The following is a 221,028-nucleotide window of genomic DNA, read 5'->3' as shown; positions in this document are numbered from 1 at the left end:
CAGCAGGAGCTGCGCTACGACCCGGCCAGCCCCATCTGGCCCAACCGCGACCGCTTCGTGCTCTCCAACGGGCACGCCTCCATGCTCCTCTACGCCCTGCTGCACCTGACGGGCGTGCGCCGCGTCACCTCGGAGTACACCACCGAGGACCAGGTGGCCGTCGGCCTGGAGGACATCAAGAAGTTCCGCCAGCTCGACAGCTCCACCCCCGGCCACCCCGAGTACCGGTGGACCAGCGGCGTGGAGACCACCACGGGCCCGCTGGGCCAGGGCGTCGCCAACACCGTGGGCATGGCCATCGCCAGCCGCTGGATGGCCGGGTACTTCAACCGCCCGGGCTTCGAGCTCTTCGACTACGACGTCTATGCGCTGTGCGGTGACGGAGACCTGATGGAGGGCGTGGCCAGCGAGGCCGCCTCGCTCGCGGGCCACCTGAAGCTGCCCAACCTGTGCTGGGTCTACGACAGCAACCGCATCAGCATCGACGGCAGCACGGACCTGGCCTTCACCGAGGACGTGGGCAAGCGCTTCGAGGCCTACGGCTGGCGCGTGCTCCACGTGGCCGACGGCAACGACCTGGACGCGCTCTCGCGGGCCTTCCGCACCTTCAAGCAGGACCGCGGCCAGCCCACGCTCATCATCGTCACCACGCAGATTGGCTTCGGCGCCCCCAAGAAGCAGGGCACGGCCTCGGCCCACGGCGAGCCCCTGGGTGAGGAGGAGCTCAAGGGCGCCAAGCGCAAGTACGGCTGGCCCGAGGACGCGAAGTTCCTGGTGCCCGAGGGCGTGCGCGAGCGCTTCAGCGAGCGCATGGGCGAGCGCGGCCGCAAGCTGCGCACCGAGTGGGAGGCGCGCTTCTCCGAGTACCAGAAGCAGTTCCCCGAGCAGGCGGACCAGCTGCAGCGCATGCAGCGGCGCGAGCTGCCGGCGGGCTGGGACAAGGAGCTGCCGGTGTTCCCCGCGGACGCCAAGGGCGTGGCCACCCGCGAGTCGAGCGGCAAGGTGCTCAGCGCGCTGGCGAAGAACTACCCGTGGCTGGTGGGCGGCTCGGCGGACCTCAACCCGTCCACGAAGACGTACCTGTCCTTCTCGGGCGCGATGAAGCCGGGGGACCTCTCGGGGCGCAACATCCACTTCGGTGTGCGCGAGCACGCCATGGGCTCCATCATCAACGGCCTGGCGCTGAGCAAGGTGCGCCCCTACAGCGCCACCTTCCTCATCTTCAGCGAGTACGAGCGGCCCCCCATCCGCCTGTCGGCCATCATGGAGCTGCCGAGCATCCACATCTTCACCCATGACTCCATCGGCCTGGGCGAGGACGGCCCGACGCACCAGCCGGTGGAGCAGCTCCCCAGCCTGCGCGCGATTCCGGGGCTCATCGTGCTGCGCCCCGCGGACGCCAACGAGGTGACGGAGGCGTGGCGGGTGATTGCCCCGCTGAAGCACCAGCCGGTGGTGCTGGTGCTCACGCGGCAGGCGGTGCCCACGCTGGACCGGACGAAGTACGCGCCGGCCTCGGGGCTGGCCAAGGGCGCCTACGTGCTGTCGGACAGCAAGGGCACGCCGGACGTCATCCTCATTGGCACGGGCAGCGAGGTGCAGTTGTGCCTCCAGGCGCAGGAGCAGCTCGAGGCCCAGGGCGTGAAGGCGCGCGTGGTGAGCATGCCCTCGTGGGAGCTGTTCGAGCAGCAGGATGAGGCGTACCGCGAGCAGGTGCTGCCCTCGAGCGTGAGGGCGCGCGTGGCGGTGGAGAAGGCCGCGGCGTTCGGCTGGGAGCGCTTCGTGGGGCTGCGCGGCGCGATCGTGGGCATGCGCAGCTTCGGCGCCTCGGCTCCGCTCAAGGCCCTGCAGCAGAAGTTCGGCTTCACCGTGGACAACGTGGTGAAGGTGGCCCGCGAGGTCATCGAGCGGGCGAAGCAGTAGTCACCGTGTAGCGCCCCCTCTCCCGCAGGGAGAGGGGGACGGGTGTTGGCTACCGCCTCGAGCGCCGCGTCTCCCACTCGGAGCGCAACAGGCCCCACACCTGCTGGTCCTTGCGCTGGCCGTCGATGAGGTAGTGCTCGCGCATCACGCCCTCCAGCGTGAAGCCGAGCTTCCTCGCCAGTCCCTGGGATGGGAGGTTGTCCGCCGCGGTGGTGAGCCACACCCGGTGCAGGAATGGCCACTCGAAGAGCCGCTCCAGTGCCATCGCCACCGCCCGCGTGCCGAGGCCCCGGCCGTGGTACGCGCTGGAGAGCATGTAGCCAATCTCGATGCGCCCCTGGAACCGCGACAGCTCCCTCGCGGCCACCGTGCCGATGATGTGCCCGTCCAGCTCCACCATCCACCGGAAGCTCGTGGCCTTCGGGTCCGACAGGTCGCTGGTCGCCTCTTGAATCCGCTCGAGCAGCGACTCGCGCGAGGAAGGCTCCAGCGGCATGAGCCTGCGGGACACGGGCTCCTCGCGCATGGCCATCCAGAGGTCCACGTGCTCGGGCAGGGCGGGAACCAGACGGAGGTCCGGAGTCGTCATGGCGGCTACTGTAGCGCCTGCTCTCCAGGCCACCGTGTCACACGGACGTCCCACGCAGACCCAAGCGCGTAACCCCTTGGGAAAAGGCCTTCTCTTTTCTCGGGGACTCGCTCCCGCCCAGCGGCCTGCCGGGCAAGCCCCCGCTGCACGAACCGGGAGCGCGCCTCAGTTTCCCGACCGCAAACGAAACACCCAACGGAGGGGAGACACACATGAAGACGAAGCTTCTGCTGGCAGGACTCGTGGCGGGTGCGGTGGCGTTCGGGACCGGGTGCAAGACGGACAAGGGCACCACGAATACGAGCACGGACCAGACGAACACCATGTCGACGGATGCCGGCACGGGCGGCGCGGGCGTCGACACCATGGACCGCGGCCGCGAGGAGGTGGATCCGCTGCCCCAGGAGGGCACGCGCGAGATGGAGCCCGGCGTGCACGATGACATCCCCGCCGAGCCCGGCACGGGCGGCACGGGCTTCGAGCCCGAGCCCATGGACCCGACGAACGACACCCTCGGCGGCGAGACGGGCGACGAGCCGCTCAACCCGGGCGCGCCGGCCAATCAGCCCATTCCGAATGAGGACATGAACGACACCGAGCGCAGCACCGACCCGATGAAGTGACAGCCCGGCCACACCCGGAAATGAAACGGCCCACGGGCGCGAGGCTCGTGGGCCGTTTCGTCCGTCACGGATTCGGAGAGCGGCTCAAGGCACCGCGGGCGCGGCCTGCACGGCGGGCGCGGCCTCGGCGGGCACCGGCTGCGCGGCCTGGGCCGCCTCCTGCTCCGCGGCCCGGCGCTTCTCGACCTCGGCCTTCAGGTGCTTCAGGCCCTGCTGGAAGTTGTTGCCGAGCATGGTGTTGATCATCCCGACGAAGTAGCCGCCCATGATGGGAGGCAGCGTCCCGCTGTCCACCCAGGTCACCTTCGTCCCGCCGCCCTCCTGCGTCCACGTGAGCGAGCCGTGCGCGTTGACCGCCTCGCGCGTCTCGATCATCTCGTCGATCCACACGCCCGCGGCCACATCACTCTTCGTGATGGTCATCTTCCCGAGCCCCATCTTCGGGCCCTCCCATGCCCACCACGCCCCCACGCCCGAGGCGGGACCGCCGTACTCGTTCTTCACCTCGGGGTCCATGTCCTTGGTCCACGCGGCCCACGACTGCCAGGCCTTGAGGTCATCCACCAGCGGGTGGATGTGCTCGGGCGAGGCGTTGATGACGATCGACCGCTCCACCTTCCACTGCCTGGGCAGGAACAGTCCGACCACCGTCAACACCACCACGAGCCCCACGAATCCAAGGCCCAGACGCTTCAGCGCGCGCTTCATGTACTCCCCTTGTCACCGGGTGACGGCTTCCGGCGCGGCACCATACACCGGAGCCTGCTGGCGCCAGATGTCACGCGCCTCGTCCACGCTCACGGCGCGGAACCGCACGGTGGCCCCCGGTCTGCGAGCGGCCAGGCGTCCCCAGTCGGCGCGGATGACCACGGCGAGCACCGGGTAGCCGCCCGTGGTGGGATGGTCCGGCCCGAGCACGATGACCTCGCCGGACCCGGGCACCTGGAGGGCCCCCCGCACCATCGGCCCCGAGAGCCCCGAGCCCTCATCCGCCTGGGGCAGTCCCGGCCCGCGCAGCCGCATGCCCACGCGATCGCTCGTCGGCGACACCGTGAAGGCGCTCTCCAGCAACACCTCCACCGCGTCCCCGCCGAAGCGCCCCAGGTCCGGCCCGAGCACCACCCGCACCTCGGCCTCCAGCGGCAACACCCCACCGGGCTCCTCGCGCGGGCCTCCTCCGGCCCCGAGCGGCAGCACATCCCCGCGCTTCAACACCCGGCCGTCGATACCGCCCAACCGGGCCACCGGCAGCGTCCCCCGCCCGCCGAGCACTTCGGGCAGGCCGAGCCCCCCCTCCACGGCGGCGTAGCGCACCACGCCCGCCTCGGGCGCCGGGACGGAGAACGGGCCACCGGCCTCCACCCGGAAGGCCCGGCCGTCCACCGACACCCACGCGCCGCGCCCGTGCAGCCGCAGCTCCAGCCGGCCGTAACACTCCAGCGCCGCCGCGCTCCACCCGTTGCCCACCGAGCGGTTGGCCGCGGCCAGCCACTCGGGCACCAGCGCGCCTCCGGGCGGCACTCCCTGGTGCATGAAACCCGCGCGGCCACCGTCCTGCACCATCGCCGGTCCACCGGCCTCGAGCACCTCCAGCCACGCGTCCATTCAGTCCACCCGCTCGAAACGCACCCGGTCCCCCAGGCGCAGCAGCGCACCGGAGCCGGGCTGGAAGGCGGTGAAATCCACGGCGGTGCCGAGCAGGTTCCACCCGCCCGGCGAGGCGAACGGGTAGATGCCGGTGCGGCGCCCGGCGAGCCCCACCGAGAGCGCCGGCACACGGGGCCTCGGCGTGGCCAGCCGGGGCGCGGCGATGCGCCCATCCACCTCGCCCAGGTAGGCGAAGCCGGGGAGGAAACCGATGCTGCGCACCGTGTACTCGCGCGAGGCGTGCAGCAGCGCCACGTCATCCACCGACAGCCCCACGCGCTCGGCCACGGCCTCGAGGTCCGGCCCGTCGTAGCGCACGTGCACGGTGATGAGCGGCGGCTCCTCCAGCGGCGCGGCGGTCACGGCCAGCCGCCCCAGCACGCGCCGGGGATCCTCCGGAGGCGCCGCCGGGTCGAAGTACACGCTGGCGTACTCCTCGCACATCACCACGTCCACCACGCCGGGCTCGGCCTTCAGGGACTCCAGCATCCGGCGCCGCTCCAACCGCGCGGGCAGGACGAGCCGCAGCGCGCCCTCCCCCATGGGCTCGGAGCGCAGGGACAGCACCTCCAACACGGCGCGCACCTCGCGGGCCATGTCCACCGCGCCCGGAGAGTCCCCGTGCACGCACAGCGTGTCCACCGTGCCTCCGAGCGCCAGCCGCAGCGCGTTCTCCCGGGCCACCGCGGGGTCGCTCAGCACGGCGCCCGGCTGCCCGCGAGGAATGAGGGACCCATCCGGCAGGGTGCCGCGGTCCGCGAAGCCCTCGCGCGCATAGGAAAACCCCACGGCCCGGGCGGCCTCGCGCAGCGCGCCGGAGCCCGGTCCGAAAAAGGTGATGCCGGGGCCGAGCGCCTCGAGGACGCCCTCCACGACGGCGCGGGCGAGCGCGGGGTCCCGGTTGGCGGCGTGGTACAGCGCGCCATGGGGCTTGGCGTAGCGCACGGGCACGCCCACCTCGGAGGCGAGCACCATCAACCGGGAGCACTGGGCGGCCACCTGGGCGCGGAGCACCTCCGGGGCCACCTGCAACTCCTGGCGGCCGAAGTGGGCGCGGTCCTCATAGGAGGGGTGGGCTCCGGCGCGGGTGCCATGACGGGCACAGGCCGCGAGGGCCCGGCGCATGGACTGCTCGTCGCCCGCGTGCCCGCCGCAGGCGATGTTGGCCACCTGGGCGGACGCATACAGCCGCTCGTCCTCCTCGGGCAGCTCGCCCAGGTCGATGTTGAGGAGACACTCCGCCATTCGCGCCGCCCCCACTCGTTGAAACACCAGACGCCGCTGTCCTGGAATGTGGCGCACGGTAGACCTGGACGCCCTCGCGGTCCACAGCCACGCGGCAGGGCCTGGGACTACCTCACTCGCTGCTCCAACCACTTCACCAGGGCCGCGGCCTTGTTCTCATCGGTCCACTCCACGAGGGCCTCGTTCCGGAGCTCCCCCTCGGGGCCGGTGAGCACGACGGTGGGGCACCGGAGCGACATGGAGTCCCCGTCGCTGTCCTTCTTCTGGCGCTCCTCGACGATGACGGACTTCACCCGGCCCCACGGCACGTCGAGCCGCTCCTCCCGGACGGGTTCATGAACAGCAGCATGAAGAGCTCATGGCCCCGAACCCCCGTGAGAACGTGGGGGTAGAACGCCGCGCGGGACTGGCGCGCGATGCCCTGGAAGATCATCCCATCGAACCCCAGCGCCCGAGGGGGGGATGCCAGCACCCCGGGCACGGGGGCACCTCACCCGGAGTCCCTGCATCGGGGTGGCACGAGGGGTTCGAATAAAATCCGGGGGGCCCCGTCTGACCAGGTGTTGACGGAAACGCCCCAACCCAAAGGATGAACACCATGAAGCTCCTCTCTTCCGCCCTTGTCGCCTCGCTCCTTCTGACCGGCAGTGCCCAGGCCCAGCAGTGGGGCAACAACCGGGGCGAGCGTGCGCAGGACCGCCAGGAGATCCGCACGGACCGGCGCGAGCTGCGGGACGACCGGCGCGATGTGGCCGAGCTGGAGCAAGTGCTGGCGCGCTTTGACCGGGCGTGGTCGCGGCAGGACGATCGCGAGATGACGGCGGTGGAGTCGAGGCTGCGCGAGCTGCTGCGCCAGGAGCTGAACGAGAGCCGCATCGAGCTGGAGAAGGACAAGCGGGAGGTGCGCCGGAGCACCCGGGAGGTGCGCCGGGACTCGCGCTGGGGCCGTGGGGATGACCGGCGCGACCGCCGGGACGACATCAAGGACACGCGCGTCGAGGCGGCCACGCTGCAGTCGCGGATGGCGATCGCCCGGGAGCTCAACTGGGTGATGGGCAACCGGAACTACGCGGACCTGCAGCGGGAGCGCAACCTCATCGTGCAGCTCATCCAGATTGCCCGTCACGAAGTGCAGCAGACGAAGCAGGAGCTGCGCGAGGACCGGCAGGAGCGTCGCGAGGACCGCCGCGAGTCGCGTCAGCGCTGGTAGTCCGCACCACTCCCTCTCCCCTCGGGAGAGGGTCGGGGTGAGGGTATCTCGGGCCCCGGGTTGAACCCAGGAGCCCCCACCCCGGACCGCCCCGCCACTAGATGGGGGGCAGGGACTTACGGACGCTCTCGCGAGCCTCCATGCGAGCGACCCAGGCCTTCACGTGGGGGAAGGCCTCGAGGTCCACGCCCATGGGGGTGCGCAGGACCAGGGCGGAGACGACGGAGAAGTCGGCGAGGGTGAGCTTGCCGCAGAGGAACTCCTTGCCGGCGAGCGTCTTCTCCAGCACGGCCAGGTCCCGGCGGACCTTCTCCATGCCAGCGGCGTACTTCGCCTCGTCCTTGGCCTTGCCGAAGAACTTCGCGTAGAGGGTCTCCATCATCACCTCGCCGGTGGAAGCGGCGAAGGTGCTGGCCTGCCACTGGAGCCACTGCTGCACCTGGGCCATGCCGCGCGCGTCGGTGGGCAGCAGCCCGCTCTCGGGCTTCTTGGCGGCCAGGTAACACATGATGGCGTTGGACTCCCAGACACAGAAGCCGTCGTCCTCGACGAGCGTGGGCACCTTGCCGTTGGGGTTCCTGGCGAGGAACTCGGGCGCCTTGTGCTCGCCCTTCGCCATGTCGACGGTGACGAGGGTGACGGGCAGGCCGAGCTCGTGGATGACGGCGCGGACCTTCAGAGCGGCGCTGGAGAACGGGTTCTCGTAGAGTTTCATGGTGCTTCTCCGGGGGATGCGGGTGCCGCCCCTATACGCCAGCTTCACCCCTGAGTGCGAGCCATGAGCGAGGCCCTCGTGCTACCGGCTCCCGGGGGAGCGGGCGGGGGGGCCGGACGCCCGGCGGACGACAGGGGCGGGCTTGGAGAGCAGCCGGGCGGACATTGCATCGCCCGCGCCCTCGACACAAAGGATGGATTCCTCCCGGGGGCCGGTATTCTGTGCCCCTGCCCATGTCCAAGCCCTCCATCTTCCAGGTCCTTCGCAGCCCGCGTGCCTGGCTCCTCGTGGCGCTCGGCTTCGCCTCCGGTCTGCCCCTCCTCCTCGTGGGTGGCACCCTCTCGGCCTGGATGACGAACGAGGGCGTCAATCTCAAGACGATCGGCATCTTCACCCTCGTCTCCTCGCCCTACACCTTCAAGTTCATCTGGGCGCCCGTCATGGACCGCTTCGCCCTGCCCTTCCTGGGCCGGCGCCGCGGATGGATGCTGCTCACGCAGCTCGGACTCATGGGCGCCATCGCCGCCATGGGCTTCGTCAACCCCAAGGACCAGCCCTTCACCATGGCGAGTCTCGCCCTGCTGGTGGCCTTCCTCTCCTCCAGTCAGGACGTCGTCTCCGACGCGTGGCGCACCGACACCCTCTCCGAGGCCGAGCGCGGCTTCGGCGTCGCCACCTTCGTCATGGGCTACCGCTTCGGCATGATTGCCTCGGGTGCCGTGGCCCTCAGCCTCTCGCAGTTCATCGGCTGGTCTCAGACGTATTGGATCATGGCCTCGCTGATGCTGGTGGGCGTGCTGGCCACGCTGGTGGCCCGCGAGCCCCAGGGCCAGCGCCCGCCGCGCACCCTCACCGAGGCCGCCGTCGTCCCCTTCCTCGACTACTTCCGCCGCAACGGCGCCGTGCTCGCCCTGCTCTTCCTGCTCCTCTACAAGCTGGGGGATGCCGTGGCGGGCGGCATGACCACGCCGTTCTTCCTCAAGCTGGGCTTCACCAACCTGGAGGTGGGCACCATCAGCAAGGGCGTGGGCATGGGCGCCACCATCGTGGGCGCGCTCTTCGGGGGCGCGCTGCTCGCGAAGCTGGGCATGCGCCGCAGCCTGTTCATCTTCGGCGCGCTCCAGGCCCTCACCAACCTGACCTTCCTGGCGCTCGCGCTGGTGGGCAAGAACCACCTGGTGCTGGCGCTCGCCATCTGCACGGACAACGTGTGCGGCGGCATGGCCACCACGGCCTTTGGCGCCTTCACCATGTCGCTGTGCAACAAGCGCTTCAGCGCCACCCAGTTCGCGCTGCTGTCCGCGCTGGCCAACTTCGGCGGCCGCATGCTCACCGCCTCCTCCGGCTTCCTCGCCGAGGCCATGGGCTGGGCCGGCTTCTTCGGCCTCACCGTGGTGCTCGCCCTGCCCGCGCTCGTGCTCCTCAAGTTCCTCCCCGAGGGCATCGCCGCCCCCGTCGAGGAGCCGGAGCCCGCGCCCGCCGAGTTAGCCGCCTCGCCCGCCCCCGCCGTGGCGCGCTGAGCCCCGGGGGCGCCCCCGCTCCGCTCTCCCGCCTGCCCTCCTGCCTGACCCCGTGGCTTCCTTGCCGCCGGGCGGGCACGTCATGACCGTTGATGATTGGAGGTATCGCATCATGGCGAACCAGGACAGACGGCCCCCCCCGCAGCCCGCCGAGGACATGTTCGGACGCCCCACGGACGTGCGGAACGACCAAAAAGAACAAGAACCCACCCGCGAGCAGCAGAGCGCCCACCAGAGCCCGCGGTACGAGTCCCCGGACTCGGACGACTTCCGCAAGCGCTGCGCCCAGGAGGCCGAGGAGGAGGTGGCCTGCGGTGGCGTCGGTGAGATTCCGGACGGCGACGGCGTGCGCAGTGACCATGGGACCAATCCGCTTCCCGAGAGCTACTGGTCCGCCTACCCTGGCAAGAAGCCAGACGGGTACTGAGCGGCGGCACGGCCCACGCACTGTTCTGGCAGGAGAACAATCGTGGGCGCCTCACTCGACGACCTGGTGGCCATGACGGTGTTCGCCCGCGTCGTGGAGGCCCACTCCTTCTCGGGTGCCGCGGCGCGGCTGGGCCTCTCCAAGTCGGCGGTGAGCACCCGCGTGGCCGCGCTCGAGCGACGGCTCGGGGTGAGGCTCCTGCAACGCACCACACGCCGCCTGTCCGTCACCCCCGAGGGTGCCCGGCTCTACGCGCAGTGCGCGCACCTGCTCTCCGTGGCGGACGAGGCGTCGGACCTGCTCGGCAACGTGGGCACCATCCCCGAGGGCCTCGTGCGGGTCTCCGCCCCCGTGGGCATCGCCCTGCACCCGCTGCCCTCCCTGCTGGAGAAGTTCGCCGAGCGCTACCCCCGCATCCAGGTGGAGCTGTCCGTGTCGGACCGACGGGTGGACCCCGTCACCGAGAGCTTCGACGTAGCGGTGCGGCTCTTCCAATATCCCCACGAGCGCTCCCTCATCGAGCGGCGGCTCGGCACCGAGAAGCGGCTCATCTGCGGCGCGCCCGCCTACTTCGCCCGGCGCCCCCCGCCCGCCACGCCCCACGACCTGGCCTCGCACAACTGCCTGCGCATGCGGGACAGACAGTGGAACTTCCGGCTGGAGGGCGGCTCCACCGTCGTCCCCGTCTCGGGCACGCTCGTGGTGGATGACATCGCCGTGCTGCGCGAGGCGGCGCTCGAGGGCCTCGGGCTGGCCCGGCTGCCGGGCTCGCTCGTGGACGCGGACCTGCGGGAGGGACGGCTGGTGTCGGTGCTCGACACGTACGCGGCGGACCCGCTCGTCATCTCCCTCGTCTACCCGCAGCGCAAGCACCTGCCGCAGCGGGTGCGCGTGTTCATCGACTTCATGACCGAGCACTTCCGCAAGGTGTTCCGCGGGGAGTAGAGGGCCTCGGAGCCGGGCCTCAGGCCGCCGAGGCGGTGGCGGGGGCGTCCTGGGCCTCGTCCTGCTTCCTCGCGGGCATGCCCAGGGCCGTCACGCAGCAGGCCCCGGCGCAAATGGCCATCACGGCCGCCATGGGCAGCATGCTCCCATCGTTGAGGAGCCCCACGCACGCCGAGGCCGCGGCGGACACGGCGAACTGCAGGGAGCCGAGGACGGCGGAGGCCACCCCGGCCCGGGCGCCATGATCCTCCAGGGCCAGCGCGGCCGCGTTGGGCGTCACGAAGCCGATGCTGGAGATGAACAGGAACAAGGCGGGGGCGAGCGTATAGACGCGTCCGAGTCCGCTCACGGCCAGCACCAGGAGGGTGGCGCCCATGAGGACCATGAAGAGCGACGCCCAGACGGTGATGCGCTCGGGCGAGCGGCGCGCGAGGAGCCGCCGGTTGAGCTGGCTGGCGCCGATGAGGCCAAAGGCGTTCGCGGCGAAGAGCCAGGCGAAACGCTCGGGCGAGACATGGAGGACGTCCATGAACACGAAGGGCGAGCCGGAGATGTAGGCGAACATGCCGGACTGCGCGAAGCCGCCGGCGAACGTGGCGGTGAGGAAACGCCGGTCGGAGAAGAGGACGCGGAGGTTCGTCCCGAGCGAGCTGGCGCCGGGCCTCCGGGTGTGGGGCGACACGCCGGGAATGGCCACCAGCGTGAGCACCAGGGCCACGAGGCCCAGCACGGCGAGCACCCCGAAGATGGCCCGCCAGCCCGCGACCTGGAGCACCTGGCCGCCCAGGAGCGGGGCGAGGATGGGGGCGGCGCCCATGATGAGCATGAGCAGGGAGAGCACGCGGGCGATCTCCCGGCCGCTGTAGAGGTCGCGAACGATGGCGCGGGCGATGACGGCTCCGGCGGCGCCACCGAGCGCCTGGAGGAAGCGCAGCGCGATGAGCCAGTGGGCGCTCGGAGCGAACACACAGGCGGCGGACGCGAGGATGTAGAGCACGATGCCCGCGATGAGCGGCCTCCGGCGGCCGAACCGGTCCGAGAGGGGGCCATACATGAACTGGCCCATGCCCAGGCCCGCCATGAACGCCGCGAGGGTGAGCTGGACCAGGGAAGCGGACGTCCCCAAGTCCTCCTGGATGGAGGGCAGGCTCGGCAGGTACATGTCGATGGACAGCGGGCCGAACGCCGTCAGCGTGCCGAGCACGAACAGCAACAGGGCACGCCGTTGGGTCGAGGAAGGGGAGCTCATCGTGCCTCTCTAACCGCCGGCACGGGATGACCCAAGGCTCGCCGGACGGACACAGTGTTCCGCCAGGAGAACAATGGACCCAGCGGCGAGGCGCCCTACGCGGGAGGCTTCGCCGTCCCGGGCAGGCGCACGCGGAAGGTCGTCCCCTGCTCCGGGGTGCTCTCCACGTGGACGCTTCCCCCATGCGCCTCGGCCACGCCCTTCACCAGCGTCAGCCCGATGCCCCAGCCCTTCTTTCCACTGGCCTCCGCGCTCTTCGTCCGGGCGAAGTACTGGAAGAGCTGCTGCTGCTCTCCGGAGGGGATGGGATTGCCCCAGTTGTGGACGGCGAGCTTCCGTCTGCTCGCCTTCCCGCGTCAGGCTCACGGTCACCGGCCGCGTCCCATCTCCGTACTTGATGGCATTGCCACACAGGTTCTCGACGAGCCTGCGCAGGGCCCGCGCATCCCAGGTGCCTTCCACCCGCTCCTCGCCCCGGAAGAGGAAGCGCTCTCCATGGACGCTCGAGAGCTCCTCCAGCGTGTCGGCCACCACCTGCCGGAGCTCGCAGGGAGCCACCTCGATGGGCAGCCCCTGGCCCGCGCGGATGCGGTTGGTGTCCAGCAGGTCGGTGATCATCTGGTCCGCGCGGTCGATGTTCTGCCGCACCCGGGCGGCGAGCGCGTAGACCTTGTCGGGCAGATTCGGCTGGCGGGGAATGAGCTGGGCGCTCATCTTCGCCGCGGTCAGCGGCGTGCGGAGATCATGACTGAGGGAGGAGACGAACTGCTCCCGCAGCTCGCGCTCGAGCCGGAGCTGCGACAGGGTGGTCTCCGCGTCTTCCCGGGCCAGTTGCTCACTGTTGAGGAACCTCGCGAGCAGCTCCTCGGCCTCCTTGCCCTGGCTGATGTCGAGCACGAACGCGACGTTCTTGAAGCGCTCCTCATCGATGAAGGCACACCCCAGGAGGACCCAGACGACGCGGCCGTCCGGGAGGACGTACTTCTTCTCGTAGGGCGTGCAGACCCCCTCGGGGGACTCGAGCATCTCCTTCGCCGCGGCCCTGTCCTTCTCCAGCTCCTCCGGCGGAGTGAGGACATCCCAGCGAACCTTGCCCGCGAGCACGTCCTCCCGGGAGAGACCGAGGAGCCGGGCGTAGTAGCCGTTCACGTCGTAGAGGCCGCCCTCGATGTCGCCGAAGACGATGCCGATCAGGTTGGACTCGAAGAGCCGGCGGAACCTGCTCTCACTCGCCGCGAGGCTCCTGCGCTCGGCCTGGACGGTGTCCTGGAGCCGCACGTTCTCCAGCGCCATCCCGGCCAGGGCCCGGAGCGACTCCAGGAGCCGCAGGTCCTCCTGCGTGAAGGGCGCGCGGTCCTTCTTGTCGTGGAGCTCGAAGCACCCCACCAGCGCTCCGGAGCGGTCGAAGATGGGCAGGTCGATCAGGTTGTAGAACCCCCGGGTCTTCAGGAGCCATGGCAGGACATGCGCATCATGGGCCGCGTCGTTCGAGATGTACGGCTGCCCGGTGAGCATCACGTGGCCGGGGACCCCCACGCCCGGCTCGAAGACGACATGGCGGGGTTCGATGGGCCGCCCGTCCCGCCACAGGGACTCCATGATGACCATGCGGCCATCGACCACCCGTCCCCAGACGCCTTCGGCCGCGTCCACCAGCTCCATCGCCGTCCAGACGAGCCGCCGGATGACGTCCAGGTCATGAAGGCTCGAGTTGAGATCCTTCGCGGCGAGTGTGAGCAGCTCCAACTGCCGGTCACGGCGCTCGAGCTGCTCCCGGGCCTGCCGGAGCTCCGCTTCCAACCACCAGTCGCGCGGCTCGTGGCCCTGCTCCCGTTGGGAAGCCTCCTGAGACGTCCCGCGCGAGCTCTCCTGGGTGTTCATTCCCAGTGGATAAGCCTCCTCCCGGGCCAGCACCAGCCGGAGGAGGGGACCCGGAGCAGGGAAACCGGGCATCCGGGCGATGGATTGGTCACCTGCAAGACGAATCCAACAGCTCCGGCCGGTACTCGAAGTGCATCGTGTCGTAGTGGTACCAGCGCCCACCCCAGATGAAGCCCTCGGCCTCGAAGGCGTCCACGAGGGCCTGGGGAATCTGGTTGGCCCAGCGCACCGGCGCCTTCGGCTTCGCCCACTCCCAGTAGTGCGAGCGCTTCACGTTCACGTCGATGGACACCCCGTAGGAGTGCGCGCTCTGGCGGCGCGTGTTGGCGATCTTCCGCCACACGAAGGTGCCGCCCAGGTTCTTCAGGTACGGCCGCAGCGACGGCTCCTTCTTCACCTCCGCGTCCAGCCGCTTCGCCACGCGCTCGAAGGCCGGTGCCGCCTTGCGGTTCACCTTCAGCGTCTGCCCGAGGAAGCCGATGTCCACCACGTCCACCTGGGCCTCGGTGGCGCCGTAGGCCGCGTGGAAGAGCGGCTCAAAGCGGATGCGCCCCGGGTCCTCGTTCTCGCGCGTCACCGGCTGGATGGGCCCGGGGGTGTACGGAAGGGAGAACGTGTCCTCCAGGTCCGGGGACTCCAGCTTCTCCGCGAAGGACTTCGTCTTCCCGTCGTCCCAGGGGTGCAGGGTCCCCGCCAGCTTGACGTGCCACGCGCCGTCCACCTGCACCGGCTCCACCGGGTACCACTTCGCCAGGCAGGCCAGGGCACGCGGGGGGGCTTCCCCGGCCCCGGCGCGGCCCGCGAGCACGAGCGTGAGCACGAGGGGCAGGGGGCTGTTCGCGCGGAGTCTCATTCGCACTGGAGGCTCCGGTCAGCGGATGAGGACGCGTCCGCCCTCGATGCGCGCCTGGCTGCCCAGGTCCTCGGAGAGGCTGTGGATGAGCTGGGCCACGCCCGGGTCCTCGGCGCGCCGGGGAGGCTCGTACAGCCCGGCCTGGAGCGGCACGGCCTCCACGTCCACCGCGGCCCCCTCGTCATCGATGCGGAAGCGCAGCACGTAGGCGTCGCGCTCGTCCGTGCAGCCACAGACGAAGGCCAGGTTGCCCAGCGAGTACGCGATGACGCCGCGCCCGTGGCGCTGGATGCCCTGCGGGGTGTGCGGGCCATGCCCCAGCACCGCCGTGGCCCCCGCGTCGATGAGCTTCTCCGCCAGCCGGCGTTGCTCCTCCGTGGGCAGCAGCGCCCCCGTGCGCCCCCAGTGCAGCGACACCAGCACCGGCCCGCCCTCGCGCGCCTCGCGCACCCGGGACGCCAGCGTGGACTCGTCCTCGGGGGACCAGGACTCGGGCAGATCGCGCGCGAGCAGCCGGATGCGCCGCCCCCGCACCTTCAGCTCCGCGTCCATGGTGGGCGTGGCCACCTGGATGCCCTGCTCGCGCAGCAGGGCGGACGTCTCGGTGCGCCCCAGCTCGCCCTGGTCCAGCGCGTGGTTGTTGGCCAGCGAGACGGCGTTCACCCGGCCCTTGAGCCACTTCACCACCGCCGGGGACGCGTTGAAGCGCAGCGGGCCCGTGGGCATGCCACCCGGGGCCATCCCGGACTCGCTGCCGTACCTCGTGATGGGCGTCTCGAGGTTCACGAAACGCACGTCGCCCTGGAGCAGCTTGGACAGGGGCGCCACGTGGGCCTCGGTGGAGGCGGAGCCCAGGTGCAGGTCTCCCGCGGCAGAGACCGTCACGGGTGCGGCGCCCAGACACAGCAGGAGCAGGCCGAGCATCGGGCTATTTCTTCTTGGCGGGAGTGCCGAACCGCTCGAGGGCCTCGGCGAAGCTCTTGCGCCCGGGGTTGAGCGGCGCGTTCATCTGGCGCTGCTCGCGCACGGAGGGGATGGGGGACTCCGCGGGGCCCTCCTGGGCCTCCCGGTCGATGCTGTCCTGGCCGCCGCCCACGCGGCGAAGGGGCTGAGTTCCGTAGACGCGGCGATTGGGGTCTCTGCCAGCCATGGCGCTCCTCCGGGGGGGTCGGTGGTGCCCCAAGCATAGGCCGGAGCGGGCCGGACTTGCACGGGGGGCTCGCCGGAGCCGGAAGCCCGGGTGAGCCGAGCGTGCCGTGAAAGCCCGTCCCCAGGGCAGGCAGGCGCCTACTTGCGCTCGGGGCATTTACGGGCGATCACCCCGCCCTCGCGGTACCCTCCGTCCCCCGCGCCATGTCCTCCTCGTCGACAGCACCGCTCGCTCCCGAGTCGGCCCTGCTCCGCGTCGCGCCTCCCCCCGAGGAGTCGCCCCTGCGCCGCGCCGAGCTGCGCCTCCAGGAGCTCCTCGCCGAGATCGACTCGCTCGACACCGAGCTCGATTCGCTCGGCCTGGAGCTGCAGCGATTCTCCCGCGCCTACGAGGACTCCCTCGCCGCCTCCTTCGAGGAGGTGAGCCGCTCCGAGCGCCTCCTGCGCCGGCTCCGCAACCTCCAGGACGCCGCCTCCGCCCTCACCCGCCTCCTCGAGCAGCCCGCCCTTCCTCCGGCTGATCCAAAAAAGCCCCCCGAGCGCGCCGCTCCGCCCCAGACCTCCGCGCGCCAGTCCTCCAATACCGGCCCCGAGCGCGGCTCCTTCGACGACGAGGACGAGGACACCGTCGAGGACGAGGAGGCGCCCGAGGACGACACGCCCTCCGAGGAAGAGCTCCAGGCCGAACGCGAGGACGAGGCCGTGGCCCTCAAGCGGCTCCACCGCCGTCTGGCCCGGCTGCTCCACCCGGACCTCGCCCAGTCGGACGAGGAGCGCACGCGGCTCGACGCCCTCATGGCCCGTGTCAACGTGGCCTACGAGGCCGGAGACCGCACCACGCTGGAGCTCATCGCCGCCAAGGTGGGCGCGGGCGACACCGCACCCGGCAACCTCACCGACGACGAGCGCCTGGCCCACCTCGAGCGCCGCATCCGCATCCTCTCCACCGCCGTCCACTCCCTGCGCCAGCAGCGCGAGAGCCTGCGCTCCACCGCCACCGCCCGCCTCCACGAGGAAGCGAAGCGCCGCGAGGCCGAGGGCCGTGACTACCTCGCCGAGACGCGCGCGGAGATGGACGAGGAGCTGCAGGGGCTCGCCCAGGATGCCCGCGCCCGCATGCGCCAGCTCGAGCGCGCCGCGCGCACACTGACTTCCCTGAGGAACAAGCGCATGTCCACGCTCGCCGAGAACGTGAAGGGGCGGAAGCTCCGCGTCTTCGATCCCGTGCAGGAGAGCCCCCTGGTGCGCCAGGGCGTGCTCCGCCTCGAGCGCCAGCGTGCCACTCCCGCCGCACGCGAGCTCGCCCGCCGCCTCGAGGACGCCGTCACCCAGGAGCCCTGGCAGGTCGCCCTCACCCTCATGGCCTTCTTCGCCGAGGCCGCGGGCCGTCCACCGCCGGGGCTCGACACCACCGAGGCCTGGGCCGAGCGCTACGAGCTGCTGCGCGAGCTCGACATGCCGGAGGCGCCCACCTACGACCAGGCCCTCACCCGGCTGCCGCGCCACCTGGAGCTCGGCATGCGGGTGATGAAGAAGGAGGTGCGCTTCGGCCTCCAACTGCGTGACGCCGAGCTGCTCGCCGCCGTGCCGCTGGCCCTCCAGCGCGCGGACGTGGCCGAGCGGGGCCGCTCCGTGCTCGCCGTCATCGGCCCCCAGGAGCAGTGCAAGCGCTGCGGCGAGGAGGTGCTCCTCCAGCACCTCTTGCGCACCCGCGGGCTCGACGAGCTCAACGGCATGCTCTGCCCGCTGTGCGCCCACGTGCAAAAGAGCTACTGGCTCTACAGCCGCTCCGAGGGCCAGGAGGCCCTGCTGCCCCATTCGCTGCGGCTCGGTACCATCGTCGAGCAGGGCCTGCGGCTGGCGGGCACCACCATCGGCTTCCAGCTCCTCCCCGAGGAGCGCGAGACCCTCACCACCGCCCAGCTCCTCCAGCGCTTCGTGGACCTGTACCTCCAGCCCTACGGCGTGGAGTTGGACCCCGCGCACCTGCGGCTCGTGCAGCGCGGCAAGGAGCTCGAGACCGAGGCCCCCGTCACCCGGGGCGCCATCAGCTTGAAGCTGGAGCCCGGGGCCGGTACCTCCGAGAAGGAAGTGCTGGAGCTGCTGCGCTCGCGCATCGAGCGGCGCTTCCGTCCCGACACCTCCCGGTGAAGCCCGGTTGAAGGCTTCGCGTCTGGCTTCAAACGAGCCCGGGTGAATACCCACCCGGTGGAACTCCCCGATTGCGCGGGGGCGCACGCATCCCGGAGCATGCGAGACCCTCTCACCCCGGGAGCTGTCCGCATGACCTGGAATCGCGTCACCTGGACCACGCTGCTCGTCTGCGCCGCCACGCTGCTCGGCTGCCCACCCTCACTCCCGGACTCGCCGGACGCCTCCACCCCCGATGCCGGCACCGGCTACGAGTGGGATGGCGGCTACGTCCCGCTCGAGGAGACGGGCAACACGTGGACGGATACGGGCCCCTTCTCACCCTGCACCGTCACCGCCGCACGGGGGGCGGACTGCACTGACTCCAGCTTCTTCAGCTTCTTCGATCTCTCGGCGTGTGACCGCGAGCCGCTCGCGAACGCGGGCACCGACGGCCTGTATCTGATGACCACCCGCTTCGACGACAGCCCCCCGTCCTTCCACGCCGTCACCCTCCGCCTCCGCGGTGACGGCGGCACCCAGTACTTCGAGGGCCGTCCCATCACCGGGCAGGCGAGCGACGGAAACACCCGCTTCTACTCCAGCAGCTTCACCACCTCGCGCGGCACCACGTGGACCACGATGCTCGCCACCTGCGAGGCGCCCCAGGCCCCCGGGTTCACCGGCTGCATGGCCGTCTGCAGCAACGGAAAGTACTCCTACTCGGAGACCTTCAAGACCCAGCGGATGAAGTGGCGCACTGGTGAGTCCGAGGCCTCCGGATTGGAGCTCGTCTCCGAGAACCCCGTGGACATCGGCTACCCGGTGGACGTCTACGTCACCAAGAGCCATGCCTACGTGGTGTCCATCATCCAGGACGAGAAGCAGGGCGGCCTCACCGTCTTCGACGTGAGCAACCCGTCCGCGCCCGTGAAGGTGAAGAGCCTCCAGCTCGAGAACGACGCCTATTGGAACGGCGTGTGGGCCAAGGGAGACGCGCTCTATGTGGCCAGCGCCGCCAGGGGCGTGCTCGTCTTCGACATCAGCGAGCCGGCCAATCCCAGGCTGGTGCGCACCCTGCCGGCCACCCACCTCAACATCCACACCGTCTTCGTCGAGGGCAACCGCCTCTACGCCGCGGCGCCCTCCAAGGGAGTCCTCCTCTTCGACGTCACCACGCCCACCGAGCCCGTCGAGCTCGGCCGCTACGCGTCGAACCCGCACGACGTGTTCGCCACGGGAGACCGGCTCTACATCAGCAATGGCCCCTACGGCTTCGTGGTGGCCGACGCGAGCAACCCCAGCGACATCCGCGAGCTCGGCAGCTTCAGCTACGAGCCGCAGTACGCCCACCACAACGCGGTGGGCACCTTCGGCGGCCGCACCATCGCCTTCGAGGGGGGCGAGGGCCCCGGCGAGCACCTGCGCGTGCTGGACATCACGGACCCGGCGAACATCGTGAAGATTGGCGAGTTCCAGCTCCGCCCCGAAATCTCCATCCACAACATGGTGCTGGTGGGCAAGAAGCTCTACATCGCGTGGTACCAGGAGGGCGTGCGCGTGCTGGACGTCTCCAACCCCACCCAGCCCACCCAGGTGGCGTACTACAACACCTGGCGCGAGACCGATGAGGATCCGGGCCACTACTTCTCTGGAGCCTTCGGCATCCGCGTCCCCGGCGACGGGTTCATCTACGCGGTGGACTCCTTGCGCGGGCTGCTCATCCTGCGCGAGCAGTGAGCCGACGAGGCCTCAGCGCGGGGCCACCGCCACCACCCGGGGAGGCGCCTTCGGGGCCGGTTGCGTCCGCACGCACGGGTGCACCGGGCCCTGAAGCGGCGCACGGGGGACGCGGTAGAGTCCGGGGCCATGCGACACCCGATGCGCCTCGGCCGTCTCCTCTCCCTCCTGCTGCTGGGCGGACCCGCTCTCTTCGGGTGCCTCAGCGAGCGTGAAAAGACCGTCCGGCGCCTGCTGGAGACGCGCGAGTGTGAGGGGTGCGATCTCACAGACGCCTCGTTGGAGGGGGCGGACCTCGAGGGGGCCCGCCTCAAGGGGGCGACGCTGTCGGGCGCGAAGCTGGCTCGCGCGCGCCTGCGCAACGCCGACCTCACTGGCGCCAGGCTATGGAGCGCGGATGCGCGGCAGGCGGACCTGCGCGGGGTGCGGCTCGATGATGCCGAGTTGCTGAGGGCGCAGTTCCAGGGCGCCAACCTGGAGGGGGTGGATCTGCGCACCGCCGACGATCTGGAGTCCGTCAACTTCGAGGGTGCCAACCTGCGCGGCATCAACCTGGAAGATGGCAGCCTGACCGGATGGGAAGGCCCCTATCGCCGCCCAAAGAAGGCGCATTTCTACCACGTTCCCACTGGAGGCGCGCTCCTCATGCGCGCGGATCTCTCGGGAGCGAGGCTCCGGTCCGCGATCCTGGCGAAGTGCAACTTCGAGGGAGCCCTCCTCCGGGGCGCCGACCTGCGCGACGCCAATCTGGAACTGGCCAACCTGGAGGGGGCGGACCTGACGGAGGCGCGGCTGTCGGGCGCCACCTGGATCGACTACAGCAATTGCAAAAAGGGCTCCGTGGGACGGTGCATTCCTACCCGCCCCCGTTGAGCAAAGCCCTCTCGGAGAGCAGAGGACCATCCGCCACCCGGTTGGAGGCATTGGGCCCGGAGCGACGCACGGGGGGACGGGGTAGACTCCGGGGCCATGCGACACCCGATGCGCTTCGCCCGGCTCTTCTCCCTCATCCTGCTGCTGAGCGCCCCCACCCTCTCCGGGTGCCTCAGTGAACGCGAGAAGATCGTCCGGCGGCTGCTGGAGACGCGCGAGTGCGAGGGGTGCGATCTCACGGACGCCTCGTTGGAGGGGGCGGACCTCGAAGGAGCCCGCCTCAAGGGTGCGACGCTGTCGGGCGCGAAGCTGGCGCGCGCGCGCCTCCGCAACGCTGACCTCACCGGCGCTGGTCTGGAGGCCGTGGATGCACGGCAGGCGGACCTGCGTGGGGCTCGGCTCGATGATGCCAGATTGATGAACGCGCAGTTCCAGGGAGCCAATCTGGAGGGGGTGGATCTGCGCAACACCAACACCCTGGAGTCCGTCAATTTCGAGGGTGCCAACCTGCGCGGAATCAACCTGGAGAGCGGCGCCATGAATGGCCCGATGGGGCCCTACCGCCAATCCAAGAAGACGAATTTCTATCACGTGCCCAGTGGAGGCGGGCTCCTCATGCGCGCGGACCTCTCGGGAGCGAAGCTCCGGTTCGCGACCCTGGCGAAGTGCAACTTCGAGGGGGCCATCTTCCGCGGCGCCGATCTGCGCGACGCCAATCTGGCACTGGCCAACCTGGAGGGAGCGGACCTGACGGAGGCGCAGCTGTCCGGCGCCAGATGGACCGACTCCAACGAGTGTGCAAAGGGCTCCGTGGGGCGGTGCATTCCCTCCCGTCCCCGTTGAGCGGCACGCGCCCTCTCAGCGCCCCGCACGCGGCAGGGTATCCAACTGGCCCTCCAGGGCCGTCCTCACCTTCGGGTACAGGTCCTGGCGGCTGGTGGAGTGCGCCGTCATCGCCAGGTAGGGGATGCTGCCCAGGGGAGGATGGCCCTCCGGCTGCTTGAACTTGGGGTCATCCACCTGCATCGGCCCGCAGTCGCGGTCCTTGAAGATGAGCGCGTAGCTCTCCAACATCTGTACGAAACGCAGCACCAGCTTGTCCTGATCGGTCTGGGTCCCCAGCTTCGACTTCACCCAGGCCTGGCTGCGCAACATGCCCTCGTACCAGTCCACCGCGGTCGCCCATTTGGACACCGCGGTCCTCAGCGGCTCCATCTGGGCGATGAGCGTGAAGAGCAGGTCCATCAGCGCGTGCTGGGAGGGGAACTGCGCATAACGGACCTCGATGGCCTCCAGCCGGGAGATGAACTTGTCGAAGGCGGCATCCTTCCCCCTGCCAAAGAGCAAGTCCTTGTCCGTGATGGGCAGGTCCACGATCCGGGCCGCGAATGGTGTCCCCCGGAGCTGGTCGGCGGGGGTGGTCTTCGTGTTGTCGAACTCGTGGATCTGCTCCTTGAGCAGTTCGTACACGAGGTCCCACAGCGGGCCCCTCAGGCTGGTGCGATCCACCGAGAGGAACTTGACCAGTGGCAGCAGGAAGGCGGTGACGTGGAGGTCCTCGAAGAAGCCCTGGTGCGGAAACTTGCCGCCCTTGAGACGGACCAGGAAGGCCTTCTTCGTCTTGTCCAGCCCCCGCTCGATCTCGTCCAGCCGGAGGCGGAACTTCGAGGCGAGCGCGTCGCTCATCACCTGGCGATGCTTCGTCAGCTTCGCGTCCAGCTCCTTGGGCACCGGGTAGTCGATGCCCTGGTTGAACCTGCCGATGATCTCCCGCGCCTTGTCGAACACGGCGTGGACCTGCTTCAGGGTGGAGAGCACCCCCTCGTAGAGCTTGATGCCCGCATCCGCGTCCATCAGCAGCTTGGGATCGAGCTGGTACCACTTGCTCCGAGTGAGCTGCATATCCACGGACAGCATGGCGCTCTGGAGGAGCCCCGTGTCGAACTTCACCTGGGCGATCCGCTCCACCAACTCGGAGGCGCGCACCTGCTGGAGCACGTCATTGAGGGGATGGAGGGAGAAGTCAGCGATGACACGCTGGGTCAGGTCGTACTTGCAGTAGACATTGAGGACGCGGCAGTCCTTGTGGAAGGCGCCGGTGTCCACCGGGTGCAGCCGCGTGAAGAAGGGCGTGGACAGATAGGTGATGCTGCGGATCTTCCACTGCTTCGGCCACTGCTTGGAGGTGGCCGCCCGGTGGGTGAACTCGTTGATGACGTTGCCACCATGCGAGTGGCCGATGAGGTGGATGGACACCTCGCTGTGGAGGAAGCGCTTGTAGTAGGCCTTCTCGCCATTGCCTCCGCACAGCCGGTCCGCGAGGTAGGCCCCGGCAATGCGCCGGTTGGTGGGCGAGTTGTCGCCCGTCCACCCGTGGGCGACGAAGAGGTGCAGGTTGCGGTACTTCTTCTGGAGTTCCAGGAGGGCGTCGCCGAGCGGTCCATTGTCCCCCCAGTACCAATCCGGATCGTTGTTCTTCGTGGGATCGGGCGGCGGAGGAATATTGGGATTGCGGTAGCTGGCGGAGCGGACCTTGGGATCGCTGTTGATCGGATCCACGGTGCCGCCCACCATGACCACGATGTTGATGACGTCCCGGGCGGTCTGCTTCTGGGACACGGGGGCGACGCGCGCAGCCGTCTGTTGCGAGAGGGGCGGGGCCATGGAGGGTCTCCTGGACAGCCTCCCAACAATCCCCCACCCGAGGTCGCCCGAGCAAGGGACGCACCGGCACACCTTCCCCGACAAGAACAAACAGGGTGATTGCTCCAAGCGCGCCCGGAAACTCCTCCTTGACCGGCCCCTGGGCCCGCGCGCTCATGGCGCCCATGCCCACCGCCGCCCTGCTCTGCCTCGCCCTGCTGACCGCCACGCCCGATGCGGGAACGCCCGCCGCCTCCACGCCCACGGCCGCCGTGAACACCGTACTGGATGACTGGCACAAGGCCGCCGCCCAGGCGGACGAGGCCCGCTACTTCGGCCACTTCACGCCCGACGCCGTCTTCCTCGGCACCGATGCCACCGAGCGCTGGACGCGTGACGAGTTCCGCGCCTGGGCCAGGCCCTACTTCTCCCAGGGCAAGGCCTGGAGCTTCACCTCCGTGTCGCGCCACGTGCGCTTCTCGAAGGACGGCGCCGTCGCCTGGTTCGACGAGGCGCTCTCCACGCCCAACATGGGACCGGCCCGCGGCTCGGGCGTCCTCGTGAAGGACGGGGGCGTCTGGAAGCTCGCCCAGTACAACCTCTCGATTCCCATCCCCAACGAGCTGATGCCCGACTTCAAGCAGCGCATCGAGGCCCACCACAAGAAGCAGAAGGGCAGGTAGTCCGCCCTTCCGCTCCGGCGGGACTCAGAAGTCGTCCACCGGATCCGGGTAGACCTCCTCCTCGTCCTCCTCCTCCACGGGAGCACGCGCGGCCCGGCCCCGGCCCTTCGACTCGGGCGTGGGCTCCAGCGGCGCCGCGTCCGGCGCCACCACGTACCACTGCCGCCCCTGCTGCACGCGCTTGAGCACTCCCTCCTGCTCCAGCGCCCCCAGCAGCTTGGTGAACGAGGAGAAGCCGTGGTCGCGCTCGTCGAAGTCCGGCTCCTTGCGCACCAGAGCCTCCTTGATGAGCGACGGATTGAGCGTCCCCGTCGTCCTCGCCAGCAGGCGCTGCACCACCTCCACCACACTCTCCGGCACCTCGACCTTCGGCCCCTCGGCCTTCTGCCCCTCGGCCTTCCCCTTGTTCCCGTGCGCCTGCTCCTTCCCCTGGCGCTCCCCGTGCCCCTTGCCGTGCTTGCCGCGGCCCCGCCCGCCCTCGTCCTCGTGGGCGCGCTTCTCCTTGTCCTTCTCCGCCCGGGTGCGCGGCCGCAGGTAGATGAACTCGTCACAGGCCTTCACGAACAGGGGGCTCGTCGCCTCCTTCACCGCGAGCCCGATGAGCTGCTTGCCGTTCTCGCGCAGCTTGTACGCCAGCGGGCAGAAGTCGCTGTCTCCCGAGGCGATGGCGAACGTGTCGATGTGCTCGCGCGCGTAGCACAGCTCCAGCGCGTCGATGACCAGGCGCATGTCCGCCCCGTTCTTCCCCGAGCGCGTCGAGGGCGGCACGTCGATGAGCTCGACGCCGAACTCGTGCAGGTTGCCCTTGGCATCCTTGAAGCGAGACCAGTCGCAGTAGGCGCGGCGGAACACCACCTTGCCCCGCTCCAGCAGGCGGTCCATCGCCGGTTGCAGGTCGAAGTTGCCGGAGGTGAACCCGGTGTTCGTCACCAGGTTCTCGAAGTCGAGGAACAGCGCGATGCGGTGCTGATTGTTTTCCAAAAAAGAGCCCTCGCGGGTGAGTGTCATCCTCCCCTACTCCCAACCCGGGGCGGCCCCCCGAGCATCCATGACCTGCCCTCCCGGGTCCATCAATCAAATGACTTCCCAGGTGTCCCGGAGCGCGCGCTCGCTCTCCTGCCCCCTTCGGCGGCTCGGAGGAGCGCGAGCCGCGCCCGGGCGGCCTAGGGACGTCCGCCTCCGAGCAGCCGGTTCACCTCCGCGAGCAGCCGGTCGATGGTGAAGGGCTTGCGCAGGAAGGCCAGGGGCTGGCAGTCGAGGGGAAGGCTGGAGCGGGGCACGGCACTCATCATGAGCACCGGGATGTCCCGGTGCGCGGCGTCGCCCTGGAGGGCCAGCAGCAGCTCGCGCCCATCCATCACCGGCATCATGTAGTCGAGCAGGATGAGATCCGGCCGCTTCTCGGCCATGCGCGCCAGGGCCTCCTTGCCATGGCTCGCCACGAGGACGTGGAAGCCCTCTTCGCTCAACAAGTCGTTGAGCGCTTCGGTGATGCCTGCCTCATCGTCCACCACGAGGAGGGTCTTCACGGCTAGCGGCTCCGCTTCTTGAGCAGGCCCCTGCGCTTGGGCACGGCGAGCACCTTGGCATCGCCCGTCAGGATGAACTCGGCACTCTGGAAGGTGTCGGCGAGATGGATGCCCCGGGACGTGATGCGGTACTCGCGGAGGGTGGTGTCGTAGTCACTGTCGCGCATCTTCACCACGGACAGCATCCGGTGGACCTGCGCGTGCATCTCCACGAAGCGCAGGAAGAAGATGTTCTCGACGAGGCTCGAGATCCCGCTGATCGGCAGCTTCACATCCCGGCTGAACATCTCCTGCAGCTCGCTGGTGTAGAGCGTGGTGACGCCCAGCACCCGCAGCTCGTTGGTGAGCGCGGCGAGGAAGTGGCTGATGCGGTTGGGATCGGAAGCCGACTGAAGAAAGCCGTCCACCCCATCGACGAAGAGCCGCTTCACGCCCCGCGCGCGCACCGCATTGATGAGCTTGTTGCCGAGCCCGTCGAGGATGCGCTCGGTGGGCGATTGCCACAGGAGGTCGAGGACGCCCTGCTTGTGCTTCTTCTCGATGTCGAGCCCCAGCGCCCGGGCCTTGAGAAGCAGGCGGGGAGGCGTCTCGTAGAAGCCGAAGAGGAGGCCCGGCTCCGACTTGCTCGACTCGTCGAGGAAGTGCAACCCGAACGTCGTCTTGCCCGCCCCGGTGGGGCCAAAGAGGACGCTGGTGGAGGCACACGGAACGCCCCCGTGGAGCATCTTGTCCAACTGGGGGATGCCCGTGGGGACCCGTGCGGTCTTGCAGGGATCCTCGAGGGAGGGATTCTGCAGGAGCGCCTCGATGCGCGGGTGCACCAGGATGCCTTCGTTCGTGATTTGAAAGGCGTGGCCGCCGCGCAGGTAGCTGCTGCCCCGGAACTTCTTCACCTCCAGCTCACGCTCCGCCCGCCGGCCCAGCCGGTTGTCCTTCAGCTCGAGCACGCCGTCCACCATGGTGTGCTCGGGCCCCACCGGCTCCTCGCCGGAGCTGGTGAGCAGCAGGATGGTGCAGCCGACGAGGTTGGCGTGGATTTGAAGCTCGTGGATGAACTTCTTGAAGTCCCGCTTGGACTGGGCACTCTCCTCCACCGTCACCAGGCCGTCCACCACGAGCAGGGTGGCCTGGCGCGCCCGCGCCTCCCGGCGGAGCACCTCCACGAGCGCCTTGAGGCCTCCCTGCTCGAGCGTCTGGAAGGCGCTCAGATAGGAGACCTGCGTGGGGATGCGCGAGGTGTCGAAGAAGGTGAGCGGCTCGAGGTTGAAGAGCAGGCGCTCGTGCGTCTCGGCCAGCAGGGTGGCGTAGAGGACGCGGCCGCCCTGCGAGGCATGGTGGAAGCACAGCTGGTTGGTGAGGATCGTCTTCCCCGCGCCCGGGCGGCCCTGGAGCATGTACACGCCCCGGCGCAGGAGACCGCCGTGCAGGACGGTGTCCAGGCCGGGCACGCCCGTGGGAATCCGGTCTTGAGTCCGCTCCGTCGTCGACTCGCTCATCTCGCCCTCGCTCCTTCCAGGCCAACTACCGCCATACCATGGGGCGTCCTAACTCAAGAGCCGGGCTTCACGTACCCGGTTTCGGGCCGCACACGGCCTCGGCCATGTGTCGTGCGACGTACAGAGCTTCTCGGGAGGGAGCCTCACAAGGTGTCGCAGAAGCGCTCCAGCCGTGCGAGCGCGTCGGGCATGTTCGTCCGGCCCAGTCCGAGCCGGAAGTGGTTGCCCGGAAAGTCATACACGTCGCCGGGCAGCAGCAGCACGCCCTCCGCCTCCACCAGCCGCTGGCAGAACTCCGCCACCGGCATGTCCTTCAACAACTTCGGGAAGGCCACGCTTCCCGCGGCCGGACGCACCCAGCGGAACGTGTCCGCCCGCCGTGCGAAGAAGCCATCGAGCACCGCGAGGTTGCGCGCGAGGAGCTTCCCGGCTCCGGGCCAACACGCGCTCCCTCGCCCGGAGCGCGATGAGGGAGAGCACCTCGCTCGGGGCGGCGTTGCAGATGGTGGTGTAGTCCTTGTAGGCGGCGCAGCGCTCCAGCAGGGCCGTGTCCCGGCTCGCGAGCCACCCCACGCGCAGCCCCGCCAGCCCGAAGGCCTTGGACATCACCCCCAGGCTCACGCCCCGCGCCGACAGCTCCGCCGCCGGCGGCAGGGTGTCCCTCGGGTCATGCTCCAGCAGCCGGTACACCTCGTCCGACAGCACGTGGATGCCCCGCTCCGCGGCGAGCGCGAAGAGGCCCTTCCACGCCGCCGCGTCCGGCAGGGCCCCCGTCGGGTTGTGCGGGAAGTTGACCACCAGCAGCTTCGTGTGGGGGCGCAGCTCGCGCTTCAGCGCCTCCAGGTCCAGCTTCCAGCCGTCCTCCTCGCGCAGCCGCAGCAGCGACACCTCGGCGCCCGTGGCCCGCGCCACCTCGTGCAGCGACTGGTAGCCCGGCCACGTCACCACCGCGTGGTCCCCCGGCCCCAACAGCACGTTCATCAGGACGAAGAGGGCCTCCTGCGCTCCGCCGAACGTCAGCACGTGCTGGGGCCCCACTCCGGGGTACAGCCGGGAAATCTCCTCCCGCAGCGCCGGCAGCCCGGTGGACTCCGTGTAGCCCAGCGACAGCCGCTCCCAGCGCTCGCGCCCGTCCTCGTCCGCCAGCGCGAGCAACTCGCTCATCCGCCAGCCCTCGAGGTCCGAGGAGCACAGCAGGTACGGCGCGTTGAACTCCCACTTCGCGAAGTAGCGCTCGAGCTTGAAATCCGGAATCCGCATGCCGCCTCGCTACCGCGAGCCGGACGGGTTTGCCAAGGAGCCCGCGTCCTCGGCGGGGGGCGGGACTTCCCGGGTGCCTCCGTCCGCCTCCGTGCCGCCTTCCAGCAGCGCGTCCCAGTCTATCTCCGGCCATTCGCCCTTGCGTGTGCCCCCGTCCGGCGAGGGGGGACGCACGGCCCGGATGCGCTCGCGGACCACGACTCTGCCGTCGAATGCGTGGAGACGGAGGGTGGCCTCGACGCACTCCGGCCCGATTCCAGCGAAGTGGTCATCGAACGGCATGAAGTGCACCGTGGTGCCGTACCAGTAGCCAGGCTCGAGAACCATGAGGTTCTCCGCCCGATTCGGGGGTGGGAAGAAGCGATCCATGTGGATGGACGGCACGGACCCACGCTCACAATCCGCGAAGATCCCAATGCTCACATCGACGCTCGGAATGAGCCGTCTGTCCAGGCGCAAGGAGCCCCCTTCGGGACTCACCAGGATTCGCGCCGAAATCGTAAACCCATCGTATTGGATGTCTTGCACCTCCATCATGACAATCTTCGCCACCTCCTCGCGGCACTCCTCGACCGTGGGCAGCTCGATGGAGGCCGGACAGCTCGTCTTCATCGGTGTCCCGGGTGGGTGCGCAGTGGGAGCCGGAGTTGCGCACCCGCCCCAGGCCAAAGACCCGAGTGCGAACGCGAAGCCAAGGCCCCGTGAAAACCAGGCGAGCCCCGCCGCGGAAGCCGTGCCTGACCGCATGGAACGTCTCGAAAGCACCTGTACGTTCTCCATGCGCGTCACTCCCGGCGCCAGTGCTGGAGGACGCGTCCGACGTGCTGGTGTGCCGCCCAGGACGGAACCGAGCCCCACAGGGCCTCCTCGCCGCGCACCAGCTCCAGCCAGGACGAGCCACCGACGTTCCAGATCAGCTCCCTCGGCTCCCAGAGGACGATCTCCAGGTTGGACTCGGCGGCCTTGCGCAGGAGCGCGTCGATGCGCTCCTCGGGCAGCAGTTGGAGCTGCTCGAGCAGCAGGGAGGTGGGGACCTCCACCCTGTCGCGCGAGCGCCACGCGGGCTCACTCGAGGAGCCCGTGGGGACGGTGAGGGCATCGAGGAGCGTGGGCGCCAGGTTCCGCCGGGGAGGGAAATAGACGACGAACCCAGGCCGGAGCACGCCGAGCCCACTCATCACGCTCTCCATGTCGGGCGTCTCACCGGGAGGGGAGCGGTACATGGTCAGTATGACCATCGAGGGCGGTGGCTCACGCCGGGCCACCCCGCGGAACTCCGGGCGGCGGTGGATGGAGAGGAGCGCGGCGAGCTTCCAGGCCCCCGGCACGTGGCGCAGGGTCATCTTGACGCGCCCGCCCACCATCACGGTGCTGGAGGCCAGGGTGACCTCGCCATCCCCCAGCGAGGACAGCGCCACCTGGACGGGCTCGCCGAGGCGTGGCTTCCAGAGCAGCCGCTCCGAGGTGAGCCAGTAGTGCCCGGAGCGCAGGAAGAACCAGGCGTAGACGAGCAGGAACAGCGGTACGCCCACCCATGCCGCCGCCCACGCCGCCGCCTCCTCCCCCGCATACCCCCCCACCCGCACTCTCACCCACACCCATACCAGCGGCACGGCGAAACTCCACGAGAAGAAGAAGAGCATGAAGTGGCTGAAGGGGGGCCAGCGAGAGCCTCCCTCGAGCAGCACGGTCTCTCCTTCGCCGGGAGGCAGGGGCAGCGGCTTGAGCGCCACGGCCCCGAGCCGTCCGAGCTGATCGGCCAGTGAGCCTTCCGCGCGCCCGGAGAGCCGCCGGGCGATGTGCCGCGACAACGCCGTGCGCTCCTCCTCGAGGCTCCGCAGCCACCGGCTCGCGGGCCCCTCGCGATCCGGCTCCCGCTCGGCCCGGCGCTGGAGCCGCGCGAGCACCTCGGGCAGGGAGGACTCCGCGCGAAGGGCGTCGCTCAGCAGTCCGGGCGCCTGGCGCAGTTGCTCCTTCCAGTCCCTGCGCTGGAGGGCCGCGGACAGCTCGCGATGGCGCGCGGAGCACGCCTCGAGCACCTCCAGCCCTCCCTCGAGCTGCCGGCGCAGGTCCGCCATCTCCGGGCGCTCGGACTCGAAGCCGCCCGCCGCGGCCCCTCCCTTTTCTCTCATCCGGGGACCTTCTGTGGTGCATCACCCCGGGTCAAGCCTCCGGAAGCCGTGGCTTGAGAACCTTCCCGTCTTTCTGGGATTCTCACTTTTCCCGGTAGGCGAAGACCGGACCCTTCCCCTTCCCGAAGGAGCACCCATGCTGTCGAAGCTGAGGAAGTCGTGTCTCGTGCTGTTGCTGGCCGCGGCCAGCGCCTGTGGTGGTGGCACCGAGGCCGAGCCGCTCCCCGCGCCGGAAGTGGGCGAGAGCACCCAGGCGGTGCTGTACCCGCCGCCCGCGCCGGCCAGCGGCAACATCCTGGACAGCACCGCGTACCTCGGCCCGGTGGCGCTGCCCGGTGCCGTGCAGACGCGCTTCACCACCCATCCGCAATACCTGTCCTTCAGCTTCCAGGCTCCGGCGAGCAAGTGGGTGAAGCTGGAGGTGACGCACCTGGGCAGCTCCATGTACCTGGACACGGGCCTCTTCGTGTACGGGCCGAAGAACGCGTCCGGCGGCTACGGCACCACGGCGCTGGCCCAGGATGATGACGCGGGCTACGGGCAGCTCAGCAAGGTGGCCAGCCTCACCCTGCCCCAGGACGGCGAGTACCTCGTGGTGGTGAGCACCGGCACCGGCGCGGGCAAGCAGTTCCGCCTCCAGTTGGATGACCTGTCCCTGCCCTCCCCGGCCCCGTCGGGCTACACGCTGCAGCTCGACGAGGAGGCGCTCCCGCCCAACATCCACGACCTGGAGCGGCAGGCGTACTGGGGCTGTGACGGCGGCTGCGACGGCGAGCTGCACGTCTACAACTTCCCGTGGGCCTACTCGGGCGAGCCCACGCTCGCCATGGCGCAGCGCACCCCCCAGGTGCAGGACGCCGTCTGGTCCTACGCCATGTCCTTCACCGGCATCATCCCGTACGCGGACATGGAGGCGCGCATGGAGATCGCCTACATGCGGCTGCACCCGGAGCTTCTCTCCACCTACGGCAACGGCACGGAGAACGTGCAGGTGGCCGTCTATGAGGGCTCGTACGGAGGCGGCATCTTCCGGCTCTTCGTCGTCCTGTTCCCCCAGTCGCACAAGGCCGTGACGCTCTGGCAGGACCACTGGCTGTAGACAGCGGTTTCAGGGTTTACTGGGGGCTCCCGTTTTTCCACCAAGGAGCCCCCATGCGCCTGTCGAAGCTTTTCGCCGCCGCCTGCCTGTCGCTGACCCTCGCCGCCTGTGGCGGGAGCGAGCTCGCCGACGAGTCCCTCCAGAGCGATGAGCTCTCCAGCGTGGAGCAGCGGGTGGAGCCCAAGCCGGGGTGCCCCGTGGGAGACCGTCTCATCTACTGGACGGAGTACGGGACCTGCGGTGGGTGCTCCGTGTCGCGCAAGCCGGGGACCCCTGTTCGCGAGTACGCGGCCTGCGAGGGGAACATCTCCGGGACGACGGCGCACATCGGCAACTCCTGCCAGTCGGGCTGTGCGCTGGAGCTCTGAACTCAGAGCACCTGCTGGAACGCGCTCGCCAGCTTCGCCCGCGGCACGGCCCCGACAATCTGGCCCACCACCTTGCCCTGCTTGAAGAAGAGCAGGGTGGGCATGGAGCGGATGCCGTACTCCTGGGCCGTCACCAGGTTGTCGTCGACGTCGAGCCGCGCCACCTTCACCCGGCCCTTGTACTCGGAGGCGAGCGCCTCCAGCGCCGGCTTGATGGCGCGGCACGGAGCGCACCACTCCGCCGTGAAGTCCACCAGCACCGGCTCCTCCGCCTCCAACACCTCGCGGCGGAAGTCCGGGTCCTTCAGGTCGATGATGTCCGTGCTCATGGCGTGTCCCTCGCGAGGCGGGAGCGCCGTGGCCACCATGGCCATCGCCCCACCTCCCACGCAAAGACTTAACGGCGGCCCCGCGCGCGGACGAGAGCCCCGCGCGCAATGGATTGTTCCGCGAAGAGCCCCATTCCCTCAGTGCTCCCAGGGAAGCGCGGCCCGGCGCTCGGCGAGCATGTCGAGGAAGGCGCGCACCTTGGACGGAAGCTGCCGGCTGCTGGGATAGACGGCGTAGAGGGGCAGGCCCGGCGGCGTCACCGCCTCCAGCACCGGGACGAGCACACCCGCGCGCACGTCGTCCCCGACGAGCACCGTGGGCAGGCGCACCAGTCCGAGTCCCGCTCGCGCCGCCGCATGCCCCGCGCGCACGCTGGGCACCTGCAACCGGCCACTCACCGGCACCGTGCGCGCGCCTCGCGGGCCCGTGAAGAACCACACCTCGTCCGTGCCCGGCTCGGCGATCAGCACGCACTCGTGGCCCGTGAGCGCCTCGGGCGACTGGGGTGTGCCGCGCCGGCTGAGGTAGGCGGGGCTCGCGTAGTAGCCGGTGCGCACGTGTCCGAGCTGCTTCGCCACCATGGACGAGTCCATCAGCGGCCCGGTGCGCAGCGCCAGGTCGTACTCCTCGGCGATGAGGTCCACGTGCGCCTGGGCGAGCGAGAGCTGCACACGCACCTGCGGGTGGCGCAGGAGGAACTCGGCGAGCACCGGCGTGAGCAGCTCGCCCAGCAGCGAGAACGTGGCCACCCGCAGCGTGCCCCGGGGTGTGCCGCGCGACTCGCTCACCGCCCGGTTCACCGCCCGCGCTTCCGCGACGAGCCGCGCGCAGTGGGCGTGGTACTCGCGCCCCGGCTCGGTGAGCCGCAACCGCCGCGTGTTGCGCTCGAGCAGCCGCGTCCCCAGCCGCTCCTCCAGCGCCGCCAGCCGCCGGCTCACCGTCGACTTGCGCAACCCCAGCCGCGCCGCCGCCGCGGTGATGCCTCCCGCGCTCACCACCTCGGCGAAGACGAGCATGTCATCGAGCAACGGAGGAGTCGGGGCCACGGGGCGCCAGCCTACGCCTCCTCCGCGCGGGTTCAACCCCGCTCACCGCGCCTCAGGGCTTCGCGCCGAGCTGCTCGAGCATCTTCACCGCGTTGCTGTTCCGGGGGTCGAGCGCGAGCGCCTTCTTGTAGCTGGCGATGGCCTCCTGCTTCCTGCCCCCCTTGGAGTAGCCCTCACCCAGGCTGTCATGGGCCTCGGCGTCTTCCGGGAAGTATTTGATCTGCGCCTCGAGCACCTTCACGGCGTCGCCGTGCTTGCCCGAGAGCAGCAGCCCATAGGCGATCTTCGTCAGCAGGGGCGGCGGCAACCGCTGGCCCTCCGCCCGCATCCCCTCGTACCAGGCGACGACGGCCTCGCCGCCCCGGATGCGCGCGAGCAGGTCCACCCTCATCAGCGGGGACTGCAGGCGGTGCGTGAAGGACTTCCAGCCGTACTCCTCGGCGGTGCTGGCGGCGATCCGCTCGAAGAGCAGGGGCCCGTTGTCCGAGTTGGCCATGATCGCCACCCCGCTGCCCGAGTCCGCGAAGGCGATCAGCGTGGACGTGTAGCCATCGTTCCAGCCGCCGTGGCCGAACCGGTCCGTGCCCTCATGCAGCTCGAACCCGAGCCCGTACCCCTCCGACTGCTTGGAGAGCATCTGCTTCGTCATCGCCTGGGACAGCACGCGCTTGGACGTGCCCGCCTTCGCCTTCGACACCTCGATGGCGATGCGCGCCAGGTCGGACGGCGTCGTCCACAGGCCGGCGGCCGCCATCTCCGGGTAGACGTGCCACCGGCCCTCGACACCCTCTCCGCTCGCGCGCGTCCCGGCGGCCGTCCTCGCGGCCAGCCCCGCCGGCAGAGGCTGCTCGAACGTGCTGTCCTTCAGGCCGAGCGGCTCCAGCACCGCCTCCTTCATGATGCGCGGGAACGGCTTCCCGAGCTGGTCCTCCATCATCAACTGGAGCACCGTCAGACCGCCGCCGCTGTACCGGGTCTCCGAGCCGGGCGTGAGGTCCACACGCACCGGCTCCGTGTTCGCGGGCTTCTGCCCCTCGAGCAACTGCGGGACGGTGGGCCGCGGCTCGTTGACGGCATAGCCCGGGAAGCCATGCACCGTCAGGCCCGAGGTGTGGCTGAGCACCCGGCGCAGCGTCACCTTCCGCTCCTTCGTAAGCTCGTTGTCCGGCACCTTCCACGACACCAGCTTCTCGTTGAGGTTGGCGTCGAGCGACCACTTGCCCTGCTCGGCGTAGCGCAGCGCCGCCAGCGCCGTCACCGGCTTGCTGATGGAGGCGGCCTGGAACAGCGTGTCGACGGTGACGGGCTCCGAGCTTCCCGCCTGCTTCACGCCATACGTCTTGGCCCAGACGAGGGTGTTCTTCTCGAACACGGCGATGCTCAGGCCCGGAATCTTGTAGAGTTCCATCCACCGCTGGAGCGACATCTGCAGGGGCTCCTCGCCCGGCAGGGTGGCGGGAGCGAGGCCCGCCTCCACTCGCGCCACGCGGGAGGCTTCGGCCGGACGGGCCAGCCACTCCGTTGCGGGCTTTCGCGTATCCGCGGCGGTGAGGAGGGCAACACCCGCGCAGCCCGCGAGGGCCACGGTGGCGAAACGGGGAAAGGCTTGACGCATTGCGTGCTCCAGGAAGGGGGAAACCCCTGGGGGAGAGAGCAACAACGAACGTCAACCTATCGGGACAGGGCGGAGCGGATGGCCGTGGGTCCTCCATCTCTTCGTCATGATTGTGTCATGACGTCAGGAAACGGGAGGCCCGCCGGACGCGCGGCGCTCCAACTGGTCCAACAATCGGACCAGTTGCTCCCGAGCGCGTCCGGAGCCTCCTCCCCAGAGGGCCTGGCCCACCTGGCTTTGGATTCAGTTCACCCGGGTGGAGACAATGGGATGCTGCGCCGCGGTCTCCCAGGGCAATTCCGGCCACCAGCGCTCGCGCTCGGGCGGGGCCGAGGGCTCGATGCTCTGGCCGGGTCTGGGGATGACGACCGTGTCGTTCCCCGGCGCGGCGGCCGCGAGCACGCGCTCGATGGGCTCGGTCCACCCGTGGACCGCGAGGGTGAACAGCCCCCAGTGCACCGGCAGCAGCACGCGGCCCTGGACCATCCGGTGCGCGAGCACCGCCTGCTCGGGCCCGATGTGCCAGTCCGGCCACGCGCTGTGGTACTGGCCCACTTCGATCATCGTCACGTCGAAGGGCCCCAGGCGCGCGCCAATGTCTTTCATCGCGGGGAAGAGCCCCGTGTCACCCGAGTAGTACGCGCGGTGCGCGGGGCCCAGGAGCGCGAAGCCCGCCCACAGCGTCGCGTCCTTGTCGATGGCCGTGCGCCCCGAGGCGTGGCGCGCCGGGGTGGCGACAATCTCCAGCCCACGCACCCGCGTGCGCTCCCACCAGTCGAGCTCGACGATGCGCGCCTCGGGCACGCCCCACGACGCCAGGTGCGCGCCGACCCCGAGCGGCACGATGAAGGTGGTGTCCCAGTCCTTCATCGCCACCAGCGTCGGATGGTCGAGGTGGTCGTAGTGGTCGTGGGAGATGACGACGGCGTCGATGGGCGGCAGCTCCCCGAGCGCGATGGGGGGAGCGTACCAGCGCTTGGGGCCCACCCAGTCCAGGGGCGAGGCGCGCTCGCTCCAGATGGGGTCCGTGAGGACACGGTGGCCGTCCAGCTCGATGAGTACCGAGGAGTGGCCGAGCCACGTGACGCGCAGGCCCGTGGCCGGTGGCGTCTCGAAGCGGCGGCGGTCTCCGGGCACCGTGGGCAGCGGCTCGGTGGGGCCCACGTACGGGCTCGCGCCGAACATGGCCGACAGCGAGCCCCACCAGTCGTTGTAGAGCGGCTGTGGGTTCTCGAAATGGCCGTCCTGCCACTGGGGCGAGCGCTCCATCCGCGCGCGCCGCTCTCCGCTGGCCTTCTTCCCCAGCGCCGTCCACGCATCGGCGGCGGTGGCGGCCAGTGCGATGACCACCACCAGTCCCGTCCACCGGGCCACCCGCGCCAGGAGCCCGCGCTTCTCGCCGCTCTTCATCCGTGATCTCCGGGCCTGCTCAGCTACTCGTGAAGACCAGCACCAGCAGCGCCAGCACCAGCAGCACCGCGCCCACCACCAGCACCACCTTCGCCCAGGACAGCGGCGCGTCGCCCAGCACCACGCCCGCGTCCTGCCCGTGCACCACCACCCGGTACACCTTGCCCCGGTACTGGTAGGCCAGCACGTACGCGGGCAGCGAGTAGCGCTTCGTCTCCAGGCTGGAGAGCACCACCGCCACGTGCAGGTTGCGCACCCGGTTGCCCGGAACGTGCTCGTGCTTCATCTCCTCGGCCGCCAACGCCTCCACCGCCGCCATGATCTGCTTGCGCGCCCCCGAGCGCGTCACGTCGAAGCGCTCCACCTGCGCGTCCTCCGGCCCGCGCGGCGCCTGCTCCCCGGTGCCCAACTGGTAGTGCTCCGCGAGCCGCTCGCACTCGCGCTCCGACAGCCCTCGCGACGCGGACACGAGGATGTTCTCGAAGCTCATCGTCTCCTGGCCCGAGTGCGGTGCCCACGCCGAGCGCCTGCTCCCCGCGTCCGAGTCCGCCGTCCAGCTCACCCGCGCCCCCGCGGTGAAGCCCCACGCCGGCCACCACATGGGCCGCAGCGACTGCAGCGCCGCCGCGGCCGCCAGGTCCGACGGCCGGAAGAAGCGCTTCTCCCCCAGGAAGCGCCCCAGCGCCTCGCGCGCCGCCGCCTCGTCCACCGTGAAGGGCAGGAAGCTCTCCGCCTGCTCCAGCGGATCCGCCATCGTCTCCACCTTCATCACCGAGGCGCAGAAGGCACACCGCGGCGCCTTCACCTCCGCCGAGTACTCCAGCGACGCCCCGCAGGTGACGCACCTCACCACCTTCGCCCGCACCTTCTCCAGCAGCACGCCCCGCTCGCGCGGCTCGGCCACCGACAGCGCGCAGATGGGGCAGCGCAGGTCCCCCACCTCCAGCGCGCTCCCGCACCGGTCGCACCCCGTCACCACCCGCGCGCTCATGAGCGGCCTCCCTGGTTCATCCACAGGTACACGAGCAGCCCCACCACCGCCACGGCCAGCACCGTCAGCGCCACCTTCACCCAGGAGATGGGCACCTCGCCGTGCACCTCGCCCGACTGCCCGTTCACCACCACCCGCAGCGGCGGCTTCTCCGGGTCATACCGCGCCGCCAGCACCCACACGGGCACCAGGCACACCTCCAGCGACTCCGCGCTCAGCCGCGTGTCCACGTGCTGCATCCGGTGCGAGTCCCCCGGCATGAACGCATTCAGCCGCTGCTTCATCCGCTCCATCGCCTCCTGGCGCGCCATCTCCAGGCACTCCTCGCGCGAGAGCGACGGCTCCTCCGCCACCCACCCCGCCACCAGCGCCGGCTCGTAGCGCGCCAGCATCCTCAAGTCGAAGGGCTCGATGTGCTCCAGCTCCACGTTGTTCAGCCCGCGCGAGGCCGTCACCAGCACGTCCGGCACGTACTCGGCATGCGAGCCCTCCAGCGAGCGCCACTCCGTCTTCGTCACCGTGCGCGTCCGGGTGACCGTCTTCCCGTTCTCCGTCGTCGTGTACGTCTCCGTCTCGGTGTAGTTCTCACCGATGGAGGCGCTGTACTCCGACTGCGCCAGCGCGCTGTAGAGGTACGCCGGCACGTAGATGCCGCGCACGTCCTGCAACGGCGCCTTCTTGAGCCCCGAGTGGCTCCACGGATGACGCGTGCGCAGCCAGTGCTTCACCTTCTCCGCCGCCGAGGGCTGCGTCATCGCGAAGCCCAGCGCGAAGGTGGGCGCCGGCCTGTCCACGCTCGGCGGCCGCTCCACCACCGACGGCGCCGCGCAGTAGGGACATACCGTCGTGCGCAATTCTTCCGCCACCACGAGATCAGCCCCACATGATTGGCACCGTAAGTTCATCTCAGCCATCTCCCCGCGTGTACGCGCAGTGGACACGAGCCTCCATTACCATCGCATTCCACTCAACTTTCCTCCCGAATTGCGGTACATCCACCCACCCTTGCTCCGATTTCACTCCAACCCCCCTCAGGACGGAATGCCGCTGGCCTTCCCACTCACCTTCGCGCTCCCGAGCGAGCTCACGTCACCCATCACGGTGGATGGGCGTCTGTGGCCGCTATTGGTGGTGAAGCTGGGCCGGGGCGGCACGATGCAGGACCTGGAGGCGTACCTGGCGGAGCGGAGCACGTACCTGGCGAGGGGCGAGCCGCACGTGTGCATCGTGGATGCGCGCGAGGTGCACATGCCCCCCGCGTGTCTGCGCCAGCGCTACACCGACTGGCTGCGCGAGCACGAGGCGCCGCTGCGCCGCTGGACGCTCGGCACGGCGTACATCGCCCAGACGCCCGCGGTGCAGATGATGGTGAGTGTCATGCGCCACTTCGCGCGGGTGGCCACGCCCTTCGTCGTCACCGCCACCCTGCCGCCCGCGGCCGCCTGGGCCGCCGAGCGCTTCCAGGAAGTGGGCCTCACCCAGGCCGCCACGCGCATCCGCGCCCAGTACGCCGTCCCCGCGAGCTGACGCATCTTCCTGTTGCCTCCCCGGAGCACGGCGGGAAGAGTGAGGGCCTGTCCCTGCCGTCCCCCGGAGCTCCGCCCATGGCGCACCCGTCCCCTCCCGTTATCGGCATCATCGGAGGCAGTGGCCTCTATCAGATCGACGGCCTCCAGGAGGTCTCCTGGCGCAAGGTGTCCTCGGCCTTTGGAGAACCCTCGGACGAGCTGTGCTTCGGCAGGCTCGAGGGCACGCAGGTGGTGTTCCTGCCGCGCCATGGCCGGGGCCACAAGCTGTCGCCGTCGGACATCAACTTCCGCGCCAACATCGACGCGCTCAAGCGGGTGGGGGTGACGGACGTGCTCTCGGTGTCGGCGGTGGGCAGCCTGCGCGAGGACCTGCCCCCGGGCACCTTCGTGGTGGTGGACCAGTTCATCGACCGGACCTTCGCGCGCACGAAGAGCTTCTTCGGCACGGGCTGCGTGGCGCACGTGTCCATGGCGAAGCCGGTGTGCACGCGGTTGGGCGACGCGGTGATGAGCGCCATCCAGGGGGTGGACGTCCCGGTGAAGCGCGGCGGCACGTACCTCGCCATGGAGGGGCCGCAGTTCTCCACGCTCGCCGAGAGCGAGCTGTACCGGAGCTGGGGCTGCAGCGTGATCGGCATGACGAACATGCCCGAGGCCAAGCTCGCCCGCGAGGCGGAGCTCTGCTACGCGACGGTGGCCATGGTGACGGACTTCGACTGCTGGCACCCGGGGCATGAGGCCGTCACGGTGGACCAGGTCATCTCCGTGCTGATGGCCAACGCGGGCAAGGCGCGCGCGCTGGTGAAGAACGTGGTGCCGCTGCTGGGCAAGCACGCGGGCCCGTGCCGCCATGGCTGCCAGACGGCCCTGGACCATGCCCTCATCACCGCCCCGGAAGCGCGAGACCCGGCGGTCCTCCAGCGGCTCGACGCGGTGGCGGGCCGGGTCCTGAAGCGCTAGCCGGAAGAGGGCCCGTGTCCCCGCCCCCTCTCCCACCAGGAGGGGGGCCTGTGCCACTCTCCCCTCGCCCTCCGGGAGAGGGTCGGGGTGAGGGTGCCGGGTCTACCGTGTTCCCCCCGTCGGGCAGCCCATCGCGAGGAGACACCGCCCCATGAAGGTCCACGGAAAGCCCATGCGCAGCGTCTGGCTGGAAGCCGACGGCTGGTCGGTGGGAATCATCGACCAGACGCACCTGCCCCACGCCTTCGTGACGCTGCGGCTCACGACGCTGGAGGAGGCGGCCCACTCCATCCGCGCCATGCAGGTGCGCGGAGCACCGCTCATCGGGGCGGTGGCGGCCTACGGCGTGTGCCTGGGGCTGCGCGAGGACGCCTCGGAGGGGGCGCTGGAGCGGACGTGCGCGCTGCTGCAGGCCACGCGGCCCACGGCGGTGAACCTGCGCTGGGCGCTCGATGAGATGCGCCAGGTGTTGCGGCCCCTGCCCCCGGCGCAGCGGGTGGCGGCGGCGTACCAGCGCGCGGTGGCCATCGCCGACGAGGACGTGGCCATCAACCGCTCCATCGGCGAGCACGGGCGGGGGCTCATCGCGTCGGCGTGGGAGCGCAAGGGCCGCCAGGGGCGGGTGAACGTGCTCACGCACTGCAACGCGGGCTGGCTGGCCACGGTGGACTGGGGCACGGCGCTCTCGCCCATCTACCAGGCGCATGACAGCGGCATTCCGGTGCACGTCTGGGTGGACGAGACGCGGCCGCGCAACCAGGGCGCGAGCCTGACGGCGTGGGAGCTGGGGCAGCACGGCGTGCCGCACACCGTCATCGTGGACAACATGGGCGGGCACCTGATGCAGCACGGGCAGGTGGACCTGTGCATCGTGGGCACGGACCGCACCACGGCCCGGGGCGACGTGGCGAACAAGATTGGCACGTACTTGAAGGCACTGGCGGCGAAGGACAACGGGGTGCCCTTCTACGTGGCGCTGCCCTCGCCCACCATCGACTGGACGCTGGAGGACGGGGTGAGGGACATCCCCATCGAGCAGCGCGATGGGCGCGAGGTGACGGACCTGAGCGGGCGGCTGCCCTCGGGCGAGGTGGTGACGGTGCGGGTGACGCCGGAGGGGAGCCCGGTGGCCAACTACGGCTTCGACGTGACGCCGGCGCGGCTGGTGACGGCGCTCGTCACGGAGCGCGGGGTGTGCGCGGCCACCCCCGAGGGTCTGCTGTCGCTCTTCCCCGAGCGGCGGGCACTGCGGGGGACGGGCACGTGAGCACGGTGGGACACCTGGCGCTGCGCGAGGCGATGATCGCCACGGCGCGGCGGATGAACACGTCGGGGCTGAACCAGGGGACGAGCGGCAACCTGAGCCAGCGGGTGGAGGACGGCTTCCTGCTGACGCCGACGGGGATGGACTACGACTCGCTGGTGCCGGAGGACCTCGTCCTGATGCGGATGGACGGGAGCCACGAGGGGCGGCGCGCGCCGTCGTCCGAGTGGCGCTTCCACCGGGACATCCTCATGCTGCGGCCCGAGGTGGGGGCGGTGCTGCACGCGCACTCGATGTTCTGCACAACGCTGGCGTGCCTGCGGCGGGGGATTCCGGCGTTCCACTACATGGTGACGGCGGCGGGGGGCGCGGACATCCGGTGCGCGCCGTATGCGACGTTCGGCACGGAGGAGCTGTCGCGCCACGCGGTGGAGGCGCTGGAGGGGCGCAAGGCGTGCCTGCTGGCGAACCATGGGATGCTGGCGCTGGGCAAGGACCTGGCGGGGGCCTTCAAGCTGGCGGTGGAGGTGGAGACGCTGGCGGCCATGTACTGGCGCGCGTTGCAGGTGGGCGAGCCCGTGCTGCTCGATGCGGCGGAGATGGCCCGGGTGCTCGAGAAGTTCAAGACGTACGGGCAGCAGCCGGCGCCCAAGGGCTGACGGGCGCGGTTCGCGGCTCTTCCCTTCCCGGCTTCAACCCTGCTTGGCGAACCGGAGCTCCAGCCGCATGCCGAGCGCAGCGACGATCTTGTGCAGCAAGTCGAGCCGCGGCACGACCTTGCCGCTCTCGATGCGCGCGATGGCGGGTTGCTGGGTGCCAACTCGGGCGGCGAGTTCGGCCTGACTGAGGTTCTGACTCTCACGCAATTCGCGAAGCCGCCGCGCCAGGGCGAGCTTGTCGAGCTCCTCATCGTAGAGCCTGGCGAAGTCCGGGCTTCTGGCCTTCCTGCGCTCGATGAGCTCACTCAGGCTGCCGCCCACATGGGGATTGGTCTTCTTCTTGATAGCCATTCGTAGATGCGCCTTTTCATTCGGCGGCCAGCACCTCCTTCATCCGGGCTTTGGCGAGGTCCAAGTCCTCTTTGCGAGCCTTCCGTCCCTGCTTCTTGCAGGCGTGGAGGAGCACCATGTCCGGGCCCGTGACGAGCACGTAGAAGACTCGATGCTGACCGACCTTTAATTCCCAAAACTTGCCCCGGATGACCCGAAGCTGGACCGCTGCTCCTTCCAGCCCATGGAGCTCAATGTCCCCGAGCGCTGCGTAGAGGGGCGCTGCTTCGTGGTCATCGAGAGACTCCAGATACTTCACGACGGGAGCGTTGCCGCTGTGTGTCTGATAAAACAAGATTTTCATATCAGCCCGTAAATCTGAATTTGCTCATGTCTCGCTCCTCCGGTGGCCGAATGGTCGTGCTCCACAATATAACGCCCTCGTTATGTCCCAGCAAGCCCGACCCCAGGGTTCGAGCTGGCGCCCAAGGGGAGTTTGATGAGCTGCTTGGAGTGGGAGCGCTCACACGGCGCACGTCACCCCGGAGCGCTGACGCTCAACTCCTACTCCAGCAGTCCCCGGGGAACTCCATCACTTGGGTCGTTCGACGCGACAACTACGTTGCCACTCACCGCCTGGGCGCTTCGGCCAGCGCTTGATGTTCTCAAGCAGCAGACTGACGTAGAGAGTAGCGTTGCGGGGCCAACTTGTCTAGTCGGGTCATCTCTCCGTACACATGCGCTTTTCCGCCTGCTTCTCGACGCGGGGGAGTGCGTCCTCAGTCGTGAGCGAGGATGTTCACCAACTTGCCGAAGGGATCTCGCACGAAGAACCGGCGCACGCCCCAAGGCTCGTCGACCGGACCGTACTCCACGGGAAGCTTCGCCTTCTTCACCCGGCGCAGCACCGCTTCCAGGTCGTCCACCTCGATCGACAGGTCTGGCGCCGGGGCACCCGAGCCTCCTTCCGAGATGAAACTGATCTGGACCTGCATCTCCTCTTCGGACCCGTAGGTCGCGATCCATCCCATGTCCATGAGGAGGTCGAGGCCGAGGATGTCCTTGTAGAAGCGAGCGGCTGCAGCGGGTGCCGGGCTCACCACGTTGGCGACGATTCTTTTGACTCGCATGGAGACCGGGTCGTATCAGAGTCGTGCCGTGCGGCGCCTGTTCGTGCGCCGTGCCTCACGGAGCCAGCCCGGGTGACGGACACCCTCACCCCGACCCTCTCCCGGTGGGCGAGGGAGTGCGGCGCGGCAACACCACTCGGAACGTGGAGCCCTGTCCCGGCTTGCTCCGCACCTCGATGGTGCCTTCCAGTGCCTGGATGATCTGCCTCGTGATGTAGAGCCCCAGGCCCAGCCCTCCGTAGTGCCTCCCGGACACCGCCCGCTCGAACTTGCCGAAGATGCGCTCCAGGTGCTCCGGCTCGATGCCGATGCCCTCGTCCCTCACCACCAGCACCGCCCGCTCCGGCTCCCCCTCCACCTCCACGTGCACCGGCCGGCCCGCCCCGTACTTCAGCGCGTTGGACAGCAGGTTCGTCACCACCTGCTCCAGCCTCAGCCGATCCCACCTCCCCACCACCGGCCTCTCCGCCACCACCTCCACCGCGCTTCCCGCCTTCGCCGCCTGCTGCGCGAAACGCTCCACCACCTCCCGCACCACCTCCGTCACATCCAACTCCTCCCACGTCAGCGCCAGCCGCCCCTGCGTCAGCCTCGACACGTCCAGCAGCGCGTCCACCAACACCGCCAGCTTGCGCAACTGCTGCTCCGCTCCCCGCGCCGCCCGCATCACCCGCTCGCGCGGCACCAGGTCCTCCTCGCCTCCCTCCACCTCCCGCCTCAGCCCCTGCAGCCTCAGCCTCAACGGCGTCAGCGGCGTCTTCAGCTCGTGCGACGCCACCGAGAGGAACTCGTCCCGCGCCCGCACCGCCTCGCGCGCTTCCTCGTACAGCCTCCCGTTCTCCACCGCCTGCTCCGACAGCCGGATTCCCAGCTGCACCAGCTTGCGCTCGGCCGCCCTCACCCGCTTGAGCTGCCGCACCATCCACTCCACCCGCCCCGCTTCCGACTCCTGCCCCAGCAACATCTCCGGCGTCTCGTAGAAGAGATTCTCGTGCACCTCGTCCCCGAGGATGACGCGCGGGTGCGTGCGCAGCACGTCGTGGATGACCTCGGGCGGGAAGCGCTTCCGGTTGTACTGGCAGTTGGCCATCGCATGGCTGCCCGGCAGGTAGTGGTTGAGCAGCGACTCGTAGCGGATGAGCTCCAGGCGGCTCGGCTCCGCTCCCAGCGCCCAGCTCATCTCTCCCGTGGCGCACACCCCCGTGAAGCCCGCCGCCAGCGACTCCTGCTCCACCCGCCGGAAGTAGGCCACCATCGCCTCCGGCTCGAACCGCCCCCCCCGCAGGAAGACCTCGCGCTGCGTGAGGAAGACGAGCGCTCCCCTCGCCCGCTCCCGCTCCACCTCCACCCCGTGCGCCTCCAGCACCGCGGCCACGTCGTCCACGCTGTGCTCGTCCACCACGTACACGCAGCGCTCGCCCCGCTCGAGCCCCTGCCGCACGTAGGGCACCAGCGCCACCACCTGCTCCTCGGGCCGCTCGTACACGAGGCACACGTGGTCCCCCAGCCCCAGCCGCGTGAGCTGCCGCGCCGTCTCGCCGACCGCCGCTCCGGCCTCCAGGAGCACGGGCGGCGGGGTGGGCGTCCGCATGGAAGGTTCGTTCATCCCGCCCCCTGAAAAGGTGCCCGCCGCACCTCCTCCCCAACCCATGTCCACGCGCCTTTTCCCTCGCAAGGGACGGCCTTTTTCCCTCGCACTCCCGCTCCCCGGACATGTCAGACCCATCCGTTAATGTCTTCACATCACGACGCATCAGGGAGGCACTTCATGAACGGACTTCCGGAGTCACCTCACGTCTCGGTGAACAAGCTGGGCCGCTACCTCACGGCGACGCCCGCGCTCCGCAAGCGGCTCATCGAGGCCCAGAAGCATCCGCCGGATCCGCAGTACCTGCGCTACCCCGAGGCCGCCCACGCCATCACCGACTTCCTGTGCCGCGGCCAGGACGAGTCCATCCTCCGCCAGCACCAGCACCGGCTGGCCACCGGTGTCTTCGCCGACGACTTCGACACGCAGCGCGCCCGGCTGTGCATCGAGGCGCTCGAGCACTACCGCAAGCTGCACCCGCGTCTGGGCCTCCAGGGCGTGGTGGCCAGCGAGGTGGGCCACGAGCCGCCCGTGCTGCACATGGCCGGCGTGGCCATCCGCGTCTTTCCCCAGGTGGTGCTCCAGTCGGTGGACCGGCACGGCCACACCCAGGTCGGGGTGATGAAGCTGTATTTCTCCAAACACCACCCGCTGGACGAGCGCTCCGGGCAGTACATCGCCACGCTGCTGCAGGCCTTCGCCGAGCAGCACCTGGCGGCGCTGGGCCCCATCGACACGAAGCTGGTGCGCGTGGTGGACGTGTTCGCCGGCAAGGAGTTCCTCCCGCCCAAGGCGCGGGTGCGCCGGCTGTGCGACGTGCAGCGCGCGTGCGAGGAGATCGCCGCCCGCTGGCCCGTGCAGTGACGGCCAGCGGACGCTCGGGGCTGACCGCCGGGTGACTCCCACCCGGTGGCTTCCCTTGTCGTCAGGGGCAACGGTCGTTATGACTGGCTTCCTGCACGACACCTTGGGAGGGGCGACGGCCTTGCTCGACGCACTGTGGGAACGGAGGGCGCTGCTCGTCTCGGGCAAGGGGGGTGTGGGCAAGACGACGCTCGCGGCGGCCCTGGCTCGCGCGGCGGTGGCCGCGGGCAAGCGGGTGCTGCTGGCCGAGGTGGAGGTGGGCTCCGACGAGCAGGACAGCCCCTCCACCCTCGGTGCGCTGGTGGGTGCCCCGCGCGTCTCCGGCCCCCAGGTCCAGGACGTCTCCCCGGGCCTGTCCTTCGTCCGCCTGTCCGCCATCGAGGGCCAGCGCCTCTTCCTGCGGGACGTGTTGCCGCTGCGTGTCATGGCCGAGGCCGCCATGCGCACCCGCGCCCTGCGCCGCTTCCTCGAGGCCGCCCCCGCGCTCCGGGAGATGGGCGTCCTCTACCAGATGCTCCACTTCGTGCACCGCACGCGCCCGGATGGCAGCCCCCTCTACCCGCTGTGCATCCTGGACCTGCCGGCCACCGGCCATGCGCTGGCCATCGCCGCGCTGCCGGACACGTTGCTGTCCGTCATGCCCGGGGGCCCGGTCGGCCGCTCGGTGCGCGAGGGACTGGCGCTGCTGAGGGACCCCCGCCTCACCGGGGCCCTGCTCGCCACCCTGCCCGAGCCCCTGCCCGTGAGTGAGACGCTGGAGCTGGCCACCGCCATCCAGCGCCACCGCATCCCCATCGCCGCGGGCGTGCTCAACCGCATGCCGGACAACCCCTTCTCGCCGGACGGGCGCGCCGCGGTGAAGCGGCTGCTCGACGAGCACGGGCCGCACCTGGGACAGCGCGCGATGGAGCGGCTGGACCGGGCCCGCGAGGCCCAGGCCCGGCTGGCGGGCAACCTCCCGGCGCCGCTGCTCACCGTGCCCGAGCTGCCCGGCTCGGGGCCGGAGCTGGTGGAGCGGCTCGCCACGTACCTCACCCGTTCCACCGTCCACCCCGCGGCCACGCCCCAGGGCGCGCGCGCCGGAGTCCCCTCATGAGCCAGAGCCTCCAGACCCTGCTGCGGGAGAAACGTGTCCTCGTGCTGTGTGGCGCGGGCGGCGTGGGCAAGACGACGACGGCCGCGGCGCTGGGCGTGGCGGCGGCGCGCGCGGGCCGCAAGGTGCTGGTGCTCACCATCGACCCGGCGCGGCGGCTCGCCGAGGCCATGGGCCTGTCCGAGGGCGGCGCGGAGCCCACCGCCATTCCCCCCGAGCGCCTCTACGCGGGGCGGGAGCCCGGTACGGGCCGGCTGGACGTGTGGATGTTGGATCCCCGCGTCGTCTTCGAGCGCTTCGTGAAGCGGTTGTCGCCCACGCCCGAGGCGGCGCGCACCATCCTGGAGAACCGCCTCTACCGCTTCCTGTCGGACCTGGTGGCGGGCATGCAGGAGTACGCCGCGGCCGAGGCGCTGGACAACTTCCTGGACGAGGGCCACTACGAGCTCATCGTCCTGGACACGCCGCCGAGCCGCCACGCGTTGGACTTCCTGGAGGCGCCGGGACGGCTGGCGCGTTTCCTGGACGATCGGATCGTCTCCATCTTCCTGCCCGAGGAGAAGGGCCGGGGAGGGAGGCTGTGGCGCAAGACGTCGCAGCTGGTGGGCAACGTGCTGGGGAGCATCTTCGGCGAGAGCTTCACGCAGGAGATGAAGTCCTTCATGGGGGCCTTCAGCGGGCTGTTCGCGGGCATCCGGCTGAGGGCGGACCGGCTGCGCTCGCGGCTGACGTCGCCGGACGCGGCCTTCCTGCTGGTGACGTCGCCGGAGGGGGCCTCGCTGCAGGAGGCGGCCTTCTTCCGGGACATGCTGCGCGAGCGGGGGCTGCCCTTCGCGGGCTTCGTGCTCAACCGGAGCTGGGCGCGCGAGGACGGGATGACGAACCCCGAGGAGCTGCTGCGGCACGTGGAGGACGCGGGCGCCGCGCGCGACGGGGTGGAGGCGCTCATCGGCCTGGCCCAGCAGGAGCGGGCGCGCGCCGAGGCCCACCGGGGCGTGCTGGAGCGGCTCGCGGAGAAGCTGCCCGCGGGCGCCGTGGCCGTGGCCGCTCCCGAGGCCGGGGGCGAGCTGGAGGACTTCGGCGGCCTCGTGCGCCTGGGCGAGGCGCTCGCCACGCCGTAGGGGAAGCCTGTCCTCCAGGACAGCACGGGTGTCCGGAGACGGGCACTCGGGGAGGGGCCGCATGCCCGGGGGCGGACAGCCCGGCGCGCCGTGCCCCGAGGGCCCCTTGGAGGAAGCCGGGTGCGTGCCGAGCCTCCGGCGGCACACACCTACAGGAGGACGCATCCCCATGGCCCAGAGGCACACCGATGATGGCCGGGACACCCCGGCGCGCGGCTCGCCGCCGAATGGTACGCACGCGGAGCGCGAGCGCCGCGCCGCGGAGGCCCCACCGGGCTCGCGTGAGCGCTCCGAGTCCGATGTCACCGGCTGGAGCACCGAGCGCGACGAGCCGCCCGAGGTGCGCGAGGGCCGCTTCCACCGCGCCGCCCAACTGCGCATGGCCCAGCCGCGCACCGAGGAGGGCTCCCCCCCTCCCGAGGATGACACCCGCTTCGAGCGGGGCTCCCAGCGCCGCGGCTTCTTCCACCGGGGCCGGGGCCGTCCCGTCGAGCGTGCGGAGCGCACCGCCGCCAGCGTCCCCCATGGCCCCTATGGCCGGGATGACCGGAACGCCGAGGACGCCGCGGGCATGGGCTCGGGGCCGCTGCTGGGCGAGCAGGAGCGCTACCACGCGCTGGAGGACGACCATCCGCACCGCGAGTACCGCCCGTTCGATCGCTCCGGCACCGGGCATGATCCGAGCGGGAACGCCCCGTACGAGGACCGGGGCGGGCGCGAGGTGCGGGGCCGGGCGACAGGCCCGGAGATGCGGGGTGGCCCCGGGCAGCGCTGGCGCGAGGAGCGCGTCCAGGAGGACCGTCCCGGCGCGGAGCAGCGCGAGGGCACGGGCGAGCGGTACTCGGGGCTGGTGGGCATGGGCCAGACGGGGGCCTCGCGCACCGGGACGCCCCGCCAGGGCCGCTGGAAGCGCGAGCCGCTGAATGCGCGGGAGATCATGACGCGCAACGTGAAGAGCGCGCAGCAGGACAGCAGCCTGCGCGAGGTGGCGCGCATCATGAAGGACGAGGACTGCGGCGTGGTGCCGGTGGTGGACAAGCAGGGACGGCTGCGGGGCCTCATCACGGACCGGGACCTGGTCATCCGCACGCTGGCCGAGGGACGGCCGCCGGACAACATGCACGCCCGGGACATCATGACGGATGACGTGGAGGTGGTGACGCCGGACGAGGACATCCACAGCATCATCGCGTTGATGGGCCGCCGCCAGGTGCGCCGCGTCCCGGTGGTGGAGCGGGATGACCGGCTGGTGGGCATCATCTCGATGGCGGACATCGCCACGAGGGCCGACTACGACGAGGAGCTGCAGGAGGCGCTGGACCGCATCTCGGCCCGGCGCTCGTTCTGGAGCCGCCTCTACTAGGGTTCTCCCCTCTCCCTCCGGGAGAGGGCGAGGGTGAGGGTTTCCGGACCCGAGCTCCCCACTGTGGAGCGGGGCGAGGGAGCAACCTGATTGTTCCAGGCACCCTCACCCCGTCCCTCTCCCGAGGGGAGAGGGGAAGTGGGCTACACGATGGCCACGGTGACACCCGTGGCATCGCTCGTCACCGTGAACGTCTTGATCGGACCGATGGTGTCACCGGTGTTGGGCATCTGCATCACCTCGCCCGTCCTGCTGAAGCGCGCCGCGTGGCAGGGACACAGCAGTTGCCGCGACGACTCCTGGTAGCCCACGGCGCACCCCTGGTGGGGGCAGATGGAGTCCACCGCCGAGTACCCTCCGCCCTCGAGCGCGAAGACGAAGATGAGCTTGCCGTAGCCCGTCGGAGTCCCCTGCACCACGTTGCCCGCCGTCTGGAGCTGCGGGAACTGCGCGAAGGGGAAGAAGATGGTCCCATTCACGACGGCGGGGAAGTCGTCCTCGCCGGCCGTGAAGTCGATGGTCAGCTCGTCCGCCTCCGAGTCGTAGCTCGAGGAGAACGTGGTCAGCGGCACGGTCGCGGGTGGGTGCGTCGCCGTCCCATCGATCGCGAAGCGCGAGAGGTGGCACGGGCAGATGGCCTCCCCGTCCTGGAAACCCAGCGGGCAGCCCCGGTGCGTGCAGAGGTTGGACACCACCGCGTACTGCGTGCCCCGCGGGTGCATGATGAGCAGGTGCTGCCGCTCACCTTCCACGCGCAGGGTGACGGCGCCGCCCTCGCGCGCCAGCTCCGGGTAGCGGCTCACCTTCAACACCACCTTCCCGGTGGTGTCCTTGCTCGCGTCCACCACCGGCGCGGGATCGATGTCCGGCGCGCACCCGGCCAGGCCCGTGGCCGCCGCACCGGCGCCCGCGCCCACCAGGCCCTTCAGGAAACCCCGGCGATTGGTGCTCACTTCGCCTCCTGAAGCTGGAACTTCGTCTCCAGGTCGAGCGCGTCGTCCACCTTCTTCATCATCAGCGAGGGGCGCTCCACCTTGAAGGCATCCAGGCTGATCTGGAAGTTGCCCGTGGCGGACACCTCCTTGTCCGAGGTGAACACCACCTTCATGGGCACCTCCACCGCCTGCTTCACGCCGTGGAAGGTGAGCTGGCCCTTGAGCGTCACCGCCTGCTCCGACGGGAACGAGGTGGGCACCTTCACGCCGCTGGCCAGGCCCTTGAACTCGATGATGGGGAACTTGGGGGCCTCGGTGGCCTCCTTCATGTGGGCGTCGCGGTTGGCGTTGCCCGAGTCGAAGTCGGCCACGTTGGCGCGCACGGCCACCTGCAGGGTGCCGTCGGGGAGCAGCCGCGCCTTGCCCTCGGTGGGGCGCGCCGTGCCCACCACGTCGTGCAGCGCGTGCTTGAGGCGGTAGGTGAGGGAGCTGTCCGCGGAGCGCACCGAGTACGTGCGCGGGGCGGGAGCCGCCTCCTGCGCGAGCGCGGACGTGGACAGGAACAACGTGGCCAGCAAGGCCAGGGTCGAGTTTTTCATGATGAGAGCCTCCGGGTGTCTCAACGCGTATGCCTGATTCGTATTCAGAAGACGATCATCAGGGCGCCCGCGCCAACGGCCCCCAGCGTCGCATAACCCACCACCTGGTGCGCGGTGGCGAAGTCCACCTGGGACAGCTTGCCCTCCTGCTGCTGGCTGCTCGTCACCAGGCCGAGCACCACCTGCGTGAGCATGCCGGCGGTGGCCAGGGAGACGAACACCTTGTGCAGGGTGATGGTGTCCAGGCGCAGCTCCTTCTTGAAAGGAGTGGGCGCGAACAGGCCGAGCAGGCCCGTTCCGGCGAACAGGCTGGAGGAGCCGATCACCAGGCCCGTGTGCAAGGCAGCGAAGCGGCGGGTGTCGCCCCCACCGCGGTAGCGGTCATGGAAGTGCATCTGTCCCACCACCACCGTGGCGGCCAGCGTCGTCAGCGTGGCCAGCCCCAGCCCCTGGTGGAGCGTGAGCATGGTGCGGCGTTGGGCGATGGCCCTCTCCAGCTTGGGGTCCACGAGCTGCGGCGTCTCCGCGGCCGCCGAGGGCTCAAGCAGATCGAAATCCATGTCCATCCCCGGCTCCTCGGCCTGCTTCACCGGAGCGTCGGACGGCTGCGCCGGAGTCTCGGACGGCTGCGCCGGAGTCTCGGACTGCTGGGCCGCGACGGTCTTCGGCTGGGACTTCTTGGAGGACTTCTTGGAGGTCTGCGTCGACTGCGCGGACTTCTTCCCGGCGGCGTGGGCACGCGTGGCCGGTGCGGCGAGCAGCAGGACCAACAGGACGACGGCGGTGCGGGACATCGCTTCCCCTTGTGCAGGCAAGGAACGCGTCCCAGTATGCGCCAACGTCGCGGTGCGTTACATGTCGAACAATGACGGAAGGGCCCACGCCCCGCTCTTCCACCGCCATGGAAAAAAGAGCGTGGGACTCCGTCTTCCCGGGAGTCGAGAAACCGGGGCGCTCAGGCCGGCGCGGTGGCCGGGGCCTCCGAGCGCTGCGCGGTGCCCTGCGACAGCTCCTGGCCCAGCACGCGCGGATCGAAGTAGGCGTAGAAGCGCGAGATGCGATCCCCATCCCACTCGATGATGGAGACGCCCTCGTAGTCCACCGCCGCGCCGTTGTGCGCGGTGCCGCTGGACTCCCACTCGAGCGCCACGCGGTCTCCGGCTTCGATCATGTTGCGGAAGGTGGACTTCACCTGGCGCAACATGCCCTTGTACTCGCGCCAGAAGTCCCGGGCGCCGTCCCGGCCATGGAAGGTGCGCCGGGAGGCCACGTTGCTCACCTGCGCGTCGTCACTGAAGAGCTCCAGCAGGGGCTCCACGTCTCCGCTCTCCTCCAGCCGGGCCAATGCGTCCACGAAACGCTGCGCTCGCTCCATCGCCATGGGGGTCCTCGCTCCGTCCGGGTCAGGGGTCCTGGGTCTCAGGGTCCTCTGAGTCGCACGGTGCGCATGGGCTCCCGGCGGTGCCTCCGCCACCGGTTGCCCGCCCGCCCTGCGTCCGGAAGTCCCGGGCATCGGCCGCGTGCCACCCGCCTCGGGTTCGCATTAGGCTCGGGGCGTCCATGCAACGCCTCCAGGAAGCCCCGCCCGCCTCTTCCGAGGAGGGAGCCGAGCCCGTCCCGTCCCTGCCCGTGCTCGAGCCGGTGCCGGTGCGCGAGCGGCTGGAGCTGCTGCGCCTGTCGGGCGCGATGCCGGGCGAGGTGGACACGTTCCTGGCCGGGCTCGAGGCGCCCTATCTGCCGGGCGAGTCCCCGCGTGAGCGGGCGGACCTGATGTTGGACCTGCTGGAGGAGGAGCGGCTGTGTGAGCTGACCGGCAGCGACGGCCGCCGGGTGGGCCTCGCCGCGCTGGAGACCCTGCTGCGGCTCGGCTACCCGTATGCCTTCGATCTCACACCCGAGATGCTCGCCCGGGCGCGCGGCGCCGCCGGGCCCGTCTTCTCCGCCCGCGCCCTCGTGGGACTGGGGCTCACCGGGGTCAACGTCCTGGTGCCGGTGCTGCTGCTGCACCAGGAGTTCTTCTCCTACGTCGATGCCCTGCACGATGACGGCCTGAACCTCGGCCGCGACGAGGTCTTCTCCGGCCCCGCGCGCTACCTGCCGCTGCTCGTACTGGCGCTGCTCACGCCGCCGGTGCTCTCGGCCATCCTGGCCTGGAGGAAGTCCCGGCTCGCGCAGACGCTGCTCACCGGCGTGCAGGCCATGGTGGGCCTGGTGTTGCTGCTGCTGGCCATGAGCGGGCCCGCGAGCGACTTCTGGGTGTATGGCGTGGACCGGCTCGTGCTGGCGATCTCCGGCGTGCTGGCGTGGGCCATCGCCTTCTGCCTGCATCCGCGCGAGGAGCCGCCGCCGGAGCCCTGAGCGAGACACCCCGGAAAAGACAATGACCGCGGCCGAGGGGGGTTGGCCGCGGTCATCGGGCCCCCTTCCGGGGGGAAGGGGGGCCGTGCCGAAAACGTGAAGCGCTATCTCAGGTGAGCACGTCGAGCGCGCGCGCGTAGTACTTCTGGCGGTCGGCGAGCCCGTTGTAGCCACCGTTGATGCGGCGGGTGAGCTCCTTGAAGTCACCGGAGTCCGCGTACTGGTTCAGGTTGCGGCTGTTCCAGTACCAGGCGGCGGTGCGGAAGCCCACATCCGGGTCCGCGGCGCGCTTGGGGTTGTTCTCCAGGTCGATGCCCAGGGCCTTGCCGGCGGCGCGGTAGTTGGAGCGGCCGGTGAGCTGGATGGGGCCGCGGCCCTTGAAGCGCACGCCGTCGCCCGGCTGCGTGTTGCCCAGGTCGCGGCGGCCCTCGTAGGCGGCGCCGGAGGCGATCTCCTCCATGTAGCGGAACTCGGCGCTCTCATGGGCGAGCTGCGCGAGGAAGGCGGCCTGGCGCTTGGGGGTGTTGATGCCGGCCTCGGCCATGGCCTTGTTGAGGTGAGGCAGGTACGCCTCGGCCTTGGCCTGCGACAGGTTGGGCATGATCTGCTTGAGCTGCGCGAGCGACACGCCGCCCTTGCCACCGGGCTCGGAGGGGCCGGTCACGGGGCCGGGGCCGGCGGAGCCGCCCACCTTGGCGCCCTGCTTCTCGAAGGCGGCGCGGGTCAGCGGGCCGTAGTAGCCGGTGTTGGGCACGCCGTTGGCGGCCTGGAACTTCTTGAGGGCCGCCTCGGTCTTGGCGCCGAAGATGCCCGGGCCGGTGTTCATCTCGGCCTGGGTCAGGTGGCCCGTCTTCACCAGCGCGGTCTGGAGCTGCTTCACGCCCTCGCCGCGGGCGCCCTTCTCCAGGTCACCGGAGGGCAGGGTCAGGCCCTTCACGGAGCCGCCAGCGGAGGGCTGGGAGGGCGCGGGGGCGCTGCCACCACCGGCCGGAGCGGTGCCCGGACGGGGGTTGCCGCCCGTGAAGGTCACCAGCTCGCCGGTGCTCTTGTAGTTGCTGGGGCCGCCCACGAGCCTGCCGCCCTGCAGCTTGAGGGCGATCTCCTTGCCGGTGGCGGGATCGTTGGCGAAGTAGGTGTCGCCCTTGCGGTGGGTGACGGCGACCCAGTGGTCGGTGCCGTTGGAGCCGCCGTTGGAGCCGGCCTTGTAGTCCACGCCGATGACGACGGGACGGCCCGCGTCGATCTGCTTGTTGATGGTGTCCATGCTCCAGCCGGGCTTGCTGGCGCCCAGGCCGGCCATCTTCGCGGCCTGGCCCCAGATGAGGGCGTTGCCGGAGTAGCCACCGGTCCTGTCGAGGTGGGCGTCGAGCTCACCGGGGTTGATGACCTGGCCGGAGATCTTGCTGATGGCCATGGCGGTGGAGGTCATCGCGCAGCCGGCGGCGGAGAGCGAGGAGCTGGAGCCGAGGGTGCGGCCGCCCCACTGGGCATCGCCCTGCTTGAAGATGGGGGTGCCATCGGCGGAGGTGGGGAACTGACGGCCGTCGTTGTCGCGCGCGGGGCCCGCGGAGCCGCCGCCGGTGGGGGCGGAGGGAGCCGGCCGGGAGGGCGCGGGCTGGGAGGGAGCGGGCTTGGAGGGCTTGTCGAAGCCGTCACCGCCACCGGGGATGCTCAGCTTCTGGCCGGCGAAGATGCGGTTGGGGTTGCTGATGTTGTTGGCCTTGGCCAGGGCGCCCGTGGTGGTGCCGAAGCGCTTGGCGATCTCCCCGAGGGTGTCACCGGAGCGCACGGTGTAGCTCTTCGCCGACGAGGGGCGCGCGCCGCTGCTGAAGCTGTCCGGGAGCTTCAGCTTCTGGCCGACCGCGATGCGGTTCGGGTCCCGGATGTTGTTGGCCTGGGCCAGCTTGTCGACGGTGGTGTTGTACTGCTTGGCGAGCGCCGACAGGGTGTCGCCGCGACGGACGGTGTGGACGGACACGGAGGACTCCGGAAAGGGGGGAAGAAGAACAGCGATGACCTATTCTCGCGCGAGACGAAAAAAGGTTGCTGGGGGGGTAGGAAAAAACCGGAGGTCCCCACACCTGGAGTGCGCAAAGGCCCGGAAACAGGCGCGGAGACGCACTGGGGGAGCGGGTTGACAGGTTAAGGGCGTGCCACGCACCGCATCCGGACCGAGCCGGATTTCGTCGGCCGGACGCGTGTCTCGCAGATCTGGGCCTCGGGGCAGGGCGAGCGCTGGCAGCAGTCCCTCCCGTGGATCACGGAGCAGACCGAGACGCCCTGGTCGAAGCGGATGCACGCCTGGCTCGTTCCGGGGACTCGTTCCGAGCTCCTGGCCCGCCGCATGCTTGAGCGCGGCTCGCCATGTCGGGACTGCATGACCTCTTCGCCCGCTATACCTTCGGCCACCCCGAGCGTGCCGCCGCCGAGCTGCGCGCCGCGCTGCCCGCGCACGTCGTCTCCGAGGTGGACTGGTCATCCCTGCGGCGGGAGCCCGTCTCCGTCGTGGACCCGGAGCTGCGCGAGACAGAGAGCGACCTGCTCTTCACCGCGCGCCTGCGCTCGGGACACCCGCTGCTGCTGTATCTGCTGCTCGAACACCAGTCCTCGGTGGACCGGTGGATGGCGCTGAGGATGCTGCGCTACGTGGTGCGCCAACTCGAGCGCTGGCGCCAGGAGCACCCGGAGAGCACGCGGCTGCCACTCATCGTCCCGCTCGTCATGTACCACGGGCCGGACGGAGCCTGGACGGCGCCGCGCCGGGTGGAGGACCTCTTCGATTTGCCGGAGGCAGTGGAGGAGCAGGAGCGCTGGCGAGCCCTGGTGCCGCGCTTCGAGTACCTGCTCGATGACCTGACGGCCGAGCGGGAAGAGGCGCTGAGCGCGAGACCCGGCCCACCGCTGGCCCGGCTGGCGTGGCTGGTGCTGCGCTACGGGCGCACCGGGGAACTGGCCCGGAAGCTGCCCGATTGGGTGGCACTCTTCGCGCAGGTACAGGCGGGCCCCGAGGGGGGCGAGCATCTGGTGGTCGTCATCCGTTACCTGCAGTGGACCGAGGACACGGCCGTCCATGCCGCGGCCCGGCAGGTGTTACATTCGGTGGTGGATGAGCAGCGAGCGGAGGATCTGATGGGAACCTGGGCCGAGGAGATGATCGAGCGGGGAATCCAGAAGGGCCTGGAGAAAGGTCTGGCCAAGGGCCTGACCCAAGCACGTGCCGAGTACATCCTGCGGATCCTCACCGCGCGGGGTGTGCAGGTCGATGAGGTGACCCGGCAGCGCATCCTCGGCTGCACCGACGTCGCCACCCTCGACCGCTGGTTCGACCGGGCCCTGAACGCCACCACCCTCCGCGACGTCCTGGACGACCTCGCCCAGTAGGAGCGCCTCAGCCCACCCGGGCGCCCGCGTCTCCACGTCCCGCGAGCTTCGCCACCGCTTCAATCAGGGTCGCCGGCTCCAGCGGTTTGGCCAGGTGCACCTGGAAGCCCGCGCGGTAGGCCCGCCGCGCGTCCTCGGCGCTCGCATACGCCGTCAGCGCAATCGCTGGCACCCATTGGTCCCTCGCCTCGGCCCACGCCCTCACCTTCCTCAAGAGCGAGTGCCCGTCCTCCCCCGGCAGGCCAATGTCGGACACCAGCACGTCCGGCATCGACGCCCTCAGCCGCTCCATCGCCTCGGCCGCGGTGCTCGCCGTGCCCACCACCGCGCCCCGCTCGCGCAACATCAACGCAATCAACTCGCGTGCGTCCGCCGCGTCCTCCACCAGCAGCACCGTCACCCCGTCCAGCCTCACCTCCGGCGCCTGCGCCTCCGCTCCCGGCAGCGCCTCCGGCTTCGCCTCGGGCAGCACCGCCGGCACCGGCAGCGCCACCGTGAAGGTCGAGCCCATCCCCTCCCCCGCGCTCTCCGCCCGCACCTGCCCTCCGTGCAGCCCCACCAGGTGGTGGACGATCGCCAACCCCAGCCCCAGCCCGCCATGCTCGCGCGTCGCCGAGCCGTCCGCCTGCCAGAAGCGCTCGAAGAGGTGCGGCAGGGAGTCCGCGCGAATCCCCTTCCCCGTGTCCGTCACCCGCAGCCGCAGCTCGCGCTCGTCGCGCTCCACCCGCACGCGCACCCGCCCGCCTGCCGGGGTGAACTTCACCGCGTTCACCAGCAGGTTCCAGCACACCTGCTGCAACCGCGCCGGATCCCCCACCAGCATCGCCGTGCCGTTGCCGCCCACGTCCACCTCGAGCGCCAGCGCCACCGCCTTCTGCTCCGCGTGCGGCTTCACCACCTCCACCGCCGCCTGCACCACGCCCACCAGGTCCACGCCCCGCCGGTGCAGCGTCAGCTTCCCGGTGATGATGCGCGACACGTCCAGCACGTCTTCAATCAACTGCGCCAGCGTGCGCGCGTTGCGCTCGATGACGCTCAGCCCCTTCTCCACCGCCTTCGCGTCGTTCTGCCGGCTGCGCAGCATCTGCGTCCAGCCCAGCACCGCCGTCAGCGGCGTGCGCAATTCATGGCTCATCACCGCGAGGAACTCGTCCTTGGCGCGGTTGGCCGCCTGCGTCTCCGCCATCAGCCGCGTGTTTTCAATCGCCACCGAGGCCATGCGCGCGAGCTGCACGAGAATCGCCTCGTCCTCGGAGCTGAACTCGCCCTCGTACCGGTCCGACAGTTGGATGAGGCCCAGGTTGCGCCCGTCCCGTCCCACCAGGGGCGCCGCCAGCCACCCGCGCATCGGCGGGTGCTTGCCCGGGTGCCGGCCGAAGCCCTTCCAGGCCGGGTGCGTCTCCAGCTCCGTCTGCGTCAGCCGCATGGGCAGGTTCAGCCGGCACACCCAGCTATAGATGCCCGTCCCCTCCGTCGCCTGCTTCCAGTCGCGCCACGCCCCGTACTTGTCCGACATCGACACCGAGTGGATGGCCTGAGTCCAACTGCCCTCCACCGACAGGCTGGTGACGGACTGGTGCGCGCCAATCACCTCGCGCGCCTGCTCGGTGATGGCCTTGAGCACGTGCTCGACGGAGTCCGCCTCGCTGATGACGAGCGCGGCGCTGGCCAGCCCCTGCAACTGCACGGCGTGGTGCTGCTCCCGCGCGAGCAGCCGCTCCAGCTCGGCCTCGCCCTGGCGCTGGCGTGTAATATCCCGGTGGGCGCCCACCCACTCGCGCACCGAGCCGTCCTTCTCCAGCACCGGCACCGCGCGCGCCATCATCTGGCGGTACGTGCCGTCGTGGTGCCGCAGCCGGTGCTCCACCTGGAAGGGCGTGTGCGTGGAGAGCGCGTCCTCCCAGGCCCGCACCGAGCGCTCCCGGTCCTCCGGGTGCACCGCCTCCAGCCAGCCCCAGCCCTGGTACTCCTCGCGCGGCTGCCCGGTGAAGGCGCTCCAGCCCGGCTGGTCCTCCACGAACTCGCCCGAGGGCGGCGTGGCCCAGATGATGTCCGAGGTGGCCGTCACCAACGAGCGGAAGCGCTCCTCGCTGTAGCCCAGGTCGCGGGCCAGCGCCTCGGCGGTGCGGCGCGAGCGCACCAGGTCCGTCACGTCGTAGGCGAAGATGGCCACGCCCTCGACCCGTCCGGCGGCGTCGCGCTGGGGGTGGTAGGCGATGTCGAAGAACATCTCCTCCGGCGGCGAGCCCGCCGTGCGCGGCACCTTCACCGGCCGGGCGCGGCCCACATACGAGTTGCCGGAGGTGTAGACCCGGTCCATCACCTCGAAGACGCCCTGGCCGGCCAGCTCCGGCAGGGCCTCGCGCACCGGCTGGCCCACCATGTCCCGGCTGCCGTGGAAGCGCCGGTGCAGCAGGTTGGAGAAGACGAAGCGGTGCTCGGGGCCCCGGGTGATGCTGACGGCGGCGGGTGCCAGCATCAGCATCTCCTGGAAACGGGCGCGCTCGCCCTCCACCGCGGTGCGCGCCGTCTGCTCGGCCGACAGCAGCCGCACCCGCTCGTTCTCCGCCAGGCGCCGCTCCGTCACGTCCCGGCTGAAGACGACGAGCCCCTCGCCCGAGGGGAAGGCCCGCGACTCCAGCCACACCCCGCCGGGCGCGAAGAAGTCCTCCAGCGACACCAGGGTGCGCGCGTCCATGGCGCGGCGCCAGGCCGGGGCGAAGGCGCTCTCGGCCACCTCGGGCAGCGCCACCCACAGCTCCTGTCCCAGCAGCTGCTCGCGCGAGCGGCCCAGCAGCCGCTCGAAGACGGCGTTGAGCCACACCAGGCGCCAGGCCCCATCCACCACGAGGATGCCGTCGGTGACGCCATCGAGCAGGGGATCGACCCCCGCCGGCGTCCGGCTCTCCAGCCCCCCGGTTGGAGTTCTTGACGGCTCGTGATTGGCCATGGACTCGGAGTACAGGCTTAGCAGAGCAAGCTGACGGCTGCTCGCGGGTGACGGGTGGACTGTCCGGCGCAGGCCGTTCCGAGGTGGGAGTAGAGGACACCCCGGGGAGCCTGAAGCCGTCCGGGGAGGGAGGAGGCGGCCGGGACACCGGTGGCCTTGTGCGGCCGGGACGCATCCGCTAGCAGTCGGGAACCACCGCCATGTCCACCGACGCCCCGACTCCGAATCCGCCGCGCTCCACCCACCGCTTCCTCTGGGTGGCGCTGGCCTCCGCCGTGTGCCTGGTCCTGACGGTGGTGGCGCTGGTCCGCCCCCGGCACGAGCCCCTGCAGCGGCTGGGCAAGCTCCCGGCCTTCAGCTTCACGCGTCAGGACGGCGAGCCCTTCGGCCTGAAGCAGCTCGAGGGCCGTCCCTGGGTGGCCAACTTCATCTTCACCCGCTGCCCCACCATCTGCCCCGTCTTCACGCGGAAGATGGCGGGCGTGCAGAAGCAGACGGCGGAGCTGGGCGAGCTCGCGCTCATCTCCTTCTCGGTGGACCCGAAGTACGACACCCCCGAGCGCCTCACCGCCTATGCCCGGAAGCACGGCGCGAATCCGGCGCGCTGGAGCTTCCTCACCGGCGAGTACGAGCAGCTCAAGGGCACCATCGTCGGCGGCTTCAAGATCGCCATGGGCCGCGAGGAGGGCGGGGACGAGAACGACATCGCCAGCATCTTCCATGGCTCACACTTCGTGCTGGTGGACCGCACGGGGGAGATCCGCGGCTACTACAACAGCGAGCACGACGACGACGTGGAGCGGCTGGTGCGCGACGCCGGGCGGCTGGTGAAGAGCGGCGAGTAGCGCTCCGGAGCCGGAAAACACGAAGGGCCGGCCTCCCGTATAGGGAAGACCGGCCCTTGTTCATGCACCCCGTTCAGCGGTGCGAGGGGCTCAGGCCGCCTCGAGCAGCTTGTGGGCGTGGGCGTGAGCGAAGATGTTCTGCAGGTTGATGCCGCCCTGGGGAGGCAGCGCGTCGCCGACCTTCTTGGCGATGCCACCGACCGTCTCGGCCAGGTCGCCCAGCTTCTTGATGGTGGGCATGGCCTTGGTCAGCAGGCCCAGGCCACCCAGCGGACCGCCGGCGACGAAGGACAGGGCGTTGTCGAGGAACTTGTCGGCGAAGGGCTTGATGAAGTTGCCGATGCCGAAGGGCAGCTTGTCCAGCGCGCCGCCCACCAGCTTCTTCACGGGCGCCATGATCTGGTCCAGGGGCTTCTGCAGGAAGTTGGTCACCTTGCCGACGACGTCCGCGACCTTGCCCACCGTGCGCGCGATACCACCGATAGCCTTGCCGATGCCCTTGAGGAAGCCCATGGTCTAAACCCTCGTATCCCCGGGGGGGATACCAAAAATGTGTGGAGATTGGTTGGGAAGCAGCCCCGTGCTGGGGAGTACAAAAGGATTATCGCGAGGACGCTTTTCGAGTTGCGTGCGGGAATTTCAAATCCGGCCCGGCCCGCCCTTGCGCATCTGGTTGAGCAGTTCCTGGCGCGTCTCGGGGTCATCCGAGGCCATCGGCTTCTCGCCCTCGTTGCCCTGCAGCGACGGCTTGCCCGCGGCGGCGGGAGCGCTCTCGAACCCGGACTTGTTGAAGTTGGGGCCCTCGATGCCCAGCTCGCCCTTGGCACCGGCGACGAAGAACTGACCGACCTCCTCGGGGGTGGGCGGCTCGTAGCCAGCGGCGCGCAGCTCCGCGTCATCGGCGACCTGGAGCATCGGCTGCTTGTCCGGGTTCTGCGCGTAGTCCAGCACCAGCTCCACGTAGGCCTCCAGCTCCATGCCCACCGACTTCGCGATGCGCTTGGTGTCGGGATCGGCGAGGAGTTCGGCGCGGACCTTCTCCACGGGCTTCTTCAGGCGCGGCTTCTGCTGGGACATGCGACGGCTCCAGTCGAGGAAAAGCGGAGTAGCCCGGGACTCTACTTGAGCCGTCCCATCGGGGCCAGAACCCCGCCGCACTCAGGGTGAGGGTGCCCCCGCCGCGGCGAGCGCCGGGCGGACGGGCAGGCGCTGGAAGGACTGACAGCCGCCCGGACGGCCGGAATAATGACGCGGTGCTTCCAACCCGTCCCCGCGTGCATACCTTGGCCGGAAGACATCGGACAGGGAAGGGACACACACATGGCGATGATCGGGACCCGCCTGGTGGAGAGGATGAAGGACGAGGCGCTGCGGCTGGGCACTCGGGGGGTGAGGTGGGTGGTGGAGGGCACCGCCACGGCGTTGAGGACCCTGGACCGGCTGCAGGAGTGGCTGCCCCAGCAGGAGCGGGAGGCGATGCGGCGGCCGGCCGGTGGAAACGCGATGATGGAGCAGCAGCGGCGGGAGCCGTCGCTGTACCGGCCACCGCCCGCGCGGCCGATGGTGGCGCGTCCGGCGAAGAAGCAGGTGTCTCCGGAGGCCCAGGCCACGGCGGCGCTGGTGCTGGAGGAGGCCCAGGCCGCGAGGGAGCGCATCAAGACAGCGCGGCCGGCGCCCAAGCCGCTGATCGTCTCGGCCGACGCCGAGGAGCAGCTGCCCAGCGCGGCGAAACGGCGGACGGCGCGCAAGACGATGCGGACGCAGGGCCGCAAGACGACGGCCTCGGCCACGGCCCCCAAGCGTGCCGCGGCGAAGCCGGGCTTCAAGGCGAAGCGAGGCCAGAAGCACAAGCACTGAGGCCATCGCAGACCAAGCCACAGGCCCTACAAGTCCCGAGCCCCACTCTCCCCTCTCCCCTCGGGAGAGGGACAGGGTGAGGGTGCCACGGGCCCCAAGTTGAACCCGTGCCGGGACGCGGTGTTACCTGCGCGTGACCTTGGGCGAGGTGGCGCGCGGAGCGACCTTGCTGCGCATGCGCGAGCTCTTCATGGAGATGCCCGAGGCCTTGAGCTGAGCGGCCTTCTCGGCGGCGAGGCGTTCGGCCTCGGCCTTGCGGGCGGCCTCGTCGGCGGCGAGCTGGGCGCGGCGCTGGGCGATGAGCCCCGCATGCCGTCGGCGGTGAGGTCCACCTGGGCGAGGTGGAGCCGGTAGAGCAGGTCCTCGCGCAGGGTGCCCTTGGAGCGGGCCAGCTCGACGCCGCCGGAGAGGCCGACGACGATCTTCGGACGCTCCTCCTGGGTCTGCAGGCAGCGGACGATGAGTCCCTGCGCGGCGATGCTGATGCGGGCGATATCGGGGATGAACACGACTCCCCGAGGCTGCCTGAGGGCGTCGCCGACCTGCTCGGTCTGGCGGACCTCCAGCAGGGGCCCCTCCTTGGAAAAGTTCCTCGCCGCCGTCGCCGCCCACGTGCGCCGTTCATCTTCCGTGCCGCCACTCAGGAGCACGGAAGCGCGGTTCGCTACGAGCTCCTCTTCGCGGTACCCTCGCGGTGTCAAAGGCAGACCTCCCCCGTCGTTGACTGCTCCGGACAAAGCCTAACGCAAATCGGGTTTCCCGTCGAACCCGGCAACGGCGCCGGGGCCTGGAAACCGGCCTCGCCAGGGCAAAACCCCCAGTCTTTCCATGGAGTTGCAAAAAGAACAGGGGGCCCCGGGAAACCTCTGGGGGAGGGTCAGGCGGGGAGGACCACGACGGGGCGGCGGCAGCGCTCCACGAGGGCGCGGGCCACGGCTTCGCCGAGCGCATCCGCATGACCCGGCGCGTCAGACGTGCCGACGCAGACGAGATCCACACCCTCGCGCTCGGTGGCCTGGCAGATGGCGCGGGCGACGTCGTCGCCGGTGACGCCCTCCATCGTCCAGTGCACCGAGGCGGTGCCGTCCTCGCGGGGGACGAGGGCCTTGAGGCGCTCGAGGACGGCGGCCTGCTCGCGAGGAGGCTCGGGGACGACGCCGTAGTGGTCCATCACCCAGGCGCGGTCAGCGGGGCGGCGGCGGTGCACGTGCAGCAGGTGGACGCGGCCGCCGGGGCGCACGAGGGCGCGGGCCTCGGAGATGGCGCGGGCGCTGGCCTCGGAGAAGTCGACGGGCACCAGCACGGCGCGAGGCGGGACGCTCCGGTGGGCCACGGGCTGGGTGGGGGGCACGCACGCCACGGACTGCTCGGCATGGCGCAGCACGCCGGCGGACACCGAGCCGTGCCACAACCGGGCGAGGCCTCCGCGCTGGTGGTTGCCCACGATGAGGAGGTCCACGGCGTTCGCGTGCGCCACGTGCAGCAGGTGGTCCGCGGGGCGGCCGAAACCGGGCTCCAGGTGCAGCCGCAGGGAGCCTTCTCCGGGCAGCTCGCCCACGCGCTCGCTCAACTCGCGCAGCAGCACACGCTCCACCTGCGGGTCCAACACCTCGATGCGGCGCACCACCGGGTCCAACATCTCGAGGTGCACGGGGGTGTGGATGCCCAGCCGCTCGCGCTCCTCGACGGGGGAGCAGACGGAGACGGCGAGGACATCACAGGGGCCCACGCGGCGCAGCTCGTGCAGCCAGGCGACGGCGGCGGCCGAGGTGCGCGAATCATCCACGCCGACGAGCACCTGGAGACGGCGCCGGCCCTGGGCCCAATCGGCGAGGGCATCGCCCTGGCGGCGCACCACGAGCACGGGGACATGGGCCTGCTGGGCCACCCGCTCGAAGACAGGCGTGCGGTACCAGAGGGAGACGGGGCTCCAGCCCTCGGAGGAGAGCACCAGGAGCCGGGCGCCGCGGACGAGCTCATCCTCCACGAGCAGGGTGCCCGGAGCGCCCTCGAGCAGCCGGGACTCCACGGTGAGCCCGGGAGAGAGCAGGCGTGCGGCCTCGGAGGAGAGCCGGGCGCGGGCCTCGTCGCGGGAGCGGGGGCCCTGGGGAGAGGGGTGCTGGGAGTCGAACACGCCGAGGAGCCAGAGGGGCTCACCGAGACGGGCGGCGATGGCGGCGGCGGCCTGGGGGGCGCGGCCGGTGACATCGGACAGGTTGGTTGCGCACACGACGGCCATGACAGCCTCCCATCGAGGGCGCGAGGGGAATGCCCTCTTCTCAGGAGAACCCTCGACGGGAGGATGGCCATTGCACGGAAGGCCAGGAGGCCCCCGGCCACGAGAGGCCGCACCAGGACGCCCCTCCCCTCTCCCGCCGGGAGAGGGACAGGGTGAGGGTGCCGGGGAACAAAGGCTGAATCCGCGTCAACCCCCTCTCCCCCTGGGAGAGGGCCGGGGTGAGGGTCTACGGAACCGCGCGCCTACCGCGTCCCCACGGCCGCGTGTCCGTCATGGTTGGTGTGGTCCTGGTTGGGACCGTTGCCGCCGCGCAGCCCATCCTGGCCATAGGACTGGAGGAAGGGCCGCTGCCCGTCGCTGGCGTAGAGGTAGGGGTGGCCCCAGGGGTCGGTGGGCTCCGCGGGGAGGTACTTGGGCACGAGGAAGGACAAATCACCCTCGTCGGGGATGGAGCCGTGCTCGGCGCGGTAGGCCTCGAGGGCGGAGATGATGCGGGCGAAGTCGGCGTGGGCCTGGGCCGCGCCGGGGTCATGCTTGCCGCGGAGGCCGAGCCACACGGTGATGCCGATGACCACGAAGGCGATCGGCAGGAAGATGACCATCAGATGGGGGCGGCGGCGCGGCGTCGTCACGAAGTCCTCTTAGCAGCCATGAGCGCCCCCCGGAAGCAGCGAGCGGTGCTCGCCCGCCAACAGAGCCGGGCTCCGAGGCCGTGTCCGAAGAGCCCGCTCCAGACATGCTCGCCGCTCTTCCAGGGGGGCATTCATGGCGGAACCGGGAGATCAGACGCCTTCCGAGCCAGAGACCTCACCACCGCAGGGGGAGAACCCGTCGTTCTGGCGGGAAGGGCGTGCCGCGCTCCAGCTCGTCTTCCAATCGCGGCTCGTCCTGCTCATCGTCTTTGTCCTGACCTTCGTGGCCTCGTTGCAATTTCTCCTGGGAGGCCGCGGCATCAACAGCCTGGACCTTCTGAGCCCGGATCCGATGAGGCTCTGGCACCTGCTCGTGGCGTTACAGCCCACGCTCTGGCTGGCGTCCATGCTCGGCGTGTTCGGTGAGCTCGAGCGCAGGGCCCTGGTCTGGCCGGGCTCGCGCAGGGAGCGGCTGGCGCTCGTGTTCTGTACTGCCTTCATCTCCGGCATGGCCTTCCTGCCTGTCCTCACCCCCTTCCTCGGCAATCCCTTTTCCCTGCCCGCGAACGCGGAGGTCCTGACCGGGGTGCCCCACATGCGGGCGAAGATGTTCGTCTTCTACAGCCTCGGCTCGGTGGCCGGCGTCCTGCTCACCAGCGGGATGCTGAGCGTGCACATCCAGCTCGCCGGAGGCCCGCCGCGGAACCCGTCCGGCGGAGAGCAGCCCGTGACCGGAAGCCTCGAGCGGGAGGTGCTGCGTTATCAGCGGCTCCGCGCCCAACTGAAGCGCTGTCTCGGCTTCGCGGGGGGCATCATCTCCGCCTCGGTCTTGACCGTGAGCACCTTCCACAACGCGATCACCGGAGCCGTCCCCACCCAACCCGGCGTGTTCCCGGCCACGGCCGCCATGGGCTTCGGCATCTACTTCACGGCATTTCTCGCCATCATCTATCTGCCGGCCTCCAAGACCCTGTCCGAGGCGGGCGAGGCGCTCGCGGCACGGCTCGTCCCTCCGTCACCGGGGGCGCACACCCCCTGGAAACACTGGTCCGAGGAGCGGCAGGCCGTGCGCACCTACCTGGGACTGGAAGGCTCCGCGCTCCAGGAGCTTCAGCAAGGCCTCACCCTGCTCTCGCCCTTCATCGCGAGCCTCTCCACGCTGCTCCTCGGCACGGGCAGGTAAGTGCCCCCATCCCCCATACGCCAAATCGCGTTATCCTGGAAAGGCGTCACAACCAGGAGAAACACATGCGTGGAATCATGGGAGTGCTGTTGATGGCTGGAGTGCTGGCGGGGTGCGGTGGCGTCGTGACCGGCCCCGGGACCGAAGTCGAGGCGATGGCCACGTGCGACGACTGCCACAACCTCTACGTGCGGTGCATGTCCAGGGCGACGACCCTCGAGGCCAAGCAAAATTGTGAATACGGCCGCATGGACTGCGAGGCGACCTTCTGCCCGGACCTGCCGGCTCGCGCGGACGCCCTGGGGGCCGAGGCGGCGCCCACCAGCGAGTACACCACGTTGCCCTATTGCTATCAGATCGATGCGCTGTACTGCGGAGCCATTGGCACGAAGCGCAATTGCACGGATGGCGCCGGGGGCACCTTCACGTGTTACTGCCGGACGGGCGAGTGGGATTGCCCGCCCTACGACGAGCTCCTCACCGGGAACTAACTACCAGAGGGCGCGGAAGAGGGGCACCGGGTGGGGCTTGCCCTTGAGGCGCACGGGGGGCAGCTCCTCGAAGCCCGACTCATGGCCCGCGAGCAGCTCCACCGTGCGCTCGCCGACGAGGATTTCCCCGGGCCCGGCGAGGGCGCACAGGCGGGCGGCCACGTTCACCGAGTCGCCGATGCAGGTGTACTCGGTGCGCATGGCGCCGCCGATGTTGCCGGCCACGGCCATGCCCGAGTTGATGCCGATGCCCAGCTCGAGCGTGAGGGGGCGGCCCTGGCGGGTGGTGGCCCACTCGGCCTCGGCGCGCTCGCGCAGCTCGACCATGAAGGCCATCATCATCTTCGCGGACTGGAGCGCGCGCAGCGCATCGTCCTCGCGGAACACGGGCGCGCCGAAGACGGCCATGAGCCCATCCCCGAGGAACTTGTCCAACGTCCCACCGCAGGTGAGCACCGCGTCGGACAGCCCGCCCAGCACCTGGTTCAGCACCCCGACGGTCTGCTCGGGAGGAAGACTGTCGGCGAGCCCGGTGAAGTTGCGGATGTCGGCGAAGAGGATGGTGACTTCGCGCTTCTCGCCGGTGAGCACCACCGAGTCGGGGCTCTTGAGGATCTCCTCGACGACGGCGTCGGAGGTGTAGCGGGCGAAGAGTTTGCGCATCCGCTCCGTCTCGCCGGTGCGGCGCATGACGCTCTCGATGCGCGCGGCGAGCTCGTCCATGGAGGCGGACTTGTTGACGTAGTCATCCGCGCCCGCGCGCAGACCCTTCACACGCTCGGTGTCGTTGTCGTTGGCGGTGAGGATGATGACGGGCATGGCCCGGCTGGGGCCTTCCTTGAGGCGGCGGCACAGCTCCATGCCGTCGATGCCGGGCATGTCCAGATCACTCAGGACGATGGCCGGCTGCACCTTGCCCACCTGCTCGAGGGCCTCGTACGGGTCCTGGAAGCAGATGACCTCGTAGCCGAGCGACACGAGGCCGTCCTGGACGAAGGCGCAGGCCAGGGGGCTGTCGTCGACGACCATGACGCGGTGGTGGCCGCCCTCGGGCACCTGGGCGCGAGCGGGAGTCTCCTGGCGGCCGGAGACGCGGCCCTGGAGACCGAGGCCCTCATAGAGCTGCTTGTAGGTGCAGTACCCGTGCTCGACGACGATCTCCCCCAGCTTGCGGCCGGTGCGGCGCTGGAGGGCGAGCGCCTCGTCGAGCTGGGAGACGGTGAGGTACTTGAGGCCGACGAGCAGCTCGCCCAGAGGGGGCTGGGTGGGGGTGAAACCCTGGGGCGCGTTGTGGAGGCCGAGGGCCTCGCCGAGGGCGTCCTGAATCTGCTCGCGGGTGACGTAGCCCAGGGAGATGAGGGCCTCGCCGAGCCGCTGACCGTTGAGGGACTGGAGGGCGAGCGCCTCTTCGATCTGATTGGGCGTGACGATGCCGAGCTTGAGCAGGAGCTCGCCGAAGAGAGGGTTGTCCGCGCGAACCGCGGTGCGGTTGCTGCCATCAGCACGGGTCAAACGGGCTCTCCACCTTCCATGGGACGATTCAGGGTCATAGCGTACCCCACCCACCGGGGTGGGGACACATGGGAGCCACACTCCCCAGGCTGGGGAACAGGCAGGCAGAAGAATTCCTGATTCCGTGTATGCCCCCTCGCCCTCCGGGAGCCTCCCCTACTCCCGGGGCAGCTCCACGGTGAACGTGGACCCCTCCCCGGGGGCGCTCCGCACGAGGATGTGGCCGCCGTGGGACTCGATGATCTCCCGTGAAATCCACAGCCCCAGCCCCAGCCCGTTGAACTGATTGCCCGTCACGGCGCGCTCGAAGCGCTCGAAAATCCGGGCCTGGTCCTCGGGGGCAATCCCAATCCCATGGTCCTTCACCACCAGCCGGGCCCGGCCATCCAGGCCCGTGTCCACGCACACCTCGACGGGCTGGCCGCGCCCGTACTTGGCGGCATTGGACAGCAGGTTGCCCACCACCTGCTCCAGGCGCACCCGGTCCCACTTCCCCGGCACGGCGGCCTCGGCCAGCAGCCTCACCTCGCTGCCAGTCCGGGCGAGCGCCTCGGACATGCGCCCCACCGTGTCGCGCGTCAGTGCCGCCAGATCCACCTCCTCGCGCTCCAGCGCCAGCCGCCCCGAGGTAATCCGGCCCGCGTCCAGCAGCTCGTCGATCAGCGCCCCCAGCCGCTCACTGGTGCGCTCGGCCTTCTCCACGCGCTGGGCCAGACCCGGAGTCGTCGCCACCTCCCGCGCCACGCGCGCCAGCATCTGAATCTGCAGCCGCAGCGCGCTCAACGGCGTCTTCAGCTCGTGCCCAGCCACGGAGAGGAAGTCATCGCGCAGCCGCACCGCCTCGGTGGCGGCGCCATAAAGCCGGGCGTCCTCGATGGCCAGGGCCGCGCGCTCGCCGAGGCTCTGCAGCAGCATCTGATCCTCCTCGCCATAGGGCCGGCCGCCCGCGACGTCCCGCACCACGCCGAGGCTGCCGAACACCCGCCCCTTCACCGCGAGCGGCACCACCAGCAGGCTCTGCGGGCCGTAGCGGTCCAGGTACGGCTCGTACTCGGGCAGGGCCCCCGAGGCCCGAGCCTCCTCCACGTCGATGTCCGGCAGCAGCACGGCGCGCCCGCTGGCGACGGCCCCTCCGTGGAAGCCCTCGCCCACCTTCTGCCGCCGCGCGTGCACGGTGCCCGCGAGCAACCAGCCCGCCTCCGGGTCCGGGTGGTGGATGGTGACGGGCTCCAGGAAGGCCCCGTCCTCGGCCATCAACTGCAGCACGCACCCATCCCCCAGGACCTCGGACACCTTGCGGGCAATCACATCCAGCACCGCGGGGAGATCCAACCCGGCCTCGGCCAGCAGCCGGTCCACCTCCACGATGCTGCGCAGGCGGGCGGCGTTGCGGCGGGACTCGGCCTCGGCGGAGCGGGCCTTGCGCAGCAGGCGCGCGTTGTCGATGGCCATGCCCGCGCGGGCGGCCAGGTCCTCGGCGAGCGCGCGGTCCGCGTCGGTGAAGGGCGAGCGCTCCGGCCCGCGCACGAAGGACATTGCGCCCAGGGTGCGCTGACGCGCCATCAACGGAACGATGATGAACGAGCCGCCCTCGGGCCGCGCGCCGGGACGTGCCTCGGCCTGGCGGGTGAAGGGGGGCACCAGCCCGGTGACGAGCTGCGGGCGCCCGGTGCGCACCACGTCGGTGATCGCCGAGGGCCGGGCCCGCTCCGGGGAGTAGCTCTCAATCTTGTCGTGCAGCAGCGCGCGCTCGGGGTGCACGTGCTGGACGGTGAGCCGCCGCAGGGCGCCGTGGTCGTCGAGGAAGTCCACCGCGCACCAGTCCGAGAAGCCGCCCACCGCGAGCTGCGCCACGCCGGACACCGTCGTCTCCCACTCCAGGGAGCCGGAGAGCAGCACGCCCGCGTCGGCGAGCAACTGCAACCGTTGCCCCGCGGCCTCGGCCTGGAGACGGGCCGCGCGCTCGGTCTCGTAGAGGCGGGCGCGCTCCATGGCCTGCGCACACTGCCGGGCCAGCCCCATCATCAGGGTGCGCTGCAGCTCGGTGAAGTGCCGCGCCTGGGCGAAGCCGAAGGACAACAGCCCCAGGCTGCGCTGCTCCACCCGCAGGGGCAGGAAGGCGAAGGCCTGGCAGGGCTGGCGGGACATGTACGCCATGAAGGCGGGGTAACGGGCCCGCGCCTCCTCCGGGGACTCCAGCCACACCGGGATGCCCCGCGCCGCCGCGTCGAAGCCGGGCAGTTCCGGCATCTCCCGGGGCAGCGAGCTCGAAGAGGGGGAGATCCTCCGGGCGGGTGCCCACCTCGGCCACCAGCGTCACCGAGCACCCATCCGCCGCGGCCTGGTGCACCGTGCCGCCCAGCGCGCCCACGGCGGGCACGCCCAGCTCCAGCACCGCGCGGCCCACGTCCTCGCGGGTGAGGGCGCGGCCGAAGGCCTCCGTCACCGCGTGGAAGCTGGTGAGGCGCAGCAGCTCGGCCTGTTCCGCCTCGGCCCGGGCCTGCAACGCGGAGGTGCGCGCGGACTCCACCCACCGGCCGCGCTCGATGGCCAGCCCGGCGAGCTGCGCGTAGAGGGTAAAGCGCCGCAGCTCCTCGGGCGAGAAGGTGCGCGGCTCGGGTGAGGGCCCCAGCAGCACGCCCACGTAGCCGCCGCCCGAGGCCCGCACCGGCAGGGCCAGCAGCGACGCCGCCCCCAACCCATCCATCACCGCGGCGAGCGCCGGCTCCAGCCCGGGGCCCGTCTGGTGGAACAGCCAGGGGACGGGGTCCGGACGAGGGGCGTCCAGCAGACAGCGTCCGCACCGGGCCACCGACTCGGGACACAACCCCGGAGTGGCCTGCGCGAGCAGCCGTCCATCCACGTCCAACCAGGCGATGGCCGCCCGCTCCAGCCCCAGGGACGAGGCGGCGCAGCGCACCACCTCCTGCAGCACGGCCATGGCCGACGGCGCCGACGCGAGCTGCTCCAGCGCGCGGGACATGCGCTCCACCGCCGCGACGAAATTGCTTCCGGGCACCTGCATGCCCACCCCCCAGGCCCGATCCACACCAGCACCGAGCGTGAGGTAGAAGTTTTCCACGAGTACAAGCCCGCTCGCCACCACCCCCCGGGGCCAAGCGTCCGGTTCAGGATAAACTGGACTCCCGGGTTTGCCCGGATGTCCAACCCCTCACTCGAAGACCTTGAGGAAGGCGAAGAGGATCTCCAGGACGATGAGCAGGACGATGGTGGCCTCGAGGGTGAGGGCCCTGTCCGTGTCCACCTCGCCCTTGAGCAGGCCGTACGTCTGGGCCAGCAGTTGCTGCTTGCGCGTCACCGAGGCCTGCCAGGCCGGAATGCGCATGCGCTTGACGCCGGCCTCGTACACCTTGGCGAGGTAGAAATCGCCGATGATTTTGAGGCTGTTTTCGACACGCTCGATGAACTCGTTGAGGTCCACCAGGGTGGCGAGCGTCTCGCGGGCCAGGGCGCGGTAGGGGCTGCGGAAGAGGGTCCACCAGCCCTGGCGCTTGGCCTGCACCTCGTCGTGGATGCGGCCGATGTGCGCATCGAGCTGCTCGTCGTAATAGCGGAACTCGAGCAACTGGGCGTTGGCCACCTCGAGCAGGTCCGGAATGTCGCTGGAGCCGGAGGGCTCGTAGACGAAGGCGCTGTTCCAGTCGACGACGACCAGGTCCTCCTCGGTGTAGCTGAAGCGCGACTGGGTGACGGCCTCGCGCTCGCGCTGGGACAGGGGTTTGGAGCCCACCTCCCCGAGCAGCACCCGCGCCAGGTCCCCGCGTGCCAGGATCTGCTCGGCGGAGGGGTTGCCCTGAATCCGCTCGACGAAGAGGACGGTGTAGCTCTCGTTCTGGTCCCACAGGTGCGGCCCCTGCACGGCCGGGGCGATCATCTTGCGCACGGACTCGATGAGCTCCACGGCGAGCTCCTCGAGGGCCACGCTGTCATAGAGCTCATCGGCGAGCGCGGTGAGCGGCTCGAGCGTGGTGTCCGGGGCCACCGGGACGCGCAGGATGATGGAGGCGGCGCCATGGTCGAAGAGGCGCGCCGTCACGTCCACGGTGACGGGCCCCTCGCGCAGGGCGAGCGCGCGCCGGCCCAGCTCGAAGGCCAGGGGCGGGTTGGGGAGCTGGAGGTACTGGCTGTTCTCGCGGCCGAGCTTCAGGCGGCGCGCATCCGAGGAGATGACGCGGCGGGCCTGCTCGAGGTTGATCTCCTCGGCGATGTCGAAGGTGCGGTAGCAGAGAACGTGGGCCTTCTCGAAAACCAGGGGAGGAGCGGCGGCCATGAGGGACCGCACCTTACCCGCTCAATCCGCCCAGAGAAGGCGCAACGGAAACTCCAGGGCGCTGAAAGGTTCGGCACGGACGGTGCTGGCGCCCGAGTGCAAGGCGGCGAGCGAATAGCGGCGGCCGTCGAGCTGGAGCACCTCCAGGGTGCGCACCTCGGGGTCCACCAGCCACACATGGCGGATGCCCTCGCGGGCGTAGAGGGGCAGCAGGTGGGCGCGCTCGTCGGGGTGGGAGAGCACCTCGCACACCCAGTCGGGGGCGAGCGCGATGCCGGAGGAGCCGCGGGCCACGCGCGGGAGGCGCTCGCGGCGCCAGCCGATGAGATCCGGGGAGAGGACGCTCTGGCCCAGGTGGATTTCCAACCCGGAGAGCAGGAGCCAGGAGCCGCCGGCGGCGCCCCGGCCGGCGCCGTAGGTGGCGATGAGCTCGGCGCCGAGCTGGGAGGCGGCATAGGCATGCAGCGCGGCCGAGCGGGAGCTGACGGGACGCGTGGCACGCGCGAGCCCCGGGTGGCGCGGGGGCAGGGGCTCGAACGGGGAGACGGAAGCGGTGCTCAACATGGCGGTCATGATGAATGCCATGTTGCCGAGGGGTCTGACATCCCCCTGAAGTCGTACTGCTCCGTTCTCCCGGGCAATACCGCTAATTCCCAGTTTCTTGATTACTGAGAGCGTCCGAGAAATCGAGCTGGGCGGAGAGGCTGTCGGCGAAGCGCTGGGCGCAGTCGGGGGCGGGGCTGGGGTGGAGGGCGCACTGGCGGCGGGCAAGGGCCTCGGGGGAGGAGGCGGCGCGCTCCAGGCGCTCCAGGTAGGGCTTCCAGTCGGCCTGGGTGAGCTGGCGCACGGGGAGGTCGGACTCCTCGACGTGGGCGGGAGCGCGGGCGGCGGCGGCCTGGGCCTTGGAGCGGTAGGACTGGAGGGTGTCGCGCGCCTTGCGCGAGGGCTCGGCGAAGCCCTGGAGGGCCTGCTGAATCGCCTTCCAGTCCTTGCGGGCCCAGGCGTCGGCGTAGAAGCCGCGCCAGGCGAACTGGCGCTGGAGACACTGGCTCTCGGTGAAACCATAGCCGGTGCCCATGGAGCGCTCGCCGGTGGAGAGGTCCACCCAGTTGGCCTCCTCGACGGAGGCACAGGCCTCGGCCATCCAGCGGTTGTAGTCGGCCTGCAAGGACATCCACTCCTTGAAGGCGGGAGGCTTGGACTTCTTGAGGGGGACGATGACCTTGTCGAGGGCCTTGTTCATGGCCTTCTTGAGGCACTCGGCGCGCTGCTGCTCCATGAACTTCATTTCGATGTTGGAGTCAGGGGTCTGTTTTGGAGGAGGACAGGCCTTGCGGGACCAGGCGTCGACGGGACTGGGATTGGCTGCGAGCACGGCGGCGAGGGTCAGTGCGAGCATGGGACTGCTCTACCACGGGAAGGAGGGGAGCCGGTGCACCCTCCTCCCGCGGTGAACACTCCGCCTCAGTCCTGGGGTGAATGAGGCGGGAAGACGACTGGCTTGCCGGGGCCGGGGGCGTCATCGGGAAGATTGCCGATGTGGCCTGGCGTGGGAACCGGCCGGTCTCCGGCCTGACGTTTCGGATGTCCCTCTTCGTCCTCGGGAAGCGAGGGCTCGTGTTTCGGCCTGTCGTGCTCGCCCATGGTGTCTCCTCCTTTTCCTGCTCAAGCTAGGAATGGGAGGAGCCGGGGGCAGCCATCAGGAGCGGGAGCAGGCCCGAGGGCCCGGCCGCACGCCCGCCTATGCTCCGGTAGCGGAGGCGAGCGCATTGCGCTCCAGGGGACGAGAGGACCAATGCTCCTCGATGGCCTGGACGAACTCGGAGCGCACGAGCTTGGCGCGGGCGTCCAGGAAACCACCCCGGTCGCGGCGCAGGTAGAGGCCCTCCATGAGACCCGGGGCGAGCCGGGAGGGACCGAGGAGCTGCTGGACCTCGGCGAGGGTGAAGCGTCCCCGGGCGAGCTCGGGCACCCGGGCGAGGCCGAGCTCATGGATGAGGACATCGCGGCGCTCCGCGGACCAGAAGCGGCCCGCCTCCCGGTCATAGACGTCGAAGGCGAGGAACCAATCGGGCAGCGCGTCGTAGCGGACGCTGTGGACGGCGAAGCACCACTCCCCGAAGAGCATGAGCCGCTGCCCGAGCGCCTCGACGAGACGCTCGCGCCGAGCCTCCAACCAGGGCCAGAGGGGCTGGAACTGGGGCGAGGCGCGAGTGCCCAGGAAGGAGCCACGGTTCTGCGCGCGGAGGTTGCCGGAAGGGTCGACGGAGAGGCCGAGGTTGGCGCCGTCCACCTTCTCCCGAACCTCGGGAGGCGAGAGCACCTTGTCCTGGCGAGCGGGAGCGGAGGAGAGCCACGCCAGGTGCGGGGTGTGCGGGAACTTGAAGAACGACTCAGGCATCACGAACCGGTCTTGCGCTTGTGGAGTTCCTGGATGTGCTCGGGGCAGAGGAAGTGCACATTCACCAGCACAGCTCACCGCGACGAACTTGCATTCAAAATCATCAATGACGTATTCCAAGGCTGATGGGCTCATCCAAGCCGGGCGGCGCTAATGAATAGCACTTGCTTGCGGTCGGGAGACTCCATGGTCTGCCTCAGCAACTTTCCAGAAGATTCTGGATGCGCACCCGCGTGAACATGGCATCGGGTTCTGTCACCCCTCCAGACCCAGCTCCCGCCTCAGTCCGGAGACATCCATCCGCTCCTCGACGGGCAGACCCGCCTCTCTGTTCTCCAACTCCTTGAGCAGGACGTCCACCTGGTGGCGCCCGGCCTTGGTCCGCACCGCCTGACGCGGGCTCTTGCCCTTGAGCGCCGGCAACTTGCTGTCCACCCACGCAGCATAGTGACTCGCCTTGACCTCGCGCAGTGCCTCCAGTTCCTCGGGAGAGGGCGTCCGCCGCGCGGCCAAGGGTTGACCCGTCCGCCCCTGGCGCATCTGCGAGGGCTCGGTCTTCTCCCGCGAGCGGTGGCGGACAAGCCCCTGGCACACGGCTTCCACCCGGCGGCGCAGCGCGTCCGCCCGCTCCACCGAGTTCGCCTGCAGCCGCAGCGAGTCCGCGCCCACCTCCGCGCTCCCGATGATGGTGTTCTCCCAGCTCGCATGCATCGCGTTGCCTTGCTTCAGGAAGGTACCGCGGACCACCTCGCCGTCTTCCTCCACTCCAAATCCCTCCAGTGTCTCGAACGCCTCCAACACCCGGGACCGGGCCTCCGGCGCGAAGGCGTAGTGGTCCACCACGAACATGAGCGGCTCACCATCCGTGTTGGTCAGCTCGATCGGCTGCACCGCCTTCGCCTTGAGCCAATCCGCCACTTCGTGCCAGAGCAGAACGAGCCCCAACGAAGTGTCCTCGGATGCGAGCAATTCCCGCGGCACGGGGCGGGTACCCCGCACGCCGAGCACCTTGCGCGCTGAATGCACCACTTCATCCGCTTCCCGGGGTGGCAGGGGCTGGGGATCCATCCCACAGAACACAGCCAGCCCCTCGTGCTCCACCACCCTCCCGAGCATCGCATGGCGTGGGCGGAGTTGCCGGGAGCCGCGCACCTCGTGCACGAAGTGCTCTTCGCCTCCCAGCAGGTCCTTCACCCGCAGGCCCACCCCCTCCTGCACCTCCAACACCTCCCAGACGGTGAGGACGACCGGCCGCTGTGAGAGCAGCCACGCCCGCTCCGCCTCCGGCAATGCCGCCCCCTTCTCCTCGAGGAACCATTCCCGCACGGGTCGCCCCTCCACCTCCCAGTGGTGCACCGCCCAGGGCATGAAGAGCTGGGTCTGCGGGTACTCGGGCAGGAAGCCGGGTTCCTCGAAGAAGGCCTCGGCGGCCTCACCCAGCCAATCCCCGCCGAAGCGCCCGCTGGCGTAGCGCACCATCTTCCGGACCAGCGTTTCATCCCGCTCGTGCAGGGGCGCTCCCGGAGCGGCCATCGGCCTCGCAGCCGCCGCGTCCTTCCCCGCACAACACCGCTTGTACTTCTGCCCGCTCCCACAGGGGCACGGCTCATTCCGTCCAGGCGTATGCATGGCTCCTCCTGGCTCCACTCGAAAAGTAGGGACCAGGAGGTGACCTTAGCAGTCGGTACGCCGAAGTGTGAGTCCTACCTGCCCGGCGGGGGAGCGAGCTCGGTGCGCACGTCCCAGAGCTCGGGGAAGAAGCGCAAATCCAACGCCTTGCGCAGGAAGCCCACGCCCGAGGAGCCGCCGGTGCCCTGCTTGAAACCGATGACGCGCATCACCGTCATCATGTGCCGGTAACGCCAGAGCTGGAAACGCTCCTCCACGTCCACCAGCTTCTCGCACATCTCGTACGCATCCCAGTGCTTCTCGGGCGCCTCGTAGATGTGGCGGAACACCTCCATCACCGCCGTGCTCTTCTCATAGGGCTGGCGCCAATCGCGCTCGACGCGGTCCGCCGGCACCGCATGGCCCTGGCGCGCCAGGTGGCGCAGGAACTCGTCATACACACTGGGCGATTGCAGGAAGCGCTCGAGCTGCGCATGCACGCCCGGCATGTGCTTGAAGGGCCCCAGCGAGTGCTCGTCCTTGTGGCCGAGCAGGAACTCCAGCGCGCGGTACTGGTAGCTCTGGAAGCCCGAGGCCTGCCCCAGCGCGCCGCGGAACTCGAGGTACTCATTGGGCGTGAGCGTCTCCAGCACGCTCCACTGCTCGAAGAGCATCCGCTGGATGTGGCCCACGCGGGAGAAGATCTTGAACGAGGGCTCCAGGTGGTCCGCCTGGATGTAACGGATGACGGCCGTCAGCTCGTGCACGAGCAGCTTCATCCACAGCTCGCTCGTCTGGTGCTGGATGATGAAGAGCAGCTCATCATGGTGCGGCGGCTGCGAGCGGGGCACCTGCGCGGACAACAGCCGGTCCAGCTGCAGGTAGTCGCCGTACGTGGTCCGTCCGGCCAGCTCGGTGAAGATTCCGGGTTCCAGCTCGCGCTTGTTCATGATGCCCAACAATGGCGGGCCCGCGCTCGGCCCGCAAGAAGCGGACCCTCCACCAGGGAAAAGGGGAGGGTCCGGTCCAGTTCCAGCTCAGCCGGAGGACGGCTCAGCCCGCGTTCTTGGCCTCGGCGAGCGCCTTGGCGGCGGCGCGGCCACGCGGCAGCTTGATGTCGTCGACGCTGCTGGGGGCGGCGTAGTCCTCCCAGTTGGAGGGGCGGCGGTTGGTCTTCTCGAGCATGCGCAGCTTCTGGTAGTGCGCGGCGCAGTAACCCTTGGTGCGGCTGGGCTTGCCGCAGCCCTTGATGGCGCACTCGCGCGCACCACCCTCGGCGGCCGGCTTGCGGCCCCGCTTCTTGCCACCGGACGACACCGCCGCGGGAGCCGAGGCGGCGCGCGCCGGACGGCCAGGACCCCGGCGAGCCGGAGCCGCCGCACCACCACCACGGCTACCACCGGCCACGCCAAACAGGGGGCCCACCGCGCTGGCCAGCGGCGCGAGCTGCTCCGCCACGTTGCGCAGACGGTCGAGATCCGCCGTGCCCGCCTCCAGACGCGACACCAGGTCGCGCAGCGGCTTGAGCTGCGACTCGATCTCGTTACGGACCATCTCCCGGAAAGCCTTATCGACCGACATGCTCGTGTATCCTCTCTCGATGGGCCGTCTCGGGGGCGAGCCGTTCCACCTGGGGGGTTGCTGTTCAAAGGGCAGTTCTACCCAACGGCTGCCCAGACATAACGCCACCCATACACGAGTTGTCGCTTAAAAATAAATAAAGATTGCGTCTGACGTGACGATTGTGGTCAGCAACAAACCCCTGCTGAACAAACATTCAGCATCAAATCACACACGCATCACCGTGATCCAACGGCTCGAACACGGGATGGGTGCGCCGCATTTCCATCCACAAATCCTCGCGAGTGGCCGCCAGCGCCCGGACGAGGTCCAATTGTTCGCGCTCATCGAGCGCCTCGGCGAGCCGGGGGAAGAGTTGGAGCTTCCAGGGAGCGCACGTGGGCGACGGCCGCGTCCTCCAGGGCCATCAACCGCACCTGCCACTCCAGGCTGCCGCGCGGAAACCACTCCAGCTCGGCCATCAGCTCGTGCATGGCCAGGAGAACCTCGGCCTCCTGGAGGGCCCGGGCCTGCCCTTCCACCCGGACCACCAGGGGCTGCAGGTGCCGCTCCGTCAGCCGCACGTGCAGCCAGAGCGCCTCGAGCATCTCCTCCACCCGCCCCGGTGGTGGCTGCCCATCCTCCCCCGCCGCCAGCGCCTCGAAGCACGCCAACAGCTCCCCTTGTTTCCCTGACAGCATCTCGAAAGGCCTCATGGCCCCGCAACCATCGCCACCCCCTCCGGGGCGGACAACCACGGGCCCGGAGGCCGCCCGCTCTCCGGGCCCTCCCGCCTTCCTGGCAGGCGTTGAACGCTGTCATCCCTCCCCTTTTCCTTGGCGCCCGGGAAGGGTTGGCAGGCAGGCAGGCCGGAGCGGTCTGTCATCCGGGTGGGGCATCTCCATCTTCTCACCCCGTGGATGCCGCCCAGAACCCCTTGCGCCGCGCTGTCTTCCGGTTCGCGGAAACCGGCGCGGCCCTCTCTGCCCTCTATCACCGCGCCCGTCTGCTGGGCGCCGAGCACCTGCCTGCCCGCGGTCCCGTCCTGCTCGTGGGCAACCATGGACTCTGGGGCTATGAAACGCCTGCTTTCTTTCATTTGATACATCGCGCTACAGGCCGCTACCCATTGGGCCTGGCCGAGCGGGGTTTCTTCAAAATCCCCCTGGTGAGAACGGTTCTGCCCTGGCTGGGCGGCGTCGAGGGCACCCGGGAGAACGCCCTCGCCTCATTGAGCCAGGGAAACCTCGTCGTCTGTTATCCAGGCGGCGCGTGGGAAACCTTCAAGAAGCCCCGCTACCATTACACGCTGCGTTGGGAAGGAACGCTCGGCTTCGTGCGGCTGGCCGCCCAGGCGGGCGTGCCCATCGTCCCCTTCGCCGGCTTCGGGGTGGATGGCACCTTCGTCTGTCCCGAGAACGAGCGCTGGTGTGTCCCGCTCGCACCTGGAGAGAAATACCGGGTGCCCTTGGGGATGGGCCTGGGGCCGCTGCCGCTGCCGGTGAAGATGACCTTCGCCGTGGGCCCCTCTCTCGAACCACCCCCGGCGGATGCACCGGAGTCCCGGCTGAAACACTTTCGTGACCGGATCGCCACCATGGTGCACCACCTCCTCGTCCGAGCCTGCCATGCGTGAAGCCACCCTTCCCGCCCCGCCGCGGCTCGTCCCGGCACCCGAGGACATCCAACCGGGTTATGAGTTGGCGTGTGAGCAGCGCATGGTGCGAGGCCACCCCATCCGCCTCTTCACCTTCCCCGGGGGCAGCCTCGACGCGGCGAGCACCGTGTTGTGCCTGCCCGGACTGGGAGCCTCGGGCCGCTCGTTCGCGCCCATGCGGCCCCTGGCGGCCGAGCGGCGGTTCCTCCTGTGGACTCCGACGCTGCAGACGCCCCTGACGCACACGCCGTTGCAGTGGAACCTCGCCGCCCTGGAGCACCCGGACGCCCGGCTCCCCGAGCGTTTCGCCCTGGTGGGCTCCTCCTTCGGCAGCCTCATCTCCATCGCCTACGCCCTGGCGCACCCCGAGCGCGTCAAGGCGCTGGTGCTGGTGTCGCCGGTGGCCAGTGTGCACCGGGTGCGGCGCTGGGCCCTGGCCCTGTCCACGCTGGTGCGCATGCCCAAACCCTTCGCCTACCTCTTCGCCCCCACCGTGGCGCGGGTGCTGGGCGGGCGCCACCTGCCTCCCGAGGGCCGGGCCGAAATCGTCCGCGAGGCGCGCCGGCTCTCCCCCGTCGAGCTGCTGCGGCGGCTGCAGGACGTCCTGACCGCCAGATACCTGGATGACCTCGAGCGCCTGCGCGTGCCCACCCTCGTCATCCACGGCGCCAGGGATTTGCTCGTGCCCCTCTCGTACGCCCGGGACGTGGCCGCGCGCATCCCCGGCTCGCGACTGGAAGTCATCCGGGAGGCCAGCCACCTGCCGTACATGAGCCACACCGACGCCTTCAACGCCTTCGTCGGCGATTTCCTCGACCGGCACGACTCGTAAGACACCTTTGGAGCCACCTTCAGGAAACCATGGACCAGGCCACTCAGCTCTCCCGCGCCGCCCTGATGTTCCTCTCGCGCCGCGAGGGATTGAAGGATGTCGCCACCGAAGTCCCCGCCCTGCGGCGCATCGCCCGCCGCTTCATCGCCGGCGAGACGTTGGAGGAAGCCGTCTCCGCCGTGAAGGAGCTCAACGCGCGCGGGCTGACGGTCTCCTTCGACCACCTCAACGAGGCGGTGCGCAACGCGGACGAGACGCTCGATGAGGTGCGCGAGTACCAGCGGCTGCTGGCGCGCATCGACCAGGTGGGCGTGCGGGGCAACGTGTCCCTGAAGCTCACGCAATGCGGGCTGATGTTCGACAAGGAGCTGGCGTTGCGCAACGCGCGCGAGGTGGTGGCCAACGCGAAACGGCGCGGCTCCTTCGTGCGCGTGGACATGGAGCACGGCGAGGTGACGCAGGCCACGCTGGACGTGGTGCGCGCGCTCCACCGGGAGTTCGGCGAGCCCCACGTGGGCGCGGTGCTCCAGAGCTACCTCTACCGCACCGAGGGCAATGCCCGCGCCCTGTGCGCCGAGCGCATCCGCATCCGCCTGTGCAAGGGCGCCTACCTGGAAGGGCCCCACATCGCCTACCAGGACAAGAAGGACGTGGATGAGAACTTCCTGCGCGTCATGCGCATCCTGCTCGACAGCGGGCTGTACCACGGCATCGCCACGCACGATGAGCGCATGATTGACGAGACGCTGGCGTATGCCCGGAAGAAGGGGCTGGCGCGCGGCGCCTTCGAATTCCAGATGCTCTATGGCATCCGCCGGGATTTGCAGGAGCGGCTGGCGGCCGAGGGCCACCCGGTGCGCGTCTACGTGCCCTATGGCAAGCACTGGTACCCGTACTTCATGCGCCGGCTCGCCGAGCGCCCCGCCAACGTCTGGTTCGTGATGAAGAACCTGATGAAGGGTTAGCGGAGGCGCGCCTTGCCGGTGAGCCGGTGGGCCGCGTCCTGCACCGTGTGGACGAGCGCCCAGAAGGCGGATACCCCCGCCTGGGCGTAGAGCATCCACGCCGGGACGCCGGCCCCGGCCAACTTGTGGAGAAGCTCCAGCGCGTCACCCAGCTCCTCGTTGGCCACGCGCGCGCTGGCGTACCGGCCCCACCACCCGAGGAAACCCTCCACCCGCCGCACCACCTCGTGCACCGGCGCCGCGGGAGACACCCACACCCGGGAGGCCTCGGAGTCCTCCTCCTGCCTGGAGGCCTGGACACCGGGCGGAAGCCCTGGCTCGCGCGCCCGCCTGCACAGGTCCCCGGCCAGCACGCGACGGTGCGAGTCGGTGAGCCCGTCCTCCAGGTCGCCCTCCATCCCGAATGCGCTCAACAGTGGGAACGCCTGCTGGTGCTGGATGTCCATTCAGAATGCCTCCGCCGTCTGCAGCAGGTTGAGCAGGGCCGTGCGCTGCTCCCTCGCCACCCTCCGCCCTTCGCCTGTCAGCTCGTAGTAACGCCTCGGACGTCCGCCTCTTTCCGGCATGGGGTCTCCCTCGAAACTGCGCAGCAACCCCTCCCGCTCCAACGCCTTGAGCGCTGGATAGACGGACCCCTCGTTCAGATGGATCTTCCCGTGCGTCCTCTCCCGGACCCGCTCGATGATTTCCAGTCCGAAGCCCCTCCCGCCGATCAGCGACATCAGGATGGCGGTCCGGGCGGAAATCGGCGTGTCCATGGAGCTGGAGACTAACCGGGAATCCCTGGGTTGCAACCTGAAGGATTGAGGTTGCCCGCACGTGCTCGAAAGCGGTCAGACGGGCAGCGACACGCGGGAGGGGCGCGCCTCGAGCCCCGGGCGGGCCCGTTTGCGCGCCACCGGAGTCCAGCGCGCGGGGAGCAGCTTCTCGGTGAGTACCGAGCGGCGTGACAGCGAGAAGCCATCCTCGCAGCCCTCGTCCAGCCGCGAGCCTTCCACCTGGAAATAGCCCAGTGTGAGGTCCATCATCTCTCCCCCCTCGTGAAGCCAGGAATCCGCCGCCGCCATCGTATCCTCAATCCTTGAGGATTGCAATGTTCCACCCTTGCTGTCCTTCATGAGTCTCCCCCCTCTCTGGCCTGCCCCCCGGAGCGCGGGACCGGTGGCGGGCCGTCGTCTTCACCGTACAGCCCCTGTCGGACATACGGTGGCAGGCCGGCCTCCTGGCGAGGACGCGGCCAGGGACGCCTGAAGTCCAGGCAACCTGACGGAGCCCGTTGTTCCCCGCGCGAGGCTTGCCGCCCCTCGCGAATGGCGGTACGCGTGGACCCCGCCCATGCGCCGCGCCCTGTCCACCCTGCTCGCGCTCGTCCTCGTCCTGCTGCTGGGCGGGACGGCCGCGCACCCGGACTGGGACGAGCCCTGCACGGACTGCCCCGAGAGCACCACGCCGTGCCCCGTCTCGTGCCTGGCTTGTCCTTGTGGCCGCATGGTGTCCCCCCTGCCCGCGCAAACGCCCACGCTCCCGCCGGTGCCCCGCTCACGCGAGCCCGCTGGATGGACGGAGCCCCTGCCTCCGCTCGCCCTGTTGCACGCGCGTGACGTATTCCAGCCTCCTCGTGGCTGAAATTCAACTTCCCCTTTGTTCTTTCTTTCCGGGGTTCGGTCTCGAATTCCGTTCAACCCATTCGTTTCCGCCGGGGCCTGAAGCCCTCGCGGATGAGCAGACCATGCGCTTGATGAAGACCCTGTGCGTCCCCCTGTGCATTCTCGGGGGCCTCGCCGCCGCCGGGTGCGCCACGACGCCCTCCGCCCACGGCAACCTCACCTCCCTGAGCGTCGCCTCCTCCCAGGACGCCGCCTTCTGCGAGCACCGCGTCCCCCAGGAGAACTGCACCCGGTGCAACCCCGAGCTCGTCCCCCGCTTCCAGGCCGCCAAGGACTGGTGCGGCGAGCACGGCGTCCCCGAGTCCCAGTGCTTCACGTGCCACCCGGACCTGTCCTTCGAGCCCCTCCCCGTGCTCGCCCCCGGCGCGGACCTGGTGAAGCTCTCCCACGAGGGCGAGGACGTGCCCGAGCTTCGCCCCCCACGCCGTGCCCGGCAAGGTCACCGTCTTCGACTTCTACGCCGACTGGTGCCCCCCCTGCCGCAAGGTGGATGCCCACATGTTCGCCCTGCTCAACGCCCGCCGGGACATCGCCTACCGCAAGCTCAACGTCGTCTCGTGGGACTCGCCCCTGGCGAAGCGCCACCTCGGGCAGGTGGAGAACCTCCCGTACCTCGTCGTGTACGGGAAGGACGGGAAGCTCGTGCGCACCGTGAAGGGATTCGACCTGGCCGCGCTCGACGCGGCGCTCGCCGAGGGCGGTGCGCGATGAGGTGGGTGCCCGTCGCCGTGGGCCTGCTGGGGCTCGCCATTCCCAACCGCGCCGCCGCCTGCGCGGGTTGAAGCAATCCCAACCTCCCGGTCGGGAGGGACTCCCTTTCCACCCTTCGCGCCGGAGAAACCGGCGTGTCCCTGTCCACCCTCGCCACCTCCGTGCACGTGGTGCATCCGTCCGAATGCCCGGACATCGGCCCCATCTGCCAGGTGCGGGATGAGCCTCCCCAGCTCCATGACCAGTACTTCACCGTCGCCGAGCTGCGCGCCACCCTGGAGCACGGGATTACCGATGCCCTCGGCGTGGAGGTGCAGCTCCCCCTGCGCTTGAGCGCGACCACCGTGCGCTTCACCGCGCTCGATGGCACGCCTCTCGTGCTCGATTACGAGAACATCCACCACCGCGATGAGACGCTGTTCGGTCTCGGAGACCCGTGGGTGATGGGACGCTATGCGTGGCGGCTCGGTGAGGTGGGCATGGCTGCCCGTCTGGGGGTGACCGTGCCTCTGGGCGGGACGGTGGAGAATCCGTTCGCCCTCGGGGCCCAGGGGCTACCGCACCAGCACGTGCAGTTTGGCACCGGCACCGTGCAGCCCCTGCTCGGTCTGGAGGCCTCGCGCTCCTGGGGAGCCTGGGGCGGTCGTGTCTGGGGTCAGGCCCAGTTGTCTCTCGTGGAGAACCGGTTCGGCTATCAGAGCGGGAGCCGCTTCGCCGCCGGGGTCGCCGCCGAGGGGCCCATCGTTGGCGGCCTGCGCTTCGTCGTGAGCGGGGATGTCGTCAACGAGCAGCCCGAACGCTGGGATGGGCTCGTCCAGCAGGATGGGAACCTCGGCCGCACCGATGTGCTCGCCGGCGCGGGGCTCGCGTATCCCGTGGGGCGCGTGCGGCTCGGGCTCAACCTCCGTGTGCCTGTCTACCAGTACATCATCGGGCACCATGGACAGCTCACGTACCCGGGCATCCTTCAGTTGACCGCGGGCTCCACCTTCGGTGGCGAGGGGAACCCGGGGTCTTCTTCACGGAATTGAGCACGGGGACGGGCACCCTCACCCCGTCCCTCTCCCGAGGGGAGAGGGGTGGGGGGCTGGGTGGGGCACTGTGTCCCTGTGTCCCTGTGTCCCTGTGTCTCTGTGTCCCTGTGTCTCTGCTCAGCCCTGATGGGCGTCGCGCCCCAGTTCCCTCGCCGCCGTCTCCACCGGGTCCGGACGCTTGTCCCTCATCGTCACGAACTCCTCGGCCGCCGTCGGGTGGATGCCCACCGTCGCGTCGAGCTGCTTCTTCGTCACCCCACACTTCAGCGCCACCGCCAGCCCCTGGATGATCTCCGGCGCGTCCGCTCCCACCATGTGGAAGCCCAACACCTTTCCACTCACGCGCTCGACGATCACCTTCATCATCGTCCGCTCGTCCCTCCCGCTCAGCGTGTGCTTCATCGGCCGGAAGTTGGAGACGTAGACGTCCACCTCGCCGTGACGCTCTCGCGCCTCGAGCTCCGTACACCCCACCGTCCCCACCGGCGGCTGGCTGAATACCGCCGATGCCACCCCCGTGTGGTCCATCTTCGTGGGGTTGTCATGGAAGAGCGTCTCCGCCAACGCGCGCCCCTCGGCGATCGCCACCGGCGTGAGGTTGATGCGGTCCGTCACGTCCCCCACCGCGTAGATGCTCTCCACGCTCGTGCGTGACCACTCGTCCACCTCCACCGCCCCCCGCGCATTCAGCCGCACGCCCACTTCCTCCAGCCCCAGCCCCTTCGTGTTCGGCACCCGCCCCGTCGCGTACAGCACCGCGTCCACCTCGAGCGTGTCCCCCATCTTCGTCAACAGGCTCAACGTCCCGTCCGCCCGCTTCTCGATGTCCCGGATGAAGGTCTCCGGCCGGAGGTCGATGCCCTTCTTGCGCATCTCCTGCGTGAGCATCGCGCGGACGTCGTCATCGAAGCCGCGCAGCACCGTGTCGCCCCGGATGAGGATCATCACCTTCGCCCCCAGCGCATTGAAGATGCCCGCGAACTCCACCCCGATGTAGCCCCCTCCCACGATGGCGAGCCGCTTCGGCAGCTCCGGCAGGCTCAACGCCCCATCCGAGGAGATGGCGTGCTCGATGCCCGGGACCTCGGGGAGGAACGGAGACGAGCCCGTGGCCACCAGGATGCGCTCGGCCGTGTAACGCTTGCCCCCCACTTCCACGGTGTGCCCGTCCACCAACCGGCCCCGGCCCTCGATGAGCTGCACCCCCGAGTCCCTCAGCAGCCGCCGGTACACCCCGTCGAGCCGCTCCAACTCCTTGTCCTTCGCCGCCTGGAGCTTCTTCCAGTCGAAGCCGGGTTCGGAGAGCGACCAGCCGTAGCCCGCCGCGTCCTCGAATTCCGAGTGGAAGTGGGCGCCGTAGACGAGCAGCTTCTTGGGCACGCAGCCCCGGTGCACACACGTGCCGCCGATGCGGTTGTCATCGCAGATGGCCACCCGCGCGCCGTACGAGCCCGCCCTGCGGCTCGACGCCACTCCGCCCGAGCCCGCGCCAATCGTGAACAAGTCGAAGTCGTACTGGGGCATCGTGTCTCCTGTCAGGGTGCTCCCGATATGCTCCCGAATGAGCCGGGTGACACGGTGATCATCCAGGCATCCGGCCAGAAGCCAACGTTCTGTCTCCCGGAGGCAAAGGGGGCGGAGACCTACCTTTCTTCGCGAGTGATTCGGAGGCTTCCATGAGCGAGCGGGCGGGCAGGCATCTTCTTCAGGGGTTGGGGGCGGGCGTGCTCGGGACCCTGGCCCTCACCGCCTCCGAGCCCCTCCGTGACTCCCTGCTCGGTCATCCGCCTCCCTACTCGGTGAGGAACCTCGCCAGGCGAGCGGCTCGCGCGTGGCTCGGTGTGCGGCTGCGCTCCCGCGAGGCCCAACGGTGGGGGCTCGCCCTGCGCTGGCTCTACGGACCCACGCTCGGGCTGCTCCAGGGCTGGCTCCGGCCCGCGCTCCCGGGCCCCGCGCCCCTTCACGGGCTCCTGCTGGGTGGAGGCGTGTGGCTCTTCGAGCGGCTCTCCTTTCCGCGCCTGCGCGTCACCCCGCCTCCGCACACTTGGTCCTCCGCCGAGCGCCGGTGGCTCGCGCTCCAGTGTCTGCTCTTCGGGCTCGTCACCACGTCCGTTCTCCCGCATGGGCAGGCGGCCGGGCCCGTGCGTGAACGCCCGCTGAGCGAGGGGGGGCTCTCGGTTGCACCCGGTGCCCCTCTCTCCCCACCTTGAACCCGTCAACGATGCAAGCGTCCGGAGGAGCGTCGAATGTGGGCTCGCTGGTTGAACGTCATCCTGGGCTTCTGGCTGGTGTCGGCGCCTTTCGTGCTCGATTACCGGCTCCAGGAAGCCCAGTTGAATGACCTGTGCGTGGGGCTGGGCGTCATGCTGCTGGCCCTCGCGGCCATGGCCGTCCCCAAGTTGCGCTACGCCAACACCCTGCTCGGCGTGTGGCTCATCGTCTCGCCCTTCGTCCTGGGCTTCGGCGGCTACCGCACCGCCACCCTCAACGACATCATCGTGGGCCTGCTCATCACCGCGCTGTCGCTCGTCTGGGACCACCGGGTGTGGACTCCTCATCGGAGGCCCGTCTCCGGCACGTAGCGCATCGTCCGTTGCTCGACGGCCGCACGACGCGTCCCGGCGGCCCGGCGCGGCGCGGGTGTACTGCATGGGCTCCCCGCCACCGGAGGAGCACCCATGCAGCCCTTCCTGAAGCCCTGCCTCATCGCGGCGAGCACCCTCGCCCTCAGCGCGTGTGTCGTGATCGGCAAGGAGAAGACGAGCGCGCCCCCGCTGACCTGCGCCCCCGAGTCCGTCGAGCTCATGAAGAAGCTGGGCCTCGAGCCGGGCCAGCAGGGCACCCTGCACCTCGAGGCCAGCCAGCCCGGAGGCCCCAACGACTACGGCGTCTACCGCCAGGGCCGGGTGACGAGCCGCCTGGAGAGCGCCGTGGGCGGCCTGCCCGCGGGCACGCTCGTCGAGGGCGTGCTCTGGATGGACACGGGCAAGGTCCAGGTCCGCTACACCCAGGCGAGCCTGCCGGATGGGCAGAGCTACCCCGTGTGCCTCGTGCTCGGCTCCTCGGCGCCCGGCGGCGTCTACGCCGAGGCCGGCACCACCGCCACCGCCATCACCCTGCCCAAGAGCCTCCCCTTCACCGTCGTCACGCAATTCGAGTGAGGAAGTGAAAGCCAATGCCTCTCTGCATCGAAGACTACGCCCTCATCGGTGACACCCAGAGCGCCGCCCTCGTGGGGAAGGATGGCTCCATCGACTGGCTCTGCCTCCCGCGCTTCGACTCCGATGCCTGCTTCGCCGCCCTCCTCGGCACCGAGGAGAATGGCCGCTGGCTGCTCGCCCCCTCGGGAGGCATCCGCCGCGTCCGCCGCCGCTACCGCCCCGGCACCCTCGTGCTGGAGACGGACTTCGAAACGGAGACCGGCATCCTGCGCGTCATCGACTGCATGCCGCCGCGCGGCCGCGAGCCGGACCTCGTGCGCGAGGCCGTGTGCCTCGAGGGCCACGTCTCCGTGCGCATGGAGCTTTCCATCCGCTTCGGCTACGGCAGCCGCACGCCGTGGGTGCACCGCGTCGACGGCCGCTTCACCGCCATGGCCGGGCCCGATGCCCTCACCCTCCTGTCCGACGTGCCCCCCATCAACGAGGACGCCACCCTGCGCGCCGGCTTCTCCCTCTCCGCCGGCCAGCGCGCCCGCTTCCTCCTCGCCTGGCACCCCTCACACGAGCCCGCTCCGCCCTGCATCGACCCGGCCACCGCCGCGGAGCACACCGAGGCGTGGTGGCGTGAATGGTCCTCGCACTGCACCTACGAGGGCCCCTGGCGCGAGCAGGTGCTCCGCTCGCTCATCGTCCTCAAGGCCCTCACGTACTCGCCCACCGGAGGCATCGTCGCCGCCGTCACCACCTCGCTGCCCGAGGCCCTCGGCGGCGTGCGCAACTGGGACTACCGCTACTGCTGGCTGCGCGACGCCACCTTCACGCTGCTCGCCCTGCTCAATGCCGGCTACCGACAGGAGGCCCAGGCCTGGCGCGACTGGCTCCTGCGCGCCGTGGCCGGCGAGCCGGATGAGATTCAAATCATGTATGGCGTTGCCGGTGAGCGCCGCCTCACCGAGCAGGAGCTGCCGTGGCTCCCGGGCTACCAGGGCGCGAAGCCCGTGCGGCTGGGCAACGCGGCCGTGTGCCAGTTCCAGCTCGACGTCTTCGGCGAGGTGATCGACTGCCTCCACATGGCCCGGCGCACGGGCGTCCCCCCGCGCGAGGAGGGCTGGGACCTGCAGCGCCACCTGCTCGACTTCCTGGAGTCCAACTGGGAGCGCCCCGACGAGGGCATCTGGGAGGTGCGCGGCCCGCCCCAACACTTCACGCATTCGAAGGTGATGGCGTGGGTGGCGGTGGACCGGGCCATCAAGTCGGCCGAGCACTTCCGCCTGCCCGGGCCCCTGGAGCGCTGGAGGGAGCTGCGCGCACGCATCCACGCCCAGGTGTGCGAGCGCGGCTATGACGCCGGGCGGGGCAGCTTCGTGCAGGCCTACGGCAGCAAGGAGTTGGACGCGGCGCTGCTGCTCATTCCGCAACTGGGCTTCCTGCCACCGGGAGATCCGCGCGTGGTGGGCACGGTGGACACCATCCAGCGGGAGTTGTGCGAGGGCGGGCTGGTGCACCGCTACGACACGAACCGCGCGGAGGACGGACTGCCGCCGGGCGAGGGAACGTTCCTGGCGTGCTCGTTCTGGCTCGCGGACGCGCTCACGCTCATGTGCCGGCAGGACGAGGCGCGTGCCCTCTTCGAGCGGCTGCTCTCGCTGTGCAACGACGTGGGCCTGCTCGCCGAGGAGTACGACCCGCGCACCAAACGGCAACTGGGCAACTTCCCCCAGGCCTTCAGCCACGTGGCCCTCATCAACACCGCGCAGAACCTCACCTACCCGCGCTGCCCCATGAGCGAGCGCCCAGGGGCGTAGGGCCGAGGCATTCGAGCGACTTGCTCTTTGGAATCAACCGTCGGACAGATTGCTCAGGAACTCACTGAAGCCGTCTGCCACGGCGGAGATGGACATCTCCACCGATACGAGGGCGATCCGCGGAGAGCCAGGAGAGGCCCTGTAGTCGAAGCAGAGGAACTCTCCGCCAGGAGTGAGCGCGAAGGGGAAGAGCCCCGCTGGAACGAAGGGCTTCAAGATGCCGTACACCCTGCGAATGGAGTATTCCTCCCGCTCCTCATCCGTGCTGAGCGTCAGGAGGACGCAGAAGACGTCCCTGCCCGCGCCGGCCTTGAAAGCGGAAGGCTCGGGAGTCATTCCCTGGTGCGACAGGACGAGGCTCCTGTAGTCCATCGGAAGCCTCACGCCCCATTGCTGCTCGAGGATTTCGAGGTCTCGCGGATCCGCGGGACGAGGCGCGTCCCACACGTACGGCTCCCATCGAATCACCATGGCTATGGGCCTCCTCCCCAGATGGCCATTCCCCCGGTGTGAGGAGCAGCGAGCTGATGGGCGCGGGTCAGAATGAGCTGCATCCTCCCAACATCCTGGTGATGGTGCCATGTATACCCATCTGGGGCCTTGATGGATGTAGCCAGTTTTTCGATATCTTCAGGGCCCAGTCCGAGGAGCCTCCCCAACGCAGGGTCTTGTCTGATCGACGAGGCGAGCTTCTGATTCGCCGCTTTGTAGTGCGCGAGGCGATCCCTGCTACCCATGTGGATATCGTCCAGGAGGGTCTCGAACTTTGAGTCGAACTCGGGGAAGCCATCCTTGTCGAACTTGATGGTGGTCTTGCCGTCGGAGATCGTCTGCCCCGCACGGTTGCGCCCCAGATTGATGATGGGATTGGGCGGATTCCTCGTGTTCTTGTACGGGATGAGCCGGCCATCACTGGTGAACCTGGGTCTGCGCCATGGCTCGATGGACTGCAGCCGGTAGCCGCTCGGAGCGGGGGACGGAACGCTGCTGGACTGCCCCGTCCCTCGCGAAGCCATGGCAAGCGCCCCCGGCGCCAGGCTCAACGTGAGGGAACCTTGCGCGATCCCCACGGTCACCGCCCGCACCTCGGCGACTGCCGTCAGATTGACGCCCATCTGCATCTCGGCCGTCACCGCCGCCCGCGAAAAGCCCGGCAGCCCCGGCCCCTTCATCACCAGGCTCGCTGTCGACCCCATGGCCGCAGCCGCCAGCATCACCAGCACCCGTGACGACTTCTCCCCCAGCATCCGTCCAAAGCGCTCGGCCACTTCCCGCAGTTGCACGAAGGTGTGCGCACGCGCGGCCTCCTGTTCCAACCGCCCCCAGCCCTCCAGCAAGCCCCACACCACGTCCAGCCCCAGGTAGCCCACCAGATAGCAGGTGAACGCCATGGCCACGACCTTCATCGTCGGCTCCGGGATGAGCAACACCGCCAACACACCGGCCAACGTGGACATGACCGCCACCTCCAGCGCCTCCCTGCTCACCATCCCCTCCACCGCCAGCACCGCACCTTCCCACACGGCGCCCATGGCGAGGTGAAGCGCCAGTGTGCGCCTCGCCTCGAGCCCGAGGTAGGGGCCCTCCACCAAGAGAGAAAGACAGTCGCCCACGCTGCCCCTCCGCTCGCACCAGCGCAGGTAGCTGCGAGTGAGTGCAGCCTGCTCGTCTTCCGCCCCAGGCCCACCCATCGAGAGGAGCTCCACGCGATTCACCGGGCGGGGAGGTAGCTTCAGGCCGTCCACCAACCGCACCAGGGCCGCCTCGAGCTGCGCCTGAGTCACCTCGACGGGTGCCCGCCTGGGCGGTGCGAAAAGGATGAGGGGCGGGCCGTCTCCGCTCTCCAGACGCACTTGTATGTGGCTACGCGGACTCGAAGGAAAGGGGGGCACGCTTCGGGGCGGTGCCTGGCTGGCATCCGTCGCACATGCCGTTACCAGCAGCAGACACAGCCACGGCGTCCAAATGGGTTTGGAGTGCATTGCTGATCGGGAAGAATGACCGCACGAGGATTCGAGCACGTGCCAGATCCTCGGCACCACAGTAGGGCGATGAAGCGGATGACCGTCTCCGCGCAGTCCGAGCAGGTAGAAACCACGGAGAAGGATGAAGCGGATGGGCGAGAAGCGCTACCGCATACCGGCCCACCTTCCCCGGGTGGAGCAGGAGCTGCAACGCAGCCGCTTCAACAGCACCCGCTCCCCGTGCGGCCTGCCGGGCCCTGCCGGGGCCCTGGGGAGTGCCCATCCTCTGCGTGAACCGGCTTCACCCAGAAGGAGTCTCACCATGGCCCCCTCCATTCCCGACAAGATGAAGGCCGCGGCGCTCGACCGCTTCGGCGGCCCGGAGGTGCTCGGCATCAAGACGGTCCCCGTGCCCACGTGCGGGGACGATGAAATCCTCATCCGCGTCGAGGGAGCGGGGGTGGGTGTCTGGGACTCCCTGGAGCGGGAAGGGGAGATGGCCGGGATGATGGAAGGCACGCCCCAGTTCCCCTACGTGCCCGGCACCGACGGCGCGGGGGAGGTGATGGCCGTGGGCAGCAACGTGCGGCGCTTCAAGGTGGGGGACCGCGTCTACGCCATCGCGTTCCTGAGCCCCAAGGGAGGCTTCTACGCGGAGTTCACCGTGGTGAAGGAGAAGCACGCGGCACGCATTCCCAAGGGGATGAAGGTGGAGCAGGCGGCGGCGCTGGCGGCGGACGGCGTCACCGCGCTGCAAGGGCTCGAGGACCAGCTGCGGCTCCAGGCGGGGCAACGCCTGCTCATCTTCGGTGCGAGCGGAGGAGTGGGGCACCTCGCGGTGCAGCTCGCCCGGCGCCTGGGAGCCCGGGTGCTGGCGGTCGCCTCGGGCGAGGACGGGGTGGAGCTGGCCCGCCGGCTCGGCGCGGAAGCGGTCGTCGAGGGCCACCACGGGGAGGTGGAGAAGGCCTGCCGGGACTTCTCACCGGACGGGCTCGACGCGGCGCTGGTGCTGGCGTGCAATGACCGCTGCCTGAGCGCGCTGAAGCACGTGCGCCAGGGCGGCCGCATCGCCTACCCGAACGGCGTGGAGCCCATCCCCCAGGGCCCCGAGGGCGTCGAGGTCATCGCCTACGACGGCGTCCCCAGCCAGAAGACGCTCGAGCGGCTCAACGAGCTCATCGAGGCGGGGCCCTTCCACGTGGAGATCGGCCATGTCTACGCGATGGAGGAGGCGGTCCGGGCCCAGAAGGAGGTGCTCCAGCACCACCTGGGCAAGCTGACCCTGCGGATCCACTGAGCTGGCAGCAGCTCTCTGGCGCCACGGCCCTGGCGCTACGGCAGCTTCGCCCGGCGAGTGCCGGGCGTTCTCCGTGGGGCCCGGGTCCGCGTCTGCTCGCGCTGCCGCCGCTTGCGCTCCGCTTCGCTCTTGCGCGTATGGGCGGCGAGCTCACGGTCGATCATGCGTTCCAGCTTTCGCAAAAGTGCCTTGGGAAGAAACTCCGGGTACGTCCTGGGAAACCCCAGGTAGCCGTCATCACTTCCCACCCAGCGGAGGTCACCCTCGGCTCCCTTCACCAGGTCTCCAGCAGCTCGGATCGCAAGCTGCAGCGCCTGCATCGAATCGATCCCCCAGAGTTCGAACAGTTCCTTCTCCCCCGAGTGGACCCACTCCACGCTGCACTTGTAGTTACCGGTTCGTGAATCCTTGACCGGTGCACGGACGCGGATGGAGGCACGCGGACCCGAGCCGCCAGCGCTCTCGAACCGGCGCTCCGCCATGATCGGCCCAGAGGGCCTGGTCCCGCGCATCAGTCGAGTCATCGTGGGCATGGCGTGAGCCTCTCAGCTTCCGAAGGAGTTGGAGTAGAAGTCTCGACACTGCCAAGAGCGTGGGTCCATGTCGAAGAACGCGCGTTACCGCATACCGGCACGCATCCACCGGGTGGAGCAGGAGCTGCAACGCAGCCGCTTCATCACCACAGTGGCCCCCGCGCCGACGGTGGAGGAGGCCAAGGCGTTCATCGCCCGTGTCCGCGACGAGTTCCCCGATGCCAACCACAACTGCTGGGCGTACGTGGTGGGCCCTCCCGGCTCCACGGGCATGGCGGGAATGAGCGATGACGGCGAGCCGCACGGGACCGCGGGCCGGCCGATGCTGACGGCCCTGCTCCACGGCAACGTGGGAGACGTGGCCGTCGTCGTCACCCGCTACTTCGGCGGCACGCTCCTGGGCAAGGGCGGGCTGGTGCGGGCCTATACCGGCTGCGTCCAGCAGGGCCTCGAGCACCTCCCCACCTCCGAGCGCGTGAGCAAGGCGCGCCTCTCCGTTGAAATCGAGTACCCGAGCGTCGATGGCTTCCGCCGGATGCTCCCGGCCCACGAGGCGGAAGTCGTCTCCGAGGAGTACGCCGCCACCGTGGGCTATCAGCTCCTGATTCCCGTCACCCGGCTGGAGGCCTTCCAGAAGGCGCTGCTCGACCTGACCAACGGGCAGGCCTTGATGGAAGTGCTCGACCCTGGGGAGTGAAGGCATCCGCAAGCCCCCTCGATTCAACGGGCTGCTCGAGGGTGCCATGAGTCCATCGGGTCAGGCCGGGGCGAGACAGGCTTCTTCGTAGCCCCATCGTTCCTGGGACTCGCCTTCTTCCAGGGTCTTTCTCAACACCACCAGGTCCACATCGCCGGGGCTGCCTCACGGGAAGGGCTGCTCGGTGGGAGTGTAGGAGCACACTCGGGGGCCTGCTTCGGGTGGTGCCATGATGGATGTCGGCGCTACATTGGGCTCATGGCACGCATGACCGTCTCCGATCTCCTGCACTTGAGTGTGGCCGAGCGCATCCAGCTCGCCGAAGACCTGTGGGACAGTGTCGCCGCGCACCCCGAGCAGGTGGAGACCTCCGAGGCCCAACTGGCGGAACTCGAGCAGCGGCTGGCCGAGTTGGACGAGAACCCCGAGGCGGGTGAGTCCTGGGATGTGGTCAAGACACGCATTCTCGACTCCCTGTGAAACGCCCGCTCGAGCTCCGCAAACCCGCGCGGGCCGACATCACGGATGCGGCCCGCTGGTATGAGCAACAGGACAAGGGACTGGGTGCTGAATTTCTTCGGGCTCTCGATGCATGTTTTTCGAGCACCCAACGCAGTCCGGAGAGCCACGCTCGCGTCCACCCACGTGTGAGACGAGCACTGCTCCGCCGCTTTCCGTATGGAGTCTTCTACGTCGTGGAGGAGCAACGCATCAGCGTCATTGCATGTCTCCACGTCCGTCGCCGGCCAGGTGCGTGGAAGGCGAGGACTTGAGCACTCCGGGCTCCACGGAGAAGCGCTACCGCATACCGGCTCCAGACCGCGCTGCTCGACCTGACCAACGGGCAGAAGTGCTCGACCCAGGGGAGTGACGGCGTCAGGTCCAGGACTCGGGCAGCAGGGGTGGCTCGCGGTTTGATTTCCCGGGCGGCCCGCCGATGATGACGGGCATGACCGGATGGATCATCTCAGGGCTCGTCGCCTTCGGGCTGGGTTGGCTCTTGAGGCAGAGAGATCGACAGAGCCCGGCTCGCGGAGAGATCGACAACAGGAAGCTGACGCCCTTGCAGGTCTTGTACAGCTGCCTGTTGGCCTATCCCTTCTGCCTTCTCGTCGTTTTCCTCCATCGCTCTCTGTCCTGAGCGAGGTCTCACTTCTTCAACCGCTCACGCACTTTCGGCGGCAGATCATTGATGTCCCGGTAGATGTACAACCGGCCAGGCGGCCGGGAGGGATCGATCTCGCCGTAGCGCGCGACCAGCCTGACGGCGGCGACATTGTCCGGGATGATGGCCACGCCCCTGGGAGACGCCGGATCCTTCTCCTGCCCGCCGCTGTCATCGGCCTCGGCGCAGATGGGCCTCCGGCTCCCTCCAGGAACCTGGATCGCGTCATAGCGGACGATGACCATTTCGCCCCCCGTCCAGACCTGCCCGAACAGCCGGGTCCTCCTGGGCAATTGCCTGTAGGGCTCGTACAGGTAGCCCACGACAGGCCCCTCCACCAGGCGCGTCTTGCCGCTCTCGCCCCACCGCTCATCCATGATGACCGACATGGACTCAATCGACGCACTCGGCCCGATTCCCATCTCCGCCATGGCCTCGAGGGCCTCGCGGGGGCAGTCCTGGGGCAGGGGAGTTCCATCAGGACTCACACGGACGCCGGAGCATCCGGAGCACAGCGCGGTCAGCGCGCTCAGTACGAACAAGTAGAGACTTCTCCTCGGGAACATGGCTGTGGGCCTCTGCGTGGAGAGCTGGCACGGGAAGGCGCCAAAGCTCAAAGCTTCGCACCAGAGTAGCAAAGCTGCCAGTTGGGCCCCTCCGGTCCCAGAATCTGGACGTCGTAGCGTTCCTTGTCCGCGGAGGGCGGCGTCCGGGTGACCAGCACGACCCGCCCACTTCCTCCGGGCGGGAGGATGGATGGCCGGGCACGGACGATGACGGGCAGGGGCTCCCGAGCCGGGCCATGGAGGATCCCCGCCCCATCCGGTGTCCAGTTCACCGTGCGGTGACGGTTCGTCACCAGGAAGACGTAGGCCGAACGGCCGGCGAGGCGCACGAACCAGAGCAATGCTCGGAGTTCCGTATTGGAAACCTCAAGGGGTTTCTCCTTCAGCAAAGAGGAGGAGGCCTCGTCGTCGAGCAGCAGCACCGCGAGGGCGACGTCGGGATTGAACTCGTCGTCACGGTAGCGCGCGAGCTCGACTGCGGATCGCGCGTACCGAAGCTTGAGCGCCTCATGCTCGGCACTCACCTTCTCAAGAGCGGCCCGCAGCGCTCCGGGTGAGAACGGATGGAGGAACACGTCCACCTGCGCATCCGCCAGGGCGGGAGGACTCGGGACGAGCACGAAAGTCAGGCTCGTGCCGTCCATCCGCCGGACCTGGAGGTGCAGGCGTGGCCATAGCCACGCGCCCGCCGAGGGGTGGAGCAGCAACAACCGGCCGGAGACGTCCAACGATTCGAAGAGAGATGGGCCCTGCTCCTGGAGCCGCGTCCCAGCCGGGTCGAGCTCGGATTCGAAGCGCACCAACGTGGGGACGTCGGCGGCGATCCGGATCTCGGCCAGGTGGCCCGGTGGTAGCTCGGAGAGAACGACGTGGCGCCACGACGTGGGCTCCGCCTGCGTGACACACGGCAGCAGGAGGGGCAGAAGCATGACAACGACCCTGGATACCAGGGTGGGAGTGCAGGAGTGCATGCCCGGTGGATTCTATTCCACGCACCACCTCGAAGGTAGCTCGATGACTCCAACTTGTGGGATAGGTACGGGTGATATGGATTCCACGTGGGAAGACCTCCTGAACTCCCTCGAGACACTGGACGGGCGGCACACGCGCGAGCCGGAAACGGTCGCCACCATCGAGACCGCAGCCCTGGCGCTCCACTTCATCCGGCGCATCGGCCGGACGAATGACTTCTGGGAGTTCGTCAAGGCCTTCAACAACGAAGAGGCCTGGCCGAAACCCCTGCGCTCCTTCGCTACCCGGGACGAGGCTCTGGCCTGGCTACGAACCCAGCCAACCCTCCCTTATGAAACAGTGCTGGAGGTCGCAGGCGCTCGCCACAGCGTCACACGCGTGCGCGACGGAGAGTGGGTCCTCATCCGCTCCCCCACGATCGAGGAACTGGAGGCGATGGAAGAATCGGAGGAGTGAGCATCACTCCAAGGCATCAGGGTCCGGGTGCTGGCGTGGACCCGGGCGACCAGAGCCACCCCAGGTCCAGCGGCTCGGCGTCGAATGGCTCGGCACGGACCACGTCCTCGCCTCCGTGGCTCGCAGCGAGCTTCCAGCGCTTCTTCCCGCGACGGTAGACTTCCAAGGTACGGGCCCTCGGGTCCACCAGCCACGCGTGGCTCACGCCCTCCTGGTGATAGAGGGCCAGCTTGCGCCCCCGGTCCAACGCCGCCGTCGAGGGCGACAACACCTCGCAGACCCAGTCGGGCGCCAGGTCGAAGAAGGGCTCATTCCGCTCAAGCAACCCGGGAGCCCGTTCGTAGCGCCAGCCCGCCAGGTCCGGCACCAGCACCTGTCGGCCGAAGTGTAGCTCCGGCTCATCCACGAACCACCAGCCATCCGGCCCTCGCCTCCTTACGCCGAAGGCGCGCCCCAGCTCCACTCCGAGTTCCGAGGCCACCCACGCATGCCATCTCGCCGGCCGTGGGAATGCCCACAGCTCGTCATCAATGATCTCCCCCACCCATCCGGGCGGCAGAGCCTCGATGTCCTCGTAGGTGGCCGGACGCTTTCCCTTCGCCATCGCTCCTCCCCGTGCAGGCCTTCCCGCCTGACTGCTCACATTCTACAGGAAGACTTGACGAGAGAGGTAGGGTCCCCGCGTCCGCTCAGCGTGCCGCGCGAGCCAGTCCCGCCACGCCCAGCACCACGCCGCCCACCAGCGCGGCGAGGCCCGCCGTCGCCGACAGCCTCTTCCACAGGGGCGTCGGAGGCACCGGTCCGTACGGGCCCACGCCCTGCGCCACCGGCTGGAAGAGATTGCCCTCGGGCCGATCGACGGGTTCGTCCCGCATCTGCATCCGCGCGCCGAACCGGCCCATCAGCGCCTTGCCCACCTTCGGGAAGAGCGCGTTCACCCACAACAGCAACCGCCCTCCGAGGAACACCGGCACCACCGTCCTCCCCGGCCTCAGCGCGCACCGCACCACCGCTCGCGCCGCCACGTCCGGGTCATACGTCGGTGGCACCGGCTTGGGCGCCAAACCAAACATCGTCGGCGCGTGCGTGAACATGTTCGTCGCCACCGAGGGCACCAGCACGTTCGACACCTGGATGCCCGTGCCCACCAACTCCATCTCCAGGCACTTCGCCCACCCGAGCGTCGCGTGCTTGCTCGAGCTGTACGCCGCCAGCAGCGGCGCCGAGCCCTTGGACAGCATCGACTGCACGTTGAGGATGTGCCCGCTGCCCTGCTGCTTGAAGTGCGGCAGCACCGCCCTCGCGAAGCGCATGAAGCCAAACACGTTGATGTCGAAGGTCCGGATGAGGTGCTCCCACGGCAGCTCGTCGAAGAAGCCGTACGACTGCACCGCCGCGTCGTTCACCAGGATGTCCACCCGGCCGTAGTGCGTCACGCACTCGCGCACCACCTGCTCCACGTCCGCCAGCACCGTCACGTCTCCGGGTACCGAGATGCACTCCACGCCCTTCTCGTTCAGCTCGTGGCGCAGCTTCTCCAACGCCTCCACCCGGCGCGCGGTGATGCACAGCTTCACCCCCGCCTCGCCCAGCCGCACCGCCGCCTGCCAGCCCACTCCGCTCGACGCCCCCGTCACGATGGCGACCTTGCCCTTCAGGTCCTGGCAAGCCATGTCCTCTCCCCCGTTTCCCGGGCCCCGCGGCGGGCCTCTCGAGCAGCACTCCCGCCGGGAGGATGGGAATTCCCGCCCCCTCCGCGCACCCCGTCCCCCCCGCCCCACGTCTGCCCGCCCGGGTTCCGTGGTGCCGGACGACCTCGGACGTCCACTGGTGAACGCCACCCGGCGGCAGCTCCCTCATGTCCCCATCAGGTCGGGTGAAGCTGCACAACCTATGAGCTCCATGCTCGATGCCGTCGTGGTGGGCGCCGGTCCCAACGGGCTCGCCGCCGCCATCTCCCTGGCTCGCGCGGGCCGCTCCGTGCGTGTCTTCGAGGCCGGCCCCACTCCCGGCGGTGGGGCCCGCTCCGCCGAGCTCACCCTCCCCGGCTTCGTCCACGACGTCTGCTCCGCCATCCACCCGCTCGCCGCCGCCTCGCCCTTCTTCCGCCAGCTCCCCCTCGATGCCCATGGCCTCGAGTGGGTCCACCCCGAGGCGCCCCTCGCCCACCCGTTGGACGAGGGCACCGCCGCCGTCCTCGAGCGCTCCCTCGAGGCCACCGCCCAGGGGCTCGGTCACGACGCCGAGCGCTATGTGAAGTGGATGCGCCCCATGGTGCGCGCCTTCGATGACGTCATGGCGCAGATGGCCGACCCGCTCCGCCTCCCCCGCCGTCCCCTGCGCCTCGCCCGCTTCGGCCTGCGCGCCCTGCGTCCCGCGCACTCGCTCGCCTCGCACGCCTTCCGGGGGCCCCTCGCGCGCGCCCTCTTCGCCGGCTCCGCCGCGCACTCCTTCACCGCCCTGGAGAAGCCCTTCACCTCCGCCTTCGGGATTCTCCTGCTCGCCTCGGGCCACGCCGTGGGCTGGCCCTTCCCTCGCGGCGGCACGCAGAAGCTCGTGGATGCGCTCGTCAGCTACCTGCGCGTGCTCGGCGGTGAGGTGGTGACGGACCACCGCGTGCACAACGTGGATGAGCTGCCCCGCTCGCGCGCCGTGCTGCTCGACGTGACGCCCCGGCAGCTCGTGAAGCTCGCCGGACACCGGCTGCCTCCGGCCTACGTGGAGAAGCTCCAGCGCTTCCGCTACGGGCCCGGCGTCTTCAAGGTGGACTGGGCCCTCTCCGGCCCCATTCCGTGGATCGCCCCCGCCTGCGCCCGCGCCGGGACCGTGCACCTCGGCGGCACCCTGGAGGAGATCGCCGCCAGCGAGGCCGCCGTCTCGCGCGGGGAGATTCCCGAGCGCCCCTACGTGCTGCTCGCCCAGCACACGCTCTTCGACCCCAGCCGCGCCCCCGCGGGCCAGCACACCGGCTGGGCCTACTGCCACGTCCCCAACGGCTCCACCGAGGACATGACGGAGCGGATTGAAGCCCAGGTGGAGCGCGCCGCCCCCGGCTTCCGCGCGCGCATCCTCGCCCGCCACACGCGCTCGCCCGCGCAGTACGAGGCCTACAACCCCAACTTCATCGGCGGCGACATCTCCGGCGGCGCCATGGAGGGCGCGCAGCTCTTCGCCCGGCCCGTGGCCCGACTCGTCCCCTACGCCACGCCGGACCCGCGCCTCTTCCTGTGCTCGTCCTCCACGCCTCCGGGCCCCGGCGTGCACGGCCTGTGCGGCTTCCTCGCCGCCCGCGCGCTGCTCGCCAGCGAGGTGTGGCGCAAGGGCTGAGGAGGCTCGCCCTCACGCAGACGGGCGCGGAGAGCCCGATACCGTCGGCGCCCGCTTCAGCATGTAGAGCGCCGTCAGGACGGGGTACAGGAACACGAGCGACCACAGCACCATGCTCCCCAGGCCGGATGGGCGGCCCGCCTCCAGCAGCCGCGCCGCCATCACGAGCGTCTTGAGGGGAAGCAAGAGCACCGCGGCGATCAACCCCGCCCGGGGGCGGCGCAGCGTGACGAGCCCGGCGAGCCCGAGGGCCCCACTGAGCGCGAAGGCGAGCACGGTCAGCCCCCACCCCAGCCGCTCCGGACGCACGAGCTGCAGCACGCCGTCCCCGAGCAGGTGGACGAAGCACGCCAGCAGCAGGCTGTAGGCCCCGCCTCGGACCCACGTCATGGGATGCCCCTGGGAGCCTGGCACCGGACGGCCATCGAGCTCGACGAGCAGCAACTGCAACCCGCCCTTGTGGAGCCTCACCCCGAGCTGGCGCCCATCCGGGAGACGCCACAGCTCGCCGTGTTGCAAGGACTCCTTCCCCAGGCTCTGGCCCACCTGCACGCCGTCCACCGAGGCCCACAGCCCCTCGTAGTGGCCTCGCCAGGAGAGGCTCGAGCCGCTTCGGCCCGCCCTCCTCCAATCGGAAACGTCTCGTGCGCATGAAAGGCCCCTGATTTCCCGCGGCGCACTCTACCCCGGCGGGCGCTTCTCTCCCCCTCCCGGGCGCCTAACCCCTTGAAATCCGGGCAGGCCTGCGTCGGGAAACCAGGCCTCATCAGGATTTCTCTCTTTTTTTGGGATGGCCGGGAATTCGGGGCCTCTTCTTATTGGAGCCCCATGAACCGACTGCTCATCCCAGGAACGCTGAAGCCCCTGTTCGCGCTCGCCGCGCTGGCCGTGCTCGTCCCCGCCACCGCCCCGGGCGCCCGCTTCGTCGGCGCACCGCTCGCCGGCACGGCCGCCATCCCCAGTGCCACCGTCAAGCTCTCCGGCGGCTCGTGCGGCTCGACTCCCCTCACCACGGGCGTCACCGGCTCGCTGTCCTGGAACGTGGTCATCAACACCCCGAGCACCCTCTGCTACACGGCCATGACGGGTGCGCAGAACGTGGCCCGGCACACCTTCGCCGACGGCTACACGTTCCGGCTGCGCTACTTCAACCGCACGGCCCAGACGTATGACCGCACGTGCGACCGCTGCAACATCGGCGCGGCCGGCGACGCGGGCATTCCCGCCGGCTCCGTGCAGCTCCAGCGCGACAAGTCCGGCACCTTGGATACCTCCTGGTTCGCGGGCTACACCCAGCCCGGAGAGTTCCTCTCCGCGGGCGAACTGACCGGCTATCTCGACTGAGCCGGACCAAAGGACACCCCATGCTCAACACGCGGAAGACCCTCACGGCGCTGGCCTCGATGGCGCTCATCCTCCCCACGGCCTCGGCCGGAACCACCGTCACGGCGCCGCACCCCGGCACGGTGACGGCCACCACGTACTACCCGAGCGGCTCGTTCCACGGCGCGGTGGACATCTCCAGCGGCCGCTGCGGCTATTGGGGCGTCTCCTCCCCCTTCGCGGGCTCGGTCTACTGGAACATCACCATCCGGAGCACCCTCCAGACCTGCACCACCCCCACCGACAACGTGGCGGTGCACACCTGGGCGGACGGCTGGTCGTTCCGCATCAAGAACTTCCTCAAGACCGCGGCCTCGATCGACAAGACGTGTGACCGCTGCGAGCTCGGCAAGGAAGGCGTCCACACCCACATGCAGCAGGCCAAGAGCGGCACCTACGACACCTCCTGGTACTCGGGCTACACCACCCGGGGCGAGGTCATCGACTCCGGCGAAGTCATTGGCGTCCTCGACTAGCACCAGGCTCCAGGAAGCACCCCCCACACGCGAGCCGGTGAACCGGCGCGAGAGGCATTCCCGATGCGTCACACGATGAAGATGACCCTGGCCGCGCTGGCTTCCCTGGCGCTCGTCCCCGCGGCGGTGACCGCGCACACCGTCAAGTCGCCCTTCCCGGGCACCATCACCGCCACCACGTACTACCCGAGCGGCGGGTACCACGGTGCCATCGACGTCTCCAGCGGCCGCTGCAACTACTGGGGCGCCGAGACGGCCGTGGTGGGCTCGGTCCACTGGAACGTGACCATCAAGACCACCGGCGTCGTCTGCAACGGCAACGGCTACGAGAACGCCAACACCGCGGTGCACACCTGGGCGGACGGCTGGAAGTTCCACCAGAAGCACTTCATCAAGACGAGCGACTCGTATGACCGCACGTGCGACCGCTGCCAGGTGGGCAACGAGGGCGGCACCGGCCAGGCCACCGGCCCCCACGCCCACCTCATGCAGGAGAAGAACGGCACCAAGGACACCTCCTGGTACTCGGGCTACACCACCCGGGGCGAGGCCGTGGACCGCACCGAGACCCTCGGCGTCCTGGACTGAGCCGCCGCTGATTTGAAGTGCGCCCACCCCCCCGGGGCGCCGAGGCCCTTCGTGAGGACCCGATCCTCACGAGGGGCCTCAGTTTTTCCGGGTATTTTCATACTGGCGGTGAATCGCGGGATGTGGAAATTCACCCGATATTCGCGGATTAAATCATTTCTTGGGATGGCGGTAAAATCGCGGCCTCTTCCTGGATGGAACCATGACTCCAGAATCCCCCCATCGCTCCGCGTCCCCCCCGATCCCTGACCCGGCCCGCCGCAGGCCGAAGATCGCGATCGCGCTCGGCGCCGTGGCCCTGCTCGCGGCCGTGGCGCTGCTCTCCCGCGGCTCTCCCGAGGACAGCGGCAAGCCCGAGGAGGGCCAGGCCGCGGCGAAGGGCCGCCAGCCGTCGGGCCCCACTCCTTCCAAGGCCGGGCACACCGGCCAGGGAGGGCCCGTGCAGGCCGAGTCCAAGCCCAAGCAGTTCAACAGCACCGTCTGCTGGGAGGACCTGGAGCGCTTCAACGAGTCGGTGACGCTGGAGACGTTCCGCGAGTGGGCCAGGCCGCTGCTCGCCGTGAAGGATCCGCTCGTCCGCGACTACCTCATGGCGCGGCTGGGCGAGCTCATCGGCGAGGACGAGGGCCGCGCCAGTGAGGTGCTGGACTGGGCGCGAGAGGCCTCGCCCGCGGAGTTCAAGCTGTTCATGGGCGGCCTGCGCAACGCCAAGGCCCTGCCGAAGATGGCCGCGCAGCTCACCGCGCTCGGGCTCGACGAGAAGCTCGACCTGGGGCGGCGCGCGGGCTTCCTCGACGAGCTGCAGCGCATGCCCCGGCTGGAGCCCGCGGCGCTCGACAAGCTCGCCACCTTCGCCCAGGACGCCTCCTCGGGCGAGGCCGGCTGGGTCACCACGCGCGCCATCGGCCGGGTGATGCAGGCGGACCTCAAGAAGAGCGGCAACTTCAAGCCCTACCTCGACAAGCTCCTCACCATCGGCACCCAGTCGGCGGACGAGAATGTGCGCTACCTCGCGGCCGAAATGGGGATGAGCGCCGATGCGCCGCTCGACACGCGGGCCATGGAGCGGCTCGGCGAGCTGCTGGCCACCGAGGGCAGCGAGGACGTCCGCATGATGGCCGCGCACGAGCTGTCCATGTCCGAGGACAAGGCCCGGGCGCTGGAGCTCTACGGCAAGAACTTCGCCATCGAGAAGGACCTCTGCGTGCGCTGGGCCCTGTTCCGCTTCGCGGCGCGCACCGCGGGCAAGGACGCGCTCCCGGTCATGGCGGACATGGCCATGACGGACCCGCGCTTCCAGGGCATCCACCAGGAGTTCGAGAAGCTCTACGCCAGCGGCATCGTCGACTTCGACCGCATCTGGTTCTCCCTGCCCACGGACGATCCCTTCGGCTGCCTGGACCGCCACGAGGAATGAGCTCCCGGAGCCCCCCCCATGACACGCGCCTTCCTTCGTATGAACGTGCTCCCCACCCTGACGCTCACCGTGAGCCTGCTCGCGCCGGCCCTGGCCTTCGCGCAGCAGTCCGCCCCGCGCGAGGCCCCCGCCCTCCAGGCCACGACGTGCTCGGTCGAGGGGCTGATGGACTCCATCCGCCGCGGGATGAGCTCCAAGTCCGAGGCCTACAAGCTCTACTTGCGCACGCTGCTGCGCGAGTCCGCCGTCAACCTGCCGCGCGCCGAGCTCCAGGCCGCCTTCGAGCGCGAGTATGACCCCGTCATGGTGGAGCACCTGGCGGCGGCCCTGGTGGCGCGCACCGAGCGCGGCCTGGAGGACGATGCCTTCCAGGTGGTGGCGAAGCGGGCGCTGGAGGACCGGGACCCCGGCCTGCGCGCCGCCACGGTCCGCGCCATGCGCCGCACCGGCGCGCTGGAGCGCAGCGGGGAGATGTTCGAGCGCCTGGTGAGAGATCCCTCGCCCGAGGTGCGCATGGAAGCGGCGACCAACCTCGTCGAGGACACCACGCACGTCTACGGCGGGCACCATGGCCCGGCGGCGGACACCGCGCTGGCGGCGGCCGCGGCCTCGGATGACCCGAAGGTGACGGCGAAGGTGCTCGGCCAGCTCATGACGGGGAAGATCAGCTCCGACTCGGCGCGCACGCTCGAGCGGCTGCTGGGCAGCGACTCCGCCGAGGTCCGCGCGGCGGCGTCCACCGCGCTCGGCGGCGTGCCCGTGGCGGAGATGGCCAACGCCCGTCAGGCGCTGACCGGCATGTACCGCGACGAGAAGGACCCCGCCGTCCGCAAGGCCATCCTCCAGAGCATCGCCCGGCTCGGCTTCTCCGGCGCGGTGCCCGAGCTTCCAGCGGTTGCGCGGCATCGACCCGGGCATGGCGCCGGAGATCGACAGCTGGATTCGAGTCCTCAACAGGAACCACCAGGATTGGAGCCTGATCCTGAGGGAGAAGCAGCGGCAGCAGCAGGCTCGGTAGCGAAAAACCCCCCCACTGGGGCCGGTCCACCGGTCCAGAGGAACAACGATGCGCAAGGCAATGAAGACGACGCTGGCAGTCCTGGCTTCCCTGGCGGTCATCCCCGCGGCCGCGACCGCGGCGATCCGGGTCGGCTCGCCCTTCCCGGGCGACGTGACGGCCACCACGAACTACTCCAGCGGCACCTTCCACGGCGCGGTGGACATCTCCAGCCGCAACGCCTGCGGCTACTGGGGCGTGGAGACGGGCGTGTACGGCTCGTACTACTGGAACGTCACCATCCGCACCACCGGCGTCGTGTGCTACGGCAACGGCAGCGGCAACCAGAACGAGGTGAAGCACACCTTCGGCGACGGCCGCGTCATCCGCCAGTGGCACTTCCTCAAGGAGCCCACCTCGGTGGACAAGACCTGCGACCGCTGCCAGATCGGCGACGAGGGCGGCACGGGCAACGTCACCGGCCCCCACACCCACATGCAGGTCGACCGCAGCGGCAGCAACCTCACCGGCTGGTACTCCGGCTACACCACCAAGGGTGAGTTCCTCGACCGCGGCGAGACCGTCGGCTACCTCTAGTCGTCAGCGCCGCTCGGGAGGCGGGCTCCCCACAACCAGCACGGCCCCGGGCGCCGAGACCCCTCGCGAGGAGCTGCTCCTCACGAGGGGTCTTCGTCTTTCAGGGCCTTCACGGACCGTGCGTGAATATCGGGAAAGGCTAAATTCCCTCGATATTCCCGGTTTAAATTATTTCTTGAGATTACGGTAAAGTCCGGGCCTCTTCCCAGATGGAACCCCTCGCTCGGGCCAACAGCCATGACCTCCGCATCTCCGACTCCCCCCTCCTCCTCCCCGTCAGGCACCTCGAGCCGGCGCAAGCCGCTGCTGGTGGCCGGAGCCGGCCTCGTGGCCCTGCTGGCCGGCGTGGCGCTGATCGGCCGCGGTGGAAGCGAGGAGCGCCCCGCTGAGACGGATGCCGCCGCCGCGAACGCCCCCGCGAAGCAGGGCCCGGCGAACAAGAAGGGCTCCTCCGCCCCGGCCGCGCCCCTGGCCCCGGCCGAGGAGGCCAAGGCCCCCCAGTTCACCTCCACCATCTGCTGGCAGGACATCGAGCGCTTCAACGCGGGGGTGAGCATCCACAACTTCCGCGAGTGGGCCGAGCCCCTGTTGAACTCGCGGGACGGGCTCGTCCGGGACTTCCTGAAGGAGCGCCTCGTGGAGCTCATCGGCAAGAACCCGGCGAATGCGCTCGAGGTGCTGGAGTGGTCCCGCGAGGCCCAGGGCAAGTCGTTCGGCATCTACCTGATGGCCGTGAGGGACTCCGAGGCCGTGCACCAGCCCCAGGTGGCCACGCGGCTGCTGGACATGGGCCTGGACAACAGCATCCCCGCCGAGCGGCGCGCGGGCGTCCTCTCCGCCCTGGACACGCAGAAGCGGCTGGCGCCGGTGGCGCTCGACAAGCTGACGAACTTCGCCAATGACCCCGTCGCCGGCGAGGCGGGCTGGGCCGCGGCCCGCACCATCGCGCGGGTGATGAAGCGCGAGCACAAGCAGAACGCGAGCATCACCCCCTACATGGACAAGCTGCTCACCATCGGCGCCCAGTCGCCCGACGAGCAGATCCGCTACCTGGGGCAGATGATGCCCATGCACGCCGCGCCCCTGCTCGGCCCGGAGGAGACCGAGCGCTTCGCCCAGATTCTCGTGGGCGAGGGCAACGAGACCGGCCGGGACGCGGCGGCGCACAACCTCTCCCTGTCCCACGACAAGCAGCGGGTGCTGAACCTGTTCGCGACGACCTTCGAGAAGGACCCATCCCTGTGCGTGCGCTGGGCGCTCTTCCGCTTCTCCGCGCGCACCGCCGGCAAGCGCGCCCTGCCCGTCATGGCGAAGATGGCCGCCTTCGATCAGCGCTTCCAGCCCGTCTATCAGGACTTCGAGCGCATCTACGCGAGCGGCACCCTGGACTTCGTCCGGGTCTACAACAGCCTGTCCAACCAGGATCCCTTCGACTGCCTGGACCGCCACGAGTGAGCACGGGAGCCCCCATGAACCGCACCAAGACACTCCGCACCCGCACCCTCCTGCTCGCGCTCACGTTCAGCCCGCTGCTGCCCGGCGCGGCCCTGGCCCAGGTGGCCGCCCCGGGCCCCGCGCTCCAGGGAGGGAGCTGCTCCGTCGAGGGCCTGATGGACTCCATCCGCAACGGGCTCAAGTCGGACTCCGAGGCCTACAAGAAGTACATGCGCACGCTCTTGCGCGAGTCCGCCCCCACCCTTTCCGACAGCGAGCCTCCGGGCCGCGTTCGAGCGGGAGACGGACCCGGTCATGGCCGAGCACCTCGCGGCCGCCCTGGTGGCGCGCACCGAGCGCGGCGCGGACCCCGAGGCCATCAAGGCCGTGGCGAAGCGGGCCATGGAGGAGCGCGACCCGGCCGTGCGCGCCGCCGCTGTCCGCTCCATGCGGCGCACCAGCGCCCTGGAGAGCACGGACGGCGCGTACGAGAAGCTGGTGCGCGACGCCTCGCCCGAGGTGCGCATGGAGGCCGCGACGAACATCGTCGAGGACATCCAGAACGTCTACGCGGGCTACCACGGCCCGGCCTCGGACGCCGCGGTGTCGGCCGCGGCCGCCTCCACGGACCCCAAGGTGACGGCGAAGATCCTCGGCAACATGGACACCCAGAAGATCAGCGCCGAGTCGGCCGGTAGAATCCAGTCGCTGCTGCGCAGCGATGATGCCGAGGTCCGCAAGGCGGCGGCGCTCGCGCTGGGCGGCGTGCCCGCGGAGCAGATGGCCAGCGCCCGGCAGTCCGTGCTCGCCATGTACCGCGACGAGCAGGACACCGGGGTGCGCAAGGCCCTGGTGCAGAGCCTCGCCCAACTGGGCTTCATCGGTGCCATCCCCGAGCTGCAGCGGCTGCGGAGCACCGACCCCAGCCTGGCGCCGGAGATCGACGCGTGGATTCGAGTTCTCAGTCTCGACCTTCAGGAGTGGAACCTGATCCTGAGGGAGAAGCAGCGGCTGCAGCAGGTTCCGTAGACGTCCACCCCCCCCGAGGGCCGTGAAGCGGCTCGAGAGGAAAAAACGATGCGTAAGACGATGAAGCTGTCCCTGGCTGCCCTGGCTTCCCTGGCGCTTGTCCCCGCGGCCGTGACCGCGCACACCGTGAAGGCGCCGTACCCCTCCACGGTCACCGCCACCACGTACTACTCGAGCGGCTCCTTCCATGGCGCCATCGACGTCTCCAGCGGCACCTGCGACTACTGGGGCGTGGAGACGGGCGTGGTGGGCTCGGTCTACTGGAACGTGACCATCAACACCACCACCCACTACTGCGGCAAGGGCAACGGCAGCGGCAACCAGAACCAGGCGCTGCACACCTGGGCGGACGGCTGGCAGTTCCGCATCTGGCACTTCAACAAGACCGCCTCCTCCGTGGACAAGACCTGCGACCGCTGCCAGGTCGGCGACGAGGGCTCCACCGGCAACTCCTCCGGCGCCCACACCCACATGCAGCAGACCAAGAGCGGCACCTACGACACCTCCTGGTACTCCGGCTACACCACCAAGGGCGAGGCCGTGGACCGCACCGAGACCCTCGGCGTCCTCGACTGATTCGAGCGGTTCCCGCTGAAGCATGACCTCGGCCAGGGAGCGGATCCACCCGGCTCCGCTTCCCGGCCGGTTCCCCGTTGGAACCGGCGTCCTCGGCTGAGCCGCCCGCTCCGCGCTCACTCCCCCGGCGCGTCCCCGCCCCCGATGCGCCGCAGGGCCTCCGTCACCTCGGACTTCGTCTTCTGGCCCGCGGCGACGGCCATGGTGAGCTCGTACAGTTCCTCGGAGCCCCGCGTCAGGGTGATGCCGTTGAACTCCAGGAACACCAGCGCGGAGAGCAATCCCACCCGCTTGTTTCCATCCACGAACGGGTGATTGCTGACGATGTGGAAGAGGTAGGCCGCCGCCATCTCCCACAGCCCCTGGTGCACGTACTCGCCGCCAAATGTCGCCTGGGGTTGGGCGAGCGCGGACTGAGGAAGTCCGGCGTCATTTCGCCAGCTTCCTCAGGGTCTCGTCATGTGCGTCCATCATCTTCCCGGTGGCCTCGCGAACCCGTGAACGCCGCTCCTCTTTCTTGTCGCGCACGGGCCGGATGATGAGCGTCTGCCCATCCGTCTCGAGCTTCCAGGGGCGTGTCCTTGTCGATGCGCAACAGCTCGAGAATGGGCTTGTCGATGATGAGCCCCAGGCTGTTGCCAATGCTGGTCAGCGTCTTGGTCATGGCACACGCTCCACGAGAGGATGTTATAACAGTGTTATAACGCACGATTCCGCCCGGTACCCTCCCCCCGGGGGCTTTCCCCCTTGAACGACGGAGGGCTCCTCTCCCGGAGGGCGAGGGGGAGATGGTGTCTGGTTGGCTGCTCTGGGGGCGGGTTCGAATGGACCGCGGTACAGGCCTCGCCCCCTCGCTTCCCCTTGCTGGCGTCCCCATCTTGCTTCCGGAGTCACTTCACTCCCGGAGGCGCCCCTTGGGATTCTTCGACCTGTTCTCTCGCTGGCCGCTCATCCGTCAGCTCCGGGAGAAGGACTCCACCGCGCTCGGTGAGACGGCCATGTCCGAGCGCAGCCGCCAGCTCGAGCCGCGCACCGTCCACGCCGACAAGACCGTCCAGTCCATCTGCCCCTATTGCGCCGTCGGCTGCGGCCAGAAGGTCTACGTCCAGGACGGCCGGATTCTCGACATCGAGGGCGATGAGGACTCGCCCATCTCCCGCGGCCGGCTCTGCCCCAAGGGCGCCGCCACCTTCCAGCTCGTCACCGGCAGCCACCGCCTCGACACCGTCCTCTACCGGCGCCCCGGCTCCATGCAGTGGGAGCGCATCCCCCTGCACAAGGCCCTCGACATGGTCGCCGAGCGCGTGAAGCAGGCGCGCGACGCCACCTGGGAAGCGGAGAGCGGCAACGGCGAGACGCTCCACCGCACCCTGGGCATCGCCCACCTCGGCGGCGCCACGCTCGACAACGAGGAGAACTACCTCATCAAGAAGCTCTTCACCGGCGGGCTCGGCATCGTCCAGGTGGAGAACCAGGCCCGAATATGACACTCGTCCACGGTGCCCGGTCTGGGCATCTCGTTCGGCCGCGGCGGTGCCACCACGTTCCAGCAGGACCTGGCCAACGCGGACTGCATCCTCATCATGGGCAGCAACATGGCCGAGTGTCACCCCGTGGGCTTCCAGTGGGTGATGGAGGCCCGTGAGCGCGGCGCCACCCTCATCCACGTGGACCCGCGCTTCACCCGCACCAGCGCCATGGCCGATGTCCACGTGTCCCCGCGGCCGGGCTCGGACATCGCGTTCCTTGGCGGCCTCGTCCACTACATCCTGGAGAACGAGCGCTACTTCCACGACTACGTCGTCCACTACACCAACGCGCCCGCCATCCTCCGCGAGGACTTCCAGGACACCGAGGAGCTCGACGGCCTCTTCAGCGGCTACGACCCGGACACCGGCAAGTACAGCCCGCACACCTGGCAGTACGAGAACATGGATGGCGTGGTGCCCGCCGCCGGCCACAAGGAAATCTTCAGCGCGCCGGGCGCCGGTGGCCACGGCAAGGTGCGCGGCAAACACATCACCGAGGTGCCCCGGGACAAGACGCTCCAGCACCCGCGCTGCGTCTTCCAGGTGCTCAAGCGCCACTTCGCGCGCTACACGCCGGACGTCGTCTCGCGCATCTGCGGCGTCCCCCAGGAGCTCTTCCTGAAGGTGGCCCGGACGCTCTGCGACAACTCGGGGCGCGAGCGCACCAGCGCCTTCTGCTACGCCGTGGGCTGGACGCAGCACTCGGTGGGCGTGCAGTACATCCGCACCGCCGCCATCATCCAACTGCTGCTCGGCAACATCGGCCGGCCCGGCGGCGGCATCATGGCCCTGCGCGGCCACGCCTCCATCCAGGGCTCCAGCGACATCCCCACCCTCTACAACCTGCTGCCCGGCTACATCCCCATGCCGCACGCGCCGGACGCGCAGCGCTTCGACCAGTACCTCCACAACAACGAGTCCGCCAGCGGCTGGTGGAGCGAGTTCCCCAAGTACGTCGTCTCGCTGCTCAAGGCCTGGTACGGCGAGGCCGCCACGAAGAAGAACGACTGGGGCTTCCACTGGCTCCCCAAGCTCACCGGGGATCACTCGCACATGACGACCGTGGCCAACATGGCCGACGGCAAGCTCAAGGGCTACTTCGTCATGGGCGAGAACCCCGTGGTGGGCTCGATGAATGGCGCCCTCCAGCGCAAGGCCTTGCAGAAACTCGAGTGGCTGGTGGTGAACGACCTCACCCTCACCGAGACGGCCGAGTTCTGGCGCACCGCCCCCGAGGTGGTGCGCGGCGACGTGCGCCCCCAGGACATCAAGACCGAGGTCTTCTTCTTCCCCGCCGCCGCGCACACCGAGAAGGACGGCACCTTCACCAACACCCAGCGCCTGCTGCAATGGCACCACAAGGCCGTCGAGTCTCCCGGCGAGGCACGCAGTGACTTGTCCTTCGTCTTCGAGCTCGGACGCAGGCTCAAGAAGCTCTACGCGGACTCGCGGGAGGAGAAGGACCGTCCCCTCCAGGCGCTCACGTGGGACTACCCGGTGAAGGGCCCGCGCGAGGAGCCCGACGCCGAGGCCGTGCTCAAGGAGATCAGCGGCTACACCGTGGCGGACGGCCAGCCGGTGCCGGGCTTCACCGAGCTGAAGGCGGACGGATCCACCGCGTGCGGCTGTTGGATTTATTCGGGCTGCTACGCGGACGGGGTGAACCAGCCGGCGCGCCGCAAGCCGGGCCGCGAGCAGACGTGGGTGGCCTCGGAGTGGGGCTGGGCGTGGCCCGCCAACCGGCGCCTCCTCTACAACCGCGCCTCGGCGGACCTCGAGGGCCGCCCCTGGAGCGAGCGCAAGAAGTACGTCTGGTGGGACGCGCAGCAAGGCAAGTGGACGGGCGCGGACGTGCCCGACTTCATCGCGGACCGGCCGCCCTCGTACCGCGCGGACAAGGGGGACCAGGGGCTGGACGTCATCTCCGGAGATGACCCGTTCATGATGCAGGCGGACGGGAAGGGCTGGCTGTTCGCGCCGAGCGGGATGATCGACGGCCCGCTGCCCACGCACTACGAGCCGCTGGAGTCACCCGTCCCCAACTTCCTCTACGGGCAGCAGTGCAACCCGGCGCGCCACGAGTGGCGGCGCAAGGACAATCCCGCGCACCGGGCGTGGGGAGACCCTCGCTACCCGTACGTGCTCACCACGTACCGGCTCACCGAGCACCACACGGCGGGCGGCATGTCGCGCTGGCTGTCGTGGCTGAGCGAGCTGCAGCCGGAGATGTTCGTCGAGGTGTCTCCGGAGCTGGCGGACGAGGCCGAGCTGGAGAACGGAGGCTGGTGCACGGTGTACACGGCGCGCGGGGAGGTGGAGTGCCGGGTGCTGGTGACGGAGCGCATCCGCCCGCTGCAACTGGACGGCAAGCGGGTGCACCAGGTGGGCCTGCCGTACCACTGGGGCTACACGGGACGCGTGCGGGGCGAGAGCGCCAATGACCTGATTGGCTTCTCGGGGGACCCGAACGTCTCCATCCAGGAGTCCAAGGCCCTCACGTGCAACATCCTGCCCGGCAAGCGCAGCCAGCACCGGCGCGCGGCCTTTGGCTGGGAGCCGTGGCCGCTGCCCCCGGGCGTGGTGGAGGTGCCGAGGGACCACGAGGGCGCGGGTCCGCCCGAGCAACCGTCGCAGGAGAAGGAGTAACGCCCATGGGACAGAAGGGCTTCTTCACCGACACCACGCTGTGCATCGGCTGCAAGGCGTGTGAGGTGGCCTGCAAGCAGTGGAACCAGTTGCCGGATGACGGCTTCCGGCTCACCGGCATGTCGTATGACAACACGGGGCACCTGGGCGCCTCCACGTGGCGGCACGTGGCCTTCATCGAGCGGCCGGTGCCACTGCCCACGCAGACGGTGGGGCTGCTGGACTTCTCGTGGTTGATGGCCTCGGACGTGTGCAAACACTGCCAGCGGGCCGGGTGCCTGGAGGCGTGCCCCACCGGCGCCATCATCCGCACCGAGTTCGACACCGTGTACGTGCAACCGGACGTGTGCAACGGCTGCGGCTACTGCGTGGCGGCGTGCCCCTTCGGTGTGGTGGACCGGCGCGAGGACGACGGGCGCGCGTGGAAGTGCACCCTCTGCTACGACCGGCTGGGCGAGGACATGACGCCCGCCTGCGCCAAGGCCTGCCCCACCGCCTCCATCCAGTTCGGCGACGTGGACGAGCTGCGCGAGCGGGCGCAGCGCCGGGTGGAGCAGCTCCATGACAAGGGATGGGAGCAGGCGTACCTGTACGGCGCGGACGCGGAGAGCCAGCCGGGCACGGGCGGGCTCAATGCCTTCTTCCTGCTCGTGGACAAGCCCGAGGTCTACAACCTGCCGCCGGATCCGGTGGTGCCGACGATGAAGGGCCGGGAAGCGTGGGCCTCGATGGGCTGGGGGGCGCTGGGCATGGCGGTGGTGGCGCTCGGGGCGGTGCTGTTCGGACGGGAGGTGGTGCGTGGGTGACATCCGGCCCGAGGACCTGGAGAAGCAGCGGGACGGGCGCAACATCGACACGCGGCTGGGAACGCTGTCCGGCGAGGGCGCGCAGCAGCGGGTGAAGGCGCTGGAGGAGGCCCATCCCTCGCGTGAGCCGTTGCGGACGAGGCCCTCGGACTCGGGGGTGTCCGCGGAGTCACCGAGCTATTACGGGCAGCCGGTCCTCAAGGAGCCCGTGTGGATCTGGAGCATCCCGCTGTACTTCTACGTGGGCGGCGTGGCGGGCGCGGCGAGCGTGCTGGGCGCGGCGGCGGATGCGGTGGGCGGGAAGCGGCTGGAGGGCCTGGGGCGCCGGTGCCGGTGGGTGGGCACGGTGGGGGATGTGGTCAGCTCGGGGCTGCTCATCTACGACCTGGGACGGCCCGAGCGCTTCCTGAACATGCTGCGGGTGTTCCGTCCGACGTCGCCCATGAGCGTGGGCTCGTGGGTGCTGGTGGGCTCGGGGGCGATGAATACCGCGTCGCTGTTGTTCGCGGGCCGGCGCGGCTGGCTGGGGCGCGCGGGAGAAGGCGCGGCCATCGGAGCGGGACTGCTCGGGCTGCCGCTCGCCGGGTACACGGCGGTGCTGCTGGCCAACACGGCGGTGCCCCTCTGGCAGGCCACGCGCAAGTCCTTGCCGCTGTTGTTCATGTCCTCGGCGGTGGCGGGCGCGGGGAGCCTCATGGAGCTGCTGCCGCACTTCCGCCGCGATGAGAAGGTGCTCCACCTGTTCAGCTCGGTGGGCAAGGTGGGCGAGCTGATGGCGGGCGTTGCCGTGCAGCACGACGCCTCGCGCCTGGAGGTGCTGGAGCGGCCGCTGAAGCAGGGGCCCTCGGGGACGCTGTGGAAGGCGGCGAAGGTGTGCACCGCGGCGTCGCTCGTGCTGGGACTGTGGCCGGGACGCACCCGGTGGATGAAGGTGGCGGGGGCACTGCTGAGCACGGCCGGAGCGCTCGCGACACGCTTCGCGGTGTTCCGCGCGGGCAAGGTGTCGGCGGGAGATCCACAGGCCACGTTCCAACCGCAGCGCGAGGGAATGGGCGCCGCGGAGGTGACGGGGCATACGCACGCGTCGGATGGGAAGCCGCTGAAGTTCCCGCTGCCGGTGCTGCGCGAGGAGCCGAGGGCACCCCAGACAGCGTCCCCCCTGGCGCCCAGAGACGAGGCGGAGCAAGCATCAACCGTCGCTCCTCCGCTCCTGTGAGTGCGAGCTGATTTCAGGAGCAGCTCCGGGCCGCACCCGGAGTGCCTGCGGCGTCCATGTCCTCCTTGGTAGCATGGCGGCACATGCCCGCCCGTGCCGCCCTGCCCGTCCTGCTGTTCGCTCTCGTCGCGCTCCCCGTGCACGCCGATTACATCCCGAGGGGAAGCGACATCTATCACTGTCTCAAGAAGGAGGAGGGCGACCCGTGCGGTCAGACGGGGAGCGGCACGTGCAGGGAAGTGACGTGCGTGAATGGCGGCGGCGATGAAAGGCCCGTATTGGAATACGACTGCCTCAAGTGCATGTCCCAGGAGACCTATCAGGAGCACCAGGTCCAGACGTTGCTCCACCGGGCCCCATGGGCGCTGGCGGTCTCCTGCCTCATCGCGCTCACCTGGTACCAGATGCGGCGCAAGCCCATGCCCTCCTCCGGGCAGAGCGGCCCCTCCGGCTCGGAGCCGCCCTCGCCCCCCTCTGCCTGACCCCGCGCCCGGGCTGATACGCTGGCGGCACATGTCCGCCCGTACCGCCCTGCCCCTCCTGCTCCTGTCCCTCCTCACGCTCCCGGCTCGGGCCGACATCGCCTTCCCGAGCGACTGCAAGGGAAAGAAGGAGGGCGATTCCTGCCGGGACGACTACAGCAGGAACAAGCCAGGACAGTGCATGCACATGAAGTGCGTGTATGGGCGTTTTGATGGCGAGGGTTACATCGAGGACTACCAATACGACTGCTTCCAGTGCACGGCCGATCCGCAGGCCGTGCTCAGCGCGCGCGAGAAAGCCATCAGGGCCCAACAGGCGAAGGAGGCCCTGACCAGGCGCATCCGCTGGGGCCTCGGTGCCCTGGGGGCCGGCTGCGTCGTCACGGCCGTCTGGTATGACTGGCGGCGCCGCTCCAAGGGCACGGGCTCCGTCTCGAAATGAGTGACTTCGTCCACACCTGGCTCATGGCCTTCGTGTGGACCATGGCCCTGGAGCTGCCCGTCTACGTCGCGGTGCTCCATCGCCACCTGGCCCGGTGGTGGGCGCCCGTGCTCCTCACCCTCGCCCTCAACACGCTCACCCATCCCGCCCTGTGGTTCCTCGCCCCCACGTGGGAGCCCTTCTGGTCCTGGCTCCTCGTCTGGGAAACCGTCGTGGCCCTCGTCGAGGCCATCGCCGTGTGGTGGGTGTTGAAGGCCCTCGGCTCGCCCGTGTCCGCGCGCAGGGCTCTTGTCGCCGGGTTCACGGCCAACCTCACCTCCGTCACCCTGGGATTCCTGCTCCTCGGCTGAGCCGCTACGCTCGCGCCCCATGAGCACTCGCGCGACGAGCATCTGGGGCTGGGGCTACGCCGACAAGTTCCCCGACACCGAGGCACGCCGGTCCCTCGCCGGACAGGTCTCACCCCTCCTCGGAGACCCCTCGCTGGAGCCCCACGAGCCCGTGGCCCCGCGCCTCCCGAGCCCCCGCGTCGCACCGCCCGCGTCCCTCGCGGCCCTGTGCTCGGTGGACGAGGCGGACCGCGCCGCGCATACCTACGGCAAGGGCTATGGGGACCTCGTGCGCGGCTTCCACGGGGATTTCTCCTCCGCGCCCGACTTCGTCGTCCGCCCCCGCTCCGAGGAGGACGTGCGCACCGCCATGGATTGGTGTGGCGAGCACCGGGTGGCCCTCATCCCCTTCGGCGGCGGCACCAGCGTCGTGCGTGGAGTCGAGGCGGCCATCGGCAATGGCTTCCGCGGTGCCGTGTCCCTGGATCTGCGCCGCCTGGACCGTGTCCTCGAGGTGGACCCCGTCTCGCGCTCGGCCCGCATCCAGGCGGGCGCCACCGGGCCCGTGCTCGAGTCCCAGCTCGCCTCGCATGGCTTCACCCTGCGCCACTTCCCCCAGTCCTTCGAGTTCTCCACCCTCGGCGGGTGGATCGCCACGCGCGCCGGGGGTCACTTCGCCACGCTCTACACGCACATCGATGACCTCGTGCAGTCCACCCGCATGCTCACGCCGCGGGGCCTCTACGAGACACGCCGCCTCCCCGCCTCGGGCGCCGGCCCCGCCCCGGACAGGCTCGTGCTCGGCTCCGAGGGCACGCTCGGCGTCATCACCGAGGCCTGGGTCCGGCTCCAGTCACGGCCCCGCTTCCGCGCCAGCGCCAGCGTCCACTTCCCCGAGTTCGACGCCGCCGTCCGTGCCGTCCGTGAGCTGTCGCAGTCCGGCCTCCATCCTTCCAACTGCAGGTTGCTCGACGCGCAGGAGTCCTTCCTCAATGGCGTCGCCGGGGATGGCTCCAGCGTGCTCGTGCTCGCTTTCGAGTCCGCCGATCATCCACTGAGTGCCTGGATGGAGCGCGCGCTCGCCATCACCGCCTCCCACGGCGGCGAGTGCCGCGAGGGCGCCCGCTACCGCTCCGAGGAGTCCGGTGCTCAGCCGCGCGCCAGGGGTGCCGCGGAGAGCTGGCGCTCGGCCTTCATCGAGGCGCCGTACTTGCAGAACGTCATGGTGAGCCTCGGCGTCATCGCCGATACCTTCGAGACCGCCTGCACCTGGGACACGTTCGACTCGCTCCACGGCGCCATCCTCGAGGCCGTGCGCGGCACACTGGAGCGTGTTTGCGGCGGCGGACTCGTGAGCTGCCGCTTCACCCACGTCTACCCGGACGGGCCCGCGCCCTATTACACGTTCCTCGGCCCCGCGAAGCGCGGGAGGGAGTTGGAGCAGTGGATGGCGCTCAAGCAGGCCGCCAGTGACGCCATCTCGGCTCACGGCGGCACCATCACCCATCATCATGCCGTCGGGCGGCTCCACCGCCCCTGGTACGACCGCGAGCGGCCCGAGCCTTTTGCTCTCGCCTTGAAGGCCGTGAAAGGCGCGTTGGATCCCCAGGGGATTCTCAATCCCGGTGTCCTCGTGGGGCCGTGATGGAACAACGCTGCTCATCTTCCACGAGCGGCCCACATCTCCCTTCTCCGACAGGACGGCCAGCGTCATCAGGAACCTGCGTTCGCGCTCGCCAGCAGAGAAGACGCAACCTCCGGCGAGGCCCTGCGGATGTCCCTGGCAGAGGACAACCCAGCGCCCATGGCCGCCATCCAACGGGCGCTCGAACTGCTCGACCGCGAGGCGCTGCCCAAGTGGCTTCCCTCCCTGCTCGACGCCCCTCCCCCGTACCGCGAGCCCTGGCCATCGATGTGCCAGGCCACCACTGTGCAGTCTCCACCCAGGTGATGTCGAAGGGCCTCACGCCCATAATCCGCTCACGGTCCGGGCTCGAACGGGCAACACTGGAGCATGTGCTGGCATGCTCTTCGCGCGCCAGCAGATGAACGCCCTGCGAACGCTCCGCGCGGCACCTCCAGTCCGGCTCACCCGCTCCATCACGGACGGCATCAGGGCTTGAGCTGACTGGCACGCTCCTTCGCCACGAATCCCCGTGCTAGGCTCGGCCCTCTGTCAGCGAGGTTCCCATGGGCAAGAAGAGGAAACGCTCAGGCCAGCACCTGACCGATATCGATGACTTTCCGGACAAGCACAAGCCGGCCTGCCTCAACGCCCATCATGGCGCCTACACGGAGGGGAACACCTGTAGCTACCGCTGGCAGGGCTGCGTCAAGGCCCTATCGGACTCGGGGCTCTACACCTGGCCAAAGGACTACGGGCTCCAACCGCCCAACGGTCAGAACTGGAACATCGGGCATCCAGGCAACTTCCAGGACAAGAGCACCGTGCCGTACTGGCACGAATCCCACCACATCATCCCCCATGCGGAATTGACGAACGCCATCACGTGGGTGGGGGGAGATTCACCCAAGGCGAGTGAAATCAAGCTGATGCTCCGCGGTGGGCTGCTGGATGAGGCCTACAACCTCAATGACAGAATCAACATGATCATCCTGCCGATGCTGGCGCTCCATGCGCGGGCAGTGGGGCTCCCCAAGCACCGCATGACGCCCACCACCTTCCACCATGCGGCCTACAGCAAGGTTGTCCTGGATGAGGTCAAGGAGATCTTCCGGCCGATGCAGGAAAAAGCCAGCAAGCATGAGCTGCCCGACTATGCCCAGTCGAAGGACCAGCTCGAGCTACTCTCCAAGAGACTCTACGAGCAGATCAAATCAGCCGGCCAGTTGATGAAGAAGAGCGACATGGCGGGTGACTCCCTCGAGGACATCAAGAAGGACCACCTGCTCGCCAAGCCCCCCAAGAGCGCCAAGACCTCCATCGACGCCCCCCTGACGTGATGTCCACAACGGAGAACACGAGATGAGTTTCCGAACCCTCGATACCAAGGGAGACATCAACAACCTGGACCTCTGCTACCTCGACGACTTCGTCGAGGGCATCAAGATCCAGTCCTGGCGCGCCGCAACAGGAACGCGCGTGGGGGAGCTGTACCCGGAGGATGCGAAGATCTTCATGCGTCCCGAACATCCGGGGGTCCAGCTCTCCTCGCTCCTGGGCAACAGCGAGCGCATGTTGGTCGCTTCCAGGGACTTCAAGGAGGCAATCGAGAAGCTCTGCGCCAACGTGGACATCGAGTATCTGCCCTTCACGCTCTACGACCACCACAAGCGCCCCTACAGCCGCGATTACTGCATCATCAATCCGATCGGCACGTTCGATTGTCTCGACTTCAAGGCCAGCGACATCGTCTGGGACACGAAGAAACCAGACAACATCCTGCACATCGAGGAGCCCGTGCTGGATCGTGAGAAGACCCGGGCAGCGCCCCAACTCTTCCGCCTGCACCGGAGCCCGAGCAGGTACGTGGTGGGACTGGAGGCTCGCGAAGGAGATGCAGCAGCGGAAGCTGACCAACGTCTTCTGGACTCGTCTGCGATTCAGCGATGAACTGTGAGCGGCGCCACCCATGAACACGGAATTCCTGCCGGCCATCGTCGAGGACGCGCTCGAGGAGAACCGCTCACTGCTGCCAGCCATCCAGCGAGGGAGGGCATCCGTGGGGCGGATGCTCGCCTTCTGCCACAACTTCCGGATCGCCGGCATCGGGAAGCTGTTCCTCACGGATGACCCCGAGCCTCTCCGCTGGCATCTGCACCAGAGTGGCGCTGCCTTCGCGCACTTTCTCGGCGGACCTGGCCAGGAGCCGCCGCCAAGCAGCAAGCTCCACCCCTTCCTCGATGCCATCGCCGCCGGGGACTTCTCTTCCGCGGAGAAGATGGCCCGTCACGCGAGGCGCGCCTGGGCTCGAGGATTCGAATACGAAGAGGACTTCCTCTTCGTCGAGTTCCTGATGCAGCACTGCCTCCTGGGGGCCGCCCCCGAGGCATGCCGGAACCTCCTCCTCCGGTATGAGGAAACACTGCAGGGTGCGGAAGACACGCGCCTACCGGTGTGCAGGGCCTTGCAGGACTCGGACTCACGCGCCTTCGACGAGGCCCTGTCCCTCTACCTCGAGGACCGCAGCCTGCTCTTCGAGCTGGTGTCCTCACGGCAGACCCAGCCACCTGCCCTGCTGTTGACCGAGCGTTACTTCTCGATCGTGGGGCTCGCACTGCTCCGGCTGGCGGAGCGCAAACACCTGGAGACCGCTCCGGACTATCTCCACGTGCCGTCCACGGCACGTGCGATGACGGGAGCGCAGCCCTTCCGTTCAGATTCGTGGGCCCACATCTCCGGGTAGGCGCCACTCCCGGCGCGTACCTGAACAGCCCGGCCGAACATCCAGCTCTCCATGCGACTCAGCATCCATAGCTTGGGAATGATTTCCTCCGTTGGATTCGGCGCGGTGGCCTCGTGTGCCGCCATCCGGGCCGGTCTCTCCCGGCCTCGGGAATGCCCATCCTTCACCGTGTTGGATCCAACGGTGCATGAACTCGTCCCCGTGGTCGGTCGCCCCATCCGAGGCTACACGGAAGGATTCAGCCAGACCGGTCTCTGGATGCGGCTGGCACGGGGATGCATCCTGGACCTGCTCCAACAGGAGGGGATTCCGAACGCCTCGGATACGGGTTTCTGGCGAAGGACAGGGCTGGTGGCGGTCATTCCCTCGTTCGAGAGCGAGCGCTTTCCGAACGAGAAGTCCGCATCATCCGAGGTCATCCACGACGCAATGATTCAACGGCTGCTCGCGGTGCTGCAGCTTCCATTGCTGCGAGATCATGCCGAAGTCCTGCCCCTGGGCCATGCGGGGGTCATCACCGCCGTGCAGCAGGCTCGGCGCCGGATGGCCGCCACCGGACTTGAGCGGCTCCTCGTCCTGGCCGTGGACTCCTACCTCGATGGACCGACGCTCCAATGGCTGGCCAGTGCCAGGAGACTCAAGGCTGGAGACATCCCCTGCGGACTGATTCCGGGCGAAGCAGGCGCCTGTTTCATGCTGGAGACCGAGGCCAGTCTGCGCAGAAGGCAACTCTCCCCACGGGTGTTCGTCGAAAGCACCGCGCTCGGAGTCGAGGAGAGGCACCGCTTCCAGCATGAGCCAAACAATGGCATGGGCCTCTCCAAGGTCCTTCAGGAGGTCCTGGAGACAGCCTCGCCCGGCAAGCCATTCCAGGGAGACATCGTCTGTGACCTCAATGGGGAGAATTGGAGGGCCCGGGAGCTGGGGAGCGCCTGGGTCCGCACTCGCGGCCGGTTGGGGGATGGCGTTCGCATCATCGCGCCCGCCGAATCGTTGGGGGAGACCGGGGCTGCGAGCGGCGCGGTAGGCGTCTGCGTCGCGGTCCGCTCATTGAGCCGAAGGTACTCTCGTACCGGGCAGGTTGTGCTGTTGTCGAGCGCCGAGCCAGGACAGGTGGGCGCCATGGTGCTCGGGCGCGCGGACAAGGCCTGACTCCGTCGCCTTCAGTGCCGCCCATCCGCTGCACGCATGGATGGAGCACACGCTCGCCATCACCCGTCCCACCAGCGCCACCTTCGCCCCCGCCTTCCCCAACTCCCTCGCCGCCGCCAGCCCAATCCCCGAGCTTCCCCCCGTCACCAGCGCCACCTTGCCCGCGAGTCCCTTCATCCGATTCCCCCGTGTTCGTGCGTGAGTGCTCCCCCACCTTAAACCGCCCCCCTCCGCCCCCCGGCTCCACTGTCCGGTAGCGAGCACAAACCTCCATCCGGACTGAAGGATTACAGCCCACCTCGCTGTGCCCACACGGCCGGGTAGGGGACAATGGCTTTTCCAAGCCGCCTCACACAGGTTGGGGGATGTCCCGGGGGGGACATTTCGTGGGACCATCCCCTGACGTCTCCAGCGCCGTCCGTCCCATGTCCAGCGAAGCAGGCCCAGACAAGTCCGCTGATCTGCGCGAGACCCGCGAGCCCTCGGTTCCCCGCCGCGAGCCCGGTGCGGATACGTTGATGGGGCAGTGCATCGGCAGCTTCCGGCTCACCCGCAAGCTCGGCCACGGCGGCATGGGCACGGTGTACCTCGGCGAGCACGTGGACATCGGCAGCCGCGTGGCCATCAAGGTGCTGCACGGACGGCTCGCCGGCTCGGCCCAGGTGCTGCGCCGCTTCTACACCGAGGCGCGCGCCGTGAACCTCATCGGCCACGAGAACATCGTCAACATCATCGACATCAACCCCGCGCCGCCCCGGCCCTACCTCGTCATGGAGTACCTCGAGGGCGAGCCGCTCTCCACGCTGCTGGCCCGCGGGCCCGTGCCCGCCGAGGTCGCCGTGGCGCTGCTCGCCCAGGTGTGTGACGCGCTCCAGGCCACGCACGCGCGCGGCATCGTCCACCGCGACCTCAAGCCCGAGAACCTCTTCCTCCTGCAGCGCGGCCACGGCCCCGCCTTCGTCAAGGTGCTCGACTTCGGCATCGCCAAGCTGCTCGACACCGACGAGGAGCACGGCACCGACACCCAGGAGGGCGCCATCATCGGCTCGGCCGAGTACATGGCCCCGGAGCAGTCGCGCGGAGAGGACCTGGACGGCCGCGCCGACATCTACGCCCTGGGCGTCATCGCCTACCAGCTCCTCACCGGGCGGCTGCCCTTCGTCGAGCGCTCCCTCACCGCGCTGCTGCTCGCCCACCAGACGAAGCAGCCCATCGCCCCCACCGCGCTGTGCCCCGATGTGCCGCCCGCGCTCTCCAGCGTCATCCTGCGCGCGCTCGCCAAGGAGCCCGGGGACCGCTTCCAGAGCGCCTCGACGATGCGCAGCGCGCTCCAGGTGGCGCTCGACATGGTGCGCTCACCGGCCGGGCCCTCGCGCACGCCGCCGCCCACCGGCACCTTCGCCCTGCGCCCCGCGCTGGCCCTGCCCGTCCTGGTGACGGCCCAGCCCGGCGCCGCGGCCGAGCAGCTCACGTGCACGGACCTGACGCGCGGAGGCATGTTCCTGTGCACCGACCAGGAGCTGCCCCCGCTGCTCTCCCGCGTGGTGGCGGCGCTGTCGCACCCGGACGGGGGAGCTCACGTGCGAGTGCGAGGTGGTGCGGCACGTGCAACCCGAGGAGGCGCGCGCCTGGGGCATGGCCGCCGGCTTCGGCGTGCAATTCGTCGAGCCGTCCGTCTCCTTCAAGGCGGCGGTGGCGCACCTGATGCTGGGGCAGCCGCTCAACACGATGCGCCCGCCCCTGGACCCGGCCGCCGAGGCCGAAGTGGAGCAGGTGCTCGCCCCCTACCGCGAGCGCGGCACGGAGGACCTCTACGCCTTCCTCGCGCTGCCACCGGATACGGGCTGCGAGGAGCTGCGGGTGCGCGCGCGCCGGGCGTGCAGTGCGCTGGAGCGGCTGCGCGAGCGCCCCATCTCTCCCGCGTTGCGCGCCAAGGTGGAGACGGTGCTGGACCGGGTGCGCAAGGCCTCCGAGACGCTCAGCCACCCGCAGCGCCGGGCCGCCTACGACGCCGAGCGGGGCAACTTCCAGGGGGTGGCGCGCTGTCTGGCCGCGGGGCTCACCGCCGCGCAGTTGGAGGAGCTGCGCCGCGACTTCCTCGCCCGCCGTCCGCATGCCCAGGGGCCGCTGCGCGTGCACCTCGCCACCGCCCAGGCCCACCAGCAGGCCGGGCTGCTCTCCCACGCGCGCGAGGCCTATGAGCGGGCCCTCATCCTGGACCCGCTCTCGCTGGAGCTGCACCGGCAGTACCTCGCCGTGTGCCGGGCACTGGGCACCTCCGGACGTCCGGGCCCCGGCTCCGGCGGCAAGGTGCCCATCGCGTGACGGGCTTCCGGCCGGGAGTCACCCCTCGGCTGGCGCGGGAGGAGGCGCGGGGTTCTGGGCGGCGAACTCGGCCACGGTGTCCAGGTACCGCTGGATGGCCATCAGGTGGTCTCCCCCGCCTTCGGCGAGGTACCTCGTGTGCCAGCCCTCGGTGGAGAGTTCCCGTTTGAAGAGCCAGCAGGTGAAGGCCTCGTACCAGGGGTCCTCCACGCCATGGTATCGGCAGCAGGCCCGATAGCCCGTCTCGAAAGCGGCCACCGCCTGGGTCGTCTCCATTCCCCCGAAGAAGACTCCCAGGGGCCTGCCGCGCGCATGCTCCGACCGGACGCGCAGCAGGACATCAATGAGGGACACGAAGCGCCCGCGCCACTCCTCGGGAAGCGGCACGACCTTGACGACGGTTTCCGGGCCACGGGTCATAGCTCATCCAGACTGTTCAGCACCGCGGAGGTGATCTTCATTCCCTCTTCCGTCACGAGGCGGCGGATGTACTCGTCCTCCGGCAGCCCCCGTGGCCCGGTGAAGGCATCGTAGATCTTGTTCTGCAGACGTACAGCGACGTGCAGGCTCAAGTCGGAGAGCTGAACCGTGCTGCGTGGCTCACCCGCGCGCATCTCGAAGGCGAGGTATCTCGAGCCTCGTGTGGTGAACCGGATGAACTCGGGCTTGCCGCCGAGTTGCTGGAACGCCTTGGAGATGCTCCGAGCCACCTCGATGCAGGGTCCCGGCCTGCGGTTCTCGGCGGCGAAGGCCAGCTCCAGGAACTGGAGCCACTTCGGAAGCGTCTGCCGGCCCGTCTCCAACTGGTAGAGCGCGATGGCGCCCTGGATGTCCCCCCTGGAGAGCATCGCCAGCATCTGGGCCCGGAAGGTGTCCGTCATCTGGAGCACGGACTGGGAGATCCGCAGAGGCTGCGTCACCGGCGCGCCAGCGATGGCCGGCGTGGCCAGCAGCAGGAGAAGTCCCAACAGGCGAGCAAGCATGGCGTCCCTCGACAGTCTTGTGGACCCTCTATGTAGGACAAGCCACTCCCAAGGAGGAAGGTGCCCATCGCGTGACGCTCGCGGCCCCGCCGAGCGCGGTGGGGCTCACGGCGCGCTTCCGTCCGTGCTAACTCCTGCCTGGCACTCCCTATGTCCTCCCAGACATCCGGCTCCGAGCCCCAGTCCTCCGCCGTCTCCCCGCAGGTGCGGCGCGTGGCCCTCTACGCCGTCGCCTCCGGCCTCACCCCCCTCATCCCCGTCCCCTTCCTCGACGAGTACGCCCTGCGCCGCGTCCGCGAGGGCATGGTGCGCACCATCCTCCGCGAGCGCTCCTTCTCCCCTCCGGACCGCACCGTCACCGTGCTCGCCGGCCTCCACCCGCGCGAGGGCAGCCGCATCCAACAGTTCCTCAGCAAGACCGCCCTCTTCTCCCTGCGCCTCACCTGGCGCAAGGCCTACCGGCGCATGGCCACCGCCCTCTGGGTCAAGGACTGCGTGGACATGGCCTCCGTCTCCCTCCACCACGGCTACCTCCTCCAGCACGCCCTCGAGCGCGGTGACCTCGACGCCGGCACCCTCGCCACCGAGGACGTCCCCCGCCGCGTGCACGACGCCATCGACGCCGCCTGCAAGGAGCTCGACGCCCGCCCCGTCAACCAGGTCCTCCGCCGCCTCTTCGCCGGCAGCCGCCTGCTCCTCGCCGAGCTCTCCAAGGCCCTCGAGCAGTGGAATGGTGCCCCCCGCACTCCCCAGGAGGGCGAGGACCAGGAAGTCGCCTCCCTCGCCGATCGGCTCGCCGCCGCCATGTGGGAGGAGCGCGGCTACTTCCAGTCCCTCGAGTCCCTCTACGTGAAGCACCTCCAGGCCTCCTGACGCCTCCGCGCTCCGTGACGGCCACCCCGCCCGCCCGTCACGGAAGCGCCCATGGCCAGACAGAAAATTCCAGCGCATTGACTTGAACCTGGAATTCCAGAAACTGCCGGATACGAACCACGCGGACGGCTCGGGCAACTTCGGCCTGCGCAACGCCCCGACGCCTGCTGGCTGTAGCAGTCGCGGTACCGGGGCGGAGGCGGTGTCGCTCGTGTCGCCGCCTCCGCCTTTCTGCGCCCACCGGTTGGGAGACAGCACATGACCGACCTCATCGACGCCGTCCGGCGCGGGGACACCTCCGCCGTGGAGTCCCTGCTGGACAGCGAGCCCCGGGCGCTCACCCGCGGGGATGCGCAGGGGATGACGCCCCTCATGTGGGCCGCCTGGCTCGGCCACGTGCCGCTGCTGCGGCGGCTGCTGGAGCGCGGCGCGGACGTGGCGGCCCGGGACTCGCGGGGCGCCACCGCGTTGATGCTCGCCGCCGAGCGGGGACACCTGGAGGCCTCGCGTCTGCTGGTGGAAGCGGCGGGCCCCGACGAGCGCGGCGAGGCCCTGCGGCACGCGGTGGGCACGGGCCAGCTCGCGGTGATGGTGTGGCTGCTGGACGAGGCGGACGCGGCGCTCGAGTACGGAGGCACCGACGGCAAGACGCCCCTCACCTGCGCCATCCTCGGGGGCCACGCCCCGCTGGCCGGGGAGCTGCTGCGCCGAGGCGCGGACCTCGAGGCGCGCAGCTCCACCTTCCTGCCCTTCGAGAACCGCGATGACTTCGGCTGGCACCCGCTGCACTACGCGGCGGACCGCCGCCACGCGCTGCTGGTGCAACTGCTGCTCACCGCCGGTGCCCAGGTGGACGCGGAGACCACCGAGGGCACCACGCCGTTGATGCTGGCGGCGTACCGCGGAGACGAGGACTGCATCCGCCTGCTGCTGCTCGCCGGTGCGGAGCCGCTGCGAGAGAACGCGCGCCGCCAGAGCGCGCTGTCCCTGTCACGGCTCCACGCCAGGCCCCACATCACCCGGCTGCTCGAGCGCCGCGCCGAGGCCCGGCCGCTCACGCGGGTGCTGCAGCGCTCGTGGCGGCAACCGCCGCGCAAACCCCGCAACTGAGCAGCAAACCCTCACCCCAACCCTCTTCCAGAGGGAGAGGGAGTGTGCGTCAGTGCAGGAATCCGCCGGCTCCGCCTTCGTTCCCGCCCGAGCGGCCCTCGATGCGCACCACCGCTTCCTTGAAGCTCTCCAGGTACCGGCGCAGCTTCGCGTCCAACTGCACCGACGGGCTGTCGTAGCGCGCCAGGCACAGCGTCACCGCTCGCCCTCGCACAGGGTCGTCCCCCGGCACCAGCGTCGTCTCCCGCGCCTCGCCGAACACCAGCCAGTCCAGCTTCCACAGCGCGTCCAGGAGCTGCGCGAAGTGCTCCTCCATCTCCTGGCGCAGCGAGTCCGGCAGCCCGTGCACGTCGCTGTACTCCGAGCAGTCCCTCAGGAAGCGCTCCACCACCGCCCCCTCCTCCGGACGCTCCGGCACCTCGTGCGAGAAGGAGCACGCCATCGCCCCCTCCAGCAGCCGCGCGAGCTCCTCCCCACGCGTCACCAAGGCCAGCCTCGGGCCGTCCTCCTGCCGCACCACCCCATCCTCCAGCCGGAGGAACGTCTCCCCCGCCATCGTGTCGAGTCTCATCCTGATCGCCACGTTCCCCTCCCGGAACCCGCGCTCCTCCAGAGTACCGGCCCTCGGCCCCGGGTGGCAGCGCTTTCCTCCTCCCCGTGGATCACCCTCCATCGACTCGTGTGAGGAAACTTCTTCCCGGCACCTACGAAAATAGGAGCACGTTTTCCACTTCGCCCCCCCGAGGCCCCGTCATGGTCGCCATCGCCCGCTCTTCCGCCGCCCTCGCCCCGCGCGCCTCCGCCGCCCTCGCCGCCCCCCCCACGCTCCGCCTGAATGCGAAGGGCGCCGCGGTCACCACCCTCCAGAACAAGCTCAAGGCCGCGGGCTTCAACCCCGGCGCCGCCGATGGGCACTTCGGCCCCAAGACGCTCGCCGCCGTGAAGGCCTTCCAGAAGGCCAAGGGTCTCGAGGCCGATGGCATCGTGGGCCCCAAGACGTGGAACGCCCTCAACAAGGCCACCGCGCCCAAGCCCCCCCCTCCCGCCTCCTCCGGCGGCTCCGGCCCCACCCTGCGCGAGGGCGCCCGTGGCGAGCCCGTCCGCGCCCTGCAGAACCGCCTCAACCAGCTCGGCTTCAACGTCGGCGCCGCGGACGGCTCCTTCGGCCCCAAGACCGAGGCCGCCGTGAAGGCCTTCCAGCGCGCCAAGGGCCTCACCGCCGATGGCGTCGTGGGCCCCAAGACGTGGGACAAGCTCGGCATCAAGGTGTCCGGCCCCGTCACCAACCCCGGCACCGGGGGCGGCCGCGCCGTGAAGGGCTACGTCAACGGTGTCGCCCGCAACATCACCGTGTCCCCCATCGCCGGTGGCAAGGAGATGCGCTCGGACGCCGCGGCCGCCTTCAACCGCATGCACGCCGCCGCCAAGGCCGCCGGCATCAACCTCCACGTCAACAGCGCCTTCCGCTCCATGGAGGAGCAGCGCGTCCTCTACCAGAAGTACCTCAACGGCACTGGCAACCTCGCCGCCAAGCCCGGCTATTCCAACCACCAGGGCGGCATCGCCCTCGACATCAACGTGGGCGGCACCGGCACCTCCACCTATAAGTGGCTGGCCAACAACGCGAGCCGCTTCGGCTTCGCCCGCACCGTCCCCTCCGAGCCCTGGCACTGGGAGTACCGGCCGTAACTCCGGGCCCCTGAACCGAGCCTCCCCCGGCCCCCGCCCCTCCCCCGAGGCGCGGGGGTTTCTGTTTTCCCCACCCGCTGTCCGAAATCACGTCATCCGCTGTCCTCTTCCAGGACAGCGGGGGTGCGTCCGTGTAACCCCCTGTCCTTCCAGGACTCTCAGCCCCCGAGAACCCCCGCCGCTCCCCGGGGTGCACGATTGACTGGAGCATCAATGCTCCACTTCCCCCACATGACGCGATGCGTCGTCCTCGCGGTGATGACGCAGCGGGTCTGGCGCGAGGATTGCTCGGGTTGCCAGTCACCCGGAGGCAAACCGAAGCTCCCGGGCTCCAGTGCTGTCGCGCCGCGCTGGAAGAACCTTTCCGCCTCACCCGACTGCCCTGACCGGGCTCCCCGGCAGGGACACCCCAAGGAGTCCCCATGAAGAAGCTGCACACCCTTTTGATGGCGCTGTGCGCGCTCGGGCTCAGCACCCAGGCCCAGGCCGGCGCCGCGAAGACGACGTACCCCGTGGTGTTCGCCCACGGCATGGCCGGCTTCGACGACATCCTCGGCTATGACTACTGGGGCGACGACTACGGCATGTTCGTCGGCGATGTCTGCGGCCTCTTCGAGGTGCCCTGCAACGAGGACATCCACAGCGGCCAGAAGACCTTCGTGGGCCAGGTGCAGCCCTTCCAGAACTCCGAGGTGCGTGGCCTGGACCTGGCCAACGACATCGAGGGCTACATGGCCAGCACGGGCTCCACGCGCGTGAACCTGATCGGCCACTCGCAGGGCGGCCTGGACGCGCGCAAGGCGGCCAAGGTGCTCTACACCCGCAAGGGCTACACCGTGGTGAGCGTGCTCGTCAGCGTGTCCTCGCCCCACCGCGGCTCGCCCGTGGCCAAGTACATCCTCGACCTCAAGCCGGGCGTCACCAGCGTCGTCTCCGCCCTCGCCGAGTTCTACGGCAACGTCGTCTACAAGTCGGGCAATGACGCCTTCGCCGGCGCCAAGCAGCTCGTCTACAACGACTACAGCGCCACCGACGGCATCACCACCGGCGCCAGGAACTTCAACGTCAACAACCCCATCGACTCGCGCTACGCCTCCCGCTACGTCTCGCTCCTCACCGCGCAGAACGGCGTCAACGTGAACCCCGCCCTCTGGCTGCTCAGCGAGTTCATCTACGACATCGACGGCGACGGCTACTGCCTGGACGACTGCGACAACGACGGCGCCGCCGGCAAGGGCGACGGCTACGCCAACGAGTCGGATGACGACGGCCTGGTGGGCATCAACTCGCAGCAGATGGGCTACCGCCTGCGCTACACCGAGTCCGCCTTCGGCTTCGACTACGTCGGCACCGACTCCAACGTCCCCTACATGGGCAACCTCAACACGCCCAGCGCCCCCTCGCAGATGACCTCCACCTCGAGCGTCATCAGCCAGGACCACATGGACGTCGTCGGCGTGGGCCCCGACACCTTCGATGAGCCCGAGTTCTACGCGGCCATCATCGACTACATCGCCTACTTCGACTGAGTCACCGGCCGTCCCCGCGGTCCCCCCCCGGAAGGGCCCCCCATCGCGCGCGAGGGCCTTCCGGGGGTAGCCTTCTCCCCAGCTTCCGCCCCCCACCCCGAGATGAAGCCGCCCATGAACCGCCGGAAGGCTCCGCTGCTGCTGGCTTTCGTCCTGCTCCTCGCCGGCTCCGCCCTGCTCGTCTTCAAGACGCGTCCCGGCCCGGGCGCCTCCCCCGAGACGGCCCCGGCGAGCACCCCGGCCACTCCCCGCTCCCAGGGCTTCACGGCCCAGGGCCCGTGGGCTCCCGTCGACGGCGAGCCGGGGCGTGAGGCCGGCCTGGAGCGCCCGGAGAAGGATCTCGTCTCCTACCTGCGCTCGCGCTACGGCGCCCGCATCCGGGAGCCTCACACGCAGATGCGCATGCTCGAGGAGCTCATGCGCCACTTCCAGAAGCTCAACCCCACCGGCTGGGAGGCGGACCTGCTCGCCGCCCTCCAGCAGGCCTTCCCCGAGCTGTACGAGGAGCTGGCCCAGCGGCTGCGCCAGCGGCTCGACTACGAGAAGTGGGTGAAGGAGCACCACGCCGAGCTCAAGGACAAGCCGGCCGCCGAGCGGCGCGCCGCGATGTGGGAGGAGCGCCACCGGCTGTTCGGCAAGGAGGTGGCCGAGAAGATCTGGGTCGCCGAGCTGCGCAACCTCGCCGTGGCCGATGCGCTGACGGCCATCGACGCGCTGCCTGGCGCGAGCGTCGGCGAGCGCATGGCGGAGTACAAGAAGGGCCTCGAGAAGGCCTATGGCGAGAACGCCCAGGCGTACGTGCAGACGCACCAGCAGGAGCTGATGAACCGTTTCCTGGACCTGGGCTCGGTGCAGAAGGACCTGGGCACCCTGCCGCCCGCGCAGCGCGCCCAGGAGCTGCGCACCATCCGCCAGGAGATGGGCCTGGACGAAGAGGCCCTGCGGCGCTGGGAAGAGCTGGACCGGGTGCGCGACACGCGCTGGGAGGTGGGCTCGCAGTACATGTCCGAGCGCGAGGCCCTGGCCCAGCAGTACTCGGGGCCGGAGCTGGAGGCGCGGCTGACGGAGCTGCGCGCGCGCTACTTCTCCGACGAGGCCCAGACGGTCGCCGAGGAGGAGCAGAGCGGCTTCTTCCGCTTCACCCGTCCGAGGCAGTGGGGCCGCAACTAGCCAGGTTACGCTCGAGTTGCTGGCGGACGCCGGTGGAATCGAGGTGACGAGTGGGAAGCACCGCGGTCCCTGAAGCACCTGGCAGCTCCAGGTTCTGGGCGGACTTCCTCAGCCGCTCTCGCGGCCTGCGGTAGAGGGGTCAGGCTCGCCCCTGCCTCAGGCACCACTCTCGCCTCCTCTGCTCCTACTTGGGGGCGCGTCACGCTCCTCTCCTCTGCACCTGCTTGGGGGAACAGGGCCCCCATTCCGCCTATACTCTGCAGTCCCGTTGGCCGCCCTCCTCCGCTCGCCCCCTTCCTCGCTTGCTCGCCCGCTCTTCTCAAAATGGCGAAAGTCGAGTCTGACACCTTCTGCTGGGATCGGTTACTCGCCTGCTGCGATCTGAATGCTCCGAAAATGCTCCGATTGCTGGAGCGCGGCAGCGCGTCGATCCCCGATGTCGACGAGCCGATCAAGGATGAGCAGTAGGTCCCGCGCTTGCGTTTTCGTCAGCGGATAGTTGGCGTCGGCGAGCTTCTGGATCACCCCGGAAATGCTCGCCGGTATCCCGGCGTCATTCCAGCGTTCAAGCCTGAACCCTTCCGCATCCATACTGGCCACGACCCACTGGCTTAGCATCTCGATGGGAAGATGCGCACCGGCGCGCTGGCCCAGAGTCATGAATTTGTCCATCACTACGTCGGACCATCCGGCGGCCTGCATGAGCCGATTGATGAGGGGCATTACAAGCGGTAGGTCGCGCCACTCGCCATTGGCGTAGCGCGCTGCGCCAGGCGCGTCCTTCACCGAGATCATCAAGAACGACTCCAGCATCGACACCAGATGACGGTCGCGGATCTCGCCCGGTCGGTAGCTGGTGGGCGAGAACTCCGGCTCCGCCAACATGCGGGTCATGAGGCTGTCGAGGATCGCTAGCGCAACTGGCGGCACTGCCGGAGCATCGTAGATATGCCGGCAGGTGATGCGTTCGGTGAGATCGCCGAGATAGTGCAGGACATCGCGGTGGCGGTGCTTCGAGAGCGGCTTGATAAAGCGCTTGGCTGCTTCCTCGGGAGGGCAGAATACGATCACACGCGCCACGAGGGAGGCGAGGGCCAAGAGCCATTTGTATAGCTGTGAGCCGCGCTCTCGCTCCTCCTCGGCAAAGGGTGGGAAGATGCGATCAGCCGTCCATCGCACAAGCTCGGTCACGTATTCGACGAGCTTTGGGCGTAGTTCATCCCTCTCACCCCATTTCTCGATGGGGAAGGACTTAATGATCTCGGCCGCAAACTGCGGGTTGAAGTCAAAAGACGGATAGGTCCACGTCTCCTCGTTGGCGACCCGGCGCCCGCGCCTCCTTGGCGTCCCGCTTTCAAGCAACCAAGCAGCAGGAGGAGCGACGAGTTCCTCAGCGTAAGGGGAGGCCCCCAGGCGTGCGATGGCCCGCGTTAGCGCCTGCTCCCGATGATGGGTCGCCTGCGCGCTTTCGTCTGCTTCATAGGGCCTGACGGAGACATGGTTCGAGAAAAGCTCGGACGCGAGCACGGCCGCATTCCACGTCAACGCAGGGGGCATGGATGAGGTGTCAAAGAGCGCGGCGAATGCGCCCTGAGCGATGTGGGGATTAGGATCGCTCGCCTTGCTGAGCAACCGGACTCCGGAACTCGCGCATGGCGATCCGCTGGAGATGTCCGCCTTCAGCGCCACCATGCAGAAGAACCGCGGGTCCAACGAATTGTTGCTGTAACGGAACGGCCCTTCCTCCTTAATGTCGGCCGCGCGGTTGATGACCGACCAGGCCCACTTTAGATCGTTCGCTTCTGCGCCGAAGCGGATCGCAAGCGCTGCAACTGCGACGACACAGCTTTGCCGCATCCCAGATCCCAAGTCGGCCACTTGCAGCAGGAGATCAGGCGCATCGCGCTCCTGCGCAAATGTGAGCGCTGCTTCCAGCGTCATCCTCGGGTCGAGTGCGCCGTTCTGGATGGATTGCGCGGCCCAGCTCACGATACTGAACTCTCGCAGCGACTTCTCTGCCTCGATGCGTCGTTCGACGGTCGCCTCGCTCTGCGGCGTGGGGTCGTTATAGGTGAGTTGCACCAGGTCACTGCGTTCAGGGACCTGCCGCAATGCGTAATTCTCTCTGTTGGCGAACTGCGCCCACGCTTCGGCCGTCTCGCGCATGCTGGCCTCTGTCTCGGCATGACCGCGCTGCTCTTCCACCGCGTAAGGCAATTCCGAGGGAAATCGCGCCAGGGCAGCCGCAAACTCCGCACGCTCGCTTTCGTCGGCGCTCAGCGCGTACAGATAGGCGAGGTCCTTCAGTGACCGCTGCCGGTAGGTTCGTCTCTTGAGGTACTGGTCCGCAGCCTTCTGCTTCGCGCTCATCTGCGAGCGAACGTCGAACCCGAAGAGGTTGATCTCGCGACCGCCCTCCTGGACTTGGCGGTGAAAATCCAGCACCCACAGACGCTGCGATTTCATTAGCGCGAGCAGCGAGGGGGCTCGCTCGTTGCGCTCCAACGCAAGCGATACGGCGAGGCCTAAGGCCGCTACACTCTCATGGCCTTCGACGACCTTTCGGATGAGATCGTCGAGATCGGTGCCGGTGTCGAGCTGCTGATGCGCCCAATAGGTCATGGCCAGAAAGGCCGACTCTAACGGCTGCGGCCCGCCTTCACCAAAGAACCAAGCATAGCTACGATCATTGCCCCAGAACTGCTGGGTCCCCCAGGGAAAGGTGATCTCTATCGGAACCGGTGTTCCGTGATGCGGGTGGTTGATTTCATGGATCTGGCACCAGCCAATCGTAGCGTGGTTGGCAAGGTCCCGAACCAGGCTGCGGGCCACGTCCGGCGCGAACTGGAAGAGACTCGCAAACGGCTCATGACCGGGTGCTGGCGGATAGAACGAGCCGTGAAGGTGGCCGATACCTAGATCGTCAAAGTCATACGTTGTGTGCCCGATGGGCTCGAATATGCTTGAGAGCATGCGCTGTTCATTGGGAGTCAACTCACTCTCGGGCTTCTCGCGAAGCGCTTTTCGCCGCGCATAGCGCTGTTCTCGTTCACGTTTCTCACGCTCAAGCTGCTCCTTTGGAAGTTCCTCAAGCACATCGATTTTGACGATCTCAGCGAGCTTTTCGGGGCAGATTTGGCTCAGCACCGGCGCGAGGCCAAACACCGAGTTCAACAGCTCCTCGGACCGACTCTCCCACGCGATCAGCCGATCAAGCGTTCGGATAGCGCTATCCGGATAAGCACGGGCAGCCCGAAGGATGATCTGCCGCAGGCTTCCGGCCAGCGCGTCTCGCGAGTCTGCTTTGAGCGACCGCCATCCCTCGGTCGTCTCGCCTTCCAGTTCGACCGTCCAACTCTCGGCGGCTTCCACGATGCGCTTCGAATAGGGGTTCGGCAGGCCAGCGAACATGTTCTGCCATACGTTGAACAACTCCACGACGTGTGGAAGCATCGTCGCAGGCAAGCGGTCTAAGCTCGCGAATAGCCAGGTGAGCACTCGCTTCCACGCGTTCATGTCCGAAGGCCAGCCCAACAGGTCGGCGGCGCGCACAATCGTCGCGCTGTCGAACCCTTCAACCGGACTTTGCAGGATGAGCGGGCTCGGGATGGTTCGTTCGGCCTGGAACCAGACCAGGAACTTCTCAAGCAAGAGGCAGTCATCTTGCGCCAGCAGGCCCTCGAACACCGCGAGATGATCGGTGAAGCGGGTGCTGGCCGGTGGGCCAAGCAGCCACGCGCGCCGCCATTGGGGGCGCAAGGGCCGCCCATTCAGCAGCGCGTAACCACCCGGCCAGTCGCCGCCACGTTCGAATGTATGTTGGGAAAGCAGGCTGACGATGCGAGCCAGCAGCGGCGGCTCCCCTGCGACAACCAACGCAGCTGGCCAGTCAGACCCGTGATCGATCAGAAGCCGGAAGAAAGCCCATTCGAAGAAGATGTCGTGGCTGAACTTGTAGCTGCTGCCAGCTTCCAGAACATCGATGATCTTGTCGCGACGCAAACTCTCAAGCTGTGTCGCAGTCTCTGCCTTGATGCGCCGGCCGCGGATCGCTTTGCCCAGGCTCGGCGCACCGACCTCCGCAAGGTCGAGGAGCGCGCGTTGGCGGGCATCTGCAGCCTCGGGCTCGACATTGTAGCCACCGGCCTTCCACCACGCGTTGATCAGTTCACTCTCGGTTTGAGGCGGCGGGTTCTTATCGAACCCCATGGCGTTCGTCTGATCAGCGAGCACGGCCGCAAAAAATGGCCGGCGCGCAATTTCTCGAGCGGCCGCGGCGCCAAAGAGCAGTGGCCTCAAGGCGGGATGCTGCTCGGCGAGCGCCTCCGCCTCGTCATCGTCAAGCGGTCCGACTGATACATCGCCTAGGCCCGTCTTCGAATAGAGCGAAGCAGGAATCCAAGATCGTAAGACTTCAAGCCCTTGGTCGCGGGAGGTGACCAGGGCGCGCCAGTGGCGCAGTTCCTTATCCCGCTCGATCGTGTGAAAGAGGTCGGAGACGATACCCCGTTGTTCCGGCTTGATGCGGTCAATGCCGTCGATGAACAACACCGGCGTACCGGCGCTTCCGATCTCCACCAGCAACTCCGCAGCAGAGGCATGCTGAAGGCCTAGCTTGCGTGCGAAACTCTGCCAGTTTGTGCCCTCCAGCCGGTCGGACTTGAGAAGCAGAACCGGACCCTTCTCAAGCGCACGCTCCACGCACCGGCGAAGGATCACCGACTTCCCACAGCCGGGCAGGCCGCTGATGTTGGAGAAGACATATTTCGACGCCGCTACTTCCGCGGCCGTCACGAACGACAGCCGTTCCAAGTTGCAGCCGGCGATATCGGTCCGGATATCCGCAAGCGCGTCTGTCGAGTAGGTCGTGAGGATGGAGAGGTCGTGCGCGAAGCTCGGAGCGATCTTGAGCCGGACGCCCGCGCTACGAAGATCAGCCAGGAGTGACCCGCGCGTCCAAACCTTCGCCACGCCTTCGCCCAGTCGAACTTGGCGACAGAGCAGCTCTACAAACTGCGGCCCACCATTCTCGGATAGAGGAGCTAAACGATTGCCGAGTTCCACCAGCCGGTCACCGCCGGGCTCAAGCCCATCCATGCGATACGCCACGAAATGGCGGTAGAAGTCCCACTCGGCTTCATCATTGGCGGGGTTAATCAAGCCGCGCAGCTCGTCGCGCAGCGCTATGTCTGTCTTGCTGGATTCCCCCGCCGACCCAAAACGCGACACGAATTCGGAAGCCGTCGTGCTCGCCCTCGCGCGCCTGATGAAGCGGTTGAGCGCATCGAGCCGGCCGGTAGCGACAGAATCTGCGATGAAGCCGTACTGATCTTTCCCGACGCGAAAATCCGGCTTCGACCTCGTGGCAAGCGACTCAGAGATCACCGCCTTGAAGTCGGTATCGCTGTCGCTGATCGTCAGGCTGCTCTTGACCTGTAAGCTGAGGCGCGCCGGCTCGTTCTGCCACTTGGTATCGACAACGAGATCGTCCATCGGCTCGCCTTGGGCGGCTTGCTGTACAGCCACCTTGACGACGACGCCGTTCCCGCCCATCGCGGCTTCCTCGCGAAGAAGAGCGGCCAAGTAGTAGGCGACTACGCTGTCTTCATAGGTGAAGCCGCCTCCTCCGGTGAGTTCCGCAGATCGTGACCTCTTCACCTTCTTTGTCATGGGCGGTCGCGCTTCCTCACACTTGTTTGTTCTTCCATTGTTCTAGCGGAGCGGCTGCACTAGGATCAAGCCGGATGACCCGGCGCCAAGCCGCGCGCATTTCTGTAGCGAGAGAGGCCATGGGTGAGGAGCGTTTCAGCCGAGCGGTCGTCGATGTGCTAGGCAAGCGCACTGGCAATCTCTGTTCAAATCCAGTCGGTGTGGGCGTGGTGCACGCGGTGGACGGCGCTCCACAGCAGGGCTAGGTGCTCTAGCGTATAGGCAGGATAGAGGCCGTATTGAGGGGAAGCCTGGTGCAGAAGGACCGAGGAGGGCCGCTGACGGGTGCTGGCCGAGCTGTGCGCCGGGCCTGTGGAGAGGCCACGCAGCCTCCTTGGGCATGCCTGTCCAGGCCGCCCTCCCATGAGGGGCGCGGCAGGGGCACCAGGTCTCTTGGCTGTGGCGGCGTCAGCCTCAACACCCTGCGCCCTGGGGTGGCGCCCGCGCCGGGGTCAGGCTCGCACCTGCCGTGGGCCGTCCCAGGTGCTCAATCGCGCGCACCCCTCCCGCTTGCTTCACCTACGCCAGCACCCCTCGCCTGCCTCCACACCTGACGCAGGCCAACACGTCCACCGCGACTGTCCTGCGCAGCAGCCCCGCGAAAGTCTACTGGCGGCGTCCTCTCCTTCCTCTGCTGCTGCCTCGCCCCTGCCGCAGGCGCCACTCTCCCATCCTCTGCTCCTCCTTGGGGGCGCCTCACGCTCCTCTCCTCCCCACCTGCTTGGGGGGAGCATCCGCATGTGCTGCGAATGTATCTGCTCCGGGGCGGGGTTGGCTCCGCTCGGCGAGTGGTCCAGCCCGGGGGTGGGAACGCGCGCGCAGGTCCGACACTTCCCGGTCGACGTCCCTGGCAAGACCCGGAAGACTGCGAACGAGAGGAGGATGTCGTGTTCAAACGCGTGTGGGCTGGTGCGGCGCTGATGGCAGTGGCGGTAATGTCGGGTTCCCTGGGGTGCCGGTCCGCTCAACGGCCGGGGCCCGACACCGGGACAGAGGGAACTTCGATGAAGGCCATTCACTACCTGGAAATCGTCAGCAACGACGCCGACGCCCTCTGTGGGCTCTACGAGCGCGTGCACGGTCTCTCCTTCGGTCCTCCGGATGCGGACCTCGGGCAGGCCCGTGTCGCGACAGCGCGGGATGGAACCCTGGTGGGCATTCGCAAGCCCCTGGCCGCGCACGAGGCGCCCATCCTCCGGACCTACTTCGCGGTGGACGACATCCAACGAGCAGTGAAGGAGGCCGAAAACCAGGGCGCCCTCGTTGCCTACCCTCCGACCCGACAGGGGCGGAGGGGAAGCTTCGCCATCGTCATCCAGGGTGACGTGCAACACGGCCTCTGGCAGCCCTAGGGGGAGGGGCACTCACTCGAGGCGGCGGGCAACCTCAGCGCGCGGTGTAGCCGCCGTCCACCACGAGCTCGGTGCCGGTGACGTAGCGCGAGGCGTCCGAGGCCAGGTAGACGATGGCCTCGGCGATGTCCTCGGGCTCGCCCATGCGGCCCAGCGGCGAGGCGCCCTCGAGCTTCTTCCACGCCTCGTCCTCGCTGCCCACCTGCTGGACGAAGCCGTCCCACCAGTCCGCGTTCTGCCAGATGGGCGTGCGCACCCCGCCCGGGAACACCGCGTTGACCCGGATGCTGTCGGGCGCGCACTCCATGGCCACCGCCTTGGTGAGCATGCGCACCCCTCCCTTGCTCGCCGAGTAGGCCGCCGTCCCGGGACTGCCCACCAGCCCCGACACCGAGGCCACGTTGATGATGGAGCCCCCGCGCTTGCCCAGGCGCATGGTGCGCACCGCGTACTTGGTGCCCAGGAAGACGGCGTCCAGGTTCACCGCCATCTGCTCGCGCCACTCGGCCATGGACATCTCCGCCACCGAGCGCGAAATGGCGATGCCCGCGTTGTTCACCAGCACCTCCAGCCGGCCATACACGTCCACCGTGCGCGCCATCACCTTCTGCCACGTCACCTCGTCCGTGACGTCGTGCACCACGAAGAAGGCCAGCCCTCCCGCCGCGCGGATCTCCTGCGCCACCTGCTCGCCCGCGGGCGAGATGTCCGTGACCACCACCCGCGCGCCCTCCCGGCCGAACAGCTTCGCCGTGGCCCGCCCGATTCCCGAAGCCGCCCCCGTCACGAGGGCCACCTTGTCCTTCAATCGACTCATAGAGGCCGCACCCCCCTCGCCCGCTCCACCCGGAGCGACGCCTGGGTGAGAACGCACGTTACCTGAGTTGCGGACCTTTCCGGGGGTGTAATTTTAAAGAATCACTGAAGTCACGTACCCAGAGTGGAGGCGCCGAGGCGGGGAGTACGGGCCAGGCCTCATCTGCCGCGCGAGCCGCCACCCCGACTGGTGCCCCGCCGCTCGGGGCTCTGCCTCGCCCCGCCCCGCTGCGTGCCGCGTCCCGCGGGCGGAGACCCGCGCCCTGGTGGGGTGCGATCGCCCGGACCCGCCGGCTCGTGGGCCGTCCGCGCCGCCGCGCTCCGAGGCGCCCGGCGCTCACCACTCGCCGCCGGGGCACTCCGGGCCGGGCGCCGCCGCGTGGAGGAGGGCTTCGCCACGGCTTCCGCCTGCTTGCGGCGATGGCGCGAGGGGCCCACCTTCTCGCCCGTCTTCAGGTCCACCGTCTCGCGCGCGATGAACTTGTTGAAGTTGCTCCGGTGCCCGTGCGCATGCGCCGAGTACACGAGCGCCAGCTTGTTCTCCTCGAACTTCTCGAAGAACTCGTCCCAGCTGATGGGCTCCAGCGTCCCCCGGCCCCCGTAGCCCGGGAAGTCGATCCGCAGGATGCCCGCATGGCCCTCCTCCCCCGTCCCCGTCACCATCGAGGGCCGCCCACAGCGCAGCTCCGCCCACTGGCGGATCTCCTCATGGTTGATCGTGACGTGGGAACTCTTCGTCGTCATGGCGCACCCCCTGTTCCCCTCCTTATAGAGGGTGCACCTCGCCGCCTCGGGTAACCACCCCTGTGCCTCTCGGGGAGCCCCCCTTTTCCGGCTCGCGCCGCGTGTTGGCCCGGTGCACGGACAGGCGAAGCGGGGCCTCGGGTGGATGCGACCCGGGGGGATGCTCTTCCCGCCGGCTCGAAGGGTGTGGCAGCGTGGGTGGCCATGAGCACGAAGACGTTCTGCCCCCATGGAATGCCGCCGCTCATGTGCATCAAGTGCCAGCAGCAGCGGTCCGAGCCCCCACTGCAAGCCTTCACCGGCAACCTGACCTCCCCGCTCCTCGCCAAGGCACCGGTGACGCAGGCCCCCCCGCCGCAGGCCCAGGCCGCCGCGGGCTCCGGGTTCGACATCACGCAGATCCCCGCCATCATGGACAAGCTCGGAGCCGTGCAGGGCCCGCGCTTCATGCGCAGGTGGTTCAACGGCCCCGCCTTCGAGCTGCCCATGGACTTCAAGACGGGCCGCAAGGACGCACGCCTGTTGGACAAGGCGCACCGCATGGAGGACCTGCCCTTCGAGTGGCTGGAGAAGTCCAAGCGCGTGGGCCCCACCGTGAAGTCGGTGGTCGAGGAGCTTCTCCGACGTCTACGAGTTCAATGGGCGGGTCGGCCGGGTCAAGAACGCGCTCGACCAGCTCTCGCCCGGGCTGATCGTCCTCATGGAGCGGCTGGAAGCCCTGGGATTTCAAGGTGACGAACGACAGCTTCAATGAGCACCGCCGCCGCACCGGCAAGGGCGGTGATTTCATCGCCTTCTCCACGGTCAAGCGCGTTCCGGTCTCCATCCTCGTGCACCTCGGCAGCATCGACTTCGACGAGTACCTGGGCAGAAAGGGCAAGTGATGGGAGCCCGTCCGCTCCGCTTCGTGCTCGGGGGAGGGCTGCTGCTGCTGCTCGTGGCTCCGCCGGTGGGTTACTACCTGTACCTGAAACGAGTGGCCGCCCAACGCGCCGAGGTGCTGGGCGTGGACTGGAACCCCAGCCGCACTTGCTCCATCACGACCTACGTTCCCTCCCTGGGAGAGAATTCGGCCAGCAGCCGCTTCTTCCGCCTCTTCAGCTCGCGGGCCTTCTTCCGCGTCCACGATGCCCAGGGCAGGCTCTTGCGCAGCTCCGAATGGCTCCTGCTCCAGAACGAAGCCGATGACGAGCCCCCGCGATGGGTGAGCGAGGGACAGGTGGTCTACCCGACCTCCCAGGGCTACGAGGGATGGGCGCTTCCCGAGTGCGGACCGGAGTGAGTGCGGGGCCTCGGGTGGATGCGACCCGGGGGACGCATACCCTCACCCCGTCCCTCTCCCGGGGGGCGAGGGGTGATTGCTCGCGGGGTGGTTGCTCAGGAGTGGTTGCTCATTTGGGAGCAACGGGGAGCGTGGCGTTGTGGCGCGCCAGGTCCTCCGGCGTGTTCACGCTCACCACCGAGCGCAGCTCCGCGTCCACCGCTCTCAGTGCGTCCTCGGCGAGCAGCTTCGTCCGGACACGGGACAGCAGGGTTCTCAGCGAGGGCTCCTCTGTCTTCAGGGCTTCGCCCCACGCGTCCGCCAGCGTCCTCCGGTACAGCGCCAGCAACGGCTCCACCCGGCCCCCCACCGTGAAGCACACCGCGTCCACCTCCGGCTCCCGCGCCCGCAGCAGCACCCGCACCGCCGCCTCCGCGATGAAGGGCATGTCGCACGCCACCGCCAGCACCCACTCCGTCCTCGCCCCCACCAGGGCCGCGTGCACCCCTCCCGGCGCGCCCCTGCCGCGCACCACGTCCTCCACCGTCCGCAGGTGGAAACGCGTGTAGGGCCGCGAGTCGTTCGCCACCAGCAGCGCGTCCCCGCACAGCCGCCCCAGCTCCAGCACCCGCGCCAGCACCGGCCGGCCCTCCACCTCCAGCAGGCCCTTCGCCACCCCGCCCAGCCGCTCGCCCCTCCCGCCCGCGATGACCGCCAGCGTCACCTCCGGGTACTCCGGCCCGCTTCGTTCCCTATCGCTCACGCCGAGCCTCCTCGCGCCTCCGCGCTCCCCGTGCTCCGTCCGCTGGCGGAGGCTACCTTCACTCCGGCCCCCACACGCCCCACCCTTGCGCTAAAGCTCCCTGGGCGACATGTCCCTCACCCCGCTCGCCACCGCCCGGAAGGCCGCGCTCGACGCGCTCCGCCCCGCGTCCCCCACGCGCGTCCCCCTCCTGGAGGCCCTCGGCCGCTTCCTCGCCCAGGACGTCGTCGCCTCGCGCTCGCTCCCCGGCTGCCCCGTCTCCGCCATGGATGGCTATGCCGTCCGCGCCGAGGACACCTCCGGCTCCAACCGCGACCGGCCCGCCCGCCTGCGCGTCGTCGACACCATCTACGCCGGCCACCTGCCCTCGCGCTCCCTCCAGTCCGGCGAGGCCTCGCGCATCTTCACCGGCGCTCCCCTTCCCCAGGGTGCCACCGCCATCGTCCGCCAGGAGGCCACCCTCGTCCCCGCCGAGGGGCTCGTCGATGTCTGTGTCAGCGTTCCGCCCGGCAAGGACATCCGCCCCACCGGAGAGGACATCCTCGAGGGCATGCCCCTGCTCCGAGCCGGACAGCGCGTCGAGGCCTCCATGCTCGGCGTGCTCGCCTCCATGGGCGACACCCATGTCCTCGTGCGTCCGCTGCCCCGCGTCGCCGTGCTCGCCACCGGGGACGAGCTGGTGCCTCCCGGCGCCCCCGCCCTGCCCCACCAGGTGTACGAGAGCAACCTCATCCTCGTCGCCGCCATGGCCCTCGAGGCCGGTGCCCGGGTGGTGGCCCAGGAGCGCGCCCGCGATGAGGACGAGATGCTGCGCTCGGCCCTCCAGCGGCTCGCCCAGGGCACCGATGTGCTCATCACCACCGGCGGCGCCTCCGTGGGCGACAAGGACCGCGTGAAGGGCCTCCTCGCCGGGCTGGGCGCCTCGTTCCTCGTGGACGGCGTGGCCCTCAAGCCCGGCAAGCCCGTGGCCGTGGCGAGGCTCGGCACCACCACCGTCGTCGTGCTCCCCGGCACCCCCGGCGCCGCCACCGTCGCCTTCGACCAGTTCGCCCGGCCCCTGCTGCTGCGCTACCAGGGCGTCTCCGAGGAGCGCCAGCGCGTCCGGGTCCGGCTCGACGCCGAGCGCCACAAGCAGGCCGGCTTCACCTACCTCATCACCGGCACCCTGGAGACGAGCGACGACGGACAGGTGTGGACCCGGATGCGCGTGCACGGCGCCGGGCAGCACCTGCAGAACATCGCCGCCGAGGGCTACGCCGTCCTCCCCCCGGGCCGCGCCGACTTCGTCTTCGGAGACGAGGTGGACTTCGAGCGCTTCGACCGTCCCCGCTTCCTCCCGGTGGAGCCGTGAGGCGTCCGCCCGCCCTCGCCGTGGTGGGCTGGTCCGGCTCGGGGAAGACGACGCTCCTCACGCGGCTGGTGCCCGAGCTGCGCCAGCGGGGCCTGCGCGTGGGGGTGGTGAAGCACTCGTCCGACGCGCACCCGCTGCACCGCGAGGGCAGTGACACCGCGCGCTACGCGGAGTCCGGTGCCGCCTTCGTCGCCTTCGCCAACCCGGCCGGCGTGCAGCTCACCTTTCCCGAGCCTCCCGGAGCGGTGCTGGCCCTGCTCGAGCGCTTCACCGACACGGTGGACCTGGTGCTCGTCGAGGGGTGGAAGCAGGGGCCGCTGCCCAAGCTGGAGGTGTGGCGCGAGGGGCTGGGGCCACTGCTCGCGGCGGAGCGGCGGGACGTGCTCGCGGTGGTGGGCGAGGCCGAGGTGCCCGAGGGAATGCCACGCTTTGGCCCGGAGGAGGTGCAAGCCATTGCCACCTTCCTCCAGCAGTGCCTGCGGGACGGAGTGCTGTCGCGATGAGCGAGGACAGACACCTGGCCCCCCTGCCCCCGGGCGTCACGCGGCGGCCCGTGCGGCGCTACACCGCGGATGGTCAGCTCGCGCCCGATGAGCCGGACAGCGTGGCCCTCGAGGAGCCGCTCGACATCCGCATCAGCGGGGACACGGTGGCCGTCACCATGCGCACCCCGGGCGCGGACCGGTACCTCGTCACCGGCTTCCTCTTCGCCGAGGGCCTCATCCACTCGGCCGAGGACCTGGGAGGCCTCGCCCACTGCGGCAGGCCCGGCGAGGAGGGCTACGGCAACACCGTCGAGGTGACTCCCGCCCCCGGGCTCGTCATCGACCTGGAGCGCATGGGCGCCACGAAGCGCGGCACGCTGACCACCGCGGCCTGTGGCGTGTGCGGCCGGCGCAGCGTGGAGGATTTGATGGCCACGTGCAGCCCCGTGCCGCCGGGCCCGGAGCTTCCCGCCTCGGTGCTCGCCCACGCCACCGGGCACCTGCGCGCCGTGCAGCCCAACTTCGCCCGCACCGGCGGAGTCCATGCCGCCGCCGCGCTCGACGAGCGGGGCACGGTGCTCGCCGCCTTCGAGGACGTGGGCCGTCACAACGCCGTGGACAAGGTGGTGGGCGCGCTGGTGCTCGAGCAGGGGTTGCGCTCGGCGCGGGCCTCGCAGCCGGCCGCGATGCGCCCCACCGTGCTCGTGGTGAGCGGGCGCGTCAGCTTCGAGATCATCCAGAAGGCGGCCATGGCCCGGTGCCCCTTCGTGGCCAGCGTCTCGGCCGCGAGCTCACTCGCCATCGACCTGGCCGAGCGCGCGGGAATCACGCTCGCCACCTTCGTGCGCAACGGGCGCTTCAACGTGTACACCCACCCCGAGCGCCTCCGCGAAGGCTGAGCCCCGCGTCCGGAGGGGCTGCGCTACTGGGCCGGACCGTCCAGCACCTCGGACAGGGTGGTGGCGTTCAGGGCGCGATCGAACCAGCGGTCCAGGGCCTCCCCATCCGTGCAGGACAGGATGTGCTGCCGGGACGCCTCGTCGACCTGCACGCCCCGCCTGGTGAGAATCCGGAGCACCGCCTCGGCACGCCCTTGGAGCCGCCCCTCCTCCCGGCCCCTCGCCAGGCCTTTCTCCAGGCCTTTCTCCAGGCCTTTCTCCAGGCCTTTCTCCAGACCCTTCCGGACTCCCTCCTCGATCATTTCCTCGGCCCAGCTTCCCATCAGTTCCTCCGCTCGTTGCCGGTCCAGCACCGAATGTAACACCCGCCTCGCCGCTGTGTGGACGCCCTTGCCCTCGGTCCACTGCAGGTAACGGATGACCACCACCAGATGCTCGGCGCCTTCGGGGCCCGCCTGCACCTGAGCGAAGAGCGCCACCCAGTCCGGCAGCTTCCGGGCCAGTTCTCCGGTTCGTCCGTAGCGCAATACCAGCCAGGCCAGCCGGGCCAGGGGCGGGCCGGAACGCGCCCTCAGCGCCTCTTCGCGCTCGGCCGTCAGGTCATCGAGCAGGTACTCGAAACGCGGCACCAGCGCTCGCCACCGCTCCCGCTGCTCCTCTCCTTCTGGCAGAGCGAAGAGATCCTCCACCCGGCGCGGCGCCGTCCAGGTGCCCTCGGGCCCGTGGTACATGACGAGCGGGATGATGAGCGGGAGCACCTGGCTCTTCGGATGCTCCTGACGCCAGCGCTCCACCTGGCGCACCACGTAGCGCAGCATCCTCAGCGCCATCCACCCATCCACCGAGGATTGGTGTTCGAGCAGCACGTACAGCAGCAGCGGGTGGCCCGTGCGCAGCCGAGCCGTGAAGAGCAGATCGCTCTCGGTCTCTCGCAGCTCCGGGTCCACCACGGAGACGGGCTCCCGCTTCAAGGACGACCAGTCCACCTCGGAGACGACGTGCGCGGGCAACACGGCACGCAGTTCCGCAGCGGCCCGCTCGGGATGGCCAAAGGTGTAACGGGCGAAGAGGTCATGCAGTCCAGACATGGCCAACCAGGCCACAGCATTTAGCGGGCCAAGGCCGCGGCTCACTCCGCCCGGACGCGCTTGGGCACCTCGACGTGGTCCAGGTCCCGCACCGCCACCACGTCCTGGACCAGCACCTGCGCCTCCTGCACGAACGCCGCCGTGTCCTCGTAGCGCTGCGAGAAGTGCGTGAGCACGAGCCGCCGGGCCCCCGCCTTCCATGCCACTTCCGCCGCCTGACGCGCTGTCATGTGGAAGTGGCTGTGCGCCTCCTCGCGCTCACTGTCGAGGTACGTCGACTCGCACACCAGCAGGTCCACCCCCTCCGCGAGCTTCCCGGCGTTCGCACACGGCCGAGTGTCCATGATGAACGCGAAGGACTGGCCCTCCCGCTTCTCGCCCACGTCCTCCAGGCGCACGGTGCGGCCCTCCACCTCGACCACGCCCCGCCGCTGCAGCTCCCCGACGCGCGGCCCCGACAGCCCATGCTCCGCGAGCCGGCTGGGAATGAGCTGCACCCGCGCGTGCTCCTCGAGCCGGAAGCCGAACGTGTCCACCGAGTGCTCCAGCCGCGCCGCCGACAGCTCGAAGCCCTTCGTCTTCGCCAGCACGCCGTCCTTCGCGATCATACTGGACGGCCGGGGCGGAGGTGGACGTCCACGGCTGGCGCGCACCCCACGTGGCGCCCCTGGCCCGTGAAATGCTCGGGGCATGGCTGGCCATGTCTGGACTGCATGATCTCTTCGCCCGCTATACCTTCGGCCACCCCGAGCGGGCCGCCGCCGAGCTGCGCGCCGTACTGCCCTCCCATGTCGTCTCCGAGGTGGACTGGTCGTCCTTGAAGCGAGAGCCCGTCTCCGTCGTGGACCCGGAACTGCGGGAGACCGAGAGCGATCTGCTCTTCACGGCGCGCCTGCAGACGGGCCACCCGTTGCTGCTCTATGTGCTGCTGGAGCACCAGTCGACGGTGGACCGGTGGATGGCACTGAGGATGCTGCGCTACGTGGTGCGCCAGGTGGAGCGCTGGCGTCAGGAGCATCCAAAGAGCCAGGTGCTCCCGCTCATCATCCCGCTCGTCATGTACCACGGGCCCGAGGGCACCTGGACGGCGCCACGCCGGGTGGAGGAACTCTTCGACCTGCCAGCAGGAGAGGAGCAGCGGGAGCGGTGGCGAGCCCTGGTGCCGCGTTTCGAGTACCTGCTCGATGACCTGACGGCTGAGCGGGAAGAGGCGTTGAGGGTGCGCCCGGGCCCGCCGCTGGCTCGATTGGCCTGGCTGGTGCTGCGCTACGGACGGACCGGGGAACTTGCCCGGAAGCTGCCGGACTGGGTGGCACTGTTCGCCCAGGTACAGGCGGACCCCGAGGGGGCCGAGCATCTGGTGGTGGTCATCCGTTACCGGGTGTGGACCGAGGGCAAGGCCGTCCACACAGCGGCGAGGCGGGTGTTACATTCGTTGGTGGATGGGCAACGAGCGGAGGAGTTGATGGGAACCTGGGCCGAGGAAATGATCGAGCGGGGGCTCCAAGAGGGCCGACAAGAGGGTCTGGCGGCGGGCCGGGAGGAGGGACGCCTCCAAGAGCGTGCCGAGGCGGTGCTCCGGATTCTCACCAAGCGCGGCGTGCACGTCGACGAGGCGTCCCGGCAGCACATCCTCACCTGCACCGACGGCGCCACCCTGGACCGCTGGTTCGATCGCGCGCTCAGCGCCACCGCCCTCTCCGAGGTGCTGGACGAGCTGGCCCAGTAGGGGCGTGGGGAGGACGCCCGCGTCCTCCGCCCGCGCCTCGCGAATCATCCCCGGGCTCAGCCTCGCGCGAAGGCGTCGCCGACAATCTTGCGCGCCTCCTCGACGATGGACTCCAGGTGCTTCGCGTCGCGGAAGCTCTCCGCGTAGATCTTGTACACGTCCTCGGTGCCCGAGGGCCGCGCGGCGAACCAGCCGTTCTCCGTCACCACCTTGAGCCCGCCGATGTCCGCGTTGTTGCCGGGCGCCTTCGTGAGGCGCTGGAGGATGGGCTCGCCCGCGAGCGTGGTGGCGCGCACCGCGTCCGGCGACAGCTTCTTGAGCGCCGACTTCTGCGCCGCCGTGGCCGGCTGATCGATGCGCGTGTAGAGCGGCGCGCCGAACTTCCGCGTCAGCTCCTGGTAGTGCACGCCCGGATCCTTGCCCGTGCGCGCGAGAATCTCCGCCGCCAGCAAGTCGAGGATGATGCCGTCCTTGTCGGTGGACCAGACGGTGCCATCCCTGCGCAGGAACGAGGCGCCCGCGCTCTCCTCGCCGCCGAAGCCGAGCGAGCCCTCGAGCAGCCCGTCCACGAACCACTTGAAGCCCACGGGCACCTCGACGACGCGCAGGCCGAGGTCCTTGCCCACGCGATCGATCATGCTGCTGCTCACCAGCGTCTTGCCCACGCCCGTGCCGGGCTTCCAACCCGGACGGTTGCGGTAGAGGTAGCTGATGGCCACGGACAGGTAGTGGTTGGGATTCATCAGCCCCACGCTGCGGGTGACGATGCCGTGCCGGTCCGAGTCCGTGTCGTTGCCGAAGGCGATGTCGTAGCGGTCCTTGAGCTCGACCAGGCCGGCCATGGCGTAGGGCGACGAGCAGTCCATGCGAATCTTGCCGTCGTGGTCCACGCGCATGAAGCGGAAGGTCGGGTCCACCGTCTTGTTCACCACCTGGATGGACAGGCCATAGCGCGCGGCGATGGGCTCCCAGTAGGCGAGGTTGGAGCCGCCCAGCGGATCCGCGCCGATGGACAGCTTCGCCCCGCGCACCACGTCCAGGTCCACCACGTTGCCGAGGTCCTCGACATACGGGGTGATGAAGTCATACGTCTTCACGGTGGAGGCGGTGAGGGCGCGCTCGTAGGGAATGCGCTGCACCCCCGCGTTGCCCGCGCCGAGCAGCTCATTGGCGCGCTTCTCGACCTGGCCGGTGATGCCGGTGTCGGCGGGGCCGCCGTTGGGCGGGTTGTACTTGATGCCCCCGTCATCGGGCGGGTTGTGCGAGGGCGTGATGACGATGCCATCGGCCAGCCCCTGCGTGCGCCCGCGGTTGTAGGTGAGGATGGCGTGCGAGATGACCGGCGTGGGCGTCGCCTCGCGGGTGAAGCGCACCTGGACGCCGTGGGCGGCGAGCACCTCGAGCGCCGAGCGCTGGGCGGGCTCGGACAGCGCATGCGTGTCCATGCCGAGGAAGAGCGGGCCGTCGATGCCCTCCTTCTTGCGGTACTCACAGACGGCCTGCGTCACCGCGAGGATGTGCGCCTCGTTGAAGGCGCGGCGCGCGGACGAGCCACGGTGGCCGGAGGTGCCGAAGGCCACGCGCTGCTCGGCCACGTTCACGTCCGGCTGCTCCGAGTAGTACTGGGAGCGCAGCGTCTCGGGGTTGATGAGGAGGGAGTCGGGGGGGAGCTTGCCAGCGAGAGGATGGGCCACGCGGCGAATCTACCGCCGCGTGGCCCCGCCCCCATGCACTTGTTTGTTCCGATGTTGCCTCGTTCACGCCGCTCGGGCCGGGCGCGCGGCGCGTTACGGGGTCGGAACCGGAGCGCCCGCGGGCGGCGTGGCGGCGGGCTCGTTCACCCGCTCACTGTCGCTCGGGAAGCTGTCCCCCTCGAAGCGCTGGTCGTCCTCGAGGCCCGAGCCGCCCGTACCGCTCTTGTCCTTGTCCTTCGCCTTGTCCTTGTCCTTCGCCTGGGTGTCCTGGTCCCGCGGCTGCGCGGCCCCCGTGTCCGTGGTGCCGGTGTCCGTGGTGCCGGTGCCACCCGTGCCACCCGTGCCCAGATCGTCCTGCATGCCGGAGCCGCCCGCGCCCTGGTCGCCCTGCAGGCCGGTGTCATCCGTCGGAGCGGTGGCGTCATCCTGGATGACATCGTCCTGGATGAGGTCGCCGGAGCCACCCGTCCCCGGGTTCTCCGGGTTCATCGTGCCCGAGCCGCCGTAGTCCTCGGGCATCGTGGCGCCCGTATCGGGCACGGGCTCGCCGAAGTCGTCCTGGCCCATGTCACCGGCGCCTCCCGTGCCTCCCGGCGCGGGCGGGGTGGTACCTCCCTGGTCCGCGGGCGGCGTGGTGCTCTCCGCGGGAGGATCCGACGGCGGCATCTCCGCCGCCTTGTCCGACTTGCACGCCGTCCCGAACGCCATGGCGCCAGCGATGAGACCGGCCAGAATGAATTTGTTCCGAGTCATGATGGTGTCTCCCCCTCGAATCAGCCGTTGTTGGCCGGGAACGTGGGGAGCCCGAGGCCACCCGGCAGGGAGCGCCTCCCGGGCCGGCCGCTCATCGGGGCGGCGCGTCAGAACCCTTGCCGCGCCCGGACTGTCCTCTCGCGCGCGGTGCAAGGGTTGGGTTCTCAACATCGCCGCGCGGCGTCTCGTACCCCGCGTGGGTGCGCGGGCCGCCCTTCCGTGGCGCTCCGTCCGAAACCGCGCCTTTCCCGAAAAGCTCCCTATACTGGGCCGCGGTAGGGGGTTCTCCAGCACATGAACAATCGCAAGCGCGTCCTCGGGATGATTCTCGCGGGGGGTCAGGGCACACGCCTGGCGCCCTTGACGTCCAGGCGCTCCAAGCCGGCCGTCCCGTTCGGGTCCAAGTTCCGCATCATCGACTTCGCCCTCAGCAACTTCCTCAACTCGGGCGTCTACGCCACGTACGTGCTGACGCAGTTCAAGGCCCAGTCGCTCACCGAGCACATCCAGCGCGGCTGGCGCTTCGGCTCGGGCCTGCTGGCCGACTACTTCATCACGCTCGCCCCGGCGCAGATGTACCTCTACGAGGAGCTGGGCAACGTCTGGTACCGCGGCACGGCCGACGCCATCTACCAGAACATGCACCTGGTGGAGAACTACCGCGCGGACAACGTGGCCATCTTCTCCGGCGACCACATCTACAAGATGAACGTGGCGCACATGCTGGAGCAGCACGAGGCCCACCGCGCCGACATCACCATCGCGGCCTACCCCACGGCACTGGCGGACGCCACGCGCTTCGGCGTCATGCAGGTGGACGATCGCGGCCGCGTCACCGAGTTCCAGGAGAAGCCCAAGGACCCCAAGGCCATGCCGGGCAAGCCGGGGATGGCCCTGTGCAGCATGGGCAACTACATCTTCAGCCGCCGCGTGCTCAGCGAGCTGCTGGAAGTGGACGCGCGCACCGAGGGCTCGCAGCACGACTTCGGCAAGGACGTGCTGCCGCGCGCGCTGCGCGATGGCTACCACATCCACGCGTATGACTTTCACTCCAACCCCATCCCCGGACAGACGCGCGCCAACACGTACTGGCGCGACGTGGGGACGATCGAGGCCTACCACGAGGCCTCGATGGACCTGGTGTCGGTGGACCCGGAGTTCGACGTCTTCAACCCGGAGTGGCCGCTGCGCACCGCCGTCGAGTACAGCCCCCCGGCCAAGTTCGTCCACGAGTCGGGCGAGCGCATGGGCCGCGCGCTCAACTCCATGGTGGCCGGAGGCTGCATCATCTCGGGCGGCACGGTGCGCGAGAGCATCCTCTTCCGCCGGGTGCGGGTGAATTCCTACTCGCTGGTGGAGCGCTCCGTGCTCTTCGACGAGGTGGACATCGGCCGGCACGCCAAGGTGAAGAACGCCATCATCGACAAGGACGTGCGCGTGCCGCCCAACGCGAGGATTGGCTACGACCTGGTGGCCGACAAGGCGCGCGGCTTCACCGTGACGGACAACGGCATCGTCGTGGTGCCCAAGGGCTACAAGTTCGACTGAGGCGCGCGCGCCGAGCGCCGCAGCCACAGGCACCCGAGCGCCAGCAGGGCCGGGTAGAGCAGCGCCCGCTTCGGCATGTCCGTGCCGGGCGCCATGCGGTAGGCGTGCAGCAGCGGCGAGGGGTGGGACCAGGCCTGGGCCCGGAGGCAGAGCCAGGCCTGGGCCCGGCGCTCGGGCAGGTCCGGGCCCGGGCACATACCGGGCTCGACGAAGAGGGCGTTGAGCAGCTCGTTGGAGCGGTAGATGCTGATGAGGTGCGGCACCGAGGCCACGGCCAGCAGCACGGCCAGCAGCACCGCGCGCACCGGCGTGGCCACCAGCGGGCGCACGAGGGACTCGGCCGCCGGGGCATAGGCATACAGCAGCACCAGCAGGGCCGCCGGCAGCCACGGCAGCACCAGGCGCGGGCCCCACGCCCACCAGCCGAACGGCGCCCACCAGCGCGACAGCCCGACGCACAGCATGCCCACCAGCGCGGCCACGCCCAGCAGCGGCAGCCAGGAGGGACGCACGGTGGCGCTGCGCCGCTGCCTCGCCACCGCCAGCGGGAGCGCGGCCAGCAGCAGCACGAGGAAGGGCCAGTAGAAGAGCAGCCCCGCGTTGGGCGCCACCCACAGCGCGGCGAGGTGCTCCACCTGCACGCCCAGGGGCGGGCCCCAGCTCGCCTCCACCAGGTAGCTCGTGTTGACGGGCGAGCCGAAGCGGAAGAGGTTGAACGCGGCCGTCAGCCCTCCGCTCAGCAGGACACCGGCGGCGCTGCCCACCAGACGCCCGCGCTCGGCGCGCAGCAGCTCGCGCCACGGCTGGCCCGGGAGCTGGTGCACCACGACACACGTGGCCCCCAGCAGGGCGATGAACGGGAACGCCGTCTCCTTGGAGAGCCCGGTGACGAAGGCCAGCAGGGCCAGGAGCCATGGGCTCTTGCGCCGCAGCCAGGCCGCCGCCAGCGCCGCCGCGGCGAAGGTGGCCACCATCTCCCCGAACGAGCGCGTGGCGTAGTGGAAGAGCAGGCCACTGGCCAGCACGAGCACCGCCGCCACCGCCACCGGGCGCGAGCGCACGGCCAGCGTCCGCCACGTCATGGCGAGCAGCCCGAAGAAGGAGGCGAGGCTCAGGGAGCCGAGCGCGCGCCCGGCGTCTTCCTGCGAGCCTCCCGCGAGGCGCACCCCGAGGGCGGGCCCGTACTGCAGCAGGGGCCACTTGCCGGCCTCGGTGCAGCCCGACCAGCGCCCCTCGGACAGACACGCCCGGACACCGTCGGCGCACCGGAGCAGGTCCTGCGTGTCCCCGTCGAGGAAGAGCTGCCTCGCCATCACCCGGGCCAGCGCCGCGATCGCGAGCAGGCCGAGCACCCACCCCAGCCGCGGGAGCAGCCTGGGGAGGAAGGAGCGGGCACCGGACCGAGCCTGGGCGGCATCGGTGTTGGGAGACGGGGAGTGGGGTGTCGGCGGGGACATCGGGGTGCCCGTTTCGTACCTCATCCCCACGCGGGATGCCTCCGGGGAAATGGGCCCGCGAGGCAGGCGTCCCGCAGCCACGCTGACCGTGAGCATCCCGGTCTAAGCCAGGAGGGGCAAGTCCTGTCAGGGGGAGGTTCCGGCCGCGAGGGGGAGCAACTGGTCCGATTGTTGGACCAGTCGGCACGCCGCGCGGCCGGAAGGCGCCCCGTGCTTTCCCGCGGGAGCACCCCTGACAGGACCTACTCCAACTGGCTTAGCCGGAGACGGGTGCGCCAGGCTCCCTCCCCACGCACCTCGCGAGTGCGGGAAGGAAGACGCGCGCATGACAGATGATGGACTGCGGCTCCGGTTCCAGAGGGATGACGACGGCACCGGGGAGCTTCATGCCAGCGTCCGTTCCCAGGGCTTCAGTGGGCATGGCAGCGCCTGGATCGGCGCGGCGCAACTCGAGCACTTCGCCTCGGCGCTCGCGGCGTATCCCCTGACCGAGGAGGCCCGGAAAGGCCTCGCCGGTGGGTACTGGAGGAACGACCGGTTGGAGCAGGTCCACGTGGGGCTCTCCGCCTACCCGTTCGATTCCGCCGGCCACATCGGCGTGCGCGTTCTGGTCGCGACGCCCGTCGGTCCCTCCGACCGCCCGCTGTCCCAGCACGTGACCGAGGTCGAGCTCCAGACGACCTATCATGAGCTGGAGAGCTTCAGCCGGGAAGCTCCGGGAGCTGCTGGCGGGGGAACGGGAGGAGGCCCTCCTGCGGGCGGACGGGCGGAGCTGACCCTCTTTCGCGCACGCCGTGCCGGGGGCCGCCGGTATCATCCCCCCTCATGAACGTGGATGTGACGCCTCCCGAAAGACAGACAACCCTGCGATTGAACGACGGCCGCACGCTCGCGTGGTCCGAGTGGGGACCCGCCAGCGGCCTCCCCGTCCTGTTCTGCACCGGCGCCGCGATGAGCGGCTCGCTCGGCTTCGGCGCGAACGAGCTCGCGGACCTCGGTATGCGGCTGCTCGCCATCGACCGGCCCGGGCTCGGCGCGTCCACTCCGCATCCCCAGAAGACCTTCGCCTCCTGGGTGGAGGACGTGCGCCAGCTCCTCGCCGCACACTCCCTGCGCGACGTCACCGCCGTTGGCTTCTCCCAGGGCGCGCCGTTCGCGCTGGCACTCGCGGGCAGCGGCCTCGTGAAGGCCGTGGCGCTCGTCTCCGGGCAGGATGACCTCGCCTGGCCGTCCCTCGCGCCACTGCTGCACCCCGACGTGGCCGCGATGGTCCGCGCCGCCCGGCAGGACCCCGCCGGTTTCGAGCAGTCCTTCGCGCGCATGGCCACGCTGGACGGCCTGTGGCAGCTCATCCTCGGCATGAGCGGCGAGCGCGACCGGACGCTCTACCTCGGTGAGTCCTTCGGCCCGGCATACCAGCGGGCCCTGCGGGAGGGCTTCTCCCAGGGCGCCCAGGGGTACGCGAGGGACCTCGTCAACGCCCTGGGCCCGTGGCTGGTGGAGCCGGAACGCATCCCCATCCCGGTGGACCTCTGGTACGGCGGCGCGGACACCAGCACGGTGCACTCGCCCGACTTCGGCGCCACCCTCGCCACGCGCCTGCCCCACGCCACCCACGTCCTGGATCCCCAGGAGGGCGGCTCCATTCTCTGGACGAGGGCTCGCGACATTCTCCTGAGACTCAGGAGCCACGTTCCGGGGAATGCGAACCTGCTGGGGGACTGGCCGGTCCCCTCCGAACCCCCCGGCCAGTTGCCCTGCTGAACCCGTCCCCCAGCCCCAATTCCACAGGCGCACATGCGGACCGGAAGCAGGCGCCACTTCGTGAAGCGTCAGCCCGACGGGCGCCCTGAAGTAACTGTCTTCAGGTGGCTTGGACCTGGAAGGTCATGCCCGCGGCGCGCAGCCGCTCGACGAGCTTCATCCCCATGCACGAGGCGGGGGTGAGCAGCCCTCCGCGCTCCGGCAGCGCGTCCTCGGCGAGGCACAGCGCGGACTCGCCCAGCATCCACGACGTCGCGCCGTAGCCCGGGTCCTGCTTCGCCCCGACATGCGCGAGCACCCGCTCCCCGGCCGTGCCCACCCCGAGCAGCTCGATGTCGAACGAGCCGCTCTCCCGCTCCTCGCGGCTCGGCCCCTCGCCCGGTGCGGGCAGGAAACGCTGGGCCAGCTTCCGCACGGGCCCGAACGCCACGGCTCCGGACAGCACCATGCCCGCGCTCGTCGCCGCCGCCCGAGCCATTCCCGCGAGGCCCCGCCCCACATCCACCGCCTCGTCGTAGTGGAACTCGCGCCCATACGCGTAGCCGAGCAGCGCGTTGCTCCGCCGCACCACGCGCGTGTTCACCGCCGCCATGAAGAACGGCGCCAGCCACCGTCCCGTCCGCGCATCCTTCCGCGGGCGGAGCCAGTCCTCCTGCCCGGCGACGCGGGGCCCACCCTCCGGGTTGAGCGAGTAGGGATCATCGAGCACCCGGCGCACCTGGGGGTCACTCATCCGCTCCGCCATGTGGAGCCCGCTGGCGATCGTTCCACCGCTCGCGCCGCCCTTCATCCGCCGCACCCGGTAATGGGCCTCGGCCAGCCGTCCGCCCCGCGCGGCGAGCTGCTCGTGGAGCAACAGCACCCCGAGGTCCGACGGGATGGAGTCGAAGCCGCACGAGGGGACGATGCGCGCCCCCGTCTCGGCGGCGCGGGCGTGGTGGGCGTCGATCATCTCCCGGACCCAGTGCGGCTCGCCGGTGAGGTCGCAGTAGTCGGTGCCCTGCTCCGCACACGCGCCGAGCAGCGCGCTCCCATAGAGGGCATAGGGGCCCACGGTGGTGCACACGACGCGCGTGCGCCGCGCGAGCCCGTCCATGGCGGCCCGGTCCATGCTGTCCGCCGCCACGAGGGGGAGCTCCTTCGCGGAGGGCTCCAGGGCGGAGAGCTCCTCGCGTACGCGCTCGAGCTTGCCCAGGCTCCGGCCCGCGAGGGCCCAGCGGAGCGCGGGGCGCTTCTTCACGAGGTACTCGGCGACGAGGCGGCCGGTGAACCCCGTGGCGCCGAAGAGGACGAGGTCGAACTCCCGGGTGCCGGTGCGGCGCTGCTCACGGTCTGTCATGCTCGCGGATGCAAGCACCGGACGCGCCGGAGCGGAAGGAACACTTCACATGGACCCGGCCATCGATTGGTTGCGCAACGTGCCGCTGTGGCAGGCGGCCCTCGTCTTCCTGGCCAAGAACGTGCTCGTGCTGGGGGTGGCCGTGGCCCTGGGAGAGTGGCTGCGCCGGCGCTTCGCCCACCGCCGCGTGGCCCCCGAGGCGCCCGCGCTCCAGCGGGAGGAGTGGGTGCTCGCCGCCGTGTGCGTCGTGCTCAACTCGGTGGTGACCTTCGCCGGCCTCCTGCTGTGGCGCGAGGGGCTCATCCGCTTCCGGCTCGACGGGGGCCCGCGCGTGTTGGTGGACGTGCTGGTGCTGGTGGGGGTGATGGACCTGGGCATGTACCTGCTGCACCGCACCGCGCACGTGCCGCTGCTCTACGGCTGGCTGCACGCGCCCCACCACCGCTACGAGCGGGCCCGGCCCCTCACCCTCTTCGTGCTCAGCCCGCTGGAGGTGCTCGGCTTCGGCGCCCTGTGGCTCGCGGTGTGTATGGCCTACGAGGCCTCGTGGGCCGCCATGCTCCTCTACCTCGTCTTCAACACCCTCTGGGGAGTGCTGGGACACCTGGGCGTGGAGCCCTTCCCGGATGGCTGGGTGCGCTGGCCCGGCCTGCGCGCCGTGGCCACCACCACCTTCCATGCCCGGCACCACCTGGACCAGGCCCACCACTTCGGCTTCTACACCCTCGTGTGGGACCGCCTCTTCGGCACGCTCGCCCCGGACTACGAGGCCTCCTTCGGCCGCTCGCAGGTGGTGCCGCACGAAAGCCTGACTGCCTCGGCACCCGGGCTCCCCTCGCCGTAACCGTCGGATGAGGAGGGACTCGGCCGCGAATGGGGTCAGCTCAGGACTGTGTCACGGGCGCGGGGGACAGCGGTACCTGCTCCGCCCCGACCCGATCCTGCTCGGCCCTTGCGCGTGCTTTCTGGGCGGCCGCCTTGACCTGGGCTCGGATGTTCGCCCGGTCGGCAGGTGAGGAGTCCGCCGCCGTCACCACGACCATCCCATCGACTTCGATCCGCTCGACCTTCCTCATGCGAACCTCCACGACACCCGAATGCGTCTTCTAACATGCCCATCCACCAGCCACCATCCGGAGAGGCGAGCCCGGCCTAGACAGGGGCGTACTCCAGGACCTCGGTGAAGGTGTTGCGGAGCAAGGTCTCCAAAGCGTTGTAGTCCTGAGACTCCAAGTCCGTCCAGAAGGGGCTCTGCCGGTTCGATGTGAGGTAGACAACGCCAATGGGAACCCATTTCGCCGAGTCATAGATGGGCACGCAGACCAGCGAAGAAAAGGTCTGATCGCTCGCCCACACGTCCACCATCGGTGCCGTGAAATTGGCATACACCTGAGAACTTCGCCGGGAAGCCTCAAGGGTTGCACCGAGGAGAAACGCGCGGCCGGAAGCGCCCTGGGCCTGCTCCAGTGAAGCGACGCTCAGTTGCTTCGTCTCCGCATGCGCCTCATCGATGATGTCGCCCTTGCCGTCTCCACCCCGATAGCGGAATCCCAACCAGATCATGGCCCCCCCTCCCGGCACGAAGCCCCCGATGTGGAGCTCCTCGTCCCTCGAGACGGCGAACCGGCGCTTCAAGAAGGCCTGCATCTCCATGAGCACGGACACGGCACGCCGTTGGATGTCTGGGGTGTAGAGGTCCTTGAATACCCGGGAGTTGGTGCGCAGGAACTCCTCTCCCTTCCGCGCCCACTCGCCCCCATTGCTTCCCAGCCGGATCTGCCGCAGGTAGAAGGGGACCCTGTCGTGGCTTTCGATGGTGAGCACGTGCATCTGCCAGGAAAGCCAGAAGTCGTCCTGGTGCCGCCGCACGAAGTTCCTGGCCAGACGCTCCATGAGTTCCGCATCTGGGGAGGGTGGACTGTTCGACAGGAGCGCGTAGACACGGGCCACCGGTTTGCCCTGCTGCGCCCTCTTCACGCGCTCCAGCAACAGCCAACGCAATCGCGGATCGGCCAGGCTCAAGCCGACCATCAACACGGTCCGCTTGTCGTCGTTGAAGAAGAGATCCTCCAGCTTCCGGCTCGCCCAGTCTCCGCGAGCCTCGTGGTAATCCTTCTCCGAGAGGACCACCGTGCCCGTCGGCGTCGCGCCCGGAGCCGGGGGGACATAGCCGTGGAGGTGCACCACGTGTGGCTCGGGGGGCCGCTCGCCATCCACGATGGCCTCGGGCATCTTCCCCAGCAGTCGCTCCGCCGCACGCTCCAGCAGATCATCGAAATTGAAGGTGTAGAGGCCGTGCAGTCTCTTGGGGGTGGCCTTGGCGGCAGCCAGGAGGGCGGCCAGTTCCAGGTGGATGCTGCTCACATCCTTGGTGCCGTCCCAGTACAGGGCCTGGCGAAGCATCTCCAGGTAGCGCTCCTGGCTCAGCTTGTCGCGAACGACGTCCACCACGGCTTCCCGGCCGAAGTTGTCCACGAAGATCCGGGCGGCGACATCCAGATCCTTGGGTTGGAACTCGAGGTCGCTGTACTCCTGAGCCAGGAAGGCGCTCAACAACCGGCGGTTGAGCTCGTTCCAGGAAGGCAGGCCAGAGGCAATGGACGCGCCCGCCCCGACGAGGAGTTCCAATGAGCCTTCCTGGAAGCTCTTCTGGAGGTTGGCAGTGAACTCAGCAGGCGAAATCCTGGGTATGCGCATGGTCTTCGCCCTCCCTGTGTGACGCCAATCCCGGGCAGGCGCTACCTTACAGATGATCCCAGCCGTATCAACCACAAAGGTAAGGCTCACACGATCGCGTCCAGCTCCTCCAGCAGCCGGTCCACGTCCGCCTCGGTGTTGTAGAGGTGCGGGGACACGCGGATGCTGTCGCCGCGCACGCTCACGAACACCTTGCGCGCCGCCAGCTTCGCCGCCACCTCCGGCCCGTAGCCTCCCCGCCGCTTCAACCCCACCATGTGCCCCGCCCGCTGCGTCTCGGGCGGCACCTCCAGCGTCAGCGCCCTCGCCCCCTTCGCCACCCGCTCCGTCAGCGCGCGCAACGTCTCCTGCACGTCCGCCACGCCCCACTTGAGCAACTGACTCAGCGCCGTCATCGCCATCGGCACCAGCACGAAGTTGCTGCGCTCGCCCACGTCGAAGCGCCTCGCCCCCGGCTGGAAGTCGTCGCGGTAGTCCACCAGCCGCGTGAAGTCCTCGCTGCCCCCGCGCATCAGCCAGTTGTGCTCGATGGGGCGGCCCTCGCGGAAACGCGGCGCCACGTACAGGTAGCCCTGGCTGTAGGGCCCCATCAGCCACTTGTAGCCCGCCGCCACCAGGAAGTCCGGCTTCACCTCCGCCACGTTCAACGGCAGCGCGCCCAGCGATTGCGTCGCGTCCACCGCCAACGCCGCCCCCACCTCGCGCGCCCTCGCCCCCACGCGCACCAGGTCCACCAGCCCTCCGTCCGTCCAGTGGCAGTGCGGCACCGCCACCAGCGCCGTGCGCTCGTCCAGCTCCGCGAGCAGCGCCCGCGTCCAGTCCCCGTCCTCCGGCTTGCGCACCGCCACCACCTGCCCTCCCGCGCGCTCGGCCAGCTCGCGCCACGGGTACACGTTGGAGGGGAACTCCTCGGCCAGCACCAGCAGCCGCTGCCCCACCTTCACCGGCACGTTCGCCGCCGCCACCGCCAGCCCGTAGCTCGCCGAGGGCACCAGCGCCACCCCGTCCGCGTCCGCTTCCACCAGCCGCGCGAAGAGCTTCCGCAGCGCCTCCGAGTCGGTGAAGAAGTCCTCGGGCTTCACCAGCCACGGCCTGGACTTGCGCATCACCGCCTCCTTCCCCACCTCGCTCACCCCGTGGAGCTGCGGGGACATGTACGCGCAGTTGATCCACGTGACGTCATCGGGCAGGTCGAAGAGGTGCCGCTGGGCGGGAAGGATCATGGCCCCGCGAGCATAGCGCGCGCCCCCGCCTCCGCGGCGTCCGACGCGGCTCGGGCGGGGTTACAGGCGCGAGGCCGAGGCGTAGCCGCTGAAGAGCTCGCTGGCGAGCTTCCCGCGTTCCCCATCCTCGGCGCGGCGGATGTAGTCGTTCCACACGTGCCCGCCCTGGCCGCGCTTCCCGGGGAAGCGCAGGTTCATCCGCGAGCGCTTCACCCCACTGCCCCCGCGGTGCACGAAGACGACGGTGCCGTCGCGCTCCACCGCCTCGATGACGCCCACGTGCGTCAGCCCATCGTTGCGCTCGCCATCCCGGTTGCGGTCATACGTCTCGCGGAAGAAGACGATGTCTCCGGGCTTCGGCGTGCGCTTGTGCAGGGCTCCCGCCCGCTGGGCGCGCCGGTGGATGGCGCTCACCGCGTTCTCCCCGGGCAGCGTGCCGTGCGACAGCAGCTCGATGCCGGCGGCCTGGTAGGCGGCGCGCACCAGCCCGGAGCAATCGTCCGGCACCCGGTGCGCGGCCAGCGAGGCGCCCACCAGCTTCCCGGCGCGTTGGGCCACACGCCGTCCCTTGGGGAGGGGCGCCGGAGGCCGCTTCTTCTTCGTGGGCGCGGCCTTCACCCCGGGCTTCGCGCCACGGGTGCGGGCGGGTGTGCGCGTGGAGCCCACGGCCTTCTTCGACTTCGCCGCGGGCTTCACCGGTTCACGCGGAGCGGCCACGGCCGGAGCCGTGCCGAGCACCGCGAGCATCAATGGCAGCAGGAGCTTGCGAAGCATCATGCGAGCAGACGAGCGTAGCGCTCCGCGCATTCACTCGCGATGGGCCGGGGCCCTGCCTCCATGTGCCTGCCTGTTCACCAGACTACGGCTCGCGGTCCATTCACGGACAGACATGGAAGTGCCGCCTTCACCGAGGGAGCCGACGGGTGCGCCAGGAAGGGGGGGCCGGAGCGTCCTGGCGGGACAACTCCGGCCCCACGGTATCTACGGGCGCAGGCGGCCCAGCAGCCAGCTTCCGCCCACCAGGCCCAGCACCGTGCCCAGGGACTTCGCCGGAGCCCCGAGCAGCCGCGACTCCAGCACGTCCACGCGATCCGCCACCAGCAGCAGCATCACGTGCCGCACCCGGTTCTCGGGGATGGCATACGCCACCCGCCGCAGCACCCCGCTCAGGCCCTTGGGCGGCACCGCCGTGCCGAACGCCGGTGTCAGCTCGTCCAGCTCGGCCCGCTTGAGCACCGGGAAGTCCGGCGGCGGCTGGCGCTCCGGCCGCTTCCAGTGCGCCCCTCCGCGCGGTGCCGGCTTCGACAACATGGGCACCCCCGGCCGCGTTTCCGGGTCTCCGTCCACGCCCCAGCCGGGAATGTCCGCGTGGATCTGCTCGGACGTCGTCAGGTCTTGTTCCGCCATCCCGTGTCTCCTCGCGCATGCCCGTGCGGCAGCAGCACGCACTTGATGCACCCATCCAGCTTCTTCTCGAACAGCTCGTACGCGCGCGGCAGCTCGGCGAGCGGGAACCGGTGCGTGATGATGCCCCTGGCGTCGATGCGCCCCGCGCGGATGTGCTCCAGCAGGTGCGGCATGTAGCGCTTCACGTTGCACTGGCCCATGCGCAGCGTGAGTCCCTTGTTCATCGCCGTGCCGATCGCCACCATGTTCCACGGCGGCCCGTACACGCCGATGATGGAGACGGTGCCGCCCTTGCGCGCCGATTGAATCGCCCAGTTGATGGCCGTGGGCGAGCCCGCCTCCAGCTTCAGCTTCACCCCGAGGAGGCTGTGCATCGCCGAGCCCTCGGCCTCCAGGCCCACCGCGTCGATGCACACGTCCGGCCCGCGCCCCTTCGTCAGGTCCTTCAAGGTGGCGACGATGTTCTCCTCGTCCTTGAAGTTGAGCGTCTCCACCTGGGCGTAGCGGCGCGCGAAGTCCAGCCGGTACTCGAGGCTGTCCACGGCGATGACGCGGCCGGCCCCCAGGAGCCACGCCGACTTCATGGCGAACAGGCCCACCGGGCCGGCTCCAAACACCACCACCGTGTCCCCGGGCTGGATGTTGCCCATCTCCGCGCCCTGGTAGCCGGTGGGAAGAATATCGCTGAGGAAGAGCACCTCCTCCTCGTCCATGTCGTCGGGAATCTTCATGGGCCCCACGTCCGCGAAGGGCACGCGCACGTACTGCGCCTGGCCGCCCTCGTAGCCGCCCGTGGTGTGCGAATACCCATACACGCCCGAGGCCATCTCGCTGTTGGGGTTGGTGTTCTCGCAGCAGGCCGTCAGCCCGCGCGAGCAGTAGAAGCAGGTGCCGCACGAGATGTTGAAGGGCACCACCACCCGGTCGCCCGGCTTGAGGGTGCGCACCGAGGAGCCCACCTCCTCCACCACGCCGGTGAACTCGTGGCCGAAGGTGCACCCCACGCGCGTGTCGGTGATGAAGCCATGGAGCAGGTGCAGATCCGAGCCGCAGATGGCCGAGCGCGTCACCCGCACGATGGCGTCATTGGGGTGCAGGATGACGGGGTCCGGCTTGTTCCCCACCGAGACCCGGTAGGGTCCCTCGTAGATCATGGCTTGCATTGTCCGCTTCCCTCCCTCGAGCGCCGTCGTGGCGGCACGGATGCACGACAAGGTACGCACCGGCCCTCGCGCGTGGGCCTCGGGGACAGGCCGACGGGGCGGCCCCTTCCGCCCCAGCAACGGCCGCCAGAGGGCTCCCCTGCCCGGCCGCCCGCTTGCGCGCCGCGCCGCCGCCCCACAGGGAAACCCCATCCGTTCAATGACCCGCTCTTGCCACGGGAAGGCTGTTCCCCCGAGAGGCCCGGGCCGTAGAATCAGGACTGGGAGAGCCCACCACGTGTTGCCCTACTTCCCCTTCGAGCAGGACAGCTACGCGATGACGCTGGGCGTGCGCGCATTGCGGCCCGACGAGGCCCTCATCGAGGTCGACGAGGCGCACTACGTCAGCGAGCTCGCGCGCAAGGCGGCCATGCTCACCGCCAACCCGCGCGCCCGCTTCCAGGCCTGGCCCGGCACCGAGCCCCAGCAGTGGGAGACGGTGACGGAGCTGCTGCCGCGCATGGCGCGCGAGCACCCCCGGCACTTCGCGCTGGAGGTGGAGGGCGGGCGCTGGTGCTGGCACAACCGGCTGCTCGGCACCGAGACGCGCTTCACGCCCGGGGACCCGGGCAGCCTGCCCCACGCGCCGCTGGACTGGCTGGGCCGGCAGGTGCAGGAGGACTTGCTGGTGATGGACGGCACGCGCGAGGGGATGCCCCTGGTGGCCGGGCAGCTCTGCTTTCCCTCCATGTGGTGCCTCGACGACAAGCTGGGGCGCTCGATGCTCGACATCCACGTGCCGGTGCCGGGCTTCGTCTCCAAGCTGGGCGCCGCCACGACGCGGCTGATGGAGGGGCTCAAACCGGGGCGGGCCGTCACCCGCTGCAACTGGGCCTTCACGGTCACGGACCGGATGGACCTCGAGCCCTGGAGCCTGCCCGAGTGGCGGCACCTCTTCGAGGGGATCACGCGGGAGAACGCGGGGGAGCGGTGCTTCCTGAGGCTGGAGCGGCAGACGCTCTCGCTGATGCCGCGCACGGGGGCCATCCTCTTCACCATCCACACCTACCGGGCCCCGGTGGCCAGCGAGGTGGAGGATCCGGCGCGCCGCCGCCGGCTCGCCCAGGTGCTGCGCACCGTGCCCGCGGACACGAGCACCTACAAGCGAATCACCCCGTTCCTCGAGCCGCTCCTGGCCTGGCTGGACGCCGAGCCCGTCCCCCGGGCAGCCAACTCCTGACGGGAGAGGAGCGTGGGATGCGCGTCAGCGGCGGCAGGCAAGACGCCCTGGCAGGCTCAAGGAATGATTTCGGGCCTGCTTGCGAAGAGCGCATGAAAAAGAGTCGTGTTGGGAGGCGCCATCCACTCCACGAAAAGTGGGACGGGAGTTTCGGCCACCTCCCGAGGAAGCGCGCTGGCGCCGAATAACGCCTCGATCTTCCTCGCCATGACCCGGGCGGGCTGCTGCATTTCAGCCGGAAGCGGCTCGAAGCAGATCCTGCTGACACGCCGTGTCTCCTCGGTCTCCTCGAACTCCAGGCCATACACCGTGAGGACGGGCGCGAGGATACTGAGGCACCCGACCACGGCGAAGCGGTGCGGCGCCGCCCGGCCCGAGTAGGCGACACACCGGAAGCTGGGATTCACCGTCGCCGTACCATCACCGATGGTGAATCCAGGCAACTCCGCTTCGAGCTCATCCAGGAGTGCCCACCACTTGTCGAGCTTCTTGAGCTCTTGCTGCCACAGGGCATGGAGCCGCTCGAGCTCAGGACTGGCCCCCCCCGTGAGGTAACACTCCTCGGTCGAGGGCCAGTAGTGGCGGACGATCGAAAGCAACTCCTCGGCGGACATCGGCCTCTCCATCATCGTGGGATGACCAGAACAGGTCTGGCGAGCGCATCGCACCTTCTCGTCACGTGTGACCCCGCGATGGTTTGATTCAGAATCAAATCGTACTCGGTCTTGAAGACCTCGCACGCAATGCCCATGGGAGTTTCTTTTGTGGTCAGCCTGAGAATGTTCTGCGCGGCCAGATTGGCGCACTTCGCGGCGGCGCCCTGCGCCCGCTCCACCGGAATATATCCCTGCCTCCCATTCTCGACGGGCACTTCAACCCCGAACTTGCACAGGAACAGTTCCCGCGTAGCGCTCTTCCTAATGCCTACGTGAACACACGCCACCCGCCAGCCTCCCGCTCCCTTGCCACTCTTCGAGACCTGATTGACGAACTGGAAGTGCTCCGGCTTGAGGCTCCCTTCAACCGTGGCACATCCCGAGAGCAGCAGGAGCCACAGCGGGAGCCCACGGAGGAACAACAGAGCCCGCGGCGACGGTCGCCCAAATGCCACCCGTGGGCAGTCGCTCTGACCGGACATGGCCACACCTCCCAGGAGTCTGGGCACGAGCCGCGAGCCAGCCCGGCAATCCACCCGGTTGGAGACGGTGAAGTCACGGGTGGGTTGCCGTCAATCGTCCAGGGTTGATGTGGAAAGCAGTCAACCCTTCGTCCGAGGCCCTTTCAATAGCAGGCGCCGATCGGGATGTACCGGCACACCCCATCCATCCCGCAGGTGTCCGTGGTGCACGCCTTCCCGTCGTTGCACTTGCTGCTGTCCACGGCATCGCCGGGGCAGGTGGTACTGCTCCCCGTGCACTTCTCCACGACGTCGCAGTTCCCTCGTGCCGCCCGGCAGACGTAGCCCGCCGGTTGGAGCCTGTCCGCCGGGCACGCCGCGCTCACGCCATCACACGTCTCGGCCGCGTCGCAGGCGCCCACCGCTGCGTTGCACACCGTCCCCGCCGCCACCTTCCGGTCCCCGGGGCACGTGACGCCCTGGCCATCGCACCGCTCCTCGGCATCACACGTTCCCCGCGAGGGCCGGCAGACGATGTCGTTGCCGATGCGCTTGTCCGCGGGACACACGCCCGCGGTGCACACCTCTTCCTCATCACACACGCCCGCCGCCGCGCGGCACGTCCTCGCCTGGCAGTCCGGATCCGCGCAGTCCACGAGCCCATCGCAGTCGTCGTCCTTGCCGTCTCCACACGTCAGCTCCGTGGAGCCTCCCGGGCACGCACAGCTCGCGCCTCCGCACACCTTCCCGTTGGCGCCGCAGGTCTTCGCGTTGCAATCCGGATCCGCGCAATCCGCGAGCCCATCGCAGTCATTGTCCTGCCCGTCGGTGCACCGGCTCTCGGCCTGCTCCGTCTTCGCGCACACACACGTGCCCGTCCCCGTGTCACACCGGGGCGTCGGTCCACCGCACTGCGCATCCTCGACGCAGTTCACGCACGTGCGCCTCGACGCATCGCAGACCCCCGAGCAGCTCTCGCACGCCGCGCCTCCCTTGCCGCAGGACGCGTGGGCCGTGCCCGGCACGCACGTGTTCCCCTGACAGCAGCCATCCGCGCAGGACCTCGGGTCACAGACGCACTGGCCGCTCACGCAGCGCTGCCCCTGCTCGCACGTCTCGCACTCGCCCCACGTCCCGTCCGCCCCGCACGTCTGCACTCCCGCGCAGCCCTCCTCGCAGGCGCGCTTCGCCCCCACCGCGCACTTCGCCTCCTCCTCCGGCGCCTCCGCACACACGCCGTCCACGCACACCTCGCCGCGCGGGCACTCCCAGCCCTGCTCGGGTGCGCACCGCAGCTCCGCGGGCTCCACCGGCCCACACCCCAGGGCCACGCACAACAGCCCCACGCAGCCCAGCAGCCACGTCCCCGGACGCGAACCCGACTTCCCCACAACTTCTCCCACTCCTCGACCCATGACGACTCCCCCAACCCTGGCACCCGGCCAGCGAACGTTTCGGAGAGCCGCTCAAAGCAACCGGCCTGCCACCGCCTTCCATCGAGAGAGAACACGCTCCGCGCCCTCTCCCCGGGCATCCATCGCGAGAGACCGCCATCCCGATGGAGCAACACTTCGCGACCCCGGTGTCACCGGCTCGCCGGAGCGCGTTCCAACCAGAGCAGCCCCAGGTCGAGCGGCACCGCGTCGAAGGGCTCGGCGCGTACCCACGCCTCGCCCGCGTGCGTCGCGGTGAGCACCCAGCCGGACGGCTCGCGCCGGTGGATCTCCAGGGTGCGTGCGAGTGGATCGATGAGCCACGCGTGCACCACGCCCTCCCGGTGGTAGATGGGCAGCTTGCGCTTGCGGTCGACGTGGACCGTGGAGGGCGAGAGCACCTCGCACACCCAGTCCGGAGCGAGCGTCAGGAAGGGCTCCTCGGAGGAGGGGAGCTTCGGCATGCGCTCGCGGCGCCAGCCCGCCAGGTCCGGCACGAGGATGTTCCGGCCGAAGTGCAGCTCCGGCTCGTAGAGGATCCACCAACCGCCGGGCCCACCTCGCCCCAGCCGGAAGGGTCCTCCCAGCTCGACACTCAACAGGTAGCCGACATTGGCGTGCCCCATGGCTGGCCTCGGCGAGGCCACCAGCTCGTCCTCCAGAATCTCTCCCACCCACCCGACCGGCAGGGCCTCGATGTCCTCGTAGGTCGCCGGCTTCTTCCCGTTCGCCATCTCACGCCTCCTGGCCGTCCGGCGGGATTCAGGCCCCTCCGTGACTTCTCCAGTCTACCCAGCCCTCTGACATCTCAGGTAGGGTGGGGTCTCCAGGCGTGACAGGCAACGTTCCAGGACAGCCGACCGCCGGGGTACCCTGCCCCGCGCCGCCTGCATGGGAGACATGGGAATGAGCGACACACCGGAATGGGATGGAGGCCCGCTGGGGCCGCACCGTGTCGGCAAGCGATACCGGGGCACCGGCCTGGGACTGGGGCGCCTCTACCAGGCCCACAATACCGAGACGGGTGCCCCCGCGGTGGTGCTGATGCCCGGGCGGCCCGGCGACTGGCGCCCCCTGGGCGGCTGGACCGTGCGCGTCACGAGCGAGAGCGTCCCTCCCTTCCTCGCGCTGGAGGTGGAGCACGCCCCTGGGAACGTCGCCGGAGCCCTCCAGGAGCTGACCATGATGCTCCAGCGGCTCAGCACCGCGATGGCGCGCCTCGAGGACCGGCCGGACGCCAACGCCCACCTCTGCCTCCCCGGCCTGCCCCAGCCACCCGAGCCCACACCCCCGCCGCCCCGCCGCCGAGGGCTGCTCATGGGGGCCTGGGCCTTCGCGATGGCGTCGCTCGCGGGAGCCGCCGTGCTGCTCGGTTCACCACCACCCGAGCCCACTGGGGAGAAGCACGCTCCCGCCCTCGCGGGTGCGGCCCACGAAGAACCCGTCACCTTCATCAATACACGGGACGCCACTCCATCCGTCATCGGCTATCCCATGCCGGACGCACCCTTCAAGCAACAGAAGAAGCCTCCGTGTCTCCAGGGAACGGAGGTCGAGATTCGTGGCGGCTGTTGGGTGCAGCTCGCGCACAAGCCGCCCTGTCCCAGGAGCACGGCCGAGTACGAGGGCGCCTGCTACATGCCCGTGGGCAAGGAGCCCCCCGAGCCCCGCGCGCTGCTGCCCTGAGAGCGTCCGAGGGCCCTCACCCGCTGGCCTTGTTGCTGAGCTCGAGGCCCACGGCCACTGCCACCGGGAGCAGCAGGAGCAACGGGAACACGAGGCCACGGACCGACAGGGACACCAGGAGGCACGGCACCAGTCCCACGAGGGCCGCGCCGAGTCCCGCCCTGAAGGAGCCACGTCCCGAGAGCAGGGAGTGGCCCCAGAGCGCACCGAGCACCGCGCCCAGGGGCGTTGCCAGCACGGCGAGCATCGCCATCAGGTTCCCGATGGGCACGAACCCCGTGCCCCCGCCCAGCAAGTCGCCCAGGGCGTCGTCCAGGACACTGCCCCCAGCCAGCCCGAGCCACGCTCCGAGCCCCATCCCCACCCCGCTCGTCACCACCGCGACGAGGCAGCGCAACAGACTGAACAGACTGAAAGGTTCCCGCTCCTCCATGCGTCCACTCCTCGAGAGCCCACCGGCTCAGACGATGGCGGCGAGGGGCTCGGGCCCGGCATCGAGCACCTCGCGCAGCCGCCGCAGGCCCCGCTCCAACTGCGCGCGCGTGCGCGGGGCGCCGATGCACACCCGCACCGCCGCCGGCACCGGCCCCGTCCCCGTGGTGAACAGCTCCGCCGACGTCACCGACACCCCGTTGCGCCTCGCCTGCGCCACGAACTCCTCGCTGCGCCGGCCCTCCGGCAGCCCCAGCCACAGGTGATAGAGCGGCGCCAGCGCCGCCTTCGGCAGCTCGCGCCCGAGCACACCCCGCACCAGCGCCAGCCGCTCGCCCACCTCCTGCCGCTGGCGCACCACCAGCTCGTCCGCCGTGCCGTCCTCCACCCAGCGCGCCAACACCTCCGCCATCAGCGGCGTCGTCATCAGCGAGGCCAGCCCCACCTCCTCCGCCAGCCGCTCGCCCCGCGCCCGCGCCGGCGCCACCAGGTAGCCAATCCGCAGCCCCGGCGTCAGCAGCTTGGACACCCCGGCGATGAAGTAGCTCGCCTCGGGCAGGAAGCTCGCCAGCGGCGGCGGCCGGCTCTCCGGCAGCAGCCCGTACGCGTCGTCCTCCAGCACCAGCACCCCGTACTTGCGCGCCACGTCGGCGATCTTCCGCCGCCGATCCTCCGGCTGCACCGCTCCCGTCGGGTTGTGGCACGTGGGCTGGGTGTAGAGCAGCTTCGCCCCCACCCGGCACGCCGCCTCGAAGGCCTCGGGCACCAGCCCCTGCGCATCCATGGCCACGCCCTGCAGCCGCAACTGGAAGCGCCTCGCCAGCACCTTCACCCCCGGGTAGGTGAGCGCCTCGGTGACGAGCATGTCCCCCGGTTTGGTGAGCGCCGCCAGCGCCACCTCCATGGCGTGCTGTCCGCCCGCGCACACCACCACCTGCTCCGGCCTCGCCTTCAGCCCGAAGCGCGCCGCCCACGCCGCTCCCGCGACGCGGTGCGCCGTGGTGCCCGCGGCCGGTTGGTAGCCCAGCAGCTCCGCCAGCCTCGGCGTCCGTCCGAGTTCCTCCAGCGAGCGGCGCAGCGCCTGGCTGGCGGGGTCTCCCTCCGGTGTGGCCGGCGCGTTGATGCCCAGCTCCACCGGCGAGTCGTCATGCGCCAGGTCCACCGGCGTGGGCATGTGCACGGGCACCTCGCGGTCCCTCACGTACGTGCCGCGCCCCACCTCGCCGCTCACCAGGCCCCGCTTCTCCGCCTCGGCGTAGGCGCGCGTCACCGTGCCCACCGTGACGCCCACCCGCTCGGCCAGTTCCCGGTGCGTGGGCAGCCGGGTGCCCGGAGTCAGACGCCCCGCGTCAATGTCCTCCGAGAGAGCGTCCGCGATGGCCCGGTACAGGGGCCCATTGCGTCCTCGTAGCTCCGGCATCCAACTTGTCATGGTGACAATCGATACACTTGACGGAATACGGCTGCCCACGTAACTCATTGTCTCGATTCCACCCAGGATTGTCACGACTTTCCGGGGTGGAAGCGCGAGCCACTGGGGCGCCCCGGGCCCTGGACGGAAAGCAGCCCGTCCCCTCTTCACGAGGAGCTGAAGCATGTTGCCCATCGAGGTCCAGCGCGCCCCCACCCTGAAGCCCAAGCCCTCGAACGAGGGGCTCGGCTTCGGCAAGTACTTCACCGACCACATGTTCCGGATGGACTACGCGCCGGAGCGCGGTTGGCACCAGGCGCGGATCCTCCCGCATGGGCCGCTGGGGTTGGACCCGGGCGCGTCGGTGCTGCACTACGCGCAGGCGGTGTTCGACGGCTCGAAGGTGTTCCGCGGCCGGGACGGGCAGCTGCGCGCCTTCCGCATCATGGACCACTGCAAGCGCCTGCACTCGAGCGCCGAGCGGCTGGCCATGGCGCCGGTGCCGCCGGAGATGGCGCGCGAGGCGATTGAGACGCTGGTGAAGCTGGAGGCCGACTGGGTGCCGAACGCCCCGGGCACGGCGCTGTACGTGCGGCCGACGGTGATCGCCTCGGAGGCGTTCCTCGGGGTGCGGCCGGCGGACAAGTACATCTTCTTCGTCATCCTCAGCCCGGTGGGCAGCTACTTCGCGGGTGGCGCCGAGCCGGTGCGCATCTGGGTGGAGCAGCAGCACACGCGCGCGGCCAAGGGCGGCCTGGGTGGAGCGAAGGCGGCGGCCAACTACGCGGCGGGCCTGCAGGCGTCGGTGGAGGCCAAGAAGCGCGGCTACGCGCAGGTGCTGTGGCTGGACGCGCAGGAGCACCGCTACATCGAGGAGGTGGGCACGATGAACCTCTTCGTGCGCATCGGCGATGAGATCATCACCCCGCCGCTGGATGGAACGTTCCTGCCCGGGATTACCCGCGAGAGCGCGCTGACGCTGCTGCGCGACTGGGGCATGAAGGTGAGCGAGCGCAAGCTGTCCATCGACGAGCTGCGCGAGGCGCACCAGAAGGGCGAGCTGCGCGAGGTGTTCGGCACGGGCACGGCGGCGGTGATTTCGCCGGTGGGCGCGCTGGGCTTCCAGGAGGGCCAGCTCGTGATTGGCGACGGCAAGGTGGGCGAGGTGTCCAAGCGCCTGTACGACACCGTCACCGGCATCCAGTACGGCACGCTGCCGGATCACCACGGCTGGATGACGGTCATCAAGTAGTCCTGGCCGTCCGGTGAGCCCCGGGCGCGGTGTTCCAAAAGGTGTCCGGCTGTTGGACGAGTTTGGAACGAGCGCGCCCGGAGGGCCGGGGACGCGCCGCCCGTGTTCTGCTATGGCGCGCGACCATGAACACGGATGTGCTGCTGGAGACGCGCGGGCCCGTGGGCCTGGTGACGCTCAACCGCCCCAAGGCGCTCAACGCGCTCGACCTGGGGATGATTCGCGCGCTGCACCCGGCGCTCGAGGCCTGGGCGAAGGACTCCCAGGTGAAGGCCGTCGTCATCCGCGGCGCCGGTGGCCGGGCCTTCTGCGCCGGCGGGGACGTGCGCGCCGTGGCCCAGTCGCTCGGCTCGCCCGCCCCCGAGGGACAGGAGCCGCTCTCCCGCTCCTTCTTCCGCGAGGAGTACCGGCTCAACCACCTCATCCACCACTACCCCAAGCCGTTCATCGCGCTGGTGGACGGCATCAGCATGGGCGGGGGGCTCGGGCTGTCCGTGCACGGCTCGCACCGCGTCGTCACCGAGCGGCTGGTGCTGGCCATGCCGGAGACGGCCATTGGCCTGTTCCCCGACGTGGGCGGCGGCTGGTTCCTCCCGCGTTTCCCGGGCGAGGCGGGCACGTACCTGGGCCTCACGGGCGCGCGGTGCAACGCCGCGGATGCCATGTGGCTCGGGTACGGGACGCAGCACGTGACACACGACAAGCTGGAGGCCGTGGTGGAGGCGCTCGCGGCGGCGGACTGGAGCACGGGCGAGGCGCGCGCGGTGGCCACCCGGGTGCTGGCCGGTTTCGCCTCCGAGCCCGGGCCCTCTCCGCTGAGCGCACAGGCGGACGCCATCCACCGGTGCTTCGCGAAGGACACCGTGGAGGACATCCTCGCCGCGCTGGAGGCCGAGGGCACAACGTGGGCCCAGGAGACGCGCGCCACGCTCGGGCGCATGTCCCCCACGAGCCTGAAGGTGACGCTGCGCCAGTTGCGGCTGTGCCGGGGCCGGCCCTACGACGAGACCGCCGTCGTGGAGTACCGGCTGAGCCAGCACGTCACCGCCCGGCCGGACTTCCGCGAGGGCATCCGCGCCGTGCTCGTGGACAAGGACAACCGGCCCTCGTGGAACCCGCCCACGCTCGCCGGGGTGCGCGATGCCGACGTGGAGGCGTGCTTCGCTCCGCTCGGCGCGCGCGACCTGGTGCTTCCGTAGGACACTTTCCCCTCTCCCTTCGGGAGAGGGACGGGGTGAGGGTTTCGGGTGAACTCGGGTTGAACCCGCTGCCCATACCGCGGGACACGGGTTGAAGAACGGGCCCGGACACCCTCACCCCCCGCCCTCTCCCGAGGGGAGAGGGAGCATCTAGAAGATCACGTCGAGGACGTCGCCCGCGACATCCACCAGGGTCCCCACGGGATTGGTGATGACGTCCTCCACGAACTCTTCCGCGGCCTCCTCCCGGGACTCGGCATACTCCTGCGCATCCGGCAGCTCCTCGACGCGGTCCGGGTGCGACGCCACGTCCTCGGGCCGGGCGTAGTGCTCGAGGTAGGTCGAGAGAGAGTGGTCATTGCCGGCCGGGTTGTTCCGCTCGGCCTGGGTCCCATCATCGAACTCGACGACCGTCGCGCCCGCCCCGGGGTGGGTGTGCACGCCGAGCACATTGGGCGAGAGATCGAACCCCGGCGGGGCCGTCTCCCCCAGGCCCAGCTCGCGCGGCACGAAGTCCGCCCGGTTGATGTAGTGCGTGTACTGCGGGCCATCCGGGTACGTCGTGGCCGCGCCGCCGAGCGTCTCGACGTGGACCTGCCCCAGCAGCTCGTTGACCTCTGCCTCCGACTTCCCCTCCGACAGCAGCCGCTGACGCACGTCCTCGAGGGCCCGGCTGACGATCAGCGCCCCCTGGCTGTGGCCCACCAGGCGGACGTCCTCGCCGTTGGTGATCTGCTCGTAGACGAGGTCGGCGGTGGTCTCGACCGCGGGGTTGGTTCCCTCGTCCTTCTTGTCGCTCAGGGACTGGGCCGTGTCCTTGAGGGTGCCCTCGGTGGCGTTGTAGACGCCCACCACGTTCGCGCCCGTCGCATCCGCGAGCTCCTGGAGGTTGTCGGCGAAGGCACCGGGCTGCGTCCCCTGCCCGTTCACGAAGATGACCGTCCCCTCGCCCTCGCCGTTGCTGGGCTCCACCGCGTCCACGTCGCCCGGCTTCGTCCCCGGCGGGTAGGCACCGCCATTCTCACCGACGAGGTATCCGTCCGACGCCGTGGACTCGCGGGTCCGGTGATCGAAGGCGGGCTGGACCGGCTTCTTCTTCGTCTTGCCATCGCCGAGCTGATCCCAGTTCGTGTCCGGGATGCCGCTGGGGTCCGTGCCCGGACGCCGCTGGGGGAAGGAAGGCCCATTGGCGAGCTCGCCCCACCGCGTGTACGGAACGCCGTTGAGGTTCGTGCCCGGACGCACCGTCCCCGTGTCGAACCGATCCGCCTTGCGGTCCGGGACGATGCCGACGGGGCGGTTGCCCGGACGGGACTGGCCCGCGCCCCGGGTCTCGAACCGGTCCACGGTGGACGGGCCCACCGTGCGCTTCGACGCGACCTGGGCCACCGAGGGCTTCTGCGACGAGACGTTCCGGGCGCTCGCGGACGAGAGGGACGGCTTCGGGGTCAGGGCGGACTTGGTGAGTCGAAGGGACACAGTGGCCTCACAGGTGCGTGCGACGTTGCTCCCTGTAAGCACCGGCCCTATTTCCGGTTACATGGCCCCGTGCTTTTTCTTCCGGCCGGGCGAGGGCGTACGCTGGAGGGCCATGAGCCGTTTCCTGCGCCTCGCGCTCCTGCTGTGCTTCGTGCTGCCCGTGTCGCTCCTGACCCTGGGGGTGGACGTCTGGGCCGCGAACCGCTTCGTCCAACAGGCCCGGGCCGCCCACCGGCCCAGTGCCATGGGCACCGTCACCGAGAGCACCGTGGCGACGAGCCGCGGCAGCAAGGGCTCCACGAACTACCATTTCGTGGTGCGCTACACCTATGAGGTGGAAGGGCGCCGCTACGCGGGCAGCCGCGTCCGCTACATCATGGACAATGGCACCCAGGACACGGTGGTGGGCCTGGCCCGGCGCTTCCCCAAGGGCTCCCAGGTCGAGGTGTTCTACCGGCCGGACACCCCCTCCGAGGCGCTCCTCCAGCCAGGACTGCGCGGGTCCGATTTCCTCCTGCTGATGCTCCTGGGCGTGTTCAACTTCATGGTGGCCGCGCTCGCGCTGCTCACCCTGAGCAAGCCCGCCACGGAGGTCCCCTCCTTCGAGCGGGAAGGACGCACACACGTGACACTCCTCTCGATGCCCCCCGTGGCCGTGGGGAGCGTCACCCTGGGTATCGGCCTCATGGCCGGGAGCCTCGCCTGGAGCACGAGCGCCGAGCCCTCGGTGCCCCAGGCGCTGCTGCTCTGGCTCGCGGTCTTCGCGCTCGGCGGGGCCGCCATGCAGGCGCAGCGGTGGCGGCTGGACCAGGGAACGCGGGATCTCATCCTCGATGAGCGGACCCGGACGCTCTCGCTGCCGGCGCTGCTCGGACGCACGCAGCGGCTCGACGTGCCCTGGAGCCAGGTGGTGGACGTCACCGTGGAGACGCGCGGAATCGGCGGTGGGAAGAAGGTCCACGGCCTCGTGCTGGAGCTGCGCATCCCCCCGGGCATGTCCCGCCGGGAGGTCGTCTGCGAGTGGGGGCCCGAGGACAAGGCCCTCGCCCTGGCGGACTGGCTGCGCTCCCGGTTGAACCCGCCGGCGAGCCCCAGGCGGATCCGGGCCTCGGGGACCTGACAGGGGCGTTCTAGCGCCCGGCGCGGAGCTTCTCGAGAATCCCTTCCCGGAGGGCCCGCGCCGTCCACCGCAGGGGGCGGCCGAAGGTCTTCACGTCGAGGAGCGCGCCATACTGCGCATCCTGGGCATGGGCCTCGGGGGCGTCCTCCGGGCGGTAGAAGCGCTGGAAGATCAGCTCCCGGAGGGAGAGGGGGCCTGCCGCAGCTTCGCGTCCAGTTGCTCCACCAGCGCGTTCCCCTGCGCCGGGCCCATGGGCACGCCCCGGTAACGCGCCTCGCGGTAGTGCGCGAGGAACTCCGCCGCCACCTCCGCCACCTCCGTTCCCCTCGCCTCCCGCAGCCTCGACAGCAGCTCGTCGTCCGTCTCCGAGGGCTTCGGCACCAGGCCCGCCCTCCGCTTGAGCGTCTTGAGGTAGCGCGCGTACACCGCCGCGAGCCGCACGTCCTTCGTCCCGATTGCCTCGCGCCGCGCCTTCTTCCGCTCGCTCCGCTTCCCCACCCGCAGCCGCCACAGCAGCACTCCCGCCACCAGCACCCCGAACAGCGGCGAGCCCACCAGCGCCCTCGCCTGCGCCAACGGCTGGTAGCGCAGCCCCGCTCCCACCTCCCGCAGGAACGTCCCCACCGCCCCCACCACGTTCCCGAGGAAGCCCTTCTTCTCCTGCGTCAGCCCGAGCGCCTCGTCCCGGCTCCGCCACGGCGTGGGATCGAACGCCACGAAGCGGCCCTCGTCCGCGAGGAACACCTCCACCCAGGCGTGTGCATCCCGCTCGCGCACCAGCGTGGCCCCCGTGAGCGGATTGCTGTCCTCCGGCGCGAAGCCTCCCACCACCCGCGCCGGCACGCCCACCGTCCGCAGCAGCGCCGCCATCGCGCTCGCGAAGTACGTGCAGTACGCCGCCCGCTTCTCCCGCACCAGCACCGCCAGCGGGCTCCCCTCCCCCCTCAGGTCCACGTACAGCGAGTACTCGAAATGCTCGTGGAAGTACGTCTCCAGCAGCCGCGCCTTCTCGCGCGCCGTGCGCCCCTTCCCCGTCAGCTCCTCGGCCAGCGGGCGCAGCTCCTCACGCAGCTCCTCCGGCAACGCCGTGAGCGCGTCCCCGGGCACCTCCTCCGGCAACAGGTGCTCCTGCTCGCCCGTGCGCAGCGCCAGCGTGGTGCCCTCCAACTCCTCCGCCTTCAACACCCAGCCGCCCCGCACCTCCGGCCGCACGCCCTCCACCGCTCGCGTCCCCGCCGGGGCCGGCAGCCACGCGCCCACCGGAGCCAGCACCGTCAGCGCCAGCGTCCGCTCCGCCCCCGTCCCTCCCGAGGGCAGTTCCAGCCGCCGATCCGCCAGCTCCTTCGACGTCGTCCAGCGCTTGCCGTCGAACAGGTCGAACACCCGCGTCCGCAGCCGCGCGGGCGCCGCGCCGGAGAGCACCAGCAGCGGGCGCTCGGAGCCTCGGGCCTTGCGCTCCAGGGTGCGCAGGTCCACCTCCGACTGGAACTCCGAGGCGGTGCCCGGGTTGGCGCCGCTCGTCATCCGGTACACCGCCTCCATCAGCACGCCTTCGCTCGCCCAGATGGTCCGCGTCAGCCACAGCGTCATCCCCCACAGCAGCACGGCGAAGACGCCGAAGCCCACCGCGGCCCGGAAACCCGTGCGTCCGAGGCCTCCCTCGAGGAAGGCCACCAGCAGCACGCTCAGCACCAACCCGCCCAGCACCCACCCCACCGCCTGCATCTCGCGCACGCGCATGCTCAGCGCCACCAGCAGGCACGCGTACGTCCACGCGTAATAGCGGTTGCGGCCCAGCCCGCAGAGCACCGACAGCCCCACCAGCGCGCCGCACAGCGGGCCGAAGATGTTGGGCGGAAAGGGCGCCGTCGGCGGCTCGCTCACCCAGAGCATCCCCGCTCCGGCGCCGAACCCCAGCGCTCCCGCCAGCAGCAGGCGCGCCGGTGAGTAGTCCACCCGCATGTCCGCCAGCCCCGCCCACAACAGCGCCACCATCACCGGCGCGCACAGCAGCCACCGCCCGTGCGCCACCGCGTGCACCACCAGGGCCGCGAACACCGGCATCAGCTCGATGAGCCGGCCATACCGCGACCCATGGTTCGAGGCATTGTCCGAGGGCTCGCTCATGACAGCTCCACCACCTCTTCCGGCGCGAGGCCCACCGGCGCCCGGTCCGGCCTCACCGAGAGCACCCGCACCGCCACCCCGTGCGCCTTGAGCTTCTCCACCAGCGCCGCCCGCGAGGGCTCCCAGTCCATCACCACGAAGATGACCGCCGACAGGTGACTCGCCTCGGGCAGCAGCGCCGCCTCCAGCGCCTCCACGTCCAACCGCTCGCCCGACTCGATGGCCGCGAGGATTTCCAGGATGTGCTCGAAGTGCGCCAGCGCGCGGCCCGCCTGGAAGTGGAACACCCGCGGGCCCGCGGCGAACAGGTCGATGATGTACTCCTGGCGCGCCAGCACGTCCGCCATGCCCGCCGCCAGCGAGAGCGCCTTCTCCAGGAGCGCGTCCTCCTTCACCGAGCGCGACTGCACGTCCAGCACCATCGCCAGCCGGACGAAGAACTCCTCCTGGAACTCCTTCACCACCAGCCGGCCCGTGCGCGCGAAGGACGGCCAGTGGATGTCCCGCGTCCGGTCCCCGTCATGCCAGTCCCGGGTGCCGAAGAACTCCGTGGACTCGCCCACCTGCGAGGCCACCGAGATGCCTCCGGGCTGGTAGTTGCGCCCGTGCGGCACGTCCAGGGACTCGAGCGGCGTGAAGCGCGGGTACACCAGCACCCGGTCCTTCACGGGCGAGCGCCTCGGCCACTTCACCAGCGCCGAGGGGAAGAGGCTCGCGGCCTGGAGCGCGCCCAGCTCGTAGACACCGCGGGTGGTGCACTTGAGGCGCAGCGTCACCTCGGTGCGCTCACCGGGCGCCAGGGCGTCGATGACGGGCGGCTCGCCCACGCGCCGGAAGCCCGTGGGCAGCAGGCGCTCCTCCACGGCGATGTGGCGCACGGTGCGCCGGCCCGTGTTCTCCACGCGCACGCGGTAGGTGAGCGTGTCTCCGGCGGACACGGGCGGCGGGAAGAGGCGCGTGAGCGAGACGCGCGGCCGGAAGGGCAGGCCCACCACGGCGGCGGCGGCCAGCGCGCACACGGAGAAGGAGAAGAAGAGGATGAGCGGCGCCACGAGCCCGCCCAGCAACAGGAAGCCCGCGGCCAGCGCCGACCACAGCACCACCCGGCCCACCGGCGTGAGCAGCCCGTTGTACCGGTCCTGGAGGAAACGGATGAACCCGTGGTCCTCGGGCGGCATCAGGAAGGACCAACGGCGGCGGCGGGCCATGCGCGGGGTGTTCCTCGGGGGGGAGTCTGGAAGGCGGGCGGACAGGAGCCCGCTCCTATTGGACCAGAGCGACGCGCGCCGTTCCAGGTACCCCGGAAGCCCACCCACTCAGTAGCCGAGATCGAGTTTCTGGGCTTCAGCGGCCAGTTCGCTCATGACCTGCTGCTGGCGCTGCTCTTCCTGGCGCATGTAGGCGAGCAGATCCTCAAAACGGACGCGGCGGTGGGTGCCCGTCTTGTGGAACGGAATTTTCCCCTGGTCGAGCAGCCCGATGAGGAAGGGGCGTGAGACGTTCAGGAGGTTGGCTGCCTCCTGGGTCGTCAGCTCGGCATGGATGGGAACAATGGTCACCGCGTTGCCCTGAGCCATCTGCTCGAGCACCTTGATGAGCAACGCGAACGCACCCCGAGGAACGGAAACGGCCTCCTGCACTCCCGCGTCCTCCGGCCGCAGCAGGACATGCGATGAGCGCCGCTTCGACCCTTTGAGCAGTGGGGCCAGCAAACGGACCGCATCCGCGGCTTCCTGGATTTCGGCCTGGCTCGGAGGTGCAACCTCACTCAGATTCAGCGCAGTTCCCATTTCGCCACTCCATTGGCGCATTCCCGCCGTCGGGGGACCGTCAAGCACCCCAGAAGCAATATTCGCAATATTCGAAGCAAACGCAACCCCCGTGTGCCATGAACCTCGAACCGTTCGGGGGGCGAGCAGCCCACCCTCTACTGGAGAAGTAGCCTACTTGGCTCACTACTGGTAAGGTTCAGCTCCATGCCGTTCATCGTGGTCTACGATGCAGGTGTCCTTCACCCGGCGCCGCTCCGAGATCTACTCGTCCGGCTGGGGCTGGCCCGCCTCTGCCAGGTGAAATGGACTCAACAGATCCTCGACGAGTGCTTCCGCAGCATCCTGAATCGTCGGCCAGACCTAACTCCTGAGCAACTCGCTCGGAGCCGCAAGCTCTTGGAGCAGGCCATTCCAGATGTCCAGGTGAAAGGCTACGAGGAGCTCATCGAGGGAATCACTGGCCTGCCAGATCCGGACGATCGGCACATCGTCGCAGCCGCCATCCGTTGTGGCGCCCAGGTCATCGTGACATCCAACCTCAAGGACTTTCCCAAGCCGGTGCTTAGCCGCTATGGGATGGAGGCCCAACACCCTGACGACTTCGTGCGCGCTCTCATCGACCTAGACGAGGCCACAGTGGCCCAGGTAGTTCGAGCACAGGCAGCAGCCTTGAAGGATCGGACAACCGCTCAGGTGCTGGAGAGTCTTCACCACAATGGGTTGACCGTTTCTGCTGTCGTGCTCAAGGAACTCCTAGGCGTCTGACACGAAACACATCTCTGGCCGAGGGGGAGCAACACGGATACGGGCACCCTCACCCCGTCCCTCTCCCGAGGGGAGAGGGGAAATCGGGCGTGGTTTGGGCCTGGTGGTGCGGGCCTGGTGTTGGTCAGCGCGGCACCGGCACGGAGCCGACCAGGTCCTTCGTCAGGGCCCGCTTGTCCGCTCCCGCGTACCGGGCCCGCGTGTCCAGCACCAGCCTGTGCGCCAGCACCGGCACCGCCAGCGCCTTCAGGTCCTCCGGCAGCACGTAGTCCCGCCCCTGCATCAGCGCCCTCGCCCTCGCCATCCTCCCGTACAGCAGTGCCCCGCGCGTCGACACCCCCAGCCGGATGCTCGGGTTGCCTCGCGTCGCCTGAACTATCCGCAGGAGGTAGTCCGCCACCGACTCCTCCAGCTTCACCTCCTGCACCTGCTGCTGCAGCGTCACCACCTCGTCCACCGTGCACACCGGCTTCATCCCCTCCAGCGGCGGCGGCCCCGAGCGCGTCATCAGCAGCGTCCGCTCCTCGCCCTCCGGCAGGTACCCCAGCGACAACTGCACCGCGAACCGGTCCAGCGACGCCTCCGGCAACGGGTACGTCCCGTGGAACTCCACCGGGTTCTGCGTCGCGATGCACAGAAACGGCGGCGTCAGCACGTGCGTCTGCCCGTCCACCGTCACCTGCCCCTCGCTCAGCGCCTCCAGCAGCGCCGACTGCGTCCTCGGCGACGCGCGGTTGATCTCATCCGCGATCAGCACGTTGGCGAACAGCGGCCCCGGGCGGAAGCGGAAGCTCCCCTCCTGCGGGTTGAAGATGGACGCCCCCACGATGTCCGTGGGCAGCAGATCCGGCGTGAACTGCACCCGCTTGAAGGCGCCTCCGATGCTCAACGCCAGCGCCTTGGCCAGCGTCGTCTTCCCCGTGCCCGGCACGTCCTCCAGCAGCACGTGTCCGCCCGCCGCCACCGAGCACAGCACCAGCTCCAGCGACTCGCGCTTGCCGCGGATGACGTGCTCCAGGTTGCCGACCAGCCTCGACACCAGCGCTCGCACCACGGCCGTACGCTCCGTGGCAGGGACCTTCACAGAAGAAGAGGACATTCTGGGCGCGCAGCGTAGCAGTCCCCATCCGGATAGGCTCCCCCCTCCCCCATGGCCGCCCCCGCCTCCGTCCGCTCCGTGCTGCCCCTCCTGCGGCACAACCCGGACTACCGCCGCCTCTTCCTCGCCACCGTCGTCTCCCTCCTCGGAGACTGGTTCGCCTTCGTGGCCATCAGCGGCTTCGTCACCGAGTCCACCGGCCGCCCCGGCTCCTCCGCCGCCGTCTTCGCCGCCAGCGTCCTTCCCACCTTCCTCTTCTCCCCCCTCGCCGGCCTGCTCGCCGACCGCGTGGATCGCAAGCGCCTCATGGTCGCCGTGGCTCTGCTGCGCATCCTCCCCGCCCTCGGCCTGCTCGCCGCCCTGCGCCTGCACTCCCCCGCGCTCGCCATCTCCTGCGTCGCCCTGCTCGCCGCCCTCTCCTCCTTCTTCGATCCCGTCGCCGAGGCCTCCGTCCCCAACGTCGTCACCCCCGAGGAGCTCCCCATCGCCCAGGCCGCCCTCGGCGCCGTCTGGGGCACCATGCTCTTCATCGGCGCCGCCGTGGGAGGCCTCGCCACCGCCGCCTTCGGCCGCGAGGCCAGTCTCCTCCTCAACGCCTCCACCTTCCTCCTCTCCGCCCTCTTCGTCGCCCGCATCCGCCGCCCCCTCCAGCACGCCGGTGCGCCCGCCACGCACGGCGCGTGGGCCCAGCTCGGCGAGGTGGTGACGCTCGCCCGCGGCAACCGCCTCACCCGCTCGCTGCTCGTCACCAAGGCGGGCGTGGGGCTCGGCAATGGCATTGTCGGGTTGCTGCCCGCCTTCGCCGCCGAGCGCTTCGCCTCGGGGGACGCGGGCGTGGGCATGCTGCTCGCCGCGCGCGGGCTGGGCGTGCTCTTCGGCCCCTTCCTCGGCCAGCGCTGGGCGGGCACCGACGGGCGGCGCCTGCTCCTCGTGTGCGGCGGCTCCATGGTGACGTACGGGCTCGCCTACGCGCTGCTGCCCTTCGCCCCCACGCTGCCCCTGGCCGCCGTGTGCGTGCTGCTGGCCCACGTGGGCGGCGGCGCGCAGTGGGTGCTCTCCACCTACGGCCTCCAGGTGTCCACACCGGACCGGCTGCGCGGGCGCGTGCTCGCCTTCGACTTCGGCTTCGCCACGCTCGCCATCGGCGTGTCCTCACTCGCCGCCGGGGCCGCCGCCGAGCGCGTGGGACTCGCCGCCGCCTCGTGGGCCCTCGCCGGTGCCTCGCTCCTCTATGGCGCCGGGTGGCTGTGGTGGACGCGCGGCTTGTGGAGCGGCCCCGCGGACGTGCTCGCCGGGCCCACGCCCCTCACTCCGGCCGGGGAAGAAAACCCCACTCCTCACCGGCCGCCCGCGCCATCGCCTCGACGACGCGCGAGTGGATGAGGCCGTTGCTCGCGATGAGCCCCAGCGTGCCGCGCAGCTCCGCGCCCTGCGAGAAGTCCACCTCGCGCCCGTCCAGCCCCGTCACCTGGCCTCCCGCCGCGCGCACCAGCGCCGTGCCCGCCACGTGGTCCCACGTCTTGTGCGGATTCTTGCGGATGTCCCGCGGCCCCCGGATGAACAGGTCCGCCGCCCCCGCCGCCACCAGCGCGTACTTCACCATGCCGTCGTAGCGTTTGGCCCGCCGCGCATCGAAGTCCGCCGCCGCGTACACCCGGTCCGCCATCTCCCGCGAGCGCCGGCCCATCACGTAGCTCTCCACCACGCGGATGCTCCGCGGGTCCGCCCGGTCCGACACGTGCAACGCGCGCGGCTCACTGCCCTCGAGCGTCTCCGCCCAGGCGCTCCCGCCGTCCGTGAAGAAGAGCGTGCCGCCCTCGTCCAGCGGCGACACCGGCACGCCGATGATGCCGTCGCGCGGCGTGCCCTCCACCAGCGAGCCCACGCACACCGCGTAGCCGCGCCCGTGGATGAAACCCTCCGTCCCGTCGATGGGGTCGATGACCCACACCCGGTCCGCCCGCACGCCCCGGCCGTGGCCCAGCCAGCGGACGAAGTGCTCCTCCGTCACCCGCTCGCCCAGCAGCTTGCCCACCATCCGGACGACCCGCTCCCGCTCCTCGGGCGGGACGGAGAGGAAGGCCTCGGCTCCCTCCTCGGCGATGACGCCGTCCTCGGGAAAGGAGCGGGCGATGGCGCGGCAGATGAGGGCCTGGGCCCCGTAGTCGGCGATCGTCACCGGGCTCGCGTCACTCTTGCGGTTGACGCCCGCCTTGGACGCCTGCACCCGGCGGCACAGCTCACAGGCGACTCGCACCGCGTCCAGGAGGGGTTGTAGCTCTCGTACGCTCGGCTGCTCCATGAAGGGGCCTGCTCCTCAAGGGATGGTAGGCACGCACCGTCCGTGGAGCAGCGGCCCGAGGCTGAAGCCGCTTCGCGTGCCTTCGAGTCCCGCTCGCAGGCAAGACCCCGGCTCCGCCGCCGCGGCCACTCGCCCCACTCCGAATCCCCGGCGCCAGATGGACTCCGGCGCCAGGACTTCCGGCCTCCGTGCCACGGAAGCCGTGGAGGCCTACTGCTGCTCGGGAGCCGGAGCCGGAGCCGGAGCCGGAGCGGGCGCCATGTTGCGCGTGGGGGGAGGCATGTACGCCGGCCGATCATTGTAGGCGGGGCCCTCGGCGCAGGTGTACTCCACCGTCCGCGAGGAGAGCAGGAAGGGCACCAGCCCCATGCCGATGGACCCGCAGTAGAAGAACGCGAAGGACTGCTGGAGACTGCCACTGCCGGAGCCGCCGCACGCCAGCGTGCCGGCGATGCCACCGGCCAGGGTCAGGCCCGCGTTGATGAGCCAGTCGGTGGCGCTCAACTTGCTCTCCGTCCAGGCGATGCCGTTGTCGCAGTGCTGGCCCGTCGGCTGCGACAGGCCCGCGAGCCCGCCCACGGTGAACCACTGCCGGTCCGTGTACGACGGCCCCTCTGGGGCGGCACGGCTGACGACCTTGGTGGTGTAACAGGCGCTCTGGGTCGCCAGGACGGTGAGGGCAGCCACAACGGTCCACTGACGCTTCAGCATGTCTGTCTCTCTTCAGGAAGTGATGGAGGACGCCGCGAGGCGTCTACCGGAACTTCCCGGAGCATGCCATTTCCTGGACTCCCGGCGCCTCAGTCCCGGGGCGAGGGGTGGAGGGACTGGGCCAGCCGGTGCAGCAGCCGCAGTTGCGAGTGGCGCAGGCCGCGCGCGGCATCCAGGAGCTGGCGCAGGCCCGAGGACTGCCGGGCCTCCAGCCCCAGCAGCGCGTCGGAGGGAATCTCCAGGGCCACGCAGATGCGCCGCAGCGTGGGGACGCTGGGGAACATCTCGCCGCGCTCGATGCGGCCATACACCTCGAGCTGCACCCCCACCCGGCGCGCCACCTCCGCCTGGGTGAGCCCGGCCCGCGCGCGGGCGGCATGGGCCACGGAACCGAGGTTCATCGCCAATGGACGTTCAACACGAGCCGAGAGCCGGGGCATGTCTCCACCATACGTACTCGGTACGTCCTGTCAATGCCCACTACCAATTCGAATGGTTGACCCCACATCTCCCCCCTTTTGAAGTATGGTGACCTGACTCGCGGAGTCAGGACACCGGGCGCCCTGTCCGCCTGCGAGCGCGGGCCGCTTCGTGCCCGGGGACGCGAGTGATGAGATGTGCGAGCGGCGTCTCCCCGCTCTCCGCGGAGTCCCCTGATTCGCTCCGAGTGTGTTTCCGGGGACGGAGCCCCGCGAAAAGCGACGCGGCGGGGGGTGTTCGAGAGAAACCTCCGCCGTTATGTTGCATCTCCCCTCAGCTTCGCGGCTCCGCCCCCCAGGAGGCCTCACCATGCCCAAGGAACACGTCGACACCCGGAACCTCCAGGTCCACGACATCCCCCAGCAGCACGACGGTCTTCAGCCCGTCCCCGACAACGTGACGCTCGTGGTCACCCAGGCCTTCGGCCCCGGGGGCGACAACCTCGTCGGCTTCTCGGACGTGAAGTTCAACGGCTATCCTGCCGTCACCCTGCTGCTGCGCACGCCGGACGGACGCGAGGGCCTCGTGCACCTCTCGCCCATCCACGGCGACAAGCGCAAGACGGGCTTCATCGACATCGCCCCGGGCACCCGCTGCGAGCTGCTCTGCCCCGTGACGAAGCGCCCGCTGGACCAGATGGGCCCCGTGGACGATGGCAGCGGCGCCACCTACTACGCCCTCTACCTCACGCCCAAGCTGTCCAAGGGCCACGCCGTCGCCGTCACGGACCTGTGGGACCACTTCCACTCCCGCATCGTCGACGACGAGGCCGTCATCTCCTACTGGGCGCAGACGCACGCCCTCTGAGGGAGACCCTCCCCCTCTCCCACAGGGAGAGGGAGCCCGCGCGGCTACTTGCCCTCTTCCGGCAGCAGCTTGCGCAGCTCGTCCGCCATGGTGCCCAGCTTCAGCGCCGTCGTGGCCACGTCCGTGCCCATCTGCGCGTACGTGTCCACGAGCTCCAGCAGCGTCGCGCAGCCCTGGGAGATGTGCGTCGTCTGCTCCGCCTGACGCTCCGCCTCCCCCGCGCTCTTCTCCATCAGCTTCTGGTTCTGCAAGACGATTTCGCGGATGGAGCGCAGCGTCGTCCTCGCCGACTCCAGCACCGGCGTGAAGCGCTCCGTCGTCTCGCGGATGTGTCCCACCGCGTGCAGCGTCTCGGACATCTGCTTCGTCACCCCGCCCACCACCTCGCCAATCCGCGCCGAGCTGCGCCCCGACTCCTCGGCCAGCTTGCCCACTTCCTTGGCCACCACCGCGAAGCCCCGCCCGTGCTCTCCGGCTCGCGCCGCTTCAATGCCCGCGTTGAGCGCCAGCATGTTCGTCGCCGCCGCCATCTCCTGAATCGTCTCCACGAAGCCGTGGATGCGCTCGGAGCTTCTCCTCCAGCTTCTGCACGCTCAGCGCGCTGCGCCCCACCGCCTGGGCGATGGCCGTCAGGCTCGTCTCCATGCCGCTCACCAGCGAGTCCACCTCGCCCGTGTAGCGCTGCGCCTCCTCGGCCTGCGTCGCGCTCGCCCGCGAGTGCCGGAAGAGCGCTCCCGCCGCGCTCGCCATCTGCTCGCTCGCCGTCGCTATCCGCAGCGCCGCCGTGCGCACGTGCACCGCCTGCTGGGACATCTCGGAGATGGTCGAGGAGAGCACCTGCGCCGAGCCCGCCAGCGTGCGCCCCGTCTCCACCACCTTGCCGCGCGAGGCCTCCAGCTCCCGCAGCGCCTGCTGCATGGTGCGCCGCAGGTAGAACTGCTTGCGGTGCCCCGAGTGCAGCGCCTCCAGCAGCATGGCCACGGCCACGGTGCCCAGCACCAGGATGAGGTCCAACACCAGCTTGCCGGCCAGCGGCGCGTCCGACAGCGCCAGGTCGAAGCCCAGGTGCACCACGCCCAGCAGCGCGTAGAAGGCCATGCGCGCCCAGCGGCCCACCGGCAGCATCGAGGGCCCCGTGAGCACGTTCAGGAACACCATCACCACGTGGTAGCCCGAGCCCTCCATGCCCAACTGGTAGAAGGCCCAGTCGTTGCCCACCGCGTAGAGCAGGGTGGTCCAGAACATGGCCATCGGCAGGTCGCGCCTGGCCAGCACCTGGCGCATGGTGAGCAGCAGCACCGGCACCAGCAGCCAGGGCAGCCGGGCCAGCGCCACCTGGCCCAGGTCCACGCCCGAGCCCGAGGCCCACCGCGCGTACAGCACGTCCAAGACGAACAGCACCGGGGTGGCCACCAGCGCCGTGAGCGTGAGCTTCCCGAGCCGCAACGGCCCTCGGGACAGCAAGAACTCGCGGTAGCTCTCCTGGGTGGCGGGAGATGGGGGGTTGTTGTCCATGTGCTCGGCCACGGCACCGGGGGGCTGCCTCGGAGCCGTCCGCGCACGGTATCAGACGACGGCCGCCCCCCGGCGTGGGCATTCGCTCGCCCGGTTGCTCTTCCCGGACGGGCAGTCACCTCCGCCTACACCACCGGCAACTCCCGCTGTACCGGCCCCGGGGGGAAGGCCTCCTCCAGGCGGGCGAAGTCTCGGGCCGTCAGCCGCAGCCGCCCCGCCGCCGCGTTGTCCCGGAGGTGGGCCTCGCGGCTCGCCTTGGGGATGCAGAAGAGCGAGCGCCGCCTCATCAGGAACCCCAGCGCCACCTGCCGGGGGGTGGCCCCATGGGCGTGGGCCACCTCCGCGAGCACCCGCCCGTCCGGGCTGTCCGCCTCCGGGAAGTCCCCGCTGCCAAAGGGGCTGTAGCCCACCACCGCCACCCCGTGCCGCTCGCACCACGGCAGCACCCGGTGCTCGATGTGCCGCTCCCTCAGGTGGTAGAGCACCTGGTTGCACGCCATCCGGCCGGGCCCGGCGATGGCCAGCGCCTCCTCCAGGTCATCCACGTCGAAGTTGCTCACCCCCCAGGAGCGAATCTTCCCGTCCGTCCGCAGCCGCTCGAAGGCGCGCAGCGTCTCCTCCAGCGGGTGCGGTCCGGGCCAGTGCAGCAGGTAGCAGTCGAGCCGGTCCGTCCTCAGCCGCTTCAGGCTGCGCTCACAGGCCTGGAGCGTCCCCTCGTAGGAGGCGTTGTTGGGCATCACCTTGGACACGAGGAACACCTCGTCGCGCCGCCCGGCCAGCGCCTCGCCCACCAGCGACTCCACGTCGCCGTAGCCGTAGAGCTCCGCCGTGTCCACGTGCGTCATCCCCAGGTCCAACCCCACCTGGAGCGCCCGGATGGCTTCTCCCCGGTCATCGCCCTCCATCTGCCAGGTGCCCTGCCCCAGCACCGGCACCTCGACTCCCGTGGGCCCGAAGACGCGCTTGTCCATGTGACTCCCCTCTCGGGCCAGGGTCTCCACTCCGCCCCGCGCCCGGTATGCCGGTCCGCCGCCCGGCGTCGCCTGCCCCACACTCGCCGCCCCCGCAGTGCCAACGCCCGGCACGCCCGCCCTCGTCCCGCGCCCGTCAGCGTCCCGGCTTGACGGTGTAGGCACCCGTCTTCGCGTCCACCGACACCCGGGGCGGGCGCCGCGTCTCCTCGAAATAGCGCCAGCCCGGCTCCAGGCCCCGCCAGAAGGAGACGAGCCGCGGCGTGGCCCTCGGGTGCTTCTCCAGCGCGGCCAGGCCCCCGGCGTCCAGCCGGCGCGGGAAGATGTGGATGGGCACGTCCCGCTTCATCCGCGCCCGCGCCTCCAACACCATGAGGTACAGCTCCTCGATGGGGCCGTCCTCGATGGCGATGCAGCCGATGCTCATGCAGTTGCCGTGCACGTAGATGGCGCCCCCCAGCGGCCGCTCGCCCAGGCGCCGGTCCGCGTCGTTGGGGTAGCTCACCCGCATGGACAGGTGGAACTGGCTGAACGGATTGAACTGGTCCAGCGTGTAGAAGCCCTCGGGCACCTGCTCATCGCCCTCGCGCCGCTTGGGGCCCACGTCCCCCGAGGCCGCGCAGAAGGGGAACGTCTTCACCTTGCGCAGCTTCTGGCCCTTCTCCCCCGCCCATACCTCCAGCACCCGCTCCTGCTTGAAGGCCCGCACGTACAGCTCCCCGGGCGGCCAGGAGACGCCCGCCTCCGCGAACGTCCGCGCCACCCCGGCCGCCTTCGCCCGCCGCGCCGCCTCCACCCGGTCCTTCGCCTGCACGGGCAACGCCGCCAACACCCCCAGCAGCAAGAGCAGTCTCGTCATGCCCGCCTGGACACCCCGGGGCACCTGGCCGTTCCCCGGGTATGTCACAACGGCATCACATCGCACGAGCCACCGTGGCGAGGGTCCTGGGGGCGCGTTAGCACTCCGCACCTCTCTCCCCCGCGAGTCTTCCCGCATGCCGCTCCACCACTACGTCACCCTGGGCCGCTCCGGCCTGCGCGTCAGCCCCTTCTGCCTCGGCGCCATGACCTTCGGCCAGGACCTCGGCTGGGGCTCCAGCGTCGAGGACTCCCAGACCCTTCTCGACCGCTTCCTCGCGCTGGGCGGCAACTTCATCGACACGGCCAACATCTACACGAACGGCCACTCGGAGAAGATCATCGGCGACCACATCGGCCGCACGCCGTCACGGCGCGACCGCGTCGTCATCGCCACCAAGTTCTACGGCAACCTCTTCCCCGGAGACCCCAACGGTGGCGGCGCGGGCGCCAAGTCCCTCCTCTCCGCCACCCACGAGTCCCTGCGCCGCCTGCAGACGGACTACATCGACCTCTTGTGGATGCACGCCTGGGACCGGCACACGCCGATTGAGGAGACGATGCGCGCGCTGGATGACCTCGTGCGGGCGGGCAAGGTGCGCTACATCGGCTTCTCCGACACCCCGGCGTGGAAGGTCGCCCAGGCCCAGCTCACCGCGCACTTCCGGGGCTGGGCGCCGCTGGTGGCGCTGCAGATCGAATACTCGCTGCTGGAGCGCACCGTGGAGGGCGAGCTCCTCCCCATGGCCCAGGAGCTGGGGCTGGGCGTGACGCCCTGGTCCCCCCTCAAGAGCGGCGTGCTCAGCGGCAAGTACACGCGGGAGAACGCGGGCAAGGTGAAGGCGGACCGCGGCGCGTGGGTGGAGTCCAACCTCGGCGAGCGCGCCTACTCCGTCATCGACGTGCTGCTGCGCGTGGCGAAGGAGCTGGACAGCACCCCGGCCCGCGTGGCGCTCGCGTGGGTGCAGAACCGCCCCGGCGTCAGCTCCACCATCATCGGCGCGCGCACCCTGGAGCAGCTCGAGAACAACCTGGGCGCGCTGGAGCTGAAGCTCACCCCCGCGCAGCTCACCGCGCTCGACGAGGTGTCCACGCCGGTGCTCAACTTCCCCGCCGGCTTCCTCCAGGGCAGCCCCACCTTCATGCATGGCGGGCTCACCGTGAATGGCATCAGCGCGCCCCCGCTGCCCTGGGCTCCCAAGCCGGACTCCCCGCGCTACTGAGCCCGGCAAGGCCACAGCCCGCCGGGGGGAGAGGTTCCGGGCGCGCACGGGAGCAACTGGTCCGATTGTTGGACCAGTTGGCATGCCGCGCGGCCGGAACCCTCGCCGGGGATGCCCGCGCACGGACTACCCCGGCACGTTGGGGATGACCTGACGCTGATCCGGATTTCCGTCCGGAAAGGTGACGCCCAGCGCCGCGGCCACCGCGCCCTCCCGCTCCGCGGTAGCGGTGGCTTCGGCCGCGAGCGCCGCCTCGGACGCGGCATCCAACGGGGCACCGGCCTCCCGCATCCGCTGCGCGAACGTCCCCAGCCGAGGGCGCTCGAGCTCCACCTGGAAGCTCATGTAGAGCCCGGAGAAGGCGCGCGCCTCCAGCAGCCACCCGCAACGGGAGATGGCTGCCTCGATGCGGGAGATCGCCGCCGCGCGCTCTCCTCGCGCGATGGCCGAGAGCGTCAGGGGCGCGGGCACCACCATGGGGAACACCTCCAGCGCGAGCCCGCCCGGTGGGAGTCCCCGCCGGCTCTCACAGCCCGTGAGCCGCCTGCTTCACCAGGTGGCCCGTGAAGTTGTACTCCAGCAGGTGGCGCTTGAGGTTCCCATCGCTGGCGGCGAACGTCTGCACGTAGTCGCCCTTCTCGAGGAAGAGCGTGACGCTGTACGCGCCGGTGTCCCGGTCCACGTGGCCCTGGCCGCTCATGGCGCGCCCCTTGGCCGTGCCGTTCTTCAGCACATGGACGAACACGTCATTCGCGGATGCGCCGTAGTGGTAGGCGTCCTTCACGAACGAGACGTTGAAGAAGTACAGGCCCGTACACGGCGCGACGAAGGTGCCGCCCCTCGAGCCCCAGCCTCCGCCCTCCTGGGTGTGCGTCGTCGCGTAGCTCAGCAGCACGAGCCCTCCCTCCGAGACGTGGCCATTGCCACTGACGCTGAAGGCGACGATGCCCGACTCGGGGCAGCGGGCCCCGGCCAACAGCTCGGCCTCGCGGGCGGTGGTGGGGTCCACCGTCTTGTAGTCCGCGAAGAGCACCCGCGCCTTCTGGGCTCCGGCCTGCCGGGTGGCCGGGACGGGCTCCTCCGCCCATGCGAGGCCCGGGGTGAGAAGCGAAACCAGGCCGGACAGCAGCAGGACGCGCGATGTCTTCATGAGAGCCTCCCTTCCCGGGCATTCCGGGGGTCCGGGGAGACTTGGCCTGGGAGGCGTCCACCACAACCTGTCCCAGCGTTCAGGCAGGCGGCCGGTGAACTGATCGCCCCCTCTGGGTGTCGTCGAGACGACGCGCGGGCCCGCTTGGACTCAGCGCCGACCGCCACCCGTGGCGAACCAGGCGGAACCGGCTTCCACGTCCGGGCCCGCGCCACTCGAGGAGCGGAAGGGAGACCCGAACAGACTCTCTCCGTCGTCCCCGGGCGCGGAGTCCGTGGACTCCATGGCCACCGACAACAGCCCGGCGAGGATGCCCAGCAGACAGGCCCCCGCCACCGTCAGCTTCACCTTCCGGCGCCACGTCTGCACGGGCTCCCGGTGGTAGCGCGGCATGCCCCGGCGGAGCCGCTCGTTCTGCAGGTCGATGACCCTTCCTGGCACCTTGGCGGGCATGCATGCATCCTAGCCCACCTGCCCGGGCGGCTCCCGGTACGCGCGTGGGGAAGGCCGACATCCTAACGCATGCCGGGTCGGGCAGGTAACAAGCCCCCTCTCATGCGCTCCCTTTCCACCGTTTCCCCTCCCGGAAGGCCAGGAACGCGGGGCCTCCTGACGCATCCCACCTCCTGCCGTGACGAACCTGGACCTGTTTCCCCCCGAGCCGCCCCCGCCTGGACCCCTCGACCGGCTGCTGCGGGTCTCCCGCATCTACCTGGAGCCCGGAGTCGAGGACTTCACCCGGGGCCGCGACATCCTCGCGCGCTTCCCCGGCGCCGAGCGCGTGCAGGTGCGCTCGCACTGGAACATCCCCGGCCTCTTCGGCAACGAGGGCAACGCCGAGGCGTGGAATCACATCAAGGGCAGCACGCTGGTGCTCGGTGTGAAGAAGTCCATGGGCTTCGAGGCCAACGGCCGCAGCGCCGACTTCCTCCCGCCCTCCACGGCCAACGGCTGCGTGATGAGCTGCGCCTACTGTTACGTGCCGCGTCACAAGGGCTACGCCAACCCCGTCACCGTCTTCGTCAACATCGAGCAGATTGCCGGGGCCATCCGCCGCCACGCGGGGAAGCTCGGGCCGAAGACGGAGCCCAACAGCGTGGACCCGCGCTACTGGGTGTATGACATCGGCTGCAACAGCGACTGCTCGGCCGATGCGGCGCTCAGTGACAACGTGAAGGACCTGGTGCGGCTCTTCACGGTGCTGCCCAACGCCATGGGCTCGTTCGCCACCAAGCTGGTCAACCGCGAGCTGCTCGCGTACGCGCCCCGGGGCAAGACGCGCATCCGCTTCAGCCTCATGCCGCACGCGAAGGCGAAGCTGCTCGACGTGCGCACCAGTCCCATCTCCGAGCGCATCGCCGCCATCGACGACTTCGTGGCCGCCGGTTACGCGGTGCACCTCAACTTCTCGCCCGTGGTCGTCACCGAGGGCTGGCAGGCCGAGTACGACGCGCTCTTCCAGCAGATTGATGACACGATTGGCGACAAGGCCAAGGAGCAGCTCGCCGCGGAGATCATCTTCCTCACGCACAACGAGCGGCTGCACGAGGTGAACCTGCGCTGGCACCCCAAGGCCGAGGAGCTGCTGTGGCGGCCCGAGCTGCAGGAGGCCAAGGTGTCGCAGGGCGGCGGCGCCAACGTGCGCTACCGCACCGGCTACAAGGGCAAGCTCGTCGAGGAGTTCAAGGAACTGCTCGCGCGGCGCATGCCGTACTGCCGCGTGCGCTACGCCTTCTGACGTGAACCCGCGGCCATTTCCCCCCATGGCCATTTCTCCCCCGCGGTCATTTCTCCCCCGCGGCCATTTCCCCTCTCCCTTCGGGAGAGATTCCGTCTGCTCCAGCAAGAGATTTTGTCATGTAGGTGTTGGGGAGGGAGGGGCTGGGGGAGGGAGGGGGTAGAGGAAAGGCTGGCGGCGCTTGGCGACGCTGTAGATGACCAGCAGCAGTTTGCGCATGCAGGCCACCAGGGCGACCTTCTTGCGCTTGCCGCGAGCCAGCAGCCGCTCGTAGTAGTCCTTGAGCAGGCCGTTGGAGCGCACGGCGGTGAGGGTGGGCATCCAGAGGGCGGCGCGCAGACGTGCGTCGCCAATGCGGCACAGGCCCTGGCTGGAGGGGGTGCGTTTACCGGAGTGGGAGACAGCCGGGGCACAGCCGACGAAGGACACCAGGGCGTTGCCGTCGGGGAAGACAGAGGCCGGGTCGCCCACGGAGGCCAGCAGGCGCGCCACGGTGGTAGGGCCCAGGCCGTCGATGCTGGTGAGCAGCGAGCCCAGCTCGTGCTTGTCCACCAGCAAGCCGATGTCGTCGTCTGCCTGGCGCAGCCGTTGACGCAGTCTGGAGAGGTCCTCGCAGGCGTACTTGACGCCCTGCTGGAAGGGGGCGGCATGGTGGGCGCCCACCGAGGCCGTGGCGGCCTGCTGGAGAGTGCGAGCCAGGGGAAGGCCGACGAAGTGGCGGCCGTCGGACTTGAGGTTGGAAATGGCCTTGAGACGAGCGTGAGCGAAGGCCTGGGCAGTGGGGTACTGGCAGAGCAAGGCACAGGCCAATTCGGTGTCGAGCTTCACGTGGCGGGTGAATTCGGGGAAGCCCAGGTCCACCAGCCGGTGCAGCTGGCGCAGCTTGACGCCGTGGTCCTCCAGCAGCCTGTCACGCAGTGACACGGCCTCCTTGAGCTCGGCCAGCACGCTGTCGGGCAGGTGCGAGGACTGGAGGCGTTTTTCCTGGGCGAAGCGCGCGATGCTCAGCGCATCCAGGGCATCCGTCTTGGCTCGGCGCAGGTCCTCGCCAGCGTAGCGGTGGGTGCGTAGTGGATTGATGAGGGCCACCGCGTAGCCACGTGCCAGCAGGGCCGCCACCAGGTTGCGCCAGTAATGGCCCGTGGCCTCCATGGCCACCAGCACCTGCTCGGCCGGGCCCAGCGCCTGCCACAGTTGGCCATAGCCCTCCTGGTCCTCACTCACGAGCAGGGGTTTGCGCTCCACCCCTCCCTTGGCGTCCACTACTGCCACTGCGTGCTTCTCCGCGCCTATGTCGATACCGGCGTAGCGCTCGTACTGCTTCACCTGACTCCTCCTGGACGCAACACTCCGGGAGCCTCGAGCCCGATGTCCCTGCCCACCCTTGTCTATACGGGGACTGGCCGCGGGGGCCGCCCCAGGATTCCGTCCGGGCAATGAAACATCGGTCGAGGGCGCCAATCTCTCCCGCGAGGACTCAGCCTCCAGGGACGGTGCGGCGACCCTCTCCCGATTGCGTCGGCGCCTACTTACCTCAGAAGTCGCCGACTTGTCAGGTACATACAAGGGACGGGGTGAGGGTGCCACGAATCCCGGGTTGAACCCCTGTCCACACTGGAGATCACGGGTTGAAGAACGGGCCCGGATACCCTCACCCCCACCCTCTCCCGAGGGGAGAGGGAGAGGCGGTCACGTTCCGAAGAAGCGTGAAAGCAATTACATGATGCCGGCGGTGATGCCACCGTCCGACAGGTACACGCCGCCGGTGCTGTACGAAGACGCGGACCCTCCTCTCCCGGAGAGAGCGGGGGCAACGTGTAAGCTCCCGCGCCATGCTCCCCTACGAAACGCTGGAGGCCCGCGCCCGCGAGCGCCTGCCCTCCGCCGTGTTCGACTACTACGCCGGTGGCTCCGGTGACGAGTCCACCCTCGCCGCCAACACCGCCGCCTGGGCCCGCCTCCGCCTCCGCCCTCGCATCCTCCGCGACGTCTCCTCCGTCGACACCTCCACGGAAGTGCTCGGCACGCCGCTCTCCGCCCCCCTCCTCGTCGCCCCCACCGCCTTCCACTCGCTGGCCCACCCCGAGGCCGAGCTCGCCACCGCCCGCGGCACCCGCGAGGCCGGCTCCCTCCTCGTCCTCTCCTCCCGCTCCTCCCGCCGCCTCGAGGACGTCGCCGCCGCCGCCGGGCCCTGGTGGTTCCAGGTCTACGTCTTCCGGGACCGGGGCCTCACCCGCGCCCTCGTCCAGCGCGCCGCCGCCGCCGGAGCCCGGGCCCTCGTGCTCACCGGTGACACCCCCTACGTGGGCCACAAGCGCCGCAACCGCGGGGACTCCGCCCTCCCGCTGCCCGAGGAGGACTTCCTCGCCAACCTCGAGGGCCTCACCCACCGCGCCCTCGCCGAGCAGGCCCCCGATGTCACCTTCGCGGACATCGCCCGGCTGCGCGAGGACTCCGGCCTGCCCGTGCTCGTCAAGGGCGTGCTGCGCGCCGATGACGCCCACGAGTGCCTCCACCACGGCGCCGCCGGCCTCATCGTCTCCAACCATGGCGGGCGCCAGCTCGACGGCGCCCTCGCCACCGCCGACGCCCTCCCCGAAATCGTGGAGGCCACCCAGGGCCGCGTCCCCGTGCTCGTCGATGGCGGCGTGCGCTCCGGCCGCGACGTGCTGCGCGCCCTCGCCCTCGGGGCCCGCGCCGTGCTGCTCGGCCGGCCCGTGCTCTGGGGGCTCGCCACCGGGGGCGCGGACGGGGTGCGTCAGGTGCTCGAGTCAATGCGCGAGGACACCGCCCACGCGCTCGCGCTCGCCGGGCTGCCTCGCGTGTCCGCCGTGGGCGCCGACGTGCTCGCGCCACCCCACCGGCCCTGAGCGCGCTTCAACGGGCGTGGATCAGAAATCCCAGGTCAGCTCGTACTCGCAGCTCAGCGGCCCCGTCATGCGGCCGTTGATGCGCGCCGAACGGGCTCCGGCCTGCTTCAGGTGCGCCTCCAGCGAGCCCTCCACATAGGGCCTCGGCAGGAAGTCGCGCTCGAAGGAGACGATGCCCGTGGTCAGGTCCGGGAACGCCACCGAGCACGCGCCGCCGCCCGGCGTCGTCACCTTGTAGGCCAGGGGCAGGTACTCGATGACGCGCTTGGGCGTGCCCGAGATGAGCACCTGCATCGCCTTGCCCACCTGGCTGCCCAGGAACACCGCCGTGCCCATGTACCCCAACATCCGCATCGCCTGCTCGAAGCCGCCGGCCGCCCCCTCCATCCTCCACGCCGCCCGCCGCGCCATCCTCAGGAAGTCCTCGGCCGGATAGGCGAACAGATCCACGAAGGTCCGCACCCCGCCGCACTCCTGCAGGCACTCCTCCATCGCCGCCTGGCCGTTGAGCGCGAACATCGCCTCCTTCACGCTCCGGAAGAACATGCCGCGCATGGAGTCCTGCGACGTGACGTGCGCCAGCCGGTGCTCCACCTCGAGCTCGGCCTCGGAGCCCACCGTGTGCAGTTGTTCGCTGACGCCGCTCATCCCGTGCGCCCTCCCCTTGCCGGTCCTGTTCGCCCTGCCCGGCTCCTCGCGAACAGGCTGCTGACATCCATGCACATCCCGGAAATCCTGACACACCCGGGGCTCCAGGTAAAACGGTCCCCGTGGGGAATCCTCCTGGTTTCCGATGCCCGGGCCTCGTCCGGCCGTCGCAGGTATAGCCGATCAGGCGCTCGCTCGAACGCTCCGTGCGGGCTCTCCACCCGGGGTGTGATCATTTCAGAACCCCCTCTGTTGGGTGAGCGACAAGCTCGGCGGTCCCTGGGGCAGGTTGCCCCACGGCCCGGCGGGCGCGGCATCCTAGCCGACGCCCGGCGTCAGGTGCTCGCCCGTCAACGAATCGTCACGGCCCTCTCCCCGCGCGGGGCTTCAGGCCACCTGCCGGGGCGCGGACGCCAGGGGCTCGCCGCCCGGGGGAGCCACTTCAGGAGCCCCGGGGGGAGTCTCGGGGGAGGCCTGGGCGCGAGGCGAGGACGGGAAGTTGGCCAGGGCCGCGCCGGAGAGGATGAGGGCACCGCCCAGCAGCAGCGAGGAGTCCACGCGCTCGCCGAGCAGCGCCACGCCCAGCAGCACGGCCACCAGCGTGTCCAGCAGCGGCATGACGCCGACGACGGCCAGCGGCACGCGCGCGAGCAGCCAGAAGAGGAGCTGGTAGGTGAGGGCCGTGGCGCACACCGCGAGGTAGGCGATGGAGAGCAGGGCGCGGGGCGTCCAGTGGCCGGGCAGGTGGGACTCGAAGGCGGCGGAGGCGGCCAGCAGCAGCACGGAGCTGCTCAGCGTCTGCACGCACACCGAGAGGCCCGTGGGCACGTGCGCCAGCGAGCGCCGGACGAGCACGTTGGCCAGCGAAATGGAGACGGTGGCCACCAGGGTGAGCACGCACCCGGCCAGCACCAGGCCGGTGAGGCCGAGCCCGTGCAGGTGCTCGTACTGGAGCGCGACAATCCCGGAGAGCCCCAGCCCCGCCGAGAGGAGCTTGAGGGGCGTGAGGGGCTGATCCGGCAGCAGCAGGCGCCCCACCAGCAGCAGCCACACCGCATAGGTGGAGAAGAGGAGCGCGGACCAGCTGGAGGGAATCCACTGCTGGGCGATGAAGAGCAGCCCATAGGGGAGGGCAATCTGGAGCACCCCCACGCCCATGAGCAGGCCCCAGGTGCGCGCGCCGAGCCGGGCCCGGAGCAGGCCGCTGAAGGGCAGCAGCACCAGTCCGGCGAGCATCATCCGCGCCCCGGCGAAGCGCAGCGGCGGCAGGTCCTGGAGGCCCACCTTCACCACGGCCCAGGTGGAGCCCCAGAGGACGAAACAGGCGATGTAGGCGAGCAACAGGCGGGTGCGCGAGGCCCCGGGGGTGGACGGCATGGCGGGGCGCACTAGCACGCGCGCCGCCCCGCCGCCATGGACACCGCGTTCAGGGATTCTTCACGGCGTCCCGCTCACGTGGAGGCGCTCCTGCACCAGCTCCAGGCCCTCGCCCATGGGCATCACCACCTTCTCGACCATGCCCTGGGCGTCCACGGTGACCGAGCCCTTCATGGAGCCCATCTCCACCGTCAGCTCGCGCGCGCCGCCCGCCGTCTTGCGCAGCACCTGCCGCACCGGCGCCACCGGGTTGGCCGAGGGGATGTAGAGGTGCAGCGTCAGCTCCTTGTCCTTGCCCGGCACGAGGCGCTCGCGCACCAGGCGCGCGGTCGCCGGCTCCGTGGCCAGGTCGGCCGGGGCCGTGAAGTCGCCGTTGAGGTCCTTGCCGCTGTGCTTGCCCTCGTAGTGGTACTCGCGGCCCCGCACCTGCTCGAGCGACATCTGGAGGTCGAGCTCGCCATTGCGGGAGCGGGCATAGTCGCGCGCCACCAGCTTGCCGTCCTTGTCCGCCACCTCCGAGGACACGGTGTCCTGCACCATCAGCTCCTGGGGCGTGCGCGGAAGCAGGAGGCTCGACTCCACCTCCGTCATCCGCGCGCCGCCCGCCACCTCGCGCATGGCGCGCTTCTCGAAGCCCACCGGGTGGCCCTTCACGCGGATGACGTGGAACTCGAAGTAACGCGGGGCCGGCGGCGTCCCGGCGGCGCTCTTGAGCGAGCCGGCCAGCCCGCTCGTCACCCGCTTGAAGCTCTCCGCGTAGCCCAGCTCGTCGTGCGTGCACACCAGCGGCACCTGGTCATGCGTGTACACCATCATCTTGGCCTGGCCCGCCGCCTTGCCCCGCGGCGTGTCCACCAGGTACTGCGCCTCGGCGTACACGGCCGGGCTGTCCCCGATGAGCCGCACGTCCGTGGTGCGCACCAGCGTGAGGTTCGTGTGCTGCCCGGCCATCCGCACCAGCCGGTAGATGGAGTCGCCCGCGTCCAACGGCTGCGAGTACACGAAGCACGACAGCGGGCTGCCGGTGCCCAGCGGCACGCTCATCACCAGCACCCCCTCCTCCTGCTGGAGGGTGGGAGCGCCCGCGGCCTCCACCTCGCCGGTGAAGGAGCCATCCGGCGCGGCCACCTGCTGCTTGGACAGGGGCGCCAGCTCGCGCGCGGCGAGCGCCTTCAGGTCGATCTTCTCGGAGGGCGGAGCCGACTCGGCGCTGGCCGGAGTGGGGGCCTCGGGCTTGGAGGAGGCCGTGGTGGCACAGCCAGTCAGCAGGCCCAGCAGGAGTGTCGTGCGCAGCCGCATCGTCGATGTCTCCGGAACGTGTCGCGGGAGCCCTCATGGCCCCGGCGCGCACGGCACCCTAGCGGCCCGGCTCGGGGCGATGCCAGTGGCCCGAGACGCGGCCTCAGTGCTTCGTGAGCGCGACGTGCTGCCGGAGCTTCCTCGAGGTCCACGGACATGCGCTCCAGGGTGTGACGCATGGGCTTCTTGGGCAGCTTCGTCCAGGCGATGGCTCCGAGCACGGCCGCGAGCACGAAGGCCACGCCCGCCGCGATGAGCGCCCCCGCCCACAGCGGCAGTGCCAGGGCATCCGCCCCCGCGACGAAGAGCATGGCCAGCCCCACCAGCGCCAGCGCCGCCCCGCCTCCCACGAAGAGGCCCGAGACGCGCGCCGCCTTCACCTCGTGCGCGAGCTCCACCTTCGCGTGCAGCAACTCCGCCTTGGCCAACAGCCGCGCCTCGCTCATCGCCCGCCGGACGAGCTCGTTCGTCGACAGGTCCTTCTCGGGCATCTTCCAGCTCTCCACGGCCTTCCTCCTCTCGACCGCCGCGCACGCGCGGCCCCTGCTCACGTCGCCCTCCGCCTCCACTCGTAGGCGAAGTTGAGGATGGCCAGCGTCACCACGCCGATGGCCACCCCGAAGGTCAGCCAGAGGAACCAGCCCACCACGCCCCCCTGCACCAGCGCCACCACCCACAGGGCCAGCAGCCCCAGTCCCAGCAGCAGGTAGAGAATGGGCATGGCTCCTCCCTCGATGCGCCCGAGCACTCCGAACAACAGCCGCGGCGCCACGTCCTCGTTCGCCGCGTTCACCCCCACCGCCCCCGTCACCACGAACGCACGGCCCACCCGCGGGCCCGTGCCCAGCCCCGTCCCGGAGCCCATTCCGTCGGGTTGAACGTGTGACCCTGAACTGTTCCCGGCAAGGCAGGGCAGCCAGCCGCTTCGAGCCCGCCCGGCTGTGCAAGCGCGGACGGCCCGGGCCCTCCAGCACGGATGGCTGGCTGCTCCACGCGGAAGCGGGCAGAACTAAAACCGGAGCACCTCGGGGAACTGCGTCTCACAGTCGCTCAAAACGCGCTGGCGGAAGGACTCGTAGCGCTCAAGCGGCCGCTTCATCTTCATGATGAAGTTTCCCGACCACAAAGTCTTGAAACCGGGCTGGACGTCGGAACGCCTTCGCGAGCGCGCGCAGCCGTTGCAGCCGCACGAGACCGGGCGGATTCGACGCCAGCAGCGCCTCCGTCCACGACTCGCGGTCAGGCGTCATCCGATCGAACTCCCAGGCCGCCTTCAGGAAGTCTCGTGCCGTCCAGTGGGCGTCCCTCATGGGGTAGCACGATCCCCCGGGCTGTCCGGGCAAGTGTCGAAGGACTCGTTCCTGCCTGGAAATCCAGACACCCTCCCCGCTTCCCCAAGAGACACGATTTGCTTTTCTTGACAGGGATTGGGCGGTAACAGGGAGGTCAGGGTTTATAGGGCTTCTCGCTCCTGGCCCGATTCATGATGCAATGCGATACACGCGGGTCGCATTCCCAACCACCCTCCGCGCAATCCAGCCTCCATGTAGGTTGATAAGAATATTGAACTCTCCGCTGTACCTCCGCGTGTGATTTTTGTATTTGAACCAAACAATCCCTGGAGAAATGCATGACCCATGGCTTCAAGCCCAAGGCGTGGTGGATGCCGTCGCGTGTTTCATGGCTGGTGGCAGTGCTGGGATTGGCCTCCTGCACTCGCGTATCCGAAGAGAGTGAACAGGGTTTGATGGCCGGGCAGTGCGAGGTCAAACCCCCCGCCGGTGCCGCGTTCGAGCCTGAGCTGGAGTGGCACTGGGACGGCAGCCCCATCGCGAGCAACTACGACCAGGTCATGATGACTCCGGTGGTCGTGGATGTGAGTGGAGATGGCATTCCAGACGTCATCTTCCACACCTTCGCCGACGGCAATTACCAGGAGGACGGCGTGATGCGCGCCATCAGTGGAGACACGGGGCGCGACCTGTGGGCCGTCACACACAAGGATTACCGGGTGTACCCCGGAGCGAGTATCGCCGCTGGTGACATCGACAAGGATGGCCGGGTGGACCTCTGCACCATTCCGTCAGGCAACGCCGGGGTCATCTGCTTCGAGAACACCGGGGCCCTGAAATTCCGGACCACCGCGCCCGCTACGGGGGGCAGTGGCATTTCCCTGGCGGACCTGGAGGGAGATGGCAGCGTCGAGCTGATCGCTGGCGGTGTCGTCCTCGACAACAAGGGAGCCGTGAAGTGGGCAGGCGCAGCAGGTTCGGGCCCGCTGTCCTTCGCCGCTGATATCGACCAGGATGGCTTCCTCGAGGTCATTACTGGCAGCTCCGTCTACGAGCATGACGGCAAGCTGAAATGCACCAACGGTAGCATTGGCCATGGCTTCACCGGTGTCGCCAACTTCGACGCGGATCCCTACGGAGAGATCGTCGTGGTGTGGGGCGGCAACGTCTCCCTCCTGGATCAGGACTGCCGGGCGTTGTGGACGACCGCAGTGCCTGGAAGCGGTGGTGGCGCGCCCAACATCGCGGACTTCGATAGTGACGGTCAGCCGGAGATTGGCATCGCCGGAAGAGAGAAGTACGTGGTCTTCGAGGCCAATGGAGACGTCAAGTGGGAGAAGGGCACCAAGGACTACAGCTCCCAGGTCACCGGCTCCTCCACCTTCGACTTCGAGGGTGATGGCCGGTCCGAGGTGGTCTACGCCGACGAGGTTCGTCTGCGCGTCTACGACGGTGCCACTGGTGCGGTGCGTGTCGAGTTGCCGCACGCGTCGGGCACCATCGTCGAAAACCCCGTCGTCGTGGACGTGGACGGTGACGACAACGCCGAGCTCGTGGTGGCCTCGAATAACTATGCCTTCGAGGGCCCCACCGGCATCCGGGCGTTCCGAGACCGGCGGGATATCTGGGTGAACACCCGGCCCATCTGGAACCAGCACGCCTACTCGGTCACCCACGTCAACAACGATGGTTCCATCCCAACCCGTCCCGCCACCAACTGGCTCACGTCGGGCCTCAACACCTTCCGCTCCAACACCCAGGGTAACGGCTCCCTGAGTCCCTTCGCCGCGGCGGACCTCACCATCTCCCCCTTGGGTGACGAGTGCATGCAGCGCCTGCAAGCGCGCGTGCGCAACCAGGGTGAGGCCGCTGCCTCCGCCGGCCTGAAGGTCGCCTTCTACCGCGATGACCCCGCCGCGGGCGGCACGCTGGTCGGGGTCGCCACCCTGGCCAAGAAGCTCGAGGCCGGCAGCGAAGTCATCGTGGAACTGCCAGTGGCCCCGCCTCCCGGCCTCACGCAGGTGTGGGCCGTGGTCGATGACGACGGAACCGGCACCGGCCGTGAGCTCGAGTGCCGCGAGGACAACAACACCGCCATCCTCAAGCTCGATGTCACGCCTCCCGTTCCCGGCGAGGACAAGCGAGTATCGCTCTGGCCCCCCAATCACTCCTACCGCCAGTTGAAGCTGAGCGATTGCGCGGCCGATCCCTGGGATGAGTGCAGCGGGGTGCTGCCCATCAACGAGGTGGGCCGCATCACCCACGTCACCTCCGATGAGGTGGAGGACGCCACCGGCTCGGGCGACGGGCACACCTGCGAGGACATCGTCATCCTCGACTCCTACCGGGTGAACCTGCGTGCCGAGCGCCAGGGCGCCTCCGATGGGCGCGTGTACACGGTGCACTATGTCGTCACCGATCCAGCGGGGAACTCCGCCCCGGCACGCTGCACGGTCCATGTGCCCCATGACCGCTCGGGTCGTCCCACGGTGGAGGGCGCACCCGCCTATTGCGTCGGCGAGGGTTGCCCGGGCGGCTCCGGAAACGGCCCCCGTTGCGTGCGTAACGGGCACGGCAACTGACGCGACGTTCACCCCGTAGGTTGTCTCGGCTCCGGTGGGAGGGGCGTGCTCCTCCCTCTGTCCAGAACAGCCAGCGGAAGTGCCCTGAGAGCGCCGCGCCGCTCCACCCCAGCGTCGCATTCACCACCGCCGCTGCGTCCTGGTTCACCCTCGTGCGACTTGTGGGATTCCGTTACGTTGCACCTCCAACGAGACGAAACGTCACGCGCGGGGAGGGTGCACGGTATGGAGCAGGACGCACAGGGACAGTCGAAAGCCACCGCGGCCGATGTGGCCATCATGGGCGCCGGAATCGTCGGCCTCTTCAATGCCTTGCAATACGCGAAGCGGGGCTTCCAGGTCGTCCTGCTCGACAACGCGCGAGGACAGAAACGCAGCTTCAAGGTGGGCGAGTCGTTCCTCATCTTCACCAACCCCTTCCTGCGCACGGTGGGCGGGTTGGATGGGTTCGCCGGGGAGTGCTTCCCCAAGCACGGCGTGTGGTTCACCTACGGCCTGGAGCACGCCCAGCGCTTCGAGGCGACGTCCGAGTGGGGCGTCCACGCGGACCCTCCGCACTACCTGTACGAGGAGGCCGCGGACAAACGCTACTTCCGGGCCGCGCTCATGGACGTGCAGATCGTCCGGCCCGAGGCCGAGGACGTCATGCGCGAGTCCCTCCGGGCCTTCCCCAACGTGCGCTTCCTGGACACCGTGAAGGTGCGCGACGTGGTCATCCAGGAGGAGGACAGCCCACGGCCCCACGAGGTGCGCTGGGCCTGTCAGGCCACGCGCACGGAGGGCACCGTGCAGGCCAGGTGGGTGCTGGACTGCTCGGGGCGCAACCGCCTGCTGGCCAAGAAACTCAAACACACCGTCGAGCTCGACGACGGCTTCCAGACGACGGCCGTCTGGGGGCAGTTCGAGGGCATCACGGACGACCTCTTCGGCGAGCCGTGGGTCCACACGTACGCGGATGGGGACCAGACCTCGCGGGACTTGCACACCCTGCACCTGTGGGGCGAGGGCTATTGGATCTGGGTCATCCGTCTGTCCAAGGAGCGCATCAGCGTCGGGGCGACGTTCGACCAGCGCAAGCCGCCGCCGGGTGACACGCCCGAGGCCCAGATGTGGGAGCTCTTCAACCGCCATCCCCCGCTGGCCAAGGTGCTCTCGAAGGAGCGGATGCTCGAGTTCCGCATGTACCGCGACGTGCAGTACATGACCGACACCTTCGTGAGCCCGCGGCGCTACGGCATGGTGGGGGACGCGGCCTCCATCGTGGACGCCTACTACAGCCAGGGCATCTCGCTGGCGCTGGTGCAGCTCCTGGCACATCGCCAACCTCGTCGAGCAGGACCTGCGGGGCGAGGGCATGGACCGGGAGTACCTCGAGCGGGTGAACCGGGCGACGCGGCAGGATTGGCACATCATGCGGAACATGATCCGCGAGAAGTACACGGCGGCCATCGCGGACAGCCGCTTCTTCGTGCTCTCGCACATGCTGGACCTGGCCATCTTCTGGTCCGCGGGAGCCTCGCGCTCGCGCATCGCGCGCTGGCTGGTGGAGACGGGCGGCGACACGCTCCGGGAGACGCCCGAGCTGCGGGAGCTGCGCGAGTACCTCTCGCGGCACATGTTCTACTCGCAGACGAAGCCCTGGCACGGGCTGACGCCGGAGCGGGTGCGAGAACTCCAGGGACGCCTGCAGGCGGGCATCGGCGAGCGGGCGCGCTGGCGCCTCGAGCACGGCGTGAAGGTGCCGGTGCTCAAGGCCATCGTGCGGCTGGCGGCCCCCGTGCCCCAGCTCTGGAAGCTGCCCTTCCTGCGCGGCCTGGAGCAGGCGGACCTCTCGGCGGAGGACTTCGTCCATCCGGAGAAGTTCCTGAAGCGTGTCCCCGCGTGGTTGCGCCGGCTGCTGCCCGAGTCGTCCTCCGAGCGGCTCTCCCGGGCCATCGCCCTGCGCGGCCAGACGCTGCTGGCGCTCTTCCTGCTCGGCTACGCGTACGACTGGGCCGACACCGAGGTGCACAAGCTCCTGCTCCAGCTCGGGCTGCTCGAGCCGGCTCCCCAGGAGGCCCCCGGGCCCGTCTCCCTCGACGAGGCGCGCGCGAAGGCCGCGGCATCCGGGTCCACGCCCCAGGCAGCACCGCGGCGGAACGTCTCCGCCTGACCCAGGGCGCTGAAAGCGAAAGGGCCCCGGGGCTCCCGCGGGTCACGTAAGGGTTTTCCCGGGGGGCACTTCAACGGCCCCCGCCATGGCAGGGATTGGGCGCCCCCCGCGCGCACCGGCTCGCAACAGTGCCGTCAATCAATTGCATTGCACTCGAAACATTTTGCCTTCCTGAGCTGCCCTCTGTTACCTCCTGAAAACCTGACCAGGGAGGTATTGCCATGAAGATGAACTTCGCCGCTTTTGCTGTTCTCGTAGGGATTTCCCTTATTGGATGTGGGGCTCCGACGGTCGCGGAGGAGAGCGAGCTGATCGGGGAGAACACCCAGGCCATCTGTTCCTCCACCCAGAGCTGCTGGGACGGGAGCACGGTGAGCTGCTCCGGTAACGCCACCTGCACCGTCCAGAGCGCGTCCGTCACCTGCGACGGCGTGATCACCCGGTGCCCGCCGGTCCCGTGCAACGCCGGCATCACGTGCACCCAGTTCAAGCAGTACGCCTGCAACGAGGGTGATGAGGGCGAGTGCTGCGCGAGCACGGGCCCCCAGTACTGCTTCTGCAACTCCAAGGGCATCTGGCTCTGCAACTAGGCCCTCGCGGGTGAGTTGAACCCAGGGCGCTGTCCTCCGGGACGGCGCCCTTCGTTTTCAGGCTCCCCGGAATTTAATCGGGGCTTTTCACGCGGAAAACAGTCGCGGGTCTTGAGGGCTGACCCCTTCCGCGGAGAAGTCCCCCATGTCACGCAACCTCGCCACCCAGGCGTCCGCCTTGCTGCTGGTCGCCCTCGGCTCCGCGGCGGGTGGCGCCTACGCCTACCACCGCTACCGGGACGCGGACTGGAGGCGGCGGGACGCCGAGTACCAGCGCCAGCTCCAGGGAAAGCTCACGGAGAGCGAGCAGCGGATGCAGGCGCTGAACACCGAGCTCGGCACGGCGCGCAGCCGGTTGGTGAGCCAGGCCACGCTGAACGAGAAGTACCAGGCCTTCCTCTCGAAGAACGCGGAGTTCGAGAAGTACACCCGCGAGCATGGGCTCAGCCTCAAGAGCCTCTCCGACGCCACCTTCCGGCTCCAGCAGCGGGAGCGCGGCGGGGCGGGGACGGCGCGCGTGGAGCCAACGCCCACGCCCCGGCCGGGCGAGCCCACGGCGGCGTCTCCCCAAGTCATCTCCTACGAGTTCACCGACGCGCAAGGCCGCGTCCACCTCAAGGACCCCAACATCTGGGTACAGGGCGACGAGGAGCTCCAGCTCGAGCAGCTCTTCCGGGTGGAAGGCACCGTGCTGCAACAGACGAACGGCTCGCTGATGACCCAGCGCGTCCAGCTCCAGGAGGTCGTCGCGGAGGGCGAGGGGAAGTACCGGGTGCTGGCGGAGGCGGGCCTGGTGGACGCGAACTTCACCTACGCCAATGCGCCGGGGCACGAGCCCCCGCGCGGGTTGACGTGGGGCCCGTCGTGGATGGCCACCCTGGGCACCTCGTTCCGCCCGGAGAGCCTGCTGCGCGTGGGCGCCTCGGCGCGGGTGGTGAAGTGGGGGCCGGTGGGGCTCGCCGGAGGGCTCTCCTCCGACTTCCGGTCCCTGGAGGGCAGCGGCGGAGATGCCTTCCTCACCTTCACCCCCTCCTGGAAGGGGCGGGAGCTGGGGCTCGCGTTGGGCGGAGGCGTCCACCTGCCCCTGGGGGGAGCGCAGCGCGTGCGCCCCAACCTCACCCTGAGCTTCGTCATCTATTGAGTGCTGTTGCACGCCCAGGGCACCCGGGCGGGCGGGCCCGTGTCCTTCCGCCGGGCCTTGCACGGGAGGCCGGGGACGGCCAGGGCCCCAAGACGGACACCTGACCCTCCGCTTGCCGCGGCGCCCTTTTTCATGGCACAGAAGGAGCCGCTGCAGCCATCCGGCGTTCCGATGGCGGCCCGCCCCCCACCGGGTGCCGGGCCGTAGGACGCTCCGGGTGGTCTTTGCTTGCGGCCCAGGCCCCCGGGACGTTCTCCATCGGCCGCCTGGACGCACACCGCATGACTCCCCTCAAGACCGAGCTGCTCCGGGACACCATCGAGCACATCGACATCAAGGCCCATGACGTCCGCCCGCTCGTGCGGGCCATGGGCCACATGGCCTTCCAGGCTCGCAACCTGCACCGCGCCGCCACCCTCTACGACGGCATGCTGGAGGACACGGATTGCGGCGTCATCCTGTGCCTGGCGGGCTCGCTCTTCTCCGCGGGCCTCAAGCAGGTGGTGGTGGACCTCATCCGCCACCGGATGGTGGACGCCATCGTGTCCACCGGGGCCCTCATCGTGGACCAGGACTTCTTCGAGGCCCTGGGCTTCCGCCACTACCGGGGCAACCCGTACGCGGACGACAACACCCTGCGCGAGCTGCACATCGACCGCATCTACGACACCTTCATCGACGAGGACGAGCTGCGCGAGTGCGATGCCACCATCGCCCGGATCGCCAGCGAGCTGGAGACGCGCCCCTACTCGTCCCGGGAGTTCATCGGCGAGATGGGCGCCTGGCTCGCCCGCCATGGCAAGACACGGGACAGCGTGGTGCTCGCCGCGCACGAGGCGGGAGTCCCCATCTTCTGCCCGGCCTTCAGCGACTGCTCGGCGGGCTTCGGGCTCGTCCAGCACCAGTGGACGCGCGCGGGCAAGCCCCAGCTCTCCATCGACAGCGCCCGGGACTTCCTGGAGCTGACGCGCTGCCGGCTCGCCCTGAAGGACTCGGGCCTCTTCATGGTGGGAGGCGGCGTGCCGAAGAACTTCGCCCAGGACGTGGTGGTGGCGGCGGATTTCGTCGGCCAGCCGGTGGCCATGCACAAGTACGCCGTGCAGCTCACCGTGGCGGACGAGCGCGATGGCGCCCTCTCCGGCTCCACCCTGCGCGAGGCGAGCAGTTGGGGCAAGGTGGCCACCACCGCCGAGCAGATGGTGTATGGCGAGGCCACGGTGACCCTGCCGCTGGTGGCCGGCTACGCCTTCCATCAGCGCCACTGGGAAGCGCGGCCCGAGCGCCGGCTGGTGACGGCGTGTCAGTGATTGCCTGAACTCGAGCCAGCTCGAACCTCCCGGCCCTTCACGGGCTGGGAGGTGACGGCGGGACGTTGTAGCCGGCCTCGCCATAGGGACGGAGCCGCTCGAGCCAGAGGGACTCCAGCACCCGCAGCTCCTCCTTCAGGTCCGCTCCGGGCTCCTCCGGGGGTGGCAGGACGTCGAGCACCTCGAAGGAGAAGCTGTCGGCGCCGTGGCGGTTCCAGTCCTCCTGCAGCGGGGGGTAGGTGCGGTGGATGCCGGTGGCCAGCTCGAAACGGATGCGATTGAGCATCCCCTGGAGGTTGAGGGCCGAGCCCACCAGCACCTTGCCATTGGCGCGGTTGCGGACGGCGTACACGCCCATCGGGGGAGGCGTCTCCTTGTAGGCGCGTTTCAACTCGGCGCGGCGCGACGGGCCGCCTCGGGGGGTTCCCGTGTCATGCGAGGACATGTGTGTCTTCTCCGTGTCTTGAAAGGTGCAGCGGTGACGAGCGCGTCAGCTCGCGTAGCCGAGCGCGATGAGCTTCCGCTCGAGCCGGTCCCGGGCGGCCGAGTCCTTCGGCTCCACCCAGTTGAAGCCCATCCGCGCCCAGTCGGCATCGGAAGGGTCCACCCCGAGCGCGGCGAGGAAGCCGGCGTCGGTGATGAAGAACTGCTCGCGGAAGGGGAAGAGGTAGCCCCCCACCGTCCGGAGCGAGGCGAGCGCTTCCTCGTAGGAGGAGAACCAGCGGTTGAGGAAGGCCCCCCGGTTCCTGGCGAAGAAGGCCTCGGTGTCCAGTTGGGGCGGCCCCTCCTCGCCCAGCGCCTGCTTGAGCGCCGCCCAGGACGGATGGCCCTGCTCCTGCGCGATGACGGCCAGCGCGTGCTTGCGGCGCACCTCCTCCTTGCGTGCGAGCAGCTCGCCGGGAGACAGGCGCGCGAAGGCGGGCAATGCCCGCAGCCGCTCAGCGGCCCTCGTGGCGCGTGACGGCTCGGAGGACACCAGGTCCTTGAGCAGGATGGATGCCCGGACCTTGCACTCGCGGAGGCTGGGGGGAGTCACTGTGCGGGACTGGGTTCCCATGACAAATCCCTCATCGTCGGCCGCTCCCCGTCATGGGCCGTGGAAGGAACTCATCGAGAACATGTCGGACCGCAGGGTGAAGCGAGGGTGACGTCGTCTTTTCGGGCAGGCGCCCCTCGGCACCTCCCTGGAAATTAAGAGGGGAGGGACCGGCTGGCAAGGTCTTATCGACACGCCTGGCTTCCACTGCTAGCCCGGACCGCATGCGTTCAATCCCTCATGAACTCGTATGCCTGATCGCCCTCCTGCTCGCCGCGGGCTGTGCGACGCCCAACCCTTCCCGCGCCACCGGGGCCTACCTCCAGGCCGTCATGGAGAAGAACCATGTGCCCGGCACGGCCGTGGCCGTCGTTCGCGACGGCCGGCTCGAGCACCTCGCCACGTACGGCCTCGCGGACCTGGAAGCCGAGGCGAAGGCCGGGCCCGACACCGCGTTTCAAATCGCCTCCGCCACGAAGATCTTCACCGGCACGCTGGTGATGCTCCTCGTGAAGGAGGGGAAGCTCGGCCTGGATGAGCCCCTGTCGAAGTACCTGCCCGACGCGCCCGAGAGCTGGAAGGCGCTCACGGTGCGGCACCTCGCCGCCCACACGTCGGGCTTGAAGGACAGCCCCGACGAGCAGCTCAGCACCGAGGCCTCGATGACCGAGCGGTACGAGGCCGCCCGGAAGGAGCCCCTGGGCTACACGCCCGGCGAGCGCAGCACATACGGCCTCACGGACTTCGTCGTGCTCACCCACGTGATGGAGAAGGTCACCGGCCAGCGCTTCGAGGAGCTGCTCCAGAGCCGCATCTTCCAGCCGCTCGGTTTCACGTGCACGCGCTACGAGCACGCGCGGCAGCAGGGGCCGGTGCGCACCGCGGACGTCATCCCGCGCCGCGCCACCACCTACCGCTACGTGGACGGCGTGCAGCAGCGCGCCTGGTTCCTCTACCCCCTCCACACCTATTCCGCCGGCGGAGCGTTCTCCTGTGTGAAGGACCTCGTCCGCTGGGCCGTGGCCATGGACCAGGGCACGCTGCTGTCCCCCGAGCTGCAGCGGGACGCCGCCACGGCCTTCAAGCTGAACGACGGCCGCGAGGGCGGCTTCGGCGTGGCCTTCACCGTGCGCAAGCTGCGGGGCTCACCGGCCTTCGGTCATTCCGGGGGTGGCTCGCTCGCCGACGTGCTGCGCGTTCCGGACAGGAAGCTGACGGTCATCGTCCTGACCAACGAGTTGGGACTGTTGCCCATGCTGGCCCCCACCATCGCGAGCCAGTACCTGCCACCGCTGCCGGAGCTGGAATCGCCTGGCATCCCGGACGCGGAGCCCGCGCTGACCGCCGTGCTCCGCCGGACGGTGGAGGGCCTGCTGAACGGCACGCTCGAGGCCGCCGCCTTCGCGCCGGGCGCCCAGCAGGAGCTCCTGCCCATGCTGCGGAGCTTCGGCACCCCGGAGAACGCCCTCCTTCCGCCGCTCGGCCGCATGACGCTGCTCGAGGACCGTCAGGACGGCGACGCGCGCAAACGCCTCTATCGCGCGGTGTACGGCAAGGATGTCACGCTGAAGTGGACCTTCACGCTGGACAGCGCGGGCAAGATCCTCGAGTTGGAGTACGACTGGGAATGACTTGAGAGGGAGGAGTCAACCCGGAGCCAGGCGCGCTGATCTACATGGCCGATATCAACAGCGGGCTCTACATCCTGCGCTACAAGGGCCCCCGTGCGGACGAGCTGCCGCAGCAGGGGTTGTTCATCAGCAGCACCAACTTCCAAGCCAGTGGAAGTCCGTTCTTTCAGGGGTGCTCCCGCGGGAACGCACGGGGCGCCTTCCGGCCGCGCGGCGTGCCAACTGGTCCAACAATCGGACCAGTTGCTCCCCCTCGCGGCCGGAACCTCCCCCTGACAGGAGAAGCCACCCCTCCTGGCTCAGGCAGTGACATCCCGCCCCAGGCGCTGCTCGCCGAGCGCACCTGGGGTGGGCGTCCCGGGCCTCAGCTCATGGGACCGCGACCGGCTCCACGCAGCCGTCGAAGATGCGGACGGTGGTGCCGTCGAACTTCGTGAACTGGAAGAAGGCGTCATCCTCGTTGAAGGTGCGGCTCATCTCCTGGAGCAGGCCGATGGCGACCTTCTCGCCCAGGGGCAGCGACTCGGTGTAGTCGCTGCGCCAGTGCACGCCCGCGGCGTTGCGGAAGAGGGCGATGTTGCCCGCCAGCTTGTTGAGCTCGCCGCCCACCGTCAGTTGCGTGGCGTCCGCGCCCGTGTAGAGCGTGAGGGCGGTGCCATCCGCGTTGGACACCACGGGACTCTCGATGGGGGCCTTCTCATCGAAGAAGGCCTTGAGGATGGTGGCGCACGCGCCGGAGATGGTGGCATGGCCCGCGCCGTAGGCCGGGTGCGTGGGCGCGCCCTCCGGGTAGGCCTGGGGCAGCAGGTACGAGCCGGTGCCGTAGCGCGCCCTGAAGTGCAGGCCGAGCCCTCCGGTGGAGTAGGAGAGCGCGTTCCTGATGCTCGCGCTGAACGGGTAGGAGCGCCGTTCATTGAGCGCGTTGTCCACGCGCCCGCCGTACTCCTCGGGGCGCAAGCGGCGGTGCACGCCCCACTTCTGCCACCACACGGCGCGCCCGGCGCGTCCGGCCACTTCGATGAGCACCTGCAGCAGGTGGATGGGGCCGAAGGTGGCGAAGCCCACCTGGGTGCGCGAGTCGCCCGCCGTGCCGGGCGGGTCGTACGGGTTGCCCGGATTGGAGGGGAACTCCATGTCCACCATGGGTCGGCCCGTGCCCTGGTTCTGGTTCCCCGTGGGCTCGGACAGCAGGTAGAAGGCCGCGTTGTAGAAGGCGTTCACCACCTGGTCGAAGTGGACGAAGTTGGCCCCATCCCGCAGGTTGCGGATGAAGCGGCGCCGCGTCATGTCGAACTGGTCATTGCCCCGGTCATCCCGGCCGTTCTGCACCTCCAGCCAGCGAGGGAAGCTGGTGAGGTAGTCGGCGGCGGCCCCCACCTCCGGGAAGCCCTTCACCGTCCAGTGCCTCTGGTCGATCACCTGCGAGCCGTAGGTGATGTAGCCATCGAGCGCGCTGCGCCCCTGGCCCTCCGGCTTGCGCGGGTCGGCGTTGCCCTTGAGGAGGAACTGCGAGACGTACGGGCCCACCTGCTCCCCGGGGTAGATGCCGCGGAAGAGGTTCTGCACGTTGACAGTCCGCGTGCCGCCGAAGCCGGGGAACTGGTTGTTGAGCGAGTCGATGGCGCCCTGGATGATGCTGCCGGAGGTGGCGGCCCCGGTGGCGTAGTCGATGAAGGGCACGTCGCGGGCCAGGGCCATCCAGTACAGCTCCCCCATCTCATCGGCCGCCTGCTCGCTGTCGAAGCGCGGCGCCGGAGGCAGGGTGACGGCCTGGGCGTCCGGGGCCTCCAGGTCGAAGGCGAGCCCCGCCTGCGGATTGGTCAGCTTCTTGGCGCCTCCCAGGAGGATCTCCTCGAAGTCCCCGGGGTCCCGGCTCTCCAGCGCGCGCAGCAGCGAGCCGTAGGAGACGGGATCCGGGTCACCCAGCGCATCGTGGCGCAGGCCCTTGGAGTAGTTGCCGACGTAGTTGCGGCTCGGGTAGTTGACCTCGTCGTTGTTGTTGAAGTGCGCGGCGTGCGGACGCGCGGCCGCGAGCTCCGCGGCCTGCTCCCGCACGCGCTGGGCCGACAGGCGCCGCTCCTCCACTCGGCGGGGGAGGCCCGCGTCCGGCGCATTGGCCGAGTCGAAGATGGCCAACCCCAACGAGGGGAACCCATCGTCCCGTCCGGCGCCGAAGGACAGCTTCACCGCGGTGAGCGAAATCGGGTTCACCTTGCTGGCCAGCACCTGCCAGCTCTTGCCATCCCCGGACGTCTCCCAGTACGTCGTCCCCGAGTCCTCGCGCAGCCGCCACCAGAGGTGACGCGCGGGCTCGTAGGGCACGCTCGCCAGCGCGGTGCGCGTCCCCCCGACGGTCTGGCCGCAATGCAGGAGGCCGTTCTCGACGAGCATCCCCACCTCATTGACCTCCTCGGTCACGAACGCCCGGAGGAAGGTGCGCGCCCCCACGACGGGCCTCAGCGTCTGGATGACCTCGAGCGCGAAGCGGGAGCCCGTCAGGTCGTACGTGGCGGTGGAGGTGTAGCCCGAGGCGGTCTTGCTGAGCCCATCGAGGCGAAGCTCCAGGCGCTGGTTGACCTCCTCATACTTCCCAAAAGCAAGCCACTTGCTGGTGTCCGTCGAGTTGTCGTTGAAGTTGTCGCTCAGGGTGTGGGCTTTCGCCATGGTGTGCTCCCAACTCCGGGACGAGGCCCTCGCGGGCCCCGCGGCCAGGGTCGTCCCGGCCGCGTGTCTGGGTATAGGAGTTCCGTCTGACATTCATTGACGGGCACCCCGGCTTTGCCATTCTCCGGGAGGCCTCAATTCGTATCATTCACGACACTGCACTGAGATTGGATGATTCCGTACCTTCCGCTGGCAATTCCAGACGGAAAGTGGCTCCGCCTCCCGGCGTGTCCGTCACGACGATGGAGCCCCCGTGCGCCTCCACGATCTGCCGGACGATCCACAACCCGAGCCCCAGGCCGCCGTAGTGGCGCACGGAGACAGCCCGCTCGAAGCGCTCGAAGATGCGCTCGTGGTCTTCCCGGGCGATGCCGATGCCATGATCCGTCACGCTCAGCCGGACCCTCGCACCCACGCGCCTCAGGGCCATCTCGATGGGTTTGCCCGCCCCGTACTTCAAGGCGTTGGAGAGGAGGTTCGACACCACCTGCTCCATGCGCTGCCGGTCGTAGACCCCCTCCAGCGAGCCATCCACCTCGAGCACCACGGAGCAGCCCGCGCGCGTCAGCTCCTCCTGCCTCCGGTACACCGCCTCCGTCACCAGCGCGGCGAGGTCCAGCCTGTCCCGCTTCAGCCGGAGGCGGCCCGTCGTGATTTGAGACACGTCGAGGAGCGTCTCCACCAGCGAGGCCAGCCGTTGCACCTGGCGTCCCGCCGAGCTGACCCGCTCGGCGAGCCGGGCATCCGGCGCGGGGCCCAGCTCCTTGCGGATGAGCTCCAGCTGCAACCGGAAGGAGGTGAGCGGCGTCTTCAGCTCGTGGCTGGCCACGGAGAGGAAGTCATCCCGGGCCCGCACCGCCTCACGCAAGGAGGCCGACAGCGCCTCCTGCCGCGCCACTTCCCCCCGCATCCGGGCCAGCCGCAGGTTGGAGCGCACCCGCGCCAGCAGCTCGCGGCCTCCGAATGGCTTCACCAGGTAGTCGTCGGCGCCCGCCTCCAGCCCCTCCACACTCGCCTCTTCTCCCGCCCGGGCCGACAGCAGGATGAACGGCACCGGCCGCAACGCCGCGTCCGCGCGCACCTCGCGCAGCAAACCAAAGCCACCCAGGCGCGGCATCATGATGTCCGACAGGATGACGTCCGGCCTGCGTGCCCGCGCCGCTCGCAACGCGGCCTCCCCATCCTCCACCGCTTCCACCTCGAAGGAGGACTTCAGGAGCCCGTGGATATAGGTGCGCAGGTCCGGGTTGTCGTCGGCGAGCAGGACACGCGCCCGCTCCTGGGGCACCTCCCCCGAGCCGTCCCCGTCCGATGGCGCCGGCGTCCGCTGGGCCTCCGCGGGCAGGCCGCCCAGGGCCTCCTCCACGTACGGCCTGGCCCGTGTGGACGCCGGCTCCAGCGGGCGTCCGGTGGCGAGCCGCTCCCGGGACACCTGCGCGCTCCCCCACGGCAGCCGCACCGTGAAGGTGCTGCCCTCGCCCGGGGTGCTCTCCGCCTCCACGCTCCCGCCGTGCAGCTTCACCAGCTCCTGCACCAACGAGAGGCCAATGCCACTGCCCTCCTGGCTGCGGGACCTCGCGCCCTCGACGCGGTGGAAGCGCTCGAAGAGGCGCGGCAGCTCCTCCTTCGGAATGCCCCCGCCCGTGTCCCGCACCCGGAGCTCCACCCCCGCCCCCGTGGACACGAGCGACACGCGGATGCCTCCGGAGAAGGTGTACTTGAGGGCGTTGGACAGGAGGTTGAAGACGATCTTCTCCCACGCCTCGCGGTCCACCCAGACGGCCTGGGGCAGGGGGGGCGTGTCCACCGAGAAGCTCAGGCCCGCCCGCTCCGCCGCCGACTCGAAGTGGCTCGCCAGCTCCGCGGTGAGGGCGGCCAGCTCCGTCGGCTCGAACGTGGCCTTCGTCCGTCCCGCCTCGAGCCGGGAGAAGTCGAGCAGCGCATTGACGAGCTTCAACAGCCGCGTGGCGCTGCGCTGCGCCAGGGCGATGCGCTCGCGCTGCGCCGGGCCCAGCGCTTCGCCCTCGTCCGAGAGCGCATCCTCCAGCGGCCCCAGCAGGAGCGTCAGCGGGGTGCGGAACTCGTGGCTGACATTGCTGAAGAAGGCCGTCTTCGCCCGGTCCAGCTCCGCCAGTGACTCGGCCCTCAGCTGCTCCTGCTCGTGGACCCGGGCCCCCGCCAGGGCCGACGAGACCTGGCGCGCCAGCAGTTGCAGGAAGCCGCGGTATTCCTCATCCAGGGGGCGCCGCGGGCTGAGGCCGGCGACGAGGACGTAGGCGGCCTCGCCCTCCATCCCCGGTACCGGCAGCAGCAAGGCGCGCGTGGCGGGCTCCGGCCAGGGCCCTCCGGGCAGGACCCCGAATCTCTCCCCTAGGTCCTCCACCAGCAGCTCCCGGGCGGAGCGCACCACCCCGGCGAGGGGCCAGGAGCCATCCTCCCGCAGGTCCACCTCGGCCGGAGCAGCGGCCCCGGCACCGGGCAGGTTGCCCTGGACCACCCGCCGGGCCCGCTCCCCTTCGATGGCGTAGAGGAGCACGAAGGGCAGGTCCGAGCCCGCCTGGGCGAGCACGTCCTCCATCGAGCGGAACACCGCTTCCACGTTCCGGTCGGCGGCCGTGCGAATCGACAACTCCCGCAGCATCCGCATCCGGCGCTCGCCGAGCACGCGCTGGGTGGTCTCCGTCACCGCGCAGTAGATGCCGCCCACCCTTCCGGACTCGTTCCGGACGGGGGTGTAGGTGTAGTTGAAGTAGCACTCCTCGACGAAGCCGTGGCGCACGAGCGGCAACATCCCGTCCAGGATGGAGCTCGCCTCCCCGCGCTCCATCGCGGCCTCGACGAGGGGGTAGACGATCTTCCACGCCTCCCCCCAGCAGTCCGGCCCCCGCTGCCCCATGCCCTGGGGATGCAGGCCGCCCATGATGGGCCGGTAGGCGTCGTTGTAGAACTGGATGAACTCCCGGCCCCACCACAGGAACACCGGCGAGGGGGACGTGAGGAGCAGGCTGAGGAGCGAGCGCAAGCTCTGAGGCCAGCCCTCGACCGGCCCCAGCGGCGTCCGGGCCCAGTCGATGGCGCGCAGGAGGGCCCCCATCTCGCCGCCGCCCGCGAGCACCTCGTCCACCGTGCCGCTCACGCCCATCACCCAGTGCGCTCCTTCCGTCCCCGTAGTCAGGGACATGCCCCCACTGGTGCCTCCCCGGGAGTGGTGGTTCAACAACGACATCCAGGGGTGCACGGCTGGCCGCCAGGGGTGTTGCCCCGTGAACGCCCCATGGAGTGCCCGCTCCCCCGGCTCGCCACATGCCGACCAACCGACATTTCCGGAGCGCGTGGGAGGGAGCGGGGGTTCCGCCTCGCCCCCGCGATGCTTTTTCTGGCGCCAGTGCCACAGGGCCAAGGGGAAGGGAGCCGGGGATGTACCGGATGGACGTGGACAAGCAGCACGCGCTCATCGACCTCGTCCTGGAGGGACTCATCCGCCCGGAGGAGATGCGCAAGCTGGCCGAGGACCTCAAGTCCATCATCCGCAAGCTCCCGGGCCGCCGCATCAAGGTGAAGGCGGACATGCGCAGCCTGCGCGCCTCGTCGCCGGAGGTGGCGGAGATGTTCGGCGAGGTGCAGCGCTACGCCGTCGAGCACGGGGTGATGCGCATGGCGGAGCTGGTGAACAGCTCCCTCGTGGCCCTGCAGCTCAACCGCGTGGAGCGCGCGAGCGGCGCGGCGAAGATCGTCCGCCGCTTCGGCGATGACCAGACGGCCCTGCACTGGCTCCTCCACGGCGACCCGGCTTCCCTGCCCGCGTAGCAGCCGCTGGAGGGAGGTCCGGGCTCACCTCATGGGGCACCGGCGTGGGCAACGAGTGGGCCCGACAGGGCTGACGGGCCCACGCCGTGCATTGCACCCCGCCATGCACCGTTCCCTGTGGCTCCTCGTCCTCACCCTGCTGTGTGCCTGCCATGCCCGTGCGCCGCGTCCCGCCGCCGGCCCCGCGCAGACTCCCCTGCCCGAGGTGTTCGGGCCCATTGGCTGGAACACCACCGCGGACAGTCTGCGCGCGCGCTTTCCGGAAGCACAGGTGACGGAGACGGAGCCGCGGGACACCGGCTGGAAGGACGAGGACGGGCGGGAGCTGAGGGCCGTGGAGGTGCTCGCCACGGACGCGCACCTGGAGCCCTTCGGCACCGTGGACATCCGCGTGATGCGTTTCGAGGGACATCCTCCGGCGGTGCTCGTCATCCAGCGCTCGGACAACCCGCAGGTGGAGTGCTACCCGCCGGGAGCCACGCAGGAGCAGATCGACGCGTGCTGGCTGCGCCTGGGGCAGGAGCGCAGGGCCGTCTACGAGCCGCTCGCCGCGCGGCTCGGCGCCCGCTTCGGCCCCGGCCGGCTCGGCCACCTCGAGTCCGAGGCGGAGCTCACGGACGAGGACCCCGTGGACCTGGAGCAGTCCGAGCGCACCTGGGAGCTGCCGGGATTGGACCTGCGCCTGGCGCTCGGCCTGGACCCGCGCTACCACGCGACGAGGATGGTCCGCCTCGTCGCCTCGAGGGACCGCCGCTACCCTTATTAGGCCGCGTGTCCGCCTCGATCGAGGAGCCGGCGGCCTTCCTCGCCGACCTTGGGACAACGGCATGAAAAAACATCACACCGACGAGTGACCCACTCCTTCTCCATGCCCTCGTGTGGGCTCGACAGGAGAAGGACATGAACCGGAAACGAAGCAGCGCAGCCCTCCTCGGGCTGATGGTGGGATGTCTTTGCATCCTCGCGGCGGGTCCCGCCAGGGCCTTTGATGGGGCCGCGGCGGATCGCGTCCTACAAACCGCGCAGCAGAAGCTGCGCGCCACGGCCACCCATCCCTCGATACCGACGAACCAGTACCCCAAGGCCACCACCAACGGCCCGTGGCGGCTCGTCCCCAACACCGCCAACATCGACTGGGTCCAGGGCTTCTTCCCGGGCCAGCTCTGGCTCATGTACGAGCAGGGGCGGGATCCCTTCTGGCGCACCAAGGCGGACGCCTGGACGCGCAGCCTGGACATCCAGAAGAGCAACCCGGACCTCCGTCAGATCACCCATGACCTGGGCTTCAAGTTCATGACCAGCTACGGCGAGGCGTACCGGCTGACCGGGGATGACTCCTACCGGCAGACGATGTTGACGGCCGCCGGCTCGCTGGCCAGACGCTTCAACCCCACCGTGGGCGTCATCGACTGCTGCGATTGGAATGACGGCACCTGGCAGGTGCCCCTGGTCACCGACACCATGATGAACCTGGAGCTCCTCTTCTGGGGCGCCCGGAACGGCGGCAACCCCGCCTGGAACGACATGGCGCTGCGGCATGCCCTGAAGACAGCCGCGGACATGGTCCGCGCCGACGGCGGCACCTTCCACGTGGTGGACTACAGCACCTCGGGCACCATCCGCTCCCGGGGCACGTTCCAGGGCTTCTCCAACAGCTCCACCTGGTCCCGGGGACAGGCCTGGGCCATCTACGGCTTCACCATGTCCTACCGGTACACGCGCGACCCACGCATGCTCCAGGCCGCTCAGAAGGTCACCGACTACTACCTCGCCCGCCTGCCGGCCGACTCCGTCCCCAACTGGGACTTCAACGCGCCCGCGGACCAGCAGCAGAAGGATTCCTCCGCCGCCGCCGTCGTCGCCTCCGCGCTCCAGGAGTTGAGCCGGTATGTCGCCGACCCCGCCGTGGCCCTGCGCTACCGCAACGCGGCCCTGGCCATGCTCGACAGCCTCGCTTCCCCCGCCTACCTCAACCCCGCCACCAGCGGCGGCCCCGGCATCCTCCTGCACGGCACCGCCTTCTACAGGACGGCCATCAAGCCCAGCGGGGAGGACATCGACAAGAGCCTCATCTACGGGGACTACTACCTCGTCGAGGCCGTGAAGCGCTTCAAGCTGTGGAACCAGGACGGGTGGCTCTCGACGCTCGGCTTCCCCGAGAGCGTGCGCGGCCTGGGCACCGGCAACACCGGCGTGCGGGTGGTCGAGTTCGACGTGACGCCGCTCAGCAAGTTCATCGACGGCGTCATCGGCTACGCGGACACCTCCGCCAACGTCACCGGCTATCCCAGCCTCGCCATGAGCCTCCGCATGAACCCGAGCGGCTTCTTCGACGTGCGCCGGGGCGCCGCCTACGCCGCACTCGCCAGCGTCCCCTACGAGGCCCATACGACGTACCACGTGCGCATGCGGACCGACCTGGTTGCGAGGACCTACAGTGTCTGGGTGCGGCCCCCGGGTGGCGCCGAGGTGCTCCTCGCCGATCGCTTCGCCTTCCGCTCCGACGCGCCCCCCACCGATGACCTCGGCAAGGTGTCCCTCAAGAGCGGCCACTTCGACAACGAGTTCCGCGTCCGCAACCACACCGTGAAGGCTCCGCCTCCCTAAGCCAGGAGGGGGAAGACCTGACTGGGGGGAGGGGAGGTTCCGGCCGCGAGGGGGAGCAACTGGTCCGATTGTTGGACCAGTCGGCTCTCCGCGCGGCCGGAAGGCGCCCCGTGCGTTCCCGCGGACCGTAGACCCTCACCCCAGCCCTCTCCCAGAGGGAGAGGGGGCTTACACGGGTTCAACCTGGGACCCGTGGCACCCTCACCCCGTCCCTCTCCCGAGGGGAGAGGGGTTGTTGTTCGAGGGGTTGTTGGAAAGATGCGCTCAGTGGCCCATCCACCTCGGTTCCTCGGGTCCTGTCCCGGGGGGCGTTGTTCTTGTCGACGCCGGGCGCTTCGGCTCCAGCTCCTCGTCGATTCCGTCCGGCCTCGCCATCCGGACTCGTGTCATCGCCTCCAACAACGACACTCCCAGCAGCAACCCCAGGAACAACACCGATACCGGCAGCACCACCCTCCTCGTCCCCCGCTGCTCCACCAGGTGCATGAAGAACATCGCCACCAGCATCGTCTTCACCACCGCGATTCCCAATGACGTCGGCAACGAGTACGGGCCCAGCTTCACCTTCGTCCCCAGTACCCACGTCACCACCGTCAGCACCACCAGCACCACCCAGACGGCCACGTAGCCCCACGTGCTCTTCTTCTTCTCCGCCATGGTGCTCCCCCTTCACTCCACCAGGTACAGCAGCGGGTAGATGAACAGCCAGAAGACATCCACCAGGTGCCAGTACAGCCCTCCCACCTCCACCGGGATGTGGTACTCGGCCGTGTATTTCCCAGACACCGCTCCCCACACCAGCCACCCCAGCAGCCCCAGTGCCACCAACATGTGCACCGCGTGCAGCCCCGTGAGCAGGAAATAGAGCGTGAAGAAGAGGCTCGCCCCCTGCTCCGGCA

General features: G+C 69.6%; 218 protein-coding genes and 7 pseudogenes (2 of these 225 running past the window's edge). 105 read left to right on the top strand and 120 right to left on the bottom strand.

Annotated elements, in window-relative coordinates; translation table 11 throughout:
• Positions 1-1,923, top strand: partial view of a transketolase gene (gene tkt, locus ACN28I_RS31505; protein ID WP_420945616.1) — the 3' portion only. The gene continues 132 nt to the left of window position 1, outside the view; the window shows 1,923 of its 2,055 coding nt (coding positions 133-2,055); its start codon lies beyond the left edge, outside the window; the stop codon is at positions 1,921-1,923.
• A 49-nt stretch (positions 1,924-1,972) separates the two neighbouring features.
• Here tkt and ACN28I_RS31500 read toward each other — a convergent pair whose 3' ends face one another.
• Entirely contained in the window at positions 1,973-2,512 is a 540-nt protein-coding gene (locus ACN28I_RS31500; RefSeq protein ID WP_420945615.1) for a GNAT family N-acetyltransferase, read from the bottom strand.
• Positions 2,513-2,724: 212 nt separating this feature from the next.
• Here ACN28I_RS31500 and ACN28I_RS31495 point away from each other — a divergent pair, with 212 nt between their 5' ends.
• Positions 2,725-3,135 (top strand): hypothetical protein, encoded by a 411-nt coding sequence (locus ACN28I_RS31495; protein ID WP_420945614.1) that lies wholly within the window; start codon positions 2,725-2,727, stop codon positions 3,133-3,135.
• Between the two features lie 84 nt (positions 3,136-3,219).
• Here the strand turns inward: ACN28I_RS31495 and ACN28I_RS31490 are convergent, their stop codons facing one another.
• From ACN28I_RS31490 to ACN28I_RS31475, 4 genes are all read right to left on the bottom strand, one after another.
• Positions 3,220-3,843 (bottom strand): SRPBCC family protein, encoded by a 624-nt coding sequence (locus ACN28I_RS31490; RefSeq protein WP_420945613.1) that lies wholly within the window; start codon positions 3,841-3,843, stop codon positions 3,220-3,222.
• 12 nt (positions 3,844-3,855) lie between these two features.
• Positions 3,856-4,740, bottom strand: coding sequence for a biotin-dependent carboxyltransferase family protein (locus ACN28I_RS31485; protein WP_420945612.1), 885 nt, complete (start codon positions 4,738-4,740; stop codon positions 3,856-3,858).
• A complete protein-coding gene (locus ACN28I_RS31480; RefSeq protein ID WP_420945611.1) occupies positions 4,741-6,027 on the bottom strand; it encodes a LamB/YcsF family protein in 1,287 nt (428 codons plus the stop codon).
• 107 nt (positions 6,028-6,134) lie between these two features.
• Entirely contained in the window at positions 6,135-6,335 is a 201-nt protein-coding gene (locus tag ACN28I_RS31475) for a hypothetical protein (RefSeq protein ID WP_420945610.1), read from the bottom strand.
• A gap of 290 nt (positions 6,336-6,625) precedes the next feature.
• Here ACN28I_RS31475 and ACN28I_RS31470 point away from each other — a divergent pair, with 290 nt between their 5' ends.
• Positions 6,626-7,237 carry a hypothetical protein gene (locus ACN28I_RS31470; RefSeq protein ID WP_420945609.1) on the top strand — a complete coding sequence of 204 codons (612 nt, stop codon included), beginning with the start codon at positions 6,626-6,628 and terminating at the stop codon, positions 7,235-7,237.
• A 97-nt stretch (positions 7,238-7,334) separates the two neighbouring features.
• On the opposite strand, the gene ACN28I_RS31465 is transcribed toward ACN28I_RS31470, so the two are convergent.
• The gene (locus tag ACN28I_RS31465; RefSeq protein WP_420945608.1) at positions 7,335-7,952 is read right to left on the bottom strand and encodes a glutathione S-transferase family protein; all 618 of its coding nucleotides are present in this window, start codon (positions 7,950-7,952) and stop codon (positions 7,335-7,337) included.
• Between the two features lie 233 nt (positions 7,953-8,185).
• Here ACN28I_RS31465 and ACN28I_RS31460 point away from each other — a divergent pair, with 233 nt between their 5' ends.
• The 3 genes from ACN28I_RS31460 to ACN28I_RS31450 all read left to right on the top strand — a co-directional run bounded on the left by ACN28I_RS31460 (position 8,186) and on the right by ACN28I_RS31450 (position 10,844).
• Positions 8,186-9,472, top strand: a complete 1,287-nt coding sequence (locus ACN28I_RS31460) for an AmpG family muropeptide MFS transporter (protein WP_420945607.1) — start codon at positions 8,186-8,188, stop codon at positions 9,470-9,472.
• 112 nt (positions 9,473-9,584) lie between these two features.
• Entirely contained in the window at positions 9,585-9,899 is a 315-nt protein-coding gene (locus tag ACN28I_RS31455) for a hypothetical protein (RefSeq protein WP_420945606.1), read from the top strand.
• A gap of 42 nt (positions 9,900-9,941) precedes the next feature.
• The gene (locus ACN28I_RS31450) at positions 9,942-10,844 is read left to right on the top strand and encodes a LysR family transcriptional regulator (RefSeq protein ID WP_420945605.1); all 903 of its coding nucleotides are present in this window, start codon (positions 9,942-9,944) and stop codon (positions 10,842-10,844) included.
• A gap of 19 nt (positions 10,845-10,863) precedes the next feature.
• Here the strand turns inward: ACN28I_RS31450 and ACN28I_RS31445 are convergent, their stop codons facing one another.
• From ACN28I_RS31445 to ACN28I_RS31420, 6 genes and pseudogenes are all read right to left on the bottom strand, one after another.
• Positions 10,864-12,093, bottom strand: coding sequence for a Bcr/CflA family multidrug efflux MFS transporter (locus ACN28I_RS31445; protein WP_420945604.1), 1,230 nt, complete (start codon positions 12,091-12,093; stop codon positions 10,864-10,866).
• A 95-nt stretch (positions 12,094-12,188) separates the two neighbouring features.
• Positions 12,189-12,398, bottom strand: coding sequence for a sensor histidine kinase (locus ACN28I_RS31440; RefSeq protein ID WP_420948753.1), 210 nt, complete (start codon positions 12,396-12,398; stop codon positions 12,189-12,191).
• Between the two features lie 283 nt (positions 12,399-12,681).
• A pseudogene (locus ACN28I_RS31435) lies at positions 12,682-13,974 on the bottom strand (PAS domain S-box protein); the annotation flags it as partial.
• Positions 13,975-14,062: 88 nt separating this feature from the next.
• Complete coding sequence (locus ACN28I_RS31430) at positions 14,063-14,827, bottom strand: M15 family metallopeptidase (RefSeq protein WP_420945603.1); 765 nt, start codon at positions 14,825-14,827, stop codon at positions 14,063-14,065.
• A gap of 18 nt (positions 14,828-14,845) precedes the next feature.
• Positions 14,846-15,751, bottom strand: a complete 906-nt coding sequence (locus ACN28I_RS31425) for a CapA family protein (protein ID WP_420945602.1) — start codon at positions 15,749-15,751, stop codon at positions 14,846-14,848.
• Positions 15,752-15,755: 4 nt separating this feature from the next.
• Positions 15,756-15,977: a hypothetical protein gene (locus ACN28I_RS31420; protein ID WP_420945601.1), complete on the bottom strand. Its 222-nt coding sequence runs from the start codon at positions 15,975-15,977 to the stop codon at positions 15,756-15,758.
• Between the two features lie 203 nt (positions 15,978-16,180).
• Here ACN28I_RS31420 and ACN28I_RS31415 point away from each other — a divergent pair, with 203 nt between their 5' ends.
• From ACN28I_RS31415 to ACN28I_RS31400, 4 genes are all read left to right on the top strand, one after another.
• Positions 16,181-18,127, top strand: coding sequence for a molecular chaperone DnaJ (locus tag ACN28I_RS31415; RefSeq protein WP_420945600.1), 1,947 nt, complete (start codon positions 16,181-16,183; stop codon positions 18,125-18,127).
• A gap of 132 nt (positions 18,128-18,259) precedes the next feature.
• Complete coding sequence (locus ACN28I_RS31410) at positions 18,260-19,846, top strand: LVIVD repeat-containing protein (RefSeq protein ID WP_420945599.1); 1,587 nt, start codon at positions 18,260-18,262, stop codon at positions 19,844-19,846.
• 129 nt (positions 19,847-19,975) lie between these two features.
• Positions 19,976-20,719, top strand: coding sequence for a pentapeptide repeat-containing protein (locus ACN28I_RS31405; RefSeq protein WP_420945598.1), 744 nt, complete (start codon positions 19,976-19,978; stop codon positions 20,717-20,719).
• Between the two features lie 96 nt (positions 20,720-20,815).
• Positions 20,816-21,562 carry a pentapeptide repeat-containing protein gene (locus ACN28I_RS31400; RefSeq protein WP_420945597.1) on the top strand — a complete coding sequence of 249 codons (747 nt, stop codon included), beginning with the start codon at positions 20,816-20,818 and terminating at the stop codon, positions 21,560-21,562.
• 15 nt (positions 21,563-21,577) lie between these two features.
• Here ACN28I_RS31400 and ACN28I_RS31395 read toward each other — a convergent pair whose 3' ends face one another.
• Positions 21,578-23,383: a hypothetical protein gene (locus ACN28I_RS31395; protein ID WP_420945596.1), complete on the bottom strand. Its 1,806-nt coding sequence runs from the start codon at positions 23,381-23,383 to the stop codon at positions 21,578-21,580.
• A 164-nt stretch (positions 23,384-23,547) separates the two neighbouring features.
• Between ACN28I_RS31395 and ACN28I_RS31390 the strand changes: the two genes are divergently transcribed.
• Complete coding sequence (locus tag ACN28I_RS31390) at positions 23,548-24,045, top strand: nuclear transport factor 2 family protein (protein WP_420948752.1); 498 nt, start codon at positions 23,548-23,550, stop codon at positions 24,043-24,045.
• Positions 24,046-24,069: 24 nt separating this feature from the next.
• Here the strand turns inward: ACN28I_RS31390 and ACN28I_RS31385 are convergent, their stop codons facing one another.
• The 6 genes from ACN28I_RS31385 to ACN28I_RS31360 all read right to left on the bottom strand — a co-directional run bounded on the left by ACN28I_RS31385 (position 24,070) and on the right by ACN28I_RS31360 (position 30,462).
• Positions 24,070-25,053, bottom strand: a complete 984-nt coding sequence (locus ACN28I_RS31385; protein ID WP_420945595.1) for an NYN domain-containing protein — start codon at positions 25,051-25,053, stop codon at positions 24,070-24,072.
• Positions 25,054-25,208: 155 nt separating this feature from the next.
• Complete coding sequence (locus ACN28I_RS31380) at positions 25,209-25,574, bottom strand: response regulator (protein WP_420945594.1); 366 nt, start codon at positions 25,572-25,574, stop codon at positions 25,209-25,211.
• A 2-nt stretch (positions 25,575-25,576) separates the two neighbouring features.
• On the bottom strand, positions 25,577-27,070 hold the full coding sequence (locus ACN28I_RS31375; RefSeq protein ID WP_420945593.1) for an RAD55 family ATPase: 1,494 nt from the start codon (positions 27,068-27,070) through the stop codon (positions 25,577-25,579).
• Between the two features lie 234 nt (positions 27,071-27,304).
• Positions 27,305-28,330, bottom strand: coding sequence for an aminotransferase class I/II-fold pyridoxal phosphate-dependent enzyme (locus ACN28I_RS31370; protein ID WP_420945592.1), 1,026 nt, complete (start codon positions 28,328-28,330; stop codon positions 27,305-27,307).
• A gap of 9 nt (positions 28,331-28,339) precedes the next feature.
• Positions 28,340-28,942, bottom strand: coding sequence for a hypothetical protein (locus ACN28I_RS31365; protein WP_420945591.1), 603 nt, complete (start codon positions 28,940-28,942; stop codon positions 28,340-28,342).
• Positions 28,943-29,115: 173 nt separating this feature from the next.
• Positions 29,116-30,462: a hypothetical protein gene (locus ACN28I_RS31360; protein WP_420945590.1), complete on the bottom strand. Its 1,347-nt coding sequence runs from the start codon at positions 30,460-30,462 to the stop codon at positions 29,116-29,118.
• Positions 30,463-30,598: 136 nt separating this feature from the next.
• On the opposite strand from ACN28I_RS31360, the gene ACN28I_RS31355 reads away from it, so the two are divergent.
• A complete protein-coding gene (locus ACN28I_RS31355; protein ID WP_420945589.1) occupies positions 30,599-31,561 on the top strand; it encodes a PPC domain-containing protein in 963 nt (320 codons plus the stop codon).
• 53 nt (positions 31,562-31,614) lie between these two features.
• Positions 31,615-31,929, top strand: a complete 315-nt coding sequence (locus ACN28I_RS31350; RefSeq protein ID WP_420945588.1) for a hypothetical protein — start codon at positions 31,615-31,617, stop codon at positions 31,927-31,929.
• A gap of 2 nt (positions 31,930-31,931) precedes the next feature.
• On the opposite strand, the gene trxA is transcribed toward ACN28I_RS31350, so the two are convergent.
• The 6 genes from trxA to ACN28I_RS31320 all read right to left on the bottom strand — a co-directional run bounded on the left by trxA (position 31,932) and on the right by ACN28I_RS31320 (position 38,175).
• The gene (trxA, locus tag ACN28I_RS31345; protein WP_420948751.1) at positions 31,932-32,258 is read right to left on the bottom strand and encodes a thioredoxin; all 327 of its coding nucleotides are present in this window, start codon (positions 32,256-32,258) and stop codon (positions 31,932-31,934) included.
• A gap of 138 nt (positions 32,259-32,396) precedes the next feature.
• On the bottom strand, positions 32,397-33,305 hold the full coding sequence (locus ACN28I_RS31340; protein WP_420945587.1) for a LysR family transcriptional regulator: 909 nt from the start codon (positions 33,303-33,305) through the stop codon (positions 32,397-32,399).
• Positions 33,306-33,357: 52 nt separating this feature from the next.
• Positions 33,358-34,920: a serine hydrolase gene (locus ACN28I_RS31335; protein ID WP_420945586.1), complete on the bottom strand. Its 1,563-nt coding sequence runs from the start codon at positions 34,918-34,920 to the stop codon at positions 33,358-33,360.
• A gap of 243 nt (positions 34,921-35,163) precedes the next feature.
• Positions 35,164-36,330, bottom strand: coding sequence for an MBL fold metallo-hydrolase (locus ACN28I_RS31330; protein WP_420945585.1), 1,167 nt, complete (start codon positions 36,328-36,330; stop codon positions 35,164-35,166).
• A 19-nt stretch (positions 36,331-36,349) separates the two neighbouring features.
• Entirely contained in the window at positions 36,350-37,321 is a 972-nt protein-coding gene (locus ACN28I_RS31325) for a zinc ribbon domain-containing protein (protein WP_420945584.1), read from the bottom strand.
• Complete coding sequence (locus tag ACN28I_RS31320; protein WP_420945583.1) at positions 37,318-38,175, bottom strand: hypothetical protein; 858 nt, start codon at positions 38,173-38,175, stop codon at positions 37,318-37,320. The genes ACN28I_RS31325 and ACN28I_RS31320 overlap by 4 nt, the downstream gene beginning before the upstream one ends.
• Before the next feature lie 187 nt (positions 38,176-38,362).
• Here ACN28I_RS31320 and ACN28I_RS31315 point away from each other — a divergent pair, with 187 nt between their 5' ends.
• The 4 genes from ACN28I_RS31315 to ACN28I_RS31300 all read left to right on the top strand — a co-directional run bounded on the left by ACN28I_RS31315 (position 38,363) and on the right by ACN28I_RS31300 (position 41,733).
• Positions 38,363-38,848, top strand: a complete 486-nt coding sequence (locus ACN28I_RS31315; protein WP_420945582.1) for a hypothetical protein — start codon at positions 38,363-38,365, stop codon at positions 38,846-38,848.
• 77 nt (positions 38,849-38,925) lie between these two features.
• On the top strand, positions 38,926-39,810 hold the full coding sequence (locus ACN28I_RS31310; protein WP_420945581.1) for an S-methyl-5'-thioadenosine phosphorylase: 885 nt from the start codon (positions 38,926-38,928) through the stop codon (positions 39,808-39,810).
• A 151-nt stretch (positions 39,811-39,961) separates the two neighbouring features.
• A complete protein-coding gene (gene mtnA, locus ACN28I_RS31305) occupies positions 39,962-41,077 on the top strand; it encodes an S-methyl-5-thioribose-1-phosphate isomerase (RefSeq protein ID WP_420945580.1) in 1,116 nt (371 codons plus the stop codon).
• 32 nt (positions 41,078-41,109) lie between these two features.
• The gene (locus tag ACN28I_RS31300; RefSeq protein WP_420948750.1) at positions 41,110-41,733 is read left to right on the top strand and encodes a class II aldolase/adducin family protein; all 624 of its coding nucleotides are present in this window, start codon (positions 41,110-41,112) and stop codon (positions 41,731-41,733) included.
• Positions 41,734-41,766: 33 nt separating this feature from the next.
• Here the strand turns inward: ACN28I_RS31300 and ACN28I_RS31295 are convergent, their stop codons facing one another.
• The 4 genes from ACN28I_RS31295 to ACN28I_RS31280 all read right to left on the bottom strand — a co-directional run bounded on the left by ACN28I_RS31295 (position 41,767) and on the right by ACN28I_RS31280 (position 44,799).
• Positions 41,767-42,084 (bottom strand): helix-turn-helix transcriptional regulator, encoded by a 318-nt coding sequence (locus ACN28I_RS31295; RefSeq protein ID WP_420945579.1) that lies wholly within the window; start codon positions 42,082-42,084, stop codon positions 41,767-41,769.
• A gap of 16 nt (positions 42,085-42,100) precedes the next feature.
• A complete protein-coding gene (locus tag ACN28I_RS31290; protein WP_420945578.1) occupies positions 42,101-42,427 on the bottom strand; it encodes a type II toxin-antitoxin system RelE/ParE family toxin in 327 nt (108 codons plus the stop codon).
• A 415-nt stretch (positions 42,428-42,842) separates the two neighbouring features.
• Positions 42,843-43,193, bottom strand: coding sequence for a VOC family protein (locus ACN28I_RS31285; protein WP_420945577.1), 351 nt, complete (start codon positions 43,191-43,193; stop codon positions 42,843-42,845).
• 85 nt (positions 43,194-43,278) lie between these two features.
• Positions 43,279-44,799 (bottom strand): MEDS domain-containing protein, encoded by a 1,521-nt coding sequence (locus tag ACN28I_RS31280; protein ID WP_420945576.1) that lies wholly within the window; start codon positions 44,797-44,799, stop codon positions 43,279-43,281.
• 162 nt (positions 44,800-44,961) lie between these two features.
• Here ACN28I_RS31280 and ACN28I_RS31275 point away from each other — a divergent pair, with 162 nt between their 5' ends.
• The 4 genes from ACN28I_RS31275 (at position 44,962) to ACN28I_RS31260 (ending at position 49,222) form a co-directional block, all read left to right on the top strand.
• Positions 44,962-45,645 (top strand): hypothetical protein, encoded by a 684-nt coding sequence (locus tag ACN28I_RS31275; RefSeq protein ID WP_420945575.1) that lies wholly within the window; start codon positions 44,962-44,964, stop codon positions 45,643-45,645.
• Positions 45,646-45,766: 121 nt separating this feature from the next.
• On the top strand, positions 45,767-46,741 hold the full coding sequence (locus ACN28I_RS31270) for an ArsA-related P-loop ATPase (protein ID WP_420945574.1): 975 nt from the start codon (positions 45,767-45,769) through the stop codon (positions 46,739-46,741).
• Entirely contained in the window at positions 46,738-47,859 is a 1,122-nt protein-coding gene (locus ACN28I_RS31265) for an ArsA family ATPase (RefSeq protein ID WP_420945573.1), read from the top strand. Before ACN28I_RS31270 ends, ACN28I_RS31265 begins: the two co-directional genes overlap by 4 nt.
• Positions 47,860-48,028: 169 nt before the next feature.
• Entirely contained in the window at positions 48,029-49,222 is a 1,194-nt protein-coding gene (locus ACN28I_RS31260) for a CBS domain-containing protein (protein WP_420945572.1), read from the top strand.
• Positions 49,223-49,365: 143 nt separating this feature from the next.
• On the opposite strand, the gene ACN28I_RS31255 is transcribed toward ACN28I_RS31260, so the two are convergent.
• The 4 genes from ACN28I_RS31255 to ACN28I_RS31240 form a co-directional block, all read right to left on the bottom strand.
• The gene (locus tag ACN28I_RS31255) at positions 49,366-50,175 is read right to left on the bottom strand and encodes a Rieske 2Fe-2S domain-containing protein (protein ID WP_420945571.1); all 810 of its coding nucleotides are present in this window, start codon (positions 50,173-50,175) and stop codon (positions 49,366-49,368) included.
• Positions 50,172-50,756 carry a YceI family protein gene (locus tag ACN28I_RS31250; RefSeq protein WP_420945570.1) on the bottom strand — a complete coding sequence of 195 codons (585 nt, stop codon included), beginning with the start codon at positions 50,754-50,756 and terminating at the stop codon, positions 50,172-50,174. Before ACN28I_RS31250 ends, ACN28I_RS31255 begins: the two co-directional genes overlap by 4 nt.
• A 44-nt stretch (positions 50,757-50,800) precedes the next feature.
• Positions 50,801-51,550, bottom strand: coding sequence for a hypothetical protein (locus ACN28I_RS31245; protein ID WP_420945569.1), 750 nt, complete (start codon positions 51,548-51,550; stop codon positions 50,801-50,803).
• Between the two features lie 161 nt (positions 51,551-51,711).
• Positions 51,712-52,137, bottom strand: a complete 426-nt coding sequence (locus ACN28I_RS31240; protein ID WP_420945568.1) for a nuclear transport factor 2 family protein — start codon at positions 52,135-52,137, stop codon at positions 51,712-51,714.
• Between the two features lie 179 nt (positions 52,138-52,316).
• Here ACN28I_RS31240 and ACN28I_RS31235 point away from each other — a divergent pair, with 179 nt between their 5' ends.
• On the top strand, positions 52,317-53,114 hold the full coding sequence (locus ACN28I_RS31235) for a hypothetical protein (protein WP_420945567.1): 798 nt from the start codon (positions 52,317-52,319) through the stop codon (positions 53,112-53,114).
• 109 nt (positions 53,115-53,223) lie between these two features.
• Here the strand turns inward: ACN28I_RS31235 and ACN28I_RS31230 are convergent, their stop codons facing one another.
• Entirely contained in the window at positions 53,224-55,092 is a 1,869-nt protein-coding gene (locus tag ACN28I_RS31230) for a LysM peptidoglycan-binding domain-containing protein (RefSeq protein WP_420945566.1), read from the bottom strand.
• Positions 55,093-55,478: 386 nt separating this feature from the next.
• On the opposite strand from ACN28I_RS31230, the gene ACN28I_RS31225 reads away from it, so the two are divergent.
• On the top strand, positions 55,479-56,495 hold the full coding sequence (locus ACN28I_RS31225; protein WP_420945565.1) for an Rpn family recombination-promoting nuclease/putative transposase: 1,017 nt from the start codon (positions 55,479-55,481) through the stop codon (positions 56,493-56,495).
• A 7-nt stretch (positions 56,496-56,502) separates the two neighbouring features.
• Here ACN28I_RS31225 and ACN28I_RS31220 read toward each other — a convergent pair whose 3' ends face one another.
• Positions 56,503-59,445 (bottom strand): PAS domain-containing protein, encoded by a 2,943-nt coding sequence (locus ACN28I_RS31220; RefSeq protein ID WP_420945564.1) that lies wholly within the window; start codon positions 59,443-59,445, stop codon positions 56,503-56,505.
• Positions 59,446-59,645: 200 nt separating this feature from the next.
• Here ACN28I_RS31220 and ACN28I_RS31215 point away from each other — a divergent pair, with 200 nt between their 5' ends.
• The gene (locus tag ACN28I_RS31215; protein ID WP_420945563.1) at positions 59,646-60,290 is read left to right on the top strand and encodes an SCO family protein; all 645 of its coding nucleotides are present in this window, start codon (positions 59,646-59,648) and stop codon (positions 60,288-60,290) included.
• A 90-nt stretch (positions 60,291-60,380) separates the two neighbouring features.
• Here ACN28I_RS31215 and ACN28I_RS31210 read toward each other — a convergent pair whose 3' ends face one another.
• Together ACN28I_RS31210 and ACN28I_RS31205 are read right to left on the bottom strand one after the other, a co-directional pair.
• Positions 60,381-60,803: a hypothetical protein gene (locus tag ACN28I_RS31210; RefSeq protein WP_420945562.1), complete on the bottom strand. Its 423-nt coding sequence runs from the start codon at positions 60,801-60,803 to the stop codon at positions 60,381-60,383.
• Between the two features lie 126 nt (positions 60,804-60,929).
• Positions 60,930-61,367, bottom strand: a complete 438-nt coding sequence (locus ACN28I_RS31205) for a hypothetical protein (RefSeq protein WP_420945561.1) — start codon at positions 61,365-61,367, stop codon at positions 60,930-60,932.
• A 243-nt stretch (positions 61,368-61,610) separates the two neighbouring features.
• Here ACN28I_RS31205 and ACN28I_RS31200 point away from each other — a divergent pair, with 243 nt between their 5' ends.
• Complete coding sequence (locus ACN28I_RS31200; protein ID WP_420945560.1) at positions 61,611-62,147, top strand: hypothetical protein; 537 nt, start codon at positions 61,611-61,613, stop codon at positions 62,145-62,147.
• 188 nt (positions 62,148-62,335) lie between these two features.
• Here the strand turns inward: ACN28I_RS31200 and ACN28I_RS31195 are convergent, their stop codons facing one another.
• The 3 genes from ACN28I_RS31195 to ACN28I_RS31185 form a co-directional block, all read right to left on the bottom strand.
• Positions 62,336-62,656, bottom strand: a complete 321-nt coding sequence (locus ACN28I_RS31195) for a hypothetical protein (RefSeq protein WP_420945559.1) — start codon at positions 62,654-62,656, stop codon at positions 62,336-62,338.
• A gap of 368 nt (positions 62,657-63,024) precedes the next feature.
• On the bottom strand, positions 63,025-64,386 hold the full coding sequence (locus tag ACN28I_RS31190) for a universal stress protein (RefSeq protein WP_420945558.1): 1,362 nt from the start codon (positions 64,384-64,386) through the stop codon (positions 63,025-63,027).
• A 242-nt stretch (positions 64,387-64,628) separates the two neighbouring features.
• Positions 64,629-65,018 carry a type II secretion system protein GspG gene (locus tag ACN28I_RS31185; protein ID WP_420945557.1) on the bottom strand — a complete coding sequence of 130 codons (390 nt, stop codon included), beginning with the start codon at positions 65,016-65,018 and terminating at the stop codon, positions 64,629-64,631.
• 133 nt (positions 65,019-65,151) lie between these two features.
• Between ACN28I_RS31185 and ACN28I_RS31180 the strand changes: the two genes are divergently transcribed.
• The gene (locus ACN28I_RS31180; protein WP_420945556.1) at positions 65,152-66,201 is read left to right on the top strand and encodes a hypothetical protein; all 1,050 of its coding nucleotides are present in this window, start codon (positions 65,152-65,154) and stop codon (positions 66,199-66,201) included.
• 65 nt (positions 66,202-66,266) lie between these two features.
• Positions 66,267-66,692, top strand: coding sequence for a hypothetical protein (locus ACN28I_RS31175; protein WP_420945555.1), 426 nt, complete (start codon positions 66,267-66,269; stop codon positions 66,690-66,692).
• Here ACN28I_RS31175 and ACN28I_RS31170 read toward each other — a convergent pair whose 3' ends face one another.
• Both ACN28I_RS31170 and ACN28I_RS31165 read right to left on the bottom strand, forming a co-directional pair.
• Positions 66,693-68,204 carry a response regulator gene (locus ACN28I_RS31170; RefSeq protein WP_420945554.1) on the bottom strand — a complete coding sequence of 504 codons (1,512 nt, stop codon included), beginning with the start codon at positions 68,202-68,204 and terminating at the stop codon, positions 66,693-66,695.
• A 156-nt stretch (positions 68,205-68,360) separates the two neighbouring features.
• A complete protein-coding gene (locus ACN28I_RS31165; RefSeq protein ID WP_420945553.1) occupies positions 68,361-70,454 on the bottom strand; it encodes a GAF domain-containing protein in 2,094 nt (697 codons plus the stop codon).
• Positions 70,455-70,498: 44 nt separating this feature from the next.
• On the opposite strand from ACN28I_RS31165, the gene ACN28I_RS31160 reads away from it, so the two are divergent.
• Positions 70,499-70,777, top strand: a complete 279-nt coding sequence (locus tag ACN28I_RS31160) for a hypothetical protein (protein WP_420948908.1) — start codon at positions 70,499-70,501, stop codon at positions 70,775-70,777.
• A 26-nt stretch (positions 70,778-70,803) separates the two neighbouring features.
• Here ACN28I_RS31160 and ACN28I_RS31155 read toward each other — a convergent pair.
• The 9 genes and pseudogenes from ACN28I_RS31155 to ACN28I_RS31115 form a co-directional block, all read right to left on the bottom strand.
• Positions 70,804-71,145 (bottom strand): annotated as a pseudogene (locus ACN28I_RS31155) (hypothetical protein); the annotation flags it as partial.
• Between the two features lie 231 nt (positions 71,146-71,376).
• On the bottom strand, positions 71,377-72,495 hold the full coding sequence (locus ACN28I_RS31150) for a hypothetical protein (protein WP_420948749.1): 1,119 nt from the start codon (positions 72,493-72,495) through the stop codon (positions 71,377-71,379).
• 21 nt (positions 72,496-72,516) lie between these two features.
• Positions 72,517-73,080, bottom strand: coding sequence for a Uma2 family endonuclease (locus ACN28I_RS31145; RefSeq protein WP_420945552.1), 564 nt, complete (start codon positions 73,078-73,080; stop codon positions 72,517-72,519).
• Positions 73,081-73,141: 61 nt separating this feature from the next.
• Complete coding sequence (locus ACN28I_RS31140; protein WP_420945551.1) at positions 73,142-73,894, bottom strand: hypothetical protein; 753 nt, start codon at positions 73,892-73,894, stop codon at positions 73,142-73,144.
• Between the two features lie 342 nt (positions 73,895-74,236).
• Entirely contained in the window at positions 74,237-74,896 is a 660-nt protein-coding gene (locus tag ACN28I_RS31135; RefSeq protein WP_420948748.1) for an RNA ligase family protein, read from the bottom strand.
• A 255-nt stretch (positions 74,897-75,151) separates the two neighbouring features.
• Entirely contained in the window at positions 75,152-76,525 is a 1,374-nt protein-coding gene (locus ACN28I_RS31130; protein ID WP_420945550.1) for an SEC-C metal-binding domain-containing protein, read from the bottom strand.
• Between the two features lie 74 nt (positions 76,526-76,599).
• Positions 76,600-77,466 (bottom strand): tryptophan 2,3-dioxygenase, encoded by an 867-nt coding sequence (locus tag ACN28I_RS31125; protein WP_420945549.1) that lies wholly within the window; start codon positions 77,464-77,466, stop codon positions 76,600-76,602.
• Between the two features lie 91 nt (positions 77,467-77,557).
• Entirely contained in the window at positions 77,558-78,085 is a 528-nt protein-coding gene (locus ACN28I_RS31120) for a cell wall protein (RefSeq protein ID WP_420945548.1), read from the bottom strand.
• A 323-nt stretch (positions 78,086-78,408) separates the two neighbouring features.
• Positions 78,409-78,780 (bottom strand): hemerythrin domain-containing protein, encoded by a 372-nt coding sequence (locus tag ACN28I_RS31115; protein ID WP_420948907.1) that lies wholly within the window; start codon positions 78,778-78,780, stop codon positions 78,409-78,411.
• Between ACN28I_RS31115 and ACN28I_RS31110 the strand changes: the two genes are divergently transcribed.
• Genes ACN28I_RS31110 through ACN28I_RS31100 form a run of 3 tightly spaced genes read left to right on the top strand, consistent with a single transcriptional unit; the run spans position 78,690 to position 81,518 of the window.
• Positions 78,690-79,700, top strand: a complete 1,011-nt coding sequence (locus ACN28I_RS31110; RefSeq protein WP_420945547.1) for a lysophospholipid acyltransferase family protein — start codon at positions 78,690-78,692, stop codon at positions 79,698-79,700. The two genes, ACN28I_RS31115 and ACN28I_RS31110, sit on opposite strands and share 91 nt — an antisense overlap.
• On the top strand, positions 79,693-80,553 hold the full coding sequence (locus ACN28I_RS31105) for an alpha/beta fold hydrolase (RefSeq protein ID WP_420945546.1): 861 nt from the start codon (positions 79,693-79,695) through the stop codon (positions 80,551-80,553). The genes ACN28I_RS31110 and ACN28I_RS31105 overlap by 8 nt, the downstream gene beginning before the upstream one ends.
• Before the next feature lie 29 nt (positions 80,554-80,582).
• Complete coding sequence (locus ACN28I_RS31100) at positions 80,583-81,518, top strand: proline dehydrogenase family protein (protein ID WP_420945545.1); 936 nt, start codon at positions 80,583-80,585, stop codon at positions 81,516-81,518.
• Here ACN28I_RS31100 and ACN28I_RS31095 read toward each other — a convergent pair.
• The 3 genes from ACN28I_RS31095 to ACN28I_RS31085 all read right to left on the bottom strand — a co-directional run bounded on the left by ACN28I_RS31095 (position 81,515) and on the right by ACN28I_RS31085 (position 82,546).
• The gene (locus ACN28I_RS31095) at positions 81,515-81,964 is read right to left on the bottom strand and encodes a hypothetical protein (protein ID WP_420945544.1); all 450 of its coding nucleotides are present in this window, start codon (positions 81,962-81,964) and stop codon (positions 81,515-81,517) included. The genes ACN28I_RS31100 and ACN28I_RS31095 overlap by 4 nt on opposite strands.
• On the bottom strand, positions 81,965-82,276 hold the full coding sequence (locus ACN28I_RS31090) for a PadR family transcriptional regulator (RefSeq protein ID WP_420945543.1): 312 nt from the start codon (positions 82,274-82,276) through the stop codon (positions 81,965-81,967). It abuts the gene before it with no gap.
• A 75-nt stretch (positions 82,277-82,351) separates the two neighbouring features.
• The gene (locus ACN28I_RS31085; protein WP_420945542.1) at positions 82,352-82,546 is read right to left on the bottom strand and encodes a hypothetical protein; all 195 of its coding nucleotides are present in this window, start codon (positions 82,544-82,546) and stop codon (positions 82,352-82,354) included.
• A 307-nt stretch (positions 82,547-82,853) separates the two neighbouring features.
• Here ACN28I_RS31085 and ACN28I_RS31080 point away from each other — a divergent pair, with 307 nt between their 5' ends.
• The 3 genes from ACN28I_RS31080 (at position 82,854) to ACN28I_RS31070 (ending at position 84,927) form a co-directional block, all read left to right on the top strand.
• Entirely contained in the window at positions 82,854-83,144 is a 291-nt protein-coding gene (locus ACN28I_RS31080; RefSeq protein WP_420945541.1) for a hypothetical protein, read from the top strand.
• A gap of 467 nt (positions 83,145-83,611) precedes the next feature.
• Positions 83,612-83,896: a thioredoxin family protein gene (locus ACN28I_RS31075; protein ID WP_420945540.1), complete on the top strand. Its 285-nt coding sequence runs from the start codon at positions 83,612-83,614 to the stop codon at positions 83,894-83,896.
• A gap of 134 nt (positions 83,897-84,030) precedes the next feature.
• Positions 84,031-84,927: a hypothetical protein gene (locus tag ACN28I_RS31070; protein WP_420945539.1), complete on the top strand. Its 897-nt coding sequence runs from the start codon at positions 84,031-84,033 to the stop codon at positions 84,925-84,927.
• Positions 84,928-85,047: 120 nt separating this feature from the next.
• Here ACN28I_RS31070 and gor read toward each other — a convergent pair whose 3' ends face one another.
• A complete protein-coding gene (gene gor, locus ACN28I_RS31065; protein ID WP_420945538.1) occupies positions 85,048-86,454 on the bottom strand; it encodes a glutathione-disulfide reductase in 1,407 nt (468 codons plus the stop codon).
• Positions 86,455-86,606: 152 nt separating this feature from the next.
• Here gor and ACN28I_RS31060 point away from each other — a divergent pair, with 152 nt between their 5' ends.
• The 4 genes from ACN28I_RS31060 to ACN28I_RS31045 all read left to right on the top strand — a co-directional run bounded on the left by ACN28I_RS31060 (position 86,607) and on the right by ACN28I_RS31045 (position 89,896).
• Entirely contained in the window at positions 86,607-87,140 is a 534-nt protein-coding gene (locus tag ACN28I_RS31060; protein WP_420945537.1) for a hypothetical protein, read from the top strand.
• Between the two features lie 36 nt (positions 87,141-87,176).
• On the top strand, positions 87,177-87,512 hold the full coding sequence (locus tag ACN28I_RS31055) for an SPW repeat protein (protein WP_420945536.1): 336 nt from the start codon (positions 87,177-87,179) through the stop codon (positions 87,510-87,512).
• 96 nt (positions 87,513-87,608) lie between these two features.
• The gene (locus ACN28I_RS31050; RefSeq protein WP_420945535.1) at positions 87,609-88,091 is read left to right on the top strand and encodes a hypothetical protein; all 483 of its coding nucleotides are present in this window, start codon (positions 87,609-87,611) and stop codon (positions 88,089-88,091) included.
• Positions 88,092-88,105: 14 nt separating this feature from the next.
• Positions 88,106-89,896 carry a glycoside hydrolase family 15 protein gene (locus ACN28I_RS31045; protein ID WP_420945534.1) on the top strand — a complete coding sequence of 597 codons (1,791 nt, stop codon included), beginning with the start codon at positions 88,106-88,108 and terminating at the stop codon, positions 89,894-89,896.
• Between the two features lie 33 nt (positions 89,897-89,929).
• Here the strand turns inward: ACN28I_RS31045 and ACN28I_RS31040 are convergent, their stop codons facing one another.
• Together ACN28I_RS31040 and ACN28I_RS31035 are read right to left on the bottom strand one after the other, a co-directional pair.
• On the bottom strand, positions 89,930-90,367 hold the full coding sequence (locus tag ACN28I_RS31040) for an SMI1/KNR4 family protein (RefSeq protein WP_420945533.1): 438 nt from the start codon (positions 90,365-90,367) through the stop codon (positions 89,930-89,932).
• A 2-nt stretch (positions 90,368-90,369) separates the two neighbouring features.
• Complete coding sequence (locus tag ACN28I_RS31035) at positions 90,370-91,641, bottom strand: HNH endonuclease (RefSeq protein ID WP_420945532.1); 1,272 nt, start codon at positions 91,639-91,641, stop codon at positions 90,370-90,372.
• 541 nt (positions 91,642-92,182) lie between these two features.
• On the opposite strand from ACN28I_RS31035, the gene ACN28I_RS31030 reads away from it, so the two are divergent.
• A complete protein-coding gene (locus ACN28I_RS31030; protein ID WP_420945531.1) occupies positions 92,183-93,157 on the top strand; it encodes an NADP-dependent oxidoreductase in 975 nt (324 codons plus the stop codon).
• 35 nt (positions 93,158-93,192) lie between these two features.
• Here the strand turns inward: ACN28I_RS31030 and ACN28I_RS31025 are convergent, their stop codons facing one another.
• Entirely contained in the window at positions 93,193-93,690 is a 498-nt protein-coding gene (locus tag ACN28I_RS31025; protein ID WP_420945530.1) for a DUF6968 family protein, read from the bottom strand.
• Between the two features lie 67 nt (positions 93,691-93,757).
• On the opposite strand from ACN28I_RS31025, the gene ACN28I_RS31020 reads away from it, so the two are divergent.
• The 3 genes from ACN28I_RS31020 to ACN28I_RS31010 all read left to right on the top strand — a co-directional run bounded on the left by ACN28I_RS31020 (position 93,758) and on the right by ACN28I_RS31010 (position 95,160).
• Positions 93,758-94,387 carry a YigZ family protein gene (locus tag ACN28I_RS31020; RefSeq protein ID WP_420945529.1) on the top strand — a complete coding sequence of 210 codons (630 nt, stop codon included), beginning with the start codon at positions 93,758-93,760 and terminating at the stop codon, positions 94,385-94,387.
• 267 nt (positions 94,388-94,654) lie between these two features.
• Positions 94,655-94,867 (top strand): addiction module protein, encoded by a 213-nt coding sequence (locus tag ACN28I_RS31015; protein ID WP_420945528.1) that lies wholly within the window; start codon positions 94,655-94,657, stop codon positions 94,865-94,867.
• Positions 94,864-95,160 (top strand): type II toxin-antitoxin system RelE/ParE family toxin, encoded by a 297-nt coding sequence (locus ACN28I_RS31010; RefSeq protein WP_420945527.1) that lies wholly within the window; start codon positions 94,864-94,866, stop codon positions 95,158-95,160. The genes ACN28I_RS31015 and ACN28I_RS31010 overlap by 4 nt, the downstream gene beginning before the upstream one ends.
• A gap of 376 nt (positions 95,161-95,536) precedes the next feature.
• Here ACN28I_RS31010 and ACN28I_RS31005 read toward each other — a convergent pair whose 3' ends face one another.
• Positions 95,537-96,040: a serine/threonine protein kinase gene (locus ACN28I_RS31005; protein WP_420945526.1), complete on the bottom strand. Its 504-nt coding sequence runs from the start codon at positions 96,038-96,040 to the stop codon at positions 95,537-95,539.
• Between the two features lie 125 nt (positions 96,041-96,165).
• Positions 96,166-97,047 carry a DUF2381 family protein gene (locus tag ACN28I_RS31000; protein ID WP_420945525.1) on the bottom strand — a complete coding sequence of 294 codons (882 nt, stop codon included), beginning with the start codon at positions 97,045-97,047 and terminating at the stop codon, positions 96,166-96,168.
• Between the two features lie 118 nt (positions 97,048-97,165).
• On the opposite strand from ACN28I_RS31000, the gene ACN28I_RS30995 reads away from it, so the two are divergent.
• Entirely contained in the window at positions 97,166-97,546 is a 381-nt protein-coding gene (locus tag ACN28I_RS30995) for a hypothetical protein (protein WP_420945524.1), read from the top strand.
• 16 nt (positions 97,547-97,562) lie between these two features.
• On the opposite strand, the gene ACN28I_RS30990 is transcribed toward ACN28I_RS30995, so the two are convergent.
• Both ACN28I_RS30990 and ACN28I_RS30985 read right to left on the bottom strand, forming a co-directional pair.
• A complete protein-coding gene (locus ACN28I_RS30990; protein WP_420945523.1) occupies positions 97,563-98,150 on the bottom strand; it encodes a Uma2 family endonuclease in 588 nt (195 codons plus the stop codon).
• Positions 98,151-98,235: 85 nt separating this feature from the next.
• The gene (locus tag ACN28I_RS30985; RefSeq protein ID WP_420945522.1) at positions 98,236-99,219 is read right to left on the bottom strand and encodes an SDR family NAD(P)-dependent oxidoreductase; all 984 of its coding nucleotides are present in this window, start codon (positions 99,217-99,219) and stop codon (positions 98,236-98,238) included.
• A 229-nt stretch (positions 99,220-99,448) separates the two neighbouring features.
• Between ACN28I_RS30985 and ACN28I_RS30980 the strand changes: the two genes are divergently transcribed.
• Entirely contained in the window at positions 99,449-100,873 is a 1,425-nt protein-coding gene (locus tag ACN28I_RS30980; RefSeq protein ID WP_420945521.1) for a phytoene desaturase family protein, read from the top strand.
• A 12-nt stretch (positions 100,874-100,885) separates the two neighbouring features.
• On the opposite strand, the gene ACN28I_RS30975 is transcribed toward ACN28I_RS30980, so the two are convergent.
• The gene (locus ACN28I_RS30975) at positions 100,886-101,434 is read right to left on the bottom strand and encodes a hypothetical protein (protein ID WP_420945520.1); all 549 of its coding nucleotides are present in this window, start codon (positions 101,432-101,434) and stop codon (positions 100,886-100,888) included.
• A gap of 267 nt (positions 101,435-101,701) precedes the next feature.
• On the opposite strand from ACN28I_RS30975, the gene ACN28I_RS30970 reads away from it, so the two are divergent.
• The 4 genes from ACN28I_RS30970 (at position 101,702) to ACN28I_RS30955 (ending at position 104,737) form a co-directional block, all read left to right on the top strand.
• Positions 101,702-102,217, top strand: a complete 516-nt coding sequence (locus tag ACN28I_RS30970; protein WP_420945519.1) for a hypothetical protein — start codon at positions 101,702-101,704, stop codon at positions 102,215-102,217.
• A 20-nt stretch (positions 102,218-102,237) separates the two neighbouring features.
• The gene (locus tag ACN28I_RS30965) at positions 102,238-102,732 is read left to right on the top strand and encodes a hypothetical protein (protein WP_420945518.1); all 495 of its coding nucleotides are present in this window, start codon (positions 102,238-102,240) and stop codon (positions 102,730-102,732) included.
• Between the two features lie 63 nt (positions 102,733-102,795).
• The gene (locus ACN28I_RS30960; protein WP_420945517.1) at positions 102,796-103,320 is read left to right on the top strand and encodes a hypothetical protein; all 525 of its coding nucleotides are present in this window, start codon (positions 102,796-102,798) and stop codon (positions 103,318-103,320) included.
• A gap of 202 nt (positions 103,321-103,522) precedes the next feature.
• Positions 103,523-104,737, top strand: coding sequence for a hypothetical protein (locus ACN28I_RS30955; RefSeq protein WP_420945516.1), 1,215 nt, complete (start codon positions 103,523-103,525; stop codon positions 104,735-104,737).
• A gap of 215 nt (positions 104,738-104,952) precedes the next feature.
• On the opposite strand, the gene ACN28I_RS30950 is transcribed toward ACN28I_RS30955, so the two are convergent.
• A complete protein-coding gene (locus ACN28I_RS30950) occupies positions 104,953-105,252 on the bottom strand; it encodes a hypothetical protein (RefSeq protein ID WP_420945515.1) in 300 nt (99 codons plus the stop codon).
• On the opposite strand from ACN28I_RS30950, the pseudogene ACN28I_RS30945 reads away from it, so the two are divergent.
• From ACN28I_RS30945 to ACN28I_RS30925, 5 genes and pseudogenes are all read left to right on the top strand, one after another.
• Positions 105,173-105,532, top strand: a pseudogene (locus ACN28I_RS30945) (HEAT repeat domain-containing protein); the annotation flags it as partial. The gene ACN28I_RS30950 and the pseudogene ACN28I_RS30945 sit on opposite strands and share 80 nt — an antisense overlap.
• Positions 105,533-105,803: 271 nt before the next feature.
• A complete protein-coding gene (locus ACN28I_RS30940; protein WP_420945514.1) occupies positions 105,804-106,331 on the top strand; it encodes a hypothetical protein in 528 nt (175 codons plus the stop codon).
• 237 nt (positions 106,332-106,568) lie between these two features.
• A complete protein-coding gene (locus ACN28I_RS30935) occupies positions 106,569-107,786 on the top strand; it encodes a hypothetical protein (RefSeq protein ID WP_420945513.1) in 1,218 nt (405 codons plus the stop codon).
• Positions 107,787-108,080: 294 nt separating this feature from the next.
• Positions 108,081-108,794: a HEAT repeat domain-containing protein gene (locus ACN28I_RS30930; protein WP_420945512.1), complete on the top strand. Its 714-nt coding sequence runs from the start codon at positions 108,081-108,083 to the stop codon at positions 108,792-108,794.
• A gap of 48 nt (positions 108,795-108,842) precedes the next feature.
• On the top strand, positions 108,843-109,370 hold the full coding sequence (locus tag ACN28I_RS30925; RefSeq protein WP_420945511.1) for a hypothetical protein: 528 nt from the start codon (positions 108,843-108,845) through the stop codon (positions 109,368-109,370).
• 116 nt (positions 109,371-109,486) lie between these two features.
• On the opposite strand, the pseudogene ACN28I_RS30920 reads toward ACN28I_RS30925, so the two are convergent.
• Positions 109,487-109,756 (bottom strand): annotated as a pseudogene (locus tag ACN28I_RS30920) (type II toxin-antitoxin system death-on-curing family toxin); the annotation flags it as partial.
• Positions 109,757-109,827: 71 nt separating this feature from the next.
• The gene (locus ACN28I_RS30915; protein ID WP_420945510.1) at positions 109,828-110,034 is read right to left on the bottom strand and encodes an AbrB/MazE/SpoVT family DNA-binding domain-containing protein; all 207 of its coding nucleotides are present in this window, start codon (positions 110,032-110,034) and stop codon (positions 109,828-109,830) included.
• Between the two features lie 250 nt (positions 110,035-110,284).
• Here ACN28I_RS30915 and fdh point away from each other — a divergent pair, with 250 nt between their 5' ends.
• From fdh to ACN28I_RS30855, 12 genes are all read left to right on the top strand, one after another.
• Positions 110,285-113,545, top strand: a complete 3,261-nt coding sequence (fdh, locus tag ACN28I_RS30910; protein WP_420945509.1) for a formate dehydrogenase — start codon at positions 110,285-110,287, stop codon at positions 113,543-113,545.
• Positions 113,546-113,550: 5 nt separating this feature from the next.
• Entirely contained in the window at positions 113,551-114,351 is an 801-nt protein-coding gene (locus tag ACN28I_RS30905; RefSeq protein WP_420945508.1) for a 4Fe-4S dicluster domain-containing protein, read from the top strand.
• Positions 114,344-115,567, top strand: a complete 1,224-nt coding sequence (gene nrfD / locus ACN28I_RS30900) for an NrfD/PsrC family molybdoenzyme membrane anchor subunit (protein ID WP_420945507.1) — start codon at positions 114,344-114,346, stop codon at positions 115,565-115,567. Before ACN28I_RS30905 ends, nrfD begins: the two co-directional genes overlap by 8 nt.
• Positions 115,568-115,650: 83 nt before the next feature.
• Positions 115,651-116,049, top strand: a complete 399-nt coding sequence (locus tag ACN28I_RS30895) for a hypothetical protein (RefSeq protein WP_420945506.1) — start codon at positions 115,651-115,653, stop codon at positions 116,047-116,049.
• Between the two features lie 31 nt (positions 116,050-116,080).
• Positions 116,081-116,491 carry a hypothetical protein gene (locus ACN28I_RS30890; RefSeq protein ID WP_420945505.1) on the top strand — a complete coding sequence of 137 codons (411 nt, stop codon included), beginning with the start codon at positions 116,081-116,083 and terminating at the stop codon, positions 116,489-116,491.
• The gene (locus tag ACN28I_RS30885) at positions 116,488-116,841 is read left to right on the top strand and encodes a hypothetical protein (RefSeq protein ID WP_420945504.1); all 354 of its coding nucleotides are present in this window, start codon (positions 116,488-116,490) and stop codon (positions 116,839-116,841) included. The genes ACN28I_RS30890 and ACN28I_RS30885 overlap by 4 nt, the downstream gene beginning before the upstream one ends.
• A gap of 19 nt (positions 116,842-116,860) precedes the next feature.
• Entirely contained in the window at positions 116,861-118,465 is a 1,605-nt protein-coding gene (locus tag ACN28I_RS30880) for an FAD-binding oxidoreductase (RefSeq protein WP_420945503.1), read from the top strand.
• A 129-nt stretch (positions 118,466-118,594) separates the two neighbouring features.
• Positions 118,595-118,771, top strand: coding sequence for a hypothetical protein (locus ACN28I_RS30875; RefSeq protein ID WP_420945502.1), 177 nt, complete (start codon positions 118,595-118,597; stop codon positions 118,769-118,771).
• A gap of 239 nt (positions 118,772-119,010) precedes the next feature.
• Positions 119,011-119,784 (top strand): hypothetical protein, encoded by a 774-nt coding sequence (locus ACN28I_RS30870; protein ID WP_420945501.1) that lies wholly within the window; start codon positions 119,011-119,013, stop codon positions 119,782-119,784.
• A gap of 22 nt (positions 119,785-119,806) precedes the next feature.
• Positions 119,807-120,394, top strand: coding sequence for a hypothetical protein (locus ACN28I_RS30865; protein WP_420945500.1), 588 nt, complete (start codon positions 119,807-119,809; stop codon positions 120,392-120,394).
• 19 nt (positions 120,395-120,413) lie between these two features.
• Positions 120,414-121,187 carry an Imm49 family immunity protein gene (locus ACN28I_RS30860; RefSeq protein WP_420945499.1) on the top strand — a complete coding sequence of 258 codons (774 nt, stop codon included), beginning with the start codon at positions 120,414-120,416 and terminating at the stop codon, positions 121,185-121,187.
• 171 nt (positions 121,188-121,358) lie between these two features.
• Positions 121,359-122,339 (top strand): hypothetical protein, encoded by a 981-nt coding sequence (locus tag ACN28I_RS30855; protein ID WP_420948906.1) that lies wholly within the window; start codon positions 121,359-121,361, stop codon positions 122,337-122,339.
• Here the strand turns inward: ACN28I_RS30855 and ACN28I_RS30850 are convergent.
• Positions 122,235-122,516, bottom strand: a complete 282-nt coding sequence (locus ACN28I_RS30850; RefSeq protein ID WP_420945498.1) for an SDR family NAD(P)-dependent oxidoreductase — start codon at positions 122,514-122,516, stop codon at positions 122,235-122,237. The genes ACN28I_RS30855 and ACN28I_RS30850 overlap by 105 nt on opposite strands.
• A 188-nt stretch (positions 122,517-122,704) precedes the next feature.
• On the opposite strand from ACN28I_RS30850, the pseudogene ACN28I_RS30845 reads away from it, so the two are divergent.
• Positions 122,705-123,595, top strand: a pseudogene (locus ACN28I_RS30845) (serine/threonine-protein kinase); the annotation flags it as partial.
• A 349-nt stretch (positions 123,596-123,944) separates the two neighbouring features.
• Positions 123,945-124,664 carry a hypothetical protein gene (locus ACN28I_RS30840; protein ID WP_420948905.1) on the top strand — a complete coding sequence of 240 codons (720 nt, stop codon included), beginning with the start codon at positions 123,945-123,947 and terminating at the stop codon, positions 124,662-124,664.
• A gap of 18 nt (positions 124,665-124,682) precedes the next feature.
• Here ACN28I_RS30840 and ACN28I_RS30835 read toward each other — a convergent pair whose 3' ends face one another.
• Positions 124,683-125,084, bottom strand: a complete 402-nt coding sequence (locus ACN28I_RS30835) for a hypothetical protein (protein ID WP_420945497.1) — start codon at positions 125,082-125,084, stop codon at positions 124,683-124,685.
• Complete coding sequence (locus ACN28I_RS30830; RefSeq protein WP_420945496.1) at positions 125,081-125,647, bottom strand: hypothetical protein; 567 nt, start codon at positions 125,645-125,647, stop codon at positions 125,081-125,083. Before ACN28I_RS30830 ends, ACN28I_RS30835 begins: the two co-directional genes overlap by 4 nt.
• Before the next feature lie 150 nt (positions 125,648-125,797).
• Here ACN28I_RS30830 and ACN28I_RS30825 point away from each other — a divergent pair, with 150 nt between their 5' ends.
• Both ACN28I_RS30825 and ACN28I_RS30820 read left to right on the top strand, forming a co-directional pair.
• Complete coding sequence (locus ACN28I_RS30825; RefSeq protein ID WP_420945495.1) at positions 125,798-126,520, top strand: hypothetical protein; 723 nt, start codon at positions 125,798-125,800, stop codon at positions 126,518-126,520.
• Between the two features lie 258 nt (positions 126,521-126,778).
• On the top strand, positions 126,779-127,630 hold the full coding sequence (locus tag ACN28I_RS30820; protein ID WP_420945494.1) for an ankyrin repeat domain-containing protein: 852 nt from the start codon (positions 126,779-126,781) through the stop codon (positions 127,628-127,630).
• Positions 127,631-127,679: 49 nt separating this feature from the next.
• Here ACN28I_RS30820 and ACN28I_RS30815 read toward each other — a convergent pair whose 3' ends face one another.
• Positions 127,680-128,213: a hypothetical protein gene (locus tag ACN28I_RS30815; RefSeq protein WP_420945493.1), complete on the bottom strand. Its 534-nt coding sequence runs from the start codon at positions 128,211-128,213 to the stop codon at positions 127,680-127,682.
• A 170-nt stretch (positions 128,214-128,383) separates the two neighbouring features.
• Between ACN28I_RS30815 and ACN28I_RS30810 the strand changes: the two genes are divergently transcribed.
• The 3 genes from ACN28I_RS30810 to ACN28I_RS30800 all read left to right on the top strand — a co-directional run bounded on the left by ACN28I_RS30810 (position 128,384) and on the right by ACN28I_RS30800 (position 132,018).
• Positions 128,384-129,319 carry a peptidoglycan-binding protein gene (locus ACN28I_RS30810; protein ID WP_420945492.1) on the top strand — a complete coding sequence of 312 codons (936 nt, stop codon included), beginning with the start codon at positions 128,384-128,386 and terminating at the stop codon, positions 129,317-129,319.
• Positions 129,320-129,741: 422 nt separating this feature from the next.
• Complete coding sequence (locus ACN28I_RS30805; RefSeq protein ID WP_420945491.1) at positions 129,742-130,848, top strand: esterase/lipase family protein; 1,107 nt, start codon at positions 129,742-129,744, stop codon at positions 130,846-130,848.
• 114 nt (positions 130,849-130,962) lie between these two features.
• Positions 130,963-132,018: a hypothetical protein gene (locus ACN28I_RS30800; RefSeq protein WP_420945490.1), complete on the top strand. Its 1,056-nt coding sequence runs from the start codon at positions 130,963-130,965 to the stop codon at positions 132,016-132,018.
• 363 nt (positions 132,019-132,381) lie between these two features.
• Here ACN28I_RS30800 and ACN28I_RS30795 read toward each other — a convergent pair whose 3' ends face one another.
• Positions 132,382-137,688: a hypothetical protein gene (locus tag ACN28I_RS30795; RefSeq protein WP_420945489.1), complete on the bottom strand. Its 5,307-nt coding sequence runs from the start codon at positions 137,686-137,688 to the stop codon at positions 132,382-132,384.
• Positions 137,689-138,731: 1,043 nt separating this feature from the next.
• Here ACN28I_RS30795 and ACN28I_RS30790 point away from each other — a divergent pair.
• On the top strand, positions 138,732-139,079 hold the full coding sequence (locus ACN28I_RS30790) for a VOC family protein (RefSeq protein ID WP_420945488.1): 348 nt from the start codon (positions 138,732-138,734) through the stop codon (positions 139,077-139,079).
• 34 nt (positions 139,080-139,113) lie between these two features.
• Here the strand turns inward: ACN28I_RS30790 and ACN28I_RS30785 are convergent, their stop codons facing one another.
• Positions 139,114-139,896 (bottom strand): SDR family NAD(P)-dependent oxidoreductase, encoded by a 783-nt coding sequence (locus ACN28I_RS30785; protein WP_420945487.1) that lies wholly within the window; start codon positions 139,894-139,896, stop codon positions 139,114-139,116.
• 158 nt (positions 139,897-140,054) lie between these two features.
• The gene (locus ACN28I_RS30780; protein ID WP_420945486.1) at positions 140,055-140,639 is read right to left on the bottom strand and encodes a hypothetical protein; all 585 of its coding nucleotides are present in this window, start codon (positions 140,637-140,639) and stop codon (positions 140,055-140,057) included.
• A 204-nt stretch (positions 140,640-140,843) separates the two neighbouring features.
• Here ACN28I_RS30780 and ACN28I_RS30775 point away from each other — a divergent pair, with 204 nt between their 5' ends.
• Genes ACN28I_RS30775 through ACN28I_RS30765 form a run of 3 tightly spaced genes read left to right on the top strand, consistent with a single transcriptional unit; the run spans position 140,844 to position 141,921 of the window.
• Positions 140,844-141,374, top strand: coding sequence for a DUF6402 family protein (locus tag ACN28I_RS30775; RefSeq protein WP_420945485.1), 531 nt, complete (start codon positions 140,844-140,846; stop codon positions 141,372-141,374).
• Complete coding sequence (locus ACN28I_RS30770) at positions 141,371-141,523, top strand: DUF6402 family protein (RefSeq protein ID WP_420945484.1); 153 nt, start codon at positions 141,371-141,373, stop codon at positions 141,521-141,523. The genes ACN28I_RS30775 and ACN28I_RS30770 overlap by 4 nt, the downstream gene beginning before the upstream one ends.
• The gene (locus ACN28I_RS30765) at positions 141,523-141,921 is read left to right on the top strand and encodes a hypothetical protein (RefSeq protein WP_420945483.1); all 399 of its coding nucleotides are present in this window, start codon (positions 141,523-141,525) and stop codon (positions 141,919-141,921) included. Before ACN28I_RS30770 ends, ACN28I_RS30765 begins: the two co-directional genes overlap by 1 nt.
• 109 nt (positions 141,922-142,030) lie before the next feature.
• Here the strand turns inward: ACN28I_RS30765 and mobA are convergent, their stop codons facing one another.
• On the bottom strand, positions 142,031-142,663 hold the full coding sequence (mobA, locus tag ACN28I_RS30760) for a molybdenum cofactor guanylyltransferase (RefSeq protein WP_420945482.1): 633 nt from the start codon (positions 142,661-142,663) through the stop codon (positions 142,031-142,033).
• A 109-nt stretch (positions 142,664-142,772) separates the two neighbouring features.
• Between mobA and glp the strand changes: the two genes are divergently transcribed.
• From glp to fdhD, 3 genes are read left to right on the top strand one after another with little or no spacing between them, the layout of a single operon-like run.
• Positions 142,773-144,014, top strand: coding sequence for a gephyrin-like molybdotransferase Glp (gene glp / locus ACN28I_RS30755; RefSeq protein WP_420945481.1), 1,242 nt, complete (start codon positions 142,773-142,775; stop codon positions 144,012-144,014).
• Positions 144,011-144,517 (top strand): molybdopterin-guanine dinucleotide biosynthesis protein B, encoded by a 507-nt coding sequence (gene mobB, locus ACN28I_RS30750; protein ID WP_420945480.1) that lies wholly within the window; start codon positions 144,011-144,013, stop codon positions 144,515-144,517. The genes glp and mobB overlap by 4 nt, the downstream gene beginning before the upstream one ends.
• Positions 144,514-145,398: a formate dehydrogenase accessory sulfurtransferase FdhD gene (fdhD, locus tag ACN28I_RS30745; protein WP_420945479.1), complete on the top strand. Its 885-nt coding sequence runs from the start codon at positions 144,514-144,516 to the stop codon at positions 145,396-145,398. The genes mobB and fdhD overlap by 4 nt, the downstream gene beginning before the upstream one ends.
• A 23-nt stretch (positions 145,399-145,421) precedes the next feature.
• Here the strand turns inward: fdhD and ACN28I_RS30740 are convergent, their stop codons facing one another.
• Together ACN28I_RS30740 and ACN28I_RS30735 are read right to left on the bottom strand one after the other, a co-directional pair.
• Positions 145,422-146,486 carry an Rpn family recombination-promoting nuclease/putative transposase gene (locus tag ACN28I_RS30740; RefSeq protein ID WP_420945478.1) on the bottom strand — a complete coding sequence of 355 codons (1,065 nt, stop codon included), beginning with the start codon at positions 146,484-146,486 and terminating at the stop codon, positions 145,422-145,424.
• A gap of 41 nt (positions 146,487-146,527) precedes the next feature.
• Complete coding sequence (locus ACN28I_RS30735; protein ID WP_420945477.1) at positions 146,528-147,094, bottom strand: MBL fold metallo-hydrolase; 567 nt, start codon at positions 147,092-147,094, stop codon at positions 146,528-146,530.
• A gap of 92 nt (positions 147,095-147,186) precedes the next feature.
• Here ACN28I_RS30735 and ACN28I_RS30730 point away from each other — a divergent pair, with 92 nt between their 5' ends.
• On the top strand, positions 147,187-148,215 hold the full coding sequence (locus tag ACN28I_RS30730; RefSeq protein ID WP_420945476.1) for an Rpn family recombination-promoting nuclease/putative transposase: 1,029 nt from the start codon (positions 147,187-147,189) through the stop codon (positions 148,213-148,215).
• Between the two features lie 56 nt (positions 148,216-148,271).
• On the opposite strand, the gene pgm is transcribed toward ACN28I_RS30730, so the two are convergent.
• A complete protein-coding gene (gene pgm, locus ACN28I_RS30725) occupies positions 148,272-149,909 on the bottom strand; it encodes a phosphoglucomutase (alpha-D-glucose-1,6-bisphosphate-dependent) (protein WP_420945475.1) in 1,638 nt (545 codons plus the stop codon).
• A 93-nt stretch (positions 149,910-150,002) separates the two neighbouring features.
• Positions 150,003-150,662: a hypothetical protein gene (locus ACN28I_RS30720; protein WP_420945474.1), complete on the bottom strand. Its 660-nt coding sequence runs from the start codon at positions 150,660-150,662 to the stop codon at positions 150,003-150,005.
• A 294-nt stretch (positions 150,663-150,956) separates the two neighbouring features.
• Between ACN28I_RS30720 and glgC the strand changes: the two genes are divergently transcribed.
• A complete protein-coding gene (glgC, locus tag ACN28I_RS30715; RefSeq protein WP_420945473.1) occupies positions 150,957-152,210 on the top strand; it encodes a glucose-1-phosphate adenylyltransferase in 1,254 nt (417 codons plus the stop codon).
• Here glgC and ACN28I_RS30710 read toward each other — a convergent pair.
• Positions 152,195-153,691, bottom strand: coding sequence for a hypothetical protein (locus ACN28I_RS30710; protein WP_420945472.1), 1,497 nt, complete (start codon positions 153,689-153,691; stop codon positions 152,195-152,197). The two genes, glgC and ACN28I_RS30710, sit on opposite strands and share 16 nt — an antisense overlap.
• Before the next feature lie 301 nt (positions 153,692-153,992).
• On the opposite strand from ACN28I_RS30710, the gene ACN28I_RS30705 reads away from it, so the two are divergent.
• Both ACN28I_RS30705 and ACN28I_RS30700 read left to right on the top strand, forming a co-directional pair.
• On the top strand, positions 153,993-154,496 hold the full coding sequence (locus tag ACN28I_RS30705; RefSeq protein WP_420945471.1) for a hypothetical protein: 504 nt from the start codon (positions 153,993-153,995) through the stop codon (positions 154,494-154,496).
• A 41-nt stretch (positions 154,497-154,537) separates the two neighbouring features.
• Positions 154,538-155,431, top strand: coding sequence for an alpha/beta fold hydrolase (locus ACN28I_RS30700; protein ID WP_420945470.1), 894 nt, complete (start codon positions 154,538-154,540; stop codon positions 155,429-155,431).
• Between the two features lie 100 nt (positions 155,432-155,531).
• Here the strand turns inward: ACN28I_RS30700 and ACN28I_RS30695 are convergent, their stop codons facing one another.
• On the bottom strand, positions 155,532-156,770 hold the full coding sequence (locus ACN28I_RS30695) for a saccharopine dehydrogenase family protein (protein ID WP_420945469.1): 1,239 nt from the start codon (positions 156,768-156,770) through the stop codon (positions 155,532-155,534).
• Positions 156,771-156,819: 49 nt separating this feature from the next.
• Here ACN28I_RS30695 and ACN28I_RS30690 point away from each other — a divergent pair, with 49 nt between their 5' ends.
• Positions 156,820-157,614: a sterol desaturase family protein gene (locus ACN28I_RS30690; protein WP_420945468.1), complete on the top strand. Its 795-nt coding sequence runs from the start codon at positions 156,820-156,822 to the stop codon at positions 157,612-157,614.
• Between the two features lie 40 nt (positions 157,615-157,654).
• Here ACN28I_RS30690 and ACN28I_RS30685 read toward each other — a convergent pair whose 3' ends face one another.
• From ACN28I_RS30685 to ACN28I_RS30660, 6 genes are all read right to left on the bottom strand, one after another.
• The gene (locus tag ACN28I_RS30685) at positions 157,655-157,846 is read right to left on the bottom strand and encodes a hypothetical protein (RefSeq protein ID WP_420945467.1); all 192 of its coding nucleotides are present in this window, start codon (positions 157,844-157,846) and stop codon (positions 157,655-157,657) included.
• Between the two features lie 76 nt (positions 157,847-157,922).
• Entirely contained in the window at positions 157,923-159,398 is a 1,476-nt protein-coding gene (locus ACN28I_RS30680) for an SIR2 family protein (RefSeq protein WP_420945466.1), read from the bottom strand.
• Between the two features lie 155 nt (positions 159,399-159,553).
• Positions 159,554-160,690: an aminotransferase class V-fold PLP-dependent enzyme gene (locus ACN28I_RS30675; protein ID WP_420945465.1), complete on the bottom strand. Its 1,137-nt coding sequence runs from the start codon at positions 160,688-160,690 to the stop codon at positions 159,554-159,556.
• Positions 160,691-160,750: 60 nt separating this feature from the next.
• Complete coding sequence (locus ACN28I_RS30670; RefSeq protein WP_420945464.1) at positions 160,751-161,467, bottom strand: CHAP domain-containing protein; 717 nt, start codon at positions 161,465-161,467, stop codon at positions 160,751-160,753.
• Between the two features lie 204 nt (positions 161,468-161,671).
• The gene (locus ACN28I_RS30665) at positions 161,672-162,097 is read right to left on the bottom strand and encodes a hypothetical protein (RefSeq protein WP_420945463.1); all 426 of its coding nucleotides are present in this window, start codon (positions 162,095-162,097) and stop codon (positions 161,672-161,674) included.
• The gene (locus tag ACN28I_RS30660) at positions 162,079-163,260 is read right to left on the bottom strand and encodes a zinc-dependent alcohol dehydrogenase (protein ID WP_420945462.1); all 1,182 of its coding nucleotides are present in this window, start codon (positions 163,258-163,260) and stop codon (positions 162,079-162,081) included. The genes ACN28I_RS30665 and ACN28I_RS30660 overlap by 19 nt, the downstream gene beginning before the upstream one ends.
• A 277-nt stretch (positions 163,261-163,537) precedes the next feature.
• Between ACN28I_RS30660 and ACN28I_RS30655 the strand changes: the two genes are divergently transcribed.
• Positions 163,538-164,479, top strand: coding sequence for a heme-dependent oxidative N-demethylase family protein (locus tag ACN28I_RS30655; RefSeq protein ID WP_420945461.1), 942 nt, complete (start codon positions 163,538-163,540; stop codon positions 164,477-164,479).
• Between the two features lie 56 nt (positions 164,480-164,535).
• Here ACN28I_RS30655 and ACN28I_RS30650 read toward each other — a convergent pair whose 3' ends face one another.
• The 4 genes from ACN28I_RS30650 to ACN28I_RS30635 form a co-directional block, all read right to left on the bottom strand.
• The gene (locus ACN28I_RS30650; RefSeq protein WP_420945460.1) at positions 164,536-165,093 is read right to left on the bottom strand and encodes a hypothetical protein; all 558 of its coding nucleotides are present in this window, start codon (positions 165,091-165,093) and stop codon (positions 164,536-164,538) included.
• An 11-nt stretch (positions 165,094-165,104) separates the two neighbouring features.
• Positions 165,105-165,617 (bottom strand): hypothetical protein, encoded by a 513-nt coding sequence (locus tag ACN28I_RS30645; RefSeq protein WP_420945459.1) that lies wholly within the window; start codon positions 165,615-165,617, stop codon positions 165,105-165,107.
• Between the two features lie 143 nt (positions 165,618-165,760).
• Positions 165,761-166,987: a hypothetical protein gene (locus tag ACN28I_RS30640; RefSeq protein ID WP_420945458.1), complete on the bottom strand. Its 1,227-nt coding sequence runs from the start codon at positions 166,985-166,987 to the stop codon at positions 165,761-165,763.
• Positions 166,988-167,181: 194 nt separating this feature from the next.
• Complete coding sequence (locus ACN28I_RS30635; RefSeq protein WP_420945457.1) at positions 167,182-167,763, bottom strand: Uma2 family endonuclease; 582 nt, start codon at positions 167,761-167,763, stop codon at positions 167,182-167,184.
• A 172-nt stretch (positions 167,764-167,935) separates the two neighbouring features.
• Between ACN28I_RS30635 and ACN28I_RS30630 the strand changes: the two genes are divergently transcribed.
• Positions 167,936-168,715 (top strand): protein kinase, encoded by a 780-nt coding sequence (locus tag ACN28I_RS30630; RefSeq protein ID WP_420945456.1) that lies wholly within the window; start codon positions 167,936-167,938, stop codon positions 168,713-168,715.
• Between the two features lie 16 nt (positions 168,716-168,731).
• Here the strand turns inward: ACN28I_RS30630 and ACN28I_RS30625 are convergent, their stop codons facing one another.
• Both ACN28I_RS30625 and ACN28I_RS30620 read right to left on the bottom strand, forming a co-directional pair.
• Positions 168,732-169,148, bottom strand: coding sequence for a hypothetical protein (locus ACN28I_RS30625; protein ID WP_420945455.1), 417 nt, complete (start codon positions 169,146-169,148; stop codon positions 168,732-168,734).
• A gap of 27 nt (positions 169,149-169,175) precedes the next feature.
• Positions 169,176-170,579 carry a PLP-dependent aminotransferase family protein gene (locus ACN28I_RS30620; RefSeq protein WP_420945454.1) on the bottom strand — a complete coding sequence of 468 codons (1,404 nt, stop codon included), beginning with the start codon at positions 170,577-170,579 and terminating at the stop codon, positions 169,176-169,178.
• A 163-nt stretch (positions 170,580-170,742) separates the two neighbouring features.
• On the opposite strand from ACN28I_RS30620, the gene ACN28I_RS30615 reads away from it, so the two are divergent.
• Both ACN28I_RS30615 and ACN28I_RS30610 read left to right on the top strand, forming a co-directional pair.
• Positions 170,743-171,810 (top strand): branched-chain amino acid aminotransferase, encoded by a 1,068-nt coding sequence (locus tag ACN28I_RS30615; RefSeq protein WP_420945453.1) that lies wholly within the window; start codon positions 170,743-170,745, stop codon positions 171,808-171,810.
• Positions 171,811-171,935: 125 nt separating this feature from the next.
• Complete coding sequence (locus ACN28I_RS30610; RefSeq protein WP_420945452.1) at positions 171,936-173,009, top strand: enoyl-CoA hydratase/isomerase family protein; 1,074 nt, start codon at positions 171,936-171,938, stop codon at positions 173,007-173,009.
• A gap of 150 nt (positions 173,010-173,159) precedes the next feature.
• On the opposite strand, the gene ACN28I_RS30605 is transcribed toward ACN28I_RS30610, so the two are convergent.
• Positions 173,160-174,488 carry a hypothetical protein gene (locus ACN28I_RS30605; RefSeq protein ID WP_420945451.1) on the bottom strand — a complete coding sequence of 443 codons (1,329 nt, stop codon included), beginning with the start codon at positions 174,486-174,488 and terminating at the stop codon, positions 173,160-173,162.
• Positions 174,489-174,600: 112 nt separating this feature from the next.
• Between ACN28I_RS30605 and ACN28I_RS30600 the strand changes: the two genes are divergently transcribed.
• Positions 174,601-175,608, top strand: a complete 1,008-nt coding sequence (locus ACN28I_RS30600; RefSeq protein WP_420945450.1) for a DUF3592 domain-containing protein — start codon at positions 174,601-174,603, stop codon at positions 175,606-175,608.
• 171 nt (positions 175,609-175,779) lie between these two features.
• On the opposite strand, the gene ACN28I_RS30595 is transcribed toward ACN28I_RS30600, so the two are convergent.
• The 3 genes from ACN28I_RS30595 to ACN28I_RS30585 all read right to left on the bottom strand — a co-directional run bounded on the left by ACN28I_RS30595 (position 175,780) and on the right by ACN28I_RS30585 (position 179,525).
• Complete coding sequence (locus ACN28I_RS30595) at positions 175,780-177,735, bottom strand: DUF4129 domain-containing transglutaminase family protein (RefSeq protein ID WP_420945449.1); 1,956 nt, start codon at positions 177,733-177,735, stop codon at positions 175,780-175,782.
• The gene (locus ACN28I_RS30590; RefSeq protein WP_420945448.1) at positions 177,732-178,943 is read right to left on the bottom strand and encodes a DUF58 domain-containing protein; all 1,212 of its coding nucleotides are present in this window, start codon (positions 178,941-178,943) and stop codon (positions 177,732-177,734) included. The genes ACN28I_RS30595 and ACN28I_RS30590 overlap by 4 nt, the downstream gene beginning before the upstream one ends.
• A gap of 108 nt (positions 178,944-179,051) precedes the next feature.
• Complete coding sequence (locus ACN28I_RS30585; protein WP_420945447.1) at positions 179,052-179,525, bottom strand: helix-turn-helix domain-containing protein; 474 nt, start codon at positions 179,523-179,525, stop codon at positions 179,052-179,054.
• A 186-nt stretch (positions 179,526-179,711) separates the two neighbouring features.
• Here ACN28I_RS30585 and ACN28I_RS30580 point away from each other — a divergent pair, with 186 nt between their 5' ends.
• On the top strand, positions 179,712-180,272 hold the full coding sequence (locus tag ACN28I_RS30580) for a PIN domain-containing protein (RefSeq protein WP_420945446.1): 561 nt from the start codon (positions 179,712-179,714) through the stop codon (positions 180,270-180,272).
• A 124-nt stretch (positions 180,273-180,396) separates the two neighbouring features.
• Here the strand turns inward: ACN28I_RS30580 and ACN28I_RS30575 are convergent, their stop codons facing one another.
• Positions 180,397-181,326, bottom strand: a complete 930-nt coding sequence (locus tag ACN28I_RS30575; protein WP_420945445.1) for an AAA family ATPase — start codon at positions 181,324-181,326, stop codon at positions 180,397-180,399.
• 96 nt (positions 181,327-181,422) lie between these two features.
• Between ACN28I_RS30575 and ACN28I_RS30570 the strand changes: the two genes are divergently transcribed.
• Positions 181,423-182,754: an MFS transporter gene (locus tag ACN28I_RS30570; RefSeq protein WP_420945444.1), complete on the top strand. Its 1,332-nt coding sequence runs from the start codon at positions 181,423-181,425 to the stop codon at positions 182,752-182,754.
• Here ACN28I_RS30570 and ACN28I_RS30565 read toward each other — a convergent pair.
• The 3 genes from ACN28I_RS30565 to ACN28I_RS30555 form a co-directional block, all read right to left on the bottom strand.
• Positions 182,678-183,673 (bottom strand): inositol monophosphatase family protein, encoded by a 996-nt coding sequence (locus ACN28I_RS30565; RefSeq protein WP_420945443.1) that lies wholly within the window; start codon positions 183,671-183,673, stop codon positions 182,678-182,680. The genes ACN28I_RS30570 and ACN28I_RS30565 overlap by 77 nt on opposite strands.
• Before the next feature lie 210 nt (positions 183,674-183,883).
• Entirely contained in the window at positions 183,884-184,384 is a 501-nt protein-coding gene (locus tag ACN28I_RS30560; RefSeq protein WP_420945442.1) for a hypothetical protein, read from the bottom strand.
• A gap of 89 nt (positions 184,385-184,473) precedes the next feature.
• Positions 184,474-184,785, bottom strand: coding sequence for a helix-turn-helix transcriptional regulator (locus tag ACN28I_RS30555; RefSeq protein ID WP_420945441.1), 312 nt, complete (start codon positions 184,783-184,785; stop codon positions 184,474-184,476).
• 388 nt (positions 184,786-185,173) lie between these two features.
• On the opposite strand from ACN28I_RS30555, the gene ACN28I_RS30550 reads away from it, so the two are divergent.
• Positions 185,174-185,671 (top strand): hypothetical protein, encoded by a 498-nt coding sequence (locus ACN28I_RS30550; RefSeq protein WP_420945440.1) that lies wholly within the window; start codon positions 185,174-185,176, stop codon positions 185,669-185,671.
• A gap of 44 nt (positions 185,672-185,715) precedes the next feature.
• Here ACN28I_RS30550 and ACN28I_RS30545 read toward each other — a convergent pair.
• From ACN28I_RS30545 to ACN28I_RS30530, 4 genes and pseudogenes are all read right to left on the bottom strand, one after another.
• Positions 185,716-186,198 (bottom strand): annotated as a pseudogene (locus tag ACN28I_RS30545) (methyl-accepting chemotaxis protein); the annotation flags it as partial.
• On the bottom strand, positions 186,158-187,198 hold the full coding sequence (locus tag ACN28I_RS30540; RefSeq protein WP_420945439.1) for a hypothetical protein: 1,041 nt from the start codon (positions 187,196-187,198) through the stop codon (positions 186,158-186,160). The pseudogene ACN28I_RS30545 and the gene ACN28I_RS30540, both read right to left, overlap by 41 nt.
• A gap of 113 nt (positions 187,199-187,311) precedes the next feature.
• Positions 187,312-188,157, bottom strand: a complete 846-nt coding sequence (locus tag ACN28I_RS30535; protein WP_420945438.1) for an aldo/keto reductase — start codon at positions 188,155-188,157, stop codon at positions 187,312-187,314.
• 136 nt (positions 188,158-188,293) lie between these two features.
• Positions 188,294-189,016, bottom strand: a complete 723-nt coding sequence (locus tag ACN28I_RS30530) for a L,D-transpeptidase family protein (RefSeq protein WP_420945437.1) — start codon at positions 189,014-189,016, stop codon at positions 188,294-188,296.
• 136 nt (positions 189,017-189,152) lie between these two features.
• Here ACN28I_RS30530 and ACN28I_RS30525 point away from each other — a divergent pair, with 136 nt between their 5' ends.
• Positions 189,153-190,238 (top strand): aldo/keto reductase, encoded by a 1,086-nt coding sequence (locus tag ACN28I_RS30525; protein ID WP_420945436.1) that lies wholly within the window; start codon positions 189,153-189,155, stop codon positions 190,236-190,238.
• Positions 190,239-190,364: 126 nt separating this feature from the next.
• Here ACN28I_RS30525 and ACN28I_RS30520 read toward each other — a convergent pair whose 3' ends face one another.
• The 3 genes from ACN28I_RS30520 to ACN28I_RS30510 form a co-directional block, all read right to left on the bottom strand.
• The gene (locus tag ACN28I_RS30520) at positions 190,365-190,715 is read right to left on the bottom strand and encodes a hypothetical protein (RefSeq protein WP_420945435.1); all 351 of its coding nucleotides are present in this window, start codon (positions 190,713-190,715) and stop codon (positions 190,365-190,367) included.
• Positions 190,716-190,764: 49 nt separating this feature from the next.
• Positions 190,765-191,388, bottom strand: a complete 624-nt coding sequence (locus ACN28I_RS30515) for a C1q-like domain-containing protein (RefSeq protein WP_420945434.1) — start codon at positions 191,386-191,388, stop codon at positions 190,765-190,767.
• 150 nt (positions 191,389-191,538) lie between these two features.
• Entirely contained in the window at positions 191,539-191,841 is a 303-nt protein-coding gene (locus ACN28I_RS30510; protein WP_420945433.1) for a hypothetical protein, read from the bottom strand.
• Positions 191,842-192,019: 178 nt separating this feature from the next.
• Between ACN28I_RS30510 and ACN28I_RS30505 the strand changes: the two genes are divergently transcribed.
• Positions 192,020-193,126, top strand: coding sequence for a spore photoproduct lyase family protein (locus tag ACN28I_RS30505; protein WP_420945432.1), 1,107 nt, complete (start codon positions 192,020-192,022; stop codon positions 193,124-193,126).
• A gap of 117 nt (positions 193,127-193,243) precedes the next feature.
• On the opposite strand, the gene ACN28I_RS30500 is transcribed toward ACN28I_RS30505, so the two are convergent.
• Positions 193,244-194,452 (bottom strand): IS110 family transposase, encoded by a 1,209-nt coding sequence (locus ACN28I_RS30500; RefSeq protein WP_420945431.1) that lies wholly within the window; start codon positions 194,450-194,452, stop codon positions 193,244-193,246.
• 506 nt (positions 194,453-194,958) lie between these two features.
• Between ACN28I_RS30500 and ACN28I_RS30495 the strand changes: the two genes are divergently transcribed.
• Positions 194,959-195,996 (top strand): alpha-hydroxy acid oxidase, encoded by a 1,038-nt coding sequence (locus tag ACN28I_RS30495; protein WP_420945430.1) that lies wholly within the window; start codon positions 194,959-194,961, stop codon positions 195,994-195,996.
• 21 nt (positions 195,997-196,017) lie between these two features.
• On the opposite strand, the gene ACN28I_RS30490 is transcribed toward ACN28I_RS30495, so the two are convergent.
• The 6 genes from ACN28I_RS30490 to ACN28I_RS30465 all read right to left on the bottom strand — a co-directional run bounded on the left by ACN28I_RS30490 (position 196,018) and on the right by ACN28I_RS30465 (position 200,630).
• Entirely contained in the window at positions 196,018-196,644 is a 627-nt protein-coding gene (locus ACN28I_RS30490) for a TIGR02265 family protein (RefSeq protein ID WP_420945429.1), read from the bottom strand.
• Between the two features lie 387 nt (positions 196,645-197,031).
• Positions 197,032-198,021, bottom strand: a complete 990-nt coding sequence (locus ACN28I_RS30485; protein ID WP_420945428.1) for a DMT family transporter — start codon at positions 198,019-198,021, stop codon at positions 197,032-197,034.
• Positions 198,022-198,081: 60 nt separating this feature from the next.
• Positions 198,082-199,320, bottom strand: a complete 1,239-nt coding sequence (locus tag ACN28I_RS30480) for a hypothetical protein (RefSeq protein WP_420945427.1) — start codon at positions 199,318-199,320, stop codon at positions 198,082-198,084.
• The gene (locus ACN28I_RS30475) at positions 199,284-199,826 is read right to left on the bottom strand and encodes a phage holin family protein (RefSeq protein ID WP_420945426.1); all 543 of its coding nucleotides are present in this window, start codon (positions 199,824-199,826) and stop codon (positions 199,284-199,286) included. Before ACN28I_RS30475 ends, ACN28I_RS30480 begins: the two co-directional genes overlap by 37 nt.
• Positions 199,827-199,867: 41 nt before the next feature.
• Entirely contained in the window at positions 199,868-200,185 is a 318-nt protein-coding gene (locus ACN28I_RS30470; RefSeq protein WP_420945425.1) for a hypothetical protein, read from the bottom strand.
• A gap of 217 nt (positions 200,186-200,402) precedes the next feature.
• Positions 200,403-200,630 carry a hypothetical protein gene (locus ACN28I_RS30465; protein ID WP_420945424.1) on the bottom strand — a complete coding sequence of 76 codons (228 nt, stop codon included), beginning with the start codon at positions 200,628-200,630 and terminating at the stop codon, positions 200,403-200,405.
• 320 nt (positions 200,631-200,950) lie between these two features.
• Between ACN28I_RS30465 and ACN28I_RS30460 the strand changes: the two genes are divergently transcribed.
• The 6 genes and pseudogenes from ACN28I_RS30460 to ACN28I_RS30435 all read left to right on the top strand — a co-directional run bounded on the left by ACN28I_RS30460 (position 200,951) and on the right by ACN28I_RS30435 (position 208,384).
• Positions 200,951-203,194, top strand: coding sequence for an FG-GAP-like repeat-containing protein (locus ACN28I_RS30460; RefSeq protein WP_420945423.1), 2,244 nt, complete (start codon positions 200,951-200,953; stop codon positions 203,192-203,194).
• A 225-nt stretch (positions 203,195-203,419) separates the two neighbouring features.
• Positions 203,420-204,430, top strand: a pseudogene (locus ACN28I_RS30455) (NAD(P)/FAD-dependent oxidoreductase); the annotation flags it as partial.
• A 118-nt stretch (positions 204,431-204,548) separates the two neighbouring features.
• Positions 204,549-205,346, top strand: coding sequence for a hypothetical protein (locus ACN28I_RS30450; protein WP_420948904.1), 798 nt, complete (start codon positions 204,549-204,551; stop codon positions 205,344-205,346).
• Between the two features lie 221 nt (positions 205,347-205,567).
• Positions 205,568-205,936, top strand: a complete 369-nt coding sequence (locus tag ACN28I_RS30445) for a hypothetical protein (RefSeq protein ID WP_420945422.1) — start codon at positions 205,568-205,570, stop codon at positions 205,934-205,936.
• 145 nt (positions 205,937-206,081) lie between these two features.
• Positions 206,082-207,077 (top strand): hypothetical protein, encoded by a 996-nt coding sequence (locus ACN28I_RS30440; protein WP_420945421.1) that lies wholly within the window; start codon positions 206,082-206,084, stop codon positions 207,075-207,077.
• 281 nt (positions 207,078-207,358) lie between these two features.
• Entirely contained in the window at positions 207,359-208,384 is a 1,026-nt protein-coding gene (locus tag ACN28I_RS30435) for a 1,9-bis(guanidino)-5-aza-nonane synthase (protein ID WP_420945420.1), read from the top strand.
• 37 nt (positions 208,385-208,421) lie between these two features.
• Here ACN28I_RS30435 and ACN28I_RS30430 read toward each other — a convergent pair whose 3' ends face one another.
• Positions 208,422-208,829 carry a GIY-YIG nuclease family protein gene (locus ACN28I_RS30430; protein WP_420945419.1) on the bottom strand — a complete coding sequence of 136 codons (408 nt, stop codon included), beginning with the start codon at positions 208,827-208,829 and terminating at the stop codon, positions 208,422-208,424.
• Positions 208,830-208,874: 45 nt separating this feature from the next.
• Positions 208,875-209,441, bottom strand: coding sequence for a hypothetical protein (locus ACN28I_RS30425; protein ID WP_420945418.1), 567 nt, complete (start codon positions 209,439-209,441; stop codon positions 208,875-208,877).
• A 203-nt stretch (positions 209,442-209,644) separates the two neighbouring features.
• Between ACN28I_RS30425 and ACN28I_RS30420 the strand changes: the two genes are divergently transcribed.
• Positions 209,645-211,051: a serine hydrolase domain-containing protein gene (locus tag ACN28I_RS30420; RefSeq protein ID WP_420945417.1), complete on the top strand. Its 1,407-nt coding sequence runs from the start codon at positions 209,645-209,647 to the stop codon at positions 211,049-211,051.
• A gap of 369 nt (positions 211,052-211,420) precedes the next feature.
• Here ACN28I_RS30420 and ACN28I_RS30415 read toward each other — a convergent pair whose 3' ends face one another.
• Positions 211,421-213,715 carry a vanadium-dependent haloperoxidase gene (locus ACN28I_RS30415; RefSeq protein WP_420945416.1) on the bottom strand — a complete coding sequence of 765 codons (2,295 nt, stop codon included), beginning with the start codon at positions 213,713-213,715 and terminating at the stop codon, positions 211,421-211,423.
• A 148-nt stretch (positions 213,716-213,863) separates the two neighbouring features.
• Positions 213,864-216,896, bottom strand: a complete 3,033-nt coding sequence (locus ACN28I_RS30410; protein ID WP_420945415.1) for an ATP-binding protein — start codon at positions 216,894-216,896, stop codon at positions 213,864-213,866.
• Positions 216,897-217,132: 236 nt separating this feature from the next.
• Here ACN28I_RS30410 and ACN28I_RS30405 point away from each other — a divergent pair, with 236 nt between their 5' ends.
• The 3 genes from ACN28I_RS30405 (at position 217,133) to ACN28I_RS30395 (ending at position 220,129) form a co-directional block, all read left to right on the top strand.
• Positions 217,133-217,522 (top strand): hypothetical protein, encoded by a 390-nt coding sequence (locus tag ACN28I_RS30405; protein WP_420945414.1) that lies wholly within the window; start codon positions 217,133-217,135, stop codon positions 217,520-217,522.
• A gap of 103 nt (positions 217,523-217,625) precedes the next feature.
• Entirely contained in the window at positions 217,626-218,288 is a 663-nt protein-coding gene (locus tag ACN28I_RS30400) for a hypothetical protein (protein ID WP_420945413.1), read from the top strand.
• A gap of 134 nt (positions 218,289-218,422) precedes the next feature.
• Positions 218,423-220,129, top strand: coding sequence for a glycoside hydrolase family 88 protein (locus tag ACN28I_RS30395; RefSeq protein WP_420945412.1), 1,707 nt, complete (start codon positions 218,423-218,425; stop codon positions 220,127-220,129).
• Positions 220,130-220,393: 264 nt separating this feature from the next.
• Here the strand turns inward: ACN28I_RS30395 and ACN28I_RS30390 are convergent, their stop codons facing one another.
• Together ACN28I_RS30390 and ACN28I_RS30385 are read right to left on the bottom strand one after the other, a co-directional pair.
• Positions 220,394-220,786, bottom strand: coding sequence for a cytochrome C oxidase subunit IV family protein (locus tag ACN28I_RS30390; RefSeq protein WP_420945411.1), 393 nt, complete (start codon positions 220,784-220,786; stop codon positions 220,394-220,396).
• Between the two features lie 12 nt (positions 220,787-220,798).
• Positions 220,799-221,028 carry the end of a cytochrome c oxidase subunit 3 family protein gene (locus ACN28I_RS30385; protein WP_420945410.1) on the bottom strand. Its footprint extends 409 nt past the window's final position, so the window shows 230 of its 639 coding nt (coding positions 410-639); its start codon lies beyond the right edge, outside the window; it ends in the stop codon at positions 220,799-220,801.

It is taken from the genome of Archangium gephyra (assembly GCF_049060025.1).
In the GTDB taxonomy this organism is placed as follows: Bacteria; Myxococcota; Myxococcia; order Myxococcales; family Myxococcaceae; genus Archangium; species Archangium gephyra_A.
This window is presented reverse-complemented; position numbering and strand designations above follow the sequence as displayed.

Coding starts and splice junctions, on each gene's coding strand:
- ACN28I_RS30935 (WP_420945513.1), top strand. CDS start 106,569: ATGACCTCCGCATCTCCGACTCCCCCCTCCTCCTCCCCGTCAGGCACC.
- ACN28I_RS31460 (WP_420945607.1), top strand. CDS start 8,186: ATGTCCAAGCCCTCCATCTTCCAGGTCCTTCGCAGCCCGCGTGCCTGG.
- glgC (WP_420945473.1), top strand. CDS start 150,957: ATGAACAATCGCAAGCGCGTCCTCGGGATGATTCTCGCGGGGGGTCAG.
- ACN28I_RS30870 (WP_420945501.1), top strand. CDS start 119,011: ATGGGCAAGAAGAGGAAACGCTCAGGCCAGCACCTGACCGATATCGAT.
- ACN28I_RS31480 (WP_420945611.1), bottom strand. CDS start 6,027: ATGGCGGAGTGTCTCCTCAACATCGACCTGGGCGAGCTGCCCGAGGAG.
- ACN28I_RS30460 (WP_420945423.1), top strand. CDS start 200,951: ATGACCCATGGCTTCAAGCCCAAGGCGTGGTGGATGCCGTCGCGTGTT.
- ACN28I_RS31360 (WP_420945590.1), bottom strand. CDS start 30,462: ATGAGAGAAAAGGGAGGGGCCGCGGCGGGCGGCTTCGAGTCCGAGCGC.
- ACN28I_RS31120 (WP_420945548.1), bottom strand. CDS start 78,085: ATGTCGGTCGATAAGGCTTTCCGGGAGATGGTCCGTAACGAGATCGAG.
- ACN28I_RS30530 (WP_420945437.1), bottom strand. CDS start 189,016: ATGACGAGACTGCTCTTGCTGCTGGGGGTGTTGGCGGCGTTGCCCGTG.
- ACN28I_RS30980 (WP_420945521.1), top strand. CDS start 99,449: ATGCTCGATGCCGTCGTGGTGGGCGCCGGTCCCAACGGGCTCGCCGCC.
- ACN28I_RS30390 (WP_420945411.1), bottom strand. CDS start 220,786: ATGGCGGAGAAGAAGAAGAGCACGTGGGGCTACGTGGCCGTCTGGGTG.
- ACN28I_RS31180 (WP_420945556.1), top strand. CDS start 65,152: ATGGCGGAACCGGGAGATCAGACGCCTTCCGAGCCAGAGACCTCACCA.
- ACN28I_RS30635 (WP_420945457.1), bottom strand. CDS start 167,763: ATGGCGAACGGGAAGAAGCCGGCGACCTACGAGGACATCGAGGCCCTG.
- ACN28I_RS31350 (WP_420945588.1), top strand. CDS start 31,615: ATGCGCCTGTCGAAGCTTTTCGCCGCCGCCTGCCTGTCGCTGACCCTC.
- ACN28I_RS30880 (WP_420945503.1), top strand. CDS start 116,861: ATGAGCACTCGCGCGACGAGCATCTGGGGCTGGGGCTACGCCGACAAG.
- ACN28I_RS30430 (WP_420945419.1), bottom strand. CDS start 208,829: ATGTCCTCGCATGACACGGGAACCCCCCGAGGCGGCCCGTCGCGCCGC.
- ACN28I_RS31145 (WP_420945552.1), bottom strand. CDS start 73,080: ATGGCATTCATCATGACCGCCATGTTGAGCACCGCTTCCGTCTCCCCG.
- ACN28I_RS30425 (WP_420945418.1), bottom strand. CDS start 209,441: ATGGGAACCCAGTCCCGCACAGTGACTCCCCCCAGCCTCCGCGAGTGC.
- ACN28I_RS30780 (WP_420945486.1), bottom strand. CDS start 140,639: ATGACGACGAAGAGTTCCCACGTCACGATCAACCATGAGGAGATCCGC.
- ACN28I_RS31215 (WP_420945563.1), top strand. CDS start 59,646: ATGTCCACCGACGCCCCGACTCCGAATCCGCCGCGCTCCACCCACCGC.
- ACN28I_RS30480 (WP_420945427.1), bottom strand. CDS start 199,320: ATGCGGCTGCGCACGACACTCCTGCTGGGCCTGCTGACTGGCTGTGCC.
- ACN28I_RS30395 (WP_420945412.1), top strand. CDS start 218,423: ATGAACCGGAAACGAAGCAGCGCAGCCCTCCTCGGGCTGATGGTGGGA.
- ACN28I_RS31210 (WP_420945562.1), bottom strand. CDS start 60,803: ATGGGCTTCCTCAAGGGCATCGGCAAGGCTATCGGTGGTATCGCGCGC.
- ACN28I_RS30720 (WP_420945474.1), bottom strand. CDS start 150,662: ATGACTCGGAACAAATTCATTCTGGCCGGTCTCATCGCTGGCGCCATG.
- ACN28I_RS30885 (WP_420945504.1), top strand. CDS start 116,488: ATGAGTGACTTCGTCCACACCTGGCTCATGGCCTTCGTGTGGACCATG.
- ACN28I_RS30445 (WP_420945422.1), top strand. CDS start 205,568: ATGAAGATGAACTTCGCCGCTTTTGCTGTTCTCGTAGGGATTTCCCTT.
- ACN28I_RS31000 (WP_420945525.1), bottom strand. CDS start 97,047: ATGCTTCTGCCCCTCCTGCTGCCGTGTGTCACGCAGGCGGAGCCCACG.
- ACN28I_RS30890 (WP_420945505.1), top strand. CDS start 116,081: ATGTCCGCCCGTACCGCCCTGCCCCTCCTGCTCCTGTCCCTCCTCACG.
- ACN28I_RS31235 (WP_420945567.1), top strand. CDS start 52,317: ATGCAACGCCTCCAGGAAGCCCCGCCCGCCTCTTCCGAGGAGGGAGCC.
- ACN28I_RS31365 (WP_420945591.1), bottom strand. CDS start 28,942: ATGAAGACGAGCTGTCCGGCCTCCATCGAGCTGCCCACGGTCGAGGAG.
- ACN28I_RS31240 (WP_420945568.1), bottom strand. CDS start 52,137: ATGGCGATGGAGCGAGCGCAGCGTTTCGTGGACGCATTGGCCCGGCTG.
- gor (WP_420945538.1), bottom strand. CDS start 86,454: ATGCCCCAGTACGACTTCGACTTGTTCACGATTGGCGCGGGCTCGGGC.
- ACN28I_RS31470 (WP_420945609.1), top strand. CDS start 6,626: ATGAAGCTCCTCTCTTCCGCCCTTGTCGCCTCGCTCCTTCTGACCGGC.
- ACN28I_RS31315 (WP_420945582.1), top strand. CDS start 38,363: ATGCCGCTGGCCTTCCCACTCACCTTCGCGCTCCCGAGCGAGCTCACG.
- ACN28I_RS30825 (WP_420945495.1), top strand. CDS start 125,798: ATGTCCTCCCAGACATCCGGCTCCGAGCCCCAGTCCTCCGCCGTCTCC.
- ACN28I_RS30730 (WP_420945476.1), top strand. CDS start 147,187: ATGTCTGGACTGCATGATCTCTTCGCCCGCTATACCTTCGGCCACCCC.
- ACN28I_RS31055 (WP_420945536.1), top strand. CDS start 87,177: ATGTGGGCTCGCTGGTTGAACGTCATCCTGGGCTTCTGGCTGGTGTCG.
- ACN28I_RS31295 (WP_420945579.1), bottom strand. CDS start 42,084: ATGGCTATCAAGAAGAAGACCAATCCCCATGTGGGCGGCAGCCTGAGT.
- ACN28I_RS30520 (WP_420945435.1), bottom strand. CDS start 190,715: ATGGTGGTGCCCGCGCCCCTGACGCTCTCGGCCATCGCGCGAGGAGAG.
- ACN28I_RS31275 (WP_420945575.1), top strand. CDS start 44,962: ATGAACGGACTTCCGGAGTCACCTCACGTCTCGGTGAACAAGCTGGGC.
- ACN28I_RS31165 (WP_420945553.1), bottom strand. CDS start 70,454: ATGCCGGAACTGCCCGGCTTCGACGCGGCGGCGCGGGGCATCCCGGTG.
- ACN28I_RS31250 (WP_420945570.1), bottom strand. CDS start 50,756: ATGAAAAACTCGACCCTGGCCTTGCTGGCCACGTTGTTCCTGTCCACG.
- ACN28I_RS30995 (WP_420945524.1), top strand. CDS start 97,166: ATGGATTCCACGTGGGAAGACCTCCTGAACTCCCTCGAGACACTGGAC.
- ACN28I_RS30440 (WP_420945421.1), top strand. CDS start 206,082: ATGTCACGCAACCTCGCCACCCAGGCGTCCGCCTTGCTGCTGGTCGCC.
- ACN28I_RS31490 (WP_420945613.1), bottom strand. CDS start 3,843: ATGAAGCGCGCGCTGAAGCGTCTGGGCCTTGGATTCGTGGGGCTCGTG.
- ACN28I_RS31085 (WP_420945542.1), bottom strand. CDS start 82,546: ATGATGGACCTCACACTGGGCTATTTCCAGGTGGAAGGCTCGCGGCTG.
- ACN28I_RS31390 (WP_420948752.1), top strand. CDS start 23,548: ATGCCCACCGCCGCCCTGCTCTGCCTCGCCCTGCTGACCGCCACGCCC.
- ACN28I_RS31130 (WP_420945550.1), bottom strand. CDS start 76,525: ATGCATACGCCTGGACGGAATGAGCCGTGCCCCTGTGGGAGCGGGCAG.
- ACN28I_RS31040 (WP_420945533.1), bottom strand. CDS start 90,367: ATGGTGATTCGATGGGAGCCGTACGTGTGGGACGCGCCTCGTCCCGCG.
- ACN28I_RS30665 (WP_420945463.1), bottom strand. CDS start 162,097: ATGGCGGAACAAGACCTGACGACGTCCGAGCAGATCCACGCGGACATT.
- ACN28I_RS31200 (WP_420945560.1), top strand. CDS start 61,611: ATGGCGATGATCGGGACCCGCCTGGTGGAGAGGATGAAGGACGAGGCG.
- ACN28I_RS30985 (WP_420945522.1), bottom strand. CDS start 99,219: ATGGCTTGCCAGGACCTGAAGGGCAAGGTCGCCATCGTGACGGGGGCG.
- ACN28I_RS30590 (WP_420945448.1), bottom strand. CDS start 178,943: ATGGCCCGCCGCCGCCGTTGGTCCTTCCTGATGCCGCCCGAGGACCAC.
- ACN28I_RS31465 (WP_420945608.1), bottom strand. CDS start 7,952: ATGAAACTCTACGAGAACCCGTTCTCCAGCGCCGCTCTGAAGGTCCGC.
- ACN28I_RS31190 (WP_420945558.1), bottom strand. CDS start 64,386: ATGGCCGTCGTGTGCGCAACCAACCTGTCCGATGTCACCGGCCGCGCC.
- ACN28I_RS30860 (WP_420945499.1), top strand. CDS start 120,414: ATGAACACGGAATTCCTGCCGGCCATCGTCGAGGACGCGCTCGAGGAG.
- ACN28I_RS31405 (WP_420945598.1), top strand. CDS start 19,976: ATGCGACACCCGATGCGCCTCGGCCGTCTCCTCTCCCTCCTGCTGCTG.
- ACN28I_RS30580 (WP_420945446.1), top strand. CDS start 179,712: ATGCCGTTCATCGTGGTCTACGATGCAGGTGTCCTTCACCCGGCGCCG.
- ACN28I_RS30495 (WP_420945430.1), top strand. CDS start 194,959: ATGCTCCCCTACGAAACGCTGGAGGCCCGCGCCCGCGAGCGCCTGCCC.
- glp (WP_420945481.1), top strand. CDS start 142,773: ATGTCCCTCACCCCGCTCGCCACCGCCCGGAAGGCCGCGCTCGACGCG.
- ACN28I_RS31030 (WP_420945531.1), top strand. CDS start 92,183: ATGGCCCCCTCCATTCCCGACAAGATGAAGGCCGCGGCGCTCGACCGC.
- ACN28I_RS31335 (WP_420945586.1), bottom strand. CDS start 34,920: ATGCGTCAAGCCTTTCCCCGTTTCGCCACCGTGGCCCTCGCGGGCTGC.
- ACN28I_RS31310 (WP_420945581.1), top strand. CDS start 38,926: ATGGCGCACCCGTCCCCTCCCGTTATCGGCATCATCGGAGGCAGTGGC.
- ACN28I_RS31220 (WP_420945564.1), bottom strand. CDS start 59,445: ATGGCCAATCACGAGCCGTCAAGAACTCCAACCGGGGGGCTGGAGAGC.
- ACN28I_RS30785 (WP_420945487.1), bottom strand. CDS start 139,896: ATGAGTCGATTGAAGGACAAGGTGGCCCTCGTGACGGGGGCGGCTTCG.
- ACN28I_RS31095 (WP_420945544.1), bottom strand. CDS start 81,964: ATGGACATCCAGCACCAGCAGGCGTTCCCACTGTTGAGCGCATTCGGG.
- ACN28I_RS30705 (WP_420945471.1), top strand. CDS start 153,993: ATGACAGATGATGGACTGCGGCTCCGGTTCCAGAGGGATGACGACGGC.
- ACN28I_RS31050 (WP_420945535.1), top strand. CDS start 87,609: ATGCAGCCCTTCCTGAAGCCCTGCCTCATCGCGGCGAGCACCCTCGCC.
- ACN28I_RS30550 (WP_420945440.1), top strand. CDS start 185,174: ATGCCCAAGGAACACGTCGACACCCGGAACCTCCAGGTCCACGACATC.
- ACN28I_RS30740 (WP_420945478.1), bottom strand. CDS start 146,486: ATGTCTGGACTGCATGACCTCTTCGCCCGTTACACCTTTGGCCATCCC.
- ACN28I_RS30940 (WP_420945514.1), top strand. CDS start 105,804: ATGCGCAAGGCAATGAAGACGACGCTGGCAGTCCTGGCTTCCCTGGCG.
- ACN28I_RS30510 (WP_420945433.1), bottom strand. CDS start 191,841: ATGCCCGCCAAGGTGCCAGGAAGGGTCATCGACCTGCAGAACGAGCGG.
- ACN28I_RS31455 (WP_420945606.1), top strand. CDS start 9,585: ATGGCGAACCAGGACAGACGGCCCCCCCCGCAGCCCGCCGAGGACATG.
- ACN28I_RS30695 (WP_420945469.1), bottom strand. CDS start 156,770: ATGACAGACCGTGAGCAGCGCCGCACCGGCACCCGGGAGTTCGACCTC.
- ACN28I_RS31445 (WP_420945604.1), bottom strand. CDS start 12,093: ATGAGCTCCCCTTCCTCGACCCAACGGCGTGCCCTGTTGCTGTTCGTG.
- ACN28I_RS30645 (WP_420945459.1), bottom strand. CDS start 165,617: ATGTCCGGTCAGAGCGACTGCCCACGGGTGGCATTTGGGCGACCGTCG.
- ACN28I_RS31080 (WP_420945541.1), top strand. CDS start 82,854: ATGCGCCGCGCCCTGTCCACCCTGCTCGCGCTCGTCCTCGTCCTGCTG.
- ACN28I_RS31325 (WP_420945584.1), bottom strand. CDS start 37,321: ATGAGCGCGCGGGTGGTGACGGGGTGCGACCGGTGCGGGAGCGCGCTG.
- ACN28I_RS30410 (WP_420945415.1), bottom strand. CDS start 216,896: ATGTCCCTGACTACGGGGACGGAAGGAGCGCACTGGGTGATGGGCGTG.
- ACN28I_RS31370 (WP_420945592.1), bottom strand. CDS start 28,330: ATGCGGATTCCGGATTTCAAGCTCGAGCGCTACTTCGCGAAGTGGGAG.
- ACN28I_RS31135 (WP_420948748.1), bottom strand. CDS start 74,896: ATGCCTGAGTCGTTCTTCAAGTTCCCGCACACCCCGCACCTGGCGTGG.
- ACN28I_RS30535 (WP_420945438.1), bottom strand. CDS start 188,157: ATGGACAAGCGCGTCTTCGGGCCCACGGGAGTCGAGGTGCCGGTGCTG.
- ACN28I_RS31425 (WP_420945602.1), bottom strand. CDS start 15,751: ATGCTCGGCCTGCTCCTGCTGTGTCTGGGCGCCGCACCCGTGACGGTC.
- ACN28I_RS31300 (WP_420948750.1), top strand. CDS start 41,110: ATGATCGCCACGGCGCGGCGGATGAACACGTCGGGGCTGAACCAGGGG.
- ACN28I_RS30625 (WP_420945455.1), bottom strand. CDS start 169,148: ATGGAGGAGCGGGAACCTTTCAGTCTGTTCAGTCTGTTGCGCTGCCTC.
- ACN28I_RS31115 (WP_420948907.1), bottom strand. CDS start 78,780: ATGAGGCCTTTCGAGATGCTGTCAGGGAAACAAGGGGAGCTGTTGGCG.
- ACN28I_RS30465 (WP_420945424.1), bottom strand. CDS start 200,630: ATGAGGGACGCCCACTGGACGGCACGAGACTTCCTGAAGGCGGCCTGG.
- ACN28I_RS30670 (WP_420945464.1), bottom strand. CDS start 161,467: ATGATGCTTCGCAAGCTCCTGCTGCCATTGATGCTCGCGGTGCTCGGC.
- ACN28I_RS31090 (WP_420945543.1), bottom strand. CDS start 82,276: ATGGACACGCCGATTTCCGCCCGGACCGCCATCCTGATGTCGCTGATC.
- ACN28I_RS30955 (WP_420945516.1), top strand. CDS start 103,523: ATGACTCCAGAATCCCCCCATCGCTCCGCGTCCCCCCCGATCCCTGAC.
- ACN28I_RS31060 (WP_420945537.1), top strand. CDS start 86,607: ATGAGCGAGCGGGCGGGCAGGCATCTTCTTCAGGGGTTGGGGGCGGGC.
- ACN28I_RS30585 (WP_420945447.1), bottom strand. CDS start 179,525: ATGGGAACTGCGCTGAATCTGAGTGAGGTTGCACCTCCGAGCCAGGCC.
- ACN28I_RS31500 (WP_420945615.1), bottom strand. CDS start 2,512: ATGACGACTCCGGACCTCCGTCTGGTTCCCGCCCTGCCCGAGCACGTG.
- ACN28I_RS31105 (WP_420945546.1), top strand. CDS start 79,693: ATGCGTGAAGCCACCCTTCCCGCCCCGCCGCGGCTCGTCCCGGCACCC.
- ACN28I_RS31245 (WP_420945569.1), bottom strand. CDS start 51,550: ATGTCCCGCACCGCCGTCGTCCTGTTGGTCCTGCTGCTCGCCGCACCG.
- ACN28I_RS30810 (WP_420945492.1), top strand. CDS start 128,384: ATGGTCGCCATCGCCCGCTCTTCCGCCGCCCTCGCCCCGCGCGCCTCC.
- ACN28I_RS31410 (WP_420945599.1), top strand. CDS start 18,260: ATGACCTGGAATCGCGTCACCTGGACCACGCTGCTCGTCTGCGCCGCC.
- ACN28I_RS31330 (WP_420945585.1), bottom strand. CDS start 36,330: ATGAAGAGCGGCGAGAAGCGCGGGCTCCTGGCGCGGGTGGCCCGGTGG.
- ACN28I_RS30800 (WP_420945490.1), top strand. CDS start 130,963: ATGAACCGCCGGAAGGCTCCGCTGCTGCTGGCTTTCGTCCTGCTCCTC.
- ACN28I_RS30925 (WP_420945511.1), top strand. CDS start 108,843: ATGCGTAAGACGATGAAGCTGTCCCTGGCTGCCCTGGCTTCCCTGGCG.
- ACN28I_RS31175 (WP_420945555.1), top strand. CDS start 66,267: ATGCGTGGAATCATGGGAGTGCTGTTGATGGCTGGAGTGCTGGCGGGG.
- ACN28I_RS31205 (WP_420945561.1), bottom strand. CDS start 61,367: ATGTCCCAGCAGAAGCCGCGCCTGAAGAAGCCCGTGGAGAAGGTCCGC.
- ACN28I_RS30970 (WP_420945519.1), top strand. CDS start 101,702: ATGAACCGACTGCTCATCCCAGGAACGCTGAAGCCCCTGTTCGCGCTC.
- ACN28I_RS30595 (WP_420945449.1), bottom strand. CDS start 177,735: ATGAGCGAGCCCTCGGACAATGCCTCGAACCATGGGTCGCGGTATGGC.
- ACN28I_RS30915 (WP_420945510.1), bottom strand. CDS start 110,034: ATGACCAAGACGCTGACCAGCATTGGCAACAGCCTGGGGCTCATCATC.
- ACN28I_RS30820 (WP_420945494.1), top strand. CDS start 126,779: ATGACCGACCTCATCGACGCCGTCCGGCGCGGGGACACCTCCGCCGTG.
- ACN28I_RS30435 (WP_420945420.1), top strand. CDS start 207,359: ATGACTCCCCTCAAGACCGAGCTGCTCCGGGACACCATCGAGCACATC.
- ACN28I_RS30765 (WP_420945483.1), top strand. CDS start 141,523: ATGGGAGCCCGTCCGCTCCGCTTCGTGCTCGGGGGAGGGCTGCTGCTG.
- ACN28I_RS31420 (WP_420945601.1), bottom strand. CDS start 15,977: ATGGCTGGCAGAGACCCCAATCGCCGCGTCTACGGAACTCAGCCCCTT.
- ACN28I_RS30610 (WP_420945452.1), top strand. CDS start 171,936: ATGAACACGGATGTGCTGCTGGAGACGCGCGGGCCCGTGGGCCTGGTG.
- ACN28I_RS31485 (WP_420945612.1), bottom strand. CDS start 4,740: ATGGACGCGTGGCTGGAGGTGCTCGAGGCCGGTGGACCGGCGATGGTG.
- ACN28I_RS30630 (WP_420945456.1), top strand. CDS start 167,936: ATGAGCGACACACCGGAATGGGATGGAGGCCCGCTGGGGCCGCACCGT.
- ACN28I_RS31265 (WP_420945573.1), top strand. CDS start 46,738: ATGAGCCAGAGCCTCCAGACCCTGCTGCGGGAGAAACGTGTCCTCGTG.
- ACN28I_RS30805 (WP_420945491.1), top strand. CDS start 129,742: ATGAAGAAGCTGCACACCCTTTTGATGGCGCTGTGCGCGCTCGGGCTC.
- ACN28I_RS30875 (WP_420945502.1), top strand. CDS start 118,595: ATGTCCCTGGCAGAGGACAACCCAGCGCCCATGGCCGCCATCCAACGG.
- ACN28I_RS30485 (WP_420945428.1), bottom strand. CDS start 198,021: ATGCCGTCCACCCCCGGGGCCTCGCGCACCCGCCTGTTGCTCGCCTAC.
- ACN28I_RS31415 (WP_420945600.1), top strand. CDS start 16,181: ATGTCCTCCTCGTCGACAGCACCGCTCGCTCCCGAGTCGGCCCTGCTC.
- ACN28I_RS30565 (WP_420945443.1), bottom strand. CDS start 183,673: ATGGAGCAGCCGAGCGTACGAGAGCTACAACCCCTCCTGGACGCGGTG.
- mtnA (WP_420945580.1), top strand. CDS start 39,962: ATGAAGGTCCACGGAAAGCCCATGCGCAGCGTCTGGCTGGAAGCCGAC.
- ACN28I_RS30420 (WP_420945417.1), top strand. CDS start 209,645: ATGCGTTCAATCCCTCATGAACTCGTATGCCTGATCGCCCTCCTGCTC.
- ACN28I_RS31045 (WP_420945534.1), top strand. CDS start 88,106: ATGCCTCTCTGCATCGAAGACTACGCCCTCATCGGTGACACCCAGAGC.
- ACN28I_RS31385 (WP_420945595.1), bottom strand. CDS start 25,053: ATGACACTCACCCGCGAGGGCTCTTTTTTGGAAAACAATCAGCACCGC.
- ACN28I_RS30615 (WP_420945453.1), top strand. CDS start 170,743: ATGTTGCCCATCGAGGTCCAGCGCGCCCCCACCCTGAAGCCCAAGCCC.
- ACN28I_RS30690 (WP_420945468.1), top strand. CDS start 156,820: ATGGACCCGGCCATCGATTGGTTGCGCAACGTGCCGCTGTGGCAGGCG.
- ACN28I_RS31025 (WP_420945530.1), bottom strand. CDS start 93,690: ATGCCCACGATGACTCGACTGATGCGCGGGACCAGGCCCTCTGGGCCG.
- ACN28I_RS30560 (WP_420945442.1), bottom strand. CDS start 184,384: ATGCTGAAGCGTCAGTGGACCGTTGTGGCTGCCCTCACCGTCCTGGCG.
- ACN28I_RS31290 (WP_420945578.1), bottom strand. CDS start 42,427: ATGAAAATCTTGTTTTATCAGACACACAGCGGCAACGCTCCCGTCGTG.
- ACN28I_RS30415 (WP_420945416.1), bottom strand. CDS start 213,715: ATGGCGAAAGCCCACACCCTGAGCGACAACTTCAACGACAACTCGACG.
- ACN28I_RS31355 (WP_420945589.1), top strand. CDS start 30,599: ATGCTGTCGAAGCTGAGGAAGTCGTGTCTCGTGCTGTTGCTGGCCGCG.
- ACN28I_RS30865 (WP_420945500.1), top strand. CDS start 119,807: ATGAGTTTCCGAACCCTCGATACCAAGGGAGACATCAACAACCTGGAC.
- ACN28I_RS30450 (WP_420948904.1), top strand. CDS start 204,549: ATGGACCGGGAGTACCTCGAGCGGGTGAACCGGGCGACGCGGCAGGAT.
- ACN28I_RS30490 (WP_420945429.1), bottom strand. CDS start 196,644: ATGAGCGGCGTCAGCGAACAACTGCACACGGTGGGCTCCGAGGCCGAG.
- ACN28I_RS30775 (WP_420945485.1), top strand. CDS start 140,844: ATGAGCACGAAGACGTTCTGCCCCCATGGAATGCCGCCGCTCATGTGC.
- fdhD (WP_420945479.1), top strand. CDS start 144,514: ATGAGCGAGGACAGACACCTGGCCCCCCTGCCCCCGGGCGTCACGCGG.
- ACN28I_RS30660 (WP_420945462.1), bottom strand. CDS start 163,260: ATGCAAGCCATGATCTACGAGGGACCCTACCGGGTCTCGGTGGGGAAC.
- ACN28I_RS31395 (WP_420945596.1), bottom strand. CDS start 23,383: ATGGCCCCGCCCCTCTCGCAACAGACGGCTGCGCGCGTCGCCCCCGTG.
- ACN28I_RS30950 (WP_420945515.1), bottom strand. CDS start 105,252: ATGCGCACCTCGGGCGAGGGATCTCTCACCAGGCGCTCGAACATCTCC.
- ACN28I_RS30675 (WP_420945465.1), bottom strand. CDS start 160,690: ATGATCCTTCCCGCCCAGCGGCACCTCTTCGACCTGCCCGATGACGTC.
- ACN28I_RS31280 (WP_420945576.1), bottom strand. CDS start 44,799: ATGAACGAACCTTCCATGCGGACGCCCACCCCGCCGCCCGTGCTCCTG.
- ACN28I_RS30515 (WP_420945434.1), bottom strand. CDS start 191,388: ATGAAGACATCGCGCGTCCTGCTGCTGTCCGGCCTGGTTTCGCTTCTC.
- ACN28I_RS30990 (WP_420945523.1), bottom strand. CDS start 98,150: ATGGCGAAGGGAAAGCGTCCGGCCACCTACGAGGACATCGAGGCTCTG.
- ACN28I_RS30470 (WP_420945425.1), bottom strand. CDS start 200,185: ATGGGCTCCGGGACGGGGCTGGGCACGGGCCCGCGGGTGGGCCGTGCG.
- ACN28I_RS31285 (WP_420945577.1), bottom strand. CDS start 43,193: ATGCGAGTCAAAAGAATCGTCGCCAACGTGGTGAGCCCGGCACCCGCT.
- ACN28I_RS30830 (WP_420945496.1), bottom strand. CDS start 125,647: ATGCTTGCTCGCCTGTTGGGACTTCTCCTGCTGCTGGCCACGCCGGCC.
- ACN28I_RS30685 (WP_420945467.1), bottom strand. CDS start 157,846: ATGAGGAAGGTCGAGCGGATCGAAGTCGATGGGATGGTCGTGGTGACG.
- ACN28I_RS30405 (WP_420945414.1), top strand. CDS start 217,133: ATGTACCGGATGGACGTGGACAAGCAGCACGCGCTCATCGACCTCGTC.
- ACN28I_RS30895 (WP_420945506.1), top strand. CDS start 115,651: ATGCCCGCCCGTGCCGCCCTGCCCGTCCTGCTGTTCGCTCTCGTCGCG.
- ACN28I_RS30400 (WP_420945413.1), top strand. CDS start 217,626: ATGCACCGTTCCCTGTGGCTCCTCGTCCTCACCCTGCTGTGTGCCTGC.
- ACN28I_RS30965 (WP_420945518.1), top strand. CDS start 102,238: ATGCTCAACACGCGGAAGACCCTCACGGCGCTGGCCTCGATGGCGCTC.
- ACN28I_RS30835 (WP_420945497.1), bottom strand. CDS start 125,084: ATGACCCGTGGCCCGGAAACCGTCGTCAAGGTCGTGCCGCTTCCCGAG.
- ACN28I_RS30735 (WP_420945477.1), bottom strand. CDS start 147,094: ATGATCGCGAAGGACGGCGTGCTGGCGAAGACGAAGGGCTTCGAGCTG.
- ACN28I_RS30795 (WP_420945489.1), bottom strand. CDS start 137,688: ATGACAAAGAAGGTGAAGAGGTCACGATCTGCGGAACTCACCGGAGGA.
- ACN28I_RS30850 (WP_420945498.1), bottom strand. CDS start 122,516: ATGAAGGGACTCGCGGGCAAGGTGGCGCTGGTGACGGGGGGAAGCTCG.
- ACN28I_RS30600 (WP_420945450.1), top strand. CDS start 174,601: ATGAGCCGTTTCCTGCGCCTCGCGCTCCTGCTGTGCTTCGTGCTGCCC.
- ACN28I_RS30620 (WP_420945454.1), bottom strand. CDS start 170,579: ATGACAAGTTGGATGCCGGAGCTACGAGGACGCAATGGGCCCCTGTAC.
- ACN28I_RS30960 (WP_420945517.1), top strand. CDS start 102,796: ATGCGTCACACGATGAAGATGACCCTGGCCGCGCTGGCTTCCCTGGCG.
- ACN28I_RS31225 (WP_420945565.1), top strand. CDS start 55,479: ATGTCGGGACTGCATGACCTCTTCGCCCGCTATACCTTCGGCCACCCC.
- ACN28I_RS30905 (WP_420945508.1), top strand. CDS start 113,551: ATGGGACAGAAGGGCTTCTTCACCGACACCACGCTGTGCATCGGCTGC.
- ACN28I_RS31495 (WP_420945614.1), top strand. CDS start 2,725: ATGAAGACGAAGCTTCTGCTGGCAGGACTCGTGGCGGGTGCGGTGGCG.
- ACN28I_RS30555 (WP_420945441.1), bottom strand. CDS start 184,785: ATGAACCTCGGTTCCGTGGCCCATGCCGCCCGCGCGCGGGCCGGGCTC.
- trxA (WP_420948751.1), bottom strand. CDS start 32,258: ATGAGCACGGACATCATCGACCTGAAGGACCCGGACTTCCGCCGCGAG.
- ACN28I_RS31020 (WP_420945529.1), top strand. CDS start 93,758: ATGTCGAAGAACGCGCGTTACCGCATACCGGCACGCATCCACCGGGTG.
- ACN28I_RS30650 (WP_420945460.1), bottom strand. CDS start 165,093: ATGTCCGCCGAGGAGTTGCTTTCGATCGTCCGCCACTACTGGCCCTCG.
- ACN28I_RS31375 (WP_420945593.1), bottom strand. CDS start 27,070: ATGAGCGAGTCGACGACGGAGCGGACTCAAGACCGGATTCCCACGGGC.
- ACN28I_RS30570 (WP_420945444.1), top strand. CDS start 181,423: ATGGCCGCCCCCGCCTCCGTCCGCTCCGTGCTGCCCCTCCTGCGGCAC.
- ACN28I_RS31400 (WP_420945597.1), top strand. CDS start 20,816: ATGCGACACCCGATGCGCTTCGCCCGGCTCTTCTCCCTCATCCTGCTG.
- ACN28I_RS31140 (WP_420945551.1), bottom strand. CDS start 73,894: ATGCTCGCACTGACCCTCGCCGCCGTGCTCGCAGCCAATCCCAGTCCC.
- ACN28I_RS31015 (WP_420945528.1), top strand. CDS start 94,655: ATGACCGTCTCCGATCTCCTGCACTTGAGTGTGGCCGAGCGCATCCAG.
- ACN28I_RS31430 (WP_420945603.1), bottom strand. CDS start 14,827: ATGAGACTCCGCGCGAACAGCCCCCTGCCCCTCGTGCTCACGCTCGTG.
- ACN28I_RS30790 (WP_420945488.1), top strand. CDS start 138,732: ATGAAGGCCATTCACTACCTGGAAATCGTCAGCAACGACGCCGACGCC.
- ACN28I_RS31100 (WP_420945545.1), top strand. CDS start 80,583: ATGGACCAGGCCACTCAGCTCTCCCGCGCCGCCCTGATGTTCCTCTCG.
- ACN28I_RS30930 (WP_420945512.1), top strand. CDS start 108,081: ATGGCCGAGCACCTCGCGGCCGCCCTGGTGGCGCGCACCGAGCGCGGC.
- ACN28I_RS31260 (WP_420945572.1), top strand. CDS start 48,029: ATGGCCCAGAGGCACACCGATGATGGCCGGGACACCCCGGCGCGCGGC.
- ACN28I_RS31150 (WP_420948749.1), bottom strand. CDS start 72,495: ATGGCCGCCGCTCCTCCCCTGGTTTTCGAGAAGGCCCACGTTCTCTGC.
- ACN28I_RS30710 (WP_420945472.1), bottom strand. CDS start 153,691: ATGAGGTACGAAACGGGCACCCCGATGTCCCCGCCGACACCCCACTCC.
- ACN28I_RS30525 (WP_420945436.1), top strand. CDS start 189,153: ATGCCGCTCCACCACTACGTCACCCTGGGCCGCTCCGGCCTGCGCGTC.